Raw genomic sequence first — 225,173 nt, forward strand, 5'->3', positions numbered from 1 at the left:
GATCCAGGCGCTCGGCCTGTCCTTCACCGTGTCCACGCTGGCTCTGGCCGCCGGGCTGGCGCAACACGGGCTGTTCGACGGCACGCTGGCCTGGGGCTCACTGGCCTCGCTGTTGCCGGCGCTGGCCGGGATGGCGCTCGGCCAGAGCCTCCGCCGGCGGGTGCGGGCGGAGGTGTTCCGGCGCTGCTTCTTCCTCGGCCTGCTGGCGCTCGGGCTGTTCCTGATGCTGGAGCATCTGGGGTGACCTACTCCGCAGCCGTGCCGTGCGCCACGGCGTCCGGGTCCTTGTGGGCGAACCAGCGCTTGAAGCGCCGGGACAGCGCGTCGAGGTAGGTGAGGATCACCGGAACCACCAGCAGGGTGAGCAAGGTGGAGCTGATGAGGCCGCCGATCACCGCGTGGGCCATCGGCGCCCGCTGCTGCGCGCCCTCGCCGATGCCGAGCGCCAGCGGGATCATGCCGAAGATCATCGCCATGGTGGTCATGACGATGGGGCGCAGGCGGATGATGCCGGCCTCCACCACCGCGTCGCGCAGTTCCACCCCGCGGGCGCGGGCCTGGTTGGCGAAGTCGACCAGCAGGATCGCGTTCTTGGTCACCAGACCCATCAGCATGATGAAGCCGATGGCGCTGAAGATGTTCAGCGTGGAGCCGGCGACGAGAAGCCCGAGGAACACCCCGACCAGTGACAGCGGCAGCGACATCATGATGGCGATGGGCTGGAGGAAGCTGCCGAACTGCGAGGCCAGGATCAGATAGATCAGGATCACCGCCAGCAGCAGCGCCTGGGTGGCGTAGGCCGACGTCTCGGCGATGTCCTTGGTCGAACCGCCGAAGACGATGCGGTAGCCGGGCGGCAGCTTGATCTCCGCGATGGCCGCCTGAAGCTCCTTGCCGGCATCGCCGGCCGGGCGGCCCTGGACGTTGGCCTGGACGTTCACCTCGCGCGACAGGTCGCGGCGGTTGATCTGCGAGGCGCCGAGCGTCGTCTCGACCCGGCTGACCTGCGACAGCGGCACCATGCGCGGCGTCCCCTCGGCGTCGTTGGAGCCGGTCAGGTAGATGCGGTCGAGGTCGGCGCGGCCCACCCGGTCGCTTTCCGGCAGACGCACCAGCACGTCGTAGGTCTCGCCGTCCGGCGCCTTCCAGGTGGACACCTTGTCGCCGGCGAAGAGGGGACGCAGCGTGTTAGCCACCTGCGCCGTGCCGACGCCGAGGTCGCTCGCAAGATCGCGCTCCAGCCGCACCGAGAGGGTCGGCTTGGCCGCCTTCAGGCTGACGTCCACGTCCACGAAGCCGCGGATGCCGGCCATGGCGGCGGTCACCTGCTTGCCGATGCGGTCCAGCTCCGCGATGTCGCGGCCCTGGACGGACACCTGGATCTGCTTCTGCACGCCACCGACGCCGGGAATGCCGATGCCGATCTGGACGCCGGGGATCGCCGACAGCCGTTCGCGCAGCGGCGGGGCCAGCGTGTTCGGGGTGCGCGTGCGTTGGTCGATCGGTTTCAGCCGGACGTAGATGCTGCCCCGGTTCTTGCCGACCGACGCGCCCGTGTTCACCGTGGAGTAGGTGTAGGCGACCTCCGGAAACTCGCGGATCGCCGCCTCGACCTGCCGCAGCTTGGCCGCCGTGTAGTCGAGGGACGAGCCGACCGGCGTCTCCACATCGACGATGGATTCCCCGAGGTCGGCGGCGGGAACGAACTCCACGCCGATGCGCGGCACCAGGAAGAAACTGCCGACGAAGATCGCCAACGCCATCAGCAGCACCAGCCAGCGCCAGCGCAGCGCCCAGCGGAGAGTCCGGCCGTAGACCCGCGCCAGCGCGTCGAATGCGCCCTGGAAGCCTGCCGCGAAGCGCCCGAAGACGCCGCGCCCGTGCCGCCCGTGGGCCGCCGGATCGTACCACAGGCTGGACAGCATGGGGTCCAGTGTGAAGGACACGAACAGCGAGATCAGCACCGCCGCCGACACGGTGATACCGAACTGCAGGAAGAAGCGCCCGATGATGCCGCCCATGAAGGCCACGGGCAGGAACACCGCCACGATGGTCAGCGTGGTCGCCAGGACCGCCAGACCGATCTCCTTAGTCCCGTCCAGCGCCGCCTGCCGGTGCCCTTGTCCCTTGCCGAGGTGGCGCATGATGTTCTCGCGCACCACGATGGCGTCGTCGATCAGGATGCCGATGGCCAGCGACAGCGCCATCAGCGTCATCGTGTTCAGCGTGAAGCCGAAGGCCGCCAGCACGCCGAAGGTGCCCATCACCGCCACCGGCAGGGTCAGCGCCGTGATCACCGTGCTGCGCCAGGAGCCCAGGAAGACCATGACGATGGCGATGGTCAGCACGCCGCCCTCGATTAGCGTGCGCTGCACGTTGCTCAGCGAGTTGGTGATCCCGCGCGAGGTGTCGCGCACCACCTCCAGGGCGACGTCGGAGGGCAGGGAGCCGTCGCGGCGCAACTCGTCCAGCGCCTTGTAGAGGCCGCGCGCCACCTCCACCGTGTTGGAACCCTGGATCTTCACCACGTCGACGGCCAGCGCCGGCTGGCCGTTGAACAGGGCGACGGAGTCCTGCTCCTCCTGGCCGTCCAGCACCTCGGCAACCTGGCGCAGGCGCACCGGCTCGCCGCCTCGGCGCGCGACGATGATGTCGAGAAGCTCCCGCGGGTTGATGACGCGGCCATCGACCTGGACGACGCGCTCCGCCCCGTTGCCGGAGACGGTGCCGGCGGGAATGTCCTGGTTCTCGTCGCGGATCGCCTGGAGAACCTGATCGACGCCGACGCCCAGCGCCTCCAGCCGTTCGGGGCGCAGCCGCACCTGGACCTGCCGCTTGACCCCGCCGGCGATGGTCGCCCGTCCGACGCCGCGCACGTTCTGCAGGCGCTTCAGGACGATCTGGTCGGTCATGGTGGTCAGGTCGCGCAGGGACCGGATGTCCGACTTGACGGCGAGCGAAAGGATGGGCTGGTCGTCCGGGTTGAAGCGGGTGATCTGCGGGTCCTTCACCTCGTCCCGGAACTTGGGGCGCAGGGCCGACACCTTCTCGCGCACGTCCTGCAACGCCTGGGTCGAGGCGGTCTTCAGGTCGAACTCGGCGATTACCACCGACTGGCTCTCGTAAGAGCGGGAGGTCAGCGTCTTGATGCCGGCGATGGTGTTGACCGCGTCCTCGATGGGGCGGGTGACGTCGGTCTCAACCGATTCCGGGCTGGCGCCGGGGTACTCGGTGGAGACAACGACCAGCGGGAAGTCCACGTCGGGAAACTGGTCGACGCCGAGCCGGTTGTAGGAGAACAGGCCCAGCACCATCAGCGCCACCATCATCATGGTGGCGAAGACGGGGTTGTCGACGCTGATGCGGGTGATCGGCATGGCGCGGCGCGTTCCCTTACGATCCCATGACCTTGACGGCCCGCCCGGCGGTCAGGCCGGGCAGGGGGGCGGTCACCGCCAGATCGCCGTCGGCCAGCCCGCGCACCTGAACGAGATCGCCGCGCGACCAAGCGCCCAGCACCTCGACCTTGCGGCGCTCCACCCGGCCCCCGGAGACGACCAGCACGAAGTCGCCGTCCTGGTCGTGGCGGACCGCCGCCGGGGGCAGGGCGAAGGCGCCCTCCACCTCGTCCACGACGGCATCGCCCGCGGCGAACATGCCGCCGCGCAGCGCGCCATCGGCGTTGTCCAGCACGATGTAGACGGGAATGGAGCGGGTCCCGGCACGGGCCATCGGGTTGATGCGGGCGATCCGGCCGATGAAGTCGCGCTCGCCGAAGCCTTCAACCCGCAGCCGCACGGTCTGGCCGGGCTTCAGCCGGGCGACGTCGTCGGCGGGCACCGCCGCCTCGACCTCGACGCGGCTGAGATCGACGACGGAGAACATCTTGGCGTTGACCGCCAGCGTCTCGCCCGGGTTGACCGCCCGCTCGGCCAGCGTGCCGTCGATCGGGCTCACCACCACCGCGTCGCGCAGCGCCTTGCGGGCGAGGTCCACCTGGGCCTCCAGTGCCGCGACGGTGGCCTGCTGGAAGCGGAAGGTGCTCTGCGCCTGGTCCATGTTGGTTTCCGAGACGATGTCCTTCTGGCGCAGCGCCAGGTTCTTGGCGCGGGTCTTGTCCGCCAGGACGAGCTGCGCCTTGGCGCCCTCCAGATTGCTAAGCTTCTCGTCCAGCTTGGCCTGAAGCTCCACCGTGTCGAAGCGGGCCAGGACCTCGCCCTTCCGGACGGCCTGCCCTTCGCGCAGCGGCACCTCGACCAGCCGGGCGGCGACCTCCGACTTGACCATGGACTGTTCCATCGGCTTCACGGAGCCGCTGAGCCGCACCAGCTCGGTCAGGCGGCGCGGGGACATCCGGGTCAGCTCGACGGGCGATAGCTCCACCGGCCGTTCCGCCGGGGGCAGGCCGGCCGCGGCGGGGGCCACCGCGTCGTTGCTGCTCGTGGCCTTCCAGGCGACGCCGCCCGCGGCCAGTGCCCCGACGATCAGCAGGGGCAGCAGCAGACGGCGCCGCGGCTTGGCGGTGGGACCATCGGAACGGGCGGCGTCGATCATGGGGTGCGGTCCTTGGGTTCGGCCCTCAGCCCGTTGAGGACGAGGTCGAGATAGGCGTCGAGGTAGGATTCGGCGGAGGCCGCGGCGGGGTCCGGTTCGAAGGGACGCAGCGAGTGGTTCCACAGCGAGAGCATGCTGAGCGGGGCGGCGATGACGCGGGCCATCTGCTCCACGTCGACGGGCCGGAACTCCCCGCGCTCGATGCCGCGGTGCAGGATGCGCGCGAAGAAGCGCCGCCCGCGCAGGACGACCTCCTCCATGTAGAAGCGGGCGAGGTCGGGGAAGTTCTGCGCCTCGGCGATGACCAGCTTCGACAGTCCGGCGTTGGGGCTCTGCTCCATCTCCCAGAAACCGCGGGTCAGGATGCGCAGGAACTCCTCACTGCTGCCGGTGAAGCTGTCCAGCAGGTCTTCGCCCATCTGGAACTGCGGCAGGATGGACTGCCGGACGACCGCTTTGAACAGCCCTTCCTTGTTCTCGAAATAGAGGTAGGGCAGCCCGACGCTGACACCGGCCCGGCGGGCGACATGTTCCAGCTTGGTTGCGGCAAATCCGCGCGAGATGAACAGGTCGCGCGCCGCCTCGATCACCTCGGCGGGACGGGCCTCCTTGCGCCGGGACCGGCGGGAGGGGGGAAGGGGAGAGCTGTCGGGCATCGGTGCGAGTCTATAAATGAACGTTCATTCAATATGGAATGGCTTCTGAAAAGTCAAGCGGTTGAGAGGGCTGCGGCGATCAGACCGCAAGTTTTGGGCGTGACAGGAATGGGTCTCTCGCCTGCATTCGCAAAGATGGCAACAGTGCCAAATGGGGCAGAAAAAGGGCCAGTACGGATGAACAGCATTTGCCTGAAAACCATTCCAATGGGCTATGAAAAAGGGAAAGGCCGTGGAATCAGGACATTACACCCGCCTTGTTGCTTGACAGCCGGCACCATTACATCGCAAAGAGAGGGTAACGCTTTCGATCTTTGTGCAATCAGCACGGACCCCTCCTCGTGGCTTATCGTGACTTCACCGCGGCTCGCACCGCCGGTGCCGCCCTGATTCTCGCCCTCGGCTTGGCGGGTTGCGCCTCGAACGCTCCGGAAACGGCGGAGCTTGCCGTCAAGGCCCCGGAGGTGGCCGAAGTCCCGATTGATCCGAAGGACCCGCTCGGCCGCTGGGTCCCTCACATGCGCGAGGCGTCGGAGCGGTTCGACGTGCCGGAGAAGTGGATCAGGGCCGTGATGATGCGCGAGAGCGGCGGGCGTTCCGTCGTGAACGGCCGCACCATCACCAGCCATGCCGGCGCCATCGGGCTGATGCAGGTGATGCCCGGCACCTACGACATGATGCGCACGCAATACGGGCTGGGCCCCGATCCGTCGGACCCGCGCGACAACATCCTGGCCGGCACCGCCTATCTGCGCGAGATGTACGACCTGTTCGGCGCGCCGGGCTTCCTCGCGGCCTACAATTGCGGCCCGGCCTGCTACGCCTCGCACCTCGCGGGCAAGCAGAGGCTGCCGCGGGAAACCCGGATGTACATCGCCGCCTTGACGCCGAACCTGCGCGGCGTGGCGCCGCGCGAGCCGTCGCAGGCGGCGGGCGCCAGCGCGATCGAGGTCGCCATCGTTCCGGCGAGCGCCCCCGCGACGCAGCCTGCGGCTTTGGCCGCCAAGCCGTCCGTCAAGCCAGCGGCCCCGGTCGCCGTCGCCGCGGTGGTTCCGGAACCGGTGGCGCCAGTGCCGCAAACCCCGGCCTCTCCGGCGCCGGTCGCCGTAGCCGCTCTGGAGCCGCGCCCGGCGCCTTTGGTGGTGGAGCCCATGGGTCGCGGCGAGGCCCGCCCGCCTGCGGAATTCGTCGCCGCCACCGACCGGGATGCCGGTGCCCGCGCCGGACGGACGCCGTCCCGGACGGTGGAAACCTTGGTCGCCGAGGCGATGCTGCCGCCCCACGCGGTCGGCAAGGGGGAACGGGTGGTCATCCGCTTCGTGTCCCAGCGCAGCGGCGGCTGCGGCAGCTTGGAGGGCCGGGACCGCGTCTGCGTTGCCCTGGCCGGAGGGGAAGGCGCCGGCCTGTAACGGCCTCGTTCGCTCCCGTTTCACAGCATCAGCAACAACCAGAGGCGGCGCCCACCGGACGGTCGGGCGCCGTCTTCGGTTTTCCACAATAGCCTCACACCCACATCCCCGAGCATATAGGTACTCAAACGATAAAGCCCCGGAGGAGCCGCGCTGCGCAGCCCATCCGGAAGAACGAAGAGTTCGGGGGAACGCTGCGGATGAGGTGTGGAGATGGTATCCGGTGCAGGTGAACGGGCAAAACGCTCGACCTTTCAAGTCGTTGTGGTGGATTGCCTGATTGCGGGCGTCGTGGTGGCCGTATTGGCTGTGTTCGGCGGCATGACCGCCATGGAGGCAACGCGCATCGCCGACGGCAACGCCGAGCTGGCGCAGCGGGTGGCCGAGAACCAGCGGATCGCGCTGGAGGCCGAGCGGCTCGCCAAGCTGGGCGAGGCGGTGATCGCCAGCGGGGACGAGGCGACGCGCGCCGACGCGCTGTCCGGCCTGGACGCCCACGCCGCGCGGATGTCCGCCAACGCCGCGCCGGACATTGCCCAAACCGTCGCGAAGGCGGTTGCGGCCAGCCGGGAGGCTGCGGGTATCGGCGCCAAGGTGGAGGCGCTGGACAAGAAGTTCGGCTTCAACATCAGCCGCGCGGAAAGCCTGTCGGGGGACATCGCCCGCGGCCTGTCGGCGGCGATGCGCGCGACGACGCAACCGGCGGATGAGCAAGCGCTCGCTACGCTCTTCTCGACGGTCCGCGACGCCAAGTTCCTGCTGACCCGCCTGCCGTCCCAACTCTACCCGCCAGCCGTCGGCAACGACCTACGCCAGTTCCGCGAGCACATGGTGAAAGCCATGGAACTGCGCCGGCATCTGCCGTCCGCCGATGAGTTCGAGAGCGTTGCCGACGACATCGCGTCCTTCGCCGCACTCGACGAGGCCTTTGCGCAGCGCACCGAAACGCTGCGCCTGACCACCGACGCCCACGCCCACAACCAGGAGGTACGGACACTGGTCGACGGGCTGGTGCAGGGGATGAACGCCGCCTCCGACGCGGTGACCACGCGCAGCCAGGAGGGGGCGGCGGCACTGACCGCGGTGCTCGACCGGCTGACGCTGATCGCGCTGGGGGCCTTCGTGCTGATCGGGCTGGTCGGCGGGCTGAACATGCTGCTGGGTTACCGCTTCATCATGCAGCCGGTGCGCGATGCCAGCCGGGCGCTCCAGGCGCTGACCCGCGGGGAGGGCTCGGTGCCCCTGCGCCCCTCGCCTCTGCGCGAGATCGCCGACATCCACGGCGCGGTCGAGGCCTTCCGCGAGGCCCTGGACGCCCGCCAGCGGGCGGAGGAGACCCGGCGCGACCAGGAACGGCGCGCCGATGAGGAGCGCCGCGCCCTGATGACGGAGCTGGCGGACGGGCTGGAGCGCACCGTGCAGGCGGTGGCCGGCTCGCTGTCCGTGGCGGCGGAGGAGGTCACCGGCTCCGCCCGCGCGGTGGCCGGCATGGCGTCGGACACCGCCCAGCGCACCCGCGCCGCCGCGGACGCCGCCGGCACGGCGACCAGCAACGTCGGCGCCGTGGCCTCGGCCAGCGAGCAGCTCTCCGCCTCCATCGACGGTATCGGTCAACAGATCGCCCAGTCACGCAGCGTGGCGGAGGACGCCGTCGCGGAATCCCGGCGCGCCGACGGCCTGACCAAGGGCCTGTCGGATTCCGCCCAGAAGATCGGCGAGGTGGTCGCCATCATCACCGCCATTGCCCAGCAGACCAACCTCCTGGCGCTCAACGCCAGCATCGAGGCGGCGCGGGCCGGCGACGCCGGCAAGGGCTTCGCCGTCGTCGCCACCGAGGTGAAGGCGCTCGCCTCCCAGACCGCCTCCTCGACGGAGGAGATCGCCACGCTGGTCCATGGCATCCAGCAATCGACGATGGGGGTGGTAGAGGCCATCGCCCGCATCGGCTCCACCATCGCCGTGATCGGCGAGAGCGTGAGCGGCATCGCCGCGGCGGTCGAGCAGCAGCGCCAGGCGACCTCGGAGATCACCCACAACGTGCGCATCGTGGAGTGCATGAACACCGACGTGTCGTCCAACATCGGCGACGTCAGCCGCGTGGCGGTGGACACCGGGCGCTCCGCCGACGCCATGATGGGGGCGGCCGACCGCCTGTCGGAACTGGCCGGCACCCTGAACGGCGCGGTGGACGATTTCCTGCGGCAGGTGCGGGCCTGACGCTGGACCTTCAGACCGGAGCGCTTTCCGGCGCTCCGGTCATCGGATCTTCGAGCGGTCGCCCTTGTGGGTTTCCAGATACGCTTGCAGCTTGGGATCGTCGACAACGGGCTTTCCATCGACGCCGTAGATCAGGCAGGGAACACCCTTCGAATTGGCCTCGCAGATGCTGATGGCGGTGGATTCCGAAGGCCCCGCGCAGCCGCCGAACTCCGGGCAGTAGACGATTCCGACAGCGCGGCCATTCTCACTGACCGCAAAGGCCTTGGCGTGGGGGATGGCGGCCCAGTCGGCAAAATACTGCATGGCCGCGGGAGCCATGCGGATGGGCTTCTGTGCGTAGGTGGTCTGGCAAGCGGCAAGCATCGTGACGCAGGTCACGAGCACCATGGCGTTTATTTTCACAAAGCCCCCTATGTGCACATCTAACCTATGGAGGAATATTTATTATTATATTCTCCTTATGGGCGCAATGCGCGTGATGCCTGTCCGCGAATTGTCCGTTTCCGAACGCCCGCGCGGCGTGCTAACAGGCGGAACGAAACCAAGCCTGCCCCTTCCGGACCCATGGAACTCCCCCCCTCGCTCCGCCACGCGGTGGACCGCGCGCTTGACGGCATCGCCCTGTCCGACCTGAAGCGCGCGGCGGACCGCCTCTCCCAGCGCTATCGGGCGGAGGTGCGGGATGGGCATTTCCACCTGTCGGACGATCTAGCGGCGCGGGCTTATCTCGCCACCCGCCTGCCGGCCACCTTCGCCGCCGTCCGCTCCAGCATGGAAGCGATGGCCGAGGCGCTTCCCGACTTCGCACCGGTCACCGCTCTGGACGTCGGGGCGGGGCCGGGAACCGCGCTGTGGGCGGCGTCCGATTGCTGGGCCAGTCTGGACGACGCCCTACTGATCGAGGGCAGCCCGGCCATCCGCGCGGTCGGCGAAACGCTGTCGCGCACGGCGGCACCCACCCGGATCACATGGCGAGCCGGCGACGCCACGGGTGACCTGCCGAACCTGGAGCCGCGCGATCTGGTGACGCTGGCCTACGTTCTGGACGAACTGGCGGAGCCGGCGCGCGACCGGCTGGTCGACCGGCTGTGGTCGCTCACCGCCGGGACGTTGCTGATCGTGGAGCCCGGCACACCCGCCGGCTGGGCGCGGATCGTCCGGGCGCGGGCGCGGCTGGTCGCCGCCGGCGCCCATCTGGTGGCGCCCTGCGTGCACAGCGCTGCCTGCCCGCTGGCGGCACCGGACTGGTGCCATTTCTCCCGTCGGGTCGCCCGTTCCCGCCTGCACCGCATGGCCAAGGGGGCTGAGGTGCCGTGGGAGGACGAGAAGTTCGTCTACGTCGCCGCCTCCCGCCGGCCCGGCGGCCGCCCCGACGCCCGCATCATCGCGCCGCCCTGGAACGCCGGGAACGGGCGCATCGGCTTCAAGCTCTGCGGCCGGGACGGCGCCCGGACGGAGCGGATTCTCGGCAAGCGCGACGGCGCCGCCTTCAAGGCCGCGCGCCGGCTGGGCTGGGGCGACGGCCTTTCCACCCAGGACCCGCCGGAGGCCTAGGCCCTACGCCGCGCGCCGCCGCCGGCTCTCGCTGGCGTGGGATCGGCGTTCGCGCTCCAGCCGGCCGCGCAGGAAGGCAAGCACGGCGGCCTCCTCGGCCTCCAGCTCGGGAAGCTCCTCGCGCAGCTCGGTCTCCACCTCGCGGGTCAGGGAGTCCAGCAGGTTGCCCTCCAGATAGGCGTCCAGAATCTCGGGGTGGATGTAGCTCTTGCGGCAGACGCTGGCGGTGTTGCCGAGGCGGGCGGCCACCTGCTCGATGGCGTGGGTGACGTTGCGCTTGGCCTTGGCGGTGCTGTCGAAGGTCTCGAACTCCCGCAGCGCCATGGCGGCCAGAACGGTGCCCGCCCAGGTGCGGAAGTCCTTGGCGGTGAAGTCTTGGCTCGTGACGGCGCGCAGATACTCGTTCACGTCGCCGGATGTCACTGCGTGGCGCTGCCCGTCGCGGTCGATGTACTGGAACAGCTCGTCCCCCGGCACGTCGCGGCAGGCGCGGACGACGTGGGCGAGGCGGCGGTCCTTCAGCGCGACGTTCCATTCCTTGCCGGACTTGCCCTTGAAGGTGAAGCGGATTTCCGTCCCTTCGATGTCGGCGTGATCGTCGCGCAGGGTGGTCAGGCCATAGCTGCTGTTTTCACGTGCGTAGCTTTCGTTGCCGACGCGGATCAGCGTGGTTTCCAACAGCCGGACCACGGCGGCCAGCACCTTTTCCCGCGGCAGGCCGCGGCGGGCGAGGTCACCGTCCACCTGACGGCGGATGGCCGGCAGGGCGCGGCAGAAGTCGAGCATCCGCCCGAACTTCGTGCCCTCGCGCATCTCGGTCCAGCGCGGGTGGTAGCGGTACTGCTTGCGCCCGCGCGTGTCGCGGCCCGTGGCCTGGAGGTGGCCGTCGGGGTCCGGGCAGATCCAGACGCCGCGGTAGGCCGGGGGAATCGCCAGCTTCCGGATGCGCTCCAGCGTGTCCTCCTCGGTCACCCGCGTGCCGTCAGGCCACCGGTAGGAGAAGCCCTTGCCGGCGCGCCGCCGCCGGATGCCCGGCTCGTCGTCGCAGACATAGCTCAGCCCGGCGCAGGCCGCGGCCTCTTCCGCGTCAGGGCGGGGATCGGTGACCGTCAGTCCGTCCATGCTGCAATCCCCATCGCTTGCCAGCCCATCGGCTGCCTGCGGGAAACATCGGCGCCGCGTTTTGGTTGCATGGTTGCGGCGGTCCCGCCGTTCGGCGACCATGGCTTCGGCCGTGATGCCCGCCGGCACCGAAGGGAAGATGACGATGGAAGAGACCAAGCTGACCGCGGCCCTGCCGAACCTGGACATCCAGATCCTGCACCGGGACGATCCGGAGCGCGGGGCTGAGACGATCGCCATCCAGATCACCGCCACGCCGTCCTTCGACGCGCTGCGCGGGATGATGGGGCCGGCGCTCCTGGCCTCGGCCAACCCGCTGCTCAACCCGGCCCTCGCCAACGCCAATCCGATGCTGGCCCTGTGGATGACGCCGATGCGGATGTGGAGCGACGCCATGCGGCACGCCTGGGCGCCCTGGCTGCGCCTGACGCCATCGCCGGGCGGTCGGAAGCCGTGACCAAAACAGGCTTGGTAACCGATCGTTAGGGCTATGGGGGGACCCTTTGCGCGAGTCTCGTGTGGAGGGTCCTCATGTCCCAGGCGTCTTCGTGGCTGCGCGGTGCCGCGCTGTACCAGATCTATCCCCTCAGCTTCCTCGACCGGAACGGTGACGGCTGGGGCGATCTGGACGGCGTGCTGGAGGGCATCGGCCATGTGGCGTCGCTCGGCGTGCAGGGGGTGTGGATCAGCCCCTTCTACCCGTCGCCGCAGAAGGACTTCGGCTACGACATCACCGACCACCGGGCGGTCGACCCGCGCATGGGCCGGCTGGAGATGGTGGACCGCATCATCGAGGCGGCGCACGGCCACGGGCTGAAGGTGATCCTGGATCTGGTCTGCGGCCACACCTCGGATGCGCACCCCTGGTTCAGCGACAGCCGCCGGTCGCGCGGCGGGGAGTTCGCCGACTGGTACGTCTGGGCCGACCCGCGCCCCGACGGCACGCCGCCCAACAACTGGCTGTCGGTGTTCGGCGGCCCCGCCTGGACGTGGGAGCCGCGGCGGCGCCAGTATTACCTGCACCATTTCCTGTCCAGCCAACCCGCCCTGAACCTGCACGACGAGGCGGTGCTCCAGGCGCTCGGCGACACCGCGGCCTTCTGGCTGGAGCGCGGGGTGGACGGCTTCCGCATCGACGCGGTGGACTTCTTCGCCCACGACCCGCAGCTCCGCTCCAACCCCGCGGCGGCCTGGAGCGGGGCGGAACCGCCGGCCAAGCTGTTTGCGCTGCAGCAGCATCTCCACGACATGATGCACCCGGCCATTCACACGGTGCTGAGCCGGCTGCGCGCGGTGGTCGACCGCTATCCCGACCGGGTGCTGCTGGGCGAGCTGTCGAGCCAGCCGGGCGCGGCACGGCGCATCGCCGCCTATTGCGGGCCGCAGGGGCTGCACGCCGCCTACACCCTGTCGCTGGCCAAGCAGCCCTTCACCGCGCAGAACTTCGCCGGGGCGCTGACCGGCACGCCGCAGCCGGAAGCCATTTGCTGGAGCTTCTCCAACCACGATGTCGAGCGCGCCGCCAGCCGCTGGCTGCCGCCCGGCGCCGATCCGGAGCGCTTCAACGCGCTGCTCGCCACCTTGTTCGCCACGCTGCCCGGCACCGTCTGCCTCTACCAGGGGGAGGAGCTGGCGCTGCCCAACGCGGTGCTGGAGGCGGAAGACCTGCGCGACCCCTTCGGCATCGCCTATTGGCCCGACTTCCAGGGGCGCGACGGCAGCCGCACGCCGATGCCCTGGCGGTCCGGCGCCGCCAACGCCGGTTTCTCCAGCGCGGTCGAAACTTGGTTGCCAGTGGTGGAATCCCACCATGCCCTGGCGGTCGACGCGCAGGAGCGGCGCCCCGGCAGTCCGCTCGACGTCTGGCGGTACGCCCTGCGCCTGCGCAGCCGCCATCCGGCGTTGATGCGGGGGGGCGTGGCGGCGGTGGAGGAGGCCGGCAGCGTCCTGGCCTTCGAACGCGCGGCGGAGGGCGAGGAGTTGCTCGGCGTCTTCAACCTGTCCGATCATCCGGCCGAATACGCGCTGAAACGCAAGCCGCCGATGGTCGCCCTGGACCTGCCGCGTCCGCCGGGTGCACCGGTTCCCGAGGTCACCGCGGACGGACGGACGCTGGTCCTGCCGCCGCTCTCGGCCTTCCTGGGACGGCGCGGCTGAGGCGGTCGCCTAATCCGTAGGACCAGGGTAGACCTGTCATGCGCTTTTGTGCGATGAATCGGAACGAAAACGCTGCTTTGTTACAGTTGTGAAAATTCCCTCGCAACAAGTGGTCCGACGGGCCGCTTGAAACGAAAAGGGAAGGCGGAGTCCACGGGAGAAGAATCGTGAAAAGACGTGCGTTTCTGAAGTCGGCGGGTGCGGGCGCTGCGGCCGCGGGTGCGGGGCTGGCGGTGGCCGGCGTGGCCGCGCCGGCCATTGCGCAGTCGCAGCCGGAAATCCAGTGGCGCTTGGCGTCGAGCTTCCCGAAGAGCACCGACATTCTGTTCGGCGCTTCGGAACTGATCGCCCGCCGCGTCGCCGAGAGCACGGACGGCAAGTTCCAGATCCGCGCGTTCCCGGGTGGTGAGCTGGTGCCCGGCCTCCAGGTGCTCGACGCCGTGCAGAACGGTTCGGTCCAGTGCGGCCACACCTGCGGCTACTACTACGTCGGCAAGGACCCGACCTTCGCCTTCGACACGGCCATTCCGTTCGGCCCGAACGCGCGCCAGACCACCGCCTGGTTCCAGGCCGGCGGTCTCGACCTGATGCGCGCCTTCATGAAGAACCACAACGTCATCCAGTTCCCGGCGGGCAACACCGGCGCCCAGATGGGCGGCTGGTACCGCAAGGAGATCAAGACCGCCGCGGACTTCCAGGGCCTGAAGATCCGCATCGCCGGCATCACCGGCCAGATCATGTCGAAGATGGGCGCCACCCCGACCCAGATCGCCGGCGCGGACGTCTATCCGGCGCTGGAAAAGGGCACCATCGACGCGACCGAGTTCGTCGGCCCCTACGACGACGAGCGGCTGGGCTTCCATCAGGTCGCCAAGTACTACTACTATCCGGGCTGGTGGGAAGGCGGGCCGAACGTCTCGCTCTATGTCAACCTGCAGGAGTGGGAAAAGCTCCCCAAGTCCTACCAGTCGATCCTGACGGCCGCCTGCGCCGAGGCGAACACCTACATGATCGCCCGTTACGATTCGGAGAACGCCAAGGCTCTGAAGCGTCTGGTCGCCAAGGGCACCATCCTGCGCGCCTATCCGCGCGACCTGATGGAGCAGGCGCACAAGATCGCCTTCGAGTATTACGACGAGCTGGCGAAGACCAACCCGAACTTCAAGACGATCTACGAGAGCTGGAAGCCGTTCCTCGACGAGACCCAGCTCTGGTTCCGCGTCGCCGAGCTGCCCTACGACAGCTTCGTCGCGTCCGCCGGCACCAAGAAGTAAGACATTTCGTCTGAGAAAGCCCCCATCCGCATCGCGGGTGGGGGCCTTTTCTTTTGGGATCAGCCGACGTCCTGCTGCGGCATCAGCGCCATCTGGCGCTTGGCGCCGGGCTGGGCCAGCACGCGGGCGTGCCACGCCTGGGCGTTGGGATAGGTGGCGATGTCGATGTTCGACTCCTCCACGAGGTCGATCCACGGGAAGGCGAAGATGTCGGCGATGCTGAGCCGCTCGCCCTCGATGAAGGTCCGCCCCGCCAGATGGCGGTCGAACTGGGCGAGCCCGCTGGCCGCCGCGGCGTCGATCCACGGCAGGGCGTTGGCGTCCCCGTTGAACTTGCGCACCGCGCGGGCGCGCTGGACCGGCAGCAGCACGTCGGCCAGCCAGGACAGCCACTCCGCCAGCCTGATCCGCTCCGCCTCGTCCCGCCCGCCGAACCGGCCGGTCTTTTCCGCCAGATAGGTGAGGATGACGCCCGATTCGGAAATGCTGAGGTCGCCGTGGACCAGGGTCGGCACCCGGCCGAAGCGGTTGATGGCGAGATAATCCGCCGACTTCTGCTGGCCGCCGCGCAGGTCGACATGGCGGTAGGCGTAGGGCACGCCGGCCATCGACAGGAACAGGACGACGCGGGTGGCAGGCTGCGAGTTGAGATTGCCGTAGACGGTGAATTCGGCGGACACGGTCGAAGAACCCTCCATGCTGATCGCGCTTGGCCGCGCGGATTGCCGAAAACCATGACCGCAAGCCCGCCGGGACACCAGAGCAAATCAAGGGGCGCGATGCCGCGGGGTGGGGAAGGGGGTTTCGCACCCCCTCATCCCTCCCACATGTTATCAGAGCGGAACCGGGGCCGAGCGCTCCGGAGCGAACGATGGGAGGATGGGGCATGCGCCGTGTGGCCGCTGGACTGTTGATCGGGCTGATCGCCGCCGCCGTGGCCGGACCGGCGGGTGCGCAGCCGCGGCACGGCATGGCGTTGTATGGCGAGCCGAAATACGGGCCGGACTTCCGGCATTTCGATTACGTCAACCCGGACGCCCCGAAGGGCGGCAAGGTAACCCTCCAGGCCATCGGCTCCTTCGACACGCTGAACCCCTTCACGCTGCGCGGCGTGCCGGCGGCGGGGGCGACGCTGATCTACGACACGCTGATGACCGGGTCGGCGGACGAGCCCTTCACCGAATACGGCCTGCTAGCCGAAAGCGTGGAGATGCCGGAGGATCGTTCCTCCATCACCTTCAACCTGCGCTCCGGCGCGCGGTGGCACGATGGGAAGCCGGTCACCGCCGACGACGTGGTGTTCTCCTTCACCATCCTGACGGAAAGCCATCCCTTCTACCGCAGCTATTACGGCGCCGTGGACAAGGTCGAGGCGGAGGGTGAACGCCGCGTCCGCTTCACCTTCAAGCCGGGCGACAACCGCGAGCTTCCGATGATCGTCGGGCAGTTGCCGGTGCTGCCGAAGCATTATTGGGAGGGCAAGGATTTCCAGTCGACCACACTGGACCCGCCGCTGGGCAGCGGTCCCTACCGCATCGCGTCCTTCGATCCGGGCCGCGGCATCACCTATGAGCGGGTTGCCGACTATTGGGGCCGGGACCTGCCGGTGAATGTCGGTCGGAACAATTTCGGCAGCATGGCCTACGAGTATTACCGGGACGCCAGCGTCGCCCTGCAGGCCTTCCGCGGCGGGCTGTACGACTTCCGCCAGGAAAATGTCGCCAAGACCTGGGCCACCGGCTACGACTTCGACGCGGTGCGCGACGGCAAAGTGGTGAAGGAGGAGATCGCCAACGAGGTGCCGGCGGGCATGCAGGGCTTCGTGTTCAACACGCGCCGCCCGGTCTTCGCGAACCCCAAGGTGCGCCAGGCCATCGCCTACGCTTTCGACTTCGAATGGACGAACCAGACCCTGTTCTATGGCGCCTACAAGCGGACGGAGAGCTATTTCGAGAACTCGCCGCTTCAGTCCAGGGACCTGCCACAGGGCCGCGAACTGGCGATTTTGGAGCCGCTGCGCGGGAAAATCCCCGCCGAGGTCTTCGAGAAGACCTACCATCCGCCCAGCACGGAGGGCCAGAACGGGCTGCGCCGCAACCTCCTGGAGGCCAAGCGGCTGCTCGACGAGGCGGGGACTGACGTGCGCAACGGGGTGCGGGTCGACGTCGCGACCGGCAAGCCGCTGGACTTCGAAATCCTTCTCGACAGTCCGACCTTCGAGCGGGTGACGCTGCCCTTCATCGAGAATCTGAAGCGGCTTGGCATCCGTGCCAGCATCCGCACGGTGGACACCACCCAGTACGAGAACCGCACGCGCGACTTCGATTTCGACATGGTGGTCCATGTCTGGCCGCAGTCCCTGTCGCCGGGGAACGAGCAGACCGGCTATTGGGGATCGGCCTTCGCCGACCGTCCGGGAAGCCAGAATCTGGCAGGGGTGCGCAGCGAGGCGGTCGATCATCTGATCGGCGAGATCGTCCGCGCCGGCAGCCAGGAGGATCTGAAAGCCGCGGTGTCGGCGTTGGACCGCGTGCTGTTGTGGAACCATTACGTGGTGCCGCACTGGTATTCCGGCGTCTACCGCGTCGCCTATTGGAATCGGTTGAAGCGCCCCGACACCGTGCCGCCCTATTCGATCTCCTTTGACTCCTGGTGGCTGTCGGACGCCTCGTCCGCCGGCACCGGCAAGACGCCGTGATCAGGGGGGCGGAATCCATGGACGCTCATTCTTCGGACAGGACACGGACCATCCTCGTCGTTGATGACAACGCGCTGATGCGCAAGCTGTTGGTCCGTTGCCTGGAGGAGGGCGGACACCGCGTGGTGGAGACGGACGATCCGCGGGCCGTGCTCGACTTGATGCGCGCGTTGAAACCCGATCTGGTGATCATGGACGTGGTGATGCCCGGCCTGTCCGGCGTTGAGCTGGTGCGGATGATCCGCGCCGACCGGGCGTTGGTGCGCACGCCGGTCGTTGCCGTCACCAATCTGTCCACACCCACGGACATGCTGCGCTTTTCCAGTGCCGGGTTCGACGGGCATGTGCCCAAGCCGATCCAACCGAAGGACTTCCTGGCGACGATCACCCGCTATCTGGACGGCAAGGGAGAACGGATATGAAAACCGTTTCAAAACAACCTCCTGAGGGAAGTTTATAAAGTATAACTTTAAGAACAGGAGTGTCCCATCTTATTGGTAGAAAGGATGAGGAATCGCTCTCAATCATATGAGAAAAAACGGTTTTATCAGCTTGAATCGGCTCATCGGTCGGCGACCGCTCCTCACCGGCGCGCAGTCCGTGCTATAGTCCTACCGTCCTTGGCCCTTCCACCGCCCAGCCCATGAAGGTCATCGCTGCCGTTTCGCTGTTGCTCGTGCTGCTGGCTGGGTCCGCGGCGGCAGACCCGATGCGGGTCGAGCGGAGCGATCCCGGCCATCTGCGCGCCTTGAATCGTTCATTCCTTCCCCCGGAGGTCATTCCGCCCCGCACGCGCTCTGTGCGCAGCCAGGCGGTCTACAACCTGCCGAAGGGGCTGGACGGGCTCACACGCTACGACGCCGCCTTGTCGCGCCTGTGCCAGCGCGGTGCCTTCGGGCAGGAGATGGACGGCTTCTACTGGGCGCGGACGCCAGACAAGCGTTACGGCGTCGCCTTTTCCGGTGGAGCGAACCTGTCGGACCCGCAGAACAAGCGGAAGACCGGTCAGGTGTATTTTTTCGACGGCCAGGACAGCCGGTGCAACGTCTATGTCGGCGATCAGGCCAAGCTGATGCCGCATTACGTCGGCCCCTGAGGAAAGGCTGAAGAAGGCCCCGTCCGGCGATTCTCACCAGGCGGGGCCACGGAGTCTGCTACTTCGCCATGAACGCCGATATGGTGTCGCCGGCCTTCGCGATGTTGGCGATGCCGTCGAGGTGGCCGAGGCTGGTGGTGATCGCGTCAGTGTAGGTGACTGCGACGCCCTGCTTTTCGAGCCGCTCCTTCAGAGGACGCATGGCGCGCTCCGGCGGGAAGACAAGATCGTCGGCGGAGGGGATCAGCAGCACCGGCGCCTTGATCTTCGCCAGCCCTTCGTCCAGCGCCCCGCCGCCGCCCACCAGGAAGGTCTGGTTGGCCTTCACCAGATACAGGAAGTGGTTGGCGTCGCTGACCGCGGCGCGGGCCGCCGCCGCCTTGTCCAGCCACGCTTCGATGGCGTACTGGTTGTTCATGCTGGCGGCGGGGTCCTTGCCTTCCTCCGCCCAGCCGCGGCCGAAGGTGGCATCGGCCCATTTCCAATGGCGGGCGTGCAGGGTCACCAGTTTCAGCGCCTCGGTCAGTCCGGCCTTGGGCTCCGCCTTGCCATAGTAATCGCCGCCCTGCCAGTTCGGATCGACGCGGATGGGGGCGGCCCACAGGTTCAGCCAGCCGATCAGGAAGGGATCGGCCTCGGCCCCGCCGATCACCGCGACGACGCGCTTGACCATCTCCGGATGGGAAGCCCCCCATTCCAGCGCCTGGAGCGACCCCATGGATCCGCCCATCACCGCGTGCAGGGATCTTACATTAAGACTGTCCAGCAACGCTCTCTGTACATTGACAAAATCGCGGATGGTGACGACCGGGAAACTCATGCCGTAGGGCTTGCCGGTGTCGGGATTGACGCTGGCCGGGCCGGTGGTGATGACAGTCGGATCCTTCGGCGACAGGTTCACCAGCGTGTCGGAACTGATGATGAAGTATTTGTCGGTGTCCAGCGGCTTGCCCGGCCCGATGATGGAGTCCCAATAGCCAGGGGCCGGGTCCTCCATTTTATACTTCCCGGCGGCGTGGCTGTTGCCGCTGAAGAAATGGGTGACGAGGATGACGTTGTCCTTGGCGTCGTTCAGCTTGCCGTAGCTTTCCCAGCCGATCCGGACGTTCTTGATCGTGCCGCCGCCCACCGTGGTGTAGGACGGCATCTCGAACACCTTCTTCTCCACGAGGCCCTCAAAGGCCAGGACCGGCGTCGCGCAGAAGAACCCGGCGGCCAGAACCAGGCCGCCGAGCCGTTTCGCCAGAGAACGCATGTCGTCCCTCCCGTTTCTCAAGTCCCTATCGATGCGGGGAGGGAGTGTAAGGGGGCGCGCCCGCCCGTCCAGGCGGGCAATCGGCCTAAACGGTTGGGGGAACTCAGCCCAGCCGGACGGCGGTTCCGTTGATGGAGACCATCAGCATGCCGTTCTCCTTGCCCAGCACCTCGTAATCGATGTCCACGCCGACGATGGCGTCGGCGCCCAGCGCCCGCGCGGCGTCCTGGAGATCGGCGAAGGCGGCCTCGCGGGCGTCGCGCAACGCGTTCTGGTAACCGCCGGCCCGGCCGCCGACGATGTCGCGGATGCCGGAGAACAGGTCGCGGAACATGTTCACGCCCAGGATCGCCTCGCCCGCGACCATGCCGAGATATTGGGTGACGGGACGGCCTTCGACGGTGTCCGTGCTGGTGACGATCATCGGTTCCTCCGGATGTGGTTTCGCGCCCTCCAGATGGCGGCGCGCACAGCACGGCGCAATGGGTGGGGAAAGGGCGCAGCCGGAGGGAAGGGGAGTCCAATGCGATACTGCGAAATCGCAGCGCATCCTCGGCGAAATTGCGACATAAGCGAAGAAACCTTGCGCGTTCCTCCAACGTTCTCTCATATAAGGGCGCTCTTTCGGCGGGGAGGACGGCGGCATGGACGACACACGGCGGGCGATCCTGCGCTGGATGACCGGCGTGATGGAGGCCCAGGGCTGGAGTGCCGGGGCCTGGGCGCGGCTGGCCGAGGTCACGCCGACCAACATCACCCGCTTCCTGCGCGACCCGGCGCGGGGCAGCGTTCCCAGCGCGGAAACCCTGGGCCGCTTGGCTCGCGTCGCCGGCTCCGAGCCACGCTTCCTCGATGATGCCGCCTACCAAGCCGTGGCACGGGTGCCGTTGTTGTCGGTCGAGCAGGTGCGGGACTTTCTGGAATTGGGGCGGAGGGCCGGGGAAGCCTTCATCGCCGCGGCTTTGACGAGCGGTGCGCGTGGCATCGCCGTGGACCGGCCGGCCTCGCGCCGCGCCTTCGCGCTGACCATCGCCTCTTCCAGCCTGAACGCGGCCGGCGTCCTGCCGGACGACTGCGTGGTGCTGGAACCGTTGGATGTGCTGGCCCCGCAGGCCGGTGACGTGGTGGTGACGGTGGGCGACGGAACGGTGTGCGGATACCGCTTCTTCCCACCCCATCTGCTGCCGGTCAGCACCGACCCCGGTTGCCAACCGACGCCCATTGAGCGCGCCAACGTCGCGGGGGTCGCGGTTCACATCACGCGTTGCCTGCGCGCCTGATCGCGCGTATTTGGCGGGAATCTGCAAGAAAAGCCGCCGATTTCGGCGGTGAAATTCTTTTCCACAACCCCCTTTGACCCCACGAATCCATAACCATCTGTGCCGAGTCGCCCGATTCGGTCACAGCGGGACCGCGGCTGCGCTACATTCTACTTAGTTTTTTGAAAAGATTCGAAGATTCGATCCTACGGCTAAGCCGCAGGTTCTCTTTTTGTTCTTGAATCCTGCGTGTTCGCAGCCCATATTCACGATACGGTTTATGGTTAACGACGATGACGCTGCGAAGACGCATCGACTCGAAGCCAGAGACGCGGAGAAACGGCTGGGGGCCGGCAGGGGAATGGCGATTACGGACGCGCAGCGCGCCGCGCGGGCAGGGCGTATCGGGTCTTCCGACGCCACCCGCATCATGGCGGGCGACTGGTTGAGCCTGTGGCGCGAGAAGACGGGGCGGTCGGCACCGGCTGACCTGGACCTCGTCGCCGCGGTGCAGATCGGCATCGCGACCGAACATCTTCACCCGCGCTTCGTGGAGAAGGCCACTGGCCTTCCCTGCGTGCCGGCGGAACGGACCTGGGTCCATCCGGAGCATGACTGGATGGTCGCCCACCCGGATTTCCTGACCTGGGAGGGCGACACGGATGCCGGTGCGCCGGACACGCTGGTGGAGGCGAAATTCACCGGTGGTTTCCAGACGGATGCGGAACTGGCCCAGCGCTACCACTGGCAGGTCCAGCACCAGCTGGTGGTTACCGGGCTGGACCGGGCGATGCTGTCCATCCTGCGGCCAACCGGCCACGCGCTCGTCCGCGTGCCGCGGCGGGAGGCTGATTGCGGGCGGTTGATGGAGACTCTGGACGCCTTCTGGTGGCACGTCGCCAACGACGTGGAGCCCGGCGATCCGTTGCCCGCTGACGCCCCGGCCTACGAGACCCGGCGGGTGGTGGACATGGCCCGGCACAACCGCTTCGTCGCCCTGGCCGCGGAGCTGGTCGACCGCCGCGCCGCCGCGCTTGCCGTCCGCGAGGCGGAGGCTGCCCTGAAGGCGCTGATGCCCGCCGACGCGCGCATCGCCTTTGTGGCGGGGGAGGAACCGGGCCGCGGCCTGTACCTCGCCCGCGACCGCGAGGGACGCCTGTCGCTGCGCTACGGGGCGCCGCCCCGGCGGGCGCTCGACACCGCCGAAGCGTGGCAGCCCGCCACGGCCGATCCGTCCCCTGACCCGAGCTTGGACGCTGTGCTCAGCGGCGGCTGGGGTGAGGGGAGAGACGAACGCTACTGACCAAAAGGGGAACCCGACGACCATGGGACGCATGAGCAAGACCGATACCGTTGCCGAAACCGAGAAGACCGTCAGCACGGCCGCTCCGAAGATCGCGGGTTCTCAGACCGCCACCGTGGGCCCCGCCGCCCCGGACCCCATGCATTTGTGGAACCGGCTGAAGCGGACCGACCCGAAGGCGACCAAGCCATTCACCCGCTCCGGCGGCTTCCGCGGCACACAGATCGACCCGACGTGGCGCCTGATGATGATGACCGAGGTGTTCGGCCCGGTCGGCAAAGGCTGGGGCTATGAGCAGATGGATTGGACCATCGCCGAGCGCATGATCTTCATCTGCGCCCGCGTCTGGTACCTCGACCCGGAGACGGGGGAGAAATGCTGGACCGGGCCGCAGTGGGGCGGCACGGAGATGGTCCGCCGCCGCAACGGCATTGAGGCGCCCGACGACGAGTGCTTCAAGATGTCGATGACCGACGCGGTGGGCAAATGCCTCGTCCAGCTCGGCCTCGCCGCGGACGTCCATATGGGCCAGTTCGACGACAGCAAGTACCGGGAGGAGGCCGAGGCCTTCTACGCCGCCAAGTCCAACCCGGACCTGCAGCCCGCCGCCATCACCGCCTTCGAGGAGGAGATCCGCAAGCGGCTCGGCGCCTGTCTGGACCTGGACGACCTGGAGGAGCTGTGGCGCACCGGCGCCGGCACCCGCCTGCGCGAGATCGGCACGGTGGACCGCACGGCCCAGCACCGCATCACCAGCCTGTTCGCCCAGAAGAAGGCGGAAATCCTGAAACAAGACGAAGAGGGCGGCGATCTGGAGGCCGCCTGAGCCACGCCATTCCCGCGGCGTGGAAGGGAGAAGCCCTGAATGACACCCGCAAGCAGCACCACTGAACGTTCCCCGAGCGGCCTGTTCCGCATGAGCGCCTGGGAAGGCGAGATGGAGCGCAGCTACCCCCAGCTTCCGCGCTGGTATTGGAACGAGGCGGAACGCCGCAAGCAGTATGCCCGCTGGGTCGAGGCGGAGGCGGAATCGCTGGCTCTGCGGCTGGCCGGGCTGCTCCGCCCCGACACCCCGGCGGACTCCGCCGGGCCGGCCCGCCTGCTGGTCGAATCGCTGGCCCGCGACGCCGAATGGGCGCGCAGCCTGGAAGACCGGCTGCTCCGCAACGCCGCGTGATCGAAAGGCCGCCTGATGTTTAAGAAGGATGCACGCGCCATGACCATTGAAGAGGTCCAGTCCCGGCTGCGCGCGGCCCACGCCCGCATCGGGCATGAGGGACGCTTCGCCCTGACCCTCACCCTGAACGGGACCGAGGACGGCTACATCACCCACTGGTTCCGCCCCGACCCGCACGCCTTCGAGGACTGCCGGGCGGTCGGTTCCGGTTCGATCGCCGAGTGCCTCGCCGCGCTCGACCGCTATGTGGAGACCTACCGGCGCCAGCCGACGAGGGAGGAGGTCGGGCGGACGATTGGGCTGCCGGACTTGCCTTCGCGCGCCCACCACGGAACGAGCTTTCTGATGGCCGCGGAGTGAGCGGGCAGGGCGCCGCGACCATTTTGTCGGCTGACGATCCCGTTTGCCATCCATAAACTGCGGCTTTCCCGAACAGCTGAGCCGCAGCCATGGATGGGTCCGTTCTTGCCCTTTTGAGCGTTCTCGGCGCTTTGGCCATCGGCGCCATCAGCCCCGGCCCCAGCTTTGTCCTGGTGGCACGCACCTCTATCGCCGTGTCGCGTGCCGCGGGTGTTGCCGCCGCCGTCGGCATGGGGGCCGGCGGTGTGGTCTTCGCCACCTTGGCCCTCCTCGGTCTGCACGCCCTGCTGATCCAGGTCGGGTGGCTCTATCTGATCCTGAAAGTCGCAGGCGGCCTTTACCTCGTTCATCTGGCGGTGCGGATCTGGCGAGGGGCGGCGGAGCCTGTCCGCGTTCCGGATGGGGCCGCCAGTTCCCACAGCACCTTGCACTCCTTCGGGATCGGTCTGGCGACGCAGGTCAGCAATCCGAAGACCGCCATCGTCTACGCCAGCATCTTCGCGGCCCTTCTGCCGGCCTCGCCGCCGGCCTGGGTTCTGCTGGCCCTGCCGCCCGCGGTATTTTTGGTCGAGACAGGTTGGTACGCCATCGTCGCCGTGGCTTTCTCCGCCGGCCGCCCCCGCGCCGCCTATCTGCGGTCCAAGGCGTGGATCGACCGGCTGGCGGCCTCTGTTATCGGTGCGCTGGGCATTCGGTTGCTGATGGACGCGGCGAAGCCGTCCTGACGGCCAACCCTTCTGGCGGTGGCCGTCCCGCTCAGGCGGTGCCCAGTTCAAGCCGGTTCTTGCCCAGGCGCTTGGCGCGGTACATGGCCTGATCGGCACAGCGCAGCAGAACACCGGCGTCGGCGCCGTCCGACGGGTAGAAGGCCATTCCCACGCTGGCTGACACCGACAGGTCAAGGCCGGGCAGGGGCCGGTCGATGGAGTCGATGACTTTTTCCGCCACGGCCCGGGCGTTCTCGACGGAGATGTCCCCCTCCAGCAGCACGGCGAATTCGTCGCCGCCGATGCGGGCGGTGGTGTCGCTGTTGCGCAGAGCGCCAGACAGGCGCTGGGCGGTGGTCACCAGAACCTCGTCGCCCTTCTGGTGACCGTGGGTGTCGTTGACCTCCTTGAACCCGTCGAGGTCGAGAAAGAGCAGGGCGAAGCTCTTGTCCTCACGCTTGGCGCGGGCGATGGCGTGCTCCAATCGGTCCTCAAAGCGGATGCGGTTGCACAAGCCCGTCAGCGCGTCGTGCCCGGCCAGATAGCGCAGCCGCTCCTCCAGATGGTGCTGGGCGGTGGTGTTGCGGGCAATCCCCTCCACCCCGATGGGACGCCCGGCGGGATCGCGGCGGATGTAGGCGTTGGCGGAAATCCAGAAGGTGGTGCCGTCCTGCCGCCGCATCGGCATGCGGTGGTCGCGGACCTCGCCGCCCGCCTCCTCCAACGCCGCCAGGAACTTGGCGCGCCCGTCCTCTTCCACGTAATGGTCGGCGATGCGGGTGCCGATCACCGTTTCGGGTCTCAGCCCGAACTCCCGCGCGAACTGGGGGGAGGCCATGCTGACCCGACCATCGAGATCCGTGCGGAAAAAGGCGTCCGGCAGCTTTTCGATGACCGAGCGGAGATCGGCCTCCGACTGGGCCAGCCGCTCCAGCGTGGAGCGCAAGGCGTCCTCCGACCGGGTGCGGCGCTGGAACTCCTGGCGCAGGAAACCCCACAGCGCCAGGGCGGTGAACAGGACGAAGGCGGTGCCCTTGACGTTCTGGATCAGCACCACCTCGCCCAGACCGGCAGCGTCCAAAAGGCGGTCGGACCCCACCACCCAGGCGGTGGCGAGGCCCGTGTACAGGCCGACGATTCGGGTTGCCGAAGTGAGCATGTGCGCATGTGCGGTTGGCGTCGGTGCACACTAGCCTTTGGCGCACGAACCGTCCATGGGGAGACTACCAGAGTGTGTCCGGCACCCGCCCCACGCTTGCTGAGCCTTACCGCTTCTTTCCGGCCTGTGCCCGCGCGAAGGCTTCGGCGAAGGCGTTGTTGATGGGCTCGGGCGCTTTCGCCGGTTTGGGGGCCGGCTTCGGAGCGGAGCCGCCCTTGCCGGGCGGCGGGCCGCGGCGGTCATCCCGGCGCTTGTCGTCGCCACGCTGGCCTTCCGCACGGCCTTGGCCACGCTCGGGGCGCGGGGCGGCGTCGGTCAGGCGCATGGTCAGGCCGATGCGCTTGCGCGGGATATCCACCTCCATCACCTTGACCTTTACGATGTCGCCGGCCTTCACGACGGTGTGCGGGTCCTTCACGAAGCTGGTGGACAGCTGCGAGATGTGGACGAGCCCATCCTGGTGCACGCCGATGTCCACGAAGGCGCCGAAGGCGGTGACGTTGGTCACCACACCTTCCAGAACCATGCCGGTCTGGAGGTCCTTCAGCTCCTCGACGCCCTCCTGGAAGGTGGCGGTCTTGAATTCCGGACGCGGGTCGCGGCCCGGCTTCTCAAGCTCCTTCAGGATGTCCTCGATGGTCGGCACGCCGAACCGCTCGTCGGTGAAGTCCTCGGCGTTCAGTCCGCGCAGGAAGCGGGCGTCGCCGATGACGCTGCCGAGATCCTTGCCGGTCTTCTTCAGGATGCGCTCGACCAGCGGGTAGGCCTCGGGGTGGACGGCGGAGGTGTCCAGCGGGTTGTCGCCCTCGCGGATGCGCAGGAAGCCGGCGGCCTGCTCGAACGTCTTCGGGCCGAGGCGCGCCACGTCGAGCAGTTGCTTGCGCGAGCGGAAGGCGCCGTTGCGGTCGCGGTGCTCCACAATGTTGCGGGCGATCGTCTCGTTCAGGCCGGACACGCGGGTCAGCAACGGAACGGACGCCGTGTTCAGGTCCACGCCGACCGCGTTCACGCAATCCTCCACCACCGCGTCCAGCGAGCGGGCGAGTTTGCCGCCCGACACGTCGTGCTGGTACTGGCCGACGCCGATGGACTTCGGCTCGATCTTCACCAGCTCGGCCAGCGGGTCCTGAAGACGGCGGGCGATGGAGACGGCGCCGCGCAGGCTGACGTCCAGCTTCGGGAACTCTGCCGCAGCGGTCTCGGAGGCGGAGTAGACCGACGCGCCGGCTTCGCTGACCACCAGCTTGGTGAGCTTCAGCTCCGGGTGGCGCTTGAACAGGTCGGCGACCAGCTTGTCCGTCTCGCGGCTCGCCGTGCCGTTGCCGATGGAGATCAGCTCCGCCTTGTGGCGCACCGCCAGGGCGGCAATAGCGGCGATGGAGCCGTCCCAGTCGTTCCTCGGCTGGTGCGGGTAGACGGTGGCGGTGTCGATCAGCTTGCCCGTGGCGTCGACCACGGCGACCTTCACGCCGGTGCGGATGCCGGGGTCGAGGCCGATGGTCGTGCGCGGGCCGGCCGGGGCGGCCAGCAGCAGGTCATGCAGGTTGCGGGCGAAGACGCGGATGGCCTCGTCCTCCGCGCGCTCCCGCAGGTCGCCCATCAGGTCGGTCTCGACATGCGGGCCGATCTTCAGCTTCCAGGTCCAGCGCACCACGTCGGACAGCCACTTGTCGGCCGGGCGGCCCTGGTCGCGGATGCCGGTGTGGGCGGCGATGGTGCGCTCCGCCGGGTGGGGCTGTCCCTCCTCGACCGGCAAATCCAGGCGGATGTCCAGCACGCCCTGCGTCCGGCCGCGGAACAGCGCCAGCGCGCGGTGCGAAGGCACCTTCGCCCAGGGCTCGTCGAACTCGAAATAATCGGAGAACTTGGCTCCTTCGGCCCGCTTCTCCTCGATCACCTTGGATGTCACCACGCCCTTGTCGGCCATGGTGGCGCGCAGCCGGCCGACCAGTTCGGCGTCCTCGCCGAAGCGCTCCACCAGGATGTGGCGGGCGCCGTCCAGCGCCGCCTTGACGTCGGCCACCCCCTTGTCGGCGCTGACGAAGCCGGCGGCCTCGGCGTCCGGCTGGAGCGACGGATCGGCGAGAAGCCGGTCGGCCAGCGGCTCCAGCCCCGCCTCGCGGGCGATCTGCGCCTTGGTGCGGCGCTTCGGTTTGTAGGGCAGGTAGAGGTCTTCCAGGCGCGTCTTGGTGTCGGCCTGACGGATCTGCAGCTCCAGCTCCGGCGTCAGCTTGTCCTGCTCGCGGACCGAGGACAGGATCGCCGTCCGCCGGTCTTCAAGCTCGCGCAGGTAGGACAGCCGTTCCTCCAGCGTGCGCAACTGCGTGTCGTCGAGCCCGCCCGTGGCCTCCTTGCGGTAACGGGCGATGAAGGGGACGGTCGATCCTTCGTCGAGCAGCTTGACGGCCGAGGCGACCTGGGATTCACGGACCGAAAGCTCGTCGGCGATGCGTTGGCTGATGGACGTGGACGGCATGGAGGACCGGTGACTGGTGAAAGGGAAGGGTGCCTCCTATAGCGCGAAGGGGGCCTTCCCGGCCAGTGCCGATCTGGGAGAGGCCGGGAAGACCGGTCTGGAGTGGACGCGCGAATCCGGAGCCCGATTCTTGCGAAAAAGTATAGTTAAAGAAAAACCGCGCACGATTTACGCGTCGTTAACCTTAACGGGCGCATATCTTCCCCTGCAACTTGGTTGCGTTTCCTCCCGAACAGACTCCGGCGGCTCCCGAATTGGGGAGCCGCCTTTTTTCTGTGCGCGTGTCGCCCAAAGCACGCGCACTCGCAAGATGAACGCGACAGAGTTTTTCCCCTTGCGTTCATTGGAAGAAACATCCTTACTGATTGTGGGTCTAATCCAAACGGATTCGCTGCCTTGGGACTGGTCGTTTCGGCAATCGCCTTCCTGTTCGCAGTGGCCATCGTCGGCACCGCGGCGAAGCGGCTGCCGCAGGCGTCCACGGTGGTCTATGGCGGAACGGCTGCGGCCTGCGCGCTGATCGCGCTGTGGGCGGCGCTCCGGCTGGCCGGGGGCGGGCCGGACGCGGCGCTGGTGCTGCCGGTCGGGCTGCCCTGGATCCAGGCCCATCTGCGCGCCGACGCGCTGTCCGCCGTCTTCCTGATCGTCGTCAATCTGGGCGGCATCACCGCCAGCCTGTTCGGCTGGGGGTACGAGCGGGCGCACCACGACTCCCACGGCACTTTCCAGGGCGGCTCTCAGGATGGCCCGGTCCTGCCGCTCTACCCGCTGTTCCTGGCGGGCATGAACATGGTGCTGATCGCCGCCGACGCCTTCACCTTCCTGCTGTCCTGGGAGTTCATGTCGCTGGCCTCCTGGCTGCTCGTGCTGTCCACCCATCGGGAGCCGGACACGCCCAAGGCCGCGCGCCTCTACCTCCTCATGGCGAGCTTCGGGACGGCCTGCCTGCTGCTGGCCTTCGGGGTCCTGGCGACGGCGCACGGCGACTACAGCTTCGCCGCCATCCGCGCCCACGCGCCGGCGGCGGGGGCCGCGGCGCTGGTCGTGGTGCTGATCCTGCTGGGGGCGGGGTCGAAGGCCGGGCTGGTGCCGCTGCATGTCTGGCTGCCGCTGGCCCATCCGGCGGCCCCCAGCCACGTCTCGGCCCTGATGTCCGGTGTGATGACCAAGGTCGCCGTCTACGCGATGATCCGCGTGCTGTTCGATCTGCTGGGCGAGCCGGAGTGGTGGTGGGGCGGCGTGACCATGGGATTCGGCGCGCTGACCGCCGTGATGGGCGTGCTCTACGCTCTGATGCAGGACGACGTGAAGCGGCTGCTCGCCTATTCCACGGTGGAGAACATCGGGGCCATCGTCATCGCGCTGGGGCTGGCGCTGGTCTTCAAGGCCGCCCACACGCCGGTGATCGCGGCGCTCGCCCTGGCGGCGGCGCTGCTCCATGTGGTCAATCACTCCCTGTTCAAGAGCCTGCTGTTCTTCGCGGCGGGCGCCATGCTGACCGCCACGGGGTCGCGCGATCTGAACCGGCTGGGCGGGTTGATCCACCGGATGCCGACCACCGCCGTCCTCGCCCTGATCGGCGCCGCGGCGATCTCGGCCCTGCCGCCGCTGAACGGCTTCGTCGGGGAATGGCTGCTGTTCCAGGCCATCCTGAACGCCCCGGCTTTGTCGGAATGGTCGCTGAAGATCGAGATCGCCGTGGTCGGTGCCGCCCTGGCGCTCGCCACCGCGCTTGCCGGCGCCTGCTTCGTGCGGCTCTACGGCATTGCCTTCCTGGGCCGCCCGCGGTCGCGCGCCGCCGCGGAGGCGGTGGAGGTCGGGCGGGCGATGCGGCTGGGCATGGCGGTTCCGGCTGTGCTCTGTGTTGTTCTCGGCGTCCTGCCGACCCCGCTGATCCGCCTGTTCGAGCCGGCGCTGCGCATGCTGGTGGAGGCCGGGCCGTTCGACGGCCGCGCCTACCAGCCCTGGTTCTGGCTGGCTCCGACCTCGGCCATCGGCAACTCCTACAACGGCCTGATCATGCTGGTGGTGATCGCGCTTTTGTCGGTCGTGCTGGTGCTGGGCATCCACCGCAAGGCGAGCGACCGGGTGCGCTGGTCGATTCCCTGGGGCTGCGGCTTCGACGGGCCGGACCCGGCGGCGGTCACGCAATACACGGCGTCCAGCTTCGGCCAGCCGATCCGCCGCGCCTTCGGCAGCACGGTGTTCCGCGCCCGCGATCATGTGGACATGCCGGCACCGGGCGACACGCGCCCCGCCCGCTTGTCGGTGACCTGGACCGACCCGGCCTGGGTCGTGGTGGTCGAGCCGCTGTCCCGCGCGGTGGGCTGGCTGGCCGAGAAGGCCAACCGCTTGCAGTTCATGACCATCCGCCGCTACCTGACCCTGATGTTTCTGGCGCTGGTCGTGCTGCTGGTGATGGTGGCGGTGACGCAACGATGACGCTGCTGCTCGCCACCCTCTATCAGATCCTGCAGATGCTGCTGGTGCTGGCCCTGGCACCGCTGTTGACCGGCTGGGTGCGGCTGGTCAAGGCGCGGCTGGTCGGACGGCAAGGGCCGTCCGTTCTCCAGCCCTTCCGCGACCTGCTGCGGCTTCTGCGCAAGGAGGTGGTGCTGGCCCGCAACGCGTCCTGGCTGTTCCGCTCCGTGCCCTACATGATGTTCACGGCGATCTGGCTGGCGGCGGGGCTGGTGCCGGTCTTCACCACGCAACTGGCGCTCGCCCCGACAGCAGACCTGATTGCGCTGATCGCCTTGCTCGGCTCTGCCCGCTTCTTCTTGGCGCTCGCCGGGATGGACACGGGGACGAGCTTCGGCGGCATCGGCTCGTCGCGCGAGATGATGATCGCGGCGCTTGCGGAGCCGGCGATGCTGATGATCGTCTTCTCGGTGGCGATCCTGGTCCGCAGCACCTCGCTGGCGGAGATCGCCGATTTCATGATGGCCGGTGCGGTCGGGCTGCGCATCTCCCTGGCCCTGGCGCTGATTGCGCTGGTCATGGTGGCGATCGCCGAGAACGCGCGCATCCCCATCGACAACCCGGCCACGCATCTGGAGCTGACCATGGTCCACGAGGCCATGGTGCTGGAATATTCCGGCCGCCATCTCGCCTTGGTCGAGGCGGCGAGCATGCTCAAGCTGCTGCTCTACATGGCGCTGATTGCCTGCGTCTTCGCGCCCTGGGGCATGGCGACCGCCGGGTCCGGCGTGGCCGCGGCACTGGGGGGAATGCTGGTCTTCGTGGCGAAGTTGGCCGTCGGTGGAACGCTGCTGGCGCTGTTCGAGACCTCCATCGCCAAGATGCGCGTCTTCCGGGTCGGCGAGTTCCTCGGCGGCGCCCTGCTGCTGAGCCTGCTCGGCGCGATCTTCCTCTACGTGTCGCGGGGGGTGTGAGGTGAGCGACTTGGGTTATGACGCCGCGCACATGCTGGGGGCCGTCGTCCTGCTGATGAGCTTCGCTCTGCTCTATCAGCGCCGGCTGTTCTCCCTGCTCAACGTCTTCACCATGCAGGCGCTCGCCCTGACCGCGACGGCGGCGTGGCAGGCCTATTCCCACGGGGAGCCGCACCTCTACATCACCGCCCTCCTGACGCTGGTTCTCAAGGCCATCCTGATCCCGGTGGCGCTGCACCGCATCGTCGTGAAAATGAAGATCCACCGCACCATCGAGCCAGCGCTGGGCATCGGGCTGACCATGGTGGCCGGCGTGTCTCTGGTCACCCTGTCGATCCTGCTGGTTCTGCCGGTGACGGCGGACGCGACCGCCCTGACGCGCGAGAATCTGGCGCTGTCGCTGTCGGTCGTCCTGCTCGGCCTGCTGATGATGATTTCCCGGCGCAACGCGGTCAGCCAGGTCGTCGGCTTCATGTCCATTGAGAATGGGCTGATCCTGGCGGCGGTCGGGGTCGCCGGCATGCCGCTGGTGGTCGAGATGTCGGTGGCCTTCTCCGTCATGGTGGCCTTCATCATCTTCGGCATCTTCCTGTTCCACATCCGCGAGCGGTTCGACACGCTCGACATGCAGAAGATCGAGAGCTTCCGGGGGGAAAGCGATTGAGCGCCGTCGCCGTCATCGTCGCCACCCCGCTGATCGGCGCCGCCGTCCTCGCCCTGGTTCCTGGCTACCGGCTGGGCGCACGGCTGAACATCGGCTTCTCCGCCGTCACGCTGCTGGCGTCTCTGGTCCTGTTCGGGCTGGAGCCGTCGAGCGGGGCGCTGTTCGTGGTCGACGCCTTCAACATCTACCTGATCGCTCTGACCGCCTTCGTCGGGCTGACCACCAGCGTCTTTTCCGCCGGCTATATCGCGCACGAGATCGCGGTTGGGAAGCTCGACGAGCGCAAGCTGCGCTTCTACCACGCCATGTACCAGGCCTTCATGTTCACCATGCTGCTGGCCCTGTCGGCCAACAACTTGGGCGTCATGTGGGTGGCGGTGGAGGGGGCGACGCTGACCACCGTCCTGATGGTCAGCCTGTACCGCACCGCCGCCAGCATCGAGGCGGCGTGGAAGTACTTCATCCTGTGCGGCGTCGGCATCGCGCTCGCCCTGTTCGGCACCATCCTGATGTACATGGCCGCCCAGCCGGTGATGGGGCCGGGCATGGCGGCGATGACCTGGACGGAGCTGATGGACCATGTCGCCAAGATCAGCCCGGCGATCCTCAATCTCGCCTTCGTCTTCCTGCTGATCGGCTACGGCACCAAGGTCGGGCTGGCGCCGCTGCACGCCTGGCTGCCGGACGCCCATGCGGAAGGGCCGACGCCAATTTCTGCCGTGCTGTCGGGCCTGCTGCTCAACGTGGCGCTCTACGCCGTGCTGCGCTTCAAGATGCTGCTGGCGGCGAACGGGCAGGCCATCGCGCCGGGGCCGCTGATGATCGCCATGGGGCTGGCCTCGCTGCTGCTGGCCGGGCTGATGCTCTACCGGCGGCGCGACGTGAAGCGCTTCTTCGCCTACAGTTCCATCGAGCATATGGGCATCATCACCTTCGCCTTCGGCATGGGCGGGCCGCTCGCCAATTTCGCCGGGCTGCTGCACATGGCCATGCACAGCCTGACCAAGTCGGCCATCTTCTACGCGGTTGGCCACGCCGTTCAGGTGACGGGCACGCAGCGGATCGAGCGTATTTCCGGTCTGACGGTCAGCCATCCGGCGCTCGGCTGGGGCCTGCTGGCCGGGGTGGTGGCCATCGCCGGCCTGCCGCCCTTCGGCGTCTTCATGAGCGAATTCCTGCTGGTCACCAGCACCTTCGCGCGGGAACCGCTGCTGGCCCTGCCGCTGGTCGTTGGCATCCTGGTCGCCTTCGGGGCGCTGGTGCTGCGGGTCCAGCAATTGTGCTTCGGCGCGCCTGGCACGGTAGAGGGCAGCGGCGTCCCGGTGGCATCGGTGCCGGTGCAGGGCACGCTGGTTCCGCTCTACGCGCATCTGGCGCTGGTTCTGGTGGCGGGGGTCTGGCTGCCAGGACCGCTGGTCGCGTGGTTCCAGACCGTCGCGGCGCTGCTGGGGTAGGGGAGGCGGCATGTACGGGGAAGAACCGCTGTTCGGCCTGTTGAACCGCATCGGCACGCCGGTGGAGGGGCACCAGCCCTGGCCGCGTTACCGGCTGGGCCGTGACGGCTGGCTGCGCCTGATCAAGGGGCTGGCGGGCAACGGCTGGAGCCTGCTCGGCCTGTGGGGGGAACCGAAAGCGGTCCACGCCGCCTTCCGCGAGGATTTCTCCGGCGACGTCGCGGTGGTCAGCCTCGACTGCCCGCAAGGCCGTTTCCCCAGCCTGAGCGCCGTGCGCCCCGCTGCGAACCGGCTGGAGCGCGCCGCCCACGACCTCTATGGCTTGGTGGCTGAGCGCACGACCGACCCGCGCCCCTGGCTGGACCACGACGCTTGGGGCGTGCGCCGTCCTCTGTCCGAACAACCGGCGGCCCCGGTGCCCAACCCCGGCCCCTACACCTTCCTGCCGGTGGAAGGCGACGGGCTGCACCAGATTCCGGTCGGCCCCGTCCATGCCGGCATCATCGAGCCCGGCCATTTCCGCTTCACCGCCAACGGCGAGACCGTCGTCCGGCTGGAGGAGCGGCTCGGCTACGTCCACCGCGGGGTGGAAGGGCTGATGCAGGGCAGGCCGGTGGCGGAGGCGGCGAGGTTGGCCGCCCGAATCTCCGGCGACGCGACGGTGGCGCACAGCCTCGCCTTCGCCCGCGCGGTCGAGGCGGCGCTGGGGATCGAGGTGCCGGCGCGGGCGGTATGGCTGCGCGCCCTGATGGCCGAGCTGGAGCGGATCGCCAACCATCTGGGCGACATCGGGGCCATCTGCAACGACGCCGCCTTCGCCTTCATGCTGGCCCAGACCAGCCAGTTGCGGGAGCGGGTGCTGCGCACCGCGGATTCCTGCTTCGGGCATCGTCTGATGATGGACCGGGTCATCCCCGGCGGCGTCGCCGCCGACCTGCCGGAGCGCGGGACGGGCCTGCTGCTGGAGCTGGTGGCGGAGCTGCGGCGGCGCTTCCCGCCGCTGGTCGCCATCTACGACGGTAAGGCGTCCTTGCAGGACCGCACGGTCACCACCGGGTTCGTGTCCACGGAGCTGGTCACCCGCTTCGGCGCCGGCGGCCATGTCGGGCGGGCCTCCGGCCGCGACCAGGACGCCCGCCGGAGCCCCGGTTATGCGCCCTACGACGAACTCGCTTTCGAGGTGCCGGTGCTGACCGAGGGCGACGTGAACGCCCGCGTCTGGGTCCGCATCCGCGAGGTGGAGCAGTCCCTGTCGCTGATCGAGCAGATCGTGGCCCGCCTGCCGGCGATCTCGCGTGGCCTCGACCACCCATCGGTCCCGCTGGAGGCTGGCCGGGGCGGGGAAGGCATGGCCCTGGTGGAGTCCTTCCGCGGCGAGATTCTGACCTGGGTGCGGCTGGACGGGGAGGGCGCCGTCACCCGCTGCCACCCGCGCGACCCGTCCTGGTTCCAGTGGCCGTTGCTGGAGGCGGCCATCGGCGGCAACATCGTTGCCGACTTCCCGCTGTGCAACAAGTCGTTCAACTGTTCCTACGCGGGACACGACCTGTAAGGAGGCCGCCGATGCTGAAGCACATCCTGACCTCCCTGACCGGCGGCCCGGTCACCGAAGCCGCTCCGGCCCCCGCCGATCCGGCTTTGGCGGAACTGGCCGGAAAGCTGGACAAGGCCGCCAAGGCCCGGCTGGGCCGCAGCCTGTCGATCCGCGAGGTCGATGCGGGGTCCTGCAACGGCTGCGAGCTGGAAATCCACGCCCTGAACAATCCGATCTACGATCTGGAACGGTTCGGCATCCGCTTCGTCGCCTCGCCGCGGCATGCCGACGTCCTGCTGGTCACCGGCCCGGTCGCCCGCAACATGCGCGAGGCGCTGATCCGCACCTGGGACGCCACACCGGGCCCGAAATGGCTGGTGGCCTGCGGCGACTGCGCGGTCAGCGGTGGGCTGTTCGCCGGCGGCTACGCCTGCGTCGGCCCGGTGGAGGAGGTGCTTCCGGTCGACCTGCGCATTCCCGGCTGTCCGCCGCGGCCGACCGATCTGCTGGCCGGCCTGCTGGCCCTGCTGGAGACCAGCGCCGCGAAGTGACAGCGGTTCAGGACTCGCCGCGCTCCTCGCGCTTGGCCTGCTGCCAGAAGGCCTCCATCTCGTCCAGCGTGGCCTCCTTGGGCGTGCGGCCCTGTTCGGACAGCAGCGCCTCGATGCGGTGGAAACGGCGTTCGAACTTGGCGTTGGTGCCGCGCAGCGCCGATTCCGGCTCGACCTTCAGGCGGCGGGCGAGGTTGACCAGCGCGAAGAGCAGGTCGCCCAACTCATCGGCCACCCGATCCGGGGCGGAGCCGCTGTCCATCTCATGCCGCAACTCGCGGACCTCCTCCTCGATCTTGTCGAGGATATCCCGCGCGTCGGTCCAGTCGAAGCCGACGCGGGCGGCCCGGTTCTGCAGCTTCAAGGCGCGGGTGAGGGCGGGGAGGCCGGCGATCACGCCCTCCAGGGCGGACGGGGCGCGGCCTTCCTCGGCGGCCTTGGCGGCGCGCTCTGCGGCCTTGTGGTCCTCCCAGCGCGAGGTCTGCATGTCGGCGCCCTTGACCTCCTCGGCGCCGAAGACGTGCGGGTGGCGTCGGATCATCTTGTCGGCGATGACGCCGGCGACCTCGTCGAAGTCGAACAGATTCTCTTCGCGGGCCATCTGGCTGTAATAGACCACTTGGAAGAGCAGGTCGCCCAACTCCTCGCGCAGCGCCGGCATGTCGCCTTTCTCAATGGCGTCGGCCACCTCGTAGGCTTCTTCGATCGTGTGCGGCGCGATGGTGGCGTAGGTCTGCTCCAGATCCCACGGGCATCCGCCCTTGGGGTCGCGCAGGCGGGCCATGACGTCGATCAGGCGGTCGATGTTGCGGGCCATGGGAAGGTCTTCTTCGGCAGCGGGATGGGACGGGACAGCGACCTTATCCGACCCATTGCCGTGAGAAAAGAAGGCAGGCTCCGTCAGTCAATGAGATCACATAAGTTAGATTATGGAAAATATAATCGGAGAGGTGAGGAGGGGGCGTTTGGCCTCCCTCCATTCTTCGATGCTTCAGCCTCCGCGAAATCCCTTCAGGCTCTCGGCGGGCGGCGGCGGTGGGAAATCCGCGTCACGGGCGGCCTGAATCAGCGATTCCACGAAGGACCGGTAAGGATCGCCGGAGGTCTTGGGAGCCTCCGACTGTTCGATCGCCCCGTCATAGCCGGTGTCGCTTGGAATGAGCGCTCCATACTCAGAGCTCTCCAGCGTCGGCGACAGAAAAATCGAATGGGTTGTCGTGTCCGGCTCTCCGACATGACGTTGGGAGGGCTTCAGCGAGAAATTGCCGTCGGCGTCCGGCATCGACAGGATCATCACGCCATGCTCCACCGCCTCCTTGTCCCGCGCGTTCTGCCGCGCATCGTTGTCGAAGGCGCTTCGTGGATAGACGCTCTCGATGCTCAAGGGATCGTGGATATTGGCCGTTTGCATGGATCACCCGCCGTTGTTGCGTTGGTCCAACACATGTTGGCGATGGCGGGTTCCGCGAGACCGCGGGCCATTTCACTCCATGGAATGCGCATGCGTGACGGGCCGCGCCTTCCGGCGCTGCGGCGGCGCCACGCTGAGCACCGGCTCGGCGTCGATTGCGCGAACCTCTTCATGCTCCAAAGCGACATCCGCGGTATCGGTGTCTGTGGAACATCGCGCCTCACCGGCGGCCAGCGCCGTCCCGCCAGCGCGCTGACAATCGGCGATCCGCTCCGCGCAAGCCGCGGGCGCCAGCAATGACGCCACCAACAGCACGCGCTTCAGGGCAATGGCCTTCATGTTCGGGCGCTCCGCAAGGCTCACGGCAGCCGTTTCCGGCATCCTGGCACTATAAGGCCGCTGTGCCCGCGGAGTTCCCGCCGAATCCGGTCCCCACCGCAGGACGTGTGCGGTAGTCCGGTGCGCCCCCGCCTTAGCCGAACAGATGCCGGTGCATCGCCTCCCAACTCGCACGGTCGGGGGTCAGCATCACCCCACCGTTGAGGACGGTCGGACGATAGGGCGAGCCGTCGAACAGCGCGCTGTAGCCGCCGGCCTCCGCGTGGAGCAGAACACCTGCCGCGTGATCCCACGGCATCAGGCGATGATACATCGAGAATTGCGCCCGGCCGTCGAGCAAGCGCAGATACTCCTGCGCGGCGCTGGACAGGCAGACGCGGGGACCCAGGGAGCGGCCGCGCTCATCCAACTGTCGCCCGAGATCCTCGGCGCAGAATCGCGTCGACAGCGCTCCGGTCATCTCGGTCAGGGGGACCGCCGAGGCGACCGTGACGCGCTTGCCGTTCAGGTGGGCGCCCTGCCCTTTCACCGCCGTGGCGATGCGCCCGTCGCACGGGTCGTAGATCCAGCCGGCCAGCGTCTCGCCGCGGCAGGCCAAGGCGATGATCACGGCGAAGAGCGGGCGCCCGTTCGCGAAGTTCAGCGTGCCGTCGATCGGGTCGATGATCCAGACCGGCGCGTCGCCATGGATGCGGTCGAGCAGGGACTTGTCCTCGGAGACGGCCTCCTCCCCCACCACCGTGCTGCCGGGAAGCAGGTCCAGCAAGCGCGGCGTCAAGGCGCGTTCGCCCGCTTCGTCGGCCAGGGTTACGAGATCGGCCGGCCCGGTCTTCTCGCGGATGCCGGCGTTCGCCAGATCGCGGAAATAGGGAAGAATCTCGCTCTCCGCGACCTCGCGGATGATCGCGGAGACGCGGTCGACGTCAGGAATCGGAAAATTCGTCACGGTTTCGGTACCGCTTTGTTGGATCGGGGATCGAGTCTCAGAACCGTTCCGCCATCCTTCGGCGGTTCCGGCAGCATGACTTTGCCGTCCAAACCACTGTCTTTCAACGCTTTGACCAGCGCGTCATAGGTGGCCTGATCGGCCGCGGGGTTCGGGGCGGGCGGCGTGCCGGTCAGCGGGCCGGGTTCCGGCGGCTTGCGCGGCGCGCTCGGATCGGGCGGGGGCTGCGGCACGTCGCGCGCTTCCCGCGTCTCCTCCTTGGGCGGCGGCGGGGGCGGACGCCACAGGCGGAAGCAGTCGGTGAAGGTGGCTTCCTTGCAGGCCTTCAGCAGTTCCTTCGGGTCCGGCGCCACGACCAGTGGGCTGAAGGGGGCGGGAGGAAACTCCGCAGGCTCCGGCGGCAGGGGATCTTCCGGAGCGACCGGCGGCTCCTCCACGAATCCCGGTGGCAACACCCGTTCGACGGCTGCGGCGGTGCCCGCGAAGGCCAGAAACGCCAGGGACAGGAGAGCGATCGGGACGCGCAAGGGAATCCGGACAAAAGAAGAAGCGGGCCGAGCCGCCATTATGGCGTCCTGCCCGCTGCATAGCCACGGACAAATCCTTGTCCCGGCACCCCCCGCCTCCGTCAGGAGCGCGGCAGGCTGTCGCTCGGGGTGGCGTGCAGCGCCCAGGCGGCCAGTTCGGACCGCAGGGCGGCGATCTTGCTGCTTTCCGTCGGGTTGGTTTCCTTGCGCCAGGCGTCACTGATGATTTCCAGAAGACGGGCGCGACCGGCGTTGTCGCGCGACAGTTCCTGGATGCGCAGCACCGCGGCACCGGGCGACAATTGCTCCTGCCGGGCGACCAGGGTCACCTGATCGGCCAGGAAGGCGGTGATCGAAAAGTGTGTTGGATCGGTCTGCAAACGCATAGGCGGGCCTCCTCCCGGGGATAACCCATCGGCTCCCCGGCTCAAATATCGGGGGCGCGTTGGGAAAAGGCTACACCTCGGACGTCGTAGGACGGGGCTGAAATCGGGCGCGTCATGTCGTCGCATGTGCACGAACGAATTATGACGCGCCCGCTTCCTTTATGGCGAAAGATCAGCCGTGCACGAACCGCTTCTCGAAACGGGCCAGATCCGCCGGGTCGATGGCCACCTGGATGTGGGCCTGGACCTCATCATCCCGCCGCTCCAGCACCTCACCTTTTTCATAGAGCCACGCGAGCGCCGCCCCGTCCCCCAACTCCACGGACAGGTCCACCACATGGCGGTGGGCGTTCATCCGCTGGTCGAGCAGCCGGTCGAGATCCGCGATCCCCGCCCCCGACAGGGCGGACACCGCGACGGCGCGCGGGTTGCGGGCCGTCTGGGCCAGGATCGCCTCGCGGGATTCCTCGTCCAGCGCGTCGATCTTGTTCAGCACCTCGATCACGCGGTCGTCGGCGTCCGGGTCGATGCCCATATCGCTCATGACCTCGTGCACGTCGGCCTTCTGGGCCTCGCTGTCCTGGTGGGAGACATCGCGGACATGCAGGATGATGTCGGCGGCGTCGACCTCCTCCAGCGTGGCGCGGAAGGCGGCGACGAGGCCGTGCGGCAGGTCGGAGATGAAGCCCACCGTGTCCGACAGGATCACCTTGCGCCCGGACGGCAGGGTCACCTGACGCATCGTCGGGTCCAGCGTGGCGAACAGCAGGTCCTTGGCGAAGACGTCGGCGTTGGCCAGCCGGTTGAACAGCGTCGACTTGCCGGCGTTGGTGTAGCCGACCAGAGCCACCACGGGGTACGGCACCTTGGCGCGCGCCTTGCGGTGCAGACCGCGGGTGCGGCGGACCTCCTCCAACTCCTTCTTGATCTTGACGATGCGGTCGCCGATCAACCGGCGGTCCATCTCAAGCTGGGATTCACCGGGGCCGCCGAGGAAGCCGAAGCCGCCGCGCTGGCGTTCCAGGTGGGTCCAGGAGCGGACGAGGCGCGACTTCTGGTAGGTCAGGGCGGCCAGCTCGACCTGGAGCATGCCTTCGCGCGTGCGGGCGCGGGCGCCGAAGATCTCCAGGATCAGGCCGGTGCGGTCGATGACCTTGACCTTGAGGGCCTTTTCCAGATTGCGCTGCTGCACCGGCGACAGCGCGTGGTCGAGGATGACGAGGGATGCCTCCGTCTCCTCCACGATCTGGGCAAAATGCTCCACCGTCCCCGACCCGAGAAGGATCGAAGGCTGCGGGCGGTTCACCCGCGCGCATTCGGCGTGCACGACCTCCAGATCGATGGCGCGGGCAAGGCCCACCGCCTCGTCCAGGCAGGATTCGGGATGGCGCAGGACCCCGTCCGCCTCATTGCGGAGGACGGGGTGGACCACGATGGCGCGGCCGGAGGCATCAGGCGTCCGGCCATTGCCATTGGTCGAAAAATCAGACGTTTTCACCTTCCTTGGGCGGCTCGAAGAGTTGGATCGGATGCGCAGGCATCACGGTGGAGATGGCGTGCTTGTAGACGAGCTGCGAATGCGCATCGCGCCGCAGCAGAACCGAGAAGTTGTCGAACCAGGTGATGATTCCCTGAAGTTTAACACCGTTCACAAGGAACACGGTTACGGGAGTCTTGTTCTTGCGGACGTGGTTGAGGAACACGTCCTGCACATTTTGGCTTTTTTCAGACATTTTATGTCGCCCCCTTCTTCAGTGTTTTTTGGGGCCCCTTGTTAGAAGCCCGCCCCCTGCAGCGATAAGGTATGGCTGGTCGCAACCGTCTCGACTACTGGTCATCCGATATGGTGTCACCACCGTTGCCCACCAAGCCGCACAATGCATGGCAGGTGTCGTACCGGTGGGCCGGAGGGAAGCGGGTGAAGCCGCTGCCCTCCCCCGCCCCTATTAGCACCGGGACCATTCCCGCGCCATGGGCACATTCCATGTCGATGTCGGCGTCTCCTACGAACCAGACGTCCGGACCCGGCGGAATGTTCGCCGGTTCCAGCGCCATCATCACCGGTGCGCCGTGCGGCTTGTCGAATTCGGCGTCCTGGGCGCCGACCAGACGGCCGAAATAGCCGGTCCAGCCCAGGGCGTCGGCTTCCGCCCGCAGGAAGCGGCCGGTCTTGTTCGAGACCACCGCCTGATAGATTCCGCGCTCGGCGAAGCCGCGCAGCAGGGATTCCGCACCCGGCAGGGGCCGGAGATGCTCCAGGTGATGCGCCTCGAAATAGGCGTAGAAAAGGTCGCGCGCGTCGGTCCAGCGCTCCCCGAAGATGCGGGGGAAGCTGTCGCGCAGCGACTGCTTGATGCGCTCCCTCGCCTCATCCTCGGTCCAGGCCGGATGACCGAAGGTGACCAGCGCGTGGTTCAGCGCGGCGCGCACCGTGCCCCAATTGTCGACCAGCGTGTTGTCCCAGTCGTAGAGGACGGCGCGCGGCAGCACGGGCAGGCGGTCGATGACGGCGGCGGCGTCGCTCATGACGGCACCCCGGCGGCCACGTAATCGAGATAGGCCTGACGCAGCGTCCGCGTGACCGGCCCCGGCCTGCCCTCGCCTACCGGCTTGCCGTCGATGCGGGTCACCGGCAGCGCGAAGGTACCGGCGGAGGACACGAAGGCCTCGCGGGCGGCGAGCGCCTCCTCCACCGTGAAGCTGCGCTCCTCCACCGGGATGCCGCGCTCGCCGGCCAGCCGCAGAAGCGATTGGCGGGTGATGCCGTTGAGGATCTTCCGCGACGGGGCGCGGGTCACCAGCACGCCGTCCTGCGTGACGATCCAGGCGTTGGAGGAGGCCCCCTCCGTCACTGTGCCGTCCGGATCGATCAGCCACGCCTCGTAGGCGCCCGATTCGGTGGCCTGCTGCTTGGCAAGCACCGGGGCGAGGAGACCGACCGTCTTGATGTCGCACCGGCCCCAGCGGATGTCGGGCACCGTGACCACGGCCACACCCTTCTCGAGCTGCTCCGGCTTGGCGAAGGCGGTGACCCGCTTGACGGTCATCACCAGAGTCGCGGGGATGCTTGCCGGGAACTTGAAGTCCCGCGGGGCGACGCCGCGGGTGACCTGGATGTACAGCGCCCCGTTGCGGACGCCGTTCCTCCGCACCAGCTCGCGGGCGATCATCGTCACGACGCGTGGCGCCGCCGGCCAGTCCATGCGCAGCTCCGACAGGCTGCGGCCCAGACGCTCCATATGGCCGTCCAGGTCCGCGAAGCGCCCATCGAGGAGAGTCACCACCTCATAGACGCCGTCGGCGAACTGGAAACCGCGATCTTCCACATGAACCGCCGCCTGCCGGTGCGGCAGGTAACGGCCGTTGACGTATGCCCATCGAGCCATGGAGGTTCTTTTTGTTGGTGCCAAAAACGATACGGGAGGCGATCAGAAGAATTCAAGCCGGACGGCGAACATCTTCTCCACCTTTTTCACCTGACCAGCGGTAGCCAGGATGATGACACGGTCCTTCGGACGGATCACCGTGGCCGGGCGCGGGATGATGACCTCGTCGCCGCGCACAATGGCGCCGACGATGACCCCGGAGGGCAGCTTCACCTCACGCAGCGGGGTGTTGACCACCGCGGAGGTTTCCAGCGCCTCCGCCTCGATGACCTCGGCAAAGCCGTCGCGCAGGCTGTGCACCGCGCGGATGCGGCCGCGACGGACGTACTGGAGGATGTTCGACACGGTGATGGCGCGCGGGCTGACCACCGCGTCGATCCCCAGCGGCGACACCAGAGAGGTGTAGGACGCCTTGTTGATCAGCGTGATGGCGCGCTTCGCCCCGTGCCGCTTGGCGAGCAGCGAGGAGAGGATGTTGCCCTCGTCGTCGTTGGTCACGGCGACCACCGTCTCGGTAGCGCGGACGTTGGCCTCCTCCAGGATCTCCGGGTCCAGCCCGTCGCCGTGCAGCACCATGGTGCGCGACAGGCGCTGCGCCACGAACTGGGCGCGGCTGCGGTTCATCTCGATGATGCGCGCGGTGACCTGGGGGTACTTCGCCTCCAGTTCCTCCGCCAAGCACAGCCCGATGTTGCCTCCGCCCAGGATGATAATGCGGCGGGCCTCCACCTCCTCGTGGCCGAAGGCGGCCATGGCGCGGTTCAGGTGGCGGTTGTCGCAGGCGAAATAGACCTCGTCGCCCGGCAGCATCTGGTCGTCGCCGCCGGGGATGAAGGAGCGGTCGTTGCGGATGATCGCCACCACCTCCAGACCCAGGTCGGGGAACAGGCCGGTCAACTGGCGCAGCGGCGTGTGCAGCACCGGGCAGGTTTCGGTGCAGAGCACGCCGACGACGCGGACCTTGCCGTCCGCCAGCGGAATCATGTCGAAGGCGCCCGGCACTTGGAGCCGGCGGGCGATGGCGCGCGCCACCGCGATCTCCGGGGAGATGATGACGTCGATCGGCATGTGGTCGCGGCTGAACAGGTCCGCCCAGATCGGCTTCAGATAGCTCTGGTTGCGGACGCGGGCGATCTTGGTCGGCACCTTGAACAGCGCGTGGGCGACCTCGCAGGCCACCATGTTGATCTCGTCGATCTGGGTGACCGCGATGATCATGTCGGTCTCGCCCGCCCCCGCCGCCTCCAGAACGTCGGGGTGCGAAGCGTGGCCGACCATGGCCTGCACGTCGAGCGTGTCGCTGATTCGCTGGATGAGTTCCGGCGAATGGTCGATCACCGTGACGTTGTTGCCCTCGGACGCCAGATAGCGCGCGATGTTCGAGCCGACCTGCCCGGCTCCGCAAACGATGACCTTCACGGCCTTTGCACCCTTCCCCGCCCATTTTCCAGGCAATTAGGATAGGGACCTTATCATTTTGCGGCAGAGCGCACCAACTCTATGTTTGCGAAGGGAAATACGGGCCGACATGCGAGCGTGGACAGGAAGAGGGGTGACGGATGCTCTCTGCCCCATCACCCTTCCCTCGGGCAATCATCGCGAAACGGAGACCCGTTTTCCCAGCCCTGGCGTCAGCTGTTGTCGATCGTGTAATAGAACTGCGTGACGACTCCTTCCGGAGCACCGTCCTTGCGGGTGTCGAAGTTGAAGTCCTGCGAGCGGCCATCGATGTTGACCGATCCCTGGAAATGGGCTGGCCCGTTGAAATTCACACCGATCAGCAGAAGCTGATTCACGCCGGCCTGCAGGTTGCCGGTCAGCACGACCTGTTCATTGATCGATTCGCCACCACCAATGCGGTTGTAAACTTGAGCGCCGTTCAAATAAGCAACAAGTTGGTTGTCGGTATAATTGACCGTCAGGACAGCAGTGGTCGCCATATTGTGATTCCTCCTCATAAAAAGAAAATGCTGTTTGTTGTTAAGCGCGCTCACAAGCCAATGAATATTTAGGCAATGCACTTCGATCAACACAAAATATGTTACTCGTAATTTCACAAAATATATAAATACAATTGTATTTAATGATTAATTGAAAAAAGGAAATAGTCAATTAAGATCAATTAAAATAATAGAATTACCGCAACACAATTCCAGAAGACGCACACCAACGACACAAGTCGGCAAGCACCGCCCTCAGACAAAATAAAAGCAGGTTCCCAAGCCGCCCGCGTTCGGGACATGCTCGGAAAACCTGCTTCAGGAGAAAAGACGGCGCCTCGTGCTTGACGATGCTGGACAAGCCTACTCGACGAACAGCTTGCCCTTCTCGCTGCCGTGCACGCCGAGCGATTTCAGCTTCCGGTGCAAGGCGGAACGCTCCATCCCCACGAAGGACGCGGTGCGGGAGATGTTGCCGCCGAAGCGCGTCACCTGGGCCAACAGATACTCGCGCTCAAACACCTCGCGCGCCTCGCGGAGCGGCAGGCCCATGATCTCGCCACCCTTGTCCCATTTCAGGACGGTGGGGGTGATGGCGCCGATTTCCGGCGGTAGCTGGTCGGCGCGGATCGGCTCCTTGGGGTCGCCCTGCGCCATGATGAGCAGCCAATCCACCACGTTGCGCAGTTGGCGCACGTTGCCCGGCCAGTCGTAGGCCTGCAGCGCGGCCATGGCGTCCTCGCCGAAGTCGCGGGCCGGCAGACCGGCGGCCTCGGCGGAGCGTTGCATGAAGTGGCGGGCCAGCAGCGGAATGTCCTCGCGCCGCTCGGCCAGCGAGGGCACGCGGATTGGCACGACGGCGAGACGATAGAACAGGTCCTGGCGGAAGCGGCCCTGGTCGATCTCGGCTTGGAGGTCGCGGTTGGAGGTCGCGACGACGCGCACATCCACCTCGACGCGCTGGCCGCCGCCGACCCGCTCGAACACCTGCTCCTGCAGGGCGCGGACGATCTTGCCCTGGGTTTCCAGCGGCATGTCGGCGACCTCGTCGAGCAGCAGCGTGCCGCCGTGCGCCTGCTCGAAGGTGCCGATCTTGCGCCCGCCGCCGTCCACGCCGGCTTCCGTGCCGAACAGCTCCATTTCCAGCCGGTCGGGGCGCATGGTGGCGCAGTTCAGCCCGACGAAGGGGCCGCCGGCCCGGCGCGACCGCGCGTGGATCAACCGGGCCACCACCTCCTTGCCGGAGCCGGCGGGGCCGGTGACGAGAACGCGGCTGCCGGTGGGCGACACCTTCTCGATGCTCTGGCGGACGTGGTTGACGGCGGTGGACCGGCCGATCAGCTCCACCTCGCCGCCGGCGCGCAGCTTCAGCTCCTCGTTCTCGCGCTTCAGCCGGGCCGCTTCGATGGCGCGGTCCACCATCAGCAGCAGCCGGTCGGCCTTGAAGGGCTTCTCGATGAAGTCGTAGGCGCCGATCTTGATCGCCGAGACGGCGGTCTCGATGTTGCCATGGCCGGAGATCATGATGACCGGCAGGTTCCGGTGGTCGCGCATCAGCTGTTCGAGGATTTGAAGCCCGTCCAGCCGACTGCCCTGGAGCCAGATGTCCAACACCACGAGGCTCGGCCGGCGGGCGGAGACCTGGGCGAACGCCTGATCGGCGTCGGCGGCCTCACGCGTCTTCATGCCTTCGTCGTTCAGGATGCCGGCGATCAGCATCCGGATGTCCGCTTCGTCGTCGACGATCAGAATGTCATGCGCCATGGGCTGCGTGCCTCTTCTCTTCACCGGTCTCCGCCGGCGTGCCAACGCCGCCGGGGGCATCGCCCGCGGCCGTGCCGGAGCTGGTGGACGTGTTGGGGATGACCAGCCCGACGCGCGCCCCGCCGCCTTCGCGGTCCTCCAGGGTCAGCACGCCGCCGTGGTCCTCCATGATCTTCTTGACGATTGCCAGCCCCAGTCCCGTGCCTTTCGCGCGCGTCGTCACGTAGGGCTCGGTCAGACGGTCGCGCTCCTCGGTCGGCAGGCCCTTGCCGTTGTCCTCGATGATCATGGCGATGCGCTCGGCATCGGCCTCGACCCGGATGGCGACATGGCCGGGCGGCAGCTCCGCGCCTTCGGCCGGCGGTGGGCGCCCTTCGATGGCGTCCGCCGCGTTCTGCAGCAGGTTGGTCAGCGCCTGGCTGATCTGGCGGCTGTCGCAGGGCACGGTCAGCGGCCCTTGCGGAAGCTCCATCTCGAACTTGATCCTTCCGGCGTGCGCGCTGGATTGCAGGAACACCGCCTGCCGGACGAGGTCGTTGAGGTTGCAGGGTTTCATCACCGGCTGCGGCATGCGCGCGAAGGCCGAGAACTCGTCCACCATCCGCCGGATGTCGTCCACCTGACGGACGATGGTGTCCGTGCACATGGTGAAGACCTCGGTGTCGGTGGTGATCTCCTTCAGGTACTTGCGGCGCAGCCGCTCGGCGGAGAGCTGGATCGGCGTCAGCGGATTCTTGATCTCGTGGGCGATGCGGCGGGCGACGTCGGCCCAGGCCGCCTTGCGCTGGGCGGAGACCAGTTCGGTGATGTCGTCGAACGTCACGACATAGCCGCGGATCTCCCCGCTGCCCCGCCCTTCGGTGGAGATGCGGACGAGCAGCGTCAGCGGCGTCGTGCCGGGCCGGCGGATCTGGATCTGATCCTGCACCACCCGCCCGGGACGGCCCGGCGCGTGATCCAGAAGCTCCCCCATCTCCGGTGACAGCTCGGCCAGCTTCATCCCGATCAGGCTTTCCGCGTCCTCGACGCCGAGAAGGCGCGCGGCAGAGAAGTTGGGAAGGGTGATGCGACCCTCCGCATCCAACCCGATCACGCCCGCCGACACGCCGCCCAGCACGGTCTCGGTGAAGCGGCGGCGCTCGTCGATCAGGCGGTTGGCGGAGAGAAGTTCGTGCCGCTGGCTTTCGATCTCCGTCGTCATGCGGTTGAAGGCGCGCGACAGCAGGCCAAGCTCGTCCTCGGCGGGCGGCTCGGTCACCCGGACGGTCAGGTCGCCGGCGCGCACCCGCTCCGCGGCACCGATCAGGGCGCTGATCGGCCGCGCCAGCCGCGTCGCGAAGATCAGCCCCGCCCAGACCGCCGCCAGCAGAAGCAGCATGGCCACGACCAGGAAGATCAAGGTGAAGGTGATCTGAAGGCTGCCGCGCTGGCTTTCCAGCGCCCCAAACTCCCGCACCGCCCCTTCCGCCGAGGCCATGTGCGAGAGCACGCGCGGCTCGACCATGCGGCCGACATAGAGATAGGTGTCGGCGAAGCGGTCGAGCCGGACCAGCGCGCGCACGCGGTCATCGTTCTCGCTGACGATCATCGCCACCTCGCCGCGGCGGGCGGTGGCGAGCTTGTCGTCGGGGATCGGGTCGAACTCCAGCGCGAAGGTGTAGCCGGAGCGCGCGACGATGGCGCCGGTCGTGCCGTTGAAGACGATGGCCTCCGACAGGGCGCGCAGCATCGCCTGGGTGGCGACCACCTGCTCGAACCGCTCGGGATCGCTGGCGAGGCGCGCCGCCTCCTGGTTCAGGTCGTTCGCCATGGCAAGCGCATCGGCGCGGATGTTCTGCTGGTGCTCGTGGAGATAGGCGCTGGCGACCGCCAGCGATTCGTTCACCGCCGTGCGCACCCGCTCGCTGAACCAGGACTGCACGCCGACATAGAAGAAGACCGTGGAGAAGATGGCCATGATGATGGCTGGCGCGACGGCGAGAAGGCTGAACACCGCGACCAGACGCACATGCATCTGCGACCCGGCGAGGCCGCGCCGCCGCCCGATCCACAGATAGACAATGCGCCGTGCGATCAGCACGCCGAGCAGCAGCAGAAGCGCCAGATCGAGGGTCAGCAGCCACGTGACGGTGCGCGGGTTGGTTTCCCCGAAGGGCGCGCTCTCCGTCAGCGCCGTGTAGGTTGCGAAGCCCGCCACCAGGGCCGCCAGGGACAGCGCGAAGGCAAGCCGCTTCGCCAACCCGACCCGGGTTGCCCAGCGAAGGAACTGTTGCCAAAGCGGCGTGGCGGTTTCAGGGGGTGTGGACGACATGAATTCCGGCAAGCAGTCTGTTGCCAGAATGATACACGAGCTGTTGCCGTCCTGCCAAGCGGCAACCCCTCTGCCTTTCGCACAGTCCCTAAGGAGCATTGCGAACGGCAGAGGTGCCGGAAGCCTGTCGCAAAAACACCACGCTGTGGGATTGCGGTGACGCCCGGCCGATCCACCGGGCGCCGGATCACTTCAACCCGCGCACCACCTGGATGTCGAGATCGCGGATCTTCTTGCGCAGCGTGTTGCGATTGAGGCCGAGCAGTTGCGCCGCCTTGATCTGGTTGCCCCGCGTCGCCGAGAGGCTGAGCGAGATCAGGGGACGTTCGACCTCGCGCAGCACCCGGTCATAGAGGCCGTTTGACGGCATCCCGTCCTTGTGCGCGGCGAAATAATCCTTGAGGTGGCGCTCCACGGCGGCGGACAGGCCCTCGCCTTGCGGCTCCTCCACCGGTTGCGCGGCGGGTGTGGTGTCGGCAAGCTCCGCCTCCACCACATCGAGCCCGATGACCTCCTGCGAATAGAGCGCGGCGAGGCGGCGGACAAGGTTCTCCAGCTCGCGAACGTTGCCCGGCCAACGGTATCGCTTCAACCGGTCCATGGCGGGCTGGTCGATGCTCTTCACCGGCAGCCCTTGGGCCGAGCATTGGTTCAGGAAGTGGCGAACCAGGAGCGGCACGTCCTCCGTACGCTCGCGCAGCGGCGGCAGGCGGATGGGAACGACGCACAGACGGTAGAACAGGTCCTCGCGGAACAGGCCCTGGCGGATCAGGGTGCGCAGGTCGCGGTGGGTCGCGGCGACGATGCGTACGTCCGTCTTGATTGGTGTACGTCCGCCGACGGTGGTGTACTCGCCTTCCTGCAGCACGCGCAGCAGGCGGGTCTGCGCCTCCAGCGGCATGTCGCCGATCTCATCGAGAAACAGGGTGCCGCCCTGCGCCTGCTCGAAGCGGCCGGTCGACCGGTTGGTGGCTCCGGTGAAGGCGCCCTTCTCGTGACCGAACAGCTCGGACTCGATCAGTTCGCGCGGGATGGCCGCCATGTTGATCGCGACGAAGGGGCCGTTGCGCCGCTTGCCGTAATCGTGCAGCGCGCGGGCCACCAGTTCCTTGCCGGTGCCCGACTCGCCGGTGATGGTCACCGTCAGGTCGGTGCCCATCAAACGGGCAAGGACGCGGTAGATCTCCTGCATGGCCGGCGAGCGGCCGATCAGGGGAAGCTGCTCGTCCGCCTCGCCGGCGTCTGCGGGCAGCGCCGCCGGCGGCGTGTTGGAGTTCAGCGCCCGCTCGACGACCGAGACCAACTCCTTCAGGTCGAAGGGCTTGGGCAGATACTCGAAGGCTCCGCGCTCCGCCGCCTTCACCGCCGTGATCAGCGTGTTCTGCGCGCTCATCACGATGATGCGCAGGTCGGGCCGGATCTTCTTGATCCGCGGGATCAGGTCCAGCCCGTTCTCGTCGGGCATCACCACGTCGGTGATGATGAGGTCGCCCTGCCCGTCCGCCACCCAGCGCCAGAGCGTGGAAGCGTTGCCGGTGGTGCGCACCTCGTGCCCGAGACGGGCGAGTGCCTGGGTCAGAACGGTGCGGATGGCGCGGTCGTCGTCCGCAACCAGGATCGTGGCTGCACTCATCCGATGGCCCCTCGGATGCCTCTGGCCGGTGCAGGATCGCCGCTCATCTGCGCTTCATCGAACATGGGTAGCGAGACCTTGAAGACGGTGCGGCGCGGCTGGCTGTCAAATTCGATGACGCCGCCGTGGTCGCCGACGATTTTGGCTACCAATGCAAGCCCCAGGCCAGTCCCATTGACCTTGGTCGTAATGAACGCATCGAAGAGGTTGGAGCGCAGATCGTCGGGTATGCCGTCCCCATTATCCTGAACGGACACCAGCAACGGCAGGTGCAGGCGGGTGTCGCCGCCTGGCAGGGCCATGCGGACGCCGTGCTGATAAGATGTGCTGAGTATGATCTCGCCGCCCGATTCCGGTGCAGCCTCTGCCGCATTTTTAATCAGGTTGAGGAAAATCTGGATGAGCTGGTCGCGGTTGCCATAAACCGGCGGCAGGGACGGGTCGTAGCGCTCGATGAAACGGATGTTCCGTGCGAAGCCGCTCTGGGCCACCTTGCGGACATGCTCCAGAACGGTGTGGATGTTCACCGCATCGCGTTCCAACGGGCGCTGGTCGGAGAAGACCTCCATCCGGTTGACCAGGGCGACGATGCGGTCGGCCTCGTCGCAGATCAGCCGGGTCAGCACCCGGTCGGACTCGCTGCAGTTCTCCTCCAGGAGCTGCGCCGCCCCGCGGATGCCCGACAGCGGATTCTTGACCTCATGCCCGAGCATCGACGCCATGGCGGTGACCGAGCGGGCGGCGTTGCGGTGGGTCAGGGAATTGTCGATCTTGCGGGCCAGCGTGCGCTCGTTGACCGTCAGCAGCACATGGTCGGTGGGCTCGCCCAGTGCGGTGACCCGCACGGTGACGTGGTGCGGGCCGATGCGCGGCGTGTCGATGACCACGCCCTCCTGCGAGGCGCGGTGGCGGCCCTGCTGGACCTGCTCGATCAACTGGCTGACCGGGCTGTTGGGCGGCAGCAACTCCGCCAGCGGCATGCCTTCCATCATGGTGGCGGACAGGCCAAAGAACTCCTGCGCCTCCAGATTCACGTAGCGGATGTCGCCGGAGCCGTCGACGACCAGAACCGGGTCGGGGAGCGCGTTCAGCATGATGGACGGATCGATGCAGGAGCGGACGGGTCGGTAGGAACCGGAGGGCGCACGGGGCCGCGCCGGGCGGCGGGGCAATGGAGCAGCGGCAGATGCACGGGCCATCAGGCAGCCATCCTTTCGATCGCCGGGGCGTAGAAGTCGCGGATGAAGCCGCGCACTCGTTCGGGATCGGACATGCGGTTGACTTCCGAGCGGAATTCAGCGGAGTCGCGCAGGCCCGTTGAGTACCAGGAGATGTGCTTGCGGGCGACGCGCAGCCCGCCTTCGACTCCGTAATGGGTCAGCATGGCGTCGTAATGCTCCAGCAGCGTGTCGAGCTGCTCGTGGAGCGGCGGATCGGGCAGCCGTTCGCCGGTACGGATGTAATGCATCACCTGGGCGGGGAACCAGGGGCGCCCATAGGCGCCACGCCCGATCATCACCCCGTCGGCGCCGGACTCGGCGAGCGCGCGGTCCACGGCGTCGAAGGAGATGATGTCGCCATTGACCACCACCGGGATCGACACCGCCTCCTTCACGGAGCGGATGAAGGACCAGTCGGCGGTGCCGTTGTAGAACTGCTCGCGGGTGCGGCCGTGAACGGTGACCAGCTTGATCCCGCAATCCTCCGCGATGCGGGCGAGACGGGGTGCGTTCAGGCTGCTGTCGTCCCAACCCTTGCGCATCTTCAGCGTCACCGGGATCGAGACCGCCTTCGCCGTGGCCTCCAGGATGCGGGCGGCGAGCGCCTCGTCGCGCATCAGGGAGGAGCCGGCGTGGCCGTTGACCACCTTTTTCACCGGGCAGCCGAAGTTGATGTCGATGATGGCCGCCCCGCGGTCCTGGTTCAGCTTCGCCGCCTCCGCCATCACCTCGGGTTCGCAGCCGGCGAGTTGGACGGCCATGGGGAACTGCTCCGGCTCGCACTCGACCATGCGCAGCGTCTGGCGGTTCTCGCGGATCATCGCCTGGCTCGCGACCATCTCGGACACGACCAGTCCGCAGCCCGACTGCTTCACCAGCCTCCGGAACGGCAGGTCGGTGACGCCGGACATGGGGGCGAGGATCACCGGACCCTCAAGCGAGATGGTGCCGATTTGAATGGCCATGTTCACCTGCCCACATCATGGGCACATTAGCGATATGATGAGAATTTGTGCACGGTAGCACAGCGTTTCGGCATGTTGCAAGTGCACATCCCGCGAGCGCCGCGCTGGCAGTCATGCGCAGGGGCTATCCGAGCAGGACATCGGTGACGAACTTGACGCCCGGATAGGCGAGGGTCAGCAGCAGATAGGCGATCAGCACGAGACGCGCCGCCATCCGCCCGCGCACGCCGGTGCGGGCGTGGGCCAGCAGCAACCCGCCGATGACGACGAAGCTGGCGACCGACAGCAGCGTCTTGTGGTCGGCGCGCAGCAGCGCGCCGGTTTCGTAATAGAGCACCGCCATTCCCGTGGCGAGACCGGCGCCCAGAACCGCCTCCGACGCGCCGAGAAGATGGAGTTGCATCCGCTCGCTTTCCGCTACCGGGGGCAGGAAGCGGGTCAGCGGAGTCGGGCGTTTCGACTTCAACGCCCGCTCTTGCAGAAAGGCGGCGAGCGAGGCAACGGCGGCCATGGTCAGCAGCGCGTAGGTGATGACCGACACGGCGATGTGCAGGTCGATCCAGATGCCCGGCGCCCCGCCGCGCAGCACCGGCGCCGGGGCCTGCTGGGCCAGCGTCGCGAAGGCGCCGACGGTCAGCAGATAGGGCAGCAACAGCGGTGACAACCGCCACGCCGACCGGGTCAGCGCGCTCATCGCCATGAACAGCAGCATACAGGCGGCGATGGTGATCCACAGCGCGGTGGACAGGCCGGTATGCCAGCGTCCCGCCACCTGGGTCAGCGCCCAGGCCGCCGGCCCGGCGAAGCCCAGCGCCAGAGCGCCCCAGAAATAGGCGGAGCGCCCGTCCGCCCCCTGCCCCGCGATCCGGTGGTACGGGTAGATGGACGCCGGCAGCAGAGCCATCAGCGCGGTCAGGCTGTAGACGATGTTCTGCGACATGCGGCGGACCCGTGCCCTTCCCTCTGCGGAAACCCAAAGTCGCTGTTGGACCCAAAGTCGCTAATGGACAAGTCTCTGAAGCTCTTGGCGGAACGCCGGTGAGCGGCTAGGCTCCGCTGCGTCCGGCCGCCATGACGTAAGCGTCACGCGGACGGCCCGTCAAGCGCGGATACCATAGCCCAAACGGCGGGGAAACGCCCCATGTCTTCCTTGAACGCGTCTTCCTTTAACGCGTCTTCCTTTAACGCGTCTTCCTGCATCGCGCTGATCGTCGCCGCCGGCACCGGCCAGCGGTTCGGCGGCGAGCGGCCTAAGCAGTATCTTGATCTCGCCGGACAGCCCGTGCTGCGCCACACGGTCGAGGCCTTCCGGCGCCACCCCAAGGTGAGCGCGGTGCGCGTCGTCATCAATCCCGCCTTTCGCGATCTCTACGATACGGCCGTCGCGGGGCTGGACCTGCCCGAACCGGTGGCCGGCGGGACGTCCCGCCAGGATTCGGTGCGGAACGGGCTGGAGACGTTGGCCGACTCGGCGCCGGACCTCGTGCTGATCCACGACGCGGCCCGCCCGCTGATCGACGCCGACACCATCGACGCGGTGATTGCGGCGTTGGACACTCACCCCGCGGCGCTGGCTGCGGTGCCAGTCGCCGACACGCTGAAGCGCGGCAATGGCGGTCCGGACGGGAGGCTGGTGGCCGGCACGGTGGACCGCAGCGGCCTGTGGCGCGCCCAGACCCCGCAGGGCTTCCGCTTTCCCGAGATTCTGGCCGCGCATCGCGACGCCGCCGGGCTGGAGCTGACCGACGACGCGGCGGTCGCCGAACGCGCCGGGCTGCCGGTCGCGCTGGTGCCCGCCAGGGAGGAGAATTTCAAGGTGACCACCCCCGACGACCTGACCCGCGCCACCCGCGCGCTCGAATCCGCCCTGTCCGACATTCGCACCGGATCGGGCTTCGACGTGCACCGCTTCGCCGAGGGCGATCACGTCACGCTCTGCGGCGTGCGGGTTCCGCACACGCACCGGCTGGACGGCCATTCGGACGCCGACGTCGGGCTGCACGCGCTGACCGACGCCATCCTGGGCGCGCTCTGCGCCGGAGACATCGGCAGCCACTTCCCACCCAGCGACCCGCAATGGCGCGGCGCCGACAGCGCGCTGTTCCTGAAACACGCAGCGGAGCTGGTGACGGCGCGCGGCGGGCGGATCGCCCATGTCGACGTGACGATCATCTGCGAGCGCCCGAAGGTCGGCCCGCATCGCGAGGCGATGACCGCGCGCGTTGCCGAAATTCTGGGCATGCCGGTGGACCGGGTCAGCGTGAAGGCGACGACGACGGAGCGGCTGGGCTTCACCGGGCGCGGCGAGGGCATCGCGGCGCAGGCGATGGCGACAGTCCGTCTGCCGGGATAGCATGAGCTTTGCGTAGCCCTCCCCCGAAACGGGTGTGGGGCTGGTTCTGGCACGACGACGAAAGGGACCCGCATGTTTCCCGATCACATCCGCGAACTCGCCGCCAAGCTGCTCGCGGAATACGAATTGGCCGGCTACACCCTGGCGACCGCCGAGTCCTGCACGGGCGGCCTCATCGCGGGGGCGCTGACCGACATCGCGGGGTCGTCCAAGGTGGTGGATCGCGGCTTCGTCACCTACTCCAACGTCGCCAAGTCGGAGATGCTCGGCGTGCCGCCCAGCCTGATCTACGCCCACGGCGCGGTCAGCGCGGAGGTGGCGGTGGCCATGGCAGTGGGCGCCCTGGCGAAATCGAAGGCCGACGTGACGGTGGCGGTTACCGGAGTCGCCGGTCCTGGCGGTGGAACGCCGGAGAAGCCGGTCGGGCGCGTCTACATCGCCACGGCGGTCCGGCGCGGCGCCGCCAAGCACAAGGAATACACCTTTCCCGGCGACCGTGAGGCGGTGCGCCTCGCGACCGTGCAGACCGCGCTGGAGCGGTTGCGCACGGCCCGCCCGGAAACCGCGATTCGCTGAGAGGGGACTGGCCTCAGGCGGTCCGCGCCGCGGCGGGCCGGGTGGCACCGGCACCGTAGAGCTGGTTGGCGCGGGTCTCGAAGGCCTGCACCATCCGGCGCACCGCCTCGTTGAACAGCACGCCCATGATCTTTTGCAGCATCTTCGAGCGGAACTCGAAATCCACGTAGAAATCCACGCAGACTCCGCCCTCATGCGGGGTGAAGATCCAGTGGTTGTTCAGGTACTGGAACGGCCCCTCGGTGTACTGGACGTTGATGCGGCGGTTCGCCTCGTCCAGCTCCACGCGCGAGGTGAAGCGTTCGCGGACCATCTTGAAGCCGATGACGAGGTCCGCGAACATCACGTCGCCTTCGCGGCGGCGGATGCGGGCGGCGAGGCACCAGGGCAGGAATTCCGGGTACTTCTCCACATCGGCGACCAGCCGGTACATCTGCTCCGGCGTGTAGGGAAGAACCTTCTTTTCCGCGTGCGTCGGCATACCCGCTCCGTTTCTCTTTCGGCCGCCTCTCAGCCCGCCGCCTTTCAGCCCGCCATTGCCGCGAGCTTGCGGAGGCGAGCCTCCCGCAGCTTCGCGAAGTCCGCCCCCGCGTGATAGCTGGAGCGGGTCAGCGGCGTCGAGGCCACCATCAGGAAACCCTTGCCGCGGCCAAGTGTTGCGTAGCTCTGGAATTCTTCCGGAGTCACGAACCGGTCCACCGCCGCGTGCTTGGGCGTCGGCTGGAGGTACTGGCCGATCGTCATGAAGTCAACATCGGCGGCGCGCAGATCGTCCATCACCTGCCCGACCTCCTCGCGCGTCTCGCCCAGACCGACCATCACGCCGGACTTGGTGAACATCGACGGGTCCAGCTCCTTCACCCGCGCCAGCAGCTGCAGCGAGGTGAAATAGCGCGCACCCGGACGGATCGTCGGGTAGAGGCGCGGCGCGGTTTCCAGATTGTGGTTGAAGACGTCGGGCTTCGCCTCGACCACCACCTCCACCGCACCCTTCTTCTTCTGGAAGTCGGGGGTGAGAATCTCGATGGTCGTGTCGGGCGACGCTGCGCGGATGGCGCGGATGGTCCGGGCGAAATGCTCCGCCCCGCCGTCCTCCAGGTCGTCGCGGTCCACCGAGGTGACGACGACGTGGCTCAGCTTCAGCTGGGCCACCGCCTCCCCCACATTGTCCGGCTCGTGCGGGTCGAGCTGGTCGGGGCGCCCGGTGCCGACGTTGCAGAAGGCGCAGCCGCGGGTGCAGACGGAGCCGAGGATCATGAAGGTCGCGTGCTTGTGCTTCCAGCACTCCCCGATGTTCGGGCAGGCGGCCTCTTCGCACACGGTGTTGAGCTTGAGCCCGCGCATCAGGTTGCGCGTCTCGTTGTATTCCTGGCTGGTCGGCGCCTTGACGCGAATCCAGCCTGGTTTGCGCTGGATCGGGTTGTCGGGCTTGTGGGCCTTTTCGGGATGGCGAAGCTTCTCGGGGTGATCGGCCACGGTCATGGTCTGAAGTGCTCCCACGGGCTGCCCGGCGGCAGCGCCGATGCTGAACGGTAACGCGCCGCCACGGCGCAAGGGAACGGCGCAAGGCCGGCGGACACGGTCCCGCCGGATAGGCCGGAATGACCGACCGGTCAAGTCTGATTATCGGCCGCGACGAAACAACACCGCCAATTTGATGACGGAGTCGCAATCGTTGCTCCCCCGCCCCGGAGGGCGAGGGAGGAAACGACCGTCGATCAGACCCCACTCAGTCGATCAAACAGGCCACTTAGAAGTGGATGGCCCGGCCGTAGGCATCAAGAACCGACTCGTGCATCATCTCCGACAGAGTCGGATGCGGGAACACCGTCTGCATCAGTTCCTGTTCGGTGGTCTCCATGGTCTTAGCGACCGTGTAGCCCTGGATCAGCTCCGTCACCTCGGCGCCGACCATGTGGGCACCCAGCAGTTCGCCGGTCTTGGCGTCGAACACGGTCTTCACCATGCCGTCCGCCTCGCCCAGAGCGATGGCCTTGCCGTTGCCGATGAAGGGGAAGCGGCCGACGCGGACCTCGTAGCCCGCCTCCTTCGCCTTCTTCTCGGTCAGACCGACCGACGCGATCTGCGGGTGCGAGTAGGTGCAGCCCGGGATGTTGCGGACGTCCAGCGCGTGCGGGTGCTTGCCGGCGATGTGCTCGACGGCGATGACGCCCTCGTGGCTGGCCTTGTGGGCGAGCCAGGGAGCCCCCGTCACGTCGCCGATGGCGTAGACGCCCGGCTCGTCGGTCTGGCAGTTGGCGTTGGTCTTTATGTGGCCGCGGTCGGTCTGGACCTTGGTGTTCTCCAGGCCCAGATTCTCCGTGTTCGGCGCGATGCCGACGGCGAGGATCACGCGATCGACCGTGATGTCCTCGGTCTTGCCGTTGGCTTCCACCGCCACCGTCACGCTGTCGGCACCCTTGCGCAGGTTGCCGGCCTTGCCGTTGGTGATGATCCGCATGCCCTGCTTTTCGAACTGCTTGCGGGCGAAGGTCGAGATTTCCTCGTCCTCGACCGGCAGGATGCGGTCCATCACCTCGACCACCGTCACCTTGGCGCCCAGCTCGTTGTAGAAGCTGGCGAACTCGATGCCGATGGCGCCGGAGCCGATGACCAGCAGCGACTTCGGCGTCGTGTTCGGGGTCATCGCCTTGCGGTAGGTCCAGACGAGGTTGCCGTCGTCCTCCAGACCCGGCAGGGTGCGGGCGCGGGCGCCCGTGGCGATGATGATGTTCTTCGCCCCGAAGGTGCCGACCGCCGCGCCGCCCTTGGTCACGGCCACCTGCCCCTTGCCGAGCAGCTTGGCCTCGCCCTCGATGACGGCGACCTTGTTCTTCTTCAGCAGGTGCTTGACGCCGCCGTTGAGCTGCCCCGCCACCTTGCGGGACCGCTGAACGACCTTGTCCAGGTCGAAGGACGGGTTATGGATGACCAGCCCGTAATCCGCGGCGTGCTTGGCGTTGCGCAGCACCTCGGCCGAGCGCAGGAGCGCCTTGGTCGGGATGCAGCCCCAGTTGAGGCAGATGCCGCCGAGGTTCTCACGCTCCACCACAGCGGTGCTGAGGCCGAGCTGGGCGGCGCGGATCGCCGCCACATAACCGCCCGGGCCGCCGCCGATGACGATGAGGTCGTAGTTCATGTCAGCCATGGTCAGCGCCCCCTTACAGCAGCATGCTCAGCGGGTCCTCAATCAGCTTCTTGAAAGCCGCGAGGAATTCCGCACCCTGCGCGCCGTCGGCGACGCGGTGGTCCACGGTGACTGAGACGGTCATCACGGTGGCGATGGCGAGCGCGCCGTTCTTCACGACCGGACGCTGCTCACCGGCGCCGACCGCCATGATGCAGGCCTGCGGCGGGTTGATGATCGCCGCGAACTCCCGGATGCCGTACATGCCGAGGTTGGAGATCGAGAAGGTGCCGCCCTGGTACTCTTCCGGCTTCAGCTTGCCGTCGCGGGCGCGCTCCGCCAGACCCTTCATCTCGTTGGAGATCTCGGCTAGCCCCTTGGTCTCCGCCTTCTTGACGATGGGCGTGATCAGGCCGGTCGGGGTGGCCACGGCGACCGAGATATCGACGTGGTCGTAACGGAGGATGGCCTCCTCCGACCAAGCGGCGTTGATGTTCGGGAACTTCTTCAGCGTCAGCGCGGCGGCGCGGATGATGAAGTCGTTGACCGACAGCTTGTAGTCCTTGGAGCGGGCGTTCAGGTCCGAGCGGACCTTCAGCAGCGCGTCCAGCTCGCAGTCGATGGCCAGGAAGTAATCCGGCACCGTCTGCTGCACCTCGGTCAGACGACGGGAGATCGTCTTGCGCATGGAGCTGTTCGGCTGCGCCTTGTAGCGCATGCCCAGCTTGTCCGACAGGTCCTTGGCGTCGATGCCCGCGGCCTTCGGGGCCGGAGCGGCGGCCGGAGCAGCCGCCGGGGTCGCGGCGGGAGCCTGGGCGGCAACCTGCGGAGCGGCGGCCTTGGCGGTGCCGCCGGCCTTGGCGGCCTCGACGTCGGCCTTGACGATGCGGCCGTTCGGGCCGGAGCCCGTGACGGCCTTCAGGTCGAGACCGGCCTGCTCGGCCAGACGGCGGGCCAGCGGGCTGGCGAACACGCGGCTACCGCTCTGGGCGGCGGGAGCCGGAGCGGCCGCGGCCTGCGGAGCCGGAGCTGCCGCCGAAGCGGAAGCCGCCGGGGCCGGAGCAGCGGCAGGAGCCGGAGCGGCGGCCTTGGCGAGCGCGCTGTCGTCCTCGCCCTCTTCCAGCAGCACGGCGATCGGTGTGTTCACCGCGACGCCCTGCGTGCCGGCCTGCACGAGGATCTTGCCGAGACGGCCTTCGTCGGCCGCCTCCACTTCCATGGTGGCCTTGTCGGTTTCGATCTCGGCGATCACGTCGCCGGACTTCACCGCGTCGCCTTCCTTCTTCAGCCACTTGGCGAGGTTGCCCTCGGTCATGGTCGGAGAGAGGGCGGGCATGAGAATCTGGATGGTCATTCGCTCGCCCTCCTTACTTGCGGTAGCAGGCCTTCTTCGCCGCTTCCGCGATGCGGTCGGGCGAAGGAAGGACGAGCTTTTCCAGGTTCGCCGCGTAGGGCATCGGCACGTCGAGACCGGTCACGCGGATCACCGGAGCGTCCAGATAGTCGAAGGCCTGCTCCATCATCAGGGCCGACAGCTCGGCGCCGATGCCGCAGGTCGGCCAGGCCTCCTCGACGGTGACGAGGCGGTTGGTCTTCTTGACGGAGTTGACGATCGTTTCGGTGTCGAGCGGACGGATCGTGCGCAGGTCGATGACCTCGGCGCTGATCCCGTCCTTCTCCAGCAGATCGGCGGCGGCGAGCGCGTAGCTGACCATCAGCGAATGGGCGGTGATGGTCACGTCCGTGCCGGCGCGGCGGATCTTGGCGCGGCCGATCGGAACGATGAAGTCCTCGCTCTCCGGCACCTCGAAGGATTGGCCGTAGAGGATCTCGTTCTCGAGGAAGATGACCGGGTTCGGATCGCGGATGGCCGACTTCATCAGGCCCTTGAAGTCCGACGCGCTGTAGGGCGCGACGACCTTCAGGCCGGGCACGCTGGCGTACCAGGGGGTGAAATCCTGGCTGTGCTGCGCGGCGACGCGGGCGGCGGCGCCGTTCGGGCCGCGGAACACGATCGGGCAGCCCATCTGGCCGCCGGACATGTACAGCGTCTTGGCGGCGGAGTTCACGATGTGGTCGATCGCCTGCATCGCGAAGTTGAAGGTCATGAACTCGACGATCGGGCGCAGGCCGCGGAAGGCCGCGCCGACGCCCAGGCCGGCGAAGCCGATCTCGGTGATCGGCGTGTCGATGACGCGGTCGGCGCCGAACTCCTGGAGCAGGCCCTGCGACACCTTGTAGGCGCCCTGGTACTGCGCGACCTCCTCACCCATCAGGAAGACGGTGGGGTCACGGCGCATCTCTTCGGCCATGGCGTCGCGCAGCGCTTCGCGGACGGTCTTCTTGACCGTCTTGTCGAAGAATTTGTCCTCGTCCGACGCCGGCGGCGCGGCGGCCGGGCCGCTGGCCGGACCGACCGGCAGGGTGGCCGGGGCGTGCGCGCCCGTGTCCTTCACCACCGGCTCGGCGGCGACCTTCGGGGCCGGCGTCGGGGAGCCGGACACGGCGTCGGTGACGCTCTCGCCCTCGCCGAGGATCACGGCGATGGGGGTGTTCACGGCGACGTTCTCGGTGCCCTCGGCGACCAGGATCTTGCCGATACGGCCTTCATCGACCGCCTCGACCTCCATGGTCGCCTTGTCGGTCTCGATCTCGGCGAGCACGTCGCCGGACTTGACCTCGTCACCTTCTTTTTTGACCCATTTCGCCAGCTTGCCCTCGGTCATGGTGGGCGACAGCGCCGGCATCAGCACTTCGATCGGCATTCCTCAACCTCCGGCGGCGCGGGTTCACCGGGAGGCGAAGCCTCCGGCCCTCGGCGCCGCTCCTGCTTATCGTTGTCGTCAGGCTTCGACCAGGACGTCCGTCCACAGCTCCGCCGGATCGGGCTCGGGGCTCTGCTGCGCGAATTCGGCAGCCTCGGTCACCACGGCCTTGACCTCGCGGTCGATCTCTTTGAGCTGGTCCTCGGTCACGTAAGCGCCTTCCAGCAGGACGCGCTTCAGGTTGTCGATCGGATCGGACTCGCTCCGCATCTTCTCGACCTCCTCCTTGGTCCGGTACTTGGCCGGGTCGGACATCGAGTGGCCGCGGTAGCGGTAGGTCTTCATCTCGAGGATGACCGGGCCGTTGCCGGCGCGGATATACTCGACCCACTTGTCGGCGGCCTCGCGGACCTCGAGGACGTCCATGCCGTTGACCTGATGGCCGGGAATGCCGTAGGCCGCGCCGCGCTGGTGCAGCTCGCCTGCCGAGGCGCGCTCCTGCGAGGTGCCCATGGCGTACTTGTTGTTCTCGATCACGTAGAGCACCGGCAGCTTCCACAGAGCCGCCATATTGAAGCTCTCGTAAACCTGACCCTGGTTGATGGCGCCGTCGCCGCAATAGACCGCGGACAGGCCGTCGTCCTTGTTGTACTTGTGCGAGAAGGCGAGACCGGTGCCCAGCGGGACCTGCGCGCCGACGATGCCGTGGCCGCCGTAGAAGTTCTTCTCGCGGCTGAACATGTGCATCGAGCCGCCCTTGCCCTTGGAGTAGCCTCCACGGCGACCGGTCAGCTCGGCCATCACGCCCTTGGGGTCCATGCCGCAGGCCAGCATGTGGCCATGGTCACGGTAGCTGGTGATGACGTCGTCGTTGTCCTTCAGCGCGGCCTGGATGCCGACCACAACGGCTTCCTGGCCGATGTAGAGGTGGCAGAAACCGCCGATGAGGCCCATGCCGTAGAGCTGGCCCGCCTTCTCCTCGAAGCGGCGGATCAGAAGCATCTCGCGATAGTACTTGATCAGGTCCTCGGTCGAAGCGGCCTGCTTCGAAGCGGAGTCAGTCTGCGCCTTCGGACGGCGTCGTGACGCGGCCATGTTTCCTCCCCAGGGTTTATGCAGCGACGGCAAGCGAACAGCCAGGGCTGCAGCACGTTGCGAGGGTACATCCCACTTATGAGGGTGCATCCCCCTCGCACCGGAAGCGGATGCGGGGCGCACAGTACACGACAAGCGCGAGCGACGCAAATATCTGTTTTTAAACGCGAAATTCGGCGTTAACCGGCTTTCGGTTAATTCACTGATATGACCTACTTCTCAGCGCTAGCATCACCTTCGACCTGCGCCGGAGGGAGTGCGATTATGACGTCGCGGGGGCCTGAAAGGTTCAACATCGTGCGCGCACGCTCGTCCAGCATGTCGCGGTCCAGGTGGTCGCTGCGCATCAGTTGCGCGCGGCGGTCCATTCGCTCGCGCTCGGCCTTCACCTGATCCAGGACGGATTCCGCCGTGGCGATCTCCGCCTTCAGGTGGTTCATGGCGAGCAGCCCGCGGTCCCCCTGGATGGCGTAATAGACGAAATAGGCGACGACGCAGGAGCCGATGGCCGGCCCGATGGCCTGGCGAAGGGCGCTTTTCGCGGCGCGTTTCAGCGAGTCGGTGAGGTTCTGGAGCATGGTCATGGCGGTATGATGGAATCATACGCGATTCCTTCGGTCAAACGGAAAAGAAGCAATCCGAAAGAATTCACCGCGCCGTGCTCTTTGCATCGCCGAGTAATAGGCGTCTTACACCCCCAAAGGAGAGTGACACAGCGCACAACCTTCGAAAGAAGGCGGGTTGCGCTTCACTCCGGCGGAACCTCGCGCGGGCGGCGGTCCTCGCCGATGGCGACGTAGGTGAAGACGCCCTCCGTCACCTTGATCGCCTCCCCGGCGCTGCGCTGGCGGCGCACCCAGGTCTCGACCCGCACGCGGATGGAGGTTCGGCCCACCTTGGTGACATGGGCGAAGCAGCTCACCTCGTCGCCGACATAGACCGGCTTGTGGAAGGTCATCGCCTCGATCCCCACCGTCGCCACGCGCCCGCCCGCCCGGCGCAAGGCGGCGACGCCGCCGGCAAGATCCATCTGGGACAGCAGCCAGCCGCCGAAGATGTCGCCGTTGGGGTTGGTGTCCGCCGGCATGGCGATGGTGCGCAGCGCCGGGCCGCCCTCCATGTCGGGTTGGACCGGGACTTGGTCGGTGGGGGTGCCGTCGCTCATCGTGCCTCCGCCCTCGTTCATTCTGGGGTCGAAAAAGCGCATCACAAAATATGGTGCGGGGAGTATATAGGAGCCACCGCATGCGCTTGCGCAGCCCTGACGAAATTCCTATAACTGGGGCCATGAGCGATCTTTTCGAGAACACGGCGCGCAAGGCCGAGACCTATTCCGCCCAGGATATCGAGGTTCTGGAGGGGCTTGAACCCGTCCGCCGGCGCCCCGGCATGTACATCGGCGGCACCGACGACCGGGCGTTGCACCATCTGGTGGCCGAGGTTCTGGACAACGCCATGGACGAGGCGGTGGCCGGCCACGCCAGCCGCATCGACCTGGAGCTGACCGCCGACGGCACGGTGGTGGTGCGCGACAACGGGCGCGGCATCCCGATCGACGACCACCCCAAGTACCCGGGCAAGTCGGCGCTGGAGGTCATCCTCACCACCCTGCACTCGGGCGGTAAATTCTCCAACAAGGTCTACCAGACCTCCGGCGGCCTGCACGGCGTCGGCCTGTCGGTGGTGAACGCCCTGTCCGACCGGCTGACGGTCGAGGTGGCGCGCGACCGCCAGCTCTACGTGCAGCACTACAGCCGCGGCCTGCCCCAGGGACCGCTGACCCGCCAGGGCGCGGCCAATCGCCGCGGCACGACCATCCGTTTCCACGCCGACCCCGAGATCTTCGGCGAGGCCGCGCATTTCGAGCCGCACCGGCTGTACCGGCTGGCGCGCTCCAAGGCCTACCTGTACCGGGGCGTGGAGATCCGCTGGAGCTGCGACCCGTCGCTGCTGTCGCCGGACAGCACCACCCCGGCCCAGGAGACGTTGCACTTCCCCGGCGGCCTGCTCGACTACCTGAACGCCGCCCTGAAGGAACGCCGGACGCTGACCCGCCTGCCCTTCTCGGGCGCGCTGGATTTCCCGAACCAGCAGGGCCGCGTGGAATGGGCCATCGCCTGGCCGGAGGATGACGAGGGCTTCTCGCACACCTACTGCAACACGGTGCCCACCCCGCAGGGCGGCACGCACGAGGCCGGCCTGCGCGCCGCGCTGACCCGCGGCCTGAAGGGTTATGGCGAGCTGACCAACAACAAGCGCGCCGCCCAGGTCACCGCGGACGACGTGATGAGCGACGCCTGCATCCTGCTGTCGGTCTTCATCCGCGAGCCGCATTTCCAGGGCCAGACCAAGGAGAAGCTGGTCACCGCCGAAGCCCACCGGCTGGTCGAGGCGGCGATCAAGGATCACTTCGACCACTGGCTGTCGGGCGACCCCTCCTCCTCCAAGGCCCTTCTGGAACGGCTGATCGAGAAGGCGGAGGAGCGCGCCAAGCGCAAGCAGTCCAAGGAGCTGGGACGGAAGTCCGCGACCCGGCGCCTGCGTCTGCCCGGCAAGCTGGCCGACTGCTCCCGCAACTCGCCGGAGGGCACCGAGATCTTCCTGGTCGAGGGCGATTCGGCGGGCGGCTCCGCCAAGCAGGCGCGCAACCGCGAGACCCAGGCCATCCTGCCGCTGCGCGGCAAGATTCTGAACGTCGCCTCGGCCTCCTCCGACAAGATGAAGGCGAACCAGGAGCTGAACGACCTCACCCAGGCGCTCGGCTGCGGGGTGGGTAAGGACTTCTCCAGCGACAAGCTGCGCTACGAGCGGGTCATCATCATGACCGACGCCGACGTGGACGGCGCGCACATCGCCTCGCTGCTGATGACCTTCTTCTACCGGGAAATGGGCGGGCTGATCCAGAACGGGCACCTGTATCTGGCCCTGCCGCCGCTCTACCGCATCAGCCACGGCGCCAAGTCGGTCTACGCGCGCGACGACGCGCACAAGGACCAGCTCATGAACAAGACTTTCAAGGGCAAGAAGGTGGAGATCAGCCGGTTCAAGGGCCTGGGCGAGATGATGCCGGCGCAGCTCCGCGAGACGACCATGGACCCGGCCAAGCGGACTCTGCTGCGCGTCGTCGTGCCGAACAGCGCCGACCCCGAGCAGGCGGAGGACGTGAAGGCCACGAAGACCCGCGTGGAGGAGCTGATGGGCCGTCGTCCGGAGCTGCGCTTCCAATTCATCCAGGAGAACGCGAAGTTCGTCCGGGTCGACGACATCGACGTGTGATGTTGAGCTCCGCCGGGATGCGCGGTCGGTGGAGCGGCGGCTCTTCCGGAGGCGCGGGCTTGCCGGTGCCGGGGCGGCATCCCATGATTGATCGCCCATGTCCATTCAGCAGCCCAGGCGAGCCATGACCCTCCTCTCCCGTGCCAGCCTTCTTGCCCTCTGCGCGATGGCGGGGGCCTGCACCAACGCCTGCACCAACGAACGCGTGGTAGCCGACCTGCCCGTTCCCGCCTACACGCTGAGCGAGGTGTCCTACGCGGCCTCCAATCGTGACCTGCGCGTGGTGATCCACGGCAATCCCTTCGGCATGGACCCGCAGACCTTTGGGCCGCTGGTGACCGCCAACATGCAGAACCGCATCTCCGGCGTGCGCACCAACTTCACCACGACACCCAACCAGACGGCGCGGCCCGACTATCGGGTCGTTTTGGCCTTCAACCCCGCCGAGACCACCCTGAATTCGTACCTGTGCAGCGGCCAGCCCCTGCGCACCAGCCCGCCCGGCGGACCCATCGTGGTCCAGGGCGCCTTCTGCCGGGGCGGCGGAACGCTCTCCTCGGCCACCGGCTGGCTCGACCGTCCGCAGGGACCGAACGACCCGGATTTCCGGTCGCTCATCAGCGATATGACCTTCGCCCTTTTTCCCGCCCGCCGCGCCGACCTGGACGGTTGCAGCGGGGGTCCTGACTGCTGAGGCGGGGAGCCGCTCAAGCGTAGAGAAGCCACTGGCGCAGCAGGGCGGTGACCGCCTGCGGCTGTTCCATGGCCGACAGATGGCCGCAATCCTCGATCAGGGCGAGGTGGGCGCCGGGGATGCCCTCGGCGATTTCCTCATGCAGCGTGGGGGGCGTGATGGCATCCTGCCGCCCGCACAGCACCAGTGTCGGACAGGCGATGGCGCCCAGGCCGGGCCGGCTGTCCGGACGGTTCATGATGGCGGTCTGCTGGCGGACGTAGCCGTCCGCCCCGACCCGCTGGGCCTGGGCCTGCACCGAGTCGACCAGGACGGGGTCCGCGCTGCGGTCGGGATGAACCAGGCGTGGCATGCCGGCAGCCACCACCTGCCGCAGCCGCCCCTGCCCCACCAGACGAACGGCATCCTGGCGCGTGACCGTCTGTTCCGGCGTGTCCGGGCGGGCGCTGGTGTCGAGCAGGGCGAGTTTCACCACCCGCTCCGGCGCCTGCCGCAGAATCTCGAAGGCGACGTAACCGCCCATCGACAAGCCGGCGAGCGCGAATCGCGCCGGCGCCTGCGCCAGCACCGCGGCGGCAAGGGCGGCCATGGAGTCCTGGCCGGTCAGGTCGCCCACGGCCGCCTCCGCCACATCGGCCAGATGGCCGGTCTGGTGCTCCCACAGCGCGGCGTCCAGCGGCATGCCGGGCAGCAGGATCAGGGAAATCCGGTCGCTCATCCCTCTTCCTTTCTCGTTCGACTGTCTTCATCCGATCAGCGGATCAGGTCGAGCACCGCCTTGAAGGCCGGGATGTCCGACCGCTCCATCCACTCGAACAGAACCATTTCCGTGCTGACAATGGTCGCCCCGGCGGCGCGCATGCGGGCGATGCCAAGCTCCGCGTTGGCGGGTGTGCGCGACGACACGGCGTCGGCCACCAGCACCACCTCGAACCCCAATTCGACCAGCGACAGCGCCGTCTGCATGACACAGACGTGGGCCTCGGACCCTGCCAGCACGATCTGCCGGCGGCCGATCCGCTCCAGCCGCTCCAGAAAGGCCGGCTCCCGCGCGGCGGAGAAGGCGATTTTCTCCACCACCCCGTCCGGCGGCAGCAGGGCACGCAGGGAGGCGGCGGTCGGGCCGAGGCCCCTGGGGTACTGTTCGGTGGCGAAGGCCGGCACGCCGAGCAGCGCCGCACCCTTCAGCAACGTGGCGGCGTTGCGCTCGACCCGCTCGGACTCGGCGATGGCCGGCATCAGTTTTTCCTGGATATCGACCACCACCAGGACGGAACGTTCGGAGGACAGTAGCATCGGAGGGCTGCCTTTTTTCTTTGTCCGGTCCGGGCGGAAGAATCGGCTGAAACCCGCCCTTCGACCAGTCTGGACCCCGGATTTCCGCGGTTTCCGCGGTTTTTTCACAGCCTAGCCGAGCGGACGCGGGACGCCAAGCGGCCCTTCCGGACCCGCGCGATGCGCGATTTCATCACAAGGTCTATTGACAGCGCCCTTTGACTTCATATTCTGCCGCACCATCTACTCGTCGGGCCGTATCGGCACGATTTTCGCACTCCAGACAGAAACAGGTTGGATGCTCTTTTCGGAACTTGGGCTTGGACCTGACGTCCTGCGGGCAATCGAGGACAAGGGTTACACCCAGCCGACGCCAATTCAGGAACAGGCTATTCCCTGGGTCCTGCAAGGCCGCGACGTGCTCGGCTGCGCGCAAACCGGCACCGGGAAGACGGCCAGCTTCACCTTGCCGATGATCAGCATCCTGGCGTCGGGCCGGGCGCGTGCTCGCATGCCGCGGTCGCTCATCCTCGAGCCGACCCGGGAGCTGGCGGCGCAGGTCGCCGAAAGCTTCGAGACCTACGGCAAGCACCACAAGCTCAGCATGGCGCTCCTGATCGGCGGCGAGACCTTCACCGAACAGGTGAAGCGGCTGGACCGCGGTGTGGACGTGCTGATCGCGACGCCGGGCCGTCTGATCGACCTGTTCGAGCGCGGCAACATCATGCTCAACGACATCAAGGTCTTCGTCATCGACGAAGCGGACCGGATGCTCGACATGGGCTTCATTCCAGACATCGAGCGGATCGTCAGCAAGCTGCCCAAGCTGCGCCAGACGCTGTTCTTCTCCGCCACCATGCCGCCGGAGATCCGCCGTCTTGCCGACGCCTTCCTGTCGAACCCGAAGGAAGTGACCGTCGCCCCGCCGGCTTCGCCGTCGGAGACGGTGACCCAGGCCATGGTCCTGGTGCACGAGGACGACAAGCGCAAGGCGCTGCGCCACCTGCTGCGCACCGAGGACGTCAAGAACGCCTTCATCTTCTGCAACCGCAAGCGCGACGTCGCCATCCTGCAAAAGTCGCTGGAGAGCCACGGCTTCAACGCTGGTGCGCTGCACGGCGACATGGTGCAGTCGAAGCGGATGGAGACGCTGGAAGCCTTCAAGAAGGGCGAGATCACCCTGCTCGTCTGTTCCGACGTGGCGGCGCGCGGCCTGGACGTGCAGGGGCTCAGCCACGTCTTCAACTTCGACGTGCCGATCAGCGCGGAAGACTATGTCCACCGCATCGGACGCACCGGCCGGGCGGGCCGCTCGGGCCGCGCCTTCACGCTGGCCAGCCCGCTGGACGGCAAGCAGGTTTCGGCCATCGGCCGTCTCATCAAGCGGGAGATTCCGTTGATCGCCATTGACGGCCTCGAGTCGGCCGAGTTCCTCAGCGAGGACGAGGCGCGCCGTGGCCGCAGCCGTGGCCGAGGCAAGGACAAGGAGCGCGGCGACCGCGCGCCGCGTGCCGAGCGTGCCGAACGCCCCGACCGCGAGGAACGGGCGCCCCAAGAGCGGGCGCTCCGCGAGGAGCGGCAACCGCGTGAGGAGCGGCCCATCCGCGACGAGCGCCCGGTGCGTGAGGAACGGGTGCGCGAGGACCGGCAGCCCCGTGAGGACCGCCAGCCGCGCGAATCGCTGGTCGCCGCCGAGAGCCGCCGCCAGGAGCCGCGCCGCGATCGCGACCGCCGCCGCCGCCGCGACGAGGATGAGGACGACACACCGGTGATCGGCTTCGGCGACCACATGCCGGCCTTCATGCTGCGCTCCGCACGGCGCCCGGCCCCGGTCGAGTCCACCGAGCAATCCTCGCAGGAGGGCTGAGCGCCATGCAGACCATCTTCGTCATGGTCAAATGCGAGCTGGGCAAAGCCTATCAGGTAGCCGACCAGGCCGTTCAGGACATCGAGCAGGTGTCGGAGGTGCACTCCATCTCCGGCCAGTACGATCTGCTGATGAAGTGCTACCTCCCCCAGGATCTGGACATCGGCCGATTCGTGACCGAGAACATCCAGACCCTGGCCGGGGTGCGCGACACCTTTACCCTCATCGCCTACAAGGCCTTCGCCTAGGCGTTCGACGGGTGCGGAAACCGCCTCTCAGAGGCGCGGAACAGGCAGAAAAAAGGGGACATCCGCTTGTCGCGGACGGTCCCCTTTTTCATGACTCCGCCTTACGGCAACAGGCGTTGGACAATTCGCGAGACGCGCCGCGAAACCGTTGACTTGGCCGGTTGGTTACCTCAAACGTTCGGCATGTCCCAGCTCCCGTCCCGACATGCCCGGCGCGCCCGCGCCACCAGCCCGAAGATGCATCGCCCGTTGGACCGCCGGTCGCTGGTCCTGCGATCCGGCATCGTCGCCCTGATGGCCGCCTGCGGCATCGTCCTGGCCGATCTGGCCGACGCCCAGCAGCCTCCCGCTCCGGCGCCGCAGGCGAACGGCGCCCCGCCGGTCGGGGCGGACCAGGGAGGACGGCTCGAGGTCGTCGTTCCGGCGTCAGGTCCGGCTGCGGAAGCGTCCAACGGCAAGCCGCAGGACCCACCGGTCCTTCTGGGTGCGGACACGGTCACCTTCGACGAGGCGAACAGCCTCGTGACGGCGTCGGGCAACGTCGAGCTGTCGCAGGGCCCGCGGACCGTCCATGCCGACACGATCACCTACAACCAGAAGACCAAGGTGGTCATCGCTTCCGGCAACGTGCGTCTGGTCGAGCCGTCGGGCGACATCCTGTTCTCCAATTACGCGGAACTGACCGACGACATGCGCGACGCGTTCGTCGAGAACGTCCGCGTGCTGATGACCGACAACAGCCGCATGGCCGGCAACGAGGGCGAGCGGCGCGGCGGGCGGCTGATCCGCCTGAACCGGGCGGTCTACAGCCCCTGTGAACTCTGCAAGACCGATCCGACCCGCGCCCCGGTCTGGCAGATCCGTGCCGCCCGCGTGGTCCAGGACAACGAGGATCACGAAGTCCGCTACCGCGACGCCTTCATGGAGATGTTCGGCGTCCCGTTCTTCTACACCCCTTATCTCTCCCACCCAGACCCGACGGTGGACCGGCGCTCCGGCTTCCTGACGCCCAGCTTCCGCAACAACTCCAATCTCGGCTTCGGCGCCATCGCCCACTACTACTGGGACATCGCGCCAGATCAGGATGCGACCTTCGACGTCGGCGGCTATTCCGAACAGGGCCTGTTCCTGGGCGGCCAGTACCGCAAGCGCTTCGAGAACGGACGGTTGCAGCTCGACGTGTCGGGAACCCAGGGTGAGATTCCCAACGGCACGCTGAAGGGCGCTGACGACCGGCGGGTGGCGCGGCCATGCCTTCGCCAGCGGACTCTTCGACATCGACGAGACATGGCGCTGGGGCTTCAACCTGAAGCGGGCCAGCGACGAGCTGTATCTGCGCCGCTACTTCAAACATCCGCGATGAGGTGCTGACCAGCCGGGCCTTCGTCGAAGGCTTCAACGGCCGCAACTACGCCGCGGTCAACGCCTACGGCTTCCAGGATCTGCGCTGGGGCAACCCGGTGCAGGAACCCTACGTGCTTCCTGAGGCGCGCTACAACGCGCTGGGCGAACCGGGCAGCCTGATGGGCGGGCGCTGGTCGCTGGACAGCAGCCTTCTGGCGATCGCCCGGCCGGGCAGCGGCGGCCCCGACACCCAACGGCTGGCCGTACAGCCCGGTTGGCAGCGCGACATCTATTCCAACCTGGGTTTCATCACCACGGTCGAAGGCAGCGTCCTGCTGGCCGGCTACACCGCCCAGCGGTTCGATCCGAACGATCCGGCCGGCGGAACTGGCAACGACAGCGTGCAGCGCCTGCGCTTCTTCCCGCAGGCCACGACGACGGTCCGTTACCCCTTCGTCCGCTACGGCGAGAGCAACTTCCAGACCATCGAGCCCATCGGGCAGATCAGCGTCTCACCGAACGTCGACAACAATCCTGCCTTCCCGAACGAGGACAGCCTCGACGTCGAGTTCGACGAGGTCAACCTGCTGATGCCCAACCGCTTCACGGGCATCGATCGTCTGGACGGCGGCCTCCGCGCCACCTATGGCCTGCGCACGACGTTCCAGGGCTACAAGACGGGCTCGGCGAGCCTGTTCGTCGGCCAGAGCTTCCGTGCCGACGACACCGAGAACTTCCGCGGCGGTTCGGGACTCGACAAGAAGTCGTCGGACTACGTCGGTCGCCTTGACCTGCGTCCGGCCGACTGGCTGGACCTGAACTACGGCTTCCGCATCGACCACGACACGCTGAAGCCGCGCCGCCATTCGGTCAACGCGTCGGCCGGCGTGCCCCTGCTGCGCCTCTACAGCACCTACACCTACGTCGACCAGACGGAAAACCCCTACGTCGTGGAACGGAACGAGGTCGAACAGGCCAGCCTCACCCTGGCGTCGCAGTTCTCGCAACACTGGTCCGCCAGCGTGTCCCATTCCCAGGCGTTCCGCCCCGATGCGGGTCCGCGCTCCAGCGCCGCCGTGCTGCGCTATCAGGACGAATGCCTGATCTTCGAGACCATCGCCCAGCGCGACTACACCACCATCCAGAACGGCGAGGAGGAAGGAAACACCATCTTCTTCCGCTTCGTGTTCAAGAATGTGGGCGAGTTCCGCACACCGGGCATCAGCGCCGGGTTCCTCGGCCCGTCCGGAGCCAGCAACTGACCTGAAAGGGCTTTTCCTGCCAAGGTCAAGGGGTTGCATCGGACGGCCGATCTGGGTAGCCATAGCACCCTCCTCTTCCGCTCGGGTTTGCTGCACATGGCCTTGGGACGCTACGACTACGAACGCCGTTATCGCCGCCGCTTCTGGGCGGGGTTCGCGAAGTTCGGTCTGTTCGCCGCCGTTCTCCTCGGTGTCGGTCTGTTCGCCTACCAGATGGGCATCGAGCAGTTGAAGGGCCGCGACGTGACGTTGCGGGAGGAGATCTCCACCCTGTCGCGCCAGAAAGCGGAGCTGGAACTGCTCGCCAGCCAAATGCAGCACGCCGCCCGAACAGCGGAGGCCCGCGCGGCGGAGTTGGAGGCCCGGCTCCAGCGCGAGGTCCCCTCGGGCGATCTCGCCCGGCTGGCCGGCCTGGTGTCGGAGCGCTTGAAGGGCGGCATGGACCCCAACCGCCTCGCCTTCGTCATCGCCCAGGTCCAGGCGGTGCGCAACTGCCAGCCGGCGGAAACCAAGCGCTTCGCCCTGGCCACCCCCCTCCTCAAGTCGGGCAACCGCAGCACCAGCTTCAACAACGGCGCGGTGACGGTCAGCGGCGAGGGCCAGTCGTCGCGCAACGCGCAGGGCAACGCCGAAAGCTGGTTCGACCCGTCGCAGCCGGTGACCATCAAGATCGCCGGGATGGGCGGCAAGGAGACGGTTGCCAAGGGCGTTCTGCCCTTGCACCAGACGGTGGTGATCGATAACACCGAGTACCGTTTCACCTTCGCCCCCGGCGCCCGCTCCTTCGTGGACGTGACCGCCGACCGCTGCCCCTTCCCTTAATCCTCATCCCGGACGGCAAACGGTCGCGGCGGCTTGCCGGCCATGTGGATGTCCCACATCGTCGCATAGGCACGCTCCAGGGCACGGGCCAAGCGGTCGGTGTCGAACAGCGGCGCACGCTCCCTCTGTGCCGTGAGGCGCGCCTTCAGCCGGGCGATATCGTCCGGCTCGCTGGCCAACCGCACGGCCGCGGCTTCATAATCGGCGAGCGAACGGGTGGCCAGCTCGGGCAGGCCGACGGCGCGCAGCAGGCTTGTCCCGACACGGGACGCGAATCCTTCCCCCGCCATCGTCAGCACCGGAAGGCCGGCCCACAGCGCGTCGCTGGCCGTGGTGTGGGCTCCGACCGGCTTGGTGTCCAGGAACAGGTCGGCCAGACGGTAGCGCGCCAGATGCTCCGCCGGAGGGCGCCGAGGGGCGAAGACCAGCCGGTCTGCCGCCACGCCGCGGTGTGCCGCCTCCCGCCGCAGATTCGCGCTCGCCTCCGGATGGCTGTCGAGCAGCCACAGCACGCTGTCCGGCACAGCGCGCAGCAGGCGGCACCACAGGCCGAACAGGGCCGGCGTGATCTTGTAGGCGGCGTTGAAGCAGCAGAAGACCATGCCCCTCTCCGGCAGGCCGCAGGCCGCTCGCGACGGTGTCGGACCGATCGGCCGCCTTCGGTCGTTGGGCTGGTAGCAGACCGGAAGCTGAGCGATCCGCTCCGCGTAGAAAGGCTGGTGATCGAACGGCGTGACCACAGGGTCGCCAATCACGTAATCGATGAAACCGGCGCCCATCGTTCCCGGATAGCCCAGCCATTGCGCCTGCACGGGGGCGGGACGATGGGCGGCGATCTCCGGCCGGGCGTGCTGGGTGTAGCCCTTGAGGTCAACCAGGATGTCCACGCCGTCCGCCCGAATGCGCGCCGCCGCGTCGGCGTGGGAACAGGCGGCAAGGTCCACGAAGCGGTCGAAGGCTGCGATCAGCCGGCGCCGCATCGGTCCGCCGTCGTCCGGGCCATAGCTGCAGCCGACAATCTCGACCCGCTCCCGGTCGTGGCGCTCGATCAATTCAGCGATGAGGGCCGCGGTAGCGTGCTCGTGAAAGTCGGCGGACAGATAGCCGACGCGCAGGCGACCGCGTGCTCCGGAGTCGCGGCGCAACGGCATGGCGGCGATGCCCTGCGCCCGCCACTCCGCGTAACGGCGGGCACAGGCCAACTCCGCCGCCGGGCTGGCGCCTTCGCCTAGGAAGATCCAGGGGTGGACCTGCCGCGTCGCGCCGCCGCCCACCAAGGCGGCCAGTTGCGCGGAGCGCTCTGCCAGCCCATTCCAACGGCAGAGATGCCGCATCTGCTGAACGAGTTGGGCGAGCACGCCGCCCGCGTCGGGCAGGCCGAGCGCCAGGGCGCGCTCAAAAGACGGCAGGCTGTCCGCGAGGTGCCCGGCCTCCTTCACCACCAAACCAAGATTCGCATGGGCTTCGGCCAGATCGGGGCGAAGCGCCAAGGCGTTGCGGTAGCAATGGGCGGCGGCCTCCGGCTGACCGCGCTCCTGCACCACCGTGCCGAGGTTGAGCCAACCGGGAACCAGAGCGGGGTCGAGCGACACGGCCCGGCGCAACGCCGTCTCCGCCGCCTCGCGGTGGCCCAACGCGCGGAGCAGGACACCCTGGTTGCAGGGGGCAGGGGCGAAGCGCGGCATCAGCCGCGCGGCCTCGCCATAGGCGTCCGCCGCCTCCGCGGTGCGGCCCAAGACCTGGAGCGTCAGACCAAGATTGAAATGGTTGCCGCCGAAATCCGGCAGCCAGGACAGGGCGGCGCGGTGGTGCGCCTCGGCCTCCACCGCCCGCCCCTGCCGCCGCAGCGCCTCGCCGTAGGCGGAGCGGGCCACCGCCTCCTCCGGCGTGCCGGGCTCGCCCAGCGCGTCGAGAGCGCCGAACAGCCCGGTCAGCGCCGCGGAATCGCCCGGTGCGGCGGCCAGAGCCGCGCGGCAGGCCCCGATCCGGGCGCTGAGGTCGGCGGTCATGGGCGCCGTTGGCTTACTTGCGGACCCAGCGTCCGCCCGACAGCACATACTGGCCGGCAGGAGTCCGCTCGATCAGCTGCTTTCCGGCCAGGGCCTGGACCTGATCCACCGAGGTGCCGTTGCTTCCCGCGATCTCGCGGTAGCGGGCGATGCGCTGGGCGTTGACCTGCTCGGCGAGTTGAGCCGCGGCAGCCGGCGCGCCGGGGACCGCCCCGACCAACCCGTCCGGCCGCTCGCCGATCTGCCCGGCGGCCTTGGCGGCGCCCAGAGCGTCCTGGGCCGGCGCCATCGCAGGAACCGACAGGGCAAGCGCCAGGACCAGCCCGGCGGCGGCAAACATGCGCTTCATGGCTTTCTCCCTCCCTTCGCGCCGCCCAAGCTGTCCTGGGCCGAAGGCAGTCCGAACAGGGCCGGATCGTCCGCGATGGCCTTTTCCAGGTCGCGTTCGACCTTCACCCGGACTTCCTGTTCGATCCGGATGTTCAGGTTGATCTCGATGGGCTTGTCGGGCGCCTCGACCTTGACGGTCGGGGTGCAGGCGCCCATTCCGGCCCCCAACCCGGCGATCAGTGCGGCGGTCAGGACGCGCCGGCTTCGAACGGTGTGTCTCATGGATTCTTTCGTTGGAACTCCGTCATGCGATCACGCACCGTCTCGGGAATGCGGTAGGTGTCCAGGCTCTGCCGCAGGATCCGGTCGAGCGCGCCGCTCACCTTAAGGTTAAGCGCGACCGGATAGCCATCGTAGAATGCCGGATTGGACCCACGGATGGCGATGCCGACCGCCAGCTCTCCGCCAGCATGCCCCTCCACGGTGGCGCTCAGCGTGTCATAGCGGAAATCGGTCAGTGCCCCCATCAGCAGGGCGGTCGGGCTGCCCTCCTCCCCCATCAGAAAGCCGGGCGGATTCTCGGGATCGTAGCGCAGCGTGCCGGGACCGTCGGCCTCCAGCAGCCCACCGTCCAGATGGACGGAGTCCGTCCCGATGCGCACCGGCAGGCGTCCGCTGACCGTTCCGCTCGCCTCCAGCCCGTCCACCGCGACCATCGCCAGCATGGGGCCGAGATGGACTCGCTCCGCCCGCAGCGTCACCGTCCCCCGCGGCGCCGCCGGGTCGATGGCGAACGGGTCCGCCCGCAGCACGCCGCCGGCCCAATGCCATTCGGCGCGCTCGACGCTCAGACGCCCCTTCGCCCCATAGCCGAAGCGGAGGGTGCCATCGGTCAGCGGCAACCCGACGTCGAGCAGCTTCACCGCCAGCGTCTGACCGGGCGCGACCACCGGGGGAAGCAGGCTGGAAAAGGACAGAACCCCGTTGATCCCGCTGGCGGCGACCGGCCCGAACTGCCCGGCGAGGTCGGCGAGCAGCAGGTCGCCCTGGGCTTTCAGCGCCGCGCCGTCCCAGGTGAGTCGGGCCTTGGCGGTCAGGGTGCCCACCGTCTCGGCGATCGTGCCGGCGCCCGTCCAATGGGTGAGGACCGGCAGCCCTTTGGCCGGGGCGGTCAGCGTCGCCTGCCCGCGGTGGGTCGCGCCGTCGCGTGTCATGGTCAGGCGCAGCGTCCCGCCGGCCGTGCCCCGCGGTGTCGCCAGCGTCACCGCGGAGTCGGCGAGCTGGATGGTGTCGAAGGGAATCACGACGTTTCCGCCGCCCGCCGCTCCGCCGTTGCTTCCCGCCGCGGCGGAGCCGGTCAATGGATAGCCGGCGATGCGCAGGACGCCGTCCTTGGCCACGTCCAGCCTCAGGCGGACATCCGCAAGATCCAGCCGTTCGATTCGCCCCTCAAGAAGGGCGTCCGTCGGATGATGGATGGTAAGCGTTCCACCGACCGTCCCCTGTCGGTCCAGGCGGACCACGGCGCCGGTCTGCTCCACCGACAGGTCGGTCACCGTCACGGCGGCGTCCGGGAAGCCGGCGCGGCGCAGCGCCTGCGTGGCGGCGGTGGCGGCCAGATCGGTCCGATGCTGGACGGCTAGGGCGACCGCGCCACCGATCAGCACCAGCTTCACCATCACCAGCCATCGTCTCAGCCGCCGCACGCTTTGCTGCCGCACGCCCCACCCCTCGCCGTCCAGATTGCCATCGGTCTCGTTCGGGTATGAACACCCGAAAGGCAGTCTATCGTCCATCGCGGCCGGGACGCGACCGTGCAGCGTCGGGACAATGATGAGGCGGCGGCGGAAACGGATCGGAAAGGCACCGATGAAGGCAGCCCCGCAGGGCGTCTTTGCATCGGCGCCGGTTTCCCCTATGGTCGCGTCCGCGGAATCGGCACATCGGAGTGTTTCGCATGTTGCGGTGGACGCGCATTCTCATGGCGGCACTGTTCGCCACATTCATCTTCGCTCAGGGGGAGGCCAAGGCCTTGGATCCGGAAAACACCCTCTACCTCGACCTCAAGGACGGCCGCGTGGTCATCGAACTGCGCCCCGACCTGGCACCGAACCACGTCGCCCGCATCAAGGAGCTGACCCGTCAGGGCTTCTACAACGGCGTCGTCTTCCACCGCGTGATCGACGGCTTCATGGCCCAGACCGGCGATCCGACCGGCACCGGCACCGGCGGCTCCGGCAAGAAGCTGAAGGCTGAGTTCAGCAACGAGCCGCACGTCCGCGGCACGCTGTCGATGGCCCGCACGCCGGACCCGGACAGCGCCGACAGCCAGTTCTTCATCTGCTTCGCCCCGGCCTCGTTCCTGGACAAGCAGTACACCGTCTGGGGCAAGGTCGTCGAAGGCATGGAGTTCGTCGACAAGATCAAGAAGGGCAGCCAGTCCCGCAACGGTCAGGTCAGCGACCCGGACAAGATCGTCAAGATGCAGGTAGCCGCCGACGCCAAGTAACGGCGCCGGCGAAGGGAGCGCCGATCGCAGCGGTCCTGTTCAGGTGATTGGGGCGGTGAAACCGCGCACCGCCCCGTTTCCCGCACCATTCCTCCGGGTCGTCACGGCCCGTTGATCGCCCCGGTCAGCGCCACCAGGAGATCCCGCATGCTGCGGGGCCGGTCCTGCCAGCGCATCGAGAGGCCGCTCAGCAACACCTTCTCGAACCCGGGCGGCACCGTGGCGCCGCCTTCGGCCAGACGGGGCACCCGGTCATTCATGAAGCGGCTGGTGGCATCGGGCGGTGTCTTTCCGGTCAGCGCATAGTAGACGGTGGCGCACAGCGCGTAGACGTCCGTCCAAGGCCCCTGCTTTCCGTCCGGGGCGTACTGTTCGGGCGGCGCGTAGCCCGGCTTCAGAATCACCGTCAGATCGGCGCTCTTGCCCGCGGCGTGGCGTGCGGCGCCGAAATCCAGCAGTTTGCGCTCCCCTCCGCTCGTCAGGAAAATATTGTCGGGGCTGATGTCGCGGTGGATCAGGCCCTGCTCGTGCACGGCGTGCAGCGCCTTGATGATCGGCGACAGCAGGGTCAGCGTCGGGCGCGCCGCAATCCGTCCGCCATTCTCGGAGACATGCCGCTTCAGGGTCCGCCCGTCGAGAAGCTCCATGACGAGATAGGCGGTCTCGTTCTCCTCGAAGAAGTCCTGGACGCTGACGATCTCCTTGACTTCCCGCAGGCGGGCGAGCATCCGCGCCTCCTCCAGGAACTTCGCCAGCCCGGTGGAGAAGCTCGCCGCGTGCTCGTCCGAGAAGGGGGCGATCTCCGGCGATCCGGCGACGCGGGACACCAGATTGGCCGGGTAGAATTCCTTCACCGCGACCTTGATCTGAAGCCGTTCGTCCCAGCCGAGATAGGTGGCGCCGAAGCCCCCCTGCCCCAGGACGCGGCCCACCAGATAGCGCCCCAGCAGCCGCGTTCCCGGAAGCAGATGGACCCCGTTTCGGTTCGGCACGCGGACCGGATAGCCGCAGTCCCGGCACACCTCGCGCGGGGCCTTCGGCACGAAGCAGGCCGGGCACAGGCTCGACGCGGTGGCGCCGACCAACGGCGCCTCCATTGTTACCGCAGCGGCGCTCACCGGAAGGGCGATGCTGCGGACCGGCGGAGCCACGACGGTGGGCAGCGCCGTCGCCCCGCAAGGCTCGAAGGCGGACCGCGCCGCCGCCTGGTCGCGCAGGGACGACGGCTTGGCCGGGGGCAGCTGCATCTGACTCAGACGGTCGAGCAGTTCGTACAGGCGGCGGACCTCCGCCTGGGCGATGTCGTCGCTCTGGGCGCCGGCCAGCTCGGCCTGGAACTGTGGCTGGCGGGCCGTCTCCAGAATGTGCTGGCGCAGGACCGAAAGTGCCCCGCCGTCGCCGATCAGACCGGAACAGGCAAGTTCCGCGAGGCGAATGATCCGGCGGCGCGGCAGCGGTTCGATCTGCCGCAGCCGCTGGACGAGCCGGCCCCGCCGGGCGAAGTCATCAACCACCGAATCGGCGCGGGCGGCAATCCGTTCCCGATCGTGCTCCGCCAGCGCCGAACCGCGAATGGCCTCCACCGCACCGGTTAGGGCCTGCCGCACCAGCGCCGTGTCGGGCGTCTGGAGCACCATGTTCTCCACCAGCAACTCGTTCTTCAGCGCGGCGTCCAGCGCGTCCACGATCTCACCCATGTGCCGCTCCGCGGCCGGCACCGTGGAGACGGCGGCGAGATAGCGGATTCGGCAGATCAGGTCCGGCTGCGTTTCGCTGAGTCCCACGATGGACCGCCGATAGGCGCTCGCACCACCCTGCTCCAACCGGCGGGAGTAGCGGATGGTCAGCGCGTCGGCCATGGCCGACCCTCCGGTCAGCCCTGACGGGGTCAGCAGATGCCCCATCAGCGCGCGCAGCAGGTCGGCTTCCTGTTCCGCCGTGCCACGCCCGAGCGTTTGCGGCGCGCGAAGCTGGCGCCGGATGCGCTCCAGAACCATGTCGCGGGCGGCGGGCAAGCGCCCCTGGCGGAACAGGCCGTTGAGAACGCCCAGCCGGTTCGGTCCGAACGCCTCCATCGGCACGCGTCCGAACAGAAGGTCGCACAGCCTCACCAGCAGTGAGCCACCGGCCGGCGTGTTTCCGAACAGTTCCTGCGTCGCGGCGGGCGAGGCCAGCACGTCGCCGATCACCTCGTCCAGCGCGGTGGACAGGGCGTCCTGCCGCTCCGCCGGAAACAGCTGGATCAGAGCGTCGAGCTTCGACGCCCAGGTCCGGCATTCCTCAAGCTCCAGGCAAACCGCCGCGCGCAGATCGAATTCCGCGTCGCCGGTCGGCGATTTTCCCGGCGCGCTGCGCAGGATGGAATCGATGAGGACACGCCCCCGCCCCAACCCGGTAAAGGCGAGTTGGGCGGCGCGGGCCTTCGCCACGGTTTCGGATAGCGCGTTGTCCAGCGCACGGCGGCGGGCCTTGGCATCCTGGCCGGGAAGGCGGGCCTGCACCGTGGCGACCCGGCCCAGGGCGGACTCCATCAGCGTGGCCTTGGCCTGGAGCGCCTTCAGATGCCGGCTGCTGTGGATCAGCTCCGTCGGGGTCAGCACGAGGCTGTCGAGATGCGGACGCAGCGCGATGCCGATGACCATCCGCGCCGGCCCGCCATGGTGATCGGGAAGCGTCTGGCACAGCACCGCCTCGTCGAGCGTGCCGGCGGGGCCGGATGCCCCTGCGGAGGCGGGCGTCCTTGAGGCGGGCATTGACACGGGCAGCCTATGGGCAGGATCGGCGTGGCGGCGAATGGCCTGGACAGTCGGCCATAATCCGCTCGGTCCGGTAAACAGCCGGTATACGTCGGCCGAAATGACCGAACGGTGTGGTTGCACGGCGGCAGAGGATGTTTGCGCAGAGGTGTTGCAAGGGGCCATCGGGCTTGGACCATGGCACACTTTTGCGCGCAGCCCCGCCCTTCCCTTCCCCTGCGGGCTGTGCGATACCCGAACCGATACCGGCGCCCAACCACCGCCGGCAGGAGATCCGGATGGAGCAGGTCGAGTTGGACCAGGGAATCGGCGCCCACACCCTCACGCTGCATCGCAGCGCTGCGAACGGTTCCCTGGAATGCACGCTGTGCCCACGGCGCGGCGGCGTCGTTGCCCGCCTCGCCTGGCACGGCGCGGACGGAACGATTGACCTCCTGCGCCCGGCCACCGATTGGGCGTTGCGCCACGGCTCGGCCAACGACATGGGTTGCTTCCCGCTTGTGCCCTTTTCCAACCGGATCGGTGGGGGGCAATTCAGCTTCGACGGGCGACAGGTGCGGCTTCCGCTCGACGGAGACGGCAACCCGCATGTCATCCACGGCCATGGCTGGCGCGCCGCCTGGACGGTCGAGGAGGCCGCCGAATCGGCCGCGCGCATGGTTTTCCGGCACCCTGCCGACGCTTGGCCCTGGCGCTACCGCGCGACGCAGACCGTGGTGCTGGAGGAGGATGGGGCCAGCCTGACCCTCTCCCTCGTCAACGAGGACGACACGCCGATGCCCGCCGGGATCGGGCTGCACCCCTATTTCCCGAAGCCGCCGGGCACCCGCCTAACCGCCCGGGTCGACGGAGTCTGGCTGAACGGGCCGACCATCCTTCCGGTGGAGCGCGCCGCGGTGCCGCCCCGCTGGGCCTTCACGGACGGGATCGTCATGGACCGGACCGTTCTCGACAACGGCTTCACCGGCTGGGACGGGGCGGCGGCGCTGGATTGGCCGACGCTCAACCGTCGATTGTCGATCGAGACCGAAGGACCGTTCGGCCATCTCATCGTCTACGCCCCACCGGGCGAGGATTATCTCTGCGTCGAACCGGTGTCCCACATGACCGACGCGGTCAACCATCCGGAGCAATCGGACACCGGCCTGCACCGTCTCGAACCGGGTGAGGAACTGAGCGGCACCATGCGCTTGCGCCTGGAAACGCTGGCCTGTTAAACGCGCGCCCGTTGAGAGCCGGTCTGCGGCGTCAGCGGCAGCGGACGAAGGTGGCGCCGAAGGCCGGTTGGTCCAGCGTCAGGAACAGTCGGTCCAGCCGCGGCGCCTCGGCGGCGTCCAGGCGCAGAATACCTTCCGGCAGCCCCTCTTCCCCGCCGAAGGACAAACCTTCCGCCACGTCGCCCTCGCCGGGCGCCAGCGGGCCTTCCAGCGGAAAAGCGGCGATGCGCGGGTCGTGCAGGCTGAAGGCGCCGTCGTTGGTGATCTCCAGGTAGGAGGTCCGGCAATCGTCGATCGGCGTCCGGGTGGCCGGATCGGCCTTGGCCCAGCGGCCGGTCAGGGCGGGCACATCCACCGTGCGCTTCGCCGAGACCGGCTTGGCCTGGCCTTGGCCGATGGGCTGAGCCGGGCGTTGCGGGGCGGAGGTGGTGACGGTCAGCGGCTCGTCGGCCAGCGGGGCACGGCGGGCGGCCAGTTCCGATTCGAGCGCCTTGGTGCGGTCGGCCATCTGACGTGTCAGACAGGTGGCGCGGTCCTTGTTCTTCTTTGGGTCGGCGAGATCGGCGTCGGCGACCGGACAGGCGGCGTCCCGCCGCTGGACCCAGGCGCGCTGGCCGGCGGCGACCGCCTCCTCGCCGGCCTTCCCGGCCTCGTCGGCCAGCGCACGCAACGCCGAATCGAGCTTGTCGGCGGCCCCCGCCAGAGACGCGTCACGGCACAGCAGGATCGCGAGCGGCGTCTCCCCGGCGCAGTCCGCAGGCTTGGCGGCCTCTCCGCTGGTGTCCGCCGCCATGGCCGTGCCGGCCATCAGCATGCCTGCCAGAAGAATCGCTGCCCGCATCGCACACATCCCTTACGCCGGAAACGCTTCCAGGACGGCTTTGACCTGCCGCTGGAAATCCTGGTCGCTGCGATAGCGCGTCAGGACCGTCTTGTCACGCTGAACGAGGAAAAAGATGTCCTCGCGGCTGGGCAGGGAGCGCGGATTGGGCTTGTCCAGCAGGTCCCCGTTCCAACCGATCCGCGCCATGAAATAGACGGCACGGGAATTCAGCATGAACAGCTTGTTGTCGGGCGCCATCTTCTCCCGACGCAGCAGGGCGTAGAGATAATAGTTCCGTCCATGAAAATAATTGACGTAAATCGACTGCAGAGCGGCAAAGCGTTCTTCAGGGCTTGTGTATTTCTTGATCTGCCGCTCCAGCTTGAACCCCGCGAAGAAATACTCCCGTGCTTCGTTCTCAAAGGAAAAGGCCGAGCCGCGGATCTGGGCGAGTTGTTCCCCGTACCTGCGCAGAACGCGCCCCATCAGCAGTTCGAGGAACCGCCGCTCCGCGGCGAGGTCGTCCGGGGTCTGCAGGATCAGCTCGAAGACATGACGCAGATGGTAGGGGTGCCGCACCACGATGACCGGAACGCTGGACGCCTTGCGCTTTTCCGATCCCCCACGCTCCCCCAGGACGGTCGACGATGGGGAGACCGAGGCGATCACCGAAGAGATGGTGTCCTGTATCTTCCAGCGCCGCTTCATCTGCGCGGACTGCCTGCCGATGTGGAAGCGCGCGAGACGGCGCTGCCACCGGCTGCGCCACGTTTCCTTCGGCGCCTTGTGCGTCGGCAGATTGCCGACGACCAGCGGGTTGCCGAGCACGTCGGGCGGAGGCGGCAGCGGGTTGAAGTTGAAGTATTTTCCGGTGACGACGCCACGCGTGGAACCGCCGGGCGCTCCATCGCCCGCCGAAACATCGCCCCCCACAGACAGGCCCGCCAGCGTCGCCATTCCCGATGCACACTCTGCCTGCGTCGCTCCCGTCCGATGGACAAGGTCCGCGGACAGAGATGGCTCTTTATAAAGCGGTCTGGGCGTCGATGAAAGACGCAACCGGTCCAATATGCATCTGCTTGTTTTTTGTGCAACCAGTTCGTGCCGCGATTGCGAAGGCGCTCTGGTCTGCGCGAACTCTTCGATGGTACTATGCCCTCGCCCGCGCGGCGGAGAGCCGCAGGGGACCGGCCAGCGCAGACAACGGGTGGAACTTCATGGCGATCCACGTCGCTCTCAACCACAAGACCGTCTACCGTTACGACCGTTTGGTCAATCTGGGGCCACAGATCATCCGGCTCCGCCCGGCTCCCCACTGTCGCACCCCGATCCTCAGCTATTCGCTGCGCGTCACCCCGAAGCATCACTTCCTGAACTGGCAGCAGGACCCCCAGTCCAACTATCAGGCCCGTTTCGTCTTCCCGGAGAAGACCCGCGAGTTCGTGATCGAGGTCGATCTCGTCGCGGAGATCGCGGCGATCAACCCCTTCGACTTCTTCCTGGAGGAGAAGGCCCAGACCATCCCCTTCGCCTACGAGCCCTGGCTGGAGCGCGAGCTGCGCCCCTATCTGGAGGTCGAGGAGCCGGGGCCGCTGCTGGCCGACTACATGACCGGCATCTCGCGGGAGCCGGCGGCGTCCATCAACTTCCTGGTGGACATCAACCAGCGCCTCCAGAAGGACATCGGCTACGTCATCCGCCTGGAGCCCGGCATCCAGACCTGCGAGGAGACGCTGGGCAAGCGCACCGGGTCCTGCCGCGATTCGGCGTGGCTGCTGGTGCAGATCCTGCGCAACCTCGGTCTCGCCGCGCGTTTCGTCTCCGGTTACCTGATCCAGCTCACCGCCGACCAGAAGGCGCTCGACGGCCCGTCCGGCCCCGAGGAGGATTTCACCGACCTGCACGCCTGGACCGAGGTGTTCCTGCCTGGCGCCGGTTGGGTTGGCCTCGACCCCACCTCGGGCCTGCTGGCCGGCGAGGGGCACATCCCGCTGGCCTGCACGCCCGACGCCTCGTCCGCCGCTCCCATCTCCGGCCTCATCGACGAGTGCGAGGTGGAGTTCGGGCACGAGATGTCCGTCACCCGCATCTACGAGGCGCCGCGCGTCACCAAGCCCTACACGCCCCGGCAATGGGCGGGGATCGAGGCGCTGGGCCACCGCATCGACGAGGAGCTGACCGCCGGCGACGTGCGCCTGACCATGGGCGGCGAGCCGACCTTCGTCTCCATCGACGACATGGACGGGGCGGAGTGGAACACCACGGCGCTCGGCCCCAACAAGCGCAAGATGGCCGCCGACCTCGTGCACCGGCTGGCCAACCGCTTCGCGCCGGGCGGGCTGCTGCATTTCGGCCAAGGCAAATGGTACCCCGGCGAATCGCTGCCGCGCTGGGCGATGACCGTCTACTGGCGCCGTGACGGCGAGGCGCTGTGGACGAACAGCGACCTGCTGGCCCGCGAGGACACCGACTACGGCCACACCGCGGAGGACGCTGGCGCCTTCCTGGTCACGCTGGCCAAGAAGCTGGGGCTGGATCCGGCGCTGGTGCTCGCCGCCTACGAGGACCCCTGGCACTATCTGCGCCGCGAATCGCTGCTGCCGGTCAACGTCGATCCACTGGACAGCAGGCTGGAGGACAAGGAGGAGCGCGCGCGCCTCGCCCACGTCTTCACCCGTGGCCTGAACGAGCCGGTAGGCTTCGCCCTGCCGATCAACCGCAAGGTGACCCAGCAGGGACCAGTGTGGCTGTCCAGCGCGTGGCCGCTGCGCCAGGAGCGGCTGCTGCTGATGCCGGGCGACAGCCCGGTCGGCTTCCGCCTGCCGCTCGGCTCACTGCCCTGGGTGGCGCCGCAGGACTATCCCTACTCCTGGGAGACCGACCCGTTCGAGGAGCGGGCGCCGCTGCCGCCGAACCGGGTGCCGCTGCGCCAGCACGCCCTTCGCGAGGTGGCCGAACGACAGGACGCCTCCCGACGGAACGAGCGCGTCCAGCGCGCCATGGCCGAAGTGCGCAGCGAGATGCCGGAGCACGGCAAGTCCGCCTGGTGGGTGGTCCGCACCGCCCTGACCTGCGAGGCGCGCAACGGGCGCATCCACCTCTTCCTGCCGCCGATGAACACGCTGGAGGACTATCTGGCGATGCTGGCGGAGATCGAGGCGACGGCGCTCGAACTGGACATGCCGGTGGTGATCGAGGGTTACCAGCCGCCGAAGGACCCGCGCCTGAACTCGCTGGCGGTCACGCCCGACCCCGGCGTGATCGAGGTGAACATCCACCCCTCCCACAGTTGGGACGAGCTGGTCCGCAACACGCTGGAACTTTATGAGGACGCCCGCCAGTCGCGGCTGGGTGCGGAGAAGTTCATGATCGACGGGCGCCACTGCGGCACCGGCGGCGGCAACCATGTGGTGATGGGCGGGGCCACCGCGGCGGACAGCCCGTTCCTGCGGCGACCCGACATGCTGCGCAGCCTGATCGCCTTCTGGCAGAACCACCCGTCGCTGTCCTACGCCTTCTCCGGCATGTTCATCGGCCCGACCAGCCAGGCGCCGCGCGTGGACGAGGCCCGCGACGACGCGCTCTACGAGCTGGAAATCGCCTTCAACCAGATCGACAAGGCCGCCGCGACGGGCGATTGCCCGCCCTGGATGGTCGACCGCGTGCTGCGCAACCTGCTGACCGACGTGCAGGGCAACACCCACCGGGCGGAGTTCTGCATCGACAAGCTCTATTCGCCGGACAGCTCCACCGGACGGCTCGGGCTGGTCGAGTTCCGCGCCTTCGAGATGCCGCCCCACGCGGAGATGAGCCTGACCCAGCAGCTTCTGCTGCGCGCCCTGGTCGCGCGCTTCTGGAAGGCGCCATACAAGGGCAAGCTGGTGCGCTGGGGAACAGAGCTGCACGACCGCTTCATGCTGCCCTACTTCGTGCAGCAGGATCTGGCGGACGTCGTCGGCGACCTGCGCGACCACGGCTATCCCATTGAGGAGCGCTGGTTCGACCCGCACATGAACTTCCGCTTCCCGGTCTACGGCCACGTCAACCAGCGCGGCATCTCTCTGGAACTGCGCATGGCGCTGGAGCCGTGGAACGTCCTGGGCGAGGAGCCGGGCGGCGGCGGCACCGTGCGCTACGTCGACAGCTCGGTCGAGCGGGTGCAGGTGCGGGTCGCCGGCCTGACTGACGCGCGCTACGCCATCACCTGCAACGGCCGCCGCGTACCGCTGATCCCCACCGGGACGGAAGGCGAATTCGTGGCCGGCGTGCGGTACCGGGCGTGGCAGCCGCCCTCCTGCCTGCACCCGACGATCCCGGTGCACACGCCACTGGTCTTCGACATCCTGGACCTGTGGGCGGGCCGCTCCATCGGCGGCTGCACCTACCACGTCATGCATCCGGGTGGGCGCAACTACGACACCTTCCCGGTCAACGCCAACGAGGCGGAGGGGCGGCGCCTCGCCCGCTTCTTCCCCTTCGGCCACACCCCCGGCCCGATGGAGACACCGGCGGAGGAGCGCAACCCGCAGTTCCCGATGACTCTGGACCTGCGGCGAGGCTGATCGGCCCTCAGCTCCCCCGGCCGGAATACGCCTTTCGGCCGGGGGACGCCGATGCGCCGCTTGCATCGGCGGGACCGGGCGTTCACACTTGCCGCGCATTGCACCGCCGTGAACGTACGATCCGAACCTTGGCCGACCGCGACTCGCCCTTTCTTGACCCCAGCGCGCCCCCTCCTCCGGGGCTGCGTCCGGTTCCGTTCCTTCAGGGGTCGCTGTTCGGCGAGGCCGACGCCATGGGCTATGGCCGCGGCGAGGTCTATGACGAGATGGTCACCGGGCAGGGCCGCCTGCGCCCGCACTGGCAGACCTTCATGGGCACGCTGGGCCCCCTCGACCCGGAGCTGATGGCCGAGCGGTGGGAGGAGGCGCGGCGCTTGCTCCACCAGAACGGCGTCACCTACAACATCTACGGCGACCCCAAGGGGATGGAGCGGCCCTGGCCGCTCGACATGGTGCCGCTGCTGATCCCCTCCCATGAGTGGAAGGCGGTCGAATCGGGGCTGATCCAGCGCGCCACGCTGCTGAACGCGGTGCTGGCCGACATCTACGGGCCGCAGACCCTGACGCGCAGCGGGCGGCTGTCCCCGTCTGTGATCCACGCCGACCCTGGATTCCGCCGCGCCGTGCACGGCATTCCGGTGCCGAACGACATCCACCTGCATTTCTACGCGGCGGACCTCGCCCGCGCGCCGGATGGGCGCTGGTGGGTGCTGTCCGACCGCACCCAGGCGCCGAGCGGCAGCGGCTACGCGCTGGAAAACCGGGCTGTGCTGGCGAAGGTCCTGCCGGACAGCTTCCGCCACTGCCAGGTGGAGCATCTGTCGCCCTTCTTCGAGGCGTACAAGGAAACGCTGCTGTCGCTGAGCCCGCGCCGCGACCAGCCGCGGATCGTCCTTCTGACGCCCGGCCCCTACAACGAAACCTATTTCGAGCACGTCTATCTCGCCCGCTACCTCGGCATCACGCTGGTGGAGGGGGCCGACCTGACCGTGCGCGACCGTCAGGTCTATCTGAAGACCCTGTCGGGGCTGGAGCCGGTGGACGTCATCCTGCGCCGCCTGGACGCTGACTTCGCCGACCCGCTGGAGCTGCGCGCCGACAGTTCGCTGGGTGTGGCGGGTCTGATCGAGGCGGTGCGCGCCGGCAACGTCGTGGTGGCGAACGCGCTCGGCTCCGGCTTCATGGAATCCATGGCGGTCAAGTCGTCGCTGCCCATGCTCTGCCGCCATCTGCTGGGCGAGGAGCTGAAGATGCCCGGCGTCGCCGTCTGGTGGTGCGGCAACGACGACGAGCGCGCCTACGTCATCGAGCATCTGGAAGGGCTGGTGGTGAAGCCGGCTTTCCCGTCCCTGTCCTTCGAGCCGATCTTCGGCGCCGACCTGTCGGCGGGGGAGCGCGCCGCCCTGGTGGAACGCATCAAGGCCCGCCCCTGGTGCTACGTCGCGCAGGAACGGCTGGCCCTGTCCACGGCACCGGTCTGGCAGGGCGGGCGGCTGCAGCCGCGCCCGCTGGTGCTGCGTGTCTTCCTCTGCGCCCGCCCGGACGGTAGCTACACCGTCATGCCCGGCGGCCTGACCCGCGTGTCCACCGAATCCGGGAAGCTGGTCGTCTCCATGCAGCGGGGCGGCGGCAGCAAGGACACTTGGATCCTGTCCGGACGCCGGGCCGAGGCTGCACCGGCGACCCCGCGCCCGCAGCCAGCCCAGGAGTTGCAACCGGCGCCCAAGGCGGCCTCCGCCGACCTGCCCAGCCGGGTGGCCGACAGCCTCTATTGGTTGGGCCGCTACGCGGAGCGGTCGGAAGGCACGGTGCGCCTGCTGCGTTCCACCCACTCACGCCTGACCGACGGCAACGTGCCGGGCGCGTCGCTGCAACTCCGCCCGCTGCTCCACCTGATGGCCTGGGAGGGCATGATCCCCTGGGACCTGACGCGCGTCACGGCACTCGGCGGCGGGCGGGCACTGCGGACGGCGCTCTACAGCTCCGTCGTCGACCCGGACCATCCCAACAGCCTGCGCGCCCAGGTGCAGCGGGTGCACCGCACCGCCTATTCTGTGCGCGACCGCCTGTCGCTCGACATGTGGCGGGTGGTCACGATGCTGGAGCGGCAGAGCCAGCCGCCCGTGCACAAGCTCGACGCCGCCGCCATGCTGCTGCGGCTGGACGACCTGATGACCAGCCTCGCCGCCATCGCCGGGCTGGAGCAGGAGAGCATGACCCGCGGCCAGGGCTGGCGCTTCCTCGACATCGGACGGCGCATGGAGCGGGCGCTCCACATCATTTCGGTGATGCGCGGCATCCAGGTCCACACACTCGACCGCCAGGACGAGCCGGTACAGGTGGCGACGCTGAGCGTGCTGCTGGAGCTGGGGGAAAGCGTGATGACCTACCGGTCCCGTTACCTGACCAGCGTGCGCCGCCGCCCGGTTCTTGAGTTGCTGCTGGCCGACGATTCGAACCCGCGCGCCCTGGATTTCCAATTGGCGGCGCTGGAGCGCCATGTAACGGCCCTGCCCAGCGGTTCGCAGGCCGTGCCGGGCGACACGGCCGCCTCGGCCCGCTCGATCCTCGGCGCCGCCCGCGCCTCGCTGCGCGCGCCGGAGGCTCTGGACTCGGGCACGGCCCTGCACACGCTGCTGGACTCGCTCGCCCTGTCTTTGCCTGAGATCTCCAACCTCCTGACCCACGCCTATTTCAGCCATGCCTTTGCCCGACCGGCCTGACCTCTCCCCGACCATGACCGGCGCGGCCCCCGCTGACGAGCACTCCGGTGACCGTTTCGGCGTTCGCTTCCGCGTGCGCCACACGACCCGCTACGACTATGGCGAGGACGTGTCGGTGTCGCACCATCTGCTGCACCTGACGGCCCGCCCGCACCCGCGCCAGCGCGTCCACCAGAGCGCGCTGACCATCCTGCCGGCGCCGGCGGTGCAGTCGTCCCACACCGACTATTTCGGCAACACCGTCACTTACGTCGCGATGCAGGAACCGCACCGGCAACTGGTCGTCACCGCGGAGAGCGAGGTGGAGGTCGGCCCGCCCCCGACGCTGGACGCCGCGTTTACCCCATCCTGGGAACATGTGCGCGATTCGTTGGGCGGCCTGACCGGCCCGGACGACGGTGCGGAGGTCGTCCAGTACCGTTTCGACAGCACGCTGGTGGCGGCCAGCCCGACGCTGCACGACTACGCCGCGCAGTCCTTCACGCCCGGCCGCCCGGCGGCGGAAGCCGCGTTGGACCTGATGCGGCGCATCCACGACGACTTCACCTTCGACCCCACCGCGACGACGATCGCCACCCCGATGGCCGAGGTGATGCGGCACCGCCGCGGCGTCTGCCAGGACTTCGCCCACATCGTGGTTGGCTGCGTGCGCGCCATGGGTCTGCCGGCCCGCTACGTCTCGGGCTATCTGCGTACGCTGCCCCCGCCGGGCCGGCCGCGTCTGGTCGGCGCCGACGTCAGCCACGCCTGGGCGTCCGTCTGGTGCGGCGCCGAGGCCGGCTGGATCGACGTCTGCCCGACCAACGCGCGCCGCGCCGACCAGGACTTCATCACCATCGCCTGGGGCCGCGACTACGACGACGTCAGCCCCGCCCGCGGCGTCCTGATGGGGGCCGCCGGCCACACGCTGTCCGTCAGCGTCGATGTGGAACCGCTGGAGGAAAACGGGGCGCCCTGATCCGGACACCCCGTTTTCTTTTTCACCCTCCGTCTCAGATCCTATCTACGGCCAGCGATTACTCCGCCGGCTGCGGGTGTGCGCCCGTGGGGTGGCTGGCGGAGCCGTCCACCGCCGGAAAGGGCTTCTTCTTCGCGATGTAGCTGTAGACGGTCGGCACCACGAACAGCGTCAGGAAGGTGCCCAGCAGCATGCCGCCGACGATCACCGCGCCGATGGCCTGCCGGCTCTCCGCACCCGCCCCATGGGCGTTGGCGAGCGGAACGGCGCCCAACACCATGGCGCCCGTGGTCATCAGGATCGGGCGCAGGCGCAGCACGGCGGCTTCCTCCACCGCCTTGCGGATGTCCACCCCCTCGCGCTGGAGCTGGTTGGCGAACTCCACGATCAGGATGCCATGCTTGGTGATGAGGCCGACGAGCGTCACCAACCCGATCTGGCTGTAGACGTTCATCGTCCCGCCGGTGAAATGCAGCGCGGCCAGCGCGCCGGTCATCGACAGCGGCACCGTCAGCATGATCACGAAGGGGTCGATGAAGCTCTCGAACTGTGCCGCCAGCACCAGATAAATGAAGGCCAGAGCCAGGATGAAGACGAAGTACAGGCCCGTCGCCGATTCCCGGAACTCGCGGCTCTGCCCGGCATAGTCGGTCTGGGCGGTGGCCGGCAGCACGCGGTTCGCAGCATCCTGGAGATAGCCCAGCGCCTCGCCCAGCGAGGTGCCCGGCGCCAGGGTGGCGGTGATGGTGACGGAGCGCAGCTTGTTGAAGTGGTTCAGCTCCTTGGGCGCCACCCGCTCTTCGATGTGGACGAGGTTGGCGAGCGAGATCATCGCCCCGGTGTTGGTGGCGACGCCCGCTTCCGCCGCCATGGTCGGCGTGCCGCGGACGTAAATGGAAGCGATGTCGTCCGGGTTGCGGCGGTCGACGTCGCCGACCTGGACCACCACGTCGTACTGCTTGCCCTCCTTCTTGAAGCGGGTGACCTGCCGCCCGCCCAGAAGGGTTTCCAGGGTGCGGCCCACCGTCTCCACATCCACCCCGAGGTCGGCGGCCTTGTCGCGGTCGATGGTGATGCGCAGCTCCGGCTTGTTCAGCTTCAGGTCGGTATCGAGGTTGGTCAGACCGGGGAACTTCCGCGCCTCCGCCATCAGCCCGTCCACCATCTTCTGAAGCTCGTCGTAGGGCAGCGAGCTTTGGATGACGAAGTTGACCGGCTTGTCCACCGGGCTCTGGCCCAGCGACGGCGGGTTGGTGACGAAGGCCAGGATGCCGGGGATGCCGAACATCTTGGGGAAGAGTTGGGCGGTAATTGCCTGCTGCTTCACGTCGCGCTCGTCCCAGTCGATTAGGCGGACGAAGGAGATTCCCTGGTTGACCACCGGGAAGCCGACCACGACGAAGAACTTCTCGACAATGGGGATCTGGCGGAACAGGTCCTCCATCCGCTTGGCGTAGCTTTCCGTGTAGTCGAGCGTCGAGCCCTCCGGCGCGATGGCGATGCCGACGATGGTGCCGCGGTCCTCGACCGGGGCCAGTTCCGACTTCAGCCCGGTGAACAGCGTGTAGCTGAGCCCCGCCACCACCGCGCCGACCAGCAGCACCAGCGGGCGCGCCTTCAGCGACACGCGGAGAATGGACCGGTAGCCGTTGGTCAGCCCGTTCAGCAGCCGCTCGATGGCGTTGTAGAGCGCGTTGTGCTTGGTCTGGTGCTTCAACAGCTTGGAACACATCATCGGCGACAGGGTCAGGGCGACGAAGCCCGAGACGATCACCGCCCCCGCCAGGGTCAGGGCGAATTCGGAGAAGAGGCGGCCGGTGCGGCCGGTCATGAAGCCGATGGGCGCGTAGACCGCGGCCAGCGTGATGGTCATCGCGATGACCGCGAAGCCGATCTCCTTCGATCCCTGCAAGGCCGCCTGGAAGGGCGGCACGCCCTCCTCGATGTGGCGGTAGATGTTCTCCAGCATCACGATGGCGTCGTCCACGACGAGGCCGATGGCCAGCACCATGGACAGCAGAGTCAGCGTGTTGACCGAGAAGCCGAAGGCGTACATCAGCGCGAAGCCGCCGATCAGCGACACCGGGATGGTCACCAGCGGCACCAGCGTGGCGCGGAAGCTGCGCAGGAACACGAAGATGACCAGAACGACCAGGACGATGGCCTCGAAGATCGTGCTGAACACCGCGTCGATGGACTTGGCGATGAAGACGGAGCTGTCGTAGCCGACATCCACCCCCATGCCGTCGGGCAGGGCGGCGCGGATCTTCGGCAGCGCTTCGTTCACCGCCTTAGACACGTCCAGCGGGTTGGCGGTGGACTGCTTCACCACGCCGATGGCGACGGCGCCGCGCCCGTTGAAGCGGGCGCTGACCCGTTCGTCCCGCGCGCCCAGCTCGGCCCGGCCGACGTCCTTCAGCCGGACCAGATAGCCGCCGTCGTCGCGCAGGATGATACGGTCGAACTCCTCCGGCGTGCGCAGGTCGGTCTCGGAGACGACGGTGAACTCCCGCGCCTTGCTCTCGACTCGGCCCGCGGGAATCTCGACGTTCTGCTTGCGCAGCGCGTTCTCGACGTCCTGCGGGGTGACGCGGTAGGCGGCCATGCGCTGCGGGTCGAGCCACAGCCGCATGGCGAAGCGCCGCTCACCGAAGATTCGCACCTGGGCGACGCCGGGCAGATTCTGCAGCCGGTCCTTGACGTAGCGGTCGGCGAAGTCCGTCACGTCCAGCGGCGAATGGCGGTCGGAGGAGAAGGCCAGATAGATGATCGGCTGCGCGTCGGCCTCCACCTTCGCGATGACCGGTTCGTCGATCTCGTTGGGAAGCTGGGCGCGCACGCGGCCGACGCGGTCGCGCACATCGCTCGCCGCCGTGTCCACATTGCGGTCCAGGCGGAAGCGCAGGGTGATCTGGCTCTTCTCGGCGCGGCTGATCGAGGACATCACATCGATGCCCTCGATGCCCGACAGCGAGTCCTCCAGGATCTGGGTGACCTGGCTTTCGATGATCTCGGCCGACGCGCCCTTGTAGGTGGTTTCCACCGTGACGACGGGTTCGTCGATCTTCGGGTACTCGCGCACCGACAGGCGCTGGTACGACACGATGCCGATCAGCATGAGCGCGAGGCTCATGACCGTCGCCAGGACGGGCCGGCGGATGGAGATGTCGGAGAGGACCATCGGCTCAGCTCCCCGCCGGCTTGTTGTTCACGACCATCACCGGGGCGCCGTCGCGGATCTTCAGTTGGCCGGCGGTCACCACCACGTCGCCGGGCTGCAGGCCGGCGGTGATCTCCACCTCGGCGTTGCGGCGCTCGCCCAGCGTGACCGTGGTCTGCACCGCCTTGCCCTCCACCACCTTGAAGACGAATTGCTTGTTGCCGAAGGCGCTGACCGCCTGCTCGGGCACCAGCACGGCGTTCGGATTCTGGTCCAGCGTCAGGGCCACCCGAGCGAACAGGCCGGGGCGCAGCGCGCCGTCGGTGTTGGGGATGCGGGCGCGGATCACCACGGCGCGGCCGTTCACGTCGACCAGCGGATCGATGGCGTAGACCGTGCCGTCGAAGGTCCGCCCGCCGAAGGAATCCACGGCGACCTTCAGGGTCTGGCCGGTGCGGACGGTCGGCAGATACAGCTCCGGCACCCGGAAATCGAGCTTCAGGATCTCGATGGCTTCCAGGTTCACGATGTCCTTGCCCGCCGCCACCACGTCACCCACCGAGACCTTGCGCAGGCCCAGCACGCCGTCGAAGGGCGCTGTCAAGGTCAGCTTCTCCAGCTGCGCCTTGGCGAGTTGCACCGCCGCCTCGTCGGACTGGAGCTTGGCGAGCGCCTGCTCGCGGTTGCGGGCGGGGCCGGTGCGCTGGCGGTACAGCTCCTCGGCGCGGGCCAGTTCGGCGCGGGAGAAGGCGATGCTCGCCTGCGCCTGGGCCAGCGTGGCGCGGGCGATGGAATCGTCCAGCCGGATCAGCACCGCCCCTTTCTTCACCGCCTGCCCCTCCAGAAAGGCGATCTCGGAGACCTTGCCCGCCACCTCGGGCCGGATGACCACCGATTCGCTGGACAGCAGCGAGCCGACCGCGGTGACCTGACGCGACACGGTGCCGACCTTGACCGGCAGGGCCTCCACCGGCATCGGCGGCGCACCACCCGGCGGTCCGCCCGCCGCCGGGCCGGAGGCCGAAGCACCGCCGGGGGACGGAACCTTCCCGGCGAGCAGCGTGTTGATGGTCCCGCCCTGCTTGACGAAGTACCAGTAGGCGCCGCCGCCGAGCGCGACCAGAACCAGAAGGGCGACGATGCGAAGCGTGTGGCGCATGGATACGGAACCCGCACAGGCCCGCCGGCCCGCCGGGCGGGCGCGCGGGGCGTTTCGTGTCAACCGGGCCGCTGTGAGGGGCGGGCGGTAAACTGAACTATATCGTTCAGTTCAGTTCCGGAGTCGAGACGGTTGCAAGGGTTCACACGCGCGACGGCGGCGGATCGGCTTGCACAACCCGGCCTTTCTCCATCTCCAACCGCGCGCCATCGGGAAAAATCACCGTCAAATCAGCGGGTTGACCAGGACCAACCGTGGTGCAGCCACCGCGCGGACGTACCGGCGCACCGTCGAGGCAGAGGCCGGGAGCGCAGCAGGGCGCCTCGCCCGCCGGTAGAACCGCACGAATCCGATCGCCTTCGATGCGAAGATCGGCCAGCAGGGCGCCATCCGGGCCGGGTGGCGGGGCTCCCTCGCCGAGGTCCGGGGATTCGATGCGGGCGCGCTTCAACCAGAACTTCCCGGACGCCAGCAATCGTGCGAGCAGACAGGCGGAGGTGGACGCGCTCATTCCCCGATCCGATGCAGTGGCGGCAGGACTGTCGTTCGGCCGATGACTCAGCCTGTCATGGAAGCGTAAAGGAAGTTTTGCTCCGGTTGGACTCTTGAACACGTCCAGGAAATCGGCGATGTGACAATCCTTGGTCCTCCGACCCTCGCGTTCCAAGGGGTGCCCGATGCTGATCGCCCAGATGTCCGACCTGCATGTGACGGCCCCCGGCATCGCCCCGACCACCGCCTACGACACGAACGCCCGCCTCGCCGCCGCGGTGGCCCACTTGAACGCTCTGGTGCCGCGCCCGGACCTCGTCCTCATCACCGGCGACCTCGTCAATGGGCCGAAGCCCGGCGAGTACGAGGCGCTGTTCGCCCTGCTGGAACCGCTCTCCATTCCTTTGCGCGTGCTGCCAGGCAATCACGACGACCGCGAGGAACTGCGCCGGACTTTCGCCGGTACGGGCTGGATGCCCATGGATGGCCCCTTCCTTCACCACGCGGTGGAAGAGTTTCCGGTCCGCATCCTGATGCTCGATTCGGTCGTCCCCGGTTCGGCAGTGGGCGGCCTGTGCGCCGACCGGCTGTCCTGGCTGGCGGAGCGTCTGTCCGAGCAGCCGGAGCGGCCGACGGCGCTGGCGCTGCACCACCCGCCCTTCGATACCGGGCTGGCCTTCCTGGACACGCTGCGCTGCCTGGAGGGCGCGGAGGAGTTGGGGCGGCTGGTGAGGAGCCGCCCGAACGTCCGGGCCGTCCTGTGCGGCCACACCCACCGCCAGACCGCGGTCGCGTGGAACGGGGCGCATGGTTACGTCGCCCCGTCCGTGGCCTACCAGATCGCGCTGGATCTGGCGCCGGAGCCGCCCTACCGCTGGACAGAGGAGCCGTCCGCGCTCGCTCTTCATCAATTCTGGCCGGATGGCACGGTGGTGACGCATCTGAGCGTGATCGGCGACTATCCCGGTAGGGAGTTTTCCCGCAAGGCCAGGAACTCCTGAAAATTGGCGCAGCGCCCGACGGCGTACGCGGCCATGTAGGCGGCATTCAGGGCACGCTTGGCCTCCAGGGCCGCGGCGAAGCGGCGGCGAAGCGCAGCGTCGGTGATCCGTAGCCCGTCGCCTTCCAACCGGTCCAGGACATGGCGGTAGCAAAAGTCCGCCCGCGTGCCGCTGTCGGCGGAGCAGGTGATCGACCCCTCCCGCTGCCGGTATTCGTACAGCGGTTCCAGCACCAGCGGCAGGCGGCCCAGCCGGTCGAGGACCTGGACGTTGAAGACCACGTCGTCGCAGAAATCGACACCCTCCTCCCAGCCGGGGACGAGGTCGCGACGGACCACGAAGAACATCGGGACGGAGGTTTCCAGGAAGCCCGCCGCGTCCAGCGTGGCAGTCCCGGTGCCGGACGGGAACAGGGTGGAGAGCGGCGAGCCGTCGCCGTCGCGCACCACCGCCACATTGTCCGCCGCAGCCCCCTGCACCGCCGCCAGAGGGGCGATCCGCGCCAGCCGGTCCGGCTCGAACCGATCGTCGGCGTCCAGCGGGGCGATCAGCGGCAGACTGGCGCACCGCAGCCCGGCGTTGCGCGCCGCCGGGGCGCCGGACCCGACGCGGCCGGTCCCGGTGAAGGTCAGGCGCGAGTCGGCGATGCCGGCGGTTTCCAGAATAGCGCGGTAGTCGGTGCCGTCGTCGCTGACCACCACCGCCTCCCAGTGGGGAAAGCTCTGCGCCAACAGGCTGGACACGGCGCGGGCAATGGTGCTCTGCGCCCGGTAGGCTGGAATGATGACCGAGACGCCGCCCCCGATGCCCCCTTCCATGCACCGCCCCCCGATTGTGCAGGGGGCAGTGTGCCTCTCCTTCGCGATGGTCGGCAAGGGGCGATCCGCACCGATGCGGCTAGCCTGAGCGCGACTATGACGGCGCCGGGGTGGGATTTGGCGTCGCGGCCCGTTGAACAAGGAACCGATACGGGCTATGTGGAGAAACGAGTGGCGTGGTTCGGTCCCCATCCGACATCCCAGGCCCCCGCAAGCCAAAGCCCCCCCGGTAGACACGCCGACCTCAGGGAGTTCAAAAACGATGGCGCAAGACGGATACACCCGCTTCGACGACGAACCCGAGCAGGAGCCGGACGAGAAGTCGAAGGAAAGCGCCCCGCCGCCGTTCGCTGCCGTGCAGTCGAACCTGTTCAAGGCGCGCACGGTGCTGATCTTCGGGCAGATCGACATGAAGCTGGCGCAGGCCGTCTCGGCCCAGCTGCTGGCTCTGGCCCACGAAAGCAACGATGACATCACGGTCGTGGTGAACTCCCCCGGCGGCCACGTCGAGGCGGGCGACACCATTCACGACATGATCCGCTTCGTGAAGCCGCGCGTGAAGATGCTGGGCACCGGCTGGGTCGCCAGCGCCGGCTGCCACATCTTCCTGGCCGCGAATAAGGAAGACCGCTACTGCCTGCCGAACACCCGCTTCCTGATCCACCAGCCGCTGGGCGGCACCGGTGGCCGGGCGACGGACATCGCCATCGAGGCGAAGGAAATCATCCGCATGCGTGAGCGTCTGAACCGCATCATCGCGCGCGAAACCGGCCAGCCGGTGGAGAAGGTTTCCAAGGACACCGACCGGAACTATTGGATGCTGGCCGACGAGGCCCGCGAATACGGCATCGTCAGCCACATCATCGAGACCTTCGACGAGCTGAAGTAAGCGGCCCTCCGGAACGCACGAAGCCCCTCTCCAGCGAGAGGGGCTTTTTTTATGGCCGTCGCATGACGTGCGCGATCAAGCCTGATAGATCAACCGCTTACACGACGATGTTCAGATTCTGCCCGCGCGTGGCCGTGACGTTGCCGCCGGACGAGGATCCATCCGAACCGCCCTGAAGCAACGTGGCGATCGCTTGATCCTGCTGTTGTGCGGTCTGGTTCAGCGTCTTCACGCCGAAGTCCATCTGTCCCTGCGCCTGCCGCAAACCGACCGCAGCACCCAGGGTGGAGGAGGAAATATCGAGAGCCATCGGAGGATGCCTTTAAAGGAAACAGACGGCCAAAGGAAACAGACGGCCGACGCCTTGCGGTCCGCGCGGCGTCGGTCAGATGACCACGTTGAAGGAACCGGCCCCTGCCGAGGGAGCGGCCGCCGCATGGGCCACCATCGGTGTCGAGGCTACCACCGGCGACATGTGCGCGGAAGTCCCCTGTGACGGGCCGGAGCGGCCCCCGCCGGTCCCGGACTGACCCAAGGCCCATCGCTGCACAGGGGAACCGTTGGCGGAGGTCCCGCTCTGGCCGGCGCCGTTCGGCTGGTCCTGCCCGTCCGAGCCGCCAACCAGAAGCTCGAGCGACGCCTTGCCGCTTTTCCGGTCCTTCTGCGCTTCACGGTACTGCCGCAGAGCCGCCTCGGTCGGTATCTGGTCGAGGGTCGCGCCGTCTTCCGGGCTGCGGAACAGCAGAACCAGCCGCGACGCGTCGGCATCGTAACGGTAGGCGGTCTTCGTGTAGCGGGCGGAGAGGGGTTCGGACTGCCCGGTCACGGGGTCCTTTGCGGGCGGAGTCCCGGTGTCGGCCCCGGTTTCAACAGCATCGCTGTTGCGGGCCGTCATGAAGGCCAACGGCCTTGCAGCCGTTGCGGTGGCGATGGCCACGTTCATGACATTACACCGATGATTGGACAATCCAGATCATATATTGCAGCCGCACTCGTGCATTGTAAAGGGTTCGTTCACCTTTTTTCCGGCTATGCCAAAGGACGAAGTCCCATAGGCTGTTTCCGGTACCAAAGCTTCGCATTCCAGGACCATAGGAACCGCCACCCACCCTTCTCACAGCCGTGATGCTTGCGGAGGGGCGCCGGGGCGCTTAAGCCTGTATGCATGGCTACGATCGCGGAAGCGCTGACGCTCGCCCTGGACCACCATCTGGCAGGTCGGCTGGCCGAGGCCCAACAGCTCTACCACCGCATCCTGGATGTGGACCCGGATCAGCCGGACGCGCTGCATTTCCTTGGTGTCCTGGCCGGGCAGGTGGGGGAGCAGGCCCTTGGCCTGCAACTCATCGCCCGCGCCATCGCCCAGCGGCCCGAGGCGGCGGACATGCACGCCAACAACGGCAACATCCGCCGCTCCTCCGGACAACCGGAGGCGGCGGTGGAGGATTACCGGCGCGCCGTCGCCCTCCAGCCCGATTTCGCGGAAGCCTGGACCGACATGGCAAACGCCCTGCGTGCCCTGGGCCGCTCCGCCGGGGCCGTCACCGCCCTGGAGCGCGCCGTCGCCTCCGCCCCCACCCTCACCATCGCGGTGGAACGCTTGGGCGCGCTGCGGCACGAGGAAGGCCGCCTGCTGGTGGAGCAGGGGCGCGGAACCGAGTCCCTCCGCCCGCTGGCCCGGGCCGCGGAATTGCTGCCGCTGGACGCCGACGTCGCCTTTCTCTACGGCAACGCGCTGTTCGCGATGGGACTGCGGGAAGACTCCACCTTCGCCTACCGCAACGCCCTGGCCATCACGCCGGATTTTCCGTCCGCCGCCTTCAATCTGGGGGTTGCGCTAGGTGTCGTGCACCGGCTTGAGGACTCCGCCCGTGCGCTGGAACGGGCCGCGCGCCTGGATCCACGTCATCTCGACGCCATCGACCGGTTGGTCGTCGCCCTCGCTTTCCTCGGTCGGGAGGACGAGGCCGCCGCCTGGGGCGACCAAGCGCTGGAACTGAAGGACCGGACGGCCATCGACACGGCACCTGCCCTGCCCCCGTTGCCCGCTCGGCCACGCGGGGCCGAGGCGCGGCGGCACAACGTCATCGCCTTCAGCCTGTGGAGCGGCCAACCCGCCAATATCCACGACCCGGCGGAGATTTTGCGGCAGACCGTGGCGCTCTATCCGGGTTGGATCTGCCGGGTTCATCACGACGGTACCCTTGCCGCCGACCGGATGGCCGCGCTGGCCGCGGCGGGGGCGGACCTCGTGGCATTGGCCTCAGACGCGTCGACCGGCGGACCCTATTGGCGCCTGACCGCCGCCGACGACCCCACCGTGGCGCGCTTCCTCTGCCGCGATTGGGACACACTGCCATCCACCGACGGAAGGGCCGCCGTCGATGCCTGGGTCGCCTCCGACCGGCCCTTCCACGTCCTGCGCGACGGGGTTCTGCACACGGAGGTTATGTCAGGCGGTCACTGGGGCGGCATCGCCGGACTGCTGCCCGACCTGCTGCCGCTGGCCGAGCGCCACGCCGCCGCAGAGGCCGACCGTGCGCAGGACCATCGCTTCCTGCGCCGCATCGTCTGGCCGATGATCCGCGACCGCGCCCTGATCCACGACCGCGCCCATCCCCGGCACGGCCTGCCCTTCCCTACGGTGTGAGCGGCTACAGAACCTGCTTCGGCAGGGACAGCAGTTCCTTGCGGATCTGGCCCATGCTGGGGCGGTTGTCCGGCCCGAAGGCGATGGGGCGGCACAGATGCATCGCGGTCAGCCCGACCCGCGCGGTCAACAGCCCGTTGATCACCCCCTGCCCCATGCGGGTGGAGATGGCTGCGGCGATGGAGCCGCCCAGCGCCTCGACGGCGACGTGATGGGCGCTTTCCGCCACCCCGGCGACGGCGAGGTTGGCAAGCATCCGCCGCAACAGCCGCAGCGATCCGACATAGCCGGGCCGCGCGCCGTAGAGCGCCGCGATCTCTCGCACCAGCTTCAGGTTGCGCCACAGCACCACCGCGAGGTCGACGACCGCCGCCGGGCTGAGCGCCGTCGCCACCGCCGTGTCGCGCGACGCCCGCAGGACGGTCTGGTAGGCGCGGCGGTCCAGCGGCCCCATCACCTCGCGGTCGAGCAGGCGCAGGATCTCCGCATCGTCGTGGGCGTCCGTCACATGGTCGCGCACCCGCTCCAGCGAGGACGCCAGATCGGCACGACCGTCATAGAGGCGGGTCAGCGACCCGGCAAAGCGCTCGGCGTGGCCTGGCTCCCCGGCCTTGGTCACGATCTCGGTGGACAGGCGCCCGGCCTCGCCGCGCAACTCCTCGATCTTGCGCAGGCGGCGCAGCGCGCGCAGTTCGCGCAGCAGCATCGCCAGCGCTGCCCCGCCGGCCACCGTCACGGCGGCGGCCACCAGGACGCCCAGCGCGGCGCTGGTGGCGAAGGCGCGGTTGAACAGGTCCCAGGTGTCGAAGCCCAGCGCGATCAGCACCAGCGCGGCAACCGAGCCGGCCAACCAGCGGCCGAGCCGGCTGCGCGGCCGATCCTCCGCCAGCAGCGTGGGAAGGCGCTCCGCCGCCGAACCGGCCAGGGGGCCGGCGATGATCGCCTCCTCCTCCGCCGCGGGGACGGCGGCGGCGCGGGTGGGATCCAGCTCCATCGGCGGGACCCAGTGGCGGTCGCGCGTGCGCTCGCTCATTCCAGATAATCCCCCAGCAGGAACTGCATAGCCTGATCCAGCCGGATGTGCGGCAGGCCGCGCGCCTCGCGGGCGAGGTCGGCGGGCGGCTGGAATGCCATGAAGTTGTAGGGCCGCTCCTGCCCCGGCGGGAAGTCGGCGTCCTCGGGAATCTCGCCGGGGAACAGCACGGTCGGGCGGTCGCGGCCGAGCGGCACACCGCGCACGCAGCGCAACTGCCGTCCCTCATGCTCGGTCACCACCGTCTCAGTGGATTTCAGGGCGGCGATGGCCATGGTCTCCACCTGCGCCCCTTCGAAGCGGATGCCGGCGCGGGCGTCGGACACCAGCCGGTCCAGCAGATGGCGCAGGCTGGTGTGCTGGTGCGAGGCGACATGGTCGGCCTTGGTCGCGGCGAACAGCACGCGGTCGATCTTCCGGCCCAACAGCCAGTCCAGCCAACTGCTGGACCCATGGCGGAAGGGCTCCAGGCTCAGTTCCAAGGCGCGCTTCATGTCCGCCATGCCCGCCGGGCCGGAGTTCAGCGCGCCGAGAACGTCGATGAGGACGATCTGCCGGTCGAGGCGGGCGAAATGCTCGGCGAAGAAGCGGCGAACGACCTTGGACTTGTACGCCTCGTACCGATCCTCCATCAGCGCCCACAGGCTGCCGCGCGGGCGCGGGCGGTCACCCGGCAACGGGCAGAAGGTCAGCAGCGGCGCGTTCGCCATGTCGCCCGGCTCGACGAAGCGCCCCGGCTGGATCAGGCTCAGCAGATTGTCGGAGCGGCGGCAGGCGTGCAGGTAGTCGGTGAACAGCGCCGCGCCGCGCCGCGCCTGCTCCTCCTCCGCCGGGGCCGCCGTGTCGATGGTGCCGAGCCAGCCGCGCCAGGACACCGACAGCTCGTCGCGCGGCGCACGCCCGGCCAACTCCAGGGTGAGCGCGCTCCATTCCGCGAAGGACTGGTGGAGCAGTGGCAGGTCGAGCAGCCATTCGCCGGGATAGTCCACAATGTCGAGATTCAGCGTGGCGACCGGCTGCACCGTACGCTTCAGCATCGCGTTCGGGCGGTAGCGCATGGACAGACGGAGCTGGCTGATGCCCCTAGTCTCGGTCGGCCAGTGGGGCGCCGGACCGGCCAGTTCGGCCAGCCGCTGCTCGACCTCGAAGCGGGGAACCTGGGCGTCGGGCTGCGGGCGCAGGCGCGAGGCCTGGAAGCGGCCGGAGGACACCACGTCGAGGAAGGGAAGCCGCCCGGCCTTCAGCAGGTTGTCGACCAGCGAGGTGACGAAGACGGTCTTGCCGGCCCGCCGCAGCCCGGTGACGCCGAGACGGACGTCCTGCTCCAGGATACCGCCGGAAACGAGATCGCCGGCCCGCCCCAACAGGCGCGAGCCGGCGTCGTACAGGTCGTTGAAGATGGGCACGCGCACGGTCAGCCGGTCCGTATAGGGGACGATCGCCCCTCTATATGGGGGACCGTCCGCCCACGCCTATACCCTGACCGGTGCTTTAGGACGCGCCGAAGTCGAGGTTCCAGGCCTCGTAGCGCTCCGGATCGTTCTCCCAGTCCTCGCGCACCTTGACGAACAGCATCAGGTGGACGCGCTGTTCCAGCATCTCTTCCAGCTCGGTGCGGGCGGCCTGCCCCAGCGCCTTGATCCGGGTGCCCTGCTTGCCGAGCACGATGGCCTTCTGGCTGTCGCGCTGGACATACACGACCTGGGAGATCTTGACCGACCCGTTCTCGAACTCCTCCCACTGCTCGGTCTCGACCGTCGCCGCGTAGGGGAGTTCCTGGTGAAGCTGCTGGAACAGCTTTTCGCGGGTGATCTCCGCCGCCAGGAGGCGCATCGGCATGTCCGAGATCTGGTCCTCCGGGTAGTGCCAGGGGCCTTCCGGCATGCGGGCGGCCAGGAAGCCGCGCAGATGCTCGACGCCGTCGCCCGTCGAGGCGGACAGCATGAAGATGTCGGTGAAGATGCCTTCCTGGTTGAAGCTGTCGGCGAGGCCGAGCAGCTTCTCGCGCGGGACGAGGTCGATCTTGTTCAGGATCAGGATCGCCTTGCGGCCCTGCTCCTTCAGCCGGGCGATGATGCCCTGCGTGTCCTGGTCGATGCCACGGCGCGACACGTCGAACAGCAGGCCGACCAGATCGGCGTCCTCCGCCCCCTGCCAGGCCGCTGCCACCATGGCGCGGTCCAGACGACGCTTCGGCTTGAAGATGCCCGGCGTGTCCACGAAGATGATTTGGCTGTCGCCGGCGATGGTGATGCCGAGCACGCGCGTGCGGGTGGTCTGCACCTTGGAGCTGACGATCGATACCTTGGAACCGACCATCGCGTTCAGCAAGGTCGACTTGCCGGCGTTCGGCGCGCCGACCAGGGCGACAAAGCCGCAGCGGGGGTTTTCGGGCACATAGGCAGCCTCTTCGGCGCCCTCGTCCGGGCCGCCCTCTTCAAGATCAGCGTCCACGCTCTCGCTCACGCCCTCGTCCTTATCGTCGAAATCGTCGTTTTCAAACTTGTCGCGGCCGTCAGTCATCGACCTGCACTCCCAATTGGCGCAGCAAGGCGCTGGCCGCTTTCCGTTCGGCGACCCGCTTGGACGGGCCGGTGGCCGTCACCGGCTCCATGCCCTTCAGCCGGACCGCGATGCGGAACACCGGCTCGTGCGCCGGGCCGCTCTGCTCGATCAGTTCATAGGTGGGAAGGGGCCGCCCATTGCCTTGCGCCCATTCCTGCAACGCCGTCTTGGAGTCCAGCGGCGGCGGCTCCGCGCGGTCGATCTGCCCGGCCCAGGCGGAGCGGATGAAGTCCCGCGCCTTGTCCATGCCGCCGTCCAGATAGAGCGCCCCGATCACCGCCTCGCAGGCGTCGGCCAGGATGGTGCGGTTGCTGCGGCCGCCGCCCTGAGCCTCCGACGGTGACAGGCGCAGGTAGCGCCCCAGCCGGAGCGCGTCGGCGACGCGGCTCAGCGCCTCCCGACGGACCAGCGAGACGTGCCGCTTGGCGAGCGCGCCCTCGCGTTCGTTGGGGAAGCGTTCCAGCAGCCATTCCGCGATGACCAGGCCGAGCACCCGGTCACCCAGGAACTCCAGGCGCTCGTAGGCGAGGCCCGGCCCCTGCTCGGGCCGTCCGCCGCGGACGTTGCGCTCCAGCCCCATCAGGCTGGGATGGGTGACCGCGTCGGCCAGCCGTTGCGGGTCGGCAAAGCGGTGGCCGATGGCTGCGGCCAATTCCGCAAGGTCGGCGGAATCGGCACTCACGTCCGCGTCGGACGCCATGGGGGTCCCCCGTTCTTCAGGGCTCACAATAATCGGTCTCCGCGCCCCGGTGCTGTGCGGGGCTCACTTCACGGCGTTGAACAGGCGGCTGAACCGCAGGTCCGCCGGCCAGCGCCACACCTCGAAGAAGCGGGTTCCGTCCTCCAGAGAGAAGAACAGGAATTCGGCGCGTCCGACCAGATTCTCCATCGGGACATACCCCACCTGCGACGGAACGCGGCTGTCCAGCGAGTTGTCGCGGTTGTCGCCCATCATGAACAGATGGTTCGCCGGAACCTTGAAGGCCGGGGTGTTGTCGAGCGGACCGTTGTCCGACTCCTCGATGATGCGGTGGCTGCGCCCGCCCGGCAGGGTCTCCACATACTGGGCAATGCGGACCTCGCGCCCCAGCGCGTCGCGGGACACATAGTCCTCGATGCGCTCGCGCTTCACCGGCTGGCCGTTGATGTGCAGAACGCCGCCGGTCACCTGGACGGTGTCGCCCGGCAGGCCGATGACGCGCTTGATGTAGTCGGTCTTGTTGTCGCGCGGCAGCTTGAACACGGCGACGTCGCCGCGCTCCGGCGCGTGGCCCATGATGCGGCCCTCGAACAGCGGCAACCCGAAGCCGACCGTGTACTTGCTGTATCCGTATGAGAACTTGGACACGAACAGATAGTCGCCGATCAGCAGCGTCGGGATCATCGACCCGGACGGGATGTTGAAGGGCTCGAAGGCGAAGGTCCGCACGCCGAAGGCAATGATGACCGCGTAGAAGACCGTCTTCACCGTCTCGGCAAAGCCGCCTGTCTCTTTGGATTTGCCGGTCAAGGCGGTCTCTCTGTTCATGGTCATGCGGGGGGTGCCGTGGAGGTGGTGATGGACGTGTCGGCGGAGGTGTCGGCCGGTTCGGCGCTGATGATGACGAAGGCCTCCGCCATGGGGTACTCGTCGGTCAGCGTCACGTGGATGCGCGCCTGCATACCCGGCGGCGTGATCGCCTGCAGCCGTTCCAGTGCGCCGCCGGTCAGGCGCATGGTCGGCTGGCCGGAGGGCAGGTTCACCACCCCCATGTCGCGCCAGAACACGCCGTCGCGGAACCCGGTGCCCAGTGCCTTGGAGCAAGCCTCCTTGGCGGCGAAGCGTTTGGCGTAGGTCGCGGCCCGCGCGCTGTGCTTGCCGGCGGCCCCAGCGCGGCGCTCCGACTTGGCGCGCTCCACGTCGGTGAAGATGCGGGCGATGAAGCGGTCGCCGAAGCGGTCCAGCGACTGCTCGATCCGGCGGATGTCGATCAGGTCGTTCCCGATGCCGAGGATCATGAGACGCTCCCAGCCCCACCGGTTCCGACCGGCGCACGGGCGTCCTTCATCACGGCGCGCATGCGCTGGAGCGTGTTGCCCAACCCGACGAAGATCGCTTCGCCGATCAGGAAATGGCCGATGTTCAACTCAACGATGGTCTGGATGGCGGCGACCGCTCCGACCGTCTCGTAATTCAGCCCGTGGCCGGCGTGACATTCCAGGCCGATGGCCTCGGCGTGGGCCGCCGCCCGGACGATGCGCTCCAGCTCCGCCGTGCGTTCCGCCCCGGCGGGCGCGTCGCAATAGGCGCCGGTGTGCAGTTCCACCACGGGCGCGCCCAGGGCCTTCGCGGCGTCGAGTTGCGCCGGCTCCGGATCGATGAACAGCGAGACGCGGATGCCTGCAGCGCCGAGATCACCGACGTAGCGCTTGAGGTTGTCCATCTGCCCGGCGACGTCCAGCCCGCCTTCGGTGGTGACCTCGGTGCGCTTCTCCGGGACGAGGCAGCAGGCGTGCGGCCTGTGGCGCAAAGCGATGCCGAGCATCTCGTCCGTTGCCGCCATCTCCAGGTTCAGCGGCAGCCGGATCTCCGCCATCAGCCGCTCGATGTCGGAATCGACGATGTGGCGGCGATCCTCGCGCAGGTGGGCGGTGATGCCGTCGGCCCCGGCCTCGGCTGCGAGCTTTGCCGCACGCACGGGATCGGGATAACGCCCGCCCCGCGCGTTGCGGACGGTCGCCACATGGTCGATGTTCACGCCGAGGCGCAGAGGGCGGGGCATAGGTTCGAAACTCCGGTGTCGCGCCGGTCCCGCATCCTGCATCCGGCGGGTACCGGTTCTCCCTGCTATATAGCGGTGGCGTCGCGTCGCGTCACGCCGTCATTCGACGACGTGATGCGCGGCGATCCGCGCGGCGAGTGCCTTCAGCTCCTCGATGGGCGGGTCGTGGCGCGGCCAGACCAGTTCGGCGCCGTCGTTCTCGTAGCGCGGCACCACATGCACGTGGATGTGCGGCACCGTCTGCCAGCCCGCTGGCCTGTTCGTCTGGAGAAGCGTGATCCCCTCCGGCGAAAAGGCCGCCTGGACGGCGCGGGCGACCTTGTGGACGGTGCGGAACAGGGCGGCCGCCTCGTCCTCCGTCACGTCCAGGATGGTCGGGGCCGGGCGCTTCAGCGCGACCAGCACATGGCCAGGGTTGACCTGCCCGGCGTCCATGAAGGCGAAGGTCTCCGCATCCTCGTACACCACGGCGCAGGGCAGCTCCCCGGCGATCAGGCGGCTGAAGATGGTCGGGCTGGACATGCTTCCCTCGCTCCTGATGGGCGCTCCTGGTGGGCGCTCTGGGCGGGCACAGCCGCGCGGGCTCGCTCACCGCCCGCGGGCGCGCTCCACCGCGTTGATGGCGGGGGTGGCGCGCAGGGCCGCCATGATGTTGGTCAGATGCTTGGCGTCCTTCACGTCGATGTCGATCAGCAACTCGAAGAAGTCGGTGTTGCGGCTGGTGATCTTCAGGTTCGTGATGTTGCCGCCGTTCTTGCCGATGACCGTGGACAGCGTGCCGAGCGAGCCCGGCTCGTTGTTGACCACCAGCGAGATGCGCCCGACATGCTCCTCCGGGCTGTCCGGCCCAATGTCCCAGGCGACGTCGATCCAGCGTTCCGGCGACTCGTGGAAGCTCTCCAGCGTCTCGCAGTCGATGGTGTGGATGGTCACGCCCTTGCCGGTGGTCACGATGCCGACGATGCGGTCGCCCGGCAGCGGGTGGCAGCAGCGGGCGTAATGGACCGCCATGCCCGGGATCAGGCCGCGGATCGGCAGCGGCGCGTTGTTGCCCTTGGCCTTCGGCTTGGGCTTCGGCACCGTGATGGTGTTCTTGTCGTCGCCTTCCTTGGGCGTCGCCACATGGGGCTTGTGGCCGGGGAAGACGGCGTGGAAGACCTCGCGGCCCGAATGCAGACCCGACCCGACGCTGGCCATCAGATCGTCGGCGCTTGGCTGCTGGAAGATCTTGATGACGCCTTCCAGCGCCTTTTCCGAGAACTCGTAGCCTTCCGACTTGAACTGCCGCTGCAGGATGGCGCGGCCCAGCTCGATGTACTGGGTGCGCTGCTGGGTGCGCAGGAACTTGCGGATGCGCGCCCGCGCCTTGCCGGTGACGACGAAGCGTTCCCAGCCCGGAACCGGGGTCTGGGCCTTGGACGTGATGATGTCGACCTGATCGCCGTTCTGCAGCTGCGTGCGCAGCGGCAGCATCCGTCCGTTGATCTTGGCGCCGACGCAATGGTCGCCGACCTCGGAATGGACCGCGTAGGCGAAGTCCACCGGGGTCGCCCCGCGCGGCAGCGCGATCAGGTCACCCTTCGGCGTGAAGCAGAAGACCTGATCCTGGAACAGCTCCAGCTTCGTGTGCTCCAGGAACTCCTCGGGCTTCTGGGCGTGCTCCAGGATGTCGAGAAGCTCGCGCAGCCAGCGGTACTCGCGCCCCTGCTGGGTGCGCGGCTCGCCCTGCTTGTAGGCCCAGTGGGCGGCGACGCCGAGTTCGCAGATCTCGTGCATGTCGCTGGTGCGGATCTGCACCTCAATCCGGTTGCGCTCCGGACCGATCACCCCGGTGTGGAGCGAGCGGTAGCCGTTGGGCTTGGGCGTCGAGATGTAGTCCTTGAAGCGCCCCGGAACGACCGGGTAGTGGGCGTGGATGACGCCCAGCGCCTGATAGCATTCCGGCACCGTGTCCACCATGATCCGGAAGGCCATGATGTCGGACAGCTGCTCGAAGCTGACGTTCTTGCGCTGCAGCTTGCGCCAGATCGAATAGGCGGTCTTCTCACGCCCGGTGACCCCGGCGTTGGGCAGCCCCTCCTCCGCCAGCGTGCCGCGGAGTTCCTGGATGATCCTCTGGACCCGGTTCTCGCCCTCGGTGCGCAGGCGGGAGAGCTGGGCCAGGATGCTGTCGCGGGCGTCCGGATTCAACTCCGCGAAGGAGAGATCCTCCAGCTCGTCCTTGACCTGATGCATGCCGATGCGTTCGGCGAGCGGCGCGTAGATCTCGATGGTTTCGCGGGCGATGCGCTTGCGCTTGTCCGGGTTCTTCAGATGGAACAGCGTGCGCATGTTGTGCAGCCGATCGGCCAGCTTGACCAGGAGGACGCGGATGTCCTCCGACATCGCCAGCACCAGCTTGCGGAAATTCTCGGCCTGCTTGGCCTGCTCGCTGTGCAGTTCCAGGCGCGACAGCTTGGTCACGCCGTCGACCAGACGGGCGATCTCCTTGCCGAAATGCTTCTCGATGTCCTCCAGCGTGGCGACCGTGTCTTCGACCGTGTCGTGCAGCAGCGCCGTCGCGATGGTCCCGGCGTCCAGCTTGAGCTGGGTCAGGATGCCGGCGACTTCCAGCGGGTGGAGGAAATAGGGATCGCCCGAGGCGCGGGTCTGCGAGCCGTGCGCCTTCATGGAAAAGACGTAGGCGCGGTTGAGCAACTCCTCGTCCGCCGAGGGGTCGTACGCCTTGACGCGTTCGACAAGCTCATATTGCCGGATCATGGCACCCGACCCGGCGCAGCGTGCGCCATGAAGTTTCGCAAACGATTGGTTGGTCGACGGAAAGGGGGGCCGTCGGCCCCCACAGCCGGTCGCTGTCGGTCAGCGTCAGAGATCCCCGTCGGCATCGCGGCCGACGACGTCGTCCTCGGTCTCGCCGAAGGCCGCCGCCGGGTCGCTCTCCATGTCGGACAGCAGGTCGTCGCCTTCGCCGACCTCCTCCGCCTCGCTCATCCCGTCCTCGTCCTCCAGCGACGTGTCGCCGCGGGCGGCCCAGTCGTGCTCGCCGGCCATCAGCTCGACGATCTCCTCCTCGGGCTCGTCCGGCTCGACATGCTTCTGGTGGCCCTTGATCAGGGCGTTCTTCAGATGATCCAGCATCACCGTCTCATCGGCGATCTCGCGCAGGGCAACGACCGGATTCTTGTCGTTGTCGCGATCGATCGACAGCGGGGCACCGGACGCGACCTCTCGCGCGCGCTGGGCCGCCATCATGACCAGTTCAAACCGGTTCGGAACCTTGAGGACGCAATCTTCGACGGTAACGCGAGCCATACCAAACCAACTCCGGGATCTGCGAAGGCATCCGAATATATTGATGCGTTCGCGCCTGCGCAAGCGCTTCGAGCCCTGTCGGGTGCGGCCGCCGTACCCCGCCCGCGGCGCGACCATGCCCGCGCTCCCCCTTGCTCGCGCGAAGACGACCTCCTACTTTACTTATCTGGTGAATCGCAATTTCGCGTATGCCTGACATATAATTCAATCCATCGTGGAAGGATTACGGAATTGGATCGGAATACGACTTTGCCGAAAGATGTTACGAAGCTCTTTTATAAGGAAGAGCGTCTGGCGATGTTCATCGACGGCGCCAATTTGTACGCGGCTGCCCGGTCCCTGGGCTTCGATATCGACTATAAGCGTCTTCGCGACGGCTTCGCCTCCGAAGGGCGACTGGTGCGCGCCTTCTACTACACCGCGTTGGTGGAGGATCAGGAATATTCGCCGATCCGGCCGCTGGTCGATTGGCTGGACTACAATGGCTACACCATGGTGACCAAGCCGACCAAAGAGTTCACGGACGCCTCAGGCCGGCGCAAGATCAAGGGCAACATGGACATAGAGCTGGCCATCGACGTGATGGAGATGGCCGAGCGCGTCGACCACATCCTGCTGTTTTCCGGCGACGGCGATTTCCGCCGGCTGGTCGAGGCGGTGCAGCGCAAGGGTGTGCGGGTCAGCGTCATCAGCACCGTGCGCTCCCAGCCGCCGATGGTCGCCGACGAGCTGCGCCGTCAGGCCGACAACTTCATCGAGCTTCAGGACCTCGCCCCCAGCATCGCCCGCGTCCACCATCACCGCGAGTCGATGGGGAATCCGGGCGCTCCGGGCGTGCCGGACATGCCCGGCCAGGGCGGCCCCTACGCCAACTTCTGAGCGACGCCGCTCACCGCGGGGGCGCTTTCCGGTCAGCGCCCCGCGACGGTGACTTTCAGAGCGCCGGCCGGAAGCTGGAACATCATCAGATAGGTCCGCTGGAGCGGGCTGCGGTTGTCGTCGGAAACGATGTAGACAAGCAGGTCGCCCTCCTCACCGGGCCGCACCGCCAATCCTTCGAAATTGTCGGTCAGCAGCGGCGGCTCCAGGCGCGCCAGTTCCACCCCATCCATCGTCGCGCCACCGCGCAGAGAGTCCGCCGGCACATGGACGATGCGCGCCGCCCAGCCGCCCAGCAGGGACACCCGCCGCTCCAGCACCAGCACCCCGCCGTCCGGCAGCGGTGCCGCGGCAGTGGGACGGAAGCGCGGCGCGGCGCGGTAGGTCAGCGGTTGCCAGTCGCCCCGCGTTTTCAACGCGGCGGAAGCGATCCAGGCGTGGCGTTCGCGGACGCCGTCGTCGTCGCCCTCCTCGATGGCCAGGATGCGGCCGTCCGGCAGCGCGGCCAGCGCCTCGACCCCGCCGTTCGCGGGGGCGTTTTCCAGACCGGGCGGCACCGGAAGCTTCCGCGGGGTTCCCTCCGGCCGGTCAGCGCCATCGTAACGGAGGATGCGGTGATTGCGCTCGAACGGCACCAGCCAGCCGCCGCCCGGCAGACGGACGAGGTCTTCCGAATCATTGAGCCGGCCACGGTAGTCCGGGCTCTTATCGAGGGTCAGGGGACGGACTTCGTAGTGTCCGGCGCCCGCCAGCCCCCCCTCGGCGTCGTAGGACAGCCGCCCCGTGACGCTCTTGCCGTTGTCGGAGACGGCGGCGAAACGGTCGCCCGAGTCGCTGACCCAGAGGCCGGACAAGCCCCCCACCCCCGCCCCATCGGGCAGACGGAGGGCGCCACGAAATCGCAGAGCGCCAACCTCCGCAAGAGCCGGGCGGTCCGGGTCGAGCGCAATCGGAACGGAGGACTCGGCCGGTCGGCCGTTTCCGGCCACCGCGGCGCAACCGCCGGCCACGGCCAGCAGGGCGCAAAAGGGAATCGCAAGGGTTCTCAAACGCATGGCGGCACTCATGCCACGACGGGGCGGCCGGGGAAACGCATTTTCCGGCTTGCCCCGCCTGCCCGCGACTCCGACCCTTTGTCCGCCGGGATCATAAGCCCTGCCTCTCCGTCCGAACGTGGACGAACGAATTGGATATGCGCAGAGGGTTACTTCCTCAGAACCAACTCGGGAGTGGGTTCAAGCGCATAAATTGTTCTGTACCTAAGGAAAACATTGCCCAGCTTCAGCCGAGAAATGCGTGATGCCCAATCCCCTCCGGTCCCAGCCGGTCGCCCTGCCTGCTGATCGCCCCGCCACCGGTTCGGGAGCGCCGGAGGACCCAATCGCGGAGCGCATCCGCGAGTTGGAGGCCGAACTGCGCGAGCTTCAGCACCGGGCCAAGAACAGCCTTCAGCTCGTCATCAGCCTGCTCAAGCTCCAGACGGGCCGCATCCGCGACCCGGACGCCCGAGCCGCCTACGAGCAGACGCTGGTGCGCATCGAAGCGCTGGCCATCCTCTACCGCCAGCTCCACGAGTCGGGCACCGGCACCCATGTGAATCTGGGCCGCTACATCGAATCGCTGGCCGACGCGGTGAAGCATGGAACGCCCGGCGGCCTCGCCAACGTGCCCATCGAGGTGAAGAGCGACCCCATCCAGATCGGCCTGTACGAGGCCATGCCGCTGGGCCTGATCACCGCGGAGCTGATCACAAACAGCCTGCACCACGCTTTTCCGGAGCAAGGCTGGATCCGCGTATCGGTGACGCAGGAGAACAACGGGCGCGCCCGCCTGATCGTCGAGGACAATGGGCGCGCCCTGCCCGCCGGCTTCGACACGACGGCGGAGGACGGGCTGATGCTGGCCGAGGCGCTGGCTGCCCAGCTCGGCGACACACTGAACACGGAAAGCGACGCCGCCGGCACCACCGCCAGCGTGTCCTTCCCAGTGTGACGACTCAGGCTGGCCCCCCGTGGCAGTCCTGCGGGGCGTCCTCGGGGCCGTGGTCGTGATGCTCGTGGGGATGCTCGGGCGGCGGGGCCGTCTTGACGGTCCCCGCGAACCAGTCGCTGATCGCCTGCACCGGATCGGTCTCCAGCGTGGTCACCGGCTCGATTCCGCGGCGCTTCATGTGCTTGATGAAGCCCTCGCCGGAGGAGCCGGTGATCACCACCCGCACCGCGTCGATGGGGTGCGGGCGCCCATCGCCGGCAAGGTGGAGCACCTCGTCCTCGGCCAGTTCGATCCGCTCGACCTCGACAGGATCGCCGCCCGCCTCGGCCTCGAAGACCAGGAAACGGCGGGTGCGGCCGCCATGGGTGGCGATGCTGCGGTAATCCTGCGTGCCGACGGCGAACCTCATCCCACTTCCCCCATAAAGCCCAGCAGCCTTACCGTGGCACGGCGTACCGCCGCGCACACTGAGGGAGGTCAATGCGCGTCAGAGGATTTCCGTTTCGTCAGAGCGGATAACGTCCGTCCATTTGCGCTCCAGACGGCGCAGCGTGCGGTAGGTGACCTCGAAGTCCTGGCTGTCACCGTCGCTGCGGATCAGGCCGTCCGAGTGGACGGACGCCATGTGGCGCAGCCGCTCGCACAGCTCCAGCCCTCGGGCCGACAGCTTCAGCCGGGCGGCGCGCTTGTCGCGCGGCGAGGCCGAGCGGTCCACATAACCGCTGTCCACCAACTGCTTCAGGTTGTAGGAGGCGTTGGAGCCGAGATAGTAGCCACGCTCGATCAGGTCGCGCACGCTGATCTCTCCATTGGAGATGTTCAGCAGCATCATGACCTGCACCGGGCTGATGTCGTCGATGCCGATGCGGGACAGCTCGATTCGCAGAACGTCGAGGAACCGGCGGTGCATCCGTTCGATGATCCGCGCCACCTCATGGTACATCTGGGTGGCGGAGGCTTTGCGCTCCGCGTCGTTGCGCTCGGCGTCATCGGTCGGCTGGGGCTGAACGAGCGTCGTCATGGGCCTCGGGTCTGCGTGGGGATCGGGGGAGCACGGCCTTCCTTGCCCGACGCACCGTAGGGACCTAACTGTTTAATTTATATTAACTGTGATGGCGGCACGAAGGCGCACCGGACCTTTTCCAAAGGTTGGCACGCCCTCGCCAAAGATTGGATAAGGCAAGGACTGGATAAGGTCAGATCCAGCTGTCATCTCCACCGCCATCGCCACCGCCGTCATCGAACGAGGAATCGTCGGTCTGATAGTCGACGTTCTGGAGGTTGTTGTCCTCCGGCGGGAAGCCCTGGTCCGCACCCTGGTCCGCGGAGTCGCCGTAGTAATTGTTGATGATCGTCTCGCCATGGCTGGCCGTCTGCCCCGCCGCCGCTGCGGCCTCGCCGAACGGACCCGGCGAATGGCTGAGCATCGAGGAGATGGCGCTGGCCGCCAGCATGCCGCCGGCCACGCCCGCCGCCGTCTGGGCCGCACCGCTCAGGAACCCGCCGCCGCGCGGCGCGTAACCCTGCGGGCCGAATCCGGGCTGCGGGGCGTAACCGGGCTGGGGCGGATAGGCGGGCTGGCCGTAGCCGGGTTGCCCGCCGGCCTGAGGAGCGGCACCCCACGGGCTGCGCGACGGCGCCCCGGGCGGCTGCATCGGGTTGTAGGCCGGTCCCGAGGGAGACTGGGGCGACGGAGCGGGCGGCTCCGCCGAACGGTTGCCGCCACCGGCCCACGGGCTGCGCCCCAGCCCGAGCGCGTTGGACAGGAAGCTGCCGCCGGACGGCTGCGGTTGAGTCTGCTGGGCGCGGGTCTGCGCCTCCCTCACCTGCCGCTCCAGATCCTCGATGCGCTGCTGGGCGGCGGTCAGCGCCTGCTGCTGCACCAGGACCGACTGCGCCATGTAGTAGGCGGCGGCGGGCTGGCCCTGGATCATCTGCTGGATGAAGCGTTCCGCCTCCGGATCGCGGGGCTGGTTCTCCACCTCGCGCAGGTGCGTGAACAGATCGGAAAGGAGGGTGCGTTCCTCGGGCGTCATGATCGTCTCCTGTGCGCGTTCCATGCGGGCGCGCCATTGATGTGGCGCACCGCACCCCCGGTGCGCAAGGGTTCCGGCCCCTGCGGAGAACGCTACCCGGCCTTGCGCTCCGCCGCCTCCGCGGACGGCTCCGACACCAGGGCGGCGCGGACGGCGTCGTCCACCCGCTCCAGCCAGACGAAGCTCAGCCGCTCACGCACCGCCACCGGAATATCCTCGAAATCCTTGCGGTTGCGGGCGGGCAGCATGACCGTCTTCAGACCGGCGCGCTGGGCGGCCACCACCTTCTCGCGGATGCCGCCGACCGGCAGCACCAGACCGCGCAGGCTGATTTCCCCGGTCATCGCCGTGTCGGAACGGATGCAGCGACCGGACAGCAGCGACACCAGCGCGGTGAAGATCGCCACCCCGGCGGACGGCCCGTCCTTCGGGATGGCGCCCGCCGGGACGTGGATGTGGATGTCGAAACGGTCCAGCCCCTCCGGGTCGAGGCCGAGGTCCTTCACCCGCGACTTGACGAGGCTGAGGGCGGCCTGGGCGCTCTCCTTCATCACCTCGCCAAGCTGGCCGGTCAGGATCAGGCGGCCCGAGCCGGAAAAGCGGCTGGCCTCGATGAACAGGATGTCGCCGCCGACCGGCGTCCAGGCGAGACCGGTCGCCACGCCGGGCACGCTGGTGCGCATCGCCACGTCGTTCTCGAATCGCGGCGGCCCGAGGATCGCCGTCAGGTCCGCCGGCTCGACCCGCATCCGCTCGATCTCACCCTCGGCGATCCGCACGGCGGCGTAGCGGCCGACCGCGCCGATCAGCCGCTCCAGATGGCGGTTCCCGGCCTCCCGCGTGTGGTCGCGGATGATCGCGCGCAGCGTGTCGTCGGGGATCTCCAATTGCTCCGGCGTCAGCCCGTTGGCGGCGAGCTGGCGGGCCAGCAGGTAGCGCTTGGCAATCTCCAGCTTCTCGTCCTCGGTGTAGCCGGACAGCTCGATCACCTCCATGCGGTCGCGCAGCGGGCCGGGAATGGTGTCCAGCATGTTGGCGGTGGCGATGAACATCACCTTCGACAGGTCGAAGGGCACGCCCAGGTAATGGTCGCGGAAGGTCGCGTTCTGCTCCGGGTCCAGCACCTCCAGCAGGGCGGCCGACGGGTCGCCTTGGAAGCCCTGCCCCAGCTTGTCCATCTCGTCCAGCATCAGCACGCAGTCGCGCGTTCCGGCCTTGCGGATGGCCTGGACGATGTTCCCCGGCAGCGCCCCGACATAGGTGCGGCGATGGCCGCGGATCTCGCTCTCGTCATGGACGCCGCCCAGCGAGACGCGGGCGAAGGCCCGCCCGGTCGCCCGCGCGATGCTCTGGCCGAGCGAGGTCTTGCCCACCCCCGGCGGACCGACGAAGCACAGGATGGGGCTGCGCCCTTCCGGGTTCAGCTTGCGCACCGCCAGGAACTCCAGGATGCGGCGCTTGACCTTCTCCAGCCCGTAATGGTCCTCGTCCAGGATGCGGCGCGCCTCGGCGATGTCGATGCGGGATTCCGACCGGCGGTCCCACGGCATCTCGATCAGCCAATCCAGGTAGCTGCGCACCATCGAATATTCCGCCGCCGCCTCCGGCATGCGCTCCAGACGGCGAAGCTCCTTCTCGGCGTGCTCGCGGACGTCGGGCGGCATGCCGGCCTTGGCGATAGCGTCCTGAAGCTCGCCGATCTCGGCCTGACGCCCCTCGTCGGCCTCGCCCAGCTCCTTCTGGATGGCGCGGAGCTGCTCGCGCAGCAGATACTCGCGCTGCCTTTCGTCCATCGCCTCGCGGGTGCGCTCGCGGAGGTCGCGGGACAGCCGCAGCACCTCGATCCGCCGGGCCAGCAGGCCGCCGACCTTGTCGAGCCGTTCCGGCAGGTCGACGGTCTCCAGCACCTCCTGCTTCTCGGCGGGTTTCAGGTCCATGTAGCTGGCGGTCATGTCGGCCAGTTCGCCGGGGCTTTCGATGGCCTGCACGGCGGCCAACAACTCCTGCGGGGCCTGGGGCAGCAGTTGCAGCGCCTCCACCGCCTCGTTGCGTAGGTTCAGGAAGCGGGCCATGACCTCCGGCGTGGCGGTGTCGCTTTCCTCCACCATCTCGACGCGGGCGGCCATGAAGGGATGGCCCGGCACCCACTCGACGATGCGGAAGCGCTGCTGCCCCTGGCACACCAGATGGTGCGAGCCGTCGGGCGTGGTGACGTAGCGCAGGATGCTGGCGGTCGTGCCGACGCGGTGCATGTCGGCTCCGGTCGGGTCCTCCACCGCCTCGTCGCGCTGGAGCAGGATACCGACCGGCCGTTCGGTGCGGGCCGCCTCCTGCGCTGCGGCGACGGAGCGCGCCCGCCCGACCGTCACCGGCAGCACCACCCCGGGAAACTGCACGAGGTTCCGCACCGGGATGACCGGGATCACATCCTCCGGCAGCCCGGAGACGGGCGGCGAGACGGGCGGTGTCTGGGGAGTCGGCGTCGCTTCGGCAGCGTGCTCATCAGTCATTGGACGTCCTTCATCCCATCTTGTCGAGCGTCAGCACGAGGCAGCCCGCCGACAGCTCGCGCCGTCCCATGCGGAAGGCCCCGGCGGGCAGCTCGATCCGCCGCTCGAAGCGGCCGTGGGGAATCTCGAGGCGGTGGATGATCCCGTCGCAGCCCAGCGGCAGCGTCCGTTCCCCGGCAACCACCAGAACGCCGTCCTCGACGGCGACGTGAAGCTGGTCCGCACCGACGCCGGGAAGGGCGACGACGATGGTCACCGCGTCCTCCGTCTCGTAGACGTCGATGGGCGGAGTCCAGCAGGCGCGGCGCGGGCCGGGCGGGGCCGGGCGGAAGAACTGGCGGTGCAGCCGCTCGGCACGGTCCAGCAGCTCGACGGCCTCCGACCACATGAAGGAAGCGGGATCACGGCGGGGCGGCATGGCGACTCCTCGGAGGAAAAGATGTGATGGGCGTCAGATGCCGGCGCCCGAATCCGCGGAGGCTCGGGCGGGGTCGCGCGGCGCGGCGCCCTCCTCCTTCGCCCGCTCGTCCTCGTCCCGGAGTTCGCGGCAGGCCCGCTCCCAATGCTCGGCGCGGCGCCCTTCGGGGCGGCCCTCCCGTTCCCAGATCTCGTAGGCACGGTGGCGGATGCGGTGTTCGTCCATCGCGGCTTTTCCCTCCTTCCCGCCCCGGCCACAGGCATGGCCCATCCGGCCGCAAGAACCGGGGCTCCTTCGTCCCTTTAGCAACGGCAGGGTGTCGCAGGCGTTCCGCCGACCTTGCGGACATCAGACGGAAGGAAGGGGAAATGGCCCCTTTCGAGGCCGGGGCTTTAGAACCGGTCCGGCCCATCCGTGGGATCGGGGCGGCCCGCCGCCTCGTCGTGGCCGCTTCGGTTGCTGAGGAAAACGAGGGCCATGAGCCCGATGGCGACGGCGCTGGTCAGCACGGCGCCGCCCACCAGGGCGAGCAGGCCCGGCAGGCTGAGGCCGAACAGGTCGAAGCCCGTCGCCGCCCAGGCGGCAAGCAGCGCCGCCAGGACGATGACGGGACAGGCGATCAGGAAGACGCGGAGCCAGGACATGCACGCTCTCCAGCCGGTGCCGGGACAGCCTCTACATGGCCGCCCGGCACGCCGGAGGAAAGCCCGTCGCCCGTTTCCGTCAACCGGACGGCGTCAGTGGGACAGCAGCAGCGGCACCGGGCAGGTGCGCAGGACATGGCGCGTTCCGCCGCCGCGGTGCAGGAAGGGGAAGCCGTAATGGCCGTGCGCGCCCATCACCAGCAGATCAGCCCCGGAGTCGATGCTGCGGGCGAGAAGCGCGTCCATGGCGCCGATGTCGGTCACCGTGAAATGCGTCTGTTCGGCCGTCACGCCGTGCAGCGCCAGATGGTCGAGCAGGCCGATGCGCTGCGGCTCCGACCCTGCGGGCGGGGCGGCCTGGGTCAGCACGGTGATGACGGTCACCTCGTCGGCGGCCTGGAGGAAGGGCATGGCGTCGGACAGGGCGCGGGCGGCCTCGCGCTCGGCGTTCCAGGCGACGGCAACGCGCTTGCCGATCACCGGGAAGGTGCCTGCGAAGGGCAGCACCAGCACAGGGCGGCCCGAATTCAGCACCACCTGCTCGTTCAGCTCCTCCGGCGCCACGCCGTCGGCGGGGGCGCTGCGGTCGAACTGGCCGAGCACCGTCAGGTCGGCGAAGCGCGACCAGATGATGACCTCGCGGATGACGTGGTTGTGCTCGCCGTGGGTCAGGCCGTGCCACTGGCCCTGCAGGCCCGACGCCTGGAGCTTGTCGCGGAACATCGCCTCGCTGCGGGCGGCGGCCTGTTCCAGATGGTCGCTGGAGCGGCGGGCGATGACGCTGGTGGCGCTGCGGTCCGGCTGGGCGAACAGGCCGCGCAGGAAGGCGCCGCTGGTCTTCGCCAGGGCGATGGCCGCGTCGAGGCGGGTTTCCACCTGCGGGCCGGAATCGAGATGCACGAGGATGTGCTTGTAGGCCATGAAACTCCTCCCTTTGTTGTTGTCCGGGCCGTTGTTCTTGTTCGGGCGGGCGTGCCCGTGGGCGACGCGCCGGCACCGATTGTTCCTCTTGCGGCGCCGCAACGCCAGCAGGAAAAAGCCTTCCGGAAGGATGGAATAGGCGTTTCCTCAGAAGCTCATGCGCAAGCGGGCGGTGAAGGCGTGATTGTGCCCGTCCGCCCCCGACAGTTCGCCGCGGTAACCCACCGTGGCGCTGACCGCCTGCCAGAGCTGGGCCGACAGGCCGGCGCCGATCACCAGGGAGTCGCGGCCGTCGCCGCTCGGGCTCACGCTGTTGGCGGCCCCGCCGGGCAGGCGGATGGTGACGGTGCGCGCGTCCTCGGCGAACTGGTGCTCCCAGGCGATGCCCAGGCTGGGCTGAATCACCGTCCGCCCGATCTCCACGATGGTGGAGGCTTCGGCCCCGACGCTGCTCTCCAGCGATTCGGCGCTCTGCCGCTCGACGCCGAGCGACAGCAGGCCGGCGCCGCTCTCCTGATAGCCGTCGATGCGCGTGTGGATGTAGCGCAGGCCCAGCCGCGGTCCCAGCGCCACCGGCCCGAGCTGCGCCGTGTAGCCACCGTCGACCGACAGGGCGTAGGTCCGCCCGTCCGTGTCCGCCGAGGCGTTGGGGAACGGCGCGAAGCCGGTGGTCCGGTCGATGTCGCCGTAGCGGTCGAAGGAAACGCTGCCCGCCACGGCCAGCAGGAAGCCCCGCGCCTCGGTCACCGCGTGCAGGCCGATGATGGTGCTGGTCATGTCCAGCGTGCCCGCCCCCTCGTCCAGCTTGGCGCGGCCGCGCGATCCGCCGACCGACAGCCCGACGCGCGAGGCCGGCCCGACCGGCAATTCGGCGCCGACGCCGCCCGACTGGGTGTTGAAGCGGAAGCCCTGGCGCTCCGCCGTGCCGCCGAGACGGCCCCAGGCGGCATCACCGATCAGGAACGCCCTCAGCTCCCCGTTGCCGAGCGGCGCCTCCACCCGCGTCCCAGCGGGACCGGCGATGGAGCCGAGCAACGCGCGGTGCCAGCTCCGCGTCGCTTCGAAGGGCAGCTCCGGCTGCATCGCCACCGTCTCCGCCGCGTCGTTCAGGGCGAGCAGCGCGCCTTGCATGTATTGCGCGATCAGCAGATGGGCGGCGCGGGTCGGGTGGATCTCATCCCAATAGACGGTCTGGTCGGCCTGCGCCTCGGTCCCGCAGGCGCCGGTCGGCGCGTTGTCCGACAGGCAGGGCGTGACGGTGTTGGTGAAGCCGTAGGCCGTCGGGTTGGCCGCCACCGCGCGGTACAGCGCGTTGACGTCGGCCACCACGACGGTGACTCCCAGCCGCTTCTCCACGTCGGCCATCGCCTGCGACAGCAATGTGTTATGGGAGGCGGTGACGGTGTTCAGCAGGGCGGCGCGGTCGGAGCTGCGGGTGTCCGGGACGGTGCCGAGGTCCGGCAGGTTCGGCACCAGGAAGGTCTTCCCCCCGAGCGCCGCCAGACGCTCCACCGTGGTGACGATGTTGCCAACCGTCTGGGTGACGAGGCCCGACGGGTCCGCCCCGGCCGAGACGCGGTTGAAGTAGTCGTTGCCGCCTGCCCACACCGCGAACAGCCCGCCGCCGGTGCCGCTCGGGCGGCTGAACAGGAACTGCCCGACCTGCCCCTGGATGCCGGGAACGCCGGTCTGCGACAGGGAGCCGGTCTCCGCACCACCATAGGCGAAGTTGGTCTTCTGGTCGGGCTGGCTGCCGATCAGCGGGGCCAGCCGTTCGACCCAGACGGGGCCGTTTGAGAAACGCCCGTCGTAATAGGGCGGGCTCTGCGGAATGCCGCCGCGCGTCAGCTCATAGACGCGGCCGGTGTCGGACAGGCTGTCGCCGAAGACGAACACCCGGTCGAACGGCACCGCACCGGCGGGCGCCGACGCCAGCAACGCAACTCCCGCTGCCATACGAATTGCCTTACCCTTCACCGCCTCACCTCCCCCGCTGGACAGCCGGAAAACAGGGGTGGTGCGTCAAAGCGGGGGGCGGTACCGCCATTGCGTCGGGAAGAGAAGCCGCTTGGGCGGGTTCATCAGACCATGGGGGACCCGAGCATGGGTCCATCCATGGAGGAGGCAGGACCTCGCCACTCGGCGGGCGGCGCCCACCGGCACCCCGGTGTCCGCGCCGCCCGCACTTTTCCCAGCTCAGCGGTTTCCCCAGGGAAGCATGCGGCTCAAGGTTCCGTCCTTCAGCACATACTGGTGAACCAGGGCGGCGACCGCGTGCAGGCCGGCCAGCACGATGATGGCGGTGCCGAGAAGCTCGTGCAGTTTCTCAAGCGTGTCGCCGAAGGCATGGTTTTCCGCCACCAGCGTCGGCAGGGTGAACAGGCCGAAGACGGCGACGGGATGGCCGTGGGCCTGGGTCATCGTCACGCCGGCCAGCGGCACCGCGATCATCAGGGCGTAGAGCGCCAGATGCCCGGCCTTCGCGGTCAGCAGGAGCAGCGGCGCGGTGTCGGCGGGCATGGGCGGCGGCGGGCTGACGGCGCGCCAGACCATACGCAGCGCCACCAGCGCCAGCACGAGGACGCCGAGCGAGCGGTGGAGGTCCATCAGGGCGGTCCGCTCCGGCCCTCGGGGCACCAGCCCGCGCCCTTGGGCGATGGCGAAGGCCACCAGGATCAGCAGGGCGACGCTCCAATGCAGGAACAGCATCACCCCGTCGTAGCGGGTCTTGATGGGGCGGGTCTTGACGGGCGGCCGGACGGCGGCCTCGGAGTAAGCGTTGGACATCGGAAGTCCCCTCATCGGCAGAAACAGGCAAGTCCTGCCGATCCTGTCCGGGGGCGACTGAACCGAAGCTGAACGGCGGAACCCAGGACTGAGATGGGGGTGCCGCGCTGATCCGCGCCGTGGTCGCACGGATGACCCGGCGCGCCAGCCGGGTAACCCCGATCAGAGGAAACGTTCTCGCCGCCGGTCGTCGCCGAAGGGCGTCACACCGCCGCTTCGGACTCCGGCGCCAGTTCGGACGCGGGCAGCAGGCGGCGGACGGTCAGGCACACGATGTCGCCGGTCTGCCCGCCCGGACCGACATGGGCCTCCACCGCGCGCAGGAGCAGTTCGGAGCGGTCGCGCGCCGACAGGCCGCGGCCCTGATGCAGGACGGCGGCGAGACGCTCCTCGCCGAACGGCTCGCGCTGGGCGTTCACCGCCCGCAGCACGCCCTCGGTGCACAGGAACAGCGTGTCCTCCTGCTCCAGCCGGGTCACCGCCTCGCTGTAGGGGATGCCCTTGCGCACGCCCAGCGCCGGGCCGCCGGCGTCCGCCAGGGTCAGGACGCTGCCGTCCGCCCGGATGCGGCAGGGCGCGCGGTTGCCAGCGCTGGAATGGCTGAGCATTCCGGTCTCGCGGTCGTAGAGAGCGACAAAGGCGGTGGCGAAGCCGTCGAAGGGGCTCTGCCCGCACAGCCGGTCGTTGGCCGCCGCCAGGATAGCGGCCGGGGTCATCCCGGGCCGGGCCGCCGCCTCGCGGATCGCGCCGCGCACCAGCAGCATCAGGAAGGCCGCCGGCACGCCCCAGCCGGACACGCCGGCCACCACCAGCAGGCAATGGCGCTCGTCCAGCTCGATCACGTCGTAGAAGTCGCCGCTGACCGCCGGGCCGGGGACCAGCAGGCCGAAGAACTGGCTGTCGCGCCCGGCGGGAAGCTGCTGCGGCAGCAGGTTCGCCTGCACGTCGCGGGCGGCGCGCTGCTCCTCTTCGATCAGGTGTTCGGCGGCGGCCAGCTTCTCGGTGCGGGTCTCCAGTTCGGCCGTGCGCATCAGAAGCTGGGCGTCCAGCGTCTCCTCGCGGTAGGACGCCTCCAGCGCCATGCTGCGGAAGACGCGGGCGAGGCGGCCCATCTCGTCGTTGCGCTCCATCGCCTCGTTCAGGGTGAAGGGGTTGAAGCGCCCGGCCTCCACGGCGGCGACGGCCTCGCCCAGCCGCTCGATCGGGGCCATCTGGCTACGCGCGAAGCGGACGGCGCCGTAGACGCCTGCCGCCAGGACGAGCAGCCCGACCAGCACGCCGATCTTTATATGGCGTCCGACCACCGAGGACAGGTCCTCCGCCGGCAGGCGGACCACCGCGATGCCCGCGCCCTGCCCGGCCACCGCCGGCACCGGAGCGAAAGCGGTAAGGTGCTCGTCCTCGCGCAGCAGGCCGGTCTCGCCGGCCGCCGCCGCGGCCTTCGCCGCCTCGACCGCCCGCTCCGACAGCGGCCCGGCGCTGGGACCGGTGGCGTGCACAGCGAGACGCCCGTCGCGCTCCAGCAGCCAGGCGCCCTCCACCGTGCCGCCGGCCAGCAGGGAGGCCATCACCCCGTCCACTCCGGCCTTGCGGGCGATGTCGCCCAGCCGGCGCACATCGGCGCCGACCTGGACGATGCGCGGCTTGTCGACGCCGGCCACGCCGGCGAACTTCATCAGCTTGCCGCCTTCGGTGGCGGCGTCGGTCACCACCTTCTCCGGCGCGCGGTTCAGCAGGCCGTAATAGGGCGCTTGGCGCGGCTGCGCCCGCGCGTCGGGGCCGAAGGTGATGTCGGGGCCGGGAATGTTGTGCAGATAGGCGCGGCCCCGGTTGTCGGTGACCCAGATCTCGTCCGGCCCGCCACCATCAGCGACAGCCTTCAGCCGGTCGGTCACAGCCTTGATCGGCGCCTTACCCGCCTCCATCACCGCCACGAGGTGGGCGGCGAGCGTCGCCTCCGACAGCAGCCGGTCGCCCAGCAGCGCCTCCACGTCGCGCGGAACCTCGCGCGCCAGCGTGGCGCTGCGGGCCAGCAGGGTCGCCGCGCCACGGCCGTCCGCTTCCACCCGCGACTGGATCACCGAATGGGTCGTCCAGGCCAGCAGAATCGTGACCAGCGCCACCGCCAGCGTCACCAGCCCGGAGATCAGGAGGACCAAACGCCCTTGAAAGGTCATGGAGGGGACCCGCCTTTTGTAGCCAACCGACCGCCACGGGCGCTCCGCCATCCCTGGACAAGCCTGGGATTTGGGAAAATTGCCCGACCGCGCCCATCGGTTCTACCCAGCCGGACACCCCGAGTCCAGGAGAGGCGGACGTGCTCCCTGTAACCTCAGTACCAGTATCCGCCGATCCGGTAGCGCGGGCGCCGCAGCGCCGCCGGCATGGCGAGGTGCGGCCGGGCATGAAGGGGGTGGGCGTCGAGGCCCGGCAGAACCGGCGGCGGGGTACGCAGCGCCATCAGGCGGCGCACCCGCTCCTCGGTGTCCGGGTGGGTGCGCAGCAGGGAGGGGATGCTCTGCGCCCGGCGGCGGCCGGGAAAGCGCAGCCCTTCCCATGGGCTGTGCTGAAGCCGCTCGATCCGGGCGAGCGCCGAAGCCACGCCCTCCGGGTCGCCGGTCAGGTGGGCGGCGTCGAGGTCGGCGTCGAATTCCCGGGTGCGCGACAAGGCAAGCTGCAGAAGCACGCCAATCCAGGGTGCGGCGATAAGCACCACCACCAGCAGCCACGGAACCGCCTCCTGCCGCATCATCAGCAGGGGCAGGTTGAGAATCAACAGGGCCATGCCGAAGACGGACATCAGGCGGGTCAGGTTGGTCACCGTGTCGGCCAGCCCCATCACGGTCAGGTCGTTGTTGCGCACGTGGCTGACCTCGTGGGCCAACACGCCGGCCAGCTCACGCAGGCTGAGCGCGCGCAGAAGCCCGTCGGTGACCGCGATGACCGACCGGCGGCGGCTGCCCACGGCGAAGGCGTTCAACGCCGGGCTGGCGACGTACCACAGCTCCGGCACCGCGGGCAGTTCCGCCCGGCGGGCGATGGCGGCCAGGGCGTCGAACAGGACCGGGGCCTCCGCATAGGTCAGGCGGCCCGCACCGAACATGCCGAGCACCATGCGCGGCGACAGGCGCGGGCTGAACAGCAGACTGACGGCGCCGCCGAGCAGCGCCCACAGCACCCCCTCAACCCCCGCCAGGATCATCCCGCACAGCGCCAGCAGCAGCACCATGCCACCGAGCAGGAGGAGGGACTGCAGCACATTCGCGATCTTGTGGCGCCGCCGCAGGTCGGCGGCCGCCTGATCCGTGGGCATGAAGGACCGGTGCGTGTGCGGCATGACGGGGGCTCCCTCCCTGACCATCTCCCTTTGGAACCGTTCAACCGGACCCAAGTCCGGCCCGCCTCATATTGGCGCGCGCCGCCCCTTCGTCATCCCGGCCGCAAGCACAGGCGCCGTGCGCCGAACGGAAGGCCAACCCTCTTGATTTGCGGGGGAGCGTCGAACACATACACGTCGAACGTGCTCACCCATCAGCCGCTGACCCCCGCTTTCCAATCACGGTCATCGCCATGAGCAATCCTTACGAGATTCTGGGCGTATCCCCCACCGCTTCGGACGACGAAATCCGCAAGGCCTACCGGAAGCTGGCCAAGAAGCATCACCCCGACCTCAACCCCGGCAAGGCGGAGGCCGAGCAGCGCTTCAAGGACATCAGCGCCGCCTACAGCCTGCTGTCGGATGCCGACAAGCGCGCCCGCTTCGACCGCGGGGAGATTGACGACTCCGGCCAGGAACGGCCGCAGCGCCAGTATTACCGCGACTTCGCGGAAGGCCCGGCGGGCGCCCGCTACGCCCACGCCGAAGGATTCGCGTCGGACGATCTGGAACACATCTTCTCCGATCTGTTCGGCGGGCGCGGCTTTGCCCGCGGCGGCGCCATGCCGATGAAGGGCGGCAACCTCAGCATGGCGCTGACGGTCGATTTCCTGGCGGCGGCCAAGGGCGGCAAGCGCCGCGTCACCATGCCGGACGGGAAGACGCTGGACATCGACCTTCCCGCTGGGCTGGAGGACGGCGGCACCATCCGTCTGAAGGGCCAGGGTCTGCCCGGCAGCAACGGCGGTCCGCCCGGCGATGCGCTGGTGACGGTCAAAGTCACCCCCCATCCCTGGTTCCGGCGCGACGGCGACGACATCCAGCTCGACCTGCCGGTGACGCTGGCCGAGGCGGTGCTTGGCGGCAAGGTGCGCGTCCCGACGATCGACGGGCCGGTGATGCTGACCGTTCCGAAGGGGGCGAACAACGGCACGCGGCTGCGGTTGAAGGGCAAGGGACTACCCGGAGCAAACGGCGTGCGCGGCGACCAGTATGTGACCCTGCGCATCGCCCTGCCCGACGCGCCCGACCCGGCGCTGGAGGCGTTCGTCCGGGACTGGAAGACCGATTACAACCCGAGGCGGGACATGGAGGCCGCATGAGATGGACCGGAACAGCATGGACCAGGGCGGCGCGGGATGGCGGACCGAGGAGGTGCTGGCCACCTGCCGGCGCGTCTCCTCCGCCCAGCTGACGGTGTGGGTGGAACGGCACTGGCTGCGGCCGCGGCACGAGGGGACCGGTTTCGTCTTCAGCGCGGCCGACATGGCCCGGCTGGAACTGATCTGCGATCTGCGGGAGGATCTGGCGCTCGACGACGAGGCGATGCCGGTCGTGCTGTCGCTGCTGGACACCGTCTATGGGCTGCGGCGGCGCCTGCGCGTGTTGGCCGAAGCCATCGGCGATCTGCCGCCGGAGGCCCGCTATCTCCTGCAGGACGAGCTGCGGAAGCGGGAGGAAAAGGAGGAGTAGGTCAGCTCCGGACGCCGAAGGCCCGTCCGCTCAGCGCGATGTCCTGGTTGAAGCCTTCCGCGACCCGGTCGTTGCCGCCGGACTGCATGCACAGCGTCACGTTGATGGCGCTGAGGATGGCGTGGTCGATCTGCTCCGGCTTGGCGTTGTGGCGTTTGATGGCTTGAAGCGCGCGGGTCACGGATTGGGCCATGGAGCAGGTTCCGTTCGTTCTGGCAGGCTGCCCGGGTTGATCGGCGGGTTGGTTGATGGCGTCATCATGACGCCCCTTCGCTCGTCCCGCTGTGCGCCGGGCCACACCCAGCCGCACGGACCGCCTTTCGCAATGGCGAAAGTCCTAAAGCCCAAATTCTTAATCAGGTGTAAACGTCCGGCCGAGCCCAAAAGGCATAACCCTTTATGCCTCTCCTGGAAGCTCCATCAAACCAAGAGCATAGCTCAAGCCATTGGTTTGGTATTACCACTCATTAATGTCAAATGCGACATTTTGCCCGGCGGCGCCGGACGCCCGATTGGGAGGCATCGGTCCTCAGAGGTCCCCGTCCTCCGCCAAGAGTCGGCGATGGATGGCGGTGGCGGCGATCGCAGCCTGCCCCATGGCGACCGAGATCTGGTTCAGGCCCTCCACGATGTCGCCCGCAGCGTAGAGTCCTTCTATCCCCGTCTGCTGATGCCCGTCGGTGACCAGCCGCCCGTCCGGGCCGATGCGCACACCCAGCCCTTTCACCGGCTCGATGCGGGGATGGCAGCCCAGGGCGGAATACAGCGTGTCGAAGGTCAGCCGCTCGCCGGCTGCCGTGGTCAGGGCGGCGATCCGCCCGCCCTCGGTGTGGATTTCCACCACCGGGTCCTCGACGGCGCGCAGGCCGGCCTCGGCCATGCGGCGCTCCTCCGCCTCCTCCAGATTCATCGGTTCGCCCAGCGTCAGGACGGTGATGTCGCGGGAATAGGTGCGCAGGAACAGCGCCTCTCCCAGGGCTCCGGTGCCGTGGCCGATGACGCCGATGCGGTGGCCGGTCACCTCGAACCCGTCACAGATCGGGCAATGGCGGACCAGCCCCCGCTGCACCGCCTGATACAGGTTGGGCAATTGCGGCTCGCGGTCGATCACGCCGGTCGCGGCCAGCACGGTGCGGGCCCGGAACAGCCGCCCGTCCTCCGTCCGCACGCGGTAACCATCGTCGCCCCGCTCCACCGCCGTCACCGTTCCCGGCACGATCCGGGCGCCGTAGCGTTCCGCCTGGGCGCGCATGCGGGCTAGCAGTTCGTCGCCGGTCACCCCATCGGGAAAGCCCGCATGGTTGTGGGACAGCGGAATCCAGGAGGCCCGGCTGGCCCCGGAATCCACCACCAGGAAACGGCGGCGGTAGCGCGCCAGATAGATCGCCGCGGTCAGCCCGGCGGGTCCGCCGCCGACGATCAGGGTGTCCAGACGCTGTTCCTCGGGTGCGGCGGCCATCGCTTGGGCATTCCGGCGATCATTGACGACGTTGGGGAACAGGCGGCGCGTCCCCCGGTTCCGCGACAGGATGCTGTGGCGCCGAAGCGTCCATTCGCCGCGCCGCCCGCGGCTTGACCGGATTGAATTGCCACACGCACTGTACGGCCATACCGTGTCCTGCCGGGAGCCGCAGCCGTGCCCCAGCCCTCGTCTGTCCCGTCCGAACCGCCGACGTTCAACATCGCCCCATGCGACCGGAACATCCTCGACGTGGAACCGATGCTGCGCAATTTCGGCGGCCCCGGCCCCACCGTCACCATGCTTTACGCCCTGTTCCTGGAAAACGCAGACGAGTTGTCGCGCGTCCTGAAAGAGCGATTGGCGCTCGGCGACCTGGATGGTGTCCGGCTGGCCGCCCATTCGGCCGCCGGCGCCGCCCGCACCGCCGGGGCCGGGCAGGTCGCCGACCTCTTCGGCTCGGTGGAAGAGGCGGCCCTGCACGGCGACGCGGCGATGGCGCGGCGGGATGCGGCGGCCCTCGACCGAGCCCTGGCCGACGTGAAAATTTTGATCGCACGCATTTGAGTTTCTTTCGCGCTGATATATCATGCCGGTGTAACCCATCAGGGTGACCCACAGGACGAAGCGCGAGGGTGGCCGTGTCGTTCAATTCGTGCGCGGTGCTGGTCGTCGAGGACGAGGTGGTGACCCGCAGCGTCTCGGTGCGGCTGCTGAAACAGCTGGGCGTCGGCACGGTGATCGAGGCCGCCGATGGGGCGGAGGCTCTGGCCCGCTGCAACCGGGTCGATTTCGACGCGATCTTCTGCGACGTGGACATGGCGCCGATGGGCGGTCTGGCCTTTCTGGAGGCCCTGGACAAGCGGGCACCGGTGATCATGCTGACCAAGCACGATGGGTCCGACATCGTCCTTTCGGCCCTGCGCTCCGGGGCCACCGGCTATCTGGTGAAGCCGCTGACCCCGCTCGGCCTGCGCGAAAAGCTGGAAAAAGCGCTGGCCGCGAAAGGGTAGAACCTTGACCGCGACATTATACTTTTCGTAACCACGGCGGAATTATTCTGTACACGGTGCATTGCTGCACCCTTGTGCGGATTGCCGGGAGATTCCGCATGCCCATGAATGTTCTGGAAGTGGCGATCTACGCCATGGTGCTCACCGCGTCGCAGCCGCGCCCTTATGAGTGTGTCGCGGTGCAGCCGGAGGGGGTGAACTGCACGAACGGCCTCGCCGTGGCGTCCGAATCACCGAAGGGCGTCATGGCCTTCAACACCGGCGTGCAGGTCATCAAGGACAACCAGGGCCGCGTGCGGCTGAGCAACGGGATCACCACCCATTTCGATTCCTCGGCCTGGGTGGCCTTCAAGAACCCCGGCGGACAGACCCTGGTCAGCGTGCGCAAAACCGGGCCGTTCCGCTTCAAATTCTCCAACAGCTTCCAGTGCGAGATGATCGGCCAGAACCAGGACATGGCCCGCTGCTACAAGCCCTGAGGCCCGGTCACCCCACCGCGTTATCGAACCGAGTCCCGTCCATGCGGCGCATCGAGGTCCAGCGCCGGCCCCTTCGGCACGACGCCGGTCGGGTTGATCATGGTGTGGCTGGCGTAATAGTGCCGCTTGATGTGGTGGAAGTCGACCGTCTCAGCCACGCCGGGCACCTGATAGAGGTCGCGCAGATAGCCAGACAGGTTCGGATAGTCGGCGATGCGGCGCAGGTTGCACTTGAAGTGGCCGACATAGACGGCGTCGAAGCGCACCAGCGTGGTGAACAGGCGCCAGTCGGCCTCGGTCTGCCGGTTCCCCAGCAGATAGCGCTGTCCGCCCAGCCGTTCGTCCAGCTCGTCCAGCGCCGCGAAGAGGGCGTCGAACGCCTGCTCGTACTTCTCCTGGCTGGTCGCGAAGCCGGCCTTGTAGACGCCGTTGTTGACGCGGTCGTAGACGAAGCTGTTGAGCCGGTCGATCTCCTCCGCCAACTCCGCCGGGTAGAAGTCCAACGAGGCGTCGCCGAAGGCGTCGAATTCCCGGTTCAGCATGCGGACGATCTCCGCGGACTCGTTGCTGACGATCGTCCCGGTCTTCTTGTCCCACAGCACCGGGACGGTGACGCGCCCCGAGTAGGTCGGATCGGCCTTGGTGTAGACCTCATGCAGGCGGGTGGAGCCGGTGACCGGATCGGGTTCGGGGAAGGTCCAGCCCTCCTCCCGCATCAGGGGATCGACCACGGTGACGCCGATGGCGTCCGCCAGCCCCTTCAGCTTGCGCAGGATCAGCGTGCGGTGCGCCCAGGGGCAGGCCAACGATACGAACAGGTGATAGCGCCCGGCCTCCGGCTGGAACGGGGTCGAACCGTCGGCCCGCACCCAGTTGCGGAACTGGGTTTCCGGACGGACGAAGGCGCCGCCGCTGTTCTTGGTGTCGTACCACTGGTCGTGCCAGCGGCCGTCGATCAACAGGCCCATGCCCTGAACTCCCCTCTGTCCGGTGCCGCCTCTCCCGCCCGGACGACGGGAGAGGCGCACTTCACCCTCAACCGTGCAGCTTCTTGGTGATCTCCGCGACGTGCCGGCCCTGGTAGCGGGCGCCGTCCAGTTCGACCGCGCTCGGCTGGCGGGAGCCGTCGCCGCCCGCGATGGTGCTGGCGCCGTAGGGGCTGTTGCCCATCACCTCGTCCACGCCCATCTGGCCCTGGAAGCTGTAGGGCAGACCGACGATCACCATACCGAGGTGCAGAAGCACGGTGTGGGTGGTGAGGATCGTGCTCTCCTGCCCGCCATGCTGGGTGGCGGAGGAGGAGAAGGCGGCACCCACCTTGCCGACCAGCGCGCCCTTCGCCCACAGGCCGCCCGTCTGATCGAGGAAATTCTTCATCTGGCCCGGCATATTGCCGTAGCGCGTCGGCACGCCCAGGATGATGGCGTCGTAGTTGGCCAGTTCGTTCGGGTCGGCGATGGGAATGTTCGGCTCTTCCTTGAAGTGCGCCTTCTGCCGCACCTCTTCGGGGACCAGCTCCGGCACGCGCTTCACCGTCACCTCGGTTCCCGGAACCGAGCGGGCGCCCTCGGCCATCGCCTGCGCCATGGTGGAGATGTGTCCGTAGCTGCTGTAGTAGAGCACCAGAACTTTCGCCATGTCTCGTCTCCCCTCTGTCGTTGCGGCCGCGCTGGAGGCTGCGGCGTCCCAAAGAGATAGCGCGTTGCCACGCTCCAGCAAATCCAGGGCGCTGGAACTTCATTGTTCCCGGGTGTAGAACAATGGGATGGATCGCCTCGACGACATGATGGCCTTTATCAAGGTCGTGGACACCAAGAGCTTCACCACCGCGGCGGAGCGCCTGAACCTGTCCAAGTCCGTGGTTTCCCGGCGCATCGCGGAGCTGGAGAACCGGCTGGGGGCGCGGCTGCTGAACCGCACCACGCGCAAGCTCAGCCTGACCGAGGTCGGGCAGGCCTATTACGAGCGCTGCACCCGCATCATCGCCGACCTGGAGGAGGCGGAGCAGGCCGTCGCCGACCTGCACGCCGCGCCGCGCGGGCGGTTGAAGGTTAACGCGCCGGTGTCCTTCGGGCTGCTGCATCTGGCCAAGGCGGTGGCCGAGTTCCTCGAACGCTACCCGTCCATCGAGATCGAGATGGACCTGAACGACCGCTATGTCGACCTGATCGACGAGGGCTATGATCTGGCGGTGCGCATCGGGCGGCTGCGCGACAGCTCGCTGATCGCCAAGCGTCTGGCCCCCAACCGGCAGGTGGTCTGCGCCAGCCCGGCCTATCTGGAGAAGCACGGGATACCTCAGACGCCGGATGAGCTGTCCAACCACAACTGCCTGATCTACACAAACATCCCGACCGCCGAGCAGTGGCAGTTCCGCGTTGGTGACGCGATGCGGTCGGTCCGCGTGTCGGGATCGCTACGCACCAACAACGGCGACCTGCTGCGCGAGTCCGCCATCGCCGGCGTCGGCATCATCGTTCTGCCCACCTTCCTGTGCGGCGAGGCTCTGTCCAAGGGGCAGCTCCAATGCCTGCTGCTGGATTATTACATGGCGGAATCGAACGTCTTCGCGGTCTACCCGCAGAACCGGCACCTGTCGCCGAAGGTCCGTGTCTTCGTCGATTTCCTGGCGGAACGCTTCGGCCCGCGTCCCTATTGGGACTGCGCCCTGCTCAGCCTGCAGCCCTTCCGGGCCGAGGCGTGACCGACGCCCCCGCTCCGAACGGTCTTTTCGTCAGGCCGCCGGCTTCTCCACTATAAAGAGAAGACCCGGCACGCCCACGCCCTTCTCCCGCCGGGGGGAGCAGGGCTCCATCAGACGCACCGTCAGGCCCGCCGCCGCCGCCATCTCCCGCAGATAGGCTTCGCTGTGGGCATAGCGCCGTGCCGGGCCGAGCGCGTAGCCGGAGGCCGCCGCCTCGCCGTCCAGACGCTCCACCGTCGCGGCGAAGCGGCCCTCCGGACGCAGGGCCTTGGCGGCGCCGTCGAACAGCGCGGTCAGGTTGCCGAGATAGACCAGCACGTCGGCAGCGACCAGCAGGTCCCAGCTTTCCGGAACCGGCGCCAGCGCCCCGACCACGTCGCCAACCGCCAACTCATCATAGAGTGCGCGGGCGCGGGCCTTTTCGACCATGCGCGGGGCAAGATCGACCCCGGCGAGATGCCCGGCCAGCGGTCGGAACGCCACGCCCGCCAGCCCGGTGCCGCAACCAAGGTCGAGCACCCGCAATCCAGATGCGGGCCCCAGCCGGTCCACCGCCCCGCGCAGCAGGGCCGGGGCGGAATAGCCCAGCTTGCCCACCAGATCCTGGTCGAAGCGGTCGGCGTAGCGGTCGAACAGGGCGCGCACATAGGCCGCCGACAGATCCGCCCCGGCGCCGCCCTCCAGCGCGGCGATCAGCGCCGCGCAGCCGAGTCGCCCGTCCGAGTCGAGCCCTTCGGCGCGGCGCAGCGCCGCCAGGGCCTTCGTCGGCTCCTGCAGCAAGATCCAAGCCCGACCAATGGCGGCATGCAGGTCCGCGTCCTCCGGGTCCCGGCGGGACAAGGGCTGCAGCAGTTCGACCGCGCCCAGCGCGTCGCCGGCCTCGACCAGCAGGGCGGCCAGTTCCAGCGCCGCCTCGCGGTCGCCGGGGCGCAGGGCCACGGCCTCGCGGTACTCCTCCAGCGCGGCGTCCCGCCGGCCCGCCGCCGCCAGGGCGCGGGCGAGACCGAGCCGGGCCGTCGCGGAATCGGGCCGTTCCGTCGTCAGCACCTGCCCGGTGATCACCGCCTCCTCGAACCGGCCCGCGGCGCGCAACGCTTCGGCCAGGGCGATCCGCCAGGACCACACGCCGGGGTCGAGCGCCACCGCCCGCCCGCAGGCGGCCAGCGCCCCGGCGGCCTCGCCCGCGTCCCGCGTGCTGTCGGCCAGGGCGCCCCAGGCTTCGCCCGACCCCGGGTCGGCGGCGCAGGCGAGCCGGAAGGCACGTGCCGCCCCCGCCGCGTCGGCGGCGTAGAGTCGGTCATAGCCGGTCTGGAACAAAATGCCCGGAACGTCTCCGGGTTGGACGAAGGGGCCTGGCCCCTCCCGGTCGGCTTGAGCCGTCGAATCGCGATCCACGATCACTTCGCTATGGGAGATGCGGTGCCGCCGTCTCCGCTCCGGGAGACTCCGGAAAGCGGAAGAAGACACGAACTCCTGCACCAGCTTGCGCGCACAAGCAAGAGGCATCCGAAGGAGGTCATTCGGCGGCGAATCGAGCTTCAAACCGTCGCATTAGGCCGATTGGATGGTTTTGTACGCCTTTCGCACAATCCACCTCTTTCGGTTTTTCAAAGCGCTTCGGAATCAGTGCCTTGATGGCTAAGACCAAGGCCCGGAGTGGGTTTTTTCCGCCGCCTTGTGACATCGTTCGATCGAAAGGCGTGGTATTACCGGGCAGCAAATAGATTGACGCTGTATAAAATTTTTGGAAGTGTGGCTTCGGCGCCCGATGGTGGGCGCTGAACTTTCGGGTAGGAGGCGGTCACCGTAAGCGACTCGGTGACCGGTAATGTCGGCCCCGCGCGGGGGGCCAAAACGAAGCCGGATGAACCCGGCAACGAAGAGGGGACCGAGGATATGCAGGATCGAACTCAGCGCGTGCGACGCACGTATGGCGGCTGGATCGCTCTTGCACTGGGCTTAGCCGCCTCTCCGGTCCTCCTCGCCAAGCCCGCCGCCGCCCAGGACAGCAGCTGCGTCTCCCACGCCGTGGAGGCCGAGCGCAAGTTCAACATCCCCTCCGGCCTTCTTGTCGCCATTGCCCTGGTGGAAAGCGGCCAGGATGGCGCCCCGACCCCCTTCGCGATGAGCGTGGAGGGGCGTCCGGTCTACGCCCGCAACGCCAACGATGCCGCCCGGCACCTCCGCGACAAGCGCGGCCAGCTTCGCCAGAACGTCTATGTCGGCTGCATGCAGATCTCGCTGGGCACCCACCGCGGCGAGTTCCAGCCGGTGGAGCGGATCGTCGATCCCCGCGAGAACGTCAACTACGCCGGCCGCCTGCTCCTTCGTCTTCACGGCGAGCAGGGAAGCTGGAAGACCGCCGTCGCCCGTTACAACGGCGGCTCCACCCGTCAGGCCCAGAACTACGTCTGCAAGATCTGGCAACACCTGAACGAGCTGGACCCGAAGAGCGCCAAGCTGCTGGAATCCGCCCGCTGTGGCGACTCCGAGCCCACCAGCATTGCGCCGAGCACCCGCCGCACCTTCCGCAACGCCCAGCAGGTCGCCTCGCTGGACTAATCCCGGCTTCGCGGAAACCCGTTCGCAAGGGATGGCGCGGAACGCCCCGATGGGCTAAATCCCTGCCCCATGAACTACCGTCACATTTTCCACGCTGGCAACCCCGCCGATGTGATGAAGCACGCCGTTCTGGCGCTGATCATCGACCATCTGAGCGCCAAGCCGGCGCCCTTCTGCGTGCTCGACGCCCACGCCGGCATCGGGCGCTACGATCTGGACTCCGAACCGGCGCGCAAGACGCTGGAGTTCCAGGAGGGAATCGGACGGCTGTTCGGCCAGCCGGCGCCCCACCCGGCGCTGCGGCCCTATCTGGACGCGGTGAACGCGCTGAACCCGGACGGGCGGCTGCGCTGGTACCCCGGATCGCCGCTGCTGGCACGGGCGCTGCTGCGCGAGCAGGACCGGCTGCTCCTCAATGAACTGCATCCCGATGATTGGCAGACCCTGAAGGCGGAATTCGCTGGGGACCGTCAGGTCTCGGCCTTCAAGACGGACGCATATCAGGCGCTGAAGGCCCATCTGCCGCCGCGGGAGAAGCGCGGACTCACCCTGATCGACCCGCCCTTCGAGCAGCCGGACGAGTTCGCCCGCATGGCCGAGGGGCTGAAGGCGGCGCACAAGCGCTGGTCCACCGGCGTCTACGCCCTGTGGTACCCGATCAAGGAACGTGCCGCCGTCTGGCGCTTCCAGGAAGCGGTGGAGAACACCGGCATCCGCAAGATCCTGACCGTCGAGCTGACTTGGCACCCGGAGGACACGCATCTGCGGCTGAACGGCTCCGGACTGCTGATCGTCAACCCGCCCTGGACGCTGGACGACACGCTGCGCGCCATGCTGCCGGCGCTGCACGCCGCTCTGCCCTCCACCGGCGGCGGCTGCACGGTCGACTGGCTGGTTCCCGAGGGGTAAAACCGCAAATTTCAACGAAGAAGCGGCAACCGGTCACAGAGGTTGCCGTTGCAACGGCCCCACCACTCGCCCTAGGCTGAACGGGATTACTCCGTTCCGGCAAGGCCACGATGTCCCGTTCCAACGATTTCGCCAGCAGCTTCATCAAGGCTCACGCCGATGCCGGGCTGGAGCGCGTTTCGATCGCCCACATCCTCCAGACCATCCAGAAGGACCCGGCCTTCCTGTTCAGCGAGGAGTTGCGCCGCGGCGGCGGCCAGTGCCCCATGCACGCCGCCCCCAACGCCGACGACGCGGACAAGGTGACGGTCAACACGCTGCTGGCCTATCTGTTCGAACGGCTGCGCGACCATGTGGCGTCCAAGCTGCCGCTGGACGAGCGCGGACAGGTGATGCTGCCGATCCCGCCGCGCTCCCCCCACGGCATCGATCCGGCCGACCGCGCGGCGATGGCGGCGGCCCCGCTCGACGTGATGGCCTCGGTCCTGCGCGACGCCACCTGCCATCTGCTCGACGGCCTCATCACCGGCTGGGCGGCCGATCTGCTGACGGAGGAGGAGCACTACCGCGCCCAGGGAACGGGCGAAATCTCCGCCGCCGCCGCCGCCACCTTCATCCTGCGCACGACGCTGGAGGACTCTACCCTCTACCAGCGCGCCGGTTACGACATGCTGTCGATCACCAAGACCGGCAGCCACACCGCCATTCACATTTGCTGGGCCATGGTGGAGGCCGCCCCCCTGCTTCTTCCGGACAAGGAGGCGGCCTCCTACGACGACCTCGTCCGGCGCAGCCTGAAGCAGGTGGTTCCGCTGTCGATGGCCAGCCTGGGCATGCTGGTCCATTACATGGAGGCGTCGGGGATCGAACCCCACGACGGCCTCGCCATTCATCTGCTGCCCAAGGACCAGACGGCCTTCGTCCTCGACGAGGCCGGGCTGATCTGCCTGAACCCGGAACCGATCACCCGCTTCGCCAAGCCCGAGGAGCGGCATTACACCGGTTGCCCGGCCTTCTACACGCCCGGCTTCATCAAACTGTATCTCGACATCGTGGCCAGCATCGCCATGGACTACGGCGTCTACGACCGGCTTCGCGACCGCTGACCGTCCTCATTCACGAGATTGACGCCCCATCATGGCCCGCTCCAACGATTTCGCCCTGACCTATTTCGCCGCGCATGAGGAGGCCGGGATGACCCGGATCAGCCTCGTGCCGATCCTGCACCGCATCGCCGAGGACCCGAACTACCTCTTCACCGAGGAGCTTCAGCGCCTCGCCGGCCATTGCCCGGCCCATGCGGACACCCGCAAGGAGGATTACGAGAAGGTCGCGATCAATACGCTGCTGGCCTTCCTCTACAACGACCTGCGCGACCACATCACCAACCGGATGCCGCTGGACGCCGACGGCCATCTGCTGCTGTGCAACCCGCCGGACTCGCCGCACGGGCTGGACGTCGCCGACACCGCCGGGCTGGACGCCGCCCCGGCGGAGACGCTGATCGGCTTCCTGCGCGACAGCGTGTGCCACCTGCTGGACGCCATCATCAAGGATTGGGCGATCAAGGTGACGCTGGAGGAGGAGCGCTGCCGGGCGGAGGGCGCCATCACCCCGCTCGCCGCGGCCGGCTTCGTCCTCGCCAACACGCTGGAGGCGTCGGTGCTTCACGCGCCATCCGGCTACGACATGCTGTCGATCACCAAGACCGGAAGCCACACGGCGCTCCACGTCTGCTGGAACCTGTGCGAGGCGGCGCCGATGCTGAAACCCGGCCTGACCCTGGCCGAGTACGACGACCTGTCGCGCCGCAGCCTCAAGCAGGTGCTGCCGCTCGCCATGGGCAGCCTCGGCATGCTGTGCCAGTTCATGGGAGCCGGTCACATCGAGGCCGACGACCATCAGGCCATCCACCCCCTGCCCCGCCACCAGACCGCCTTCGTCTATGACGCGGAGGCGCCGGGCGGCATGATCGTCCTGAACGCCGACCTGATCGAGCCGACCGCCCAGGCGGGCGAGCGCCATTACACCGGCTGTCCGGCCTTCTACGCCAACGGCCTGATCAACCTCTACATGGAGATCGTGCTGTCGCTGGCCGCGCGGTACGACATCTACGGGCGCGTCCTGCGGGCCGGATGACCAAAGCGCCGCACAGCCCAGCCGTGCGGCGACCTTGACGCCACGCGAAGTGTGCCTATCTTGGCGGCCTTGTCGATTTGGAGACTGCTTGCGTGGCCACCACCAGGAAGATGTTGCGCCGTTACACGACCACCGCCCTGGCCGACGGGATCAAGCGGGCGCGCGGGCGCATGATCTCCCCGCTGCAACGGGCGCTCGGACATGTCGAAAGCGTGTTCATCGACCATGCCTGCTTCCGGCTGGTCTATTCGAACACCTACCGCATCTCCCCCAACATGTACCGGGCGAGCCAGCCCTCCCCCTCCCACATCCGGGAAGCGGCGCGGCGCGGCATCAAGACCGTCCTGAACCTGCGCGGCAGCCGCGACTGCGCCTCCTACATCCTGGAGGCCGAGGCCTGCCGGGCGGCCGGGCTGACGCTGGTGGACTTTCCCGTCAACTCCCGCGACATGCCGAAGAAGGAGACGCTGCTGAAGGCCCGCGACCTGTTCGCGACCATGCAGTACCCGGCGCTGCTGCACTGCAAGTCGGGGGCGGACCGCGCCGGCTTCATGTCGGCGCTCTACCTGTTCATCCACGAAGGCGTGCCGCTGGAGCGGGCGACCAAGCAGCTCCATTGGAAATACGGCCACTTCAAGCAGGCGAAGACCGGCATCCTCGACTATTTCTTCGAGCTGTACGCCGCCTACAACGAGAAGCGCCCGATCGCCTTCTGGGACTGGGTGGAGCGCGTCTACGACCCGGTGGAGGCCAAGGCCAGCTTCCGCTCCCGCGAATGGGCCGACACGGTGGTCGACCGGGTTCTGGGGCGGGAGTGAGCGCGGCGCGTCACTTCGCCCCGACGAAGTGGCAGTAGGGGAAGGTCAGGAAATCGAAGCGGCGCACCCGGATCGGCTCATGCCGGTTCAGCCAGTCGAGCACCGCGTAATGGGCCATCTGGTCCAGCATCCAGTAGACCTCCGCCCCCGCCAGGAAATGCCCGATGTAAGAGCCGAGCAGCGACAGGAAGCGGTCGCCGCCGGGGCTGTTCTCGTAGACGGCGAACCCGACCGGAATTTCCCGTGACGGACCACGGCGGCGGCCGTCGAGCATGAGGCCGACGTCGTATCCGCCCATCTCCGCCCGGAGATTCCGCAAGTCTCCGGTGATCCAGGCGTCGGTGTCGACCACCATCAGCGGGCGATCCAACCGGCGCAGCCACTGCAAGGCGCGGAGAAAACGGGCGGAGGCGTAATAGGTGACGCGCTTGATGTCGGTCCACCCCGCCATGTCCGGCCGATCAAGCGAAAATCCCACCCTCAGCAGTCCGTCCGTCCGCCAGCGGGCCATGACCCGTTCCGTCTCCGGTGACGGCGACACCACATGAACGGCGACCATGGCGCCGGGCATCCGCTCCGCCAACGACTCCAGCAGCGTCGGGGCGAAGCGCTGGAAATAGACGTCGTCGCAGCAGAAGAAGACCATCGGTTCGCCGGCCGGTCCGGCCGCCGGCTCGCTGCGGCACTCCAGGGGCGCCATGCGCTCCAGCACCGCCTCAACCGGCGGCAGGTTGCGGAGGAAGGCATCGTCGGCGCGCAGCATGGTCCACAGGCCCAGCTCATGCTCCCGCGCGACCTCCGCCGCGGAGAAGCGCCGCCGGAAGCGTCGGCTCAGCCAGGAGGCGAGGACGAGCCGGTCCCGGCGGTAGGCGTGGAAACCGACGACCGAGGCCGCGACCGTGTCCTTGGGGTGGCGCCGCAGGCGAACCCAGGCGGCCCTCGCCCCGTCGCGCAACACCGTGTCGGACACCATGCCCACCTGCACCAGTGTCGCCACCGCGGCAACGTGCAGCCAGTCGGCCTCATCGTCGTCCGGGCGGACGGCAACGGCCCGACGCAGCGCACCGATGGCCTCCTCGACCAACGCCCGGTCGACCACGAAGGGCTTGCCGTCCTGAACGCCCATCGCCCCGCTGCGCTCCAGCAGCAGGCGCCCCAGCAGCCGGTTGGCGCGGTGGTGATGCTCATCCCGCTCCAGGGCCGTGCGCGCCATCGCCTCCGCCGCCACCGCATCCCCGACCGCCACAAGGGCCTCGGCCGCCGTCGTTCGGGTGTCGGCGTCCGCCTCCGGGAGACGTGCCGCGACGACCCGTCGCTCCGCCTCGTCCAGACGCGTCCCCCACTGACCGCGCAACGCCTTCAGATTGCCCGCCGCTCCGGCGTGGCCGGGTTCGAGCGCCAGGGTCCGCCGGTAACTCCGCGCCGCACCCGCCGCCTTCTCCTGCTGCTTCAACCCGTTGCCGAGATTGAACCAGGAACCCGCATGCGCGGGGTCGAGGGACAGCGCCCGATGCAGGCAGGCGATGGCGTCCGTCCCCTGACCGGCCAGGCGCAGGGCGGCGGCGAGATTGCTGTATCCGGCGACACTGCCGGACTCCAGCCGCAGAATGGCCCGGAAGTGACCGACGGCCTCTGCCGGGCGCCCGGTCTGCACCAGTAGCATCGCCAGCATTTGCAGCGCACCGCGATTTGCCGGTTCACGCTCCAGCACGTCGCGGTAGAGAGGCTCCGCCCCTGCATGGTTGCCGGATTTGTGCAGGCGAATCGCGTCGTCGAGGGCAGGTTCCATGAGGCCGCACCATAGACCGGATCGTCCCTGGCGCCAATCGCCCTCCGTGGACGCGCGTCACGGCGAATCCGGGAAAGCTCCCCTTGTGATCGGCCCGCCCCCGAATGCCCTTTCATGAGCGAATGGATGGATTATCAACCAATTATTGCGCGGTATGATACAGTCCGGTTTAGAGATGCCCGCAACCGGTTGCCTCAGGAATGGTCTGCGAAATGCCTCGGTACGTTCGGACCGGATACACTCCCTCGATCGACCGCCCAGCCGAAGCGACGTCCCTTCTGCCGGTCCCAGGAGGGCAGCCACAGGCTCCGGCGCGGTCCGGGCGTGTCCGGGCCGCCAATCGAATCGTCTGTCGTCCTCTGGCGATCCGGCGTAAGGTTGCGTTTGAACTCCGGCCGGCTCGATGACGCCTAACCTGGAAACGCCGCGGCGTCCGACACGGCGCCTGACCTGGCACATGCGACCGCAACGGGTGCGGGGCTGGCTCATCCTTCTGGTCATGGCGGTTGCGGTTCCGCTGGTCCTCTTCTCGGTGTCCCTCCTGATCCGCAACGTCGATGCGCAGGCCCAGCAAACGGAACAGCTCGTGCTCGACCGGACACGCCTGCTGGCCGAGGACGTGGAACGCGAGGTGAGCCGCCAGATCGCCGCCGCCGAGGTGTTGACCACATCGGAAAGCCTGACGACGGGCGATCTGGCCGCTTTCTACCGGCAAGCCGCCGGCGTGCGCGACCGGTTGGGTGCCAACGTGGTTCTCCGCGATCCACAAGGCCAGCAGCACGTCAACACCAGGATGCCCTGGGGCACCGATCTGCCGAACAACACCGTTCTCGAATCCGACCAGAGGGTGATCGACACGGGAAGGCCGCAGGTCACCGGCCTCTTCATAGGCGACGTGAGCCAGGCGCCAATTCTGGCGGTGACCGCTCCGGTGATCCGCGATGGACAGATCCGTTACCTGCTGAGCCTCAACATTCCCCAGGAACGGCTTCAGGCCATCGTGTCGCCGGAGCGCATTCCGGCGGGATGGCGGGCCGGGGTGATCGACCAGGAGGGTTTCGTCATCGCGCGCTCCCACTTGAGCGAGCAGTTCGTCGGCAAACAGCTTCCCGCCGCGCTTTGGACCGGCATGCAGGCGGTGCCGGATGGAATCCACCACGCCGCCAACTTGGAAGATGTGGAGGCGATCCAAGCCTACAGCCGGTCCCGGAACTTCGGCTGGGTGGTTGCGACGAGCGTCCCAACGACCCTTGTGGCGTCCCCGGCGCGTCATGCCCTCCTTCTGTTCACCGGTGGCGGCCTTGTCCTTTTGCTGATCGGGATCGCGGCGGCGCTTCTGCTCGGACGGCGCCTCACGCGCTCCGTTTCCCAACTGGCCGGAGCGGCGGAAGCCTTGGGCGCCGGCCACCCCGTTCCACCGCCCAACGGTGGCGTGTCCGAGATCGAGGCGGTGGGCCGCGCCATCCGCAACGCCGCGGACCTCATCCGGCGACGCGAGGCGGCGCTCGCGGAAAGCGAGGCCCGTCACCGGGCCATCGTGCAGACCGCGGTGGACGCCATGCTGGTCATCGACGAGACCGGCACGATCCAGAGCTTCAACCCGGCGGCGGAGCGCATCTTCGGTTACGAGGCCGGCGAGGCGGTCGGCCGGAACATCCGCATCCTCATGCCGGAGCCCTACCACTCCGCCCATGACGGCTATCTGCAAGCCTATCGGCAGACCGGCGAGAGGAGGATCATTGGTGTCGGGCGCGAGGTCGAAGGACGGCACAAGGACGGCTCGATCTTCCCGATCGAGTTGGCGGTCACCGAATGGACCGCCGGTGAGCGCCGCTACTTCACGGGCATCGTCCGCAACATCACCGAACGCCGCCGCACCGAGAACGCCCTGCGCGCCTCCAAGGCCGAGGCCGACCGCGCCAACGTCGCGAAATCCAAGTTTCTCGCCGCCGCGAGCCACGACCTGCGGCAACCGGTCCAGGCGATGATGCTGTTCCAATCGGCATTGGCCGAGCGGCTGGATGGGCACCCTGCAGCCCCGGTTCTCGACTCCATGGGCCAAGCCATGGACGGGCTGCGCATGCTGCTCGACAGCTTGCTCGACGTGTCAAAGCTGGATGCCGGGCTGATCGTTCCGCAATTGCAGGATCTGGCGATCGGCCCGATCATCGAGCAATTGGGCGCCGAGTATCACCCCCAGGCGGAGTCCAAGGGGCTTCGGCTGCGCGTGGTTCCCTGCGCCCTGACGGTCCGCAGCGATCCGGCGCTGCTGATGCGCATCCTGCGCAACCTTGTGGAAAACGCGCTGCGCTACACCGAACGCGGCGGTCTCCTGATCGGTTGCCGTCGCCGGGGAGACCGCCTGCGCATCGAGGTGATGGACTCCGGCATCGGCATCCCGTCCGAAAAGCACGAGGAAATCTTCGAGGAGTTCTTCCAGGTCAGCAACCAGGAGCGGGACCGCAGCAAGGGGTTGGGGCTCGGTCTGGCGGTGGTGCGCCGCCTCGCCCGCCTGCTCGGCCACAAGGTTCATTTGCGCTCCCGGCTGGGAGCTGGCTCCGCCTTCTGCGTCGACGTGCCGCTGATCGCCCGCCATGCCACCCGCTCCGAGCCGGCGGAGGCCCGGCCGGTGACGAGCGACGGGCGGGGCATGATTCTGGTGATCGACGACGAACCGCTGATCCGCCTCGGCCTGCAGGCGATGCTGGAGGGCTGGGGCTATCGGGTGCTGACGGCGGGCTCCATCGAGGACGCGGTTCAGCACGTCGAAAGCGGGGAATGGCCGAGCGCGATTCTGGCCGATTACCGCCTGCGCGATGGGAAGACCGGGCTGGACGCCATCCAGGCGGTGTGCGAGCGGTTGAGGACGCCGGTTCCGGCGACGATCATCACCGGCGACACCGCCCCGGAACGTCTGGCGGAAGCCCGCGCGGGCGGCCACACCCTGCTCCACAAACCCATCGCCGCCCACGAGCTGCGCAACGCCGTGGTGGAGATGGTGCCCGCAGCGGACTGAACCCGGTTCCGGTTTGCCGGATCAGGGCGCCAGCAGGGCGGCCTCGCCGTCCTCGCCGAACTGAAGCTTGCACAGGCGGGCGTAGGTACCGTTCTGGGCGATCAGGGCGTCGTGGGTGCCCTGCTCCAGGATGCGCCCGCCCTCCATCACGACGATCCGGTCGGCATTGCGCACAGTGGCCAGCCGATGGGCGATGACCAGCGTCGTTCGCCCCTGGGTCAGCCGTTCCAGCGCGCCCTGCACCAGCCGCTCGGACTCGCTGTCCAGCGCGCTCGTCGCCTCGTCCAGCAGCAGGATCGGCGCGTCCTTCAGGAAGGCGCGGGCGAGCGCGAGGCGCTGCCGCTCGCCGCCCGACAGCTTCACGCCGCGGTCGCCGATCACCGTGTCGTAGCCCTCCGGCAGACGGGCGACGAAGTCGTGCGCGGCGGCGGCCTTCGCGGCGGCCACGATGTCGTCGAAGGGGGCGTCCAGCCGCCCGAAGGCGATGTTGGCGCGCACGGTGTCGTTGAACAGGACCGTGTCCTGGCTGACCAGCGAGATGACCCCGCGCAGGCTCTTCAGCGTCACCGCCCGCACATTCTGCCCGTCGATCAGCACCTGCCCGCCGGTCGCGTCGTAGAGGCGCGGGATCAGGTTGAAGACGGTGGATTTGCCGGCCCCGCTGCGCCCGACCAGAGCCACCGTCGCCCCCGCCGGAATCTCAAGGTCTATGCCCTTCAGCGTCTCCGTCCCCTCTTCGTAGGCGAAGCGGACGTCGCGCAAGGACACGGCGGCGCGCTCCACCGTCAGGGGCTTGGCGTCCGGCTGCTCGGTGATGGTCGGCTTCTCGTCCACCAGCTCGAAGATGCGCTGGGCGGCGGCCAGACCTTCCTGAAGCACGGCGTTCAGCGTGCCGATGGCGCGCACCGGCTGCGCCGCCATCAGGAGCGCGCCGACGAAGCCGGAGAAGGCACCGACCGAGCCCTCGCCCATCGCCATGCGGTAGCCGGCGAAGGCGATCACCCCGGCCACCGCGGCACCGCCCAGCACCTCCATCATGGGATCGATGCGCGAGCGGGCGCGGGTCGCCTTCATGGTCAGGGCGAAATTGTCCTCGAAGGCGCGGGCGGCGCGGGCGCGCTCGTAATCCTCCAGCGAGTAGGTCTTGACCATGCGGGCGCCGGCCAGGCTTTCCGTCAGCAGGGCGGTCATGTCGCCCATCTGTGCCTGGGTGTCGCGCGACACGCGGCGCAGCCGCTTGCCGATGTTCACGATGGGAATGGCGGCGATCGGGTAGATCAGGAAGACGATCAGCGACAGGACCCAGTCGAGATAGAACATTGACCCGACCAGCGCGATCACCGTCAGGATGTCGCGCACCAGCCCGGTCAGGGTCCGCGACAGGGCGTTGCGGATCAGGTCGACGTCGCTGATGAAGCGGGAGGTCAGGGTGCCGGTGGGGGCAGCGTGAAGCTGGGCGGTGTCGGACCGCAGCAGATGGTCGAACATCGACAGGCGCACGTCGGTGATGATCCGCTGCACGATGTCTGTGGTCACCACCGTCTGGGAGTACATGGACAGCGCCTTGACCGCCGTGACCACGATGATCAGCAGCGGGATGACCAGCAGCATGCCCCGGTCCTGCTCGGAGAACATCGAATAAGCCTGATCGATCAGCAGCGGATAGGCGCCGGTCGCCGCCGCCACCACGGCCATCAGCAGGAAGGACAGCATCAGCTTGCCGCTGTAGGGGCGCACCCATTCCCGCAGCATGCGGCCGACCAGCCGTTCCGTGGCCGCGTCGAGGCGCAGCCGTTCTCCGCTCTTCTTGCTCACGTGCACGTCTTCCTGTAGCGCAATCGCGATGGCTTAGCCGATGGCGCCGGTGCTTGTCCACCGAGCCTTACTTTACGGAGCCTTGTCCGGCGGGCCTTGTCCACCGTGGCGGAACCGATCAAGCTTCCTTAACCGGGCGGATGGCACGATACCGACCGGCACGCGCTCCACCCCGTGCAAAGGAGGCGCCATGGCGGCGGACGGCGGAAACGGACAGGGTCCCGGCAACGGCTACGGCCAGCACCACCACCGGCCGCGCGTCGGCTTGGCGCTGGGTGCCGGGGTGGCCCGCGGCTGGGCGCACATCGGCGTCCTGCGGGCGCTGGCGCGTTACGGGATCGATGCGGACATCGTCTGCGGCAGTTCGGTGGGGGCGCTGGTCGGCGGCCTCCATCTCGCCGGCAAGCTCGACGCGCTGGAGGAGTGGACGCGCAGCCTGACCCGGATGAAAATCGTCGGCTATCTGGACCTGCGGCTGCGCCAGGGCGGCGGCCTGATCGGCGGGGACCGGCTGGTCGCTGAGATGCGCCGCCATCTGGGCGACATCCAGATCGAGGAGCTTCCAAACCCTTTCGCCGCCATCGCCACCGATCTGGTCACCGGGCACGAGGTGTGGATGCGCAACGGCCCGCTGGTGGACGCGCTGCGCGCCTCCTTCTCCCTGCCCGGAGTCTTTCCGCCGGTGCGTTTCGAGGGGCGCTGGATGGTCGACGGCGCCCTGGTCAACCCGGTGCCGGTGTCGGCCTGCCGGGCCCTGGGCGCCCAGATGGTGATCGCCGTCAATCTGGCTGCCGACATCATCGGCAAGTCGCGGCGCCCCGGCGCCGCCGTGCCGACCGCGGCGGGATTCGACCTCCTGAAGCTGATCGACGAGGAGCAAGGGCCGGATGGCGAGCCCAAATCCCGCGCCGGCTTCCGCGTGCCGATCGGCGCGCTGAGCCGCCGCATCTTCCGGCGCGATTACGAGGGGCCGAGCCTGTTCGGCGTCATGGTCTCCTCGCTCGGCATCGTCACCGACCGCATCGCGCGGTCCCGTCTGGCGGGCGAGCCGCCGGACGTCCACATCACGCCACGGCTGGGGCACATCGGCCTGTCTGAGTTCGACCGGGCTGACGACTGCATCCGCGAGGGGGAGGCGGCGGTCGAGCGCGTCCTCCCCGACCTTCAGGACGCGTTGAGGGTGTTCGGTTACGCGCCCCCGGTCTGAGCGCCCCCGGTCTTCTCCTCCCAGGTCTGAGCGAAGTCAGGCGGTCAGGTCGACCGCCGCGCCGCGCCGGTCCTTCTCGCCGGACAACTGGCGCTTCAGCTCCTCGGCGATCTGCTTCTCGACCGCGGCGCGCTTCTCCGCCGGCATGGACGCGAGGGACTCCTCGTCCAGCTTCATGCGGGCGAGAATCTGGTCCCGGATGCGTTGGGCCGGCGTCTTCCGCGCCTCCTTGAGGAAGGCGTCGGCGGCGCTGACTCCGCTCGCCTCCTTCTCCGGTTCGGTCTTCTCGTTCTGCGCCGTGAGCTTGGCGACGACGCGCGAGACGTTGCTGATATAGTTGGAGATTTGCATGACGGTTTCTCGTGACCGATGGGCTGGAGAACCGACAAGCAAGTTTTGTGCAACCTTAAATATGCTTGGCAATCAATCGCATACGTGGGATTTCTGATGGCGTGGATGTGCCGGGCGGCAAAAATGACCGGCTCATGATCTGCCGGCTTCCGGTTCCGGCCCCTTCCGCTGAGACGACGCATGGATCCCATCACCACCGACCGCCTGATCCTGAGACCCTTCCGGGAGGGGGACGCGCCCGACCTGCTCGCCTATCTGCGTCATCCCCGGGCAAGCTGCTTCCTCTCGCTCAAACTGGACAACCTCAATGCCGCCGCCGCCGAGGTGGAAACGCGCAGCCGGAGCGACGAGCACATCGCCGTGTGCTTGCGCAGCACCGGCCGGATGATCGGCGACCTGTTCCAGGTGTCCGAGCCGCCGGACACCTATTCCGTCGGCTGGAACTTCAACGCGGATTTTGCCGGGGCCGGATACGCCGCGGAGGCCGCGCGAACCCTTTTCGAGCATCTGTTCACGGTGAAGCAGGCCCGCCGCCTCTACGCCTATGTCGAGGAAACCAACGTCGCGTCGCAGCGCCTGTGCGAAAGGCTCGGCATGAGGAAGGAAGGACTGTTCGTGGAGTTCATATCCTTCGAAACGGACGGCGACGGGAACCCCATCTTCGAGAACACGATGCAGTACGCCATCCTGCGGAAGGAATGGCAGGCCTGAAAAAGCGAAAGCGCGCCGCGCCCGGTCGGCGCGACGCGCTTGTCGTCTTCGGCAACGGATGTACCCGTCGCGTCCGGTCAGCGATCCAACGCCGTGCCCAGCGCGGCGCCGCCCAGGCCACCGATGATGGCGCCACGCTTGCCGTCCACCGCGTAGCCGCCAGCGGCGCCAGCCGTGCCACCCACCACGCCGCCGGTCGAACAGGCCGCGAGCGTCAACAGCGCAATGGCGGTCCCGATCAGGCGCAAACGAGACATGTCCAAACCCTCCTTGTGGTGCTTCTCGCCCCTATAAACAGGCGAGATGGCGATTTGCTTCCACGACACCGCGATTCCGTCGGGAATTCACCCTTGGATAAGGACGAAAGAGGGATATCAGGCCCGTTTGGGCACCGCTTCAGAACAGAACGCGGGTTCCGACGCGCAGCATCGTGCTGTCGGACGGGTCTCCGCTGTAGGTCATTGTGCCCAGATCGGCGGTGACGCTGACCTTCGGCGACATGCGGAACCGCAGGCCCGTGGACCAAGCCTCCTGCGGGGCCTCGGCGCCGACCTGGCTGTGGGCCAGCCGCCCCATGACCGTCCAACCCCGCAACGGCGTGCCCTGCTCCAGATAGAGGCCAGCGTTGAGCGTCCGGCGCGCCGCGCCGTCGTCGGGCAGCTGCTCGCGATAACCGGCGCCGACCGTCACGCCGGGCAGCGTCACCTGCCCGCCGACCACCCAGGACCGGCGGGGCGTGCCGCGGTCCTTCGCGACGGCGGCCTTGCCCGCCCCCGCGGTGATGCGCAGCCGGGCCTTGCCCAGCCGGCCGTCGTGCCGCACCACGCCCTCCACCACATGCCGGGCGAGCGGATCGGCCGCGCCCAACTCCGTGCGGACGGGCGTGTAGCCGAGACCGATGTTGAAGCCGTGCAGGCGCGGCGAATAGTAGGTCGCCCGCGCGTCAGGCCCGCCGAACGCGCCGTCGTTCATGAAGACCGGGTCGGAGAACCATTGGTCGCGCACTGGCGTGGTCGCCACCATCCGGCGCGACGCGCTTTCCGTCTGGCCGACCTCCAGAGCGCCCCAACCGCCGAGATCGATGGCCTTCTTGTCGAACCGGATCGGCGTGGTACCACCGCCCGCCGCCGTGCGGTCCAGGTCGGGCAAGGCCCCCGCCGTCGCCGCGGCGGAGGACAGGACAAGGATCAGGGCTGCAAGGGGTGATGTCGGAATACGCCGTGTACGAAACATGAAATGCCCCTCGCCCGTTGCATTAACCCGGAAGGATTGTAGCCCGCCGCAATGCTGCATTGCGGGAGACATTTCTGTATTATTTTAGGAACATTGGGAAATTTTGGCCGCTGCGTTGCACTTGCGCCCAAGAATTGCCAAAATCGGATGACCGCAAAGGCGGCACCATTCCCTTCCCGGCGCGAGGACTATGGAGACAGCGAGCACCATCATCCTGATCGGGTCGTCGCTGCTGATCGTCAGCATCCTGACCAGCTATCTGGCGCTGAGGATCGGTACCCCGCTGCTGCTGATCTTCCTGGGCGTCGGTCTGTTCGCCGGGGTCGACGGCATCGGGGGGATCAGCTTCAACGACGCGGACAGCGCCTTCCTGATCGGCTCCATCGCGCTCGCCGTGATCCTCTTCGAAAGCGGCCTGGACACCAAGCTGTCCAGCTACCGCGCCGCCGCGTGGCCGGCGCTCAGCCTCGCCACCTTCGGGGTCGCCATCACCTCCGGGGTCATCGGCGTCGCCGCGCATTTTCTGCTGGGCCTGCCCTGGATCGAATCCTTCCTGGTCGGCGCGGCGGTCAGCTCCACCGACGCGGCGGCGGTGTTCTTCCTGCTGCGGGTCGGCGGCATCACCATCCGCGACCGCGTGCGCTCGACGCTGGAAATCGAGTCCGGCAGCAACGACCCGACGGCCATCCTGCTGACCGCCATGCTGGTGGAGGCGGCGCTGCACGGCTGGGGGACGCCGCTGGAACTGGCCGGCTTCCTGGTCAAGCAGATCGCCGGCGGGGCGGTTCTCGGCGTCCTGGGCGGAGCGGGACTGGCCGCCTTCATCAACAAGGCCCGCCTCGACCCCGGCCTCAACCCGGTGGTCACCCTGGCCTTCGCCCTGTTCCTGTTCGCCGGCACGAACGAACTGGGAGGCAGCGGCTTCCTCGCCGTCTATGCCGCCGGCCTCGTCGCCGGCAACGTGAAGCTGCGCGGGGCGCTGGGCCTGCGCCAGTTCCACTCGGGCCTGACCTGGCTCAGCCAGATCGTCATGTTCGTCATGCTGGGCCTGTTCGCTACCCCGCACGACTTCGGAGCGATCGCCCTGCCCGCCTTGGCCCTGGCCGTCCTGCTGATCCTGCTGGCGCGGCCGTTGGCGGTGTGGCTGTGCCTGCTGCCGTTCCGCTTCTCGGCCAACGAAAAGACCTTCATGGCCTGGGTCGGGCTGCGCGGCGCGGTGTCGATGCTGCTGGCGCTGGTGCCGATCCTGGGCCAGCTGCCGGGCGGTCAGGTGATCTTCAACACGGCCTTTCTGGTGGTGATCGTGTCGCTGGCCGTGCAGGGCTGGACGATTGGCCCGATGGCGCGCTGGCTGAAGCTGATCGTCCCGCCGCGGCGCGGCCCGGTCGAACGGTTCGAACTGGAACTGCCCGGCGGGGCCGACCAGGAGATGGTTGTCTACACTGTCCACCCCAAGAGCCCCGCCGCCCGCGGCCAGCGCACGCCGCGCTTCGCCCGCCCGTCCCTGGTCATCCGCGATGGGCGCGTGGTGCCGCTGCACAAGGCGCGGACGCTCCAGGCCGGGGATATGGTCTATCTGTTCACCCCGCCCAGCCAACTGCCGCTGATCGACAAGCTGTTCGCCGAAAGCCGGCCGCTGGATCAGGACGACCGTGCGTTCTACGGCGATCTGGCGCTGAATCCCGACGCGACGGTGGAACAGATCGCCGAGATGTACGGCCTGCCCCTGTCGCTGGCCAACGCCCAGCGCTCGCTGCGCGACCTGCTGCGCAACGAGTTCGGCGGCGCCTGCGAGCTGGGCGACCGGATGCGGATGGGCGGCGTGGAACTGATCGTCCGCGACATGCAGGACGGGCAGATCACCTCGGTCGGCCTGGCACTGGAGCCGTCGGCAATGGACAAGCCCCGCGTGCCGCTGTTCCAGGGGCCGGAACGGCTCTGGCAGACGATCCTGTCCTGGTGGTCGAAACGCTCCTTCCGCCGCTGGCAGCGCCGGGAAACCCGCCGCGAGCGCCTGCCCGCCCGCGCCATCGAGGCGCCCACCTTGGCCGGAAAGGAACCGGAACGGCTGGAGGGGTGATCCCTATCCAGCCTGTTCCGCCGGATGGTCAGGCCATCGCGGGCTGCTGGGCGCGGATCATCGCCGCGAAGGCGTCGGGGGCGACGGGGCGGCCGAACAGGTAGCCCTGGAGCAGGTCGCAGCCCACCGACACCAGGAAGTCCCGCTGCTCCTCGGTCTCCACCCCTTCGGCCACCGTGACGAGGCCGAGGCCGTGCGCCATGCCGACCGCGGCGCGGACCAGCGCCCCGTTCTTCAGGTTGTCCGGGATGTCCGCCATGAAGGCGCGGTCGATCTTCAGCTTCGACACCGGGAGCTGCTGCACATAGCTGAGCGACGAGTAGCCCGAGCCGAAATCGTCGATGGCCACCTGGACGTCGATGGCCTCCAGCTCCGTCAGGGTCTGCACGGCGGCCTTCAGATCGCGCACCGCCGCCTGCTCGGTGATCTCCAGCCCCAACCGCCCGCGCAGCTTCGGATGGAGTCCCAGCAGCTCCTCAAGGCGAGCGCTGAGATTGCCGCGCAGGAATTGCGGACCGGAGATGTTGATGAAGATCTGGTTGGGCAGGGTGCCCGCCGGCTCCCACACCGCCATCTGCTCGACGACGGCGTTCAGCACCCAGTCGGTGATGGGAACGATCAGGCCGCTTTCCTCGGCGACCGGGATGAACTCGCCGGGGGAGACCGGCCCCAGCGTGTGCTGGTTCCAGCGCAGCAGCGCCTCCGCCCCCACGATCCGGCCGGAGCGGGCCTCGACGATGGGCTGGTAGGCCATGTGCAGCTCGTTCCGCTCGATGGCGTGGGCGAGATGCATGGTCAGGAACATCCGTCGGGTCGCCGCCGCGGCCATTTCCGGGGTGTAGAAGCAGACGGCGTTGCCGCCGTTGTGCTGGGCGGCCTGAAGCGCCAGCTTGGCCTTGGCGTTCAGCTCTTCCAGCGTGCGGATGTCTGCGTCCTGCACCGCGGCGCCGATGGACAGGCGCAGCCGCACCCAATGACGGTCGGCGTAAATGGAGGCGGTCAGCCGATCGTGCAGCAGATCGGCCAGGGTCTCCGCCTGCTCCGCGCTCTCCACGCGGGACAGGGCGGCGAACTCGTCGGCGGCGATGCGGCAGACGTAGGTCTGCTGCGGCAGCACCTCCGTCACCCGGCTTACCATCGCCTTCAGCGCGGCGTCGCCGACATGGAAACCGAACGCCTCGTTGATGTCGCTGAACTGGTCCACATCGAGCGCGTAGAGCGCGAACAGGCCTCCTTCCTGGCCGGGGAAGGGCGCGGACAGCACAGCCTCGCACTCCTCCAGGAAGGCGGTGCGGGTCAGAACGCCGGTCAGCGGGTCGTGCCGGGCGAGGTAGGTTGCTTTTTGCTCCGCCGCCAGCCGTTCGGAGATGTCGCGGATGATGCCGACGAACACGACATCGCGCGCCAAGCGGGCCTGGCCAACGCTGAGATGGATCGGAAACACCGCGCCGTCCTTGCGCCGGCCCAGCGCGTCGCGCCCGATGCCGATGATCTTGGCGCGTTCCGTCTCCAGATAGCTGCCGATGTACTTGTCGTGATCGCGGGAGAAGGGCGGCGGCATCAGGACGGAGACGTTCCGCCCGATCAGTTCCTCCTCGTCATAGCCGAACAGGTCGCGGCAAGACCGGTTGACCGTGCGGATGATGCCGTTGCGGTCCGCCACCACCACGCCATCCACCGCCGCGTCGAGCAGGGTGGTAACGAAGGGGTCGCGGCGCAGGACGAAATCGGCGATGCGGGCCGGGTCGGTCACGTCCTGGAACAGCCCAAGAAAGCCTTGCCCGCCGTCGCCGGTGCGGTGGGGCAGGACGCAGCCGGTCAGCACGCCGCGCCCGCCGTCCGCGTGCTCGACCTCGCAATCGACCGGAGCGGCTTCCCCGGTTTGTCCGGAGCGGTCCAGCGCCTGCACGACGGCGCGCGCCAGTGGATGGTCGATTTCGGCCAGGGATTGCCCCACCAGGGCTTCGGGCGACGTTCCCAACACGGCGGCGAAGAGCGGGTTCGCCAACAGGCAATGATGCCCGGCGTCGGCGTAGACCAGCGCGAAGGACGCCTGGTGCATGAGGCTTTCGGCCAGCGACGCCAGGAACGCCGATGTCGTCGGCATTGCCGGTGCGGACGGGCTGTCAAGCCCCTGATGCTCTGCCGGAGACACGTTGGACAAAACCGTACCCGCTCACCAAGGCGCCCCGGAGGCTCGACACGAGGCCCGATACCCAGGGGTGCACAGAAACCGAGTTGTCATTATGACGGCTTGCGGAGCATTTTCCAACAAATTGCGGCGAAATCACAACATCTGTTGCATCCACCGCTCCCCCTACCACAACCTTGGGAAGGAGAACACCGCCCTGTCTCACCCGGAGAAACGGCGTCGGCAGCCAAAGCCAACCTTCCGGGACATACGCCTTTCGACATACACCATGGAGGAGAGGGAGGCAACAGCCTCCCCCTTACGCCGCTGCGGCGAGTTCCCGCACCCTCTGGGACAGCTTCTGGAAGGCGCGCTCCTCGATCTGGCGGATGCGCTCGCGGCTGACGCCGTAAACGGCGGCAAGATCCTCCAGCGTCTTCGGCGACGGGCTGAGGCGGCGGGCGGTCAGGATGTCGCGCTCGCGGTCCTTCAGCACCGTCATCGCTTCGTGGAGCATGGCGCTGCGGTGCATCGCCTCGTCGCGCTCCAGCAGGCTGTCTTCGGCGTTCGGGCGCTCGTCGGGCAGGAAGTCCTGCATCTCCGCGGTCCCCTCTCCGGCGGAGAGCGGCGCGTTGAGCGAGGCGACCGGCTGGACGAAGCGGCGGTTCACCGCGACCACGTCGCTCTCCGGCACGTCGAGTTCCCGGGCGATCCGGGACACGCTTTCCGGCTTCAGGTCGCCGTTGCCAAACTCGCCGAGCTTGCGCTTCAGGCGGGACAGGCCGAAGAAGAGCTTCTTCTGGGCGCCGGTGGTGCCCAGTTTCACGAGGCTCCAAGAGCGCAGAATGTATTCCTGGATGGACGCCTTGATCCACCACATTGCGTAGGTGGACAGGCGGAAGCCGCGGTCCGGCTCGAACTTGCGGACGGCGGTCATCAGGCCGATGTTGCCCTCGCCGACCAAGTCGGTCATCGGCAGGCCGTAGCCGCGGAAGCCGGTGGCGATCTTGATGACCAGACGCAGATGGCTGGTCACCAGCTTGCGGGCCGCCTCCATATCGCCATGCTGGCGCCACGCGGTGGCCAACACATACTCCTCCTCCGCGCCCAGAACGGGGAAGCGATGGACCTGCTCGATGTAACGGGACAGCGACTCGCCGGGAAAAGGCGTGGTCAGCGTCAATGCGGTGCTCATGTCACATCCTCTTGAAAGCGATATGACCCAATCCGCCGGTCCCCGCGCTGGGCAACCGGCGCCTTCTCCGTGAAGGCGCCCCCAGTTTACGCGGACAGAACGCCAAGTCAACGCCGCACGGGCGCGCGTACCGGGTGCCTTGACCTGGATGCATGGCCGTCCCCGCTCATAAACGGGGCGTAAACCAGCCGGGCCTTATTCAGGTCGGCAAAATCCCAAAAACCGAATCATGAGAGGGCAGACTCCGATGGCCGACATCCTCGTCGTCGATGACGACCCGGTATCCCTCGGCATCGTCAGCAAGATTCTGGAGAAGGAAGGCAACACCGTGACCGGCTGCACCGACGCGCGGGCGGCCATCGAGTCATTAACCTTCCATGAGTTCGACCTGCTGGTCACCGATCTCATCATGCCGGACCATGACGGATTTGAGGTCATCCAGGCAGCCAAGAGCCTTCGTCCGGACCTGCGGATCATCGTCCTGTCCGGAATCGACGAGCGGGTGCCGCCGGAGCTGACCATGCAGGCTTTGAGCAAGCTGGGTGTCGCCCGGATGGTCCGCAAGCCGATCAAGCCCGCGGTCCTGGCCTCCGAAGTGCTGGCGGTGCTGATCGGTGGCTGAGAAGGTCTGCCGAGGGGGCTTGGCCGGAAATCTCGGCCCGCTGGCGTATGGCTTCCTTGCGGTTGCATCGGGGCGGAGCTTGCCTCACCCTGCCCCGGCAGACCCGCCTCTCCTCCTTGGGAAGCCCGCATGATCCGCGCCGCGCTCGCCACCATCCTGTCCGCAAGCCTCTTCGCGAGCGCGCTGGGTTTCGCCGGCGCTGCGGCGGCGGAAGCGCCGGCCTTCGGTTTGCCGCTCGCATGCCGCATCGGGGAAACCTGCTTCATCCAGAACTACGTCGATGAGGACGCCGGTCCCGGCTGGCGCGACCATGCCTGCGGCCGGCTGAGCTACGACGGCCATGACGGCACGGATTTCCGCCTTCCCGACTACACCGCGATGGACAAGGGCGTCGCCGTGCTGGCCGCCGCCGCAGGCACCGTCCTGCGCGTGCGCGACGGCATGGAGGACGTGAACGTGAACGTCATCGGGCGCGACACGGTGATGAAGGTCGGGGGCGGCAACGCCGTCATCATCGACCATGGCGACGGCTGGCAGACCGCCTACCTGCACATGAAGCGCGGCAGCGTCGCGGTCACCCCCGGCCAACGGGTGGAGGCCGGGCAACGGCTCGGCGACGTCGGGCTGTCGGGACTGACCGAGTTTCCCCATCTGCATTTCGGCGTACGCCACAACGGCGCCGTCGTCGACCCCTTCGTCGGCCAGCAGCCCTTCACCGCCTGCGGCCAGCCCATGACGCCGCTGTGGAACGCCGCCACGGCCAAGGCGCTGGCCTACCGCCCGACCGCCGGCCTCAGCGCCGGCTTCTCCACCCGCCGCGTTCCGGAGGCCGAGCCGGCCCGCCACGGCGAATTCGCCGGGGAGGTGCTGACTCCGGACGCGCCCCTGCTGGTGCTGTGGTCGGACATCATGGGCGTCCGCGACGGCGACACCCAGCGAATCCGCATCCTCGACGGCGATGGCCGCACCCTGTTCGACAACAGCAAGGGCATCACCGGGGACAAGGCCGTCTGGTTCGCCTATCAGGGGCTGAAGCGCCCGGCGGCTGGATGGCCCAAGGGACCCTACAAGGGCATCGTGACGCTGGCCCGCGACGGCAAGACGGTGGTCACGCTGGAGCGCCGGCTGGACGTTCGCTGACGCCCCGCCGTTCCATCGCCGGGCCGATCACCGGGCCGATCCCGACGTCATGCGGTCGGCGACGCCTTGGGTCAGCAACGTGGTCAACCAGCGGAAGTTCGGCGCGCTTTCGGCCTGGAGCGCGCTCTGCACCACCTGCATGGCCTCCTCGGCATTGGGCGCCCGCATGTCGGGCGTGTGGCCCTCGCCGGTCTGGCCGCCCGACGCCTCGTCCGCTCCGCTCTGCGCGAAGACGCTGACGGCGCCGACACCCAGCCGGTGGGCAATCGCGGAATTCCCCGTCACCGGACCCGCCGCGGAGGACACCATCAGGCCGGCACCGCCATCCTCACCGCCGACGCCGTTCAACTGCTCCAGCATCGCGGCGAACTGGCCGGCGAGCTCCCCCGCCTGCCGGGGCGCACCCGTGCCTTTGCGCTCCAGAAGCTCTTCAGCCCGGATGCGCATCAACTGGGAAGCGTCGGCGTTGGTCGGTATCGACATGGCGCGTGGACCCTGCGGCGTTCGGCTACCGGAGCAGGGCAAGCAAGGGACGGGCCATTATCGGAAGAGGCGGAAGGCCGGGTGGCGGGACCCTCTCGCCGCCAGCGCACCCGGCAAAAATTTCCGCCCCACCCGGCAAGAATGACCGGCCGTCCGGCAAGAATGGCCCTGTGGTGCCCTTGCCGTCCGTCAGTCCCGGAAGTTCACATACTGCAGGGGCTGCTCGATCTTCAGCCCGCGCACCAGGGCGATAGCGTCCTGGAGGTCGTCGCGCTTCTTGCCGGTGACGCGCAGTTCGTCGCCCTGGATGGAGACCTGGACCTTCATCTTGGCGTCCTTGATCGCCTTGACGATGGTCTTGCCAAGGTCCTGGGCGATCCCCTGCTTGACGGTGACGACTTGGCGCAGCGCGTCGCCCGCTGCCCGCTCCGGCGGTTTGGAATAGTCCAGGGCTCCGGCGTCCAGCTTCCGCCGGGTTACGTAGACCCGCAGCAATTCCTGCATCTGGTCGAGCTTGGGGGCGTCGTCGGCCAGCAGGGTGATGTCGTTCTCGGTGCGCTCCACGGTGCAGCGCGAGCCCTTGAAGTCGAAGCGGGTCTCGATCTCGCGGCGCATGCCGTTCAGCGCGTTGTCGATTTCGTGGATATCGGTCTTGGACACGATGTCGAAGGACGGCATGGGACTCTCTTTGCTCGGACGGACGGAATCGCGGAACCGTAGACGAGCCCGCCCCCCGCCTTCAAGGGGCCTGCACGGAGGACATGATGGAAATCGGCCCGTTGGACGTCATGTCGGTTGGCCGGGATGTTGGAACTCGATTCCCGGATTGCCGCCCGGCCCGCCGTTGCCCGGAGCGTTCTCGTAGGGCTTGTCCGGCATCTTCGGCTGGGGCTGCGCGTAGAAGCGCGGTTCCCGGTCATCCCAGGACCGTTCGAAGGGCAGCCGCATCATCGGGTTGGTGCCGTTGCGCTGGGCCTCGCGCTGGGCCTCCTGCAACTGCTCGGCCATGCGGCGGTCCCAGGGCAGGCGGTAGAGGTTGGGCGCCTGCTCCCAGAGGAGGGTGAGATAGATCGCTTCGTTCTCCACCAGCGTGGCGCTCAGCACCTTCGCCTCTCGGACGTTGGACCCCATCCATTCCAGCGTGACCGGCTTCGCGCGGCCCAGCAGCGCCGCCGGTGCGGCGTAGGCCGCCGGCAGCAGCAGGGCGAACAGCAGCAGGATCACCACGCGCGCCATCCGGTTGCGCGTCCAGCGCAGGGCCGACAGGACCAGCAGCAGGGTGACGACGGCGACGAATCCGAAGATGACGGTCAGGCTTTCCATGGCGCACTCTCGATCCGACGGGTCAATTTTTCGCCGAGCGCAGCGGCTTGAACACGGCGTTCAAGGACCCCGGCACCAGCTCGCCTCGCTCGCTCAGGTTGAAGCGGAAGGCGGTGATCTCCTGCCCTTCGTGGTCCAGCCGGACGCGCGTTGCGGCTACAGTGGCAGCCCCCGATTCATGCTCCGCCTTGACGCGGGCGACCACCCGGACCCAGATGGGAAACACATTCTCCAGGTTGCGGAACATATGCACGTTGACGGTGTATTCCCCCGGAGGAATGCCGCGCGAATAGGAGGTTTCGAAATTGATCTCGGTGGGATCGGCGTAGGCTCCCAGATCGTCGCGCAGCAGGTTGAAGATCAGCCCCGACTTGTTCGAGTAGCCGACCGGCACGTCCCCCGGCGCCTGCACCCACAAATCGACGTCGCTGCGCAGCTTGTCGTCCCAGCGCGCCTCGATGATGACGTTTCCCGGCGGCTCCATGCCCGCCGCGGCGGACGAGGAGGACTCGTTCTGCTGGTTGGCCTCGGTCTTCTTGGCCTCGTTGATGAAGGGGACCGCCAGGACCGCGCAGGCCACGAAACCGCACAGCAGCAGCGTCAGCAGGTCCCGCGCGACGAGCACACCGGTTTGGTCCTCGCCTAGGAAATCGTTCATGGTGTGGCCTCGCCGCCCAGGGCGCCGTAGGGGGCCGCTTGCGGCGCAGCGAAGTCCGGCGTTCCTGTGCGCGGAGCAAGCCGCGAGCGGGCGTGGGCCTCGTCCATGATCAGCGCGCACAGCGAGGCCGTCGCCCCGCGCAGGAGCTGGAGATTGCAGGTGGTCCATAGGCACAGGGCGCCGCCGAGCATCGTGGCGTAGATCGCCACGCCCAGACCGCTCGCCAGCGTGGTCACCATGGCGCCGGCCGACGCGGCGTTGCCCACCATGTCCGGGGTGATGTTCGCGGCGAACAGGCTGAAGCCCCAGGCCGTGCCGATCAGGCCGAGCATGCCCAACGCGTTGGCGATGTGCTGAAGATGCGAGATTCTGGAGAACAGGCGGATTTCCAGGGCGCGTTCGCTCTCGACCTTCATCAGCCGTCCGCCGCCGAGCTTGGCCCGGTCTAACTCACCGCCGATCTTCCACACCCGATAGGCCGACATCACCAAGCCGACCACGAACACGATCCCGATGATCGCGGTCGCCACGGCGATGTGCCCGGTCAGGACCCTGTCCAGCCACCCCTGCGCATAGAGGACGAAGACGAACGCCGAAATCGTCAAATTGAAAGCGACGAATTTCGCCTTGAGCAGCCACTGTTCTTCCATGGTTTTGACCCTGTGACGGTTGCGTGTGTCTCCGGATCGTCATGTTCAGACGGCGATGGCGCGTAACGGCGGCGCCCCGGAAAGCCGGGCGGTGATGGCGGGATCGGGAGAGCGGAAGACGAATGTGCGGCGGCATGCGCTAGGGGCGCCGGCGCCGTTGGCTTGGGCGCTGGTGGCGGGACGGCTCCGTGTCGGCCATCGGTTCATCGGCGCACCTTCGCCGGAATTGCGCGACGACGGAGCCATACTGGAGTCATCCGTCACCTCATGAACCCCGGCCCCGGCCAAGAGTTCCCGACCCCCGGCGACGGACCTGCCGGGTTGACGCGCGTCACGGACGGCGAAAGCCCTGTGGCGGGAGAGAAAAAGGGAGCGCCCCGGGGCGTTCGGTCCCGGCAATCGTCCTTACGGAAATGGCCCTTTACGCCACGCCCTTTTCCTTCAGGAAGGGGCCGTACTTCTTGTCGGTACCCTGGATGTGCTTGATGAGCCAGCTTTTCAGGAAGTTCATCACCTCCATGCTCAGCGTGGCAGTGACACCGGCGTGGTACTTGCGCTGCACCTCGAGCACCTGACTGGCCAGCGCGTCGTGTTCCGCCTTGTGGGCATCGCGGTCCGGATAGCCGAGGCGGGCGAAATGCTCCTCCTCATGGGTGAAGTGCGACTTGGTGTAGGCGACGAGGCTGTCGAGAATGCCGCCCAGCGCCTCCTTGCTGCGCCCCGCCTGGACAGCGTCGAACAGCTCGTTGACCAGGGCGACCAGTTGCTTGTGCTCCTCGTCGAACTGCGCGATCCCGACACTCAGCTTCTCGTTCCACACCATCAGCGGCATTTCGTTCCGTCCCTTCGCGCTGGACCACACCTCACCGGCCGAAGATAACCCCAGCGTGCGGAAGGGTAACGCCTTCCGTATGGCGCTTCAACAGTCGGCGAGCCCCCGGAAGTCAATGTTGGGAACCAATCCCACATGCGGCTGTTCGACAGACGTTTCCAGCAGAAAGGAACATTTCATGAACGAGAAGCGCGACAACGACCGTGATCATCGCCCGCAGTCCCATCGCGGCGACGCGCCGAATCCGGGTCGCAATCCGAAAACCGTGGACGCCGGGGGCGCCGACCATTCGAACCGCGAGAAGGACCCGGACGATTGGACGACGGGGGACGAGCCGATGACCGGCGCGCAGGCCTCCTACCTGAAGACGCTCAGCGAGGAGGCCGGCGAAGGCTTCGACGGGGATCTGACGAAGGCCGAAGCCTCCAAACGCATCGACGCCCTTCAGGACAAGACGGGCCGCGGCGCCTGACGGGAGACGCCGCGGCCCCCGGACCTCAGGCCATCTCTTCCGCGAAGTGGCAGGCAACCAGCCGCTCGTCCACGGGGCGCAACGCCGGCACCTCGGTCGCGCAGCGCTCCGTCGCGTAAGGGCAGCGCTTGTGGAAGGGGCAACCCGGCGGCGGGTTCAGCGGTGAGGGCAGTTCGCCCTTCGGGATCACCCGCTCCGCCCGCAGAGCCGGGTTCACCCGCGGCGTGGCGGCCATCAGGATGCGGGTGTAGGGGTGGCGCGGGCGGGAGTAGACCACGTCCTTCGGCCCGTGCTCCACTGGACGGCCCAGATACATCACCATGACCGCGTCGGCGATGTGCCGCACCACGCTGAGATCGTGGGAGATGAACAGGTAGGCGAGGTTCAGCTCCTCCTGCAGGTCCATCATCAGGTTCAGCACCTGCGCCTGGATCGACACGTCGAGCGCCGACACCGGCTCGTCCGCCACGACCACCCGCGGGTTCAGCATCAGCGCGCGCGCGATGGCGATGCGCTGACGCTGCCCGCCGGAGAACATGTGCGGGTAGCGGTCCACCTGATCGGGGCGCAGCCCGACCTTCGCCATCATGGCGACGGCCCGCTCCCGCCGCTCCTGCTTACCCATCGGGGTGTTGATGACCAGCGGCTCCGACAGGATCGAGCCCACGGTTTTGCGCGGGTTCAGCGATCCGTAGGGGTTCTGGAACACCATCTGGACGGTGCGACGCAGCTCCTTCATCTCCGACGCGGTGCGCCCGACCACGTCGCGCCCGTCATAGAGAAGCTGCCCCGAGGACGGCGGCTCGATCATGGTGACGGAGCGCGCCAGCGTCGACTTGCCGCAGCCGGACTCGCCGACCACCGCCAGCGTCTTCCCGGCTTCGAGCTGGAAGGACACGCCGTCCAGCGCCTTGACGGTGGCCGCCGGCTTAAAGGCGCCGCGCTTCACCGCATAGTGCTTGCGCAGGTGGATGGCTTCCAGAACCACCGGACCGGTGACCGGCATGACGTCGGTGAGGATGTCGGTCATCACAGAACCTCCCCGGCGCCGACCGGAGCGTCGGCGAGTGGATAGAAGCAGCGCGCCTTGCCGGCGTCCACGTCGAACAGGGCCGGCCGCTCGATGCGGCAGCGGTCGGTGGCGAAGCGGCAGCGCGGGTTGAACAGGCAGCCCTGCGGCCGGTCGCCGATGCCCGGCACCACGCCGGGAATCGTCGGCAGCCGGCGCTTGCCCAGAGCCCGCTCCGGCAGCGCGTCGAGCAGCGCGCCGGTGTAGGGATGGCGCGGCGCCTTGAACAGGGCATCCACCGGGCGCGTCTCGGCGACCTGCCCAGCGTACATGACGACCACCCGCTGCGCCGTCTCCGCCACCACGCCCATGTCGTGGGTGATGAGGATCAGCGCCATGCCCCGCTCCTTCTGGAGGCGGACCAGCAGGTCGAGGATCTGCTTCTGGATGGTCACGTCCAGCGCCGTCGTCGGCTCGTCCGCGACCAGCAGGCGCGGGTTGCAGGCGATGGCGATGGCGATCATCACACGCTGGTTCATGCCGCCTGAGAGCTGGTGCGGGAAGGCCGACAGGCGGCTTTCCGGGGCCGGGATGCCGACCTGCTCCAGCAGTTCGATGGCGCGGTTGCGCAGCGCCTTGCCGGACAGCCCCTCATGCACCTTCAGCGTCTCCATGATCTGGAAACCGACGGTGAAGCAGGGGTTCAGGCTGGTCATCGGCTCCTGGAAGACCATGGCCACGTCCTTGCCGGTGATCTTCCGGCGCTGCGACGGGCTCATCGCCAGCAGGTCCTTGCCGCCGAACTGCATGCGGTCGGCGACCACCGTGCCGTTGGAGCCGAGCAGGCCCATCACGGCGAGCGAGGTCACGGACTTGCCGGACCCGGACTCGCCGACGATGCCCACCACCTCGCCCTCGTCCACGGTGAGGTCGATTCCGTCCACCGCGCGGAAGGTGCCGGCGCGCGTGGTGAACTCGACGGACAGGTTCTTGATATCGAGAAGAGGCATGGCGGCCCCGAAATAAAAGGGTTCAGCGTTTCAGCTTGGGGTCGAGCGCGTCGCGCAGCCCGTCGCCCAGCAGGTTGAAGGCCAGCACCGTCACCAGGATGGCCACGCCGGGCCAGGTGACGACCCAGGGGGCGCGCTGGAGGAACTGGAGGGAGGAGGCCAGCATGGTGCCCCACTCCGGCGTCGGCGGCTGCGCGCCGAGGCCGAGGAAGCCCAGCGCCGCGGCGTCCAGGATCGCCGTGGAGAAGCCCAGCGTCGCCTGGACGATCAGCGGCGCCACGCAGTTCGGCAGGATCACCACCAGCATCAGCCGCAGTGGCCCGGCCCCGGCGACGCGGGAGGCGACGACGTAGTCCTTGCTCGTCTCCGCCATCACGGCGGCGCGGGTCAGGCGGGCGTAGTGCGGGATGACCACGATGGACACCGCCAGCATGGCGTTGACCAGCCCCGGCCCGAGGATCGCCGCCACCACCACGGCCAGCAGCAGGCTGGGCAGCGACAGCAGGATGTCCATGAAGCGCATGACCAGCGCGTCGGTGACTCCGCCGAAGAAGCCGGCGACCATGCCCAGCGCCAGCCCGACCGCCAGCGACAGCGTGACGACGATCAGGCCGATCATCATCGACAGCCGCGCCCCGAAGATCAGCCGGGACAGCATGTCGCGCCCGATGTCGTCGGTGCCGAGAAGGAAGGCCCAGCGCCCGCCCTCCTGCCAGACCGGCGGCACCAGGATGGCATCGCGGTACTGGATGTTGGGATCGTGCGGCGCCACCAGCTCGGCGAACAGCGCCACCACGGCGATCAGCAGGATCACGGCGAGGCCGGCCATGGCCCCCTTGTTCTGCCGGAAATGGTACCAGAACTCGACCAGCGGGTGCGGGGGCTGGGAAACCGGCGGAGAAGCGGCCGGAAGGGTCTCCGGAACGCCGGTCGTCGTAGGAGTCGTCATGGCTCACCTCACCGCGAATGGCGGATTCGGGGGTTCAGGACGCCGTACAGAACGTCCACCAGCAGGTTCACGGTCATCACCGTCGTCGCGATCAGCAGCACCCCGCCCTGGAGCGCCGGATAGTCGCGGCGGTTGATGCTCTCGATCAGCCACTTGCCCACGCCGGGCCAGGAAAAGATGGTTTCGGTCAGGATCGCGCCGCCCAGCAGCGTGCCCACCTGAAGGCCGATCACGGTGACCACGGGGATCAGCGCGTTGCGCAGGGCGTGCAGGCCGATCACCCGCTTGCCCGCCAGCCCCTTGGCCTTGGCGGTGCGGATGTAGTCCTCGCCCAGCACCTCCAGCATGGCGGAGCGCGTCATGCGCGCCACGACGGCCAGCGGAACGGTGCCGAGAACGATCATCGGCAGGATGAGGTGATGCAGCGCCGACCAGAAGGCGCCGTATTCGCCGGCCATCAGCGTGTCGATCAGCATGAAGCCGGTCACCGGCTCCACGTAATAGAGCAGGTCGAGCCGCCCGGACACCGGCGTCCAGCCCAGTCCCACCGAGAAGAACAGGATCAGCAGCAGGCCCCACCAGAAGATCGGCATGGAATAGCCGGTCAGGCTGATGCCCATCACGCCATGGTCGAAGATCGAGCCGCGCCGCACCGCCGCGATGATTCCCGCGGGCAGGCCGACCACAGTGGCGAACAGCATGGCAAGTGCTGCCAGTTCCAGCGTCGCCGGGAACAGCGTCACGAATTCGCTGAACACCGAATTGCGCGTCACCAGCGACACGCCGAGGTCGCCCTGGAGGACGCCGCCGATGTAGTCGAGGAACTGGTGCCACAGGGGCCGGTCCAGCCCCAGCTCGTGCCGCAGTTCGAGAAGCCGTTCGGGGGGGATCCCGCGCTCGCCAACGCGCACCTCGATGGGGTCGCCGGGGACAAGGCGGATCAGAAGGAAGGTCAGGAAGGTGACGCCGAGAAAGGTCGGAATCACCAAGCTCACCCGCGTCAGGATGAAGCGTAGCATCGGATCGTCACCGGGGGCTCGAAACGAAAGCAAGGGGGCCGCGGCCCCCTTTTTACCTCTGCATCCGCAAAGGGAAGCCGGGGGTTTAATGCCCCGGCCACCGCTTTGTAAAGCCGCTTGCTACGCTGAGTTTATTGTTTCAAATCGACGCCGTAGAAGCGATGGATGCCGAACGGGTCCATCTTGTAATCGACCACATTCTTGCTCAGCGCCATGTGCACGACCGAGTGCGCGACGGTCAGCCACGGGGCCTCTTCCTTGAAGATGACCTGCGCCTGCTCGTACAGCTTGGTGCGGGCGGCGATGTCGGTGGTGCGCTTGGCCTGCACGACGAGGTCGTCGAACTCCTTGTAGCACCACTTGGCGATGTTCGACCCGCCGGCACGCGCGGCCTCGCAGCCGAGCAGGACGTGCAGGAAGTTGTCCGGGTCACCGTTGTCGCCGGTCCAGCCCAGCATGCCCATCTGGTGCTCGCCGGCCTGGAGGCGCTTGCGGTACTCGCCCCACTCGTACTGCACGACTTTGGCCTTGATGCCGACCTTGGCGAGGTCCGCCTGCATCATCTCGGCCATGCGCTTGGCGTTGGGGTTGTACGGGCGCTGCACCGGCATGGCCCACAGGTCGGTCTCGAAACCGTCCGGGAAGCCGGCCTCGGCCAGCAGCTTCTTCGCGCGCTCCGGATCGTAGGGGTAGTCCTCGATCTCCTTGTTGTACGACCACATGGTCGGCGGGATCGGGTTCTTCGCCGGGACGCCGGCGCCCTGGTACACCGCGTCGACCACGGCCTTCTTGTCGATGGCCATGTTCAGCGCGCGGCGGACGCGCACGTCGTCGAAGGGCTTCTTGGTGACGTTGAAGGCGAGATACCCGACGTTCAGACCTTCCTGCTCCATCAGAGTGATGGCGCTGTCTTTCTTCATCGCCTCCAGATCGGCCGGGTTCGGGTACGGCACGATGTGGCACTCGCCGGCCTTCAGCTTGGCGTAGCGGACGGCGGCGTCGGGCGTGATGGCGAAGACGAGGTTGTCGAGTTGCGCCTTGCCGCCCCAATACGGTTCGAACGCCTTGTAGCGGATGACCGCGTCCTTTTGGTAGGCGACGAACTGGAACGGGCCGGTGCCGATCGGCGCCTGATCGATCTTGTCGATCTGGTTCTTCTTCTGCAGGGCTTCGGCGTATTCGGCAGACTGGATGGGCGCGAAGGGCATCGCCAGATTGGCGATGAAGGGCGCCTCGACCTTGTTCAGCGTGAACTTGACCGTGTAGTCGTCGACCTTCTCGATCGACTTCAGCAGGTCCGGCATCGCCATGTCGTTGAAGTAGTCATAGGCGCCGCCGGACACCTTGTGGAAGGGGTGATCCTTCTTCCACTGACGGTTGAACGACCACAGAACGTCGTCCGCGTTGGCGTCGCGGGTCGGCTTGAAGTCGTTGTTGCTGTGCCACTTCACACCCTTGCGCAGGTGGAACGTGTAGGTCAGCCCGTCCTCCGACACCTCCCACTTTTCGGCGAGGCCGGGGACCACCTTGGTGCCGCCGTACTCGAACTGCACGAGGTTGTTGTACACGGGCAGCGAGACGTCGAAGCTCGTTCCGGTCGTGTTGACCATCGGGTTGAAGTTTTCGGGGCTGCCCTCGGAGCAATAGACGAGGGTCTTGGCGGCCTGGGCCGGCGCAGCAAGCGCCAAGGTGGCGGCAACGCCGAGCCCGGCACCCAGCAGGATGCGCTTCATTCCTAACAACCTCCCGTGTTCGGTCGAATGGCCGCCCGTTCTTTTCGGCGGCCGGTGATGCGGGTTCATTTGGCGCGTGGCCGAATCGTCTGTCAACACGCAACCAAGCCGCATCACGCAAGCTCCACGGGAGGCGTCAGGCCAAGCGGAATTTCAGGCGCGGCCCGATCTCCGTGAAGCCCTCGCGCTGGTAGAATCGCAGGGAATCCGGCCAGTCCGCGGCGGACGGCGCTCCCACCTCGACCCGCGTCCAGTGATGGGCGCGGCCGTGGTCCAGAACGGCCCGGATCAGCACCCGCCCCACCCCGGCGGAGCGCGACTCCGGTGTCACGTACAATTCCCGGATCGTCCCGAACCGGCCCAGGGCGGAGATGCAGGCCCCTTCCGACAGGGTCGCGACGCCGAGCGGGCGCCCCGCCCCGTCCTCGGCCAGGAACACCGTGTAGGACAGGCCATCGCCGCTCAGCATGGATTCGGCGACGGCCAGCATGACGGCCCGCGGCGTGTCGTTCTGCCCGGCGGTGATTTCCGCCAGCAGCGCCGCCACGAGGCCGGTGACCGTGGCCGCGTCGGCAAGGCGAGCCCTGCGTACATGAACGTCGATCATGTCCATGCATCTCCGCTCACGTTTCGCACAGCAATCGAAGTTGGGATATCATTGACCACCCATTCTCCTGAGGTCCCCGGTGCTGCTCACAAGGTATAGCTCTGGAAGCGGGCATCGTTCCGTGAACCTTGCCATTCCTTGCATCGCACACCTTAACCTTAAGTAGAACGACTTTAGATGAAGCAAAAATCAAGAAGGCTTGCGATTTTCTGCAACTTTGAATTATAATATACGCGACAATACGTATCAATGGACACGATATGCGCCTCTTGGTCGCCTTAGGTTGCGGGATGATGCTGTCGATTGCACCGGCAGTGGCTCAACAGCAAGGCCCTGACATCCTCAAAATATGGCAACAGTTCTCGGTTTCCAATTCGCTTGCCAGCAGATGCGCAAAGCCCGACAACGAAAAACTCACTAAATTTCTAGCAAATTACCAAATTATATCCACTCATGCGGCTCATCGTCTCAAGCAAATCACTCCGGAATGGAGCCCCGCTCGCATTGATATGGTAATGGCAGAACACTACAGCAACATTGACAGAACAATATCAGAAATACTCATTGAGGAAACCTGCGATAGTCAAAGAACCAAGGAGGCGTTGCAGCGGTTTGATGCACAGGCCGACATGGATTTATCAAAAAGCAGGTAAAATATGTTCAGAAAGGGAGGCTGTTACCATCACCTCCCTTCTGACATTGCGTTGAAGGTCAGCAAGCCTCCGCTTCGATGGTCAGGCTGTCCAGGAGAAAGCTGCCGTCCTCCAGGATGTCGAAGTGGCGGCGCACCTCGTCGGAGGCGAGATCCTGCAAGGCGCGGATCGCCTGGGCCCGCAGGTCGGGGGTGGAGGTGCGGGCGGTCCAGACGGCGAACTCCATGCGCAGGCGGCGCGGCGTCAGGCCGGTCACCGCGAAGCCGGCGCGGGACAGCGCGGCCATCCATTCCGCGGCGCTGTAGTTGCGGACGTGCGAGGTGTCGCGCAGCAGTTCCACGGCCTGGAGATGGGTGTCCAGCAGCGGGTGGCCCGGCGACACGATGTCCACGAAGACCGCCCGCCCGCCCGGAGCCAGCACCCGCCGCGCCTCGCGCAGGCCGGCCTCGGCGTTCAGCCAGTGATGGGCGCTGAAGCGGCTCAGCACCACGTCGAAATGGCCGTCCGGGAAGGGCAGACGCTCGGCGGGGGCCTGGGTGGTGGTGATGTTGGTCAGGCCGCGCTCCGCCGCAGTGCGGGCCACCGCCTCCAGCATCGGGGCGGTGACGTCCACCGCCACCACTTCGGCGGCGTGGGGGGCGGCGCGGTAGGCGACGTGGCCGCCGCCGCAGCCGAGATCCAGCACGCGGGCGGCGTTCTTCCCGCGCAGCGTATCCTCGATCTGGTCCAAGTCGGCGCCCGAGGCGTGGACGGCGCTGGTCACATAGGCGTCGGCGCGCTGGCCGTATTGTGCGGCGACGACGCCGTGGTGGCTGTTGGTCATGATGGTGATTTCCGTTGGTGTTTGTTGGGGCGCGTTCGTTGTGATGAACCCAGCATCGGCCGTCCGGCAAACTGGTACAAGGCAAGCGCTTATCCTGGTATAAGCGCTGCCACCATGAGTTCCGACGACGACACGCGGCACCGGCTGGGCGCCTTCCTGCGCGCCCACCGGGAGCGGCTGACCCCGGCGGAGGCCGGCATCCCGCAAACCGGCTCCGCCCGCCGCCGCACGCCCGGCCTGCGGCGGGAGGAGGCCGCCCAGCTCTGCGGCCTCAGCCCGACCTGGTACACCTGGCTGGAACAGGGGCGCGAGGTCTCCGTCTCCCCGCAGGCGCTGGCGCGCATCGCCGGGGCGCTGCGGCTGACCGCGGCGGAGCGCGCCTATCTGTTCGAGCTGTCGCGCAAGCGCGATCCCGACGCCGACGCGGCGGACGGATCGGACCAGCCGCCGGCTCCGCTGCTCGCGGCGCTGGAGGTTGTGGCGGCACCGGCCTACCTGCTCGACCGCGTCTGGACGGCGGTCGGCTGGAACGCCGCCGCAGCGCATCTCTTCTCCGGCTGGCTGGGCGGGGCGGAGCGGAACCTGCTGCGCTACGTCTTCCTCGATCCCACCGCGCGGGGTTTCATCGCCGACTGGGAGGACCGCGCCCGCCGGCTGCTCGCCGAGTTCCGCGCCGACACCGCCCGCCGCGCCGGGGACGCGGAGCTGACCGCCCTGGTCGAAAACCTGCGCGCGGCCTCGCCCCGCTTCGCCCGGTTGTGGGAGGACCATGGCGTGCTGGAGCGGGAGGGCGGCACCCGCGGCTTCACCCATCCCCAGGACGGGACGCTGGTCTACGAACAAGTGACGTTGTGCCCCGCCGGACGATCCGACTACAAGCTGGTGATGCTGCTGGGGCCGCAGGCTCCGTAAGACGCCCACCGACACGCTCCGGACGCCCCATGGACCGCCAGCCGCGCAACGCCGTCTTCACAGCCTACAGCCTGTATCTGCTCTCCTCGGCCTTCTTCGCCTCCAACGTGGTGATCGGACGGGCCGCGGCGGCTATCGTGCCGCCCGTCGGGCTGGCCTTCTGGCGCTGGGTGCTGGCCTTCCTGATGATCCTGCCGCTGGCCCTGCCCGGCCTGATCCAGCACCGCCACGTTCTGCGCGCCTCGTGGAAGCGCTTTCTTCTGCTGGGCGCGCTGGCCCAGGGCGTGTGCGGCGCCGTCGTCTACATGGGGCTGGAGCGCACCAGCGCGACCAACGCCGCGCTGATCTACGCCACCAGCCCGGTGATCATCCTGATGATCGCCGCCCTGTGGCTGCGCGAGAAGGTGACGCCGCGGCAGGCGGCGGGAATCGCCGTCGCGATGGCCGGCGTGCTGGTGATCCTGACCCGCGGCGACGCGCAGGCGCTGCTGCATCTGTCCTTCAACGCCGGCGACCTGCTGATCCTGGTGGGGTCGGCGACCTGGGCGGTCTATACGGTGCTGCTGCGCCAGACCCGCAGCTCGCTCCCGGTGGTGACGGTGTTCGCGGCCAACGCGCTGGCCGGTGTCGTCGTCCTCGCCCCTTTCTACGCGTGGGAGACGCTGGCCCTGCGCCCCGTCCCGCTGAGCCTGGACGCCGCCATACGCATCGCCGGGGTGGCGCTGTTCGCCTCCGTCCTGGCCTTCCTGACCTACCAGAAGACGATCAACCTGATGGGTCCGGCGCGGGCCGGCACATCGCTCTACGTCATGCCGTTGTGGGCGGCGGTGGCGGCCTGGGCGCTGCTGGGGGAACAGCTCCAGATGTTCCACCTGCTGGGCGTCCTGCTGGTGCTGCCGGGGGTGGCACTGGCGACCCTGCCGTCGCGCGCCACCCCCGCCAAACCCGCCCCTGCCAAACCCGTCAGCGGATCATCGGAAGCGTGAGCCCCTGCTCCTTCGCGCAGTCCTTGGCGATGTCATAGCCGGCGTCGGCGTGGCGCATCACGCCGGTGCCCGGATCGTTGGTCAGCACCCGCTCCAGCCGCTTGGCCGCAGCGTCCGTCCCGTCGGCGACGATGACCATGCCGGAATGCTGGCTGAAGCCCATGCCGACGCCGCCGCCATGGTGCAGCGACACCCAGGTCGCTCCCGAGGCGCAGTTCAGCAGCGCGTTCAGCAGCGGCCAGTCGGACACCGCGTCCGAGCCGTCGATCATCCCCTCCGTCTCCCGGTTCGGGCTGGCGACGGAGCCGCTGTCCAGATGGTCGCGCCCGATGACGATGGGGGCCTTCAATTCGCCCTTCGCCACCATCTCGTTGAAGGCGAGGCCGAGCCGCGCCCGGTCGCCCAGACCCACCCAGCAAATGCGCGCCGGCAAGCCCTGGAAGCGGATGCGCTCGCGCGCCATGTCCAGCCAGTTGTGCAGGTGCGGATTGTCGGGGATCAGCTCCTTCACCTTGGCGTCGGTGCGGTAGATGTCCTCCGGATCGCCGGACAGGGCGGCCCAGCGGAAGGGGCCGATGCCGCGGCAGAACAGCGGCCGGATGTAGGCCGGGACGAAGCCGGGGAAGGCGAAGGCGTCGGCCACCCCCTCGTCCTTGGCAACCTGCCGGATGTTGTTGCCGTAGTCCAGCGTCGGCACGCCAATGGCGTGGAAATCCAGCATGGCGCGGACGTGAACCGCCATCGACGCCTTGGCCGCCGCGACCACCGCCGCCGGGTCGGTGCGGCGCTTCGTCTCGGCCTCCTCCATCGTCCAGCCGGCGGGCAGATAGCCGTTAAGCGGGTCGTGGGCGCTGGTCTGGTCGGTCACCGCGTCGGGTCGGAAGCGCGGGTCGGCCTTGGCGCGCCGCACCAGTTCCGGGAACACCTCCGCGGCGTTGCCGAGCAGACCGACCGACACCGCCTTGCCGGCGGCCTGGGCCTCCCACAGGATCGCCATCGCCTCGTCCAGGCTGGTGGCCGAGCGGTCGAGATACTTGGTCTCAAGCCGCCGCTCGATGCTGCGGGCGGAGCATTCAACGGCCAGCATGGACGCCCCGGCCATGGTCGCGGCCAGCGGCTGCGCGCCGCCCATGCCGCCCAGCCCGCCGGTCAGGATCCAGCGGCCTTTCAGGTCGCCGCCGTAATGCCGCCGCCCGACCTCCACGAAGGTCTCGTAGGTGCCCTGCACGATGCCCTGGCTGCCGATGTAGATCCAGGATCCGGCGGTCATCTGGCCGTACATCATCAGGCCCTTGGCATCCAGCTCCCGGAAATGGTCCCAGGTCGCCCAGTGCGGCACGAGGTTGGAGTTGGCGATCAGCACGCGCGGCGCGTCCGCGTGGGTGCGGAAGACGCCGACCGGCTTGCCCGACTGGACCAGCAGCGTCTCGTCCTCGTTCAGGGTCTTCAGCGACGCCACGATGGCGTCGAAGCACTCCCAGTTCCGCGCCGCCCGTCCGATGCCGCCATAGACCACGAGCTCGTCCGGGTTCTCCGCGACGTCGGGGTCGAGGTTGTTCATCAGCATGCGCAGCGGCGCCTCGGTCAGCCAGGACTTGGCGGACAGTTCCGTGCCGTGCGGCGCCCGGATGACGCGGCGGTTGGCCGGCTGCGCGGCCGGCGGCTTGGTGTCGGACATGTGACTCGTCCCTCTCGAATTTTGCTTGATGCGTTTGTTGTTTTCAGACGGGAACAGTGCCGCCGCCCAGCAGAACGGTCAACGCTTCCCAAGGGGTGGAGCGGGTGCGGGAGTGCAGGCGCTTGTCCAGCGTGACGAGCGGCGCGCCGAGTTCCTCGGCCAGCGCCAGATAAAAGCAGTCGTAGGCCGGATGATCGAGGGCCACGGCGATGGAGAAGGCCCGCCGGATCAGCCCCGACATCGGCACAAGCATCGTGTAAGCTTGCGGGACCTCCGCCAACACCCGGTCCGCCTGCTCCTCGCTGATGAGGCCGGACCGGCGCATCTTCCACAAAGCGTTCGTCACTTCCGGCACCACCAGATCGGGGGCGACGAGCATTCCCCCACCGCTGACGAGAGCCTGAGCCAAGGACGTGTAACCGTCCTGGATCGACCACCTCATGGCGACGCTGGCATCGACGACGTTCACCGGTCGCGGTCCTCGCGAATGAGATCAGTCATATCGACGTGAAATCCCGGCGGCGTCATGGCCGCGGTCCGCCGCATCCGCTCCAGCAGGTCATGACGGCGCGCCTGCTCGCCAGCTTCGCGCGCCAAGGCGCCTGCCAACAGCAGTTTCGCCTCCTCCTCCGGCGTCCGCCCGGCGCTGCTCGCAAGCGCCTTCAGGCGGTCCAGCGTGCCTTCCTCAACATCCTCAAGAACGATCTTCCCCATCGCGCCCTCCAGACGGGTTCAGAGTACGCTATCGCTTCGGCAACGTCACTCCAGACCGCCCCGCACCAGCCGCCCGCCCCGCACCACCGCGGCGCAGGGATTGGCGCCCAGCCAGTAGCACAGCTCCGCCGGGTCGCCGACGTCCCACACCGCCAGATCGGCGGCCTTGCCGGGCTCCAGCGTGCCATGGATGGCGGCCATGCCCAGCGCCTGGGCGGCGTTGCGGGTGACTCCGGCCAGCGCCTCCTGCGGGGTCAGGCGGAACAGGGTGCAGGCCATGTTCAGCATCAGCAGCAGCGACACGGCGGGCGAGGTGCCGGGATTGCAATCGGTGGACACCGCCATCGGTACGCCATGGCGCCGGAACAGCTCGATGGGCGGCAGCTTGGTCTCGCGCAGCGTGTAGAAGGCGCCGGGCAGCAGCACGGCCACCGTCCCCGCCGCGGCCATCGCCCGCGCGCCCTCCTCGCCGGTGTGCTCCACATGGTCGGCGGACAGCGCCTTGTAGCGCGCGGCCAGCGCGGCCCCGCCGCCGTCCGAGAGCTGGTCGGCGTGCAGCTTCACCGGCAGGCCGAGCCGCCGCGCGGTACCGAACACGCGGGCCGTCTGCTCCGGCGAGAAGGCGATCCGTTCGCAGAAGGCATCGACCGCGTCCAGCAGCCCCTCCGCGGCCAGGGTGGGCAGGATGTCCTCGCAGACCAACGCGATGTAGTCGTCCGCCCGCCCGGCGAACTCCGGAGGCAGCGCGTGGGCGGCCAGCCCGGTCGTCCGCACCGTGACGGGGAAGCGCTCACCCAGAGCCCGTGCGGCACGCAGCATCCGCCGCTCCGTGGCGAGGTCTAGACCGTAGCCGGACTTCACCTCCACCATCGTCACGCCCTCGGCCAGCAGCCGTTGCAGGCGCACGGCAGCGCTGGCGATCAAGCCATCCTCGTCGGCGACGCGGGTGGCGGCGACGGTCGAGGCGATGCCGCCTCCGGCGCGCGCGATCTCTTCGTAGGTCGCGCCCTCCAGCCGCATTTCGAACTCGCGGGCGCGGTTGCCGCCGAAGACCAGATGGGTGTGGCAGTCGATCAGCCCCGGCGTGACCCAGCGCCCGCCCAGGTCATGCTCCTCGGCGGCGCGACCGGCTGGGCGGTCCTTGGCGGCGCCGACCCAGGCGATCCGCCCGTCCTTCACGGCGATCACCGCGTCCCGCACGACTCCTCCCGGAGCCATGGTGGCCGCATGACCGTTGAACCACAGGCTGTCCCACTCCATCATCCCCTCCCCGGCTTTGCGCCGCTTTCCGTCCCACCTTACATCGCCATGCCCGACACCGACACCACACCAGCCCCGCGTTCCACGCATCCGGTCCTGCTCTGCGCCGATGACTACGGCCTGTCGCCGGGCGTCAACGAGGCCATCCGCGACCTCATCGCCGCCGGACGCTTGACGGCGACCTCGGCCATGACGCTCTGCACCTATTGGGCGGAGGGAGCGGCGCCGCTGAAGGAACTGGCCGGCAAGGCCGACGTCGGGCTGCATTTCACCCTGACCGACCAGCCGCCGCTGGGTTCCCTGCCCAAGCTGGCGCCGGACGGAAAGCTGCCGCCGCTGGGACGGCTGATGAAACTGGCCTACACCGGCGGCCTCGATCCCAAGGAAATCCGGGAGGAGCTGGCCCGCCAGCTCGACGCTTTCGCCGCGGCCTGGGGCGGGCCGCCCGCCTACATCGACGGCCACCAGCACGTCCACCAGCTTCCCACCGTGCGCGAGGCGGTGGCCGACGCCCTGGCCACCCTGCCCGGCGCCTATGTCCGCCTGTGCGGGGAGCCGGTGGGGGCCGTCCTGCGCCGCGGCGTGGCGGTGCCGAAGACCTTGCTGATCGGCGGGCTCGGCGGTGGGCTGGCGCGGCTGGCGCGGGCGCGCGGCATCCCCGCCAACAACCGCTTCGCCGGTGTCTACGACTTCTCCGGACGCCAGCCTTTCCCCGATCTGATGGCGCGCTTTCTCGACCGTCCCGCCGGGCGGCTGCTGGTGATGGTCCATCCCGGCATCCCGGACGAAGCCCTGCGCCGCGCCGACCCGCTGGTGGACCAACGCAAGGTGGAGCACGACTATCTGAGAGGCCCGGCCTTCGCCGCCCTGCTTGGCGAGCGAAGCATCCGACTCGCCCGCTTCGCCGAGTTCCCGGCGCCCTGAAACAACCTCCCGCTTCTCCGCCCCCCGGCGGCATAGTTCCGCCGGTCATTCTTGACCGTCGCGATTGTTCGCCCCTACCATCATTACGACATGGCCGGATCGAGGGGGCTCTTCCTGGAGAAGAGACGAACAACAATATCCCCTCGGTAAGAAGCGGCCCACAAAAGGGGATGCGGGATATGCACGACAATGGGACGTCGTCCGGGCCACCGGGCGGCCAGGGCTCCAGTGGCTGGGTCGATTTCTGGAACCGCCCCAACGCCATTTACGCGAATCAGCGCAACCTCGAAGCGCATTTCGCCTGCCTGCAGAACGACCTCGACGCCTATCTTCCGGAGGGGGGGACCGTCCTGGATTTCGGCTGCGGCGACGCGCTGGCGGCGGAGGCCATGGCCAAGCGCTGCCGGAACGTCTGGCTGTACGACGCCGCCCCCGCGGTGCGGCAACGCCTGCGCGAGCGGCTGTCCGGCCATCCGGGTATCCGGGTCCTCGACGACGACGATCTCACCACCCTTCCGACGGGCAGCGTCGATCTGGTGCTGGCCGTCTCCGTGCTGCAATACATCCCGCGGGAGGAGTTGGAGGCCGTCCTTCACCGCTGGCGCCACCTGATCGGCACCCGTGGGCGCATCCTGATCGCCGACGTGGTGGAGCCCGACACGCCGATGCTGCGCGACATCGCCAGCCAGCTCAGCATGGCGCGCCGGCACGGCTTCCTGATGGCGGCGCTGATGGGGCTGGGGCGCATGGCCCTGTCCGACTACCGCCGCATCCGGCGCGAGGCCGGCTTTTCAACCTATACGCCGGCGGAGTTGCAGGCCCGGCTGTCCGCCGCCGGACTGAAAGGCGATCGTCTGGCGAAGAACATCGGCCCGACGCCGCACCGCCATTCCTTCGTCGCTCGCTCTCACGGTGAGCCGACAGGCGCTCAGGCGGCAGGCGATCCGGCCTTGAAGGTCCAGTAGCGGTTCGCGCCGAAGCTCCACAGCATCACCAGCGCCGTGGCGGTGAGCTGGGCCAGCAGGTAATGCAGGCCCAGCCGCTGCGCCAAGGCCCACATGATGGCGCTGTTCACGCACAGCCCCACCGCTGCGACGGCCACGAACTTCGTGGCGGTGGGCAGATGATCCTGCTCGCTGCGAAAGACATGGCCGTAGTTCAGCAGGTAGCTGATGACGCCGCCGACGAGGAATCCCGCCGACGAGGCCAGGACCGGCGGAGCCGCCGCCAGTTCCGACAGGGCGATCAGAACGCCGTAATGGCCAACCGCCGCGGCGCAGCCGACCACCGCGAAGAGCAGGAACTGCACCAGCGGCGCGTGCGCCGCCCGGTCCCTGGTGAATCTTCCCCCGGTCAATCCTCGTTCTCGACCCATTCCCTCTGCCGCAACTTGTAACGCTGGATCTTGCCCGTTTCCGTCCGCGGCAACTGCTCCAGGAACTCCACCGCGCGGGGGTACTTGTACGGGGCGATCCGGTCCTTGACGTAGCATTGCAGCCGCTCCGCAAGATCGTCGCTGGGCCGCACGCCGTCGCGGGTGACGATGAAGGCCTTGGGGATGGAGCCGCGCAGCGGATCGGGCGCCGCGATGACCGCGCATTCCTCCACCGCTTCGTGGCCGAGCAGAACGTCCTCCACCTCCAGGCCGGAAATCTTATAGCCGGCGGAGACGATCAGGTCGTCGGTCCGCGCGTGATACCAGAAATAGCCGTCCTCATCCATGCGGAAGGCGTCACCGGTCAGGTTCCAGCCGCCCTGCACGTAGTTCTCCTGGCGCGGGTCGTCCAGGTAGATGCAGCCGGTCGGGCCGCGCACGGCCAGCCGCCCGATCTGGCCGGGAGGCAGCGGGGTCAGGCTGTCGTCGACCACGCGGGCCTCGTATCCCGGAACCACCATCCCAGTGGCACCGGGCCGGACAGCGCCGGGCGGCGAATGCAGGACGGCATTCAGCATCTCCGTGGTGCCGAAGCTGTCGAGAATCTCCATCCCCGTCACTGCCTGCCAGCCCTCCAGCGTGGTGGCGGGCAGCGGCTCCCCCGCCGAGACGCAGGCGCGCAGCGTGCGCAGCCCCTCGGCCAGAGCCGGGTCCTCCTCGATCCGCGCGGTCATGGCGCGGTAGACGGTCGGCACGGTGAACATAACCGTCGCCTTGTGCCGGGCGGTCATCTCCAGCAACCGTTCCGGCGTGGCCCGGTCCAGCAGCACGACCGACGCCCCCACCCGCAGCGGGAACAGCAGCATCCCACCCTGGCCATAAGCGAAGGCGAGCGACGGCGTGCCGCAGAACACGTCGTCGCCACCGGTCTTCAGCAGCGATTGCGGCGACAGGTCGGCCACGGCCAAGAGGTCGCGGTGGAAATGCGCGGTCGCCTTGGGCTTGCCGGTGGTGCCCGAGGTGAAGGCGATCAGCGCCACATCGTCGGCGGCGGTGTCCACCACGGCGAAGCCGGCTTCGGTCTCTTCCAGCCATCCTTCGAGGTCGCCGCCGTTGAAGGTCACGACAGGCATCCCCCCGCCCATCGATTCCGCCGCCCCGTTGAGATCCTTGGCAAAGCGCGCGTCGCACAACGCCAGCGAGACGGCGGCGCGCTCGATGATGCTTTCCAGCTCCGTCGCGCGCAGCAGCGGCATGGTCGGCACCACCACCGCGCCGGCCTTCAGAACCGCCAGCCAGCAGGCGGCCAGCATCGGCGTGTTGGTCCCGCGCACCAGAACCCGGTTGCCGGGAACGATCCCGAACCGTTCGGCCAGCAGGCGCGCAATGCGGTCCACCGTGTCGCGGAAGCGGCCATAGCTCCACACGTCGCCGTTTCCGATGACGCAGGGGCGCTCGTCCCAGCCGCGCTCCCGCCAGACGTCCAGCAGGGCCGCGGCGGCGTTCAGACGCTCGGGATAGGTGAGTTCGGGCCGGTCGTAGGAAAAATCGGGCATCTGCTCCGGCGGCGGCAGCCGGTCGCGGGTGAAACTGTCGATATGACCGGACCGAATCATCCTCTGACGCCTCCGCCACGCACCGTGTTCTTGAGCTTTCCCAACAACCCCATCAACTGCACCATGTCGCCGTGGGGCATTCCCGCCGTCAGTTCGGCCAGCCAGCGGCGTTGCGCCGCCGCGATGGCCTGCGCCAGGGCGCTGCCTTCGGGGGTGATCCGGACGAACTGCATGCGCCGGTCGTTCGACGCCGCAGCCCGCGTGACCAGCCCATCCGTGGCCAAGCGTTCTACAATGCCGGTGACGTTGCCGTTGGTGACCATCATGCGCTTCGACAACTCGCCCATGGTCAGCCCTTCCGGCTGACGTTCGAGCAGGCACAACAGATCGAAACGCGGCTGGGTGGTGCTGAACTCGTCGCGCAAACGGCTGCGCAACCGGGCGCCGATGAGAACGGCGCACGCCGAAAGACGCAACCAGAGGCGCATCTCCGGGGAGGCGGCAAGGTCAGCCGCAGCCTCCACATCGACCGACACGTCCCCCTGCGCCCCAGCCGATGCCTCGGCCGCTGCGATGGCGGGTCCCTTCACGGTCTGTCTCCACTCCCGGTGGGAGGCATCCGCCGCAGCGCCGCCTCCTCTTCGTTCGAAGGCTTACTGTAGTTGGACGCTCGGCCTTTGAGCCATGCAAGGAAGGAATGCTTGGTGCACAAGCAATAATCATCTGCGCAGAGATCGGGCGCTTTCAACCCCAAGCGCTCGACCACTCAGTCGGCGCTCAGATACAGGTCGATTTCGCCCTGCTCCATGACGTGGGCGGTGCCGTGGATGATGCCATTGGCGATCTGGATGATTCGGTGGATCATCGCGACGGAGGTCTGGCAGTCCAGCCGCAGCTTGTCGGTCGCCCCATCCTGGATGTCGATGGACACGCGCTCCAGCGTGTGGCGGACCACCTGATGCGCCTGGGCGATGGTGTCCTCGAACGGCCGCTTGAACTTGGCCGGAACGTGGCCGTACGCCTCGATGGCCAGATCCTTGTCCGAGAAGCCGCTGTCGCGGAAATGCTCCTGGTAGCTCTTGGGCTGCCAGATCAGGCATTCCTCCAGCATGTCCGGCATGTCCGGAATCATCTCGATCAACATCACGATTTCGTTGAAGTGATTGAGATAATCGGTCGCCAGCAGGGTCTTGTCGGAAATGTTGGTGCCGACCACGCGCTGCCGCCAGGCATGGAAATCCGCCAGTTCGTCCGGCGCCATGCCATCGGTCACCGGCGGATCGGAATCGGGCCGATCAGAGCCTGCCGGGTCGAAATCTGGTTCGGTCATACGCGACTCTGGCATGCGCAGCCCTGGCATACGCGGTTCGACAGGCTCGGGTCTGGCGGGGCGGTGCCGGACGGTTTCCAAGCCGTTCCACCACCGGTGCGCGACGCCGGGGACAGTCAGTAATATCGCACTCATCCCGGCGCAAGCCCACCAGCGCGCTTTTTTTCGATGCCGTGCAAAAAAAACGCCGCCGGCGCGTCCCCGCTGGGACAGGCGCTGCGGCGGCAGTGACTGGCGGTTCAGGGAGGAATCACACCATTGTCAGTCCCAACAACCGGCCCTCGCCAATTGTTCCGCTTCCCTCGCATGTGCAGCGAACGGAACGGGGGCGGGCCGCCCGAAAAGCCCCTGCGCCCGAGCGAACGAGGTATGATGCCGCCCGTCCGGCGACGGGACTTAATCCGATCAAACTATCCCGAATAACCCTTTCGTCGTCACTCCCGATACGGCGCGAACTGCGCCATATGAACTTAACTTTGTAAGCGATCGGACGGGAACATTCGGCAAAGTCCGGGAAACGCGGCAGGCAAGCCAGCGCCCCTCGGCGGTACGCACTGGCTGGAGGTACGGGGAAAAAGTCATGGATCAAAACACCCGCCACCTGATGGAACATCTGCCTTATCTGCGACGCTATGCGCGGGCCTTGACCGGCACATCGACGCAGGGGGATGCCCTGGTGACGCGCACGCTTGAATGGTACCTGGACGGGCCGGGCGGGTCGGCAGTGGTGGACCCCTCGCGCGGTTCGCTCTACCGCTACCTGAACCAGTTGCAGGACAGCTCCGGTGCCCGGGCTGGCGCGCCCGGCGCCCATCCGGTCGAGGCGGCGCTGCACAGCCTGGACGAGATGGATCGTCGGCTCTACCTGCTGGTCAACCTGGAGGATCTGCCGGTCGCCGACGCCGCCACCGTGCTGGGCATTGCCCCGGAAGACGCGGTGGAGCGGCTGAACTTCGCCCGAGAGCGGGTGCGCTCGAAGCTGACGGCGACGATCCTGATCGTCGAGGACGACGCGATCATCGCCTTCGATCTGGCGGAGACCGTGCGCGGCATGGGCCACACCGTCTGCGGCAACGCCGCCACCATGGACGAGGCGCTGACGCTGGCTTCTCGCCATGCGCCGACGCTCGCGCTGATGGACATCCGTCTGGCCGAAGGAGACAACGGAATCGAGGTGGCGCGGGAGCTTCGCCGCAAGCGCTTCCTACCGGTGATCTTCGTCACCGCCTTTCCCAACGAACTGGCCAAGCAGGGGCTGGAGCATCTGGGCCCGGTGATCCCCAAGCCCTTCACCCGCGAGCAGATCGAGCAGGCGATCACCCGCGCCGTCTTCACCCCCCACCCCGAGGAAGCCTCGCTCGCCATGAAGCACTGAGGTTCCCGGAGGGTCGGAGAAGGCCAGCCGCCTTACTTGAAGACGACGGTGCGTCCGCCGTTCAGCAGGACGCGGTGTTCGACGTGGTAGCGGACCGCCCGAGCCAGCACGATGTTCTCGATGTCACGCCCGATGGCCACCAGGTCGTCGGGCGTCATCGTGTGGTCGACGCGCTCCGCCTCCTGCTCGATGATCGGCCCCTCGTCGAGGTTCGAGGTGACGTAGTGGGCGGTGGCGCCGATCAGCTTCACGCCGCGGGCGTGCGCCTGATGGTACGGCTTGGCGCCCTTGAAGCTGGGCAGGAAGGAGTGGTGTATGTTGATGACCCGTCCGGCCATCCGCTCGCACAGGGCCGGGGACAGCACCTGCATGTAGCGGGCGAGCACGACCAGATCGATCTTTTCCTGCTCCGCGATCTCCAGCAGACGGGCCTCCTGCTGGGCCTTGCTGTCGTTGGTCACCGGCAGGTGATGGAAGGGAATGTTGTGCCACGCCGCGAGCTGGTAGAAGTCGCGGTGGTTGGACACGATGGCCGGGATCTCGATCGGCAGATAGCCGGTGCGGTAGCGGTACAGCAGGTCGTTCAGGCAATGCCCGAACTTCGAGACCATGATCAGGACCCGCTGGCGCCGCCCGGCGTCGTGCAGCTTCCAGGTCATGCCGAAGCGTTCGGCCACCTGCTCGGCGAAGTCCGCCTGAAGCTCCGCCTGCGACGGCCCCGCGGCGGCGGCCGAGAAATGAATGCGCAGGAAGAACAGATTGGTCCCGCGGTCGCCGAACTGCGCGCTGTCGATGATGTTGCACGACCGCTCGGCCAGGAAGCCCGACACGGCGTAGACGATGCCCACGGCATCGGGGCACGAGACGGTGAGGATGTATTCAGAAGCGGTGCCGGACATGCGCGCCTACCGTTGCGACCTGGAATCGAGGGCGGATTCCGTAGCACGATCGTCCGCGGGATGCATCGTGCAATGTGGGAATACCGGAACGCCTTTCCGGCAGCATTTGGTAAGGATTCCCATGCGACAATGCGTCGTTCCGGCATCGGGCCGAACCGGGAGGCGAGCCATGGGCATGGGCGGGAAGATCATCGGCGAGTACGCCAAGGGCAAGGTTGACAAGCTGCTGACGCCGGAAGCGGCAGAAAACACGTCGCGGCACCGGATCATGCACTTCCTGGAGAATATGGAAGCGGCGGTGCTGGAGGCGAATTGCGAAGTGATGGGACGCGAGCTTCCCAACCTCAACCAGACGTCCTTCCTGCGGATGGCCGTCCGGGTGGCGGAGCTGCGGGCCGACTATCTGCGCGCCGGGCTGAAGGTGGCGGACCACCGTCATCCCGATGCCGCCGCCATCGAGGAGCTGGCCCGCGTCCGCCGCGCCTACGAGGAGATGCAGGCGGTCTTCGAAGCGGCGGAACGGGTGATCGAGCGGGGGTACGTGAAGCTGGGATGAGAAGCCCCGTCCCCAGCGTCACGATCCGGTCGCGTCCAGCGCGTCAGGCGTCCATGCCGGGGTGGCGGTAGACCATCGGCCCCGGCCCGCCCTCCTCGCCGTTCTTCTCGGGAAGCTGGGGCTGCGGCAGGGCGTAGAATTTCGGCTTGTCGGGATCCAGCGTGTTTTCGAAGGGCAGTGTCATGGCCATGCCGGACCGGTTCCTCTCCGCCTCGCGCATCGCCTGCTGGAGCTGTTCGGCGAGCTTCTGGTCCCAGCCCAGCTTGTAGTAGCGCGGCTCGGCCCCGCCCTCCAGCTGGAGCCACAGGTAGATCCCCTGCCCCTCCTTGATCTGGGCTCCCAGAATGGTGGCCTGGGCGGCGGCGCTCTGCGCCCATTCCATGCGGACCGGCTTCGGCTTGCTCAGCAGATCGGCCATGCCGGCATAGGCGACGGGCATGAAGCCGATGGAGACGGCGACCGCCGACACCTTCACCCACAGCCGGCGCGGCGCCCAGATGGCGATGGTGGCGAGCGTGGCGGCCAATGCGACCGCAGCGGCCTGGAAGTCGAGCAATTGGGTCATGATTTCCTCCCGCTGCGCAGGGGCTTGTAGAGGCTGTGCACGCTGTCGCCGACCAGCTCGCCGGACTCGGTCAGCTTGAAGCGGAAGACGGTCAGTTCCTGTCCCTCCCGGTCCAGCTGGATGGTGGTGGCGAGAAGCTGGCGCGCGTTGTCGCCGTCCGGCCGCTTGGCGCTGACCACCACGGTGACCGGCACCGGGAAGACCGTCGCCTTGTTCCGGTAGAGATGCAGGTTCACCGCGTACTCGCCGGGCGGGATGCCGCGGCTGTAGCTGGCCTCGTAGTTCAGCTTCGTCGGGTCGGCGTTGCGGCCGAGGTCGTCGCGCAGCAGGTTGAAGATCACGCCGGACTTGTTGGAGTAGCCGACCGGCACGTCGCCCGGCGCCTCCACCCACAGGTCGACGTCGGCATCCAGTTCGTCGGGCCAGCGGGCCTCGACCATGACGTTGCCGGGCGCCGCGACGCCCGCCGTGTCGGCCTGCTTGGCCTCCGGCCGGATGTGGGGAAGCAGCAGGATGACCACCGCCACGAAACCGCAGAGCGCCAGCGTGATGACGTCGCGGAAGACGGTGCCGGCGTCGTCCTCCTCGAACTGGTCAAGGGCCTGCATGGCGTTCCCCCACGGCGACGATCTCGGTGATCAGGTTCACCGTGGCGCCGGACAACAGGCCGATGTTGATGTTCAGCCAGATGTTCAGGACGCCGCCGACCAGCGTGGTGTAGAGCGCGACCGCCATGCCCTCGATCAGCTTCGACACCATCGGGCCGATGGCGGCGACGTCGCCGGCCTTTTCCGGGTCGACGCCCGACAGGGCCATGATGAAGCCGATGACCGTGCCGATCAGACCGAGGATCACCAGGGTCGAGGAAATCTGCCGCACCGTGCCGATGCGCGCCGACAACTTAAACTTCAGGGAGGATGCGGCGATCGACCGCGCCCCGGAATCCCGACCGCGGACCTCCGCCAGATAGCGCGCGGCGCGCGACGGGACGGAGGGGTCGAATTCCTTGGCGCGGTTCAGTTCGCGGCTGGTGCGCAGGATGCGCTGCGCCGACAGCCCCAGCCCGACCAGGAAGACCAGGAAGATCAGCAGGCAGAGATGCGTGCTGTCGGTGGCGATGATGGGGTCGATCAGCCCCTCCGCCAAGGCGGCGGCGAGAAGCGTGAAGCCCGCGGCGTTGACGACCGCGAAGCGCAGAAGCAGCAGGTAGCGTTGCGACACCAGCGACAGGCCGGCGGTCAGTTGGCCGCCACGGCGGCGGCGCACGGTGGGCACGAGGGAATGAACGGGGACGTTCTGGGCGTCTTCGGCCATGGCGTCCGAAACAGCGTCCGACATCGGGCAGCCCTCCATCAAGGGAGCAGGGAGCGTTCGGACTGGCACTCCGCAACCGGCGTGCCAGCGGTTCATCGTCGGTCTCGCCCAATCCTGCCGCCCGCCGCTCCGGTCCGTTCATGTGCTTGGCCGGATGGGATGAATCGCCCCTGTGACAAACAGGCTACCCCGGAAGTCTGCCCGCCGTCCCCGGTGCCTCCATTGCTTTGGATCAACCCCTTCCACGATTTCCGGCGGTGGAGTGATTAATTTCCAGTCAAAGCCCAGGAGGTCACCCCTCCATTGCTCATTAAATGAGCAATTTTATGCTGCATTGCAGCATTGAAATGGTGCACCGCTACAGACGCCGGAGAAATTCATGCGAATACAGAAAACCCCTTTCCCGCCATTGCAGGAAAGGGGTTTGCGGACGGATTCGTTCGTATTCGTGCGATCAGACGTCGCGGTAATGTTCCAGTTCGCGCCTCAGGTCGGTAACTTCGCGCTGCAACGCAACCACCCGACCGACGTCGGGAGCCATGCGGCGCTCTTCCTTTTCGAGTTCGTCTTCGACCTCGCGCTGCTCCTGCCGGATGATGTTGAACAAGGCTTTCCTCAACATCGCCACCTCCCGAGCTTATTTCTAAAATTTTAGCGCTTTCGGCCATCATCATCAAGGAATTCTTGGAAAGAGTCGAATCTTCATAGGGTGGCGACGCCCTCCATGACGGCTTGGCCGCGACAATTGGCGGAGCTAACCCGCCCGGCCTTGACAACCCTTTTGCGCGTCCCCATTGGTTAACGCTCACACCTTGGGCTCAACCTCAGGCCTGTTCGGGCCGGACGCCGCCTTTCCGATCGCGCTCAGGACTTTTGGTTTCGGCGGCCCCAACTCCTTGCGGAATCAGGGGCGAATGGAACGCAGACGTCTTCTTCAGCTGGCGCTGACCGTCCCCCTCGCCGGGGCCGGTGCCTTGCTGTTCCCGCACGCCGCGGGTGCCCAGACCAAGCCCCACCCGGCGGCGCGCCCGCGCATGGTGGTGCTCGACCCCGGCCATGGCGGCATCGACCCGGGGGCCATCGGCGCCCGTGGCACCCAAGAAAAAGAGATCACTTTGCACATCGCGCAGGAGGTCGGGCGCCTGCTATCACGGCAGCACAAGCTGGGGGTGACGCTGACCCGCGACGGTGACCGCTTCCTGGCGCTGGGCGAGCGGGTGGACGCCGCCCGCGCAGCGCGGGCCGACCTGTTCGTCTCCATCCACGCCGACAGCGCACCCAACCGTGAGGCGCGCGGCCTATCCGCCTACACCCTGTCCGAAAAAAGCTCCGACTCCTTCGCTGCGGCGCTGGCGCACAAGGAGAACGCCGTGGACCGGCTGGGCGGCGTCGACGTGAAGGACGCCAAGAAGGCCGTGAAGGAGATCCTGTTGGACCTGACGGCGCGCCACACCAAGCACGCGGCGCTGGTGGCCCGGCACGCGATCGTGAAGGGGGCGGGGAAGGACATGCTGCTGCTCGACAACCCGATGCGCTCCGCCAACTTCGCGGTGCTCAAGGCGCCGGACGTTCCGTCCGTCCTGCTGGAGACCGGCTTCCTGTCGAATCCGAAGGACGAGGCGATCCTGCGCGACCCCAAGGCGCGGCAGAAGATCGCCCGCGTTCTCGCACGCGAAATCGCCGGGCTGGTGACGCGCGCGCCCTTCGCCTAGCCCGGATTCCTTCGCGCTCGCAGCGAGTGAAACATTCGTGCATCACCCCGGGACAAAACCACGATGAAGTCTGACACTCCCAAGATTCCCCATTGCCAACGCACCTGCGGCATGACTTTTTCCGCCCGCCCGTTCTTTCGGCGGGCCGGGGATCGGAGGCAGAGCGTGTCGGGGTTTGGCCGCCTTTGGGCGCTGGTCGGGATGGCCGCTGTCGCGGGTCTTGCGTCTGGCTGCGCGCCCGTCGTGCTGGGCGCCGCCGGGGGCACCGCCGTCGTCGCGGCCAGCGAGCACCGGGGCCTGTCCGGCTTCGCCTCGGACACCGAGATCAAGGCCCGCATCAACCATCTGTGGTTCCAACACTCGCTGGATATGCATAGCCGCATCGGCCTGACCGTTGATCAGGGCCGCGTGCTACTGACCGGTCGCGCCACCGACGCCCAGATGCGCCTCGACGCCGTGCGCCTGTGCTGGCAGGTGGAAGGCGTCAAGGAAGTCATCAACGAGATCCAGGTGGACACCGACTCGGGCATCATGGACAGCGCCCGCGACACCTGGATCACCACACAGCTCCGCACGAAGCTGACCTTCGATTCGCAGATTCATAGCCAGAATTTCAGCATCGATACCGTCAACGGCGTCGTCTATCTCATGGGTCTGGCCACCCACCAGGGCGAGCTCGACCGCGTGATCGAGCACGCCCGCACGCTGCCGAACGTCCAGCGTGTCGTCAACTACGCCCGCGTCCTCTAGCGCACCAGGGTCTCCGCACCGCCATGGCCATCCTGCCCGCCCCCGCCCGCCGTCTTGCCGCCTCCGCCGCCATGAGCCTGCTCATGGCGCTGGCGGCGTTCACCGTGGCGGTGGGAGGCGCCGGCACCCCGGCGATGGCGCAGCAGCAGCCGCAGCCCGACCAGGCGCCGGCCAACCGCCTGTTCGTCCAGGCGATGCAGATGATCCGGCAGGCGGACAACACCTACGACATCGCCGAGGAGAGCCGCTTCCTGAAGGAGGCGGACCGGCTGCTGAACGAAATCGTCGTCAAGTATCCGGACAGCACGCTGGCCGTCCAGCTCGTCACCAACCAGTTTGTCGGCGACTTCGACTTCTTCGAGTTCCGCTCGCGCATCCGCTCGCTGGTCTGCAACGAGCCGATGACATCGCTGTGCTTCCTGCACCGGGTGGCGGAAATGCTGCCCCCGGTGGAGACGCCGATCACCGCCGCCCGTTGGGACTGGCTGTCGCTGGCCGTTGCCTACAACACCATCGGCGACACCGCGCGGGCGAAGGAGATCATCGCCCCCTTCGTCAGCGCGGTGCGCCGCGGAGCCGCGGCCGACGGGGCCGGGCAGGATCTGTTCGTCGCCCGCGCGCTCGCCCTGATGGGGCAGAACCAGCTCGCGCTCGACATCACCCGGCAGATCCCGGAATGCTCGACCCGCATCTACAACCTCGCCGACATCGCCAAGGCGGCGGCGTGGCGCGGCGACATGGCGCTGGCCGGGCAGCTCGCCGAGGAGGCCAAGGCCTACGCCACCGCCCGCAACTGCAGCTGGGAGCTGGGTCTGGTCGCCCAGACGCTGCTGCGCGCCGGCAAGGAGGGCGCGGCCCGCACCCTGTTCCTGAACACCGTGGAGACGCAGTTCTCCAAGTTCCGTGAGACCAAGACCGACTGCTGCCCGCCGGAGCTGGCGGTCGCCGCGTCCGAGCTGGGCGACACCAATCTGGCGCTGGGCCTGCTGCGCACCGTGCAGGACGAGAATCCCTGGACGATCCCGGCGGTGCTGGGCCGCATCGCCCGCCGTTCCGACGCCTCGGTGGCGCTGTCCTACGCCGAGCAGGTGCAGGACCTCGACATCCGCGGCGAGGCTCTGGCCGAGCTGATCGAGGCGGCGCTGAAGCGCGGCGACCCGACCAGCGCCAACGAGCTGATGAAGCGGCTGACCCGTCTGGTGGACGATTCCGCCGGCCGCCGGCCCGGCCTGCTCGCCCAGAAGGCCAAGGCGGAGAAGGTGATGTACGGCGACGACCGCTGGCGCAAGAGCTTCCAGGGCTCGCTCAACGCCGCGGACCGGGCGAGCAACTTCGTCCGGCGCGACATCGGCGCACCGCTGCTCGCCGCTCTGGTGCGGATCGAGACCGGCCTGCCGATGCTCGACTGAGCCTAGCTAGCGGCCTCGTCAGGGCCGCGCCGCCAGCACCACCAGCCCGGCCACCGGCGCGCCGCTCTCGTGGCGCAGGGTGTCCGGAGCGAGGCGCAGGACGGTCAGCCCCGCGGTGCTCAGAGCGTCCCGCACATGGCCCTCCGTATGGGCGTAGCGGCCGTGCGGGCTGACCCGCCAGGGCGCCCCGCCCTCCTCCAGCCGCTCCACCGTGAAGGCCACCCACCCACCGGGACGCAGCGCCGCGGCGGCCCGCACCAGCACCCCATCCAGCGCGCCGAAGTAGCACAGCACATCGGCGGCCACGATCAGATCGAAGGCCGCCGGGCGCTCCGCCAGGAAAGCGCCGAGTTCCGCCTCCTCCAATGCGTCGTACAGGCCGCGGGCGGCGGCGCGCTCCAGCATGCCCGGCGACAGGTCCACCCCGACCAGACGGCGGGCCGGGCCGCGCAGGAAGGGGCCGCACAGGCCGGTGCCGCAACCGGCGTCCAGCACGTCCAGCGTCCCGTCCGCCGCGATCCCGGCGTCGGCCTGCGCCTCGGCGAGCAGCGTCGGGGCGCGGTAGCCCAGCTCACCCAGCAGCTTGTCGTCGAACTCACCGGCGAACAGGTCGAACATCTGCCGGACATAGGCGTCGGACGCCCGTTCGCCGGCGTCCAGGCCGGCGATGGCGGCGCCGATGTGGCGGGCCACCGGATGGTCGGGATGATCGCGCAGCCACAGCCGGGCGAACCACGCCGCCTCCTCGTGCCGTCCCTCCTCGTGAAGCAGGTAGAGGGCGCCGGACAGGTTGTCGTGCGCCTCGTCCCAGGCGGGCCGCAGCGCCAGCGCACGGCGGTAGGCGGTGGCGGACTCGGTCAGCCGGTCGCCGTCGCGCAGCAGGTTGGCGAGGTTGTTGAAGGCTTCCGCATAGGCCGGTTCCTCGACCAGCGCCCGACGGAAATGCCGTTCCGCCGGCGCCGTATCGCCCGCCGCCTTCAGGGCCGAGGCCAGATTGTAATGGACCAGCGGATGGTCGAGACCGCAGGCCAGCGCCTCGCGGTAGGCGGCCACTGCCTCCTCCGCGCGGTCCAGGGCGCGCAGGACATTGCCCAGATTGTTGTGCGCCTCCGCGAAGCGCGGGTTCAGCGCCAGCGTGCGGCGGTAGGCGGCCTCCGCCTCCGCGGCCAGCCCGTCCGAGGCCAGGGCGTTGGCCTCCGCATAGAGGCGCATCGCCTGAGCGGCCAAACCACCCAGCCTCCCCACGCCACGGGCGAGCAGGCCCGGACGCGGCGACGGGGAACGGGGTGGATCGCTCGGCTCGGACACGGAACGGCTCCTGAATGGGGCATGGACTAACAGCATCTTTACCGGGAACCGGTGAACATGGCACTCCCTTCCGGCAACAGACCGGCGGCAACAGACCGGCGGAAGGCCCCGCAACCCGGGGCCGGATCGGGCAGACGGAAAAGGCGAACCTCATGAATCAGCCCCCAGACCAGGCTTCGCCGACGACGCCCGAAGACGTCGCCGCCCGGCTCGGCCGCGCCGTCGCCCACCATCGGGCGGGACGGCTGGCCGACGCGGAGCGCGACTACCGCACCGTCCTGGCCGCCGACCCGCGCCACCCCGACGCGCTGCACCTGCTGGGTGTGCTGGCGCTCCAGGCCGGGCATCCCGGCCCCGCCGTCGAGCTGATCGAGGAGGCGATCCGGCAGACCGGCGGCGTCGCCGACTACCACGACAATCTGGGAAGCGCGTTCGCCGCGCTGAACCGCCACGCCGACGCGGCGGAGGCGCATCGCATGGCCGCCACGCTGAATCCCCTGTCGGCGCAGCCGCGCCACAATCTGGGCAACGCCTTCCAGGCGCAAGCGCTGCCGGGATTGGCGGCGCTGGCCTTCACCGCGGCGGTGGAGCTAGAGCCGGGCTACGCCAAGGCCTGGTACAACCTCGGCAACGCGCTGCGCGCCCAGAACCGCCTTGCCGACGCCCTGCGGGCCTTCGCCCGCGCGGCGGTGCTGGCCCCTGCGATGGTCGAGGCCCACACCAACCTCAGCGACGCTTTGAGCGCCGCCGGGCGGCTGGACGAGGCGCTGGCCCAAGCCCGCGCCGCGCTGCGGCTGCGGCCCGACGACCCGAAGGCCCACCACAATCTCGGCACAGCCCTGCAACGCAAGGGCGCCTACGAGGGCGCAGAGATCGCCTACCGCGAGGCGCTGAAGCGCGCGCCCGACAACCCGGTGACGCTGAACGATCTGGGCAGCGTTCTTCTGAAGCTGGGGCGCCCGGCCCAGGCCGAGCAGTGCTTCCGCAAGGTGCTCAACCGAAACCCCCACGCCGTCGAAGCCATCCACAACCTCGGCAACGCGCTTCGGGCGCAGGGGCAGTTCACCAAGGCGGAAGCCTGCTACGAGGAGGCGCTGGCCCACGATCCGGACCTTGCCAGCGCCAGCGACAACCTCGCCGTCATCGCCCTTCTGCACGGACGGCTGGAGCGCGGCTGGGAGGGCTACGAACGACGCTTCGCCGCCGGCCGGGTCCTTCCCGACCGGCGGATCGACGCACCGCGGTGGCGCGGCGAGGGGCTGCGCCGGCGCCGACTGCTGATCTGGCGGGAACAGGGGATCGGGGACGAGATCCTGTTCGCCTCCTGCTATGGCGATGTGATCGCCTGGGGCGGCGGGCCGGTGACCATCGAGACCGACCCGCGGCTGGTCGGCCTGTTCGCCCGGTCCTTCCCACGCGCGACGGTGCGGGCGGAGACGCTGGATTCCGAAGGGCGGGAAACCATGGTTCCCCCCGACGTCGACCTTCAGGTGCCGGCGGCCAGCCTGCCCGGCCTGTTGCGGGGAACGCTCGCCTCGTTCGACCAGTTCACACCCTGGCTGAAGCCCGATCCGGCCCGCACCGCCCTGTGGCGGGGCCGGCTGGATGCCCTGGGGCCGGGTCTAAAGATCGGAATCGGATGGCGCAGCCAGTTGGCGACGCCCGAGCACAAGGGCGCCTACACCACGCTGGACCAGTGGGCGCCGCTGTTCGCCCTGCCGGGAATGGTGTTCGTCAATCTGCAGTATGACGACTGCGCGGCGGAGATCGCGGCGGCGGAGGCGCGCTTCGGCGTGACCATCCACCGTTGGGACGATCTGGACCTGAGAGACGATTTCGAAGCGGCGGCGGCCCTGACCGCCAATCTGGATCTCGTCATCACCCCGGCGATGGCGGCGGGCGAGCTGGCCGGCGCCCTGGGCGTGCCGGTGTGGCGCTTCGGACACCGCGACTGGACGCAGCTCGGCACCGGCGTCCGCCCCTGGTTCCCGACGATGCGCCTGTTCCAGCCACGTCCGGGCGAAACCTTTGACGAGGTGCTGGCGGGCATGGCGCGCGGCCTTGCCACGATGCTGCCCGCTCCGGCCCCTGTTCCCGATCGCGTAGACATTCCCCGCTCGCCGCCGCCGCCCGTCGCCGATCCGGAAGCCTTGCTGAACCACGCCATCGCCCTGCACCGGGCGGGGCGGCTGGACGACGCCATGGCGGCCTATCGCGCGGTCCTCGATCTGGCGCCACGGCACGGCGACGCCCTCCATCTTCTCGGCCTGACCCAGCATCAGGCCGGCCGGCACGCGGAGGCGGAGCGCAACATCGCGGCGGCGCTTCGGACCGATCCGGATTTCCCCACCGCCTGGAACCATCTGGGCCTCGTCCGGCAGTCGCTGGACCTCCCGGACCAAGCCCTCGCCTGTTTCCGCCGGGCGATCGCGCTGCGCCCGGACTTCCCCGAGGCGATGACCCACATGGGGTTGAGCATGAACGGGCCGGAGCGGCTGGCCGAGGCCAAGCGCTGGCACCGCCGGTCCATCCGTCTCGCACCGGCCAATCCGGCGGCCCACACCAACCTGGGCTTCGCCTGCGAGGTGGAAGGACGCTTCGACGACGCCGCAGCCCATTACCGGCGCGCGCTGACCCTGCGGCCGGACTCCGCCGACACCCTGAACAACCTGGGCACCCTCGCCAAGATGGCGGACCGGCCAGCCCTCTGCCGGCATTTCCTCGACCGTGCCCTGCGGGTGGCCCCCGGGCTGGCACTGGCCGCCTGGAACGTCGGGCTGCTGGCCCTGGCGGAGGGCGACCTCGTCACCGGCTGGGCCGGCTACGGGCGGCGTTTCTCCGCCCGCCAGCTTCAACGGGCGCGCCGCATCGCGCTGCCGGTCTGGAATGGGGAGCCTTTGCACGGGCGCCGCCTGCTGGTCTGGCCGGAACAGGGGCTGGGCGACGAGATCCTCTTCGCCTCCGTCTTCGGCGACCTGAAGGACAGCGGCGGAACCGTGGTCCTGGAATGCGATGCGCGTATGGTGTCCCTCTACGCCCGCGCCTTCCCCTGGGCGGTCGTGCGGGCGGAGTCCCTAACCGCCGATGGGCGGGAGCGGTTCGACCCGCCGGACTGCGACCTGCAGATCGCCGCCGGTTCCCTGCCCGCCATCCGGCGGGACCGGCTGGAACGCTTTCCGGCCCGCCCGTCCTTCCTGTCCCCCGATCCGGAGCGGGCTGCCCTCTGGCGGGAGCGGGTGGAGGCGCTCGGCCCCGGCCTGAAGGTGGGCATCAGTTGGCGCAGCCAGATCATCACGGCGCATCGCGAAGGTGCCTACACCCGCATCACCGACTGGCTGCCGCTGCTGGAGGTGCCGGGTGTCGGCGTCGTCAACCTGCAGTACGGCGACTGCGCCGCCGAACTGGCCTCCATCGAGCCCGACGGTGCGCGGCGTGTCCATCGCTGGGAGGACTTGGACCTCAAGAACGACCTGGAGGGGGTGGCGGCCCTGATGGCGGCGCTCGACCTCGTCATCCTGCCCGCCACCGCCGCCGGAGAACTGGCGGGTGCCCTGGGGGTACCGGTCTGGCGGCTGGGTGGCCGGGACTGGACCTGGATGGGCAGCGGCGCGCGGCCCTGGTTTCCCACCCAAAGGCTGATCGCCCCTCTCCCTGGCGAGACCTCCGCCGATATGATCCGCCGAATTGCCCGGATGCTGACCCGGATGGTGCCGAGTCTTATCCCTAATAGGTTATGACTTGGTAAGAAAACTCAATCTTTCGGTATAATCCCGCAACGAATGGCAAGAGGCAGTCCTATGCGGCGGATTGTCCTACTCCCCATCGTAAGGGGCGGTCACTCCCCGTCTTTGGAGTACTAGGACAAAAGTTTGGGGTTGTTTGGCGGCACGGATGGGTGAACACTATGGTTTCCGGCCTGCCGGACTTGGCAGGAGCCGGTTCGATCTGACGGAGAGCAGCCCATGCACACTGATGCTCGCCTATCTTCCTTGCAGGAAAAGCACCTGCGTCTCGACCGCGCCATCCTCGACGAGGAGAAGCGTTCGTGGCCTGACGATAGTGCCATCAAGCGGATGAAGCTTGAGAAGCTCCACCTCAAGGAAGAAATTGATCGCTTGGCCAGAACCAGTCACAGGGTGAATTAACACCCTTCCGGATCGATCCGATTCGAAAAGTCGGGAGCGGCGGACGGTTCGCTCCCGGCTTTCTTTATCAAATGTCCGCGATATCAAGTGTCCGCGCTGTTGCGCCTGGGCGCAGCGCGAAGCTCTGCCAAACGGCGTGCGATCATCGGCAAGGCGCCGGACGCCGGCTGTCCCGGCGGTGCGGTGATCAGCGCCATGCTCGGGAACCAGGGCCGCGCCCCGGTGCCGAGCGCCGTCCAATCTCCCTGCGGCCCGAACCGCCAGACCGGTACCCCCAGCCCCCCCGCCAGTTCCCCCACCGAACTTGCCGGCGTGATGACCAGGTCGAGCGCCGTCATCAAAGCCGCCACGCTGTCCAGGTCGTCCTTCAGATCGAGATCGCCCCAGCGGTGGATGGTCACCCCGAACCGGCGCTCCGCCTCGGCGATCTCGGCGGCGCAGTCGCCGTATTGCAGAGTGACGAAGACCGCCCCCGGCAGCGCGAACACCGGCCCCCACGCGTCCAGCGGGGCATAGGCTCCGCGGCGCTCCGCCGTCATCAGCCCGCTGCGCCACGCGATTCCCACCTTCAGGCCGGGGCCGAGCGCGCCCACCCGTTCCCGCCATTGGGCGGCCCGCTCGGGGTCGGCGGTCAGGAAGGACGGACACCATGGAAAGCGGTCGAAGCGGGGCCGCAGCCAGCGCGGCAACGATCCCATGGCGACATGGCGGTTGATTCCGGCGCAGGGCGCCTCGGGGTCCGCTGGGGCCGGTCGCCACTCCGCGCGGGGAAAGGACCGCGCGAACAGCGGCACCAGCCGCCGGTCACACTCCACCACCACGGCGGCGGCCCGCGCGATCAAGTCGTCCAAGCAGCCGGCGAACAGGATCTCGTCACCGATCCCCTGCTCCGCCCAGACCAGAAGGCGCAGGCCGGCGGGGTCCTCCCCCTCCCAGGCCGGGACGGCGACGGCACGGGCGGCACCGGACAGCTCACGGGCACGGAAGCGCGCGTCATAGCCGGCCCAGCCCGCTTCCAGTCTGCCACGGGCAAGATCCAACAGGCCGAGGTTGAAGGCCGCCGCCGGGTGCCCCGGTTCCACCCCAAGGGCGCGGCGGCACCAGCGCTCCGCCGCTGCGGTCTCGCCCCGGTCGCGCAACAGCCGCCCCAGATTGGCCAACGAGTCCCCTTGCGCCGGCGCCAGGGCGAGCGCGCGGACCAGGGTCCGCCAAGCCTCGTCCGGCCGTCCCGCCCGGCGGAGCGCCACCCCAAGGTTCAGCCAGCCGTCCTCGCGTTCCGGGGCCAGGCGCAGGGCGTGGCGATGGCGCTCCTCGGCCGCCTCCAACGCGCCAAGCCGGGTCAGCACCGCGCCCCAGTTGTCGTGCGCCTCCGCCAGCGCGGGGTCGGCCAAGGTCGCCCGCCGGTGGGCCTGCGCCGCGGCGCGCAAATCATGCACCGCCTCCAGCGCGTTGCCCAGGTTGGTCAGTGCCGCCGCGGCGCCCGGTTGCAGGGCGAGCGCCAGCCGGAACCGGCGCACCGCCTCCGGCGCACGGCCGAGCGCCATCAGCACGGTTCCAAGGCTCGACTGGGCGGCCGCGTAGGCGGGCAGCGCGTCCAGGGCACGGGCGATGCGCCCTGCCCCCGCGACAGAGTCGCCGGACTGGTGCGCCAGCAATCCCGACAGGTGGAGCGCGACCGGGTGGTCCGCGCGCGCCGTCAGCACACGTTCGTACAGCGGAGCCGCCTCGGCCAGCCGCCCGTCCCGATGATGGGCGGCGGCGGCTTCCAGCAGGAGCTCCGGGTCAATCGCGACATTCCCGGGCGGCGGTTCGTCGTGCATCGGCATGAGCCGGCGCAGCGTGATTGCCATCCGGCCCATGACGGCATCCAGCCCTTCGCCTGGGCGCGGCTGGAAGAGTCGCAGCGACGGGAACCAGGGACGGACGCTGGTGCCGAGCTGCGTCCAGTCGCGGTGCCCGAACCGCCACACCGGCACACCCAGGGCGCCGGCCAGCTCGCCGGAGGAGACGGCGGGCGTGAGGACGAGATCCAGATTGGCGGTCAGGGCCGCGGCACCCTCGAAATCATCCTTGAGATTCAGATCGTCCCAGCGGTGGATGGTCACGCCGAAGCGCGCCTCCGCCGCCGCGATCTCCGCCGCGCAATCCCCGTACTGCAGATTGACAAAGACCACGCCCGGCAGGGCGAACAGCGGCGCCAAGGCGTCGAGCGTGACGTAGGCGGCCCGCCGCTCCCCGTCCATGATCTGGCTGCGCCACGCGATGCCGACCTTCAGTCCCGGCCCCAGAGCGGCCAGCCGATCCCGCCAGCGGTCCAGGCGTCCGGGCTCAGGCACCAGCCAGGGCTGGGCCGGGAACCGCTTCCAGTCGGACCGCAGCAACCGCGGCAACGACGCGGCGGCGACCTGCACGTCCACGTCGCGCGGCTCCACGGTCGGCGGGCGGACCGTCGCTCCGGGGAGGGAGCGCGCGAAGAGCGACACCAGACGGCGGTCGCATTCGACCACCAGATGCCCGGCGCGGCGCAGCAGATCGGGATAGCAGGAGGCGAAGAGAATCTCGTCGCCCACCCCCTGCTCCCGCCAGACCAGCAGGCGAGCGGAGGCGATGTTCTCGCCGCGCCAGGGCCGCGCGGCGAAGCGTCGCTTCTGGTCGCGGAACTGGGGAGTGTCGAAGCGCCAGTCATGCTCCGCCCATCCGGGGCGAAGCTCTCCCTGCTCCAGAAGCAGAAGCGACAGGTTGTAATGAGCGGTCGGCAGCGCCGGATTGATCCGGATGGCTTGGCGGTAGGCGGCGATGGCCTCGGCCGGGCGCTGCCGCCGCGCCCAGTGCATGGCGAGATTCGCCTGGGCCTCCGCCATCTCCGGCGCGCGGTCGACCGCCCGGCCGTGGCAGGCGAACGCCTCCTCGACGCGCCCCAACCGGTCGAGCGCACTGCCCCTGTGGCTCCAGGCGATGGCGGCGTCCGGTGCGGTCACGGTGGCGCGACGCAGCAGCCGCTCCGCCTCGGCGGGCTGATCGGCCCTCAGGCAGAGCGCGCCGAGACCCACCAGCGCGTCCACCTCCGACGGCGTCAGGGCAAGCGCCCGCCGATGGCTCCACTCCGCCCCGGCCCGGTCCTCGCGCTCGGCGAGCAAATGCCCCAAATGGGTGTGCGCCACACCGAGCGACGGGCGGATCCGCAGGGCGCGCCGCGCGCAGGCCTCCGCTTCGTCACCCGCGCCGCGCTCCCGCAGGAGGGCGGTTCGGTTGAGCCAATGCTCCGCCGCGTCCGGACGGAGCAGGACGGCGTTGCGTTGCGCCGCCAGAGCGGAGTCGTGCCGGCCGGCCGCCTTGCAGGCATCGGCCAGCGCGGCATGGGCGGCGGCGTTGTCGGGATCGGCCTTCACCGCATGAGCCAGCACCACCGCCGCCTCCCCGGCATCGCCCTGGCGAAGCCGCAGAATTCCCAGGAGATGGAGGGCCACGGGATGGTCCGGAACGGAGTCCAGCGCCGCCCGGCACTGGTCTTCCGCTTCCTTCAGCACCCCGGCGCGGTAGCCGGCGACGGCCTTGGCGACCAGTGGAGCGATATCCACGGGCGCCGCGGGCGGGCGGCTTCTCACGCCCTCGACCGGCCGCGCCAGACCGCGCAGGGTGTCGGCGATCCGCGCCATGACAGCGTCCAGCGTCTCGCCGGGACGCGGCTGGAACAGGCGCATCGTCGGGTACCAGGGGCGGACGCCGGTGCCGAGCTGCGTCCAGTCGCGGGCGCCGATGCGCCAGGCCGGCACGCCCAGGGCCCCCGCCAGTTCACCGGTGGACACGGCGGGCGCGATGACCAGATCGAGCGAAGCGGTCAGGGCCGCCGCGCCTTCGAAGTCGTCCTTGAGATTCAGGTCGTTCCAGCGGTGGACGGTCACGCGGAAACGCGCCTCCGCCGCCGCGATCTCCGCCTCGCAGTCGCCATATTGAAGATTGACGAGCACCACTCCGGGAACCGCGAACAGGGGCTCGAACGCTTCCAGAGTGATGTAGGCGGCCTTTCGTTCGGTGGTCATCAACTGGCTGCGCCAGGCGACGCCGATCTTCAGCCCCGGCCCCAGGGTGGCCAACCGCTCCCGCCAGACGGCGAGGCGTTCCGGGTCGGGGACCAGCCAAGGACGGGGCGGGAAGCTCGCCAGGTCCGGACGCAGAAGACGCGGGAGAGCGCCCGCGGCGATGTGGGCGCCGCCATCCGGAGAGACCAAAGCCTCCGTTCCATCCGGAGCCGCGGCTTCCCCCCGGACGGTGGCCCAGGGAAAGGAGCGGCTGAACAGGCTGACCAGCCGAGGGTCGCATTCCAGGACAATCTGACCGATCCGGCCCGCCGCCACCCGATCCGCCAGGACGGGATAGCAGGAGGCGAACATCAACTCGTCCCCCACCCCCTGCTCGCGCCAGACCAGAAGGCGGCGGACGGTCGCCGCGTCATCCCGCCAGAGCGGCTCCGCAATGGTGCGCTCCGGATGCCCCTTGGCCTTGAACCGGTCCTGATAAGCCTCCCAGCCCTCCGACAGATTGCCGCTCGCGAGGCTGACCAGGGCGAAGTTCAGCCGCGCCGCCGCCAGGGTCGGGTCGATGCGCAGGGCACGGCGCAGGGTTCGCTCCGCCTCCGCAACGCGCGTCGACTGCCATTGCAGCATGCCGAGGTTGGCATAGGCTTCCGCATGCCCTGGGTCGATGGACAGGGCGCGCCGATGCGCGGCCTCCGCCTCTCCGTTCCGTCCCAGCACGTTCAGGGCAAGACCCATTGTGGTCCATGCGATGGCGCTCCGCGGGGCCAGGCGCACCGCACGCCGGTGCAGGCGCAGCGCGCCCTGCCAGTCGTCCCAGTCCTTGAGGACGTTGCCGAGGTTGGTGTAGCTGTCGGGATAGTCCGGCTGAACGATCAGTGCCCGCCGGTACAGCGTCTCAGCCGCCTCCGCCCGGCGCGCGACCCGGTGGGAGTTGCCGAGATTGTTCAGGGCCTTGCCATAGTCCGGCTGAATAATCAGCGCCCGCCGGAAGACACCGGCGGCCTCCCCTGGCCGCTCCACGCCGTCAAGGCCGGTGCCCAGGTTGTTGAAGGCCACCGCATCGGTGGGACGCAAAGCGATGCACGTCCGCAGCACCGTCACCGCGGCGGCGTGCTCCCCCAGATCGAGCAACGCCACGCCGAGATTGTTCCACGCCCCCGCCAGCAGCGGGTCCTGGAGCAGCGCCTCTCGGTAGCGGGCGACCGCTTCCGCCAGCCGTCCATCCCCCTGAAACGCACTGCCCAGATGGAAGAGCAGCCGCGCGTCCCGGCCCGTGTCGGCATCCACCGCCGGAGCCAGAACCGCCGCCGCCTCGGCGAAGTCTCCGCGCTCGTTCAGAAGCGTCCCCAGATCCCGCGCCACCTCTCGGTCCGTCGGATCATCGGACAGGGCACGGCGCAGGCACAGTTCCGCGTCCGAATGGTTCAGGACGCGCAGCACGAGCGCAAGGCTGCGCCAAGCCTCGGCATGGTCCGGCTGTGCCTGGACCACCCGGTAGAAAGCCAAGGCAGCCTCGTTCAGACGACCGCGGCGGCGAAGGAGCACCGCCAGATCGAAGCGGGTCGCGGTGCGCCCGGGATCGGCGCGCAGCGCCGCCTCGTAAGCGGCGATGGCTTCGTCGATCCGCTCCTGCGCCTGCAGAAGCAGACCGAGATTGCCAAACGCCTCCGCATAGCCGTCCTGAAGCGCGATGGCGCGCCGATAGGCACTGGCCGCATCGTCCGGACGGCTCCGGTCGGCCAGGACGTTGCCCAGGCTGTTGTAGGCGGCGGCGAAGGACGGATCGATTGCCAGGGTCGCACGGAAGCACGCCGAGGCTTGCGCAGCCTGACCGGCCTGATAGGCGGCTATGCCGGACAAGTGGCGGGCATCGGTGTGGGATGGGTCAGCGGACAGGATGCGGCCGTAGAGTGCCCGTGCCTCGTCCAGATTCCCCGCGCGATGCTGTGCAATGGCGTCGGTCAGAACGTCGTCCGCCGATCGGCCGTCCCAACCCTGCAGGTCCGCTTCGATCACGGCGCCGGATCGACCGCCGGGCTGTCCGCTGCACCTTCGGCGTTGGGTGACGCCTCGGCCCCGCCCTTGAACATCTTCCGGCAGATTTTCAGGGCGCGGTAATGGTTGCGCGCCTCGACCAACCGTTCGATCTCATCGAGGTCGTCCCGGCAATCCGGCCGGGCTTCGCGCGTCTCGGCCAGAATGGAGGCGAAGCGTTGCAGATTGAGCACCGCATCTTCCGGGAAGATATAGATGAGCTGAATGACAAAATAGAGCTTCTTCTCGATGCAATCGATCTGCTCTTCCTTCAACACCTCTCGCCCACGAAGGAAGTTGGCGGTGTTGTAGAGGAAGAAAGAGCCGGGACGATCACCGGCCCCGATGACCGCACCGTTGATGATGACCTTTTCATTGGGGCGGAGAACGAACTTCAGAGGCATGAAACGGACCCGGTCCTTGTCTCGGCGGCGCGCGGAAGCGGAAAGCGAATGCCGGAAAGCGCCGCACCAAATGAAACGGGCGGCGGCTTGCGCCGCCGCCCGCCGGGCGTAATCCTACCCGAACTCTCAGGCTTAGAACAGACGCAGGATCGACTGCTGCGACTGGTTGGCCAGCGAGAGGGCGATGGTGCCGAGCTGCTGACGGGTCTGCAGCATCAGCAGGTTCGCACCTTCCTCGTTCTGGTCGGCCAGCGTCAGCTTGCTCGCGCCTTCCGTCAGCACATCGCTGAACTCCTTGGTGAAGTTCTCACGGGTCGTGATGACGTTCAGGTTGGTCGACAGCGTCTGCGAAGACGACCGCAGGTTCTGCTTCGCGTAGTCGATGCTGGCGACCGCCTTGTCGATGTCGGCGCGGTCGGTCCAGTCGTTCTGCGCGTAGTCCAGACGCAGGCCCTGGCCGCTGGTGGTCAGGTTCTGGGCCTTCACCGTGATCGCGTTAGTGTTGCGCTCGTTGAGCTGCACCGTCAGATCGTTGGAGGTGTTGGCGTCGGTCACCTGCACCGAGACCAGGTTGGCCGCGGAGTTGGCCGCCGCCGCCTGCTTGATGCTCTTCTGATCGACGTTGAAGCGCACCGTGCCGGTGTCGAACGCGTAGGCGTTCTCGCCGTCCGACAGCTTGCCTTCGCCGCGCTTGGACATGCCGTCGCGGGTCACCGTGGCGCCGCTCAGGTTGCTGACCGAGATCTGGATGTCGACCTTCTTCTCGATCGTCGAGATGCCGTTGCCGCCGTTGGCAGCCTGCTCCAGCAGCTTGCGGTCGACCGTGAAGGACACGATGGTGCCCGACGCGAAGCTCTCGGAGATGCGCTTGGTCAGGGCGTTCTCGGCGGTGGCCTTGACCGTCATCTCGCGGGCGGCGTTGGTCGTCGTCGCGCCGGACAGCGTGATCGTGCCCGTCGAGCCGACCGTGACGGTCTGGACGTCCTTGCCGCTGAGACGGCCGTTGGCGCCCAGCGCACTGTTGATCGACGCCTTGAGCTGGTTGGCGATGTTGTTGCGCGCGGTCTGACCCGTCGCCACGTCGCCGGCGGTGGCGGTGTAGGTGAAGGTCTGGTCTTCGACGGTGATGGTGAAGCTGTCGCCGGCTTCGATCGTGCCGCCCAGCGTCACATTGGTAACCTGCGCGGTACCCGTCGAGGCCGTCCTCGTCGTGTTGGCGGCGATGGTCTGGCTGTTGTCGAAGTAGGTGATCGTGCGCGACTCGTTGCCGTCCGAAACGATGAACGACCGCTCGCGGCCCGAGGCGCCGCGGACCTCGATCTGCACGTCGGAGAAGCTGCCCGCCGACGTGGTCATCGTGCCGGACAGCTTCAGGCCGACCAGGCCGTGGGCCATTTCGGCGCTGTTGATCTCGCCGGCCGCGCCCTCGATGGAGCCGTCGCCCTTGACGCGCACCGTGTAGGTGTCGGTCGACACCACGTTGGTGACGCGGGCATTCTCGATGCCCTGGATGGTGTTGACGGCGCGGCGCGAGTCGCTGGTGGAGTCCAGCCGCAAGCCGTTGCCGGCCAGCAGGTTCTTGCCACCGTAGGCGGAGTCACCGGCCAGCTTGTCGATCTGCTCCTTCAGCGCGTTGAACTGGTTGGAGAGCGACTTGCGGGTGGCGACGGAGCCGGCGTCGGTGCCGAGCGCGGAATAGGCGGCGGTGGTCAGGCCGCGCGCCTGCTCGATCATGTCGTCGATCGAGGACAAGCCCTTGTCGGCAGCCTTGATGGTGCTGATGGCCTGACCCATCGTGTCCTTCAGCGCGGTCAGATCGCCGGCGCGCTGGGTCAGGTTCTTCGCGGCGAAGAACGACGTCGGGCCGTCGAGCGCCGAGTTGATCTTGTTGCCGGTGGAGAGGATGTTCTGCTTCTTCGCGATCGAGTCCTGGACGCCCTGCAGCTGCAGCAGGTTCGTGCGCATCGACGACGAGAGGGAGATGTCGCTGGTAGCCATGGAGTCACTCCTTTTGGAGGATTTCAATCCGTACGACGGTGCGCGCACGGAGAGGGACTAATTCCCTCGGGCTACCGGTAGGCAATAAATGGGCCAGATCGAATTTGCCGCTCAGGCGAGGAAATTCCTGCCTCCGGGCAAATCAGGGCTCGGCAATTTTTGCCGAGGGCCCGGCAAGAATTGCCTCCCGACCGGCACCCTTTGCCGGTTGCGCTTGCGACCCGGCAGATTCTGCCGGGCTTGCAGGCAGCGTCATCACCTCGCAAACCGCGAGCGGACCGGCGGTCAGCGCCACGCTCCCCCAGGACCAGCCGACGCCGAACCCCGACAGGACGAGGCGCAACGGTCCGTTGCACAACGCCGTCCCTAATTCGGAGGCCAGCGCCAGGGGAATGGAGGCGGAGCTGGTGTTGCCGAATCCGGCGAGCCCGACCACCGTCTGATCGGGCGTGGCGCCGAGCTTCTGCGCGAGGTGGCGGATCATCTGGGCGTTGGCCTGATGCAGGATCAGTCGGTCCACAGTTCCCATCGTCCAGCCGGCGCGTTCCAAAACGGAACGGATGTTGCCCGGCACCTCGCGCAGCGTGAAGGCGAAGACCTGAGTGCCGTCCATGAACAGGTGCGCGGGCTCGCCGGGCCGCCGCAGGCCGCCGCCGGGAACGGCAAGGTAAGGAGCGCCGGCGCCGTCGCTGCCCAGCACGAAGGCCATGGGCGCGTCCCCCTCTTCCATGACCAGCGCCGTGGCCGTGGCGGCGTCGCCGAACAAGGGCGCCACGGCGCGGTCGTCGGGGTCGAGCACGCGCGATGTCGTGTCGCCCGCGACCAGCAGGGCGCGCCGCCCGCCCGCCGCCTTCAGCATCGCCGAAGCCGTCCACAGGCCATGCACGTAGCCTGAGCAGCCGAGCGTCAGGTCGAGCACTGCCGCTCCCTTGCCCAGCCCCAGCCGATGGTGGAGCAGATAGCCCGAGGCCGGCAGGATGTGGTCGTGGGTCTGGGTGACCATGACCAGCAGATCAACGCTGTCCGCCGCCCAGCCCAGCCGGTCCAGCAGACGCCGCGCCGCCGCTTCCCCCAGGTCGGAGGTGCATTGATGGGGAGGCGCCAAGTGGCGCGCCTCGATTCCGGTGGCCTTGGCGATCCGGCGGGCGGCGTCTTCACCGAAGCGGGCGGCCAGATCCTCCACCGTCTCGCGCCGTTCCGGAACGCAGGCGACGATTCCCGCCAGGGCGACGCCCTCGATCACGCTGGCCACCATGGGGGCCTCCTTCCGTCAGCCGGTGATGCCGCCGTCCACGACGATGGTCTGGCCGGTCACGAAACCCGCCCCATCGCCCAGCAGGAAACGGACCACCGGCACCACGTCGGCCACGTCGCCCAGCCGGCCCAGCGGCGTGCGCCGGACAATCTGGTCGCGCTGCCCGTCGGCCAGCGTGCCGGACATCTCGGTGGCGAGATAACCGGGCGCGACCGAGTTGACGGTGACCTGGAGCCGCCCGACCTCGCGCGCCAGCGCGCGGGTCAGCCCGTCCAGCCCCGCCTTCGACGCCGAATAGACGGACAGCCCATTGTAGCCCCGCTGCCCGATGATCGACGAGATGTTGACGATCCGCCCCGGCCCCCGCTTCACCAACTTGGCGCGCAGGAAGGCACGGGCAACCTGGATGGCGCCGGTCAGGTTGACCTGGATGACCTCCTCGACGTCGATCTCCGGGAAGGTCGCCAGCACGCCTTCGCGTGCGATGCCGGCGTTGTTGACCAGCCCCCACAGCGGCGATCCGCCGCCCCAGTCGAGAGCGGCGTCCATGAAGGCGCGCACCGCCTCCCCGTCGCCGATGCGGCAGGGTTGCCAGAACAGGTCGGGACCGGCCAGCCGTTCCAACGCCTCGCCCGGCGCGCGGCTGCAGGTGGAGACGCGGTAGCCCTCGGCCAGCAGCGCCTCGACGATCCCCAACCCCAGCCCGCGGCTGCCGCCGGTGACGATGACGTGCCGTTTGCCGCTCATGCCGTTCCCTTCCGCGTCTTCTTGCCCGCCGCCCCCAGGGCGATGCTCCCGGTCATGGTCACCAGACGGGGACGCGCCGCCGGCGGCAGGTCGGCCACGGCGGTGCGGATCGCGGCGCGGAGCACGGCCTCCTCCACCCCCGGCGCCGGGACCACCAGAGCGGTCAGGATGTGCCCGGTGACCGGGTTGGCCGCGGCCTGGACCAAGGCGTCCCGCACACCCGGTACGTCCAGCAGCACCTGCTCCACCACCTCCGGCGAAACCTTGACCCCGCCGACATTGATCCGACCGTCCAGCCGCCCGGCGAACAGCGCGCGGTCGCCGCGCACCTCCACGACGTCGCCGGTGGACAGCCAGCCATCCCCATAGCCGAGCATCGCGCGGGGGCTGTTCACCTCCAGCACACCGCCGCTCAGGCGCAGGCCCACCCCGTCGATGCCGCCATACAGCCAAGCGGCAGGAAACCCGGCCCGTCCATCGCCCACCGCGAACAGGGCTCCAGCCTCCGTCGAGGCGTAGATGTGACGAAGCTTCGCGTTCGGAAAACACTCCGCCAGCCGGTCGAGCAGCGGCTGGTCGGCCACCTCCCCACCCAGCGTGACGGCCGCCAGGGGCGGCGCCTCGCCGTCGAGCGCCAGCAGGAAGGCGCGCCAGAAGCTGGGCGTCGCGCTGATGTGGGTCACCGCGTGCCTCACGGCGAGACGCGCCAGTTCCCCCGCAGCGGTGCCGGGCGCCGACACCAGCGTCGCTCCCGCCGCCAGTGCCGTCAGGATGACCTGAAGCCCGGCGAAGGCCGCCGGCTCATAGGCCAGCAGCCAACGCGCGTCCGGATCGGCGGCACCGCGCAGGCGTCCGCGCAGGCGCTGGAAGTCGTGGCGTATCAGCTTCGGCGTGCCGGTGGTGCCGGAGGTCTCCAGCAACACCGCAAAGCCCGGCTCGTGGGGCTTGCCGTCCGTCTCCGCGGAGGTGCGGCGCGACAGATGCAGTTCCACCCCGACCCGTTCGGCCGCGACAAGGGCGGCAACGAGGGCCGGCACGCCCTGCGGCGGCAGGACCACCCGCCCGCCCGCGGCCCGGAACGCCGCTTCGAAAGCATCGGCCTGCGCGTCGATCTCTACCCAGCCGACGCTTCGCCCCGCCTCGATCAGGCGGACGCCGGGATGCAGCCAGGAGGGTGGCGGCCGGTTCATGCGGACCCGGCGGGCATGTCCGGACGGTGGAGGGCCGGGCGGTAGAGGGCCGCCAGTTCCCCGACCGTGTTGAACTGGACGAAGCCGGCGCGGAAGGGGTCCTGACCGGTGCGCTGCTCCAGCACCACCAGCAACGTGGCGAGGTCGAGGGAGTCGATCGGCAGCTCCCCGCCGAGGAAACGCGTGCCCGGGCCGAGCGCCGGCAGGGTCTCCCCCTTTTCGGCGGCGATGCGGGCAAGCTCTTCGGCGATCAGCGCGAACATGGAGTCGGTCATCGGGGGTCGCATGCGGAAAGGAAATCGCGGAGGGTGGCCGTGACGGGGGTCGCCGCCTCACTATGCGGCAAGTGCCCGGCCTTGTCGAAGAGATGAAGCGGCGCGTCGGGGGGCAGGTGGTCGGCGGCCGGCACCGGGATGATGCGGTCCTCCCGCCCCCACAGGAGCTGGATCGGCATGGGGAAGACCGTCCAGTCCACCGGGTCGGGCGACCGGTGCGCCTCCGCGAAGGAACCGGCGATGATCAGCTCCAGAGCGGCGCGGCGGCGGGAATCAGTGGCCTGGGCGTGCATCACTTCGCCGACGCGCCCCGCCAGCAGCCAGGGCCGGGCGAACAGGCGCGCGGCGCAGTCCCGCCCCTCCTCCACCGTCTCCAGCGCGGCGACACGCCGCAGGAACTCCAGATCGAAATCGGGGCCGAGGCCGGCGCTGGCGACCAGCGAGAGGCTGGCCACCCGATCCGGGGCCAGACGCGCCAGTTCCAGTGCGACGTATCCGCCCATGGAGTGGCCGACGGCGTGAATACGCTGAATCTCCAGCGCGTTCAGCAAGCGCAGCAGCCAAGGCGCGAAGGCGCCGACCCGCCCGTCCCCGACCTCCAGGGTCGAGGCGCCGTGCCCCGGCAGATCCACCGCCAGGACCCGGCGGTCGGCGGCCAGCGCCGCGGCGTTGAACTGCCAAGTCAGCGAATCCCCGGCGAAGCCGTGCAGCAGCAGAGCCGGAACGCCGCCCTGCCCCATCGACAGATAGGAGGCCGGACCGCCTTCGATGTCCGCCCGTCCGCGCCTCGGGGAGCGCTCAATCCTTCCGGTCACCGGAAATTCAGGCCGTTACGGCGATGCCGGCCAGACCCAGCAGGTCGTCCACCGTCTTCGCCTTGACGAGCTTCTCGCCTTCCACGACGTGGCCGAGCCTCTCATCGACCAAAGCGATGAAGCTGATGACGGCCAGCGAGTCCCAAGCGTCGATCGATTCGAGTTCCTCCGCGCCCGTCAGGGTGCCGGCATCCAGCTCCAGCATCTCGTCGAGCGCGAGCAGGAATTCCTTGCGGTCCATGGTGGTGTCTCCGTTTCAGTGGAGCGTGTTCTGACGCACGCTGCCGTTCAGGTCGGCCCATTCAGGGTGCTGGCGCAGCAGATTGCAACAATCCTGCCAGCCGAAGCCGGGATTTTCGGGAAGCAAGGCGCCCAGCAGGCAGCGGACCAGTTCCAGGTCGGCGGCCTCGTCCACGCACCAGCGCTGGTCGAAAACGGTGCCGTCCTCCGGTGCCAGGGGGGCGCCGATGCGGAAACGCTCCGGACGGCGGTAGATATGGGCGGTGACGTGCTCGCGCTCCGCCGGATCGGTGGCGGAGGCGGAGGCCTCGTCGAGAGCAGCGCGGGTGAAGACCTCGCTGTCCAGGCCGCGCGGGAAACGGGTAACGTCCAGGCTGAGATAGTCCAGCGGCGGCACCGTTTCCAGGAAGGCGGCCACCACGCGGTCCACCAGCGCCGGGTCGATCAGCGGACAATCGGCGGTGACCCGCACCACCACATCGGCGCCGGCCATGGCAGCGGCCCCGGCGAAGCGCCCGAGCACGTCCTGCTCGTCGCCGCGGAACACCGGAACGCCGAGCGATCCCGCCAGCTCCGCCACCGCGTCGTCGGTGCCGTTCACCGTGGTCGCCAGCACCAGCGCGTCGAGCGTCCGGCAACGCGCCAAACGCCCCAGATGATGCGCCAGCAGCGGCCGCCCCGCCGCTTCCATCAGCACCTTGCCGGGCAGTCGGGTCGAGGTCATGCGGGCCTGCGAGATGCAGACCACGCGCGGCTTGGCCATGGCGGCGCTCATTTGTCCTCCGGGGCCAGCATGTCCCAGCGCAGCGGCTCGCCGCGCTTCAGCGCGCGGGCGGCGCGGCGGCCGAGCACGGCGGGAAGATGTTTCGGCTCCATTCCGAAGCCGGGGCGGATGGAGCGGAGACTGTCGGCGCTCAGCGCCTCGCCCGCCGCCACGTCGGCAGTGACATAGAGGGAGCGACGGTAGTCGCGTCCTCCCGCCTCGCTCGGCTTCACCCCGTAATGGACGCGGCCCAGAGCCGCCCAGGCGGTGCGCACGGAATCGGCCATCGCCTTGAACTCCGCCGGCTCCAGGGAGAAGGCGCTGTCCACCCCGCCATCGGCGCGGGACAGGGTGAAGTGCTTCTCGATCACCACCGCCCCCAGCGCCGCCGCGGCGACCGGCACCGCCACGCCGTGGGTGTGGTCGGACAGGCCGACATCGACGCCGAAGGCCTGCGCCAGATGCGGGATGGTGCGCAGGTTGCAGTCCTCGGGCGGCGTCGGGTAGCCGCTGACGCAATGGAGCAGGACAAGCGGCGCGTCGCCGACGGCCTCCACCGCCTCCGCGATCTCACCCAGCGTGGCGAGGCCGGTGGATAGGATCAGCGGCTTGCCCGAGCGGGCGGCCCGGCGGATCAGCGGCAGGTCGTTCAGCTCGAAGGAGGCGATCTTGAAGGCCGGGGCGTCCAGCCGCTCCAGCAGCTCCACCGCCGTGTCGTCGAAGGGGGAGCTGAAGATGGTCAGGCCGATGGCGCGGGCGCGCTCGAACAGCGGCCCGTGCCACTCCCAAGGGGTGTGGGCCTCGCGGTAAAGGTCGTGCAGGGTGCGGCCCTTCCACAGCCCGCCCTCCAGCAGGAAGCCCGGCCCGTCATGGTCGATGGTCAGGGTGTCGGCGGTGTAGGTCTGCAGCTTCACCGCATCGGCGCCGGCTTCCTTGGCGGCATCGACCAGGGCAAGCGCCCGGTTCAGGTCGCCCTTGTGGTTGCCCGACATCTCGGCGATCAGATAGGGCGGATGACCGGGGCCGATGGGGCGGCCGTTGATGATGACGTCGCGCGGCACGGAGGGCGGTCTCGCTGTGATGGTCGGGTTTCACTCTGCCATGGAAGCGAACGGCGGGTCTTCCTTTTGTGTGCCCGCCTTGGGAGCAGCCCGCAGAAGGTCCCGCGCCTCCTCGCCATAGGCCAGCAGCCGTTCGGCGCAGCGGTGACGGTCGCCGACGGTCTGGAAACGGATGCGCGACAACTCCGCCTGCCGCTCCCGCAGCGCCGGGTCGGCGACGAGGGCGGCGGCGCGCTCCACGTAGGCGGCAGCGTCCGGCACGGGAATGTCGACCCCCGCCACGCTCGCCACGTCGCCCCAGGCCAGCGTGACCACCGGCAGCCCTTCCGCGATGGCGTAGGCGGCGCTGCCGCCGCCGCCCTGGCGTGACGGGTTGAGGTAGGCGTGGCAGCGCCGGTAGAAGGCGCGGATGTCGGTCAGGTGCCCGAGGCTGCGCATCCGCGCCCCATGGCGGGCCGCGGCCAGCCGGGCCGGCAACTGATCCACATGCCCCGCGAAGACGATCACCGCGCCGGGGCAACGGTCGAGGATGGAATCGGCCAGCGCGATAAACTCCGCGGTCACCTCGATGTCCAGGCGGGTGCCGACCACGGCGAAGACAAAGGCTTCATCGCCCAGATCGGGAGCGCCCTCGACACCCGCCGTGGGAGGCGGGGAAAAGCCCAGCGTGAAGGGCCGGAAGCGCTGCGCGAAGGGGCCGCGGTAGAGCGCCGGCATGGCGTCGGTGTGGTTCCCCTCCTCGTAGCCCAGCACCAGACGGGCCAGCGAGATGGTCATGCCCGAGGTGGTGGGCAGACAGACCACCGGCCGCGCGTCGGTCACCGCGAACAGGTCGCCCACCACATTGGCCCCGCCGAAGGTCACCAGCAGGTCGGGGTCGTAACCGTCGATAGCGCCGACGATGGTGGAGAGCTTGTCCTTGGAAAAGGCGCGGTCGGTGAAGGAGGCCATCTTCACCTGCCGCCCGAACATCTTCAGGGCGAAGACGCCCTCGTAGTCGGCGACCAGCTCCGCGACCATCGGTGGCACGAACAGGCTCTCGGCCCGCAACGGCATGGTGTTGCAGTTGATGATGGCGACATCGAGCCCGAAGTCGTCCTGGAGCCGGCTGGCGTAGTCGAAGCAGTCGCGCGAGGGTTGGTGCTGGTCGTTGGTGAACTGGTTGGTCAGCACGGCCACCCGGCGGATCGGCCCATCGCGCGGCGCATGGCGCGGCGGAACGACGCTCCAGCGCCGCGCCACCGCCCAAACCAGATCCTCGTAGAAGCGGAACAGATCGCAAGGGCCGAAGGCGCCCAGCTTCTCCGGAGCCGACGCGGCCAAGAACAGCTGCCGCGCCATACACCAGTAGGTGTAGTGCATCAACTGCGGCCCGACCCGCTCCCCACCCAGCAGCAGATAATGAAGAATTCGCTCGTAGTGGTAGAGGTCGCCGGTCAACTGGAACAGCACGGAGTGGAGCAGCACCGTCTCCCCGGTCGGCGGGTCGCGGCGAAGCGCTTCGGCGATGGACAGGCGGACATCCCGCTCCAGTTCGCGGCGCATCCGCTCGCAGTGGGTCGTCAGGGCGTTGAGGCGGTCGGCGTTGAAATGACGCTCGGCCAGCAGGGCCTTCAGCGTGGCGGCCTGTTCCCCGGCGATGTCGGACATGCGGATCCCCCAACCGGCGCCTGTGTTGCGCCCCGCCTTCTGATAGCCCCGGCGTGGTTAAGGTTTCAAGAACGCGCCGCGCGCTCGGCCAGAGCCGCCGCAATCTCGTCCGCCACCGTGGCCCAATCGCCGGGACGGGGCTGGCGGAACAGGCGGGCGGTCGGGTACCACGGGCTGTCGGCGCGGTCGAGCAGCCAGCGCCAGTCCGGCGTATGGGACAGCAGCACCCACAGCGGAACGCCCAGCGCTCCCGCCAGATGGGCCGGCGCGGTGCAGGAGGACACCACAAGGTCCAGCGACGCCATGATCGCCGCGGTGTCGGCGAAGTCGCCGATCTCCGGTGCCAGATCGGTGAAGGACGGCGGCATCGCCCGCCCTGCCAGCTCGTCATGGCCGGGGCCGAGTTGCAGGCCGAAGAAGCGGCAGCCCGGCACCGCCAGCAGCGGGGCCAACGCCGCCAAGCCCGGCGATCGCTCCCGATCACCGGCGAACTGCGGGTTGCCGGCCCAGACCAGCCCGACCGTGAGACCGTCGCCGGCCAGCCGTTCCCGCCACGTCGCAGCGCGTGCCGGGTCGGCGGTCAGGTAGGGAACGGCGGCGGGGACGCTCTCCAGCCGTGTGGCGAAGGCTCGCGGCAGGCTGAGCAGCGGGCACTGCCAGTCGAAGGCGGGCAAAGCCTCGCCGCGCGCAAACACCCACTCCACCCCCGGCAGGCCGCGGAACAGGGGAACCAGATCGGCCCCGACCTCCAGCAGCACGCGGGCACCGCGGGCGGCTACAAGGGGGGCGTAGCGGACGAACTGGATGGCGTCGCCGCGGCCCTGCTCCTCGTGCAGCAGGATGGTTTGTCCGGCGATGGCTTCGCCGCTCCACAGCGGCTGCGGTAGCCCGCGTGGCCTGGTCGGGAAATCGGCCACGCCCCAGCGCGCCTCGTAATCCTCCCAGCCGCCCGTCAGGTCGCCGGCGAGGAGCCGCGCCAGCGAGCGGTTCCAGCGCGCCTCGGCGCTGGCCGGCTGGAGGCGGACGGCCTGATCGTGCAGGCGCAGCGACGCGGCGATCTCCCGCCGGTCGCGCAGCCGGTTCGCCAGACCGCTCAGCGCACCGCGGTGATCCGGCTGAAGGGCCAACGCCCGGTGAAGCGACGCCAGAGAGCCGGGTTCGGACAGGGACAGCGCGTGCCAGCCGTTCGCCGCGCCCGGACGCAGCCGCAGCAGGCGGCGCAGCACCGCCATGCTCTCCGCCTCCCCGCCCGTTCTGAGCCGGGCGGCGGCGAGAAGCTCCAGCGCGCCGTCGTTCGCCGGGTCGAGCGCCAGCGTACCGCGCAGAGCCGTGGCGGCGTCGTCCCAACGTCCCGCCTCGTAATGGGCGCGGCCGAGATTGAGCCGGACCGTCGCGTCCTCCGGCAACAACGCCGCTGCGTGCGTCAGCGCCGCCGGCGCCGCCGGGTCCTGGACGCGCTGAAGCGCCACCCCGAGATGGTGCCACGCCTCCCCATGGTCGGGACGCAGCCGGACGGCGCGGCGCAGGGCCGTCATCGCCTCACCCGTCCGTCCCTCGTAGCGCAGCAGGATTCCGGCCTGGACCAGCGGCTCGGCGAGGTCGGGCTGGAGGAGGGTCGTGCGGCGATAGGCCGCCATGGCGAGCCCGCCCTGCCCCGCTTGCCGCGCCGCTCCGGCCAACGGAAAGGCGAGCGCAGCCGAATCGGGACAAAGGCACAAGGCGGCGCGGTACTCCTCGGCCGCTGCGGCGGGGTTGCCGCGGGCCTGATGCAGCATGGCGAGGTTGGCGCGGTATTCGGGAAGGCCGGGGCGCAGCGCCACCGCCCGGCCCAGCAGTTCGGCGGCCTGCCCCAGACGCCCGCCCTGGGCGCAGAGAAGGCCGTAGAGGTGTAGGGCGTTGGGCTCGTCCGGAACGGCGTCGAGGATGCGCCCGTAGAGGGCTTCCGCCTCTTCCGTCCGCCCGGCGGTGTGAAGATCGAGCGCGATGGCCAGCGCCTCGTCCAGCGTCGCCACGGCGCCCACTCCGCTCAGGTCTCGCGGCCGCCGATCACGCTGGCGGCGACCGCCAGACTTTCCGGCGTGCCCATGTCGATGAAGCGCGCCTTGGCGACGTGGCCGTGCAGGGTTCCCGGCGGCATCTTGTGCAGCACGTCGCGGGTCAGCGAACTGGCCCCGGAGGCCGCAATGCGGTCGAGGAAGGCCGCGGAGAAGAGATAGACACCGGCGTTGATGACGCCGCGCCCCGGCGCCTTGTCGAGGAACTGGCGGACCCGGCTGTCCGGCCCGACTTCCACCCGGCCGAAGCGGGCGGCGTCCTCCACCTCCACGCACAGCACCGACGCCTCCGCCCCCGACAGGCGGTGCGAGGCGACGAAGGCGCGCAGGTCGGCATCCAGGAAGGTGTCGCCGCTCATCACCAGGACGGTGCCGGCCTTCAGGTCCTTGCGGATGTAGGCGAGCGCCGCGGCGGAGCCCATCTGGCTCGGCTCGATCTGGCAGACGACGTCCAGCGAGCGGTTGGTGTCGCCCTGCGCCAGCCACGCCGTCACGCGGTCGGCCAGATGGCCCAGGCACAGCACCACCCGGCACGCGCCGTAGGCGGCCAGATGATCCAGCAGATGTCCGAGAAAGGCGCGGCCCGCAATGGGCGCAAGCACCTTGGGCGTGTCGCCCGAGACGCCCCGCATGCGCGAGCCGAGACCACCGGCAAGCAGCGTGACGTCGATGTCCGTCAAGGCTTCCTCAGGCCGCACCGTGCTTCCCCTCATGCTCCCGGCGCCGCGGCGCCGCCCCCACACCCGCCGCATACCGCGTCGGCGGTGGATTGGTCAAACATTCGGTGGGGGTGACGGCGAACTTTCCCGGCCGACCGCCCAACGTAAGTCCCCAGCCGCCCGGCCTATTCCGCGAAGGCGGCCAGCGTGGTTTCGCGCGGGAAGATATGGGGGTGTCCCTCCCAATCGCTGCGCAGCGTCTCGAACACATGGACGTCGTGGAAACGGCCATATTTCTGGACATGTTGACGCAGCACCCCGACCTCGCGCGCTTTTACAACCCTCTGGATGCGGATGACCGTGTCGTTGCCCTCCATAAAATAGTTGAAGAGCTTGTTCATCCCCAAACCGTAGAAGCAATAGTCCATGATGAAGCAGTGCAGGAAGCCAGCGAGCCGCCGCCTGTCCTTCTCATCCACGATATACGAGCCGGAGGAGCAGCGCAGATGCACCCGGTCGATGTCATAGTAGGAAAGATAGCCGACCGGGCGGCCCTCATGCTCGATGATGAAATGGCGGAAGTCCGCGCGGGCGTCCATTGCGGCCAGCCACGCGCGCTGCCGATCGACGTCCGGATTCTCCAGATCGGTGAACATGAAGCGGGTGATCGACGGCTCGGTTCGCCAGCGCAGCAGCATCTCGGCATCGTCGGTCGTCGGTCGGCGGAAGCGGAACATGAACCCTCACCCTCAAACGCCTGCGGCGTCACGTCGCCAGATAGCCGCCGTCCACCGGCAGCATCACCCCGTTGATCCAACCGCTGGCCGGCGACAGCAGGAAGGCGATGGCCGAGGCCACGTCCTCCGGCTTGCCGAACCCCATGGGATGGGCGGCACGGATCGCCTCGAACTGCTCCGCCGTGGTGGTGCGGCGGAAGCGCTCCATCATCTCCGTCTCGACCATCGCCGGGGCGACGCAGTTGACACGGATGCCGTCGCGCAGGAACTCCATGGCCAGCCCGCGGGTGGCCGAGACCAGCCCGCCCTTGGCCGCCGAATAGACCACGTTGCCCGGCTGCCCGATCTCCGCCGCGACGGAGGACACCAGCACCAGCGCCGCCGGTTCGGCGTGGCAGCCCTTCTGCCGCAGGCCGCGGGCCAGCGCCAGCGCGCTCAGCAGGTTGGCGTGGAGGATGCCGTCGAAGAAGGCGCGGTCGACGCCGCGCACCGGCTTGCCGACCTGCACCCCGGCGCAATGGGCCAGCCCGGCGATGGGGCCGCCGACCTCCGCCTGCGCCTTGACCCAGCTGGGGATGGCGTCGCTGTCCGACAGGTCGAACGCCGCCGACCGGTGCCCCTCCCCCGGCAGAAGCGCCAGCGTCTCATCGAGCCGCCCGGCGTCGCGCCCATTGAGCGAGACCCGCGCGCCGAGCCTGGCGGCCAGCAGAGCGGTTGCCCGTCCGATCCCGGCGGAAGCGCCGGTGACCAGGACGTGCCGCCCCATGAGATCGACGAGCGGGCTCATGTCCTTGGTCATGTCCCGACTCATTCGGCGGCCATGCGGGCGAGCCACGCCCGGTGGAAGGCGGCGATGCGCTCCTCGCAGGAGCCGAGGACGGCCGGGGTCTGGACCTGCTTCAGCCCCTTGTGGGTGGCTTCGGCGACGCGCTGGTCCTCACCCAGGATGGTGCGGTTGAAGCCGGCGACATTGGCCTCCACCGCCTTGCGCGCGGCCCCGCCCTTGGTCTGCGGCTTGGAGGTCTCGCCCACAAACAGGCGGAAATGCAGGTCGCAGCGGTCCGGCCCGACAGGGTCGTAGGTCTGGACGCTCATCAGCGCGCCGTGGGAGACGCCGATGGCAAGGTTGGGGAAGATCAGATAGTGGTCGTAGCTTTCCAGCCGGTCGCTGCGCGGCAGCCCCATCTTCTGGCTCACCCCGTCCCACCAGCGCGCCGAGCCGTCGGAAAGCTGGCTGATGCCCCGCGAATGCTCGCCCTCGTAGGAGCAGATCCAGACCTTCTTGACATAATTCTTGAAGGTTTCCGGGTGGGTAGCGTCGACGTGGTAGACCTCCAGGGCGGTTTCCAGCGCCGCCTTCCAGTTGGCGTTCCAGGGCAGCACGCCCTCATCGATGCGGTCGGTGAACAGCGCCGACAGATGGTCGAGGAGGGCGCCATAGGCGCCCAACTGTTCGTCCAGCCCCGGACCGGCCGGCTCCAGCCGCACGAAGACGAAACGGCCCCGCACCGCTACCTCGAAGCGCCGCAGGGCGAGGCGCTTCTTCGCCGCGTCATCCAGACCGAAATGCACGCGGTTTCCGGGGATGCCGACCGGAACGCCGTCGCGGTTGAAGACCCAGCCGTGATAGGGGCAGACCGGCTTGCCGTTGCCGCAGGGCCGCAGATGGATCAGCGAATAGCGGTGCGTGCAGACGTTGTGATAGGCCCGCAGCTCGCCGTCGAAGTTCTGCACCAGAACCGAGGTGCCGGCGATGTCCGCGGTGATGAAGTCGTTGTCGTTGCGCAGGTCGTCCGTAAATCCAACGAACATCCAGCAGCGGCGGAAGACTCGCGCCGCTTCTTCGGCGTGATTGGCCTCGCCGGAGTAACGCTGGGGCGGGATCACCATGTCGGGCGGGAACGAAAGCCGGCTTTGCTGACCCCGGTCATCCATGGCTGATTCCATTTATCGGTTCGTTAATCATTCGACCCTAGCGTTCTTTCGGTTAATAGTCTCCGAATTCGCCCAAGTCCAGGACGGACGCAGCGGCGGCGGAGGGAGGGAGCATCCGGTGAAGGCCATCATCGAGGGCGTGCGCATCGCGGGATTCCGGGCCGCCGTGCCGCCGCACCGCCATTCCTTCCTGGAGGACCATTCCCTCTTCACGGCGGAGGAGGCGGAGAAGCTGTTCGCCACCACCGGCGTGTACGAGCGCCGCATCGCCCCGCCGCACATCTGCGCGTCGGACATGTGCGTCGCGGCGGCGGAAGGGCTGCTCGCCCAGCTCGGCTGGGACCCGGCCAGCGTCGACGTGCTGGTCTTCGTGTCGCAGGACCCCGACTACAACGTCCCGGCGACCTCCTGCGTCATGCAGAAGCGGCTGGGGCTGGGGACGGGGGCGGCCTGCTTCGACGTCAATCTGGGCTGTTCCGGCTTCGTCTATGGCTTGTGGATGGCCGGGCGGCTGCTCGGCGGATCGACGGGCCGACGGGCCATCGTTCTGTGCGGCGACACCAGCTCGCGACACCTCGTGCCGGGCGACCGCTCGACCCTGCCGCTGTTCGGCGACGCGGGCGGGGCCGTGGCTCTGGAGGTCAGCCAGGGGGCCGCGCCGATCCACGTCGTCGTCGGCACTGACGGCGGCGGGGCCAGGAACATCTGGGTCAAGGCCGGCGGACGCCGCAACTCGCTGGTGCCGGGACGTGAGCCCTGGCCGGCGGACAAGCAGGAACGGATGTTCACCGACTCGCGCCTGTCGCTGAACGGGGCGGAGGTGTTCGCCTTCACGCTGCGCGCCGTGCCGCCGCTGATCCGCGAGACGCTGGAGTTCGCCGGCGTGGGGGTGGAGGACATCGACCTCTGCGTGATGCACCAAGCCAACGCCTTCATGCTGGAGCATCTGCGCAAGAAGACCAAGTTCCCGCCGGAAAAATTCCTCGTGGACATGCACGACTTCGGCAACACCAGCTCCGCCTCCATCCCGCTGGCCGTCAGCCACCGGCTGGGCGAAGCGCTGTCCACCGGCACGCGCAAGATGCTGCTGGCCGGCTTCGGCGTCGGCTGGTCCTGGGGCGCCGTGGTGGCCGACGTCGGGCCGATCCCCGCGCCGGAGGTGCAGGAGATCCCCGACGACTTCCCCCTGCTGACCCCCTGAGCCGCCGGACCATGCGCAACCCGCTCGACCTCACGGGACGGCGCCTGCTGGTGACCGGAGCCTCATCCGACAGCGACATCGGCCGCGAGATCTGCCGGGCGCTGGCTGGGTTGGGCGCTGCCCTCACTCTGGTCGGCCGACGCGCCGACGCGTTGGAGGCCACCCGCGCCCTGCTGGACGGGCCGGAGCGGCACAGCGTCGTCCCCTTCGACCTGACCGACCTCGACGCCATCCCCGGCTGGATGAAGGGGCTGGCGGAGTTGGGCGGTCCCTTCGCCGGGCTGGTCCATTCCGCGTCGGAGCAGGGCTACTCCGTGCTGCGGCAGGTCAACCGGGCGCAGTTCGACCGCTATTTCACGCTGAACGTCGGGGCGTCGCTGATGCTGGCGCGCGGCTTCCACCAGAAGGGCGTCGTCGCGCCGGGCGGCGGGTCGATCGTCTATGTCGGGTCGGTCGCCGGGCTGAAGGGCCAGAAGGGCCGCTCGCTCTACGCTGCGAGCAAGGCGGCGCTGGTCTCGGTGGCGCAATCGCTGGCGCTGGAACTGGCCGACAAGCGCATCCGCGTCAATGTGGTCGCCCCGGCGGTGGTGCTGGGCGCCAAGGCGGAGAAGCAGTTCGCCATGCTGCCGGCAGAGCAGAACGCCGCGCTCGCCGCCGCCCACCCGCTGGGCTACGGCGCGCCGCAGGACGTGGCCGACGCGGTGGCCTATCTGCTGGCCGACAGTGGGCGCTGGGTGACCGGGACGGTGCTGCCCGTGGACGGCGGCTTCACCGCGGGGTGATCGCCTCCGCCAGCGCCCGCGCGATGCGCAAGGCACCCTGGCCATCGACGATCCCCGCCAGCTTGCCCGCCATGGTCCCCCGCCGCACCGGGTCGGCCCAAAGCTCCAGAGCCACGTCAGCGATCCGCTCCGGAGCACCCTCGGTCTGCCCGGCCACCAGAGCGCACCAGCCCAGAGCCTCCGACTGGCGGGCGGCCTCCAACTGGTTGTCGGCGATGGTGACGAGGACGGCGGGCGTGCCTATGGCCGCCAGTTCCCCCGTCGTGGTGCCCGCCGCCGAGACGGCCAGCCCGGCCTGCGCCATCAGGTGCCCCATGCGCGGCGTGTCGCGGTGCAGCCGCACGCTGTCTTTGAAACGCCCCGCCGCGGCTTCCACCGCCGCCGCGTCGCGCACCGCCCCGCCGATCGCCACATCCAGCCAAACGCCGGGCGGCAGGCGCGGCGCGAGGCGTTCGATCACCGGAGCCGTCAGCCCCAGCGGGTCGGCGCCGCCGAAGGTGACCAGCAGGCCGCAGCGTTCCTCAAGCGGTGGCTTGGCCGCCGCCGCGGCCTCCCGCACCTCCCGCCGCAACGGTGCGTGAACGGGGCCGAGCAGCAGCCGGGCGTCGGGGTTGCCCTTACGGTAGGGCAGCGACGCGGCGTCCGGCACGGCGTTGACGATCAGCCCAGCGTGAATCGGCTCCCCCGTTCCGGCGTCGTCGAAGGCCAGGATGGGCAGCCCCGTCCCGGCAAGCCCGGCCCGCCAGCCTTCGGAGAATCCATAACCGTCCAGCACGATGGCCGCGGTGCCGGCTTCCGCCGCGATGGCGCGCGTCGCGGCAAGGTCGGCGGCGCTGCCGGCGTCCGCGGCGATCCGGCGAACCGCGATTCCGGCTGCCCGAAGACGATCCTCCAAAGCCGGTGGCAGGCTCGCCGCGGCGAACAACGCATCGCCGCCCATCTCCTGCACGGCTTCCGCCACCGCGAGGCAGCGCATGACATGCCCGGCCCCGATGGACGCCCCGGCGTCGGCACGGAACAGCACCCTCATGCGCTGACTCCCGGCGCTCAATGCAGGGTCGGCGCGTTGGGCCCGGTGGGGCGCAGCCGGGTGCGGGCCGAGGACAGGCAGAAGGCATGCCAGTAGAGCGCGACCAGGGCGCCCGGCATGCTGTCCAGCTCATGCCCCGGCAAAGCGGTGATGTTCGCCGCGTGGGCCATGGCGGCGTTGGCGGCGTTGAGGCTGTGCTGCGCCGCCGGACCGATCAGCGCCAGCGTCTCCGCCAGCGCGCGGGCGTCGAGGCGCAGGGTCGCCGGGGCGACGGTCACCTGGGCGGTCCCATCACGCAGGCGCCCGATGGCGATGTAGGCCTCCAGAAGGTCCAGCCGGTCCTCCGGACGAATCACCGCGGCGACCACGCGGTTGCCGGTCAGCGGGCCGGTGCCGTCGAACTCGAACACCACGGCGCGCTCGGCCTGCCGGGCCTCGGCCAGGGCGGCGGCGCGCTCCCCGGCGGAGACTCCGGCCAGCCGCATCGCCTCCTCGAACATCTCGGGCCGCCCGCCGCCCTCGGCGTGGACGACCAGCGGAGCGTCCATCGTCGCTGCGATGGCGAGACGGCGCGCCATGACGTTGACCGCCTCCTCCGCCGCGTCCTGCGGAAGCGTGTCCTGCAGCAGCTCCGCGCCCTTGCGCAGCATCACCTCGGCGAAGCTGATGTCCGGGGCGGTGTCTGGGGTCATGGTGCGGTCTCCGTCGAAGATGGTCGGCTGTTGTACGCCAGCGTTGGGCGGTTTCTCAATGTTCGCCGCCATCAATGATAACCGATGGCGCCCGTTACCTTGCCGCGGAAAACCCAATAGCTGTAGGCGGTGTAGATCAGGATCGTGGGAATCAGGAAGGCCATGCCGATCAGCAGGAAGACCTGGGTTTCCGGCGGGGCCGCCGCCTGCCACACGGTGATCCCCGGCGGGATCAGCACCGGCCACAGGCTGATCGCCAGCCCCAGATAGGACAGGGCGAACAGCCCCATGGCGAAGGCGAAGGGAAGCACCTCCCGCCCCTCGTCCAGCGCCCGCCACAGGCCGAAGGCGAGGAAGCCGACCATCAGCGGCACCGGCGACAGCAGCAGGATGTTGGGAACCGAGAACCAGCGCGCGGCGATGGAGGCGTCCAGGAAGGGTGTCCACAGGCTGACCGCCGCGACCAGAACCAGCACCACGATGAGGAGCCGCCGCGCCACGCGGAAGCACCAGTCCTGCAGAATGCCGATGGTCCGCCAGATCAGCCACGTGCTCCCCAGCAGCGCGTAGCCGGCGATCAGGGCCACGCCGCAGAACAGGCTGAAGGGGGTCAGCCAGTCCAGCATGGTCCCGGCGAAGTTCCGCCCCTCCACCTCGATCCCCTGGATGAAGGAGCCGAGAACCACCCCCTGCGCGAAGGTCGCGAGCAGCGAGCCCAGGAAGAAGGCCTTGTTCCACAAATGGCGGCTGCTCCGCGCCTTGAAGCGGAACTCGAAGGCGACGCCGCGGAAGATCAGCGCGATCAGCATGAGCAGGAGCGGCAGATACATGGCCGGCAGAACGACGGCGTAGGCGATGGGAAAGGCCGCGAACAGCCCCGCCCCGCCGAGGATCAGCCACGTCTCGTTGAAGTCCCAGACCGGCGCCACGGAGTTCATCATCACGTCCCGCGCCTCCTCGCTGGGGGCGAAGGGGTAGAGGATGCCGATGCCGAGGTCGAAGCCGTCCATCAGCACATACATGAAGACGGCGAAACCGACGATGGCGACCCAGGCGAGGGTCAGCAGGCTGCCTTCCATGGACGTCACTCCGCGGGTTCGATGGATTCGCCGGGCACCGACAGGGGCCGCTTCGGCTGGTGGCCCTGCGCCACCGCCGGGACCTCCAGATCCTCGTCGATCAACCGCGCCGGACCGATGGTCAGCAAGCGGAACAGGTAGTAGGTCCCGGCCCCATAGATGATCGTGTAGACCACCATGAACACGATCAGCGAGGTCAGCACCGCCCCGCCGGTCAGCGCCGGAGTGACCGCGTCCGCCGTGCGGATCATCCCGTAGACCACCCAGGGCTGGCGCCCGATCTCGGTGGTGAACCAGCCGGCGAGGATGGCGATGAAGCCCAGCGGCATGCAGCCGACGAGCAGTTTGTGGAACCAGTTCGGGCTATAGAGTTTCCCGCGCACCCGCTGCACGAGATGGATCAGCCCCACCGTCAGCATGACCATGCCGATCGCCACCATGATGCGGAAGGTCCAGAACAGGATCTCCGGGTTGGGCCGGTCCTCCACCGGGAAGCTCTTCAGGCCGGGGACCACCCCGTCCCAGTCGTGGGTCAGGATCAGGCTCGACAGGGCGGGAATGGCGATTTCGGCGTGGTTGGTCTCCGCCTCGTTGTCGGGGATGGCGAACAGGATCAGCGGCGCCCGCGCCCCGCCCTCCCAATGGCCCTCCATGGCGGCGATCTTGGCCGGCTGATGCTCCAGCGTGTTCAGCCCGTGCAGGTCGCCCAGGAAGATCTGCAAGGGCGCCAGGACGGTGATGAGCGCCAGCGACATGCTGAGCCCGACCCGCGCGTGCTCCAGGAAACGGTTGCGCAGCAGATAGAAGGCGCTGATGCCGGCCACCACGAATCCGGTGGTCAGGAACATCGCCGTCAGCATGTGGGCGAGACGGTAGGGGAAGGATGGGTTGAAGACCACCGCCCACCAGTCGGTGACGAAGAACCGCCCGTCGCGCAGCTCCGCCCCGGCCGGGGTGTGCATCCAGCTGTTCGCCGACAGGATCCAGAAGGAGGAGAGGACCGTCCCCGTCGCCACCAGCACGGCAGCCAGGAAATGGATGCCCCGCGGCACGCGGTCCCGTCCGAACAGGAGGATGCCGAGGAAGGCGGCCTCGAGGAAGAAGGCGGTCACCACCTCGTACTGGATCAGCGGCCCCAGCACGTTGCCGACGATGTCTGACCAGCGGCTCCAGTTCGTGCCGAACTGGTAGGTCATCACGATTCCCGAGACGACGCCCATGCCGAAGGAGATGGCGAAGATCCGCGTCCAGAATTCCGACAGGCTGCGGTACAGCGCCTTGCCGGTGATCAGCCACCGCGCTTCCAGAACCGCTATCCAGCAGGCGAGCCCCACCGTAAAAGATGGGAAAAGAATGTGAAAAGAAATCACGAAAGCGAACTGGATTCGTGACAGAAGCAGCGGATCGAGGTCCATGGCCGCGGTCCTCCGTTGGCGCTCACAGGGCCGATTCCAGCCGGCCCAACCGACCCCCAACGCGGTCTGTCCAGGGGAGTTCCCATTTTCCGGCTGCGGATACTTTCTTTCCCCGCCCCCCTTGAACCGCCGCCGCGACCTCTTATTTCTAAGCTCTTGCCGACATCCACACATTCACGGCCGGCCCTGGGCCACAGCCGATCCAACCCCGCTCCGATGGCCCCGCCGGCCAGCCGGGCCGGGGGGCATCGGTCCATTGCAGGGTGTTTCCCGAGGATGCCGGAATCAGGAGAAGCTCTTTGACGGAACTGGCAGTTTCTGGCGAACCCCTCACCCTCTTTCTAAAAGAAACCCGCAAGTACGACTACCTCACCCCCGAGCAGGAACGCGACTTCGCCATCCGCTGGCGGGAGCGGCAGGACCGCCGCGCCCTCGACAAGCTGATCGGCAGCCACCTCCGGCTCGTCTTCAAAATGGCCCGCGGCTATCAGGGCTACGGCCTGCCGCTGTCCGACCTGATCGCCGAGGGCAACGTCGGCGTCATGCAGGCGGCGCAGAAGTTCGACCCCGACAAGGGTTTCCGCTTCGCCACTTACGCCTCCTGGTGGATCCGCGCGGCGATCCAGGAGTATGTGCTGCACAACTGGTCGCTGGTGAAGATCGGCACCACGGCGGCCCAGAAGAAGCTGTTCTTCAGCCTGCGCCGGCTGAAGGCGCAGCTGCAGGACGCCGAGAACGGCACCTTCGGCGGCGACCTGTCTCCGGAAGCGGTGGAGAGCATCGCGACGGAGCTGGACGTTTCCAAGGCCGACGTGATCGAGATGAACCGCCGACTGGGCACCGACCGCTCGCTCAACGCCACCCTGGCCGAGGACGGCGACAGCGAATGGCTGGACCTTCTCGCCGACGAGGGCCCCGACCAGGAGGCGATCCTGGCTGGCGCGCAGGAGCGCAAGCGCCGGCAGCAGTTCCTCAAGCTGGGGCTGGGCGTTCTGGACGACCGCGAGCGGCAGATCCTGGTGGCCCGCCGCCTGCGCGAGGAGCCGCTGACCCTGGAGGAGCTGAGCCAGCACTTCCACGTCTCGCGCGAGCGCGTGCGCCAGTTGGAGGTGCGCGCCTTCGAGAAGGTTCAGAAGGCGGTGATGGCCCAGGCCCGGCAGATTCCGGGCATCACGGGCAAGGCGCTGCTGCCGGTGTGACCGGCGGCAGCCTCCCCACGGTGCGTTACGGCGTGACGAAACGCGGCGGCTCCGGCAGCACGGAGGACCGCCGCCGCACGCCGCGCAGCGCGTGCTCCACCGTCGCGATCTGCTCCTCCACCGAGATCAGAATCTGCGACGTGACCTCCAGCGTCCGATCCTCGTAGACCCAGCTGTCCGGATGGCGGTCGCTCCAGGCGGCGACCGTCCGGTCACGTTCGTGCAGCAGGCTTATGATTTGGGGCCGGAACAGCCGAATCATCGCGGTGATCCAGCGGTTCGCCGGCCAGGACGGACGCGCGTGGTCGACGGTGAAGCTGTCGAGCATGCGGATCACGTCGTCGGCCGCGTACCACGTCTCCCCCGTTACCCAGCGGTTCGTCGTGAACAGGCGCACCGGCTGCCCCGCCACGTCCATGGCGATCCCCACCAGATGGGACAGCGCGTCGTTGGGGTTGTCAGGCTCCTCGTAATCCCGCAGCGGCAGCGGCCCCATGCCCGGCGGCATGCCCAGCGGACGCAGGAAGGTGTGGAAGTGCCCGTGCTCGCCGTCGGGCCGCTCGTCCTCGGGGTGGCAATGATAATAGTACTGGGCGTGATACTCGGCGTCATAGACGTCGCCCGGCGGGTAATGGCGCCATTCGTAGAGCGTGCCGTGCCCGCGCAGCAGTTCCCCCACCACCGTGTCGCCGGTCTTGGCGAGCACGCGCTGGCACTGCCGGACCTCCCGCGCGGCCTCCGACATCGCCTGCAATTCGTCGCGCGAAAGCTCCGAAAGCTCCATCATCGGATGCTCTGCCCCGTCAGCCCCTGCCCTTCCCAGACCCCTATTACGTATGAGGCTTTGTACGCATAGCAAGCGCTTTCCTTAACGGACGCCCGCCGCGTTGGTGCGGCCGGCATCTGCACGGAACACCGCCTCGCCCCGCCGCAGGGTCCAATCCACCAGCGCGCCTTCCACCTGACCCAGCGCCGTGTTGAAGGCGGCGATCACGTCGGTGAAATCCGACCCGCGCACCGGGACCACGGCGTCGAAGGTCTCGCCGGCCTCGATGGTCCGGTTGGGCATGGCGACCAGCTTGGCCGACAGCCGCACCCGCACCCGGTCCGGTGCCGCAGCGCTGGCGTCGCTGAATTCCGCCTGGAAATCGCGCAACTCCGTCTTCAACAGGAAGTCGGAGCGCAAGCCCGCGGAATCCCGCCCGACCGAGACGATCCGCCGGCTGTCC

General features: G+C 68.3%; 210 protein-coding genes (2 of these 210 cut by a window edge). 74 read left to right on the top strand and 136 right to left on the bottom strand.

Annotation, left to right across the window (positions count from 1 at the left end):
* On the top strand, positions 1-244 hold the 3' end of the coding sequence (locus tag H1Q64_RS15960; RefSeq protein ID WP_237906513.1) for a sulfite exporter TauE/SafE family protein. The gene continues 506 nt to the left of window position 1, outside the view; 244 of the gene's 750 nt are visible here — the last part of the coding sequence; its start codon lies off the left edge, out of view; the stop codon is at positions 242-244.
* A 1-nt stretch (position 245) separates the two neighbouring features.
* Here the strand turns inward: H1Q64_RS15960 and H1Q64_RS15965 are convergent, their stop codons facing one another.
* The 3 genes from H1Q64_RS15965 to H1Q64_RS15975 are packed head-to-tail and all read right to left on the bottom strand — an operon-like array spanning position 246 to position 5,210.
* Positions 246-3,377, bottom strand: a complete 3,132-nt coding sequence (locus H1Q64_RS15965) for an efflux RND transporter permease subunit (protein WP_237906139.1) — start codon at positions 3,375-3,377, stop codon at positions 246-248.
* A 16-nt stretch (positions 3,378-3,393) separates the two neighbouring features.
* The gene (locus H1Q64_RS15970; protein WP_237906140.1) at positions 3,394-4,554 is read right to left on the bottom strand and encodes an efflux RND transporter periplasmic adaptor subunit; all 1,161 of its coding nucleotides are present in this window, start codon (positions 4,552-4,554) and stop codon (positions 3,394-3,396) included.
* Positions 4,551-5,210, bottom strand: a complete 660-nt coding sequence (locus tag H1Q64_RS15975) for a TetR/AcrR family transcriptional regulator (protein WP_237906141.1) — start codon at positions 5,208-5,210, stop codon at positions 4,551-4,553. The genes H1Q64_RS15970 and H1Q64_RS15975 overlap by 4 nt, the downstream gene beginning before the upstream one ends.
* A gap of 341 nt (positions 5,211-5,551) precedes the next feature.
* Between H1Q64_RS15975 and H1Q64_RS15980 the strand changes: the two genes are divergently transcribed.
* Both H1Q64_RS15980 and H1Q64_RS15985 read left to right on the top strand, forming a co-directional pair.
* Positions 5,552-6,619, top strand: coding sequence for a lytic transglycosylase domain-containing protein (locus H1Q64_RS15980; RefSeq protein ID WP_237906142.1), 1,068 nt, complete (start codon positions 5,552-5,554; stop codon positions 6,617-6,619).
* Positions 6,620-6,913: 294 nt separating this feature from the next.
* Positions 6,914-8,836 carry a methyl-accepting chemotaxis protein gene (locus tag H1Q64_RS15985; RefSeq protein WP_237906143.1) on the top strand — a complete coding sequence of 641 codons (1,923 nt, stop codon included), beginning with the start codon at positions 6,914-6,916 and terminating at the stop codon, positions 8,834-8,836.
* Between the two features lie 39 nt (positions 8,837-8,875).
* Here the strand turns inward: H1Q64_RS15985 and H1Q64_RS15990 are convergent, their stop codons facing one another.
* On the bottom strand, positions 8,876-9,226 hold the full coding sequence (locus tag H1Q64_RS15990; protein WP_237906144.1) for a hypothetical protein: 351 nt from the start codon (positions 9,224-9,226) through the stop codon (positions 8,876-8,878).
* Between the two features lie 177 nt (positions 9,227-9,403).
* Between H1Q64_RS15990 and H1Q64_RS15995 the strand changes: the two genes are divergently transcribed.
* Positions 9,404-10,393, top strand: coding sequence for a small ribosomal subunit Rsm22 family protein (locus H1Q64_RS15995; protein WP_237906145.1), 990 nt, complete (start codon positions 9,404-9,406; stop codon positions 10,391-10,393).
* 3 nt (positions 10,394-10,396) lie between these two features.
* Here the strand turns inward: H1Q64_RS15995 and H1Q64_RS16000 are convergent, their stop codons facing one another.
* The gene (locus H1Q64_RS16000; protein ID WP_237906146.1) at positions 10,397-11,515 is read right to left on the bottom strand and encodes a DNA topoisomerase IB; all 1,119 of its coding nucleotides are present in this window, start codon (positions 11,513-11,515) and stop codon (positions 10,397-10,399) included.
* Between the two features lie 145 nt (positions 11,516-11,660).
* Here H1Q64_RS16000 and H1Q64_RS16005 point away from each other — a divergent pair, with 145 nt between their 5' ends.
* The 3 genes from H1Q64_RS16005 (at position 11,661) to H1Q64_RS16015 (ending at position 14,946) form a co-directional block, all read left to right on the top strand.
* Positions 11,661-11,972, top strand: coding sequence for a hypothetical protein (locus H1Q64_RS16005; RefSeq protein WP_237906147.1), 312 nt, complete (start codon positions 11,661-11,663; stop codon positions 11,970-11,972).
* A 74-nt stretch (positions 11,973-12,046) separates the two neighbouring features.
* The gene (locus H1Q64_RS16010; RefSeq protein ID WP_237906148.1) at positions 12,047-13,672 is read left to right on the top strand and encodes an alpha-glucosidase; all 1,626 of its coding nucleotides are present in this window, start codon (positions 12,047-12,049) and stop codon (positions 13,670-13,672) included.
* Positions 13,673-13,839: 167 nt separating this feature from the next.
* Complete coding sequence (locus H1Q64_RS16015; RefSeq protein WP_145623558.1) at positions 13,840-14,946, top strand: TRAP transporter substrate-binding protein; 1,107 nt, start codon at positions 13,840-13,842, stop codon at positions 14,944-14,946.
* Positions 14,947-15,005: 59 nt separating this feature from the next.
* Here the strand turns inward: H1Q64_RS16015 and H1Q64_RS16020 are convergent, their stop codons facing one another.
* A complete protein-coding gene (locus H1Q64_RS16020; RefSeq protein WP_237906149.1) occupies positions 15,006-15,626 on the bottom strand; it encodes a glutathione S-transferase family protein in 621 nt (206 codons plus the stop codon).
* Positions 15,627-15,832: 206 nt separating this feature from the next.
* Between H1Q64_RS16020 and H1Q64_RS16025 the strand changes: the two genes are divergently transcribed.
* The 3 genes from H1Q64_RS16025 (at position 15,833) to H1Q64_RS16035 (ending at position 18,740) form a co-directional block, all read left to right on the top strand.
* Entirely contained in the window at positions 15,833-17,644 is a 1,812-nt protein-coding gene (locus H1Q64_RS16025; RefSeq protein ID WP_237906150.1) for an extracellular solute-binding protein, read from the top strand.
* Between the two features lie 17 nt (positions 17,645-17,661).
* Complete coding sequence (locus H1Q64_RS16030; RefSeq protein ID WP_237906151.1) at positions 17,662-18,066, top strand: response regulator; 405 nt, start codon at positions 17,662-17,664, stop codon at positions 18,064-18,066.
* Between the two features lie 221 nt (positions 18,067-18,287).
* Complete coding sequence (locus H1Q64_RS16035; RefSeq protein ID WP_237906152.1) at positions 18,288-18,740, top strand: hypothetical protein; 453 nt, start codon at positions 18,288-18,290, stop codon at positions 18,738-18,740.
* A 58-nt stretch (positions 18,741-18,798) separates the two neighbouring features.
* On the opposite strand, the gene H1Q64_RS16040 is transcribed toward H1Q64_RS16035, so the two are convergent.
* Complete coding sequence (locus H1Q64_RS16040) at positions 18,799-19,995, bottom strand: E22 family MetX-like putative esterase (protein ID WP_237906153.1); 1,197 nt, start codon at positions 19,993-19,995, stop codon at positions 18,799-18,801.
* A gap of 103 nt (positions 19,996-20,098) precedes the next feature.
* Positions 20,099-20,419: a heavy metal-binding domain-containing protein gene (locus tag H1Q64_RS16045; protein ID WP_014197078.1), complete on the bottom strand. Its 321-nt coding sequence runs from the start codon at positions 20,417-20,419 to the stop codon at positions 20,099-20,101.
* 220 nt (positions 20,420-20,639) lie between these two features.
* Between H1Q64_RS16045 and H1Q64_RS16050 the strand changes: the two genes are divergently transcribed.
* The 6 genes from H1Q64_RS16050 to H1Q64_RS16075 all read left to right on the top strand — a co-directional run bounded on the left by H1Q64_RS16050 (position 20,640) and on the right by H1Q64_RS16075 (position 24,819).
* Complete coding sequence (locus tag H1Q64_RS16050; protein WP_237906154.1) at positions 20,640-21,275, top strand: XRE family transcriptional regulator; 636 nt, start codon at positions 20,640-20,642, stop codon at positions 21,273-21,275.
* Between the two features lie 340 nt (positions 21,276-21,615).
* Positions 21,616-22,557 carry a YqaJ viral recombinase family protein gene (locus tag H1Q64_RS16055; protein ID WP_237906155.1) on the top strand — a complete coding sequence of 314 codons (942 nt, stop codon included), beginning with the start codon at positions 21,616-21,618 and terminating at the stop codon, positions 22,555-22,557.
* A 31-nt stretch (positions 22,558-22,588) separates the two neighbouring features.
* Positions 22,589-23,383: a hypothetical protein gene (locus tag H1Q64_RS16060; protein WP_237906156.1), complete on the top strand. Its 795-nt coding sequence runs from the start codon at positions 22,589-22,591 to the stop codon at positions 23,381-23,383.
* Positions 23,384-23,422: 39 nt separating this feature from the next.
* Complete coding sequence (locus H1Q64_RS16065; protein WP_041812243.1) at positions 23,423-23,734, top strand: hypothetical protein; 312 nt, start codon at positions 23,423-23,425, stop codon at positions 23,732-23,734.
* Positions 23,735-23,773: 39 nt separating this feature from the next.
* A complete protein-coding gene (locus H1Q64_RS16070; RefSeq protein ID WP_237906157.1) occupies positions 23,774-24,094 on the top strand; it encodes a hypothetical protein in 321 nt (106 codons plus the stop codon).
* A gap of 89 nt (positions 24,095-24,183) precedes the next feature.
* The gene (locus H1Q64_RS16075) at positions 24,184-24,819 is read left to right on the top strand and encodes a LysE family translocator (RefSeq protein ID WP_237906158.1); all 636 of its coding nucleotides are present in this window, start codon (positions 24,184-24,186) and stop codon (positions 24,817-24,819) included.
* 31 nt (positions 24,820-24,850) lie between these two features.
* Here the strand turns inward: H1Q64_RS16075 and H1Q64_RS16080 are convergent, their stop codons facing one another.
* Both H1Q64_RS16080 and H1Q64_RS16085 read right to left on the bottom strand, forming a co-directional pair.
* Positions 24,851-25,960, bottom strand: coding sequence for a diguanylate cyclase domain-containing protein (locus tag H1Q64_RS16080; protein ID WP_237906159.1), 1,110 nt, complete (start codon positions 25,958-25,960; stop codon positions 24,851-24,853).
* 106 nt (positions 25,961-26,066) lie between these two features.
* Positions 26,067-28,436: a Tex family protein gene (locus tag H1Q64_RS16085; protein ID WP_237906160.1), complete on the bottom strand. Its 2,370-nt coding sequence runs from the start codon at positions 28,434-28,436 to the stop codon at positions 26,067-26,069.
* Between the two features lie 396 nt (positions 28,437-28,832).
* Here H1Q64_RS16085 and hyfB point away from each other — a divergent pair, with 396 nt between their 5' ends.
* From hyfB to H1Q64_RS16115, 6 genes are read left to right on the top strand one after another with little or no spacing between them, the layout of a single operon-like run.
* Positions 28,833-30,878, top strand: a complete 2,046-nt coding sequence (hyfB, locus tag H1Q64_RS16090) for a hydrogenase 4 subunit B (RefSeq protein ID WP_237906161.1) — start codon at positions 28,833-28,835, stop codon at positions 30,876-30,878.
* Positions 30,875-31,831 carry a respiratory chain complex I subunit 1 family protein gene (locus tag H1Q64_RS16095; protein WP_237906162.1) on the top strand — a complete coding sequence of 319 codons (957 nt, stop codon included), beginning with the start codon at positions 30,875-30,877 and terminating at the stop codon, positions 31,829-31,831. Before hyfB ends, H1Q64_RS16095 begins: the two co-directional genes overlap by 4 nt.
* Position 31,832: 1 nt before the next feature.
* A complete protein-coding gene (locus H1Q64_RS16100; RefSeq protein WP_094302513.1) occupies positions 31,833-32,495 on the top strand; it encodes a hydrogenase-4 component E in 663 nt (220 codons plus the stop codon).
* A complete protein-coding gene (locus tag H1Q64_RS16105; protein WP_237906163.1) occupies positions 32,492-33,949 on the top strand; it encodes a hydrogenase 4 subunit F in 1,458 nt (485 codons plus the stop codon). Before H1Q64_RS16100 ends, H1Q64_RS16105 begins: the two co-directional genes overlap by 4 nt.
* Before the next feature lie 10 nt (positions 33,950-33,959).
* Positions 33,960-35,501, top strand: coding sequence for a nickel-dependent hydrogenase large subunit (locus H1Q64_RS16110; protein WP_237906164.1), 1,542 nt, complete (start codon positions 33,960-33,962; stop codon positions 35,499-35,501).
* A gap of 11 nt (positions 35,502-35,512) precedes the next feature.
* Positions 35,513-36,034: an NADH-quinone oxidoreductase subunit B family protein gene (locus H1Q64_RS16115; protein ID WP_200474663.1), complete on the top strand. Its 522-nt coding sequence runs from the start codon at positions 35,513-35,515 to the stop codon at positions 36,032-36,034.
* 7 nt (positions 36,035-36,041) lie between these two features.
* Here the strand turns inward: H1Q64_RS16115 and mazG are convergent, their stop codons facing one another.
* The 18 genes from mazG to H1Q64_RS16205 form a co-directional block, all read right to left on the bottom strand.
* Entirely contained in the window at positions 36,042-36,851 is an 810-nt protein-coding gene (gene mazG, locus H1Q64_RS16120) for a nucleoside triphosphate pyrophosphohydrolase (RefSeq protein ID WP_237906165.1), read from the bottom strand.
* 174 nt (positions 36,852-37,025) lie between these two features.
* The gene (locus H1Q64_RS16125) at positions 37,026-37,445 is read right to left on the bottom strand and encodes a hypothetical protein (RefSeq protein WP_237906166.1); all 420 of its coding nucleotides are present in this window, start codon (positions 37,443-37,445) and stop codon (positions 37,026-37,028) included.
* A 72-nt stretch (positions 37,446-37,517) separates the two neighbouring features.
* Positions 37,518-37,784, bottom strand: coding sequence for a hypothetical protein (locus H1Q64_RS16130; protein ID WP_237906167.1), 267 nt, complete (start codon positions 37,782-37,784; stop codon positions 37,518-37,520).
* Between the two features lie 133 nt (positions 37,785-37,917).
* Positions 37,918-38,730 carry an inositol monophosphatase family protein gene (locus tag H1Q64_RS16135; RefSeq protein WP_237906168.1) on the bottom strand — a complete coding sequence of 271 codons (813 nt, stop codon included), beginning with the start codon at positions 38,728-38,730 and terminating at the stop codon, positions 37,918-37,920.
* Entirely contained in the window at positions 38,727-39,257 is a 531-nt protein-coding gene (locus H1Q64_RS16140; RefSeq protein WP_237906169.1) for a hypothetical protein, read from the bottom strand. The genes H1Q64_RS16135 and H1Q64_RS16140 overlap by 4 nt, the downstream gene beginning before the upstream one ends.
* 101 nt (positions 39,258-39,358) lie before the next feature.
* The gene (locus H1Q64_RS16145) at positions 39,359-39,643 is read right to left on the bottom strand and encodes a hypothetical protein (protein ID WP_035675976.1); all 285 of its coding nucleotides are present in this window, start codon (positions 39,641-39,643) and stop codon (positions 39,359-39,361) included.
* Between the two features lie 172 nt (positions 39,644-39,815).
* Positions 39,816-41,075: a GTPase HflX gene (gene hflX / locus H1Q64_RS16150; protein ID WP_114860140.1), complete on the bottom strand. Its 1,260-nt coding sequence runs from the start codon at positions 41,073-41,075 to the stop codon at positions 39,816-39,818.
* A 52-nt stretch (positions 41,076-41,127) separates the two neighbouring features.
* The gene (hfq, locus tag H1Q64_RS16155) at positions 41,128-41,376 is read right to left on the bottom strand and encodes an RNA chaperone Hfq (protein ID WP_035675971.1); all 249 of its coding nucleotides are present in this window, start codon (positions 41,374-41,376) and stop codon (positions 41,128-41,130) included.
* A gap of 94 nt (positions 41,377-41,470) precedes the next feature.
* Positions 41,471-42,169 carry an HAD family hydrolase gene (locus tag H1Q64_RS16160; RefSeq protein ID WP_237906170.1) on the bottom strand — a complete coding sequence of 233 codons (699 nt, stop codon included), beginning with the start codon at positions 42,167-42,169 and terminating at the stop codon, positions 41,471-41,473.
* On the bottom strand, positions 42,166-43,029 hold the full coding sequence (locus H1Q64_RS16165; protein WP_237906171.1) for a D-amino-acid transaminase: 864 nt from the start codon (positions 43,027-43,029) through the stop codon (positions 42,166-42,168). Before H1Q64_RS16165 ends, H1Q64_RS16160 begins: the two co-directional genes overlap by 4 nt.
* Positions 43,030-43,071: 42 nt before the next feature.
* The gene (trkA, locus tag H1Q64_RS16170; RefSeq protein WP_237906172.1) at positions 43,072-44,448 is read right to left on the bottom strand and encodes a Trk system potassium transporter TrkA; all 1,377 of its coding nucleotides are present in this window, start codon (positions 44,446-44,448) and stop codon (positions 43,072-43,074) included.
* A gap of 212 nt (positions 44,449-44,660) precedes the next feature.
* Entirely contained in the window at positions 44,661-44,969 is a 309-nt protein-coding gene (locus tag H1Q64_RS16175) for a hypothetical protein (protein ID WP_145672014.1), read from the bottom strand.
* Positions 44,970-45,332: 363 nt separating this feature from the next.
* On the bottom strand, positions 45,333-46,733 hold the full coding sequence (locus H1Q64_RS16180) for a sigma-54-dependent transcriptional regulator (RefSeq protein ID WP_237906173.1): 1,401 nt from the start codon (positions 46,731-46,733) through the stop codon (positions 45,333-45,335).
* Positions 46,723-49,044, bottom strand: coding sequence for an ATP-binding protein (locus H1Q64_RS16185; protein WP_419468844.1), 2,322 nt, complete (start codon positions 49,042-49,044; stop codon positions 46,723-46,725). The genes H1Q64_RS16180 and H1Q64_RS16185 overlap by 11 nt, the downstream gene beginning before the upstream one ends.
* Positions 49,045-49,231: 187 nt before the next feature.
* Positions 49,232-50,677, bottom strand: coding sequence for a nitrogen regulation protein NR(I) (gene ntrC / locus H1Q64_RS16190; RefSeq protein ID WP_014197046.1), 1,446 nt, complete (start codon positions 50,675-50,677; stop codon positions 49,232-49,234).
* A complete protein-coding gene (locus H1Q64_RS16195; RefSeq protein WP_237906175.1) occupies positions 50,674-51,876 on the bottom strand; it encodes a two-component system sensor histidine kinase NtrB in 1,203 nt (400 codons plus the stop codon). Before H1Q64_RS16195 ends, ntrC begins: the two co-directional genes overlap by 4 nt.
* Complete coding sequence (gene dusB / locus H1Q64_RS16200) at positions 51,876-52,862, bottom strand: tRNA dihydrouridine synthase DusB (RefSeq protein WP_237906176.1); 987 nt, start codon at positions 52,860-52,862, stop codon at positions 51,876-51,878. The genes H1Q64_RS16195 and dusB overlap by 1 nt, the downstream gene beginning before the upstream one ends.
* Before the next feature lie 124 nt (positions 52,863-52,986).
* Positions 52,987-53,802 carry a cytochrome C assembly family protein gene (locus H1Q64_RS16205; RefSeq protein ID WP_237906177.1) on the bottom strand — a complete coding sequence of 272 codons (816 nt, stop codon included), beginning with the start codon at positions 53,800-53,802 and terminating at the stop codon, positions 52,987-52,989.
* 201 nt (positions 53,803-54,003) lie between these two features.
* Between H1Q64_RS16205 and H1Q64_RS16210 the strand changes: the two genes are divergently transcribed.
* Positions 54,004-55,215, top strand: coding sequence for a bifunctional 2-C-methyl-D-erythritol 4-phosphate cytidylyltransferase/2-C-methyl-D-erythritol 2,4-cyclodiphosphate synthase (locus H1Q64_RS16210; protein WP_237906178.1), 1,212 nt, complete (start codon positions 54,004-54,006; stop codon positions 55,213-55,215).
* A gap of 72 nt (positions 55,216-55,287) precedes the next feature.
* Complete coding sequence (locus H1Q64_RS16215) at positions 55,288-55,791, top strand: CinA family protein (RefSeq protein ID WP_237906179.1); 504 nt, start codon at positions 55,288-55,290, stop codon at positions 55,789-55,791.
* Positions 55,792-55,804: 13 nt separating this feature from the next.
* Here H1Q64_RS16215 and H1Q64_RS16220 read toward each other — a convergent pair whose 3' ends face one another.
* The 8 genes from H1Q64_RS16220 to H1Q64_RS16255 all read right to left on the bottom strand — a co-directional run bounded on the left by H1Q64_RS16220 (position 55,805) and on the right by H1Q64_RS16255 (position 63,943).
* Positions 55,805-56,272, bottom strand: a complete 468-nt coding sequence (locus tag H1Q64_RS16220; RefSeq protein WP_109069447.1) for a type II toxin-antitoxin system RatA family toxin — start codon at positions 56,270-56,272, stop codon at positions 55,805-55,807.
* Between the two features lie 44 nt (positions 56,273-56,316).
* A complete protein-coding gene (lipA, locus tag H1Q64_RS16225) occupies positions 56,317-57,273 on the bottom strand; it encodes a lipoyl synthase (RefSeq protein WP_237906180.1) in 957 nt (318 codons plus the stop codon).
* A gap of 268 nt (positions 57,274-57,541) precedes the next feature.
* Positions 57,542-58,939: a dihydrolipoyl dehydrogenase gene (lpdA, locus tag H1Q64_RS16230; RefSeq protein WP_237906181.1), complete on the bottom strand. Its 1,398-nt coding sequence runs from the start codon at positions 58,937-58,939 to the stop codon at positions 57,542-57,544.
* A 13-nt stretch (positions 58,940-58,952) separates the two neighbouring features.
* Positions 58,953-60,272, bottom strand: coding sequence for a pyruvate dehydrogenase complex dihydrolipoamide acetyltransferase (locus H1Q64_RS16235; RefSeq protein WP_237906182.1), 1,320 nt, complete (start codon positions 60,270-60,272; stop codon positions 58,953-58,955).
* Between the two features lie 13 nt (positions 60,273-60,285).
* Positions 60,286-61,683, bottom strand: coding sequence for a pyruvate dehydrogenase complex E1 component subunit beta (locus H1Q64_RS16240; RefSeq protein ID WP_114860155.1), 1,398 nt, complete (start codon positions 61,681-61,683; stop codon positions 60,286-60,288).
* Positions 61,684-61,761: 78 nt separating this feature from the next.
* A complete protein-coding gene (pdhA, locus tag H1Q64_RS16245) occupies positions 61,762-62,778 on the bottom strand; it encodes a pyruvate dehydrogenase (acetyl-transferring) E1 component subunit alpha (RefSeq protein ID WP_014198781.1) in 1,017 nt (338 codons plus the stop codon).
* Positions 62,779-62,990: 212 nt separating this feature from the next.
* The gene (locus H1Q64_RS16250; protein WP_237906183.1) at positions 62,991-63,362 is read right to left on the bottom strand and encodes an FtsB family cell division protein; all 372 of its coding nucleotides are present in this window, start codon (positions 63,360-63,362) and stop codon (positions 62,991-62,993) included.
* 164 nt (positions 63,363-63,526) lie between these two features.
* Positions 63,527-63,943, bottom strand: coding sequence for an acyl-CoA thioesterase (locus H1Q64_RS16255; RefSeq protein WP_237906184.1), 417 nt, complete (start codon positions 63,941-63,943; stop codon positions 63,527-63,529).
* Positions 63,944-64,065: 122 nt separating this feature from the next.
* Between H1Q64_RS16255 and parE the strand changes: the two genes are divergently transcribed.
* Together parE and H1Q64_RS16265 are read left to right on the top strand one after the other, a co-directional pair.
* On the top strand, positions 64,066-66,054 hold the full coding sequence (gene parE, locus H1Q64_RS16260; RefSeq protein ID WP_237906185.1) for a DNA topoisomerase IV subunit B: 1,989 nt from the start codon (positions 64,066-64,068) through the stop codon (positions 66,052-66,054).
* Between the two features lie 124 nt (positions 66,055-66,178).
* Positions 66,179-66,748 (top strand): hypothetical protein, encoded by a 570-nt coding sequence (locus H1Q64_RS16265; protein ID WP_237906186.1) that lies wholly within the window; start codon positions 66,179-66,181, stop codon positions 66,746-66,748.
* 13 nt (positions 66,749-66,761) lie between these two features.
* On the opposite strand, the gene H1Q64_RS16270 is transcribed toward H1Q64_RS16265, so the two are convergent.
* Both H1Q64_RS16270 and H1Q64_RS16275 read right to left on the bottom strand, forming a co-directional pair.
* On the bottom strand, positions 66,762-67,466 hold the full coding sequence (locus H1Q64_RS16270; protein ID WP_237906187.1) for an alpha/beta fold hydrolase: 705 nt from the start codon (positions 67,464-67,466) through the stop codon (positions 66,762-66,764).
* A 35-nt stretch (positions 67,467-67,501) separates the two neighbouring features.
* Positions 67,502-68,044, bottom strand: coding sequence for a hydrolase (locus tag H1Q64_RS16275; RefSeq protein WP_237906188.1), 543 nt, complete (start codon positions 68,042-68,044; stop codon positions 67,502-67,504).
* A gap of 277 nt (positions 68,045-68,321) precedes the next feature.
* Here H1Q64_RS16275 and H1Q64_RS16280 point away from each other — a divergent pair, with 277 nt between their 5' ends.
* The 5 genes from H1Q64_RS16280 to H1Q64_RS16300 all read left to right on the top strand — a co-directional run bounded on the left by H1Q64_RS16280 (position 68,322) and on the right by H1Q64_RS16300 (position 73,566).
* Positions 68,322-69,890: a DEAD/DEAH box helicase gene (locus tag H1Q64_RS16280; protein ID WP_237906189.1), complete on the top strand. Its 1,569-nt coding sequence runs from the start codon at positions 68,322-68,324 to the stop codon at positions 69,888-69,890.
* Between the two features lie 5 nt (positions 69,891-69,895).
* The gene (locus tag H1Q64_RS16285; protein WP_149466929.1) at positions 69,896-70,138 is read left to right on the top strand and encodes an Lrp/AsnC ligand binding domain-containing protein; all 243 of its coding nucleotides are present in this window, start codon (positions 69,896-69,898) and stop codon (positions 70,136-70,138) included.
* Positions 70,139-70,321: 183 nt separating this feature from the next.
* On the top strand, positions 70,322-71,509 hold the full coding sequence (locus H1Q64_RS16290; protein ID WP_237906190.1) for an LPS-assembly protein LptD: 1,188 nt from the start codon (positions 70,322-70,324) through the stop codon (positions 71,507-71,509).
* The gene (locus tag H1Q64_RS16295) at positions 71,503-72,744 is read left to right on the top strand and encodes an LPS-assembly protein LptD (protein ID WP_237906191.1); all 1,242 of its coding nucleotides are present in this window, start codon (positions 71,503-71,505) and stop codon (positions 72,742-72,744) included. Before H1Q64_RS16290 ends, H1Q64_RS16295 begins: the two co-directional genes overlap by 7 nt.
* A 96-nt stretch (positions 72,745-72,840) precedes the next feature.
* Positions 72,841-73,566 (top strand): hypothetical protein, encoded by a 726-nt coding sequence (locus tag H1Q64_RS16300; RefSeq protein WP_237906192.1) that lies wholly within the window; start codon positions 72,841-72,843, stop codon positions 73,564-73,566.
* On the opposite strand, the gene H1Q64_RS16305 is transcribed toward H1Q64_RS16300, so the two are convergent.
* Genes H1Q64_RS16305 through H1Q64_RS16320 form a run of 4 tightly spaced genes read right to left on the bottom strand, consistent with a single transcriptional unit; the run spans position 73,563 to position 77,626 of the window.
* A complete protein-coding gene (locus H1Q64_RS16305) occupies positions 73,563-75,575 on the bottom strand; it encodes a tetratricopeptide repeat protein (RefSeq protein ID WP_237906193.1) in 2,013 nt (670 codons plus the stop codon). The two genes, H1Q64_RS16300 and H1Q64_RS16305, sit on opposite strands and share 4 nt — an antisense overlap.
* A 13-nt stretch (positions 75,576-75,588) precedes the next feature.
* Positions 75,589-75,924 carry a YdbL family protein gene (locus H1Q64_RS16310; RefSeq protein WP_237906194.1) on the bottom strand — a complete coding sequence of 112 codons (336 nt, stop codon included), beginning with the start codon at positions 75,922-75,924 and terminating at the stop codon, positions 75,589-75,591.
* Entirely contained in the window at positions 75,921-76,187 is a 267-nt protein-coding gene (locus H1Q64_RS16315) for a YnbE family lipoprotein (RefSeq protein ID WP_330874558.1), read from the bottom strand. The genes H1Q64_RS16310 and H1Q64_RS16315 overlap by 4 nt, the downstream gene beginning before the upstream one ends.
* Positions 76,184-77,626, bottom strand: coding sequence for a YdbH domain-containing protein (locus H1Q64_RS16320; protein ID WP_237906195.1), 1,443 nt, complete (start codon positions 77,624-77,626; stop codon positions 76,184-76,186). The genes H1Q64_RS16315 and H1Q64_RS16320 overlap by 4 nt, the downstream gene beginning before the upstream one ends.
* Before the next feature lie 260 nt (positions 77,627-77,886).
* Between H1Q64_RS16320 and H1Q64_RS16325 the strand changes: the two genes are divergently transcribed.
* Complete coding sequence (locus H1Q64_RS16325) at positions 77,887-78,414, top strand: peptidylprolyl isomerase (protein ID WP_051140648.1); 528 nt, start codon at positions 77,887-77,889, stop codon at positions 78,412-78,414.
* 101 nt (positions 78,415-78,515) lie between these two features.
* On the opposite strand, the gene H1Q64_RS16330 is transcribed toward H1Q64_RS16325, so the two are convergent.
* On the bottom strand, positions 78,516-81,167 hold the full coding sequence (locus H1Q64_RS16330) for a protein kinase domain-containing protein (RefSeq protein WP_237906196.1): 2,652 nt from the start codon (positions 81,165-81,167) through the stop codon (positions 78,516-78,518).
* A 281-nt stretch (positions 81,168-81,448) separates the two neighbouring features.
* Between H1Q64_RS16330 and H1Q64_RS16335 the strand changes: the two genes are divergently transcribed.
* Positions 81,449-82,387, top strand: coding sequence for an aldose 1-epimerase (locus tag H1Q64_RS16335; RefSeq protein WP_237906197.1), 939 nt, complete (start codon positions 81,449-81,451; stop codon positions 82,385-82,387).
* Between the two features lie 31 nt (positions 82,388-82,418).
* On the opposite strand, the gene H1Q64_RS16340 is transcribed toward H1Q64_RS16335, so the two are convergent.
* Both H1Q64_RS16340 and H1Q64_RS16345 read right to left on the bottom strand, forming a co-directional pair.
* Positions 82,419-83,228, bottom strand: coding sequence for a lysozyme inhibitor LprI family protein (locus H1Q64_RS16340; protein ID WP_237906198.1), 810 nt, complete (start codon positions 83,226-83,228; stop codon positions 82,419-82,421).
* A 12-nt stretch (positions 83,229-83,240) separates the two neighbouring features.
* Complete coding sequence (locus H1Q64_RS16345; protein ID WP_237906199.1) at positions 83,241-84,278, bottom strand: hypothetical protein; 1,038 nt, start codon at positions 84,276-84,278, stop codon at positions 83,241-83,243.
* Between the two features lie 149 nt (positions 84,279-84,427).
* Here H1Q64_RS16345 and H1Q64_RS16350 point away from each other — a divergent pair, with 149 nt between their 5' ends.
* The 3 genes from H1Q64_RS16350 (at position 84,428) to H1Q64_RS16360 (ending at position 91,453) form a co-directional block, all read left to right on the top strand.
* The gene (locus H1Q64_RS16350) at positions 84,428-87,772 is read left to right on the top strand and encodes a DUF2126 domain-containing protein (RefSeq protein ID WP_237906200.1); all 3,345 of its coding nucleotides are present in this window, start codon (positions 84,428-84,430) and stop codon (positions 87,770-87,772) included.
* Positions 87,773-87,900: 128 nt separating this feature from the next.
* Positions 87,901-90,495, top strand: coding sequence for a circularly permuted type 2 ATP-grasp protein (locus H1Q64_RS16355; RefSeq protein ID WP_237906201.1), 2,595 nt, complete (start codon positions 87,901-87,903; stop codon positions 90,493-90,495).
* A 13-nt stretch (positions 90,496-90,508) separates the two neighbouring features.
* Positions 90,509-91,453 (top strand): transglutaminase family protein, encoded by a 945-nt coding sequence (locus H1Q64_RS16360; protein ID WP_237906202.1) that lies wholly within the window; start codon positions 90,509-90,511, stop codon positions 91,451-91,453.
* Between the two features lie 58 nt (positions 91,454-91,511).
* On the opposite strand, the gene H1Q64_RS16365 is transcribed toward H1Q64_RS16360, so the two are convergent.
* The 3 genes from H1Q64_RS16365 to H1Q64_RS16375 all read right to left on the bottom strand — a co-directional run bounded on the left by H1Q64_RS16365 (position 91,512) and on the right by H1Q64_RS16375 (position 96,283).
* A complete protein-coding gene (locus H1Q64_RS16365) occupies positions 91,512-94,634 on the bottom strand; it encodes an efflux RND transporter permease subunit (protein ID WP_237906203.1) in 3,123 nt (1,040 codons plus the stop codon).
* Between the two features lie 4 nt (positions 94,635-94,638).
* Positions 94,639-95,772 carry an efflux RND transporter periplasmic adaptor subunit gene (locus H1Q64_RS16370; protein WP_237906204.1) on the bottom strand — a complete coding sequence of 378 codons (1,134 nt, stop codon included), beginning with the start codon at positions 95,770-95,772 and terminating at the stop codon, positions 94,639-94,641.
* 142 nt (positions 95,773-95,914) lie between these two features.
* Complete coding sequence (locus H1Q64_RS16375; protein WP_237906205.1) at positions 95,915-96,283, bottom strand: hypothetical protein; 369 nt, start codon at positions 96,281-96,283, stop codon at positions 95,915-95,917.
* Between the two features lie 166 nt (positions 96,284-96,449).
* On the opposite strand from H1Q64_RS16375, the gene H1Q64_RS16380 reads away from it, so the two are divergent.
* A complete protein-coding gene (locus H1Q64_RS16380; RefSeq protein WP_237906206.1) occupies positions 96,450-97,265 on the top strand; it encodes a phosphodiesterase in 816 nt (271 codons plus the stop codon).
* Here the strand turns inward: H1Q64_RS16380 and H1Q64_RS16385 are convergent.
* Positions 97,223-98,083, bottom strand: a complete 861-nt coding sequence (locus H1Q64_RS16385) for a glycosyltransferase family 2 protein (protein ID WP_237906207.1) — start codon at positions 98,081-98,083, stop codon at positions 97,223-97,225. The genes H1Q64_RS16380 and H1Q64_RS16385 overlap by 43 nt on opposite strands.
* A 262-nt stretch (positions 98,084-98,345) precedes the next feature.
* Between H1Q64_RS16385 and H1Q64_RS16390 the strand changes: the two genes are divergently transcribed.
* Positions 98,346-98,972, top strand: coding sequence for an ATP-dependent Clp protease proteolytic subunit (locus H1Q64_RS16390; RefSeq protein ID WP_237906208.1), 627 nt, complete (start codon positions 98,346-98,348; stop codon positions 98,970-98,972).
* Between the two features lie 97 nt (positions 98,973-99,069).
* On the opposite strand, the gene H1Q64_RS16395 is transcribed toward H1Q64_RS16390, so the two are convergent.
* Together H1Q64_RS16395 and H1Q64_RS16400 are read right to left on the bottom strand one after the other, a co-directional pair.
* Complete coding sequence (locus H1Q64_RS16395; RefSeq protein WP_040134149.1) at positions 99,070-99,282, bottom strand: hypothetical protein; 213 nt, start codon at positions 99,280-99,282, stop codon at positions 99,070-99,072.
* 75 nt (positions 99,283-99,357) lie between these two features.
* The gene (locus tag H1Q64_RS16400; RefSeq protein WP_237906209.1) at positions 99,358-99,915 is read right to left on the bottom strand and encodes a hypothetical protein; all 558 of its coding nucleotides are present in this window, start codon (positions 99,913-99,915) and stop codon (positions 99,358-99,360) included.
* Between the two features lie 222 nt (positions 99,916-100,137).
* Between H1Q64_RS16400 and H1Q64_RS16405 the strand changes: the two genes are divergently transcribed.
* A complete protein-coding gene (locus tag H1Q64_RS16405) occupies positions 100,138-101,622 on the top strand; it encodes a tetratricopeptide repeat protein (RefSeq protein WP_237906210.1) in 1,485 nt (494 codons plus the stop codon).
* 4 nt (positions 101,623-101,626) lie between these two features.
* Here H1Q64_RS16405 and H1Q64_RS16410 read toward each other — a convergent pair whose 3' ends face one another.
* The 10 genes from H1Q64_RS16410 to rpoZ all read right to left on the bottom strand — a co-directional run bounded on the left by H1Q64_RS16410 (position 101,627) and on the right by rpoZ (position 111,294).
* Entirely contained in the window at positions 101,627-102,655 is a 1,029-nt protein-coding gene (locus tag H1Q64_RS16410; RefSeq protein WP_237906211.1) for a YcjF family protein, read from the bottom strand.
* Positions 102,652-104,067 carry a YcjX family protein gene (locus tag H1Q64_RS16415; RefSeq protein ID WP_237906212.1) on the bottom strand — a complete coding sequence of 472 codons (1,416 nt, stop codon included), beginning with the start codon at positions 104,065-104,067 and terminating at the stop codon, positions 102,652-102,654. The genes H1Q64_RS16410 and H1Q64_RS16415 overlap by 4 nt, the downstream gene beginning before the upstream one ends.
* Positions 104,068-104,146: 79 nt before the next feature.
* Positions 104,147-105,178, bottom strand: coding sequence for a GTPase Era (era, locus tag H1Q64_RS16420; protein WP_237906213.1), 1,032 nt, complete (start codon positions 105,176-105,178; stop codon positions 104,147-104,149).
* A complete protein-coding gene (gene rnc, locus H1Q64_RS16425; protein ID WP_237906214.1) occupies positions 105,171-105,920 on the bottom strand; it encodes a ribonuclease III in 750 nt (249 codons plus the stop codon). The genes era and rnc overlap by 8 nt, the downstream gene beginning before the upstream one ends.
* 63 nt (positions 105,921-105,983) lie before the next feature.
* Entirely contained in the window at positions 105,984-106,754 is a 771-nt protein-coding gene (gene lepB / locus H1Q64_RS16430) for a signal peptidase I (protein ID WP_035679215.1), read from the bottom strand.
* Positions 106,751-107,218, bottom strand: a complete 468-nt coding sequence (acpS, locus tag H1Q64_RS16435; RefSeq protein WP_237906215.1) for a holo-ACP synthase — start codon at positions 107,216-107,218, stop codon at positions 106,751-106,753. The genes lepB and acpS overlap by 4 nt, the downstream gene beginning before the upstream one ends.
* Positions 107,215-107,982, bottom strand: coding sequence for a pyridoxine 5'-phosphate synthase (locus tag H1Q64_RS16440; protein ID WP_237906216.1), 768 nt, complete (start codon positions 107,980-107,982; stop codon positions 107,215-107,217). Before H1Q64_RS16440 ends, acpS begins: the two co-directional genes overlap by 4 nt.
* Before the next feature lie 99 nt (positions 107,983-108,081).
* Positions 108,082-108,504: an HIT family protein gene (locus H1Q64_RS16445; protein ID WP_237906217.1), complete on the bottom strand. Its 423-nt coding sequence runs from the start codon at positions 108,502-108,504 to the stop codon at positions 108,082-108,084.
* A gap of 66 nt (positions 108,505-108,570) precedes the next feature.
* Complete coding sequence (locus H1Q64_RS16450) at positions 108,571-110,742, bottom strand: RelA/SpoT family protein (protein ID WP_237906218.1); 2,172 nt, start codon at positions 110,740-110,742, stop codon at positions 108,571-108,573.
* 105 nt (positions 110,743-110,847) lie between these two features.
* A complete protein-coding gene (gene rpoZ, locus H1Q64_RS16455) occupies positions 110,848-111,294 on the bottom strand; it encodes a DNA-directed RNA polymerase subunit omega (RefSeq protein ID WP_237906219.1) in 447 nt (148 codons plus the stop codon).
* 297 nt (positions 111,295-111,591) lie between these two features.
* Here rpoZ and H1Q64_RS16460 point away from each other — a divergent pair, with 297 nt between their 5' ends.
* Complete coding sequence (locus H1Q64_RS16460; RefSeq protein ID WP_014198734.1) at positions 111,592-112,173, top strand: NYN domain-containing protein; 582 nt, start codon at positions 111,592-111,594, stop codon at positions 112,171-112,173.
* A 32-nt stretch (positions 112,174-112,205) separates the two neighbouring features.
* On the opposite strand, the gene H1Q64_RS16465 is transcribed toward H1Q64_RS16460, so the two are convergent.
* Complete coding sequence (locus H1Q64_RS16465; RefSeq protein WP_237906220.1) at positions 112,206-113,228, bottom strand: esterase-like activity of phytase family protein; 1,023 nt, start codon at positions 113,226-113,228, stop codon at positions 112,206-112,208.
* Positions 113,229-113,472: 244 nt separating this feature from the next.
* Here H1Q64_RS16465 and H1Q64_RS16470 point away from each other — a divergent pair, with 244 nt between their 5' ends.
* Entirely contained in the window at positions 113,473-114,165 is a 693-nt protein-coding gene (locus H1Q64_RS16470; RefSeq protein ID WP_014198731.1) for a sensor histidine kinase, read from the top strand.
* Between the two features lie 4 nt (positions 114,166-114,169).
* On the opposite strand, the gene H1Q64_RS16475 is transcribed toward H1Q64_RS16470, so the two are convergent.
* The 12 genes from H1Q64_RS16475 to H1Q64_RS16530 form a co-directional block, all read right to left on the bottom strand.
* Positions 114,170-114,574, bottom strand: coding sequence for a NifB/NifX family molybdenum-iron cluster-binding protein (locus H1Q64_RS16475; protein ID WP_237906221.1), 405 nt, complete (start codon positions 114,572-114,574; stop codon positions 114,170-114,172).
* A 78-nt stretch (positions 114,575-114,652) separates the two neighbouring features.
* Positions 114,653-115,186: a MarR family transcriptional regulator gene (locus H1Q64_RS16480; RefSeq protein ID WP_237906222.1), complete on the bottom strand. Its 534-nt coding sequence runs from the start codon at positions 115,184-115,186 to the stop codon at positions 114,653-114,655.
* A gap of 175 nt (positions 115,187-115,361) precedes the next feature.
* The gene (locus H1Q64_RS16485; protein WP_330874560.1) at positions 115,362-116,225 is read right to left on the bottom strand and encodes a DUF2076 domain-containing protein; all 864 of its coding nucleotides are present in this window, start codon (positions 116,223-116,225) and stop codon (positions 115,362-115,364) included.
* Between the two features lie 68 nt (positions 116,226-116,293).
* Positions 116,294-118,711, bottom strand: coding sequence for an endopeptidase La (gene lon / locus H1Q64_RS16490; protein WP_237906223.1), 2,418 nt, complete (start codon positions 118,709-118,711; stop codon positions 116,294-116,296).
* Positions 118,712-118,721: 10 nt separating this feature from the next.
* Entirely contained in the window at positions 118,722-119,129 is a 408-nt protein-coding gene (locus H1Q64_RS16495; RefSeq protein ID WP_109069403.1) for an Hsp20/alpha crystallin family protein, read from the bottom strand.
* Between the two features lie 33 nt (positions 119,130-119,162).
* Positions 119,163-119,354 (bottom strand): DUF2934 domain-containing protein, encoded by a 192-nt coding sequence (locus H1Q64_RS16500; RefSeq protein ID WP_237906224.1) that lies wholly within the window; start codon positions 119,352-119,354, stop codon positions 119,163-119,165.
* Between the two features lie 167 nt (positions 119,355-119,521).
* The gene (locus tag H1Q64_RS16505; protein ID WP_237906225.1) at positions 119,522-119,773 is read right to left on the bottom strand and encodes a hypothetical protein; all 252 of its coding nucleotides are present in this window, start codon (positions 119,771-119,773) and stop codon (positions 119,522-119,524) included.
* Positions 119,774-119,866: 93 nt separating this feature from the next.
* Entirely contained in the window at positions 119,867-120,694 is an 828-nt protein-coding gene (locus tag H1Q64_RS16510) for a universal stress protein (RefSeq protein ID WP_237906226.1), read from the bottom strand.
* Positions 120,695-120,841: 147 nt separating this feature from the next.
* Positions 120,842-122,650, bottom strand: coding sequence for an autotransporter domain-containing protein (locus H1Q64_RS16515; protein ID WP_237906227.1), 1,809 nt, complete (start codon positions 122,648-122,650; stop codon positions 120,842-120,844).
* A 240-nt stretch (positions 122,651-122,890) separates the two neighbouring features.
* A complete protein-coding gene (locus tag H1Q64_RS16520) occupies positions 122,891-123,481 on the bottom strand; it encodes a cytochrome b (RefSeq protein ID WP_237906228.1) in 591 nt (196 codons plus the stop codon).
* A gap of 203 nt (positions 123,482-123,684) precedes the next feature.
* Positions 123,685-125,658: a PP2C family protein-serine/threonine phosphatase gene (locus H1Q64_RS16525; protein ID WP_237906229.1), complete on the bottom strand. Its 1,974-nt coding sequence runs from the start codon at positions 125,656-125,658 to the stop codon at positions 123,685-123,687.
* 155 nt (positions 125,659-125,813) lie between these two features.
* Positions 125,814-126,818, bottom strand: a complete 1,005-nt coding sequence (locus H1Q64_RS16530; RefSeq protein ID WP_237906230.1) for a zinc metalloprotease HtpX — start codon at positions 126,816-126,818, stop codon at positions 125,814-125,816.
* A 233-nt stretch (positions 126,819-127,051) separates the two neighbouring features.
* Between H1Q64_RS16530 and H1Q64_RS16535 the strand changes: the two genes are divergently transcribed.
* Positions 127,052-127,960 carry a DnaJ C-terminal domain-containing protein gene (locus H1Q64_RS16535; protein ID WP_237906231.1) on the top strand — a complete coding sequence of 303 codons (909 nt, stop codon included), beginning with the start codon at positions 127,052-127,054 and terminating at the stop codon, positions 127,958-127,960.
* Between the two features lies 1 nt (position 127,961).
* Positions 127,962-128,330, top strand: a complete 369-nt coding sequence (locus H1Q64_RS16540; RefSeq protein ID WP_237906232.1) for a chaperone modulator CbpM — start codon at positions 127,962-127,964, stop codon at positions 128,328-128,330.
* Between the two features lies 1 nt (position 128,331).
* Here the strand turns inward: H1Q64_RS16540 and H1Q64_RS16545 are convergent, their stop codons facing one another.
* Both H1Q64_RS16545 and H1Q64_RS16550 read right to left on the bottom strand, forming a co-directional pair.
* A complete protein-coding gene (locus tag H1Q64_RS16545) occupies positions 128,332-128,523 on the bottom strand; it encodes a hypothetical protein (RefSeq protein WP_014198714.1) in 192 nt (63 codons plus the stop codon).
* Between the two features lie 336 nt (positions 128,524-128,859).
* Positions 128,860-129,789, bottom strand: a complete 930-nt coding sequence (locus H1Q64_RS16550; protein WP_237906233.1) for an NAD(P)/FAD-dependent oxidoreductase — start codon at positions 129,787-129,789, stop codon at positions 128,860-128,862.
* A gap of 261 nt (positions 129,790-130,050) precedes the next feature.
* Between H1Q64_RS16550 and H1Q64_RS16555 the strand changes: the two genes are divergently transcribed.
* The 3 genes from H1Q64_RS16555 to H1Q64_RS16565 all read left to right on the top strand — a co-directional run bounded on the left by H1Q64_RS16555 (position 130,051) and on the right by H1Q64_RS16565 (position 131,281).
* Entirely contained in the window at positions 130,051-130,356 is a 306-nt protein-coding gene (locus H1Q64_RS16555; protein ID WP_237906516.1) for an Hpt domain-containing protein, read from the top strand.
* Positions 130,357-130,430: 74 nt separating this feature from the next.
* Entirely contained in the window at positions 130,431-130,802 is a 372-nt protein-coding gene (locus H1Q64_RS16560) for a response regulator (protein WP_237906234.1), read from the top strand.
* A gap of 98 nt (positions 130,803-130,900) precedes the next feature.
* On the top strand, positions 130,901-131,281 hold the full coding sequence (locus H1Q64_RS16565) for a hypothetical protein (protein WP_237906235.1): 381 nt from the start codon (positions 130,901-130,903) through the stop codon (positions 131,279-131,281).
* Positions 131,282-131,301: 20 nt separating this feature from the next.
* Here the strand turns inward: H1Q64_RS16565 and H1Q64_RS16570 are convergent, their stop codons facing one another.
* Complete coding sequence (locus H1Q64_RS16570; RefSeq protein ID WP_237906236.1) at positions 131,302-132,249, bottom strand: glutathione S-transferase family protein; 948 nt, start codon at positions 132,247-132,249, stop codon at positions 131,302-131,304.
* Positions 132,250-132,316: 67 nt separating this feature from the next.
* Positions 132,317-132,919 carry an NAD(P)H:quinone oxidoreductase gene (gene wrbA, locus H1Q64_RS16575; RefSeq protein ID WP_094302591.1) on the bottom strand — a complete coding sequence of 201 codons (603 nt, stop codon included), beginning with the start codon at positions 132,917-132,919 and terminating at the stop codon, positions 132,317-132,319.
* A gap of 127 nt (positions 132,920-133,046) precedes the next feature.
* Between wrbA and H1Q64_RS16580 the strand changes: the two genes are divergently transcribed.
* Positions 133,047-133,985, top strand: coding sequence for a LysR family transcriptional regulator (locus tag H1Q64_RS16580; RefSeq protein ID WP_035679155.1), 939 nt, complete (start codon positions 133,047-133,049; stop codon positions 133,983-133,985).
* A gap of 30 nt (positions 133,986-134,015) precedes the next feature.
* Here H1Q64_RS16580 and H1Q64_RS16585 read toward each other — a convergent pair whose 3' ends face one another.
* Positions 134,016-135,380: a tetratricopeptide repeat protein gene (locus H1Q64_RS16585; RefSeq protein WP_237906237.1), complete on the bottom strand. Its 1,365-nt coding sequence runs from the start codon at positions 135,378-135,380 to the stop codon at positions 134,016-134,018.
* A 522-nt stretch (positions 135,381-135,902) separates the two neighbouring features.
* Between H1Q64_RS16585 and H1Q64_RS16590 the strand changes: the two genes are divergently transcribed.
* From H1Q64_RS16590 to H1Q64_RS16610, 5 genes are all read left to right on the top strand, one after another.
* The gene (locus H1Q64_RS16590; RefSeq protein WP_237906238.1) at positions 135,903-136,547 is read left to right on the top strand and encodes a transglycosylase SLT domain-containing protein; all 645 of its coding nucleotides are present in this window, start codon (positions 135,903-135,905) and stop codon (positions 136,545-136,547) included.
* A 69-nt stretch (positions 136,548-136,616) separates the two neighbouring features.
* On the top strand, positions 136,617-137,456 hold the full coding sequence (locus H1Q64_RS16595; protein WP_237906239.1) for a 23S rRNA (adenine(2030)-N(6))-methyltransferase RlmJ: 840 nt from the start codon (positions 136,617-136,619) through the stop codon (positions 137,454-137,456).
* 110 nt (positions 137,457-137,566) lie between these two features.
* Positions 137,567-138,562, top strand: a complete 996-nt coding sequence (locus tag H1Q64_RS16600) for a hypothetical protein (protein ID WP_237906240.1) — start codon at positions 137,567-137,569, stop codon at positions 138,560-138,562.
* A 31-nt stretch (positions 138,563-138,593) separates the two neighbouring features.
* Entirely contained in the window at positions 138,594-139,595 is a 1,002-nt protein-coding gene (locus H1Q64_RS16605; protein WP_237906241.1) for a hypothetical protein, read from the top strand.
* A gap of 92 nt (positions 139,596-139,687) precedes the next feature.
* Entirely contained in the window at positions 139,688-140,413 is a 726-nt protein-coding gene (locus H1Q64_RS16610) for a fused DSP-PTPase phosphatase/NAD kinase-like protein (RefSeq protein ID WP_237906242.1), read from the top strand.
* Positions 140,414-140,423: 10 nt separating this feature from the next.
* On the opposite strand, the gene H1Q64_RS16615 is transcribed toward H1Q64_RS16610, so the two are convergent.
* Positions 140,424-142,202 carry a tetratricopeptide repeat protein gene (locus tag H1Q64_RS16615; RefSeq protein ID WP_237906243.1) on the bottom strand — a complete coding sequence of 593 codons (1,779 nt, stop codon included), beginning with the start codon at positions 142,200-142,202 and terminating at the stop codon, positions 140,424-140,426.
* A 457-nt stretch (positions 142,203-142,659) separates the two neighbouring features.
* On the opposite strand from H1Q64_RS16615, the gene H1Q64_RS16620 reads away from it, so the two are divergent.
* A complete protein-coding gene (locus H1Q64_RS16620) occupies positions 142,660-145,218 on the top strand; it encodes a PAS domain S-box protein (RefSeq protein ID WP_237906244.1) in 2,559 nt (852 codons plus the stop codon).
* A 21-nt stretch (positions 145,219-145,239) separates the two neighbouring features.
* On the opposite strand, the gene H1Q64_RS16625 is transcribed toward H1Q64_RS16620, so the two are convergent.
* Positions 145,240-147,033, bottom strand: coding sequence for an ABC transporter ATP-binding protein (locus tag H1Q64_RS16625; protein WP_237906245.1), 1,794 nt, complete (start codon positions 147,031-147,033; stop codon positions 145,240-145,242).
* 190 nt (positions 147,034-147,223) lie between these two features.
* Here H1Q64_RS16625 and H1Q64_RS16630 point away from each other — a divergent pair, with 190 nt between their 5' ends.
* Positions 147,224-148,240, top strand: a complete 1,017-nt coding sequence (locus H1Q64_RS16630) for a patatin-like phospholipase family protein (protein WP_237906246.1) — start codon at positions 147,224-147,226, stop codon at positions 148,238-148,240.
* A 36-nt stretch (positions 148,241-148,276) separates the two neighbouring features.
* Here the strand turns inward: H1Q64_RS16630 and H1Q64_RS16635 are convergent, their stop codons facing one another.
* On the bottom strand, positions 148,277-148,591 hold the full coding sequence (locus H1Q64_RS16635; RefSeq protein WP_237906247.1) for a hypothetical protein: 315 nt from the start codon (positions 148,589-148,591) through the stop codon (positions 148,277-148,279).
* A gap of 180 nt (positions 148,592-148,771) precedes the next feature.
* On the opposite strand from H1Q64_RS16635, the gene H1Q64_RS16640 reads away from it, so the two are divergent.
* Entirely contained in the window at positions 148,772-149,302 is a 531-nt protein-coding gene (locus H1Q64_RS16640) for a GNAT family N-acetyltransferase (RefSeq protein ID WP_237906248.1), read from the top strand.
* A 77-nt stretch (positions 149,303-149,379) separates the two neighbouring features.
* Here H1Q64_RS16640 and H1Q64_RS16645 read toward each other — a convergent pair whose 3' ends face one another.
* The gene (locus H1Q64_RS16645; RefSeq protein WP_014198692.1) at positions 149,380-149,559 is read right to left on the bottom strand and encodes a hypothetical protein; all 180 of its coding nucleotides are present in this window, start codon (positions 149,557-149,559) and stop codon (positions 149,380-149,382) included.
* A 139-nt stretch (positions 149,560-149,698) separates the two neighbouring features.
* The gene (locus H1Q64_RS16650; RefSeq protein WP_237906249.1) at positions 149,699-150,451 is read right to left on the bottom strand and encodes a porin; all 753 of its coding nucleotides are present in this window, start codon (positions 150,449-150,451) and stop codon (positions 149,699-149,701) included.
* A gap of 274 nt (positions 150,452-150,725) precedes the next feature.
* On the opposite strand from H1Q64_RS16650, the gene H1Q64_RS16655 reads away from it, so the two are divergent.
* Positions 150,726-152,615, top strand: a complete 1,890-nt coding sequence (locus tag H1Q64_RS16655; protein ID WP_237906250.1) for a potassium/proton antiporter — start codon at positions 150,726-150,728, stop codon at positions 152,613-152,615.
* A 28-nt stretch (positions 152,616-152,643) separates the two neighbouring features.
* On the opposite strand, the gene H1Q64_RS16660 is transcribed toward H1Q64_RS16655, so the two are convergent.
* Together H1Q64_RS16660 and rpoH (H1Q64_RS16665) are read right to left on the bottom strand one after the other, a co-directional pair.
* Entirely contained in the window at positions 152,644-154,722 is a 2,079-nt protein-coding gene (locus H1Q64_RS16660; protein ID WP_237906251.1) for a putative bifunctional diguanylate cyclase/phosphodiesterase, read from the bottom strand.
* A 343-nt stretch (positions 154,723-155,065) separates the two neighbouring features.
* On the bottom strand, positions 155,066-155,941 hold the full coding sequence (gene rpoH, locus H1Q64_RS16665) for an RNA polymerase sigma factor RpoH (RefSeq protein ID WP_237906252.1): 876 nt from the start codon (positions 155,939-155,941) through the stop codon (positions 155,066-155,068).
* A gap of 229 nt (positions 155,942-156,170) precedes the next feature.
* Here rpoH (H1Q64_RS16665) and H1Q64_RS16670 point away from each other — a divergent pair, with 229 nt between their 5' ends.
* Together H1Q64_RS16670 and H1Q64_RS16675 are read left to right on the top strand one after the other, a co-directional pair.
* On the top strand, positions 156,171-156,563 hold the full coding sequence (locus H1Q64_RS16670) for a response regulator (protein WP_237906253.1): 393 nt from the start codon (positions 156,171-156,173) through the stop codon (positions 156,561-156,563).
* A gap of 129 nt (positions 156,564-156,692) precedes the next feature.
* Positions 156,693-157,703, top strand: a complete 1,011-nt coding sequence (locus H1Q64_RS16675) for a M23 family metallopeptidase (protein ID WP_237906254.1) — start codon at positions 156,693-156,695, stop codon at positions 157,701-157,703.
* Between the two features lie 27 nt (positions 157,704-157,730).
* Here H1Q64_RS16675 and H1Q64_RS16680 read toward each other — a convergent pair whose 3' ends face one another.
* The 6 genes from H1Q64_RS16680 to H1Q64_RS16705 form a co-directional block, all read right to left on the bottom strand.
* A complete protein-coding gene (locus H1Q64_RS16680) occupies positions 157,731-158,186 on the bottom strand; it encodes a hypothetical protein (protein WP_237906255.1) in 456 nt (151 codons plus the stop codon).
* A 189-nt stretch (positions 158,187-158,375) separates the two neighbouring features.
* Positions 158,376-158,864: a YajQ family cyclic di-GMP-binding protein gene (locus H1Q64_RS16685; RefSeq protein WP_014198684.1), complete on the bottom strand. Its 489-nt coding sequence runs from the start codon at positions 158,862-158,864 to the stop codon at positions 158,376-158,378.
* Positions 158,865-158,972: 108 nt separating this feature from the next.
* Positions 158,973-159,509, bottom strand: coding sequence for a hypothetical protein (locus H1Q64_RS16690; protein WP_035679071.1), 537 nt, complete (start codon positions 159,507-159,509; stop codon positions 158,973-158,975).
* Between the two features lie 22 nt (positions 159,510-159,531).
* Entirely contained in the window at positions 159,532-160,167 is a 636-nt protein-coding gene (locus H1Q64_RS16695) for a hypothetical protein (RefSeq protein ID WP_237906256.1), read from the bottom strand.
* Positions 160,164-160,817 carry a MotA/TolQ/ExbB proton channel family protein gene (locus tag H1Q64_RS16700; protein WP_237906257.1) on the bottom strand — a complete coding sequence of 218 codons (654 nt, stop codon included), beginning with the start codon at positions 160,815-160,817 and terminating at the stop codon, positions 160,164-160,166. Before H1Q64_RS16700 ends, H1Q64_RS16695 begins: the two co-directional genes overlap by 4 nt.
* Positions 160,818-161,238: 421 nt before the next feature.
* Positions 161,239-161,649 (bottom strand): bacteriohemerythrin, encoded by a 411-nt coding sequence (locus tag H1Q64_RS16705; protein ID WP_237906258.1) that lies wholly within the window; start codon positions 161,647-161,649, stop codon positions 161,239-161,241.
* A gap of 265 nt (positions 161,650-161,914) precedes the next feature.
* Between H1Q64_RS16705 and H1Q64_RS16710 the strand changes: the two genes are divergently transcribed.
* Complete coding sequence (locus H1Q64_RS16710) at positions 161,915-162,121, top strand: DUF3072 domain-containing protein (protein ID WP_237906517.1); 207 nt, start codon at positions 161,915-161,917, stop codon at positions 162,119-162,121.
* A gap of 25 nt (positions 162,122-162,146) precedes the next feature.
* Here H1Q64_RS16710 and H1Q64_RS16715 read toward each other — a convergent pair whose 3' ends face one another.
* The 6 genes from H1Q64_RS16715 to H1Q64_RS16740 form a co-directional block, all read right to left on the bottom strand.
* Complete coding sequence (locus H1Q64_RS16715; protein WP_330874562.1) at positions 162,147-163,151, bottom strand: peptide ABC transporter ATP-binding protein; 1,005 nt, start codon at positions 163,149-163,151, stop codon at positions 162,147-162,149.
* Positions 163,151-164,140, bottom strand: coding sequence for an ABC transporter ATP-binding protein (locus H1Q64_RS16720; protein ID WP_114860939.1), 990 nt, complete (start codon positions 164,138-164,140; stop codon positions 163,151-163,153). The genes H1Q64_RS16715 and H1Q64_RS16720 overlap by 1 nt, the downstream gene beginning before the upstream one ends.
* A gap of 22 nt (positions 164,141-164,162) precedes the next feature.
* Entirely contained in the window at positions 164,163-165,089 is a 927-nt protein-coding gene (locus tag H1Q64_RS16725; protein ID WP_237906259.1) for an ABC transporter permease subunit, read from the bottom strand.
* 8 nt (positions 165,090-165,097) lie between these two features.
* Positions 165,098-166,108: an ABC transporter permease subunit gene (locus tag H1Q64_RS16730; protein WP_014198674.1), complete on the bottom strand. Its 1,011-nt coding sequence runs from the start codon at positions 166,106-166,108 to the stop codon at positions 165,098-165,100.
* Between the two features lie 131 nt (positions 166,109-166,239).
* Positions 166,240-167,841: an ABC transporter substrate-binding protein gene (locus tag H1Q64_RS16735; protein ID WP_014198673.1), complete on the bottom strand. Its 1,602-nt coding sequence runs from the start codon at positions 167,839-167,841 to the stop codon at positions 166,240-166,242.
* Positions 167,842-167,977: 136 nt separating this feature from the next.
* Positions 167,978-168,448 (bottom strand): GNAT family N-acetyltransferase, encoded by a 471-nt coding sequence (locus tag H1Q64_RS16740; protein ID WP_237906260.1) that lies wholly within the window; start codon positions 168,446-168,448, stop codon positions 167,978-167,980.
* Positions 168,449-168,708: 260 nt separating this feature from the next.
* Here H1Q64_RS16740 and H1Q64_RS16745 point away from each other — a divergent pair, with 260 nt between their 5' ends.
* Positions 168,709-169,101: a hypothetical protein gene (locus H1Q64_RS16745; RefSeq protein WP_237906261.1), complete on the top strand. Its 393-nt coding sequence runs from the start codon at positions 168,709-168,711 to the stop codon at positions 169,099-169,101.
* A gap of 58 nt (positions 169,102-169,159) precedes the next feature.
* Here H1Q64_RS16745 and H1Q64_RS16750 read toward each other — a convergent pair whose 3' ends face one another.
* Entirely contained in the window at positions 169,160-169,924 is a 765-nt protein-coding gene (locus tag H1Q64_RS16750; RefSeq protein ID WP_237906262.1) for a class I SAM-dependent methyltransferase, read from the bottom strand.
* Positions 169,925-170,038: 114 nt separating this feature from the next.
* Between H1Q64_RS16750 and H1Q64_RS16755 the strand changes: the two genes are divergently transcribed.
* Both H1Q64_RS16755 and H1Q64_RS16760 read left to right on the top strand, forming a co-directional pair.
* A complete protein-coding gene (locus H1Q64_RS16755) occupies positions 170,039-170,836 on the top strand; it encodes a helix-turn-helix transcriptional regulator (RefSeq protein ID WP_237906263.1) in 798 nt (265 codons plus the stop codon).
* A gap of 29 nt (positions 170,837-170,865) precedes the next feature.
* Entirely contained in the window at positions 170,866-171,822 is a 957-nt protein-coding gene (locus H1Q64_RS16760) for a DMT family transporter (protein ID WP_237906264.1), read from the top strand.
* On the opposite strand, the gene hutU is transcribed toward H1Q64_RS16760, so the two are convergent.
* Genes hutU through hutI form a run of 4 tightly spaced genes read right to left on the bottom strand, consistent with a single transcriptional unit; the run spans position 171,800 to position 175,474 of the window.
* Positions 171,800-173,500, bottom strand: a complete 1,701-nt coding sequence (hutU, locus tag H1Q64_RS16765; protein ID WP_237906265.1) for a urocanate hydratase — start codon at positions 173,498-173,500, stop codon at positions 171,800-171,802. The genes H1Q64_RS16760 and hutU overlap by 23 nt on opposite strands.
* Positions 173,501-173,543: 43 nt before the next feature.
* A complete protein-coding gene (locus H1Q64_RS16770; RefSeq protein WP_237906266.1) occupies positions 173,544-173,969 on the bottom strand; it encodes a type II toxin-antitoxin system VapC family toxin in 426 nt (141 codons plus the stop codon).
* The gene (locus tag H1Q64_RS16775) at positions 173,966-174,214 is read right to left on the bottom strand and encodes a hypothetical protein (protein WP_237906267.1); all 249 of its coding nucleotides are present in this window, start codon (positions 174,212-174,214) and stop codon (positions 173,966-173,968) included. The genes H1Q64_RS16770 and H1Q64_RS16775 overlap by 4 nt, the downstream gene beginning before the upstream one ends.
* Before the next feature lie 45 nt (positions 174,215-174,259).
* On the bottom strand, positions 174,260-175,474 hold the full coding sequence (gene hutI, locus H1Q64_RS16780) for an imidazolonepropionase (RefSeq protein ID WP_237906268.1): 1,215 nt from the start codon (positions 175,472-175,474) through the stop codon (positions 174,260-174,262).
* A 48-nt stretch (positions 175,475-175,522) separates the two neighbouring features.
* On the opposite strand from hutI, the gene H1Q64_RS16785 reads away from it, so the two are divergent.
* Both H1Q64_RS16785 and H1Q64_RS16790 read left to right on the top strand, forming a co-directional pair.
* Positions 175,523-176,398 (top strand): ChbG/HpnK family deacetylase, encoded by an 876-nt coding sequence (locus H1Q64_RS16785; RefSeq protein ID WP_237906269.1) that lies wholly within the window; start codon positions 175,523-175,525, stop codon positions 176,396-176,398.
* A gap of 179 nt (positions 176,399-176,577) precedes the next feature.
* Positions 176,578-177,363: a class I SAM-dependent methyltransferase gene (locus H1Q64_RS16790; protein ID WP_237906270.1), complete on the top strand. Its 786-nt coding sequence runs from the start codon at positions 176,578-176,580 to the stop codon at positions 177,361-177,363.
* On the opposite strand, the gene H1Q64_RS16795 is transcribed toward H1Q64_RS16790, so the two are convergent.
* The 4 genes from H1Q64_RS16795 to H1Q64_RS16810 form a co-directional block, all read right to left on the bottom strand.
* Entirely contained in the window at positions 177,327-177,755 is a 429-nt protein-coding gene (locus H1Q64_RS16795; RefSeq protein WP_237906271.1) for a GtrA family protein, read from the bottom strand. The genes H1Q64_RS16790 and H1Q64_RS16795 overlap by 37 nt on opposite strands.
* The gene (locus tag H1Q64_RS16800; protein ID WP_237906272.1) at positions 177,752-179,389 is read right to left on the bottom strand and encodes an AMP-binding protein; all 1,638 of its coding nucleotides are present in this window, start codon (positions 179,387-179,389) and stop codon (positions 177,752-177,754) included. The genes H1Q64_RS16795 and H1Q64_RS16800 overlap by 4 nt, the downstream gene beginning before the upstream one ends.
* Entirely contained in the window at positions 179,386-179,919 is a 534-nt protein-coding gene (locus H1Q64_RS16805) for a MarR family winged helix-turn-helix transcriptional regulator (protein WP_237906273.1), read from the bottom strand. The genes H1Q64_RS16800 and H1Q64_RS16805 overlap by 4 nt, the downstream gene beginning before the upstream one ends.
* A 176-nt stretch (positions 179,920-180,095) precedes the next feature.
* Positions 180,096-180,659: a hypothetical protein gene (locus tag H1Q64_RS16810; protein ID WP_237906274.1), complete on the bottom strand. Its 564-nt coding sequence runs from the start codon at positions 180,657-180,659 to the stop codon at positions 180,096-180,098.
* A gap of 580 nt (positions 180,660-181,239) precedes the next feature.
* Between H1Q64_RS16810 and H1Q64_RS16815 the strand changes: the two genes are divergently transcribed.
* Positions 181,240-182,034: a response regulator gene (locus tag H1Q64_RS16815; protein WP_237906275.1), complete on the top strand. Its 795-nt coding sequence runs from the start codon at positions 181,240-181,242 to the stop codon at positions 182,032-182,034.
* Between the two features lie 32 nt (positions 182,035-182,066).
* On the opposite strand, the gene purU is transcribed toward H1Q64_RS16815, so the two are convergent.
* Positions 182,067-182,933, bottom strand: a complete 867-nt coding sequence (purU, locus tag H1Q64_RS16820) for a formyltetrahydrofolate deformylase (RefSeq protein ID WP_237906276.1) — start codon at positions 182,931-182,933, stop codon at positions 182,067-182,069.
* Between the two features lie 169 nt (positions 182,934-183,102).
* Here purU and H1Q64_RS16825 point away from each other — a divergent pair, with 169 nt between their 5' ends.
* Positions 183,103-183,489 (top strand): hypothetical protein, encoded by a 387-nt coding sequence (locus H1Q64_RS16825; protein ID WP_014198654.1) that lies wholly within the window; start codon positions 183,103-183,105, stop codon positions 183,487-183,489.
* Positions 183,490-183,532: 43 nt separating this feature from the next.
* Here H1Q64_RS16825 and H1Q64_RS16830 read toward each other — a convergent pair whose 3' ends face one another.
* The 4 genes from H1Q64_RS16830 to H1Q64_RS16845 all read right to left on the bottom strand — a co-directional run bounded on the left by H1Q64_RS16830 (position 183,533) and on the right by H1Q64_RS16845 (position 185,975).
* On the bottom strand, positions 183,533-184,054 hold the full coding sequence (locus H1Q64_RS16830) for a hypothetical protein (protein ID WP_237906277.1): 522 nt from the start codon (positions 184,052-184,054) through the stop codon (positions 183,533-183,535).
* A complete protein-coding gene (locus H1Q64_RS16835) occupies positions 184,051-184,662 on the bottom strand; it encodes a hypothetical protein (protein WP_237906278.1) in 612 nt (203 codons plus the stop codon). Before H1Q64_RS16835 ends, H1Q64_RS16830 begins: the two co-directional genes overlap by 4 nt.
* Positions 184,649-185,392 (bottom strand): MotA/TolQ/ExbB proton channel family protein, encoded by a 744-nt coding sequence (locus H1Q64_RS16840; protein ID WP_237906279.1) that lies wholly within the window; start codon positions 185,390-185,392, stop codon positions 184,649-184,651. The genes H1Q64_RS16835 and H1Q64_RS16840 overlap by 14 nt, the downstream gene beginning before the upstream one ends.
* Positions 185,393-185,822: 430 nt before the next feature.
* Entirely contained in the window at positions 185,823-185,975 is a 153-nt protein-coding gene (locus H1Q64_RS16845) for a hypothetical protein (protein WP_237906280.1), read from the bottom strand.
* 307 nt (positions 185,976-186,282) lie between these two features.
* On the opposite strand from H1Q64_RS16845, the gene H1Q64_RS16850 reads away from it, so the two are divergent.
* The 3 genes from H1Q64_RS16850 (at position 186,283) to H1Q64_RS16860 (ending at position 189,239) form a co-directional block, all read left to right on the top strand.
* Positions 186,283-187,080, top strand: coding sequence for an N-acetylmuramoyl-L-alanine amidase family protein (locus H1Q64_RS16850; protein ID WP_237906281.1), 798 nt, complete (start codon positions 186,283-186,285; stop codon positions 187,078-187,080).
* Positions 187,081-187,143: 63 nt separating this feature from the next.
* Positions 187,144-187,830 carry a BON domain-containing protein gene (locus H1Q64_RS16855; protein WP_237906282.1) on the top strand — a complete coding sequence of 229 codons (687 nt, stop codon included), beginning with the start codon at positions 187,144-187,146 and terminating at the stop codon, positions 187,828-187,830.
* A gap of 23 nt (positions 187,831-187,853) precedes the next feature.
* Positions 187,854-189,239, top strand: coding sequence for a hypothetical protein (locus H1Q64_RS16860; protein ID WP_237906283.1), 1,386 nt, complete (start codon positions 187,854-187,856; stop codon positions 189,237-189,239).
* Positions 189,240-189,257: 18 nt separating this feature from the next.
* Here H1Q64_RS16860 and H1Q64_RS16865 read toward each other — a convergent pair whose 3' ends face one another.
* A complete protein-coding gene (locus H1Q64_RS16865) occupies positions 189,258-190,547 on the bottom strand; it encodes a methyltransferase (protein WP_237906284.1) in 1,290 nt (429 codons plus the stop codon).
* Between the two features lie 152 nt (positions 190,548-190,699).
* On the opposite strand from H1Q64_RS16865, the gene H1Q64_RS16870 reads away from it, so the two are divergent.
* Positions 190,700-194,284 carry a tetratricopeptide repeat protein gene (locus tag H1Q64_RS16870; RefSeq protein WP_237906285.1) on the top strand — a complete coding sequence of 1,195 codons (3,585 nt, stop codon included), beginning with the start codon at positions 190,700-190,702 and terminating at the stop codon, positions 194,282-194,284.
* 225 nt (positions 194,285-194,509) lie between these two features.
* Entirely contained in the window at positions 194,510-194,692 is a 183-nt protein-coding gene (locus H1Q64_RS16875) for a YdcH family protein (protein ID WP_040134215.1), read from the top strand.
* Positions 194,693-194,775: 83 nt separating this feature from the next.
* Here H1Q64_RS16875 and H1Q64_RS16880 read toward each other — a convergent pair whose 3' ends face one another.
* From H1Q64_RS16880 to H1Q64_RS16960, 17 genes are all read right to left on the bottom strand, one after another.
* The gene (locus H1Q64_RS16880; protein ID WP_237906286.1) at positions 194,776-200,745 is read right to left on the bottom strand and encodes a tetratricopeptide repeat protein; all 5,970 of its coding nucleotides are present in this window, start codon (positions 200,743-200,745) and stop codon (positions 194,776-194,778) included.
* A complete protein-coding gene (locus tag H1Q64_RS16885; RefSeq protein WP_237906287.1) occupies positions 200,742-201,167 on the bottom strand; it encodes a flagellar biosynthesis repressor FlbT in 426 nt (141 codons plus the stop codon). The genes H1Q64_RS16880 and H1Q64_RS16885 overlap by 4 nt, the downstream gene beginning before the upstream one ends.
* Positions 201,168-201,299: 132 nt before the next feature.
* Complete coding sequence (locus H1Q64_RS16890; protein WP_237906288.1) at positions 201,300-203,165, bottom strand: flagellin; 1,866 nt, start codon at positions 203,163-203,165, stop codon at positions 201,300-201,302.
* Between the two features lie 142 nt (positions 203,166-203,307).
* Positions 203,308-204,420 carry a ketoacyl-ACP synthase III gene (locus H1Q64_RS16895; RefSeq protein WP_237906289.1) on the bottom strand — a complete coding sequence of 371 codons (1,113 nt, stop codon included), beginning with the start codon at positions 204,418-204,420 and terminating at the stop codon, positions 203,308-203,310.
* Positions 204,421-204,435: 15 nt separating this feature from the next.
* Positions 204,436-205,167, bottom strand: coding sequence for an SDR family NAD(P)-dependent oxidoreductase (locus tag H1Q64_RS16900; RefSeq protein WP_237906290.1), 732 nt, complete (start codon positions 205,165-205,167; stop codon positions 204,436-204,438).
* Positions 205,164-206,357 carry an ANL family adenylate-forming protein gene (locus H1Q64_RS16905; RefSeq protein WP_237906291.1) on the bottom strand — a complete coding sequence of 398 codons (1,194 nt, stop codon included), beginning with the start codon at positions 206,355-206,357 and terminating at the stop codon, positions 205,164-205,166. The genes H1Q64_RS16900 and H1Q64_RS16905 overlap by 4 nt, the downstream gene beginning before the upstream one ends.
* A complete protein-coding gene (locus tag H1Q64_RS16910; RefSeq protein ID WP_237906292.1) occupies positions 206,354-206,632 on the bottom strand; it encodes a phosphopantetheine-binding protein in 279 nt (92 codons plus the stop codon). Before H1Q64_RS16910 ends, H1Q64_RS16905 begins: the two co-directional genes overlap by 4 nt.
* Positions 206,629-207,447, bottom strand: a complete 819-nt coding sequence (locus H1Q64_RS16915) for an alpha/beta fold hydrolase (protein WP_237906293.1) — start codon at positions 207,445-207,447, stop codon at positions 206,629-206,631. The genes H1Q64_RS16910 and H1Q64_RS16915 overlap by 4 nt, the downstream gene beginning before the upstream one ends.
* Before the next feature lie 7 nt (positions 207,448-207,454).
* The gene (locus tag H1Q64_RS16920; protein ID WP_237906294.1) at positions 207,455-207,688 is read right to left on the bottom strand and encodes an acyl carrier protein; all 234 of its coding nucleotides are present in this window, start codon (positions 207,686-207,688) and stop codon (positions 207,455-207,457) included.
* Between the two features lie 15 nt (positions 207,689-207,703).
* On the bottom strand, positions 207,704-208,462 hold the full coding sequence (locus H1Q64_RS16925) for a cytidylyltransferase domain-containing protein (protein WP_237906295.1): 759 nt from the start codon (positions 208,460-208,462) through the stop codon (positions 207,704-207,706).
* Positions 208,459-209,511 carry a pseudaminic acid synthase gene (pseI, locus tag H1Q64_RS16930; protein WP_237906296.1) on the bottom strand — a complete coding sequence of 351 codons (1,053 nt, stop codon included), beginning with the start codon at positions 209,509-209,511 and terminating at the stop codon, positions 208,459-208,461. The genes H1Q64_RS16925 and pseI overlap by 4 nt, the downstream gene beginning before the upstream one ends.
* Positions 209,512-209,541: 30 nt before the next feature.
* Positions 209,542-211,161 (bottom strand): glycosyltransferase, encoded by a 1,620-nt coding sequence (locus H1Q64_RS16935; RefSeq protein WP_237906297.1) that lies wholly within the window; start codon positions 211,159-211,161, stop codon positions 209,542-209,544.
* A 65-nt stretch (positions 211,162-211,226) separates the two neighbouring features.
* Positions 211,227-213,173: a tetratricopeptide repeat protein gene (locus H1Q64_RS16940; RefSeq protein ID WP_237906298.1), complete on the bottom strand. Its 1,947-nt coding sequence runs from the start codon at positions 213,171-213,173 to the stop codon at positions 211,227-211,229.
* Between the two features lie 14 nt (positions 213,174-213,187).
* Positions 213,188-213,895, bottom strand: a complete 708-nt coding sequence (locus tag H1Q64_RS16945; RefSeq protein ID WP_237906299.1) for a sugar phosphate nucleotidyltransferase — start codon at positions 213,893-213,895, stop codon at positions 213,188-213,190.
* 164 nt (positions 213,896-214,059) lie between these two features.
* Positions 214,060-214,611 carry a GNAT family N-acetyltransferase gene (locus H1Q64_RS16950; RefSeq protein WP_237906300.1) on the bottom strand — a complete coding sequence of 184 codons (552 nt, stop codon included), beginning with the start codon at positions 214,609-214,611 and terminating at the stop codon, positions 214,060-214,062.
* 28 nt (positions 214,612-214,639) lie between these two features.
* The gene (locus H1Q64_RS16955) at positions 214,640-215,410 is read right to left on the bottom strand and encodes an SDR family NAD(P)-dependent oxidoreductase (RefSeq protein WP_237906301.1); all 771 of its coding nucleotides are present in this window, start codon (positions 215,408-215,410) and stop codon (positions 214,640-214,642) included.
* Between the two features lie 8 nt (positions 215,411-215,418).
* The gene (locus H1Q64_RS16960; RefSeq protein ID WP_237906302.1) at positions 215,419-216,546 is read right to left on the bottom strand and encodes an aromatic ring-hydroxylating oxygenase subunit alpha; all 1,128 of its coding nucleotides are present in this window, start codon (positions 216,544-216,546) and stop codon (positions 215,419-215,421) included.
* Positions 216,547-216,664: 118 nt separating this feature from the next.
* Between H1Q64_RS16960 and H1Q64_RS16965 the strand changes: the two genes are divergently transcribed.
* Together H1Q64_RS16965 and H1Q64_RS16970 are read left to right on the top strand one after the other, a co-directional pair.
* Entirely contained in the window at positions 216,665-217,747 is a 1,083-nt protein-coding gene (locus H1Q64_RS16965) for a 3-oxoacyl-ACP synthase III family protein (RefSeq protein ID WP_237906303.1), read from the top strand.
* An 11-nt stretch (positions 217,748-217,758) separates the two neighbouring features.
* The gene (locus H1Q64_RS16970; RefSeq protein WP_237906304.1) at positions 217,759-218,529 is read left to right on the top strand and encodes an SDR family NAD(P)-dependent oxidoreductase; all 771 of its coding nucleotides are present in this window, start codon (positions 217,759-217,761) and stop codon (positions 218,527-218,529) included.
* Here the strand turns inward: H1Q64_RS16970 and pseG are convergent.
* The 4 genes from pseG to H1Q64_RS16990 form a co-directional block, all read right to left on the bottom strand.
* The gene (pseG, locus tag H1Q64_RS16975; protein WP_237906305.1) at positions 218,516-219,559 is read right to left on the bottom strand and encodes a UDP-2,4-diacetamido-2,4,6-trideoxy-beta-L-altropyranose hydrolase; all 1,044 of its coding nucleotides are present in this window, start codon (positions 219,557-219,559) and stop codon (positions 218,516-218,518) included. The genes H1Q64_RS16970 and pseG overlap by 14 nt on opposite strands.
* Before the next feature lie 17 nt (positions 219,560-219,576).
* Entirely contained in the window at positions 219,577-220,251 is a 675-nt protein-coding gene (locus H1Q64_RS16980) for a hypothetical protein (protein WP_237906306.1), read from the bottom strand.
* A 71-nt stretch (positions 220,252-220,322) separates the two neighbouring features.
* Positions 220,323-221,330: a cytochrome d ubiquinol oxidase subunit II gene (gene cydB, locus H1Q64_RS16985; protein WP_103041523.1), complete on the bottom strand. Its 1,008-nt coding sequence runs from the start codon at positions 221,328-221,330 to the stop codon at positions 220,323-220,325.
* Positions 221,331-221,335: 5 nt separating this feature from the next.
* Entirely contained in the window at positions 221,336-222,745 is a 1,410-nt protein-coding gene (locus tag H1Q64_RS16990) for a cytochrome ubiquinol oxidase subunit I (protein ID WP_237906307.1), read from the bottom strand.
* A gap of 299 nt (positions 222,746-223,044) precedes the next feature.
* Here H1Q64_RS16990 and rpoH (H1Q64_RS16995) point away from each other — a divergent pair, with 299 nt between their 5' ends.
* The gene (gene rpoH, locus H1Q64_RS16995; RefSeq protein ID WP_237906308.1) at positions 223,045-223,944 is read left to right on the top strand and encodes an RNA polymerase sigma factor RpoH; all 900 of its coding nucleotides are present in this window, start codon (positions 223,045-223,047) and stop codon (positions 223,942-223,944) included.
* 25 nt (positions 223,945-223,969) lie between these two features.
* Here rpoH (H1Q64_RS16995) and H1Q64_RS17000 read toward each other — a convergent pair whose 3' ends face one another.
* Together H1Q64_RS17000 and H1Q64_RS17005 are read right to left on the bottom strand one after the other, a co-directional pair.
* Entirely contained in the window at positions 223,970-224,731 is a 762-nt protein-coding gene (locus H1Q64_RS17000) for a DUF6969 family protein (protein WP_237906309.1), read from the bottom strand.
* 81 nt (positions 224,732-224,812) lie between these two features.
* Positions 224,813-225,173 carry the 3' portion of an ABC-type transport auxiliary lipoprotein family protein gene (locus H1Q64_RS17005; RefSeq protein ID WP_237906310.1) on the bottom strand. Its footprint extends 320 nt past the window's final position, so the window shows 361 of its 681 coding nt (coding positions 321-681); the start codon falls outside the window, past its right edge; its stop codon occupies positions 224,813-224,815.

The sequence above is a fragment of the Azospirillum brasilense genome (assembly GCF_022023855.1).
Taxonomy (GTDB): domain Bacteria; phylum Pseudomonadota; class Alphaproteobacteria; order Azospirillales; family Azospirillaceae; genus Azospirillum; species Azospirillum brasilense_F.

What these genes read in the sequence shown, in the direction of transcription:
- H1Q64_RS15965 (WP_237906139.1), bottom strand. Translation starts at nt 3,377, where the DNA reads ATGCCGATCACCCGCATCAGCGTCGACAACCCCGTCTTCGCCACCATG.
- H1Q64_RS15970 (WP_237906140.1), bottom strand. Translation starts at nt 4,554, where the DNA reads ATGATCGACGCCGCCCGTTCCGATGGTCCCACCGCCAAGCCGCGGCGC.
- H1Q64_RS15975 (WP_237906141.1), bottom strand. Translation starts at nt 5,210, where the DNA reads ATGCCCGACAGCTCTCCCCTTCCCCCCTCCCGCCGGTCCCGGCGCAAG.
- H1Q64_RS15990 (WP_237906144.1), bottom strand. Translation starts at nt 9,226, where the DNA reads ATGGTGCTCGTGACCTGCGTCACGATGCTTGCCGCTTGCCAGACCACC.
- H1Q64_RS15995 (WP_237906145.1), top strand. Translation starts at nt 9,404, where the DNA reads ATGGAACTCCCCCCCTCGCTCCGCCACGCGGTGGACCGCGCGCTTGAC.
- H1Q64_RS16000 (WP_237906146.1), bottom strand. Translation starts at nt 11,515, where the DNA reads ATGGACGGACTGACGGTCACCGATCCCCGCCCTGACGCGGAAGAGGCC.
- H1Q64_RS16005 (WP_237906147.1), top strand. Translation starts at nt 11,661, where the DNA reads ATGGAAGAGACCAAGCTGACCGCGGCCCTGCCGAACCTGGACATCCAG.
- H1Q64_RS16010 (WP_237906148.1), top strand. Translation starts at nt 12,047, where the DNA reads ATGTCCCAGGCGTCTTCGTGGCTGCGCGGTGCCGCGCTGTACCAGATC.
- H1Q64_RS16025 (WP_237906150.1), top strand. Translation starts at nt 15,833, where the DNA reads ATGCGCCGTGTGGCCGCTGGACTGTTGATCGGGCTGATCGCCGCCGCC.
- H1Q64_RS16030 (WP_237906151.1), top strand. Translation starts at nt 17,662, where the DNA reads ATGGACGCTCATTCTTCGGACAGGACACGGACCATCCTCGTCGTTGAT.
- H1Q64_RS16035 (WP_237906152.1), top strand. Translation starts at nt 18,288, where the DNA reads ATGAAGGTCATCGCTGCCGTTTCGCTGTTGCTCGTGCTGCTGGCTGGG.
- H1Q64_RS16040 (WP_237906153.1), bottom strand. Translation starts at nt 19,995, where the DNA reads ATGCGTTCTCTGGCGAAACGGCTCGGCGGCCTGGTTCTGGCCGCCGGG.
- H1Q64_RS16045 (WP_014197078.1), bottom strand. Translation starts at nt 20,419, where the DNA reads ATGATCGTCACCAGCACGGACACCGTCGAAGGCCGTCCCGTCACCCAA.
- H1Q64_RS16050 (WP_237906154.1), top strand. Translation starts at nt 20,640, where the DNA reads ATGGACGACACACGGCGGGCGATCCTGCGCTGGATGACCGGCGTGATG.
- H1Q64_RS16055 (WP_237906155.1), top strand. Translation starts at nt 21,616, where the DNA reads ATGGCGATTACGGACGCGCAGCGCGCCGCGCGGGCAGGGCGTATCGGG.
- H1Q64_RS16060 (WP_237906156.1), top strand. Translation starts at nt 22,589, where the DNA reads ATGAGCAAGACCGATACCGTTGCCGAAACCGAGAAGACCGTCAGCACG.
- H1Q64_RS16065 (WP_041812243.1), top strand. Translation starts at nt 23,423, where the DNA reads ATGACACCCGCAAGCAGCACCACTGAACGTTCCCCGAGCGGCCTGTTC.
- H1Q64_RS16070 (WP_237906157.1), top strand. Translation starts at nt 23,774, where the DNA reads ATGACCATTGAAGAGGTCCAGTCCCGGCTGCGCGCGGCCCACGCCCGC.
- H1Q64_RS16075 (WP_237906158.1), top strand. Translation starts at nt 24,184, where the DNA reads ATGGATGGGTCCGTTCTTGCCCTTTTGAGCGTTCTCGGCGCTTTGGCC.
- H1Q64_RS16080 (WP_237906159.1), bottom strand. Translation starts at nt 25,960, where the DNA reads ATGCTCACTTCGGCAACCCGAATCGTCGGCCTGTACACGGGCCTCGCC.
- H1Q64_RS16085 (WP_237906160.1), bottom strand. Translation starts at nt 28,436, where the DNA reads ATGCCGTCCACGTCCATCAGCCAACGCATCGCCGACGAGCTTTCGGTC.
- H1Q64_RS16095 (WP_237906162.1), top strand. Translation starts at nt 30,875, where the DNA reads ATGACGCTGCTGCTCGCCACCCTCTATCAGATCCTGCAGATGCTGCTG.
- H1Q64_RS16110 (WP_237906164.1), top strand. Translation starts at nt 33,960, where the DNA reads ATGTACGGGGAAGAACCGCTGTTCGGCCTGTTGAACCGCATCGGCACG.
- H1Q64_RS16115 (WP_200474663.1), top strand. Translation starts at nt 35,513, where the DNA reads ATGCTGAAGCACATCCTGACCTCCCTGACCGGCGGCCCGGTCACCGAA.
- mazG (WP_237906165.1), bottom strand. Translation starts at nt 36,851, where the DNA reads ATGGCCCGCAACATCGACCGCCTGATCGACGTCATGGCCCGCCTGCGC.
- H1Q64_RS16125 (WP_237906166.1), bottom strand. Translation starts at nt 37,445, where the DNA reads ATGCAAACGGCCAATATCCACGATCCCTTGAGCATCGAGAGCGTCTAT.
- H1Q64_RS16130 (WP_237906167.1), bottom strand. Translation starts at nt 37,784, where the DNA reads ATGAAGGCCATTGCCCTGAAGCGCGTGCTGTTGGTGGCGTCATTGCTG.
- H1Q64_RS16145 (WP_035675976.1), bottom strand. Translation starts at nt 39,643, where the DNA reads ATGCGTTTGCAGACCGATCCAACACACTTTTCGATCACCGCCTTCCTG.
- hfq (WP_035675971.1), bottom strand. Translation starts at nt 41,376, where the DNA reads ATGTCTGAAAAAAGCCAAAATGTGCAGGACGTGTTCCTCAACCACGTC.
- H1Q64_RS16160 (WP_237906170.1), bottom strand. Translation starts at nt 42,169, where the DNA reads ATGAGCGACGCCGCCGCCGTCATCGACCGCCTGCCCGTGCTGCCGCGC.
- H1Q64_RS16165 (WP_237906171.1), bottom strand. Translation starts at nt 43,029, where the DNA reads ATGGCTCGATGGGCATACGTCAACGGCCGTTACCTGCCGCACCGGCAG.
- H1Q64_RS16175 (WP_145672014.1), bottom strand. Translation starts at nt 44,969, where the DNA reads ATGGCGACCACTGCTGTCCTGACGGTCAATTATACCGACAACCAACTT.
- H1Q64_RS16180 (WP_237906173.1), bottom strand. Translation starts at nt 46,733, where the DNA reads ATGGCGCATGACATTCTGATCGTCGACGACGAAGCGGACATCCGGATG.
- H1Q64_RS16185 (WP_419468844.1), bottom strand. Translation starts at nt 49,044, where the DNA reads ATGTCGTCCACACCCCCTGAAACCGCCACGCCGCTTTGGCAACAGTTC.
- ntrC (WP_014197046.1), bottom strand. Translation starts at nt 50,677, where the DNA reads ATGAGTGCAGCCACGATCCTGGTTGCGGACGACGACCGCGCCATCCGC.
- H1Q64_RS16195 (WP_237906175.1), bottom strand. Translation starts at nt 51,876, where the DNA reads ATGGCCCGTGCATCTGCCGCTGCTCCATTGCCCCGCCGCCCGGCGCGG.
- dusB (WP_237906176.1), bottom strand. Translation starts at nt 52,862, where the DNA reads ATGGCCATTCAAATCGGCACCATCTCGCTTGAGGGTCCGGTGATCCTC.
- H1Q64_RS16205 (WP_237906177.1), bottom strand. Translation starts at nt 53,802, where the DNA reads ATGTCGCAGAACATCGTCTACAGCCTGACCGCGCTGATGGCTCTGCTG.
- H1Q64_RS16210 (WP_237906178.1), top strand. Translation starts at nt 54,004, where the DNA reads ATGTCTTCCTTGAACGCGTCTTCCTTTAACGCGTCTTCCTTTAACGCG.
- H1Q64_RS16215 (WP_237906179.1), top strand. Translation starts at nt 55,288, where the DNA reads ATGTTTCCCGATCACATCCGCGAACTCGCCGCCAAGCTGCTCGCGGAA.
- H1Q64_RS16220 (WP_109069447.1), bottom strand. Translation starts at nt 56,272, where the DNA reads ATGCCGACGCACGCGGAAAAGAAGGTTCTTCCCTACACGCCGGAGCAG.
- lipA (WP_237906180.1), bottom strand. Translation starts at nt 57,273, where the DNA reads ATGACCGTGGCCGATCACCCCGAGAAGCTTCGCCATCCCGAAAAGGCC.
- lpdA (WP_237906181.1), bottom strand. Translation starts at nt 58,939, where the DNA reads ATGGCTGACATGAACTACGACCTCATCGTCATCGGCGGCGGCCCGGGC.
- H1Q64_RS16235 (WP_237906182.1), bottom strand. Translation starts at nt 60,272, where the DNA reads ATGACCATCCAGATTCTCATGCCCGCCCTCTCTCCGACCATGACCGAG.
- H1Q64_RS16240 (WP_114860155.1), bottom strand. Translation starts at nt 61,683, where the DNA reads ATGCCGATCGAAGTGCTGATGCCGGCGCTGTCGCCCACCATGACCGAG.
- pdhA (WP_014198781.1), bottom strand. Translation starts at nt 62,778, where the DNA reads ATGGCCGCGTCACGACGCCGTCCGAAGGCGCAGACTGACTCCGCTTCG.
- H1Q64_RS16250 (WP_237906183.1), bottom strand. Translation starts at nt 63,362, where the DNA reads ATGACCATGCTCCAGAACCTCACCGACTCGCTGAAACGCGCCGCGAAA.
- H1Q64_RS16255 (WP_237906184.1), bottom strand. Translation starts at nt 63,943, where the DNA reads ATGAGCGACGGCACCCCCACCGACCAAGTCCCGGTCCAACCCGACATG.
- parE (WP_237906185.1), top strand. Translation starts at nt 64,066, where the DNA reads ATGAGCGATCTTTTCGAGAACACGGCGCGCAAGGCCGAGACCTATTCC.
- H1Q64_RS16265 (WP_237906186.1), top strand. Translation starts at nt 66,179, where the DNA reads ATGACCCTCCTCTCCCGTGCCAGCCTTCTTGCCCTCTGCGCGATGGCG.
- H1Q64_RS16270 (WP_237906187.1), bottom strand. Translation starts at nt 67,466, where the DNA reads ATGAGCGACCGGATTTCCCTGATCCTGCTGCCCGGCATGCCGCTGGAC.
- H1Q64_RS16275 (WP_237906188.1), bottom strand. Translation starts at nt 68,044, where the DNA reads ATGCTACTGTCCTCCGAACGTTCCGTCCTGGTGGTGGTCGATATCCAG.
- H1Q64_RS16280 (WP_237906189.1), top strand. Translation starts at nt 68,322, where the DNA reads ATGCTCTTTTCGGAACTTGGGCTTGGACCTGACGTCCTGCGGGCAATC.
- H1Q64_RS16285 (WP_149466929.1), top strand. Translation starts at nt 69,896, where the DNA reads ATGCAGACCATCTTCGTCATGGTCAAATGCGAGCTGGGCAAAGCCTAT.
- H1Q64_RS16290 (WP_237906190.1), top strand. Translation starts at nt 70,322, where the DNA reads ATGTCCCAGCTCCCGTCCCGACATGCCCGGCGCGCCCGCGCCACCAGC.
- H1Q64_RS16300 (WP_237906192.1), top strand. Translation starts at nt 72,841, where the DNA reads ATGGCCTTGGGACGCTACGACTACGAACGCCGTTATCGCCGCCGCTTC.
- H1Q64_RS16305 (WP_237906193.1), bottom strand. Translation starts at nt 75,575, where the DNA reads ATGACCGCCGACCTCAGCGCCCGGATCGGGGCCTGCCGCGCGGCTCTG.
- H1Q64_RS16310 (WP_237906194.1), bottom strand. Translation starts at nt 75,924, where the DNA reads ATGAAGCGCATGTTTGCCGCCGCCGGGCTGGTCCTGGCGCTTGCCCTG.
- H1Q64_RS16315 (WP_330874558.1), bottom strand. Translation starts at nt 76,187, where the DNA reads ATGAGACACACCGTTCGAAGCCGGCGCGTCCTGACCGCCGCACTGATC.
- H1Q64_RS16325 (WP_051140648.1), top strand. Translation starts at nt 77,887, where the DNA reads ATGGCGGCACTGTTCGCCACATTCATCTTCGCTCAGGGGGAGGCCAAG.
- H1Q64_RS16330 (WP_237906196.1), bottom strand. Translation starts at nt 81,167, where the DNA reads ATGCCCGCCTCAAGGACGCCCGCCTCCGCAGGGGCATCCGGCCCCGCC.
- H1Q64_RS16335 (WP_237906197.1), top strand. Translation starts at nt 81,449, where the DNA reads ATGGAGCAGGTCGAGTTGGACCAGGGAATCGGCGCCCACACCCTCACG.
- H1Q64_RS16340 (WP_237906198.1), bottom strand. Translation starts at nt 83,228, where the DNA reads ATGCGGGCAGCGATTCTTCTGGCAGGCATGCTGATGGCCGGCACGGCC.
- H1Q64_RS16350 (WP_237906200.1), top strand. Translation starts at nt 84,428, where the DNA reads ATGGCGATCCACGTCGCTCTCAACCACAAGACCGTCTACCGTTACGAC.
- H1Q64_RS16360 (WP_237906202.1), top strand. Translation starts at nt 90,509, where the DNA reads ATGACCGGCGCGGCCCCCGCTGACGAGCACTCCGGTGACCGTTTCGGC.
- H1Q64_RS16365 (WP_237906203.1), bottom strand. Translation starts at nt 94,634, where the DNA reads ATGGTCCTCTCCGACATCTCCATCCGCCGGCCCGTCCTGGCGACGGTC.
- H1Q64_RS16370 (WP_237906204.1), bottom strand. Translation starts at nt 95,772, where the DNA reads ATGCGCCACACGCTTCGCATCGTCGCCCTTCTGGTTCTGGTCGCGCTC.
- H1Q64_RS16375 (WP_237906205.1), bottom strand. Translation starts at nt 96,283, where the DNA reads ATGAGCGCGTCCACCTCCGCCTGTCTGCTCGCACGATTGCTGGCGTCC.
- H1Q64_RS16380 (WP_237906206.1), top strand. Translation starts at nt 96,450, where the DNA reads ATGCTGATCGCCCAGATGTCCGACCTGCATGTGACGGCCCCCGGCATC.
- H1Q64_RS16385 (WP_237906207.1), bottom strand. Translation starts at nt 98,083, where the DNA reads ATGGAAGGGGGCATCGGGGGCGGCGTCTCGGTCATCATTCCAGCCTAC.
- H1Q64_RS16390 (WP_237906208.1), top strand. Translation starts at nt 98,346, where the DNA reads ATGGCGCAAGACGGATACACCCGCTTCGACGACGAACCCGAGCAGGAG.
- H1Q64_RS16395 (WP_040134149.1), bottom strand. Translation starts at nt 99,282, where the DNA reads ATGGCTCTCGATATTTCCTCCTCCACCCTGGGTGCTGCGGTCGGTTTG.
- H1Q64_RS16400 (WP_237906209.1), bottom strand. Translation starts at nt 99,915, where the DNA reads ATGAACGTGGCCATCGCCACCGCAACGGCTGCAAGGCCGTTGGCCTTC.
- H1Q64_RS16405 (WP_237906210.1), top strand. Translation starts at nt 100,138, where the DNA reads ATGGCTACGATCGCGGAAGCGCTGACGCTCGCCCTGGACCACCATCTG.
- H1Q64_RS16410 (WP_237906211.1), bottom strand. Translation starts at nt 102,655, where the DNA reads ATGAGCGAGCGCACGCGCGACCGCCACTGGGTCCCGCCGATGGAGCTG.
- era (WP_237906213.1), bottom strand. Translation starts at nt 105,178, where the DNA reads ATGACTGACGGCCGCGACAAGTTTGAAAACGACGATTTCGACGATAAG.
- rnc (WP_237906214.1), bottom strand. Translation starts at nt 105,920, where the DNA reads ATGGCGTCCGACGCGGACGTGAGTGCCGATTCCGCCGACCTTGCGGAA.
- lepB (WP_035679215.1), bottom strand. Translation starts at nt 106,754, where the DNA reads ATGACCATGAACAGAGAGACCGCCTTGACCGGCAAATCCAAAGAGACA.
- acpS (WP_237906215.1), bottom strand. Translation starts at nt 107,218, where the DNA reads ATGATCCTCGGCATCGGGAACGACCTGATCGACATCCGCCGGATCGAG.
- H1Q64_RS16440 (WP_237906216.1), bottom strand. Translation starts at nt 107,982, where the DNA reads ATGCCCCGCCCTCTGCGCCTCGGCGTGAACATCGACCATGTGGCGACC.
- H1Q64_RS16445 (WP_237906217.1), bottom strand. Translation starts at nt 108,504, where the DNA reads ATGTCCAGCCCGACCATCTTCAGCCGCCTGATCGCCGGGGAGCTGCCC.
- H1Q64_RS16450 (WP_237906218.1), bottom strand. Translation starts at nt 110,742, where the DNA reads ATGATCCGGCAATATGAGCTTGTCGAACGCGTCAAGGCGTACGACCCC.
- rpoZ (WP_237906219.1), bottom strand. Translation starts at nt 111,294, where the DNA reads ATGGCTCGCGTTACCGTCGAAGATTGCGTCCTCAAGGTTCCGAACCGG.
- H1Q64_RS16460 (WP_014198734.1), top strand. Translation starts at nt 111,592, where the DNA reads ATGTTCATCGACGGCGCCAATTTGTACGCGGCTGCCCGGTCCCTGGGC.
- H1Q64_RS16465 (WP_237906220.1), bottom strand. Translation starts at nt 113,228, where the DNA reads ATGCGTTTGAGAACCCTTGCGATTCCCTTTTGCGCCCTGCTGGCCGTG.
- H1Q64_RS16470 (WP_014198731.1), top strand. Translation starts at nt 113,473, where the DNA reads ATGCCCAATCCCCTCCGGTCCCAGCCGGTCGCCCTGCCTGCTGATCGC.
- H1Q64_RS16475 (WP_237906221.1), bottom strand. Translation starts at nt 114,574, where the DNA reads ATGAGGTTCGCCGTCGGCACGCAGGATTACCGCAGCATCGCCACCCAT.
- H1Q64_RS16480 (WP_237906222.1), bottom strand. Translation starts at nt 115,186, where the DNA reads ATGACGACGCTCGTTCAGCCCCAGCCGACCGATGACGCCGAGCGCAAC.
- H1Q64_RS16485 (WP_330874560.1), bottom strand. Translation starts at nt 116,225, where the DNA reads ATGGAACGCGCACAGGAGACGATCATGACGCCCGAGGAACGCACCCTC.
- lon (WP_237906223.1), bottom strand. Translation starts at nt 118,711, where the DNA reads ATGACTGATGAGCACGCTGCCGAAGCGACGCCGACTCCCCAGACACCG.
- H1Q64_RS16495 (WP_109069403.1), bottom strand. Translation starts at nt 119,129, where the DNA reads ATGCCGCCCCGCCGTGATCCCGCTTCCTTCATGTGGTCGGAGGCCGTC.
- H1Q64_RS16500 (WP_237906224.1), bottom strand. Translation starts at nt 119,354, where the DNA reads ATGGACGAACACCGCATCCGCCACCGTGCCTACGAGATCTGGGAACGG.
- H1Q64_RS16505 (WP_237906225.1), bottom strand. Translation starts at nt 119,773, where the DNA reads ATGTCCTGGCTCCGCGTCTTCCTGATCGCCTGTCCCGTCATCGTCCTG.
- H1Q64_RS16510 (WP_237906226.1), bottom strand. Translation starts at nt 120,694, where the DNA reads ATGGCCTACAAGCACATCCTCGTGCATCTCGATTCCGGCCCGCAGGTG.
- H1Q64_RS16515 (WP_237906227.1), bottom strand. Translation starts at nt 122,650, where the DNA reads ATGGCAGCGGGAGTTGCGTTGCTGGCGTCGGCGCCCGCCGGTGCGGTG.
- H1Q64_RS16520 (WP_237906228.1), bottom strand. Translation starts at nt 123,481, where the DNA reads ATGTCCAACGCTTACTCCGAGGCCGCCGTCCGGCCGCCCGTCAAGACC.
- H1Q64_RS16525 (WP_237906229.1), bottom strand. Translation starts at nt 125,658, where the DNA reads ATGACCTTTCAAGGGCGTTTGGTCCTCCTGATCTCCGGGCTGGTGACG.
- H1Q64_RS16530 (WP_237906230.1), bottom strand. Translation starts at nt 126,818, where the DNA reads ATGCCGCACACGCACCGGTCCTTCATGCCCACGGATCAGGCGGCCGCC.
- H1Q64_RS16535 (WP_237906231.1), top strand. Translation starts at nt 127,052, where the DNA reads ATGAGCAATCCTTACGAGATTCTGGGCGTATCCCCCACCGCTTCGGAC.
- H1Q64_RS16540 (WP_237906232.1), top strand. Translation starts at nt 127,962, where the DNA reads ATGGACCGGAACAGCATGGACCAGGGCGGCGCGGGATGGCGGACCGAG.
- H1Q64_RS16545 (WP_014198714.1), bottom strand. Translation starts at nt 128,523, where the DNA reads ATGGCCCAATCCGTGACCCGCGCGCTTCAAGCCATCAAACGCCACAAC.
- H1Q64_RS16550 (WP_237906233.1), bottom strand. Translation starts at nt 129,789, where the DNA reads ATGGCCGCCGCACCCGAGGAACAGCGTCTGGACACCCTGATCGTCGGC.
- H1Q64_RS16555 (WP_237906516.1), top strand. Translation starts at nt 130,051, where the DNA reads ATGCTGCGCAATTTCGGCGGCCCCGGCCCCACCGTCACCATGCTTTAC.
- H1Q64_RS16565 (WP_237906235.1), top strand. Translation starts at nt 130,901, where the DNA reads ATGCCCATGAATGTTCTGGAAGTGGCGATCTACGCCATGGTGCTCACC.
- H1Q64_RS16570 (WP_237906236.1), bottom strand. Translation starts at nt 132,249, where the DNA reads ATGGGCCTGTTGATCGACGGCCGCTGGCACGACCAGTGGTACGACACC.
- wrbA (WP_094302591.1), bottom strand. Translation starts at nt 132,919, where the DNA reads ATGGCGAAAGTTCTGGTGCTCTACTACAGCAGCTACGGACACATCTCC.
- H1Q64_RS16580 (WP_035679155.1), top strand. Translation starts at nt 133,047, where the DNA reads ATGGATCGCCTCGACGACATGATGGCCTTTATCAAGGTCGTGGACACC.
- H1Q64_RS16595 (WP_237906239.1), top strand. Translation starts at nt 136,617, where the DNA reads ATGAACTACCGTCACATTTTCCACGCTGGCAACCCCGCCGATGTGATG.
- H1Q64_RS16600 (WP_237906240.1), top strand. Translation starts at nt 137,567, where the DNA reads ATGTCCCGTTCCAACGATTTCGCCAGCAGCTTCATCAAGGCTCACGCC.
- H1Q64_RS16605 (WP_237906241.1), top strand. Translation starts at nt 138,594, where the DNA reads ATGGCCCGCTCCAACGATTTCGCCCTGACCTATTTCGCCGCGCATGAG.
- H1Q64_RS16615 (WP_237906243.1), bottom strand. Translation starts at nt 142,202, where the DNA reads ATGGAACCTGCCCTCGACGACGCGATTCGCCTGCACAAATCCGGCAAC.
- H1Q64_RS16620 (WP_237906244.1), top strand. Translation starts at nt 142,660, where the DNA reads ATGCGACCGCAACGGGTGCGGGGCTGGCTCATCCTTCTGGTCATGGCG.
- H1Q64_RS16630 (WP_237906246.1), top strand. Translation starts at nt 147,224, where the DNA reads ATGGCGGCGGACGGCGGAAACGGACAGGGTCCCGGCAACGGCTACGGC.
- H1Q64_RS16635 (WP_237906247.1), bottom strand. Translation starts at nt 148,591, where the DNA reads ATGCAAATCTCCAACTATATCAGCAACGTCTCGCGCGTCGTCGCCAAG.
- H1Q64_RS16640 (WP_237906248.1), top strand. Translation starts at nt 148,772, where the DNA reads ATGGATCCCATCACCACCGACCGCCTGATCCTGAGACCCTTCCGGGAG.
- H1Q64_RS16645 (WP_014198692.1), bottom strand. Translation starts at nt 149,559, where the DNA reads ATGTCTCGTTTGCGCCTGATCGGGACCGCCATTGCGCTGTTGACGCTC.
- H1Q64_RS16655 (WP_237906250.1), top strand. Translation starts at nt 150,726, where the DNA reads ATGGAGACAGCGAGCACCATCATCCTGATCGGGTCGTCGCTGCTGATC.
- H1Q64_RS16660 (WP_237906251.1), bottom strand. Translation starts at nt 154,722, where the DNA reads ATGCCGACGACATCGGCGTTCCTGGCGTCGCTGGCCGAAAGCCTCATG.
- rpoH (WP_237906252.1), bottom strand. Translation starts at nt 155,941, where the DNA reads ATGAGCACCGCATTGACGCTGACCACGCCTTTTCCCGGCGAGTCGCTG.
- H1Q64_RS16670 (WP_237906253.1), top strand. Translation starts at nt 156,171, where the DNA reads ATGAGAGGGCAGACTCCGATGGCCGACATCCTCGTCGTCGATGACGAC.
- H1Q64_RS16675 (WP_237906254.1), top strand. Translation starts at nt 156,693, where the DNA reads ATGATCCGCGCCGCGCTCGCCACCATCCTGTCCGCAAGCCTCTTCGCG.
- H1Q64_RS16680 (WP_237906255.1), bottom strand. Translation starts at nt 158,186, where the DNA reads ATGTCGATACCGACCAACGCCGACGCTTCCCAGTTGATGCGCATCCGG.
- H1Q64_RS16685 (WP_014198684.1), bottom strand. Translation starts at nt 158,864, where the DNA reads ATGCCGTCCTTCGACATCGTGTCCAAGACCGATATCCACGAAATCGAC.
- H1Q64_RS16690 (WP_035679071.1), bottom strand. Translation starts at nt 159,509, where the DNA reads ATGGAAAGCCTGACCGTCATCTTCGGATTCGTCGCCGTCGTCACCCTG.
- H1Q64_RS16695 (WP_237906256.1), bottom strand. Translation starts at nt 160,167, where the DNA reads ATGAACGATTTCCTAGGCGAGGACCAAACCGGTGTGCTCGTCGCGCGG.
- H1Q64_RS16700 (WP_237906257.1), bottom strand. Translation starts at nt 160,817, where the DNA reads ATGGAAGAACAGTGGCTGCTCAAGGCGAAATTCGTCGCTTTCAATTTG.
- H1Q64_RS16705 (WP_237906258.1), bottom strand. Translation starts at nt 161,649, where the DNA reads ATGCCGCTGATGGTGTGGAACGAGAAGCTGAGTGTCGGGATCGCGCAG.
- H1Q64_RS16715 (WP_330874562.1), bottom strand. Translation starts at nt 163,151, where the DNA reads ATGACCGACATCCTCACCGACGTCATGCCGGTCACCGGTCCGGTGGTT.
- H1Q64_RS16720 (WP_114860939.1), bottom strand. Translation starts at nt 164,140, where the DNA reads ATGCCTCTTCTCGATATCAAGAACCTGTCCGTCGAGTTCACCACGCGC.
- H1Q64_RS16725 (WP_237906259.1), bottom strand. Translation starts at nt 165,089, where the DNA reads ATGACGACTCCTACGACGACCGGCGTTCCGGAGACCCTTCCGGCCGCT.
- H1Q64_RS16730 (WP_014198674.1), bottom strand. Translation starts at nt 166,108, where the DNA reads ATGCTACGCTTCATCCTGACGCGGGTGAGCTTGGTGATTCCGACCTTT.
- H1Q64_RS16735 (WP_014198673.1), bottom strand. Translation starts at nt 167,841, where the DNA reads ATGAAGCGCATCCTGCTGGGTGCCGGGCTCGGCGTTGCCGCCACCTTG.
- H1Q64_RS16740 (WP_237906260.1), bottom strand. Translation starts at nt 168,448, where the DNA reads ATGATCGACGTTCATGTACGCAGGGCTCGCCTTGCCGACGCGGCCACG.
- H1Q64_RS16745 (WP_237906261.1), top strand. Translation starts at nt 168,709, where the DNA reads ATGCGCCTCTTGGTCGCCTTAGGTTGCGGGATGATGCTGTCGATTGCA.
- H1Q64_RS16750 (WP_237906262.1), bottom strand. Translation starts at nt 169,924, where the DNA reads ATGACCAACAGCCACCACGGCGTCGTCGCCGCACAATACGGCCAGCGC.
- H1Q64_RS16755 (WP_237906263.1), top strand. Translation starts at nt 170,039, where the DNA reads ATGAGTTCCGACGACGACACGCGGCACCGGCTGGGCGCCTTCCTGCGC.
- H1Q64_RS16760 (WP_237906264.1), top strand. Translation starts at nt 170,866, where the DNA reads ATGGACCGCCAGCCGCGCAACGCCGTCTTCACAGCCTACAGCCTGTAT.
- hutU (WP_237906265.1), bottom strand. Translation starts at nt 173,500, where the DNA reads ATGTCCGACACCAAGCCGCCGGCCGCGCAGCCGGCCAACCGCCGCGTC.
- H1Q64_RS16775 (WP_237906267.1), bottom strand. Translation starts at nt 174,214, where the DNA reads ATGGGGAAGATCGTTCTTGAGGATGTTGAGGAAGGCACGCTGGACCGC.
- hutI (WP_237906268.1), bottom strand. Translation starts at nt 175,474, where the DNA reads ATGGAGTGGGACAGCCTGTGGTTCAACGGTCATGCGGCCACCATGGCT.
- H1Q64_RS16785 (WP_237906269.1), top strand. Translation starts at nt 175,523, where the DNA reads ATGCCCGACACCGACACCACACCAGCCCCGCGTTCCACGCATCCGGTC.
- H1Q64_RS16790 (WP_237906270.1), top strand. Translation starts at nt 176,578, where the DNA reads ATGCACGACAATGGGACGTCGTCCGGGCCACCGGGCGGCCAGGGCTCC.
- H1Q64_RS16800 (WP_237906272.1), bottom strand. Translation starts at nt 179,389, where the DNA reads ATGATTCGGTCCGGTCATATCGACAGTTTCACCCGCGACCGGCTGCCG.
- H1Q64_RS16810 (WP_237906274.1), bottom strand. Translation starts at nt 180,659, where the DNA reads ATGACCGAACCAGATTTCGACCCGGCAGGCTCTGATCGGCCCGATTCC.
- H1Q64_RS16815 (WP_237906275.1), top strand. Translation starts at nt 181,240, where the DNA reads ATGGATCAAAACACCCGCCACCTGATGGAACATCTGCCTTATCTGCGA.
- purU (WP_237906276.1), bottom strand. Translation starts at nt 182,933, where the DNA reads ATGTCCGGCACCGCTTCTGAATACATCCTCACCGTCTCGTGCCCCGAT.
- H1Q64_RS16825 (WP_014198654.1), top strand. Translation starts at nt 183,103, where the DNA reads ATGGGCATGGGCGGGAAGATCATCGGCGAGTACGCCAAGGGCAAGGTT.
- H1Q64_RS16830 (WP_237906277.1), bottom strand. Translation starts at nt 184,054, where the DNA reads ATGACCCAATTGCTCGACTTCCAGGCCGCTGCGGTCGCATTGGCCGCC.
- H1Q64_RS16835 (WP_237906278.1), bottom strand. Translation starts at nt 184,662, where the DNA reads ATGCAGGCCCTTGACCAGTTCGAGGAGGACGACGCCGGCACCGTCTTC.
- H1Q64_RS16840 (WP_237906279.1), bottom strand. Translation starts at nt 185,392, where the DNA reads ATGTCGGACGCTGTTTCGGACGCCATGGCCGAAGACGCCCAGAACGTC.
- H1Q64_RS16850 (WP_237906281.1), top strand. Translation starts at nt 186,283, where the DNA reads ATGGAACGCAGACGTCTTCTTCAGCTGGCGCTGACCGTCCCCCTCGCC.
- H1Q64_RS16855 (WP_237906282.1), top strand. Translation starts at nt 187,144, where the DNA reads ATGAAGTCTGACACTCCCAAGATTCCCCATTGCCAACGCACCTGCGGC.
- H1Q64_RS16860 (WP_237906283.1), top strand. Translation starts at nt 187,854, where the DNA reads ATGGCCATCCTGCCCGCCCCCGCCCGCCGTCTTGCCGCCTCCGCCGCC.
- H1Q64_RS16870 (WP_237906285.1), top strand. Translation starts at nt 190,700, where the DNA reads ATGAATCAGCCCCCAGACCAGGCTTCGCCGACGACGCCCGAAGACGTC.
- H1Q64_RS16875 (WP_040134215.1), top strand. Translation starts at nt 194,510, where the DNA reads ATGCACACTGATGCTCGCCTATCTTCCTTGCAGGAAAAGCACCTGCGT.
- H1Q64_RS16885 (WP_237906287.1), bottom strand. Translation starts at nt 201,167, where the DNA reads ATGCCTCTGAAGTTCGTTCTCCGCCCCAATGAAAAGGTCATCATCAAC.
- H1Q64_RS16890 (WP_237906288.1), bottom strand. Translation starts at nt 203,165, where the DNA reads ATGGCTACCAGCGACATCTCCCTCTCGTCGTCGATGCGCACGAACCTG.
- H1Q64_RS16895 (WP_237906289.1), bottom strand. Translation starts at nt 204,420, where the DNA reads ATGGTGGCCAGCGTGATCGAGGGCGTCGCCCTGGCGGGAATCGTCGCC.
- H1Q64_RS16900 (WP_237906290.1), bottom strand. Translation starts at nt 205,167, where the DNA reads ATGAGCGGCAAACGGCACGTCATCGTCACCGGCGGCAGCCGCGGGCTG.
- H1Q64_RS16905 (WP_237906291.1), bottom strand. Translation starts at nt 206,357, where the DNA reads ATGAACCGGCCGCCACCCTCCTGGCTGCATCCCGGCGTCCGCCTGATC.
- H1Q64_RS16910 (WP_237906292.1), bottom strand. Translation starts at nt 206,632, where the DNA reads ATGACCGACTCCATGTTCGCGCTGATCGCCGAAGAGCTTGCCCGCATC.
- H1Q64_RS16920 (WP_237906294.1), bottom strand. Translation starts at nt 207,688, where the DNA reads ATGGACCGCAAGGAATTCCTGCTCGCGCTCGACGAGATGCTGGAGCTG.
- H1Q64_RS16925 (WP_237906295.1), bottom strand. Translation starts at nt 208,462, where the DNA reads ATGAGCGCCGCCATGGCCAAGCCGCGCGTGGTCTGCATCTCGCAGGCC.
- H1Q64_RS16935 (WP_237906297.1), bottom strand. Translation starts at nt 211,161, where the DNA reads ATGTCCGACATCGCCGGGGAACAGGCCGCCACGCTGAAGGCCCTGCTG.
- H1Q64_RS16950 (WP_237906300.1), bottom strand. Translation starts at nt 214,611, where the DNA reads ATGTTCCGCTTCCGCCGACCGACGACCGACGATGCCGAGATGCTGCTG.
- H1Q64_RS16955 (WP_237906301.1), bottom strand. Translation starts at nt 215,410, where the DNA reads ATGACCAAGGACATGAGCCCGCTCGTCGATCTCATGGGGCGGCACGTC.
- H1Q64_RS16960 (WP_237906302.1), bottom strand. Translation starts at nt 216,546, where the DNA reads ATGGATGACCGGGGTCAGCAAAGCCGGCTTTCGTTCCCGCCCGACATG.
- H1Q64_RS16970 (WP_237906304.1), top strand. Translation starts at nt 217,759, where the DNA reads ATGCGCAACCCGCTCGACCTCACGGGACGGCGCCTGCTGGTGACCGGA.
- pseG (WP_237906305.1), bottom strand. Translation starts at nt 219,559, where the DNA reads ATGAGGGTGCTGTTCCGTGCCGACGCCGGGGCGTCCATCGGGGCCGGG.
- H1Q64_RS16980 (WP_237906306.1), bottom strand. Translation starts at nt 220,251, where the DNA reads ATGACCCCAGACACCGCCCCGGACATCAGCTTCGCCGAGGTGATGCTG.
- cydB (WP_103041523.1), bottom strand. Translation starts at nt 221,330, where the DNA reads ATGGAAGGCAGCCTGCTGACCCTCGCCTGGGTCGCCATCGTCGGTTTC.
- H1Q64_RS16990 (WP_237906307.1), bottom strand. Translation starts at nt 222,745, where the DNA reads ATGGACCTCGATCCGCTGCTTCTGTCACGAATCCAGTTCGCTTTCGTG.
- H1Q64_RS17000 (WP_237906309.1), bottom strand. Translation starts at nt 224,731, where the DNA reads ATGATGGAGCTTTCGGAGCTTTCGCGCGACGAATTGCAGGCGATGTCG.